The following is a 225,468-nucleotide window of genomic DNA, read 5'->3' on the forward strand; positions in this document are numbered from 1 at the left end:
GCCGATTTCTTCAGACCGGCGGAAACGCTGCTGGCCACGGCACCGGTCGCACTGACCCGAGGTAACCACGAAGACTGCACCGCGCAGCAGGGTGGTGCGGGCGGCGCGTGGTTCCGCTACCTCGCCGACGACCTCCGCGCCGACGGGTCGTGCAGTCCTTACACCACGCCCGTGGAGATCCGCGCAGGCACTCTGAACCTCGTCTCCGTGGACTCCTCGTTCGCCGACCCAGCCGACAACGGAAGCACAACGCAGCGGGCGATCTACACCGCGCAGTTCGAAACCGTGAACCAGGCTGCGCGGCAGCATCCCACCCACGATTACTTCGTGTTCACCCACAAGCCGCTGTGGATGGTGAGATCGGCCGGCCCTCCGGCTCGATGGGTGACCCGTGTCCTCGACGAAGCCGTCGCCGATACGAGCCTGGGCCGGCTGGAGGACAACATCCGCATGGTGCTGTCGGGCCATGTTCACCTCTACCAGATGGTCGATTTCGACGCCGCCCGCCCACCCCAGGTGACGGTGGGCTTCTCGGGCGGAGCACCACTGGATCAAGGCCCGAACGACGCCAACGTCGTCGGACAACCAGTCGGCACGCCGCCGCAGCGCGTCCATCAGTCGATCACCCAAGGAGGGGTCTTCGGGTACGGGATCCTGCGCGACAACGGCGCGACCTGGGACCTCACCTCTCACGACACGACCGGTGCTGTCCGTGGTCAGACCTGCACGTTGAGCACGAGCAGCGCCAACAAGGCATTCATCTGCCACTGAAGGGCGCGCCAGAAGGTCATCGGCGCCCTCCACTCCGGCAGCCGCCCCCGACTGTGGAAGGAGTCCAAGAACCGCAGCGCGTCCCCGACCGGCTCGCGAGCACGCATGGCCCGATCACAGGCCATAGGGCCAACGACCCTGTGTGAACGATGGCGGAGATGTCTCACGGCATCTCCGCCATCGGTGCGACCCGGCTCAGGCTGCCCGGGCTCCCCGTACCGATCACCCTGCGCAAGCCCGTACGAGCCGCTGCGAGATCATTCCCGCGCCAGGTCTCGGACTTCACTCCACTCGTCCGAACGGAATTCCTCAAGCACGGACCTCGGAACCTGCTTGTGGCGGGCGACGATCAATCTGACGGATCCATCCGAGTCCGCCGCCAAGTCCGCCGGAGTATCGGGAGTCAACTCGCGCTTCATCGCGACCATGGACCTCACCCTGTGGTCAGGATCAGCCGCAAGCACCCGGAGGATCTCCAAAGGGAGCGTCTTGTTGTGCGCAACCCAGAAGCGGGCACCAGCGCGTGCAGGCTCGGGAGGTTGGCCTTGAGTACGGCGATGCAGTGCGCTTCCCTCTCCTCGACCAGGAACTTCGCGTGGTCGGTCTGGGTCGGCAGTGCGTCGAAGGTCTCCACCACGCCGGTCGGGTCCAGCGGGGCCGGCAGTGGCCGGAACGCGGTGATCTCGTTGCTCCTGGCGTCGACCTCGCGCCGGGCGAGCACGATACCGTCGCCGCGTAGCGCGGAGATCAGGTGGACTCAGCGGCCGTCGGCGCGGATGGCGCCGCGCAGGGACTTGCCGTCCACCGCGACCGCTGCCCGCACCGGACGGGCCGGCGGGTGTCCGTCCTGGTCGGCGGCGCGGGAGGCGGCGGCACGAGCGGTGAGCCAGCCGCCGATCGCCGCGTCGAGCACGTCGCCGTCGATGCGCTGCAGGACCTGGCGCACGGTCGCCTCACTGGGCGCCCGGCAGGGCCGGTCCGGATCGCGCAGCACAGCCCCGCGGCAGAACAACAGCCGGTCAGAGGCGTCGGCGGCCCACTCGGCGATCGCGGTGAGGGGCCTCGCTCCGGCCAGGACCGCGCAGGCGGCCACGGCCAGGACGTACGGCAGCGGGTGACGACAGCGGGTGACAGCGGCGGCGCGGGTCGGACAGGCGGGACAGCCGGGCCGGTAGGTCGGGCAGTCCATCGGGGCGGGCCGGATCGTAGCCCGCGAGTCGGCCCAGCCCGGTGGGGATGGGTGATGATGGCGCAGCAGGCACGGTCTTCCGTTGTGGTGATCAGCGAACTCGACACTCCATGATCACCGGAAGCCGTGCCTGCAGGCGCATCCGCCACCCGCCATGAACCGCTCACCGCCACCGATTCGGCGCATCAGGCCCATACCAGCCGTTTCGGGCCGACCGCGAGAACGACGGATCCCTGCCCGTTGACTACACAGCGGAACCGACCTTGTCCACGATGCCAACCTTGTTCTCCGCGCGGGCGCAGTGCGCGCCGCAGTACCAGTGGCCGTCCGCCTCGACGCCCTGGCCGATGATCTGCACCCGGCAGTGCTCGCAGATGGGGGCCATGCGATGGATCGCGCAAGCGAACGAATCGAAGACGTGACGTGCCCCGTCCCGGGTCTCGACAGTGAACGCCAGTTCGTAGTCATTCCCACACACTTCGCAACGTGTCATAAGCCTCATCGTCAGAGGCGGGACAGGCATTCGCAAGCTGACAGCGCTGCGCCGACCAGATGTTACATCTGGTCGGCGCAGCGCTGTCACTTCAAGTCCATCAGCTCCAGTATCCCTTCCGTCTACTCTTCAGCCAGGACCAGCGCCTCGGGCAACCATTTCTCAAGCCACTCTTCACGCATCAAAGAACCCTCGAAGAAAGCTGTCCGTAGGATCGAGCAGACGGTGTCGTACGCCTTCCCGCTTTCGCCAAAGCCGAGGTTCAGCGTCACGCCTTCCCCTGCGTCTTGTTCTCATTCGCAGTCGCGCTCGGCCTGCCCGTTCGAGTCTCCAGGGCCCAATGGCGGTACTTGTTCCGCACCGTGACGTGGCTGATTTTCAACCATTCCCCTCTCCGTCAACCTTGGGTGAGATCAGCCCCTTGGCTGTATCAGCGGGGTTCTCTGTGTTGATGGCGGGTGACCGATCCTGCAGCCCGTTCACAAACGCCATCCGAATCTTCAGATCAGGGCCCTGCCACATCAGGTCAGTCCTCGTCACCTCCCGCGGTCGCAAGTATGTGATGGATGTCGTCCAGAGCGCCCTCCCTCAGCACCGGCGCTCGTGACAGCCAGTACTCAAGCCACTCACTGTTCGCCATAACCGCTGTCCACCCACCCCTCTTCGAGGTATCAGCCACATCACAGAGGAGAGCGCACGTCTTCGACTGCTTCTCCTGTGTGATTCACCGCATGGCCCTCATCTGCGAGCACTGCCGGGTGCAGATCATCGGCCAGGGAGTGGAGGCGAACGGGCACTGGTACTGCGACGCCCACTGCGCCCGCGCGGAGGGGAGGACGGGGATCGTCGACCGGGTGTGAGGACGTACCCGCCTCAATGCACCCCCCGGCTCTGGTTGTACGGTCGTGGGGTGTACCGCTTCCTGTTGTCCCGCCAGTGGGTGATCCTCACCCTGCTGGCGCTCACGCTCATCCCGACGATGGTCGAGCTGGGCTTCTGGCAGTTGCACCGCCACGAGCGCCGGGTCGCGCTGAACCAGGTGATCGCCGACTCCCTGGCGGCGAAGCCGGTCCCCGTCGAGTCGCTGACCGCGCCCGGGGCGAAGGTCGACGGTGACCACCTGTACCGCGGGGTGACGGCCAAGGGCGGCTTCGACGCCTCCGACGAGGTCGTCGTGCGCCGCCGCACCAACGCGGACGAGGAGGTCGGCTATCACGTCCTGACCCCCTTCGTCCTCGACGACGGCAAGGTCCTGCTGGTCAACCGGGGCTGGATCCCCGCGGACAGTCCGAGTCAGACCGCGTTCCCGAAGGTTCCCGCGCCGCCCGAGGGCGAGCTCACCATCACCGGGCGGCTGATGCAGGACCAGACGACCGAGGACAGCGGCATCAAGAACCTCCAGGGCCTGCCGGACCGGCAGATCATGCTGATCAACAGCGAGCTGGAGGCCGACCGTCTCGGCAAGGAGGTCCTGGGCGGCTACGTCGACCTGACCGACCCCGCGCCGGGCGGCGACACCCCGGAGCCGATCCCCTCGCCCGAGCACGACGGGACCGGCATCCACATGGCATACGCCGTCCAGTGGTGGCTGTTCGCCGTGGGCGTCCCCGTGGGCTGGGTCGTCCTCGTCCGCCGCGAGGTCCGGGAGCGGGCGGAGAAGGCGGAGCGGGAGGCGGACGCCGAGGGCGCGCAGGACACCGAACCCGCGGCGGTGTAGCCCGTCACTCACCCGGCTCCGCCCTGATTGCCGCACCCGGTGGCCGGGCATCCGCACCTCGTGCACCGTATCGAGGACTACGCGCTCATCGGCGACGAACAGACCGCTGCCCTGGTGGGCGCGGACGGCTCCGTCGACTGGCTCTGCCTGCCCCGCTTCGACTCCGGCGCCTGCTTCGCCCGGCTGCTCGGCGACGAGGACAACGGCCACTGGCGCATCGCGCCCGTGGGCGCCGAGCGGTACACGCGCCGCGCCTACCGCCGGGACACCCTCGTCCTGGACACCGAGTGGGAGACCGACAAGGGCCTGGTGCGTGTCACGGACCTGATGCCGCAGCGCGACCTCGCGCCCGACCTGGTGCGCATCATCGAGGGCGTCCGTGGCGAGGTGACCGTCCGCAGCACGCTCCGGCTGCGCTTCGACTACGGCTCGGTGGTGCCCTGGGTACGCAGGGCGGACAGCCACCGGGTGGCGGTCGCCGGTCCGGACTCGGCGTGGCTGCGCAGTGTGCCGGAGGTGCCCACCTGGGGCGAGGACCTCGGCACGCACTCCGAGTTCACGGTCGCGCCGGGCGAGCGGGTCGCGTTCGTCCTCACCTGGCACCCGTCCCACGAGCCGCGCCCGCCGCTGGTGGATCCGTACTCCTCGCTGCGGCACAGCATCGCCGACTGGCGCGCGTGGGCGTCCCGCTGCCGTTACGACGGGCCGTACCGGGACGCTGTCGTGCGGTCCCTGATCACACTCAAGGCGCTCACCTACTCGCCGACGGGCGGCATCGTCGCCGCGCCCACCACCTCGCTGCCGGAGGAGCCGGGCGGGGTGCGCAACTGGGACTACCGCTTCTGCTGGCTGCGCGACTCCACGCTGACCCTGAGCGCGCTGCTGGCGGCCGGCTACCAGGAGGAGGCGGAGGCGTGGCGCAACTGGCTGCTGCGCGCGGTCGCGGGCGACCCGGCGGATCTTCAGATCATGTACGGGGTGGCGGGCGAGCGGCGGCTGCCCGAGACCGAACTTCCGTGGCTGTCCGGCTTCGACGGCGCCACTCCGGTACGGGTCGGGAACGACGCCGTCAACCAGCTCCAGCTGGACGTGTACGGCGAGGTCGTGGACTCGCTGGCACTGGCCCGGCGGTCGGGTCTGTCCCCGCACCCGGACGTGTGGGCGCTGCAGAGGGTGCTGCTGGACTTCCTCCGGTCGGCCTGGCGGCAGCCGGACGAGGGGCTGTGGGAGGTACGCGGCGGCCGGCGGCACTTCGTGCACTCCAAGGTGATGGTGTGGGTGGCCGCCGACCGTGCCGTGCGCCTCCTGGAGGAGAACCCGGACCTGGAAGGCAACGTGGAGAGCGACCTCGAGGACTGGCGCGCGTTGCGCGACGAGGTGCACCGTGACGTGTGCGAGAAGGGATACGACCCCGAGCGGAACACCTTCACGCAGTCCTACGGATCGCGGGAGCTCGACGCCGCGCTGCTGCTGATCCCCCGGGTGGGCTTTCTGCCGCCCGACGATCCCCGGGTGCTCGGCACCGTCGACGCGATCCACACGGAGCTGGGACAGAACGGGTTCGTGCGCCGCTACACCCCGGCCGGTACCGACGTCGACGGTCTGCCCGGTGTGGAGGGGACCTTCCTGGTGTGCTCGTTCTGGCTCGCGGACGCCCTGCACATGACGGGCCGGACGGCTCAGGCGCGCGAACTGTTCGAACGGCTGCTGGGACTCGCCAACGACGTGGGACTGCTGGCGGAGGAGTACGACCCGGCCGGCGAGAGGCTGCTGGGCAACTTCCCGCAGGCGTTCAGCCACATCGGCCTGGTGAACACCGCTCTCGCCCTGTTCGCGGGCGAGGAGGCAGGATAGGGGCCATGGATCTTGGACTGAAGGACCGGGTGTACGTCGTCACCGGGGCGACCCGCGGGCTGGGCAACGCCACCGCGCGCGAGCTGGTCGCGGACGGCGCGAAGGTGGTCGTCACGGGACGGGAGCACGAGAGCGTCGCCGAGGCAGCCGCCGATCTGGGGCCGGACGCGGTCGGCGTGGCGGTCGACAACGCCGACCCCGGGGCGGCGGCGCGGCTGATCGCGACCGCGCGTGAGCGGTTCCACCGTTTCGACGGCATCCTCGTCAGCGTGGGCGGTCCCCCGCCCGGGTTCGTGGCCGACACCACCGACGAGCAGTGGCAGTCGGCGTTCGAGTCGGTGTTCCTGGGCGCGGTGCGGCTGGCCCGGGCCGCCGCGGCGGAGCTGGGCGAGGGCGGTGTCATCGGCTTCGTGCTGTCCGGCTCGGTGTACGAGCCGCTGCCCGGCCTGACCATCTCCAACGGGCTGCGCCCTGGGCTGGCCGGCTTCGCCAAGTCCCTCGCCGACGAGCTGGGCCCGCGCGGCATCCGTGTCGTGGGGGTGCTCCCGGGACGCATCGACACGGACCGCGTCCGTGAGCTCGACTCCCTCTCCGCCGACCCGGAGGCCACCCGCCAGGCGGCCCAGTCCCGCATCCCGCTGCGCCGCTACGGCACCCCTGCGGAGTTCGGCCGCGCCGCGGCCTTCCTCCTCTCCCCGGCCGCCTCCTATGTCACGGGCGTCATGGTCCCGGTGGACGGCGGGGTACGGCACGGGTTCTGAGGACCGTTCCGGAGGCGGGGCCGCGCGGAACGGTCCGGTCGTCACGGTCCGGTCGTCACGGTCCGGTCGTCACGGTCCGGTCGTCACGGTCCGGTCGTCACGGTCCGGTCGTCACGGTCCGGTCGTCACGGTCCGGTCGTCACGGTCCGGTCGTCAGCGGCGCATCAGGAGCGAGGTCACGCGCAGTCGGCCGCTGTGGATCCACACGTCGGAGTACTCCACCGGCCGCCCGTCGTCCAGATAGGTGACCTGCTGGAGGTACTGCACCGGGCTGCCCTGTTCCACGGCCAGGGCGGCGGCGGTCTCCTCGGTGGCCGCCTCGGCGCTGAACGTGCGGCGGGCGGTGGCGATCCGGAGACCGAACGTGCCCTCCAGCTCGCCGAAGAGACTCGAGGACATGGCCAGTTCGACGGCGGCCTTCTCCTGCGCGCTGAGCAGCAGCATGACCTTGACAGGGCCTCCGAAAGCACGGACCACACCCGCGATGTCCTCGCGGAACTCGTCGTACTTGCCGCTCCTGAGCCAGCCGACCTGCACACCGATGTCGAGCTGGGTGGCGCCGGGCCGGGCTGTCTCGGCCGCTTCGGCCGCCTTGCCCGCGCTGGTTCGGAGCGCCCGCGCGTCTTCGCGGGGAACCGGTGGATGCGCCGGGGCGCTCAGCTGACCCGTTCCGCTCGGTGTTTGACCGCGCTGAGGCGGACCTCGGCCGGGAGCGTGGTGAGGCCCGCCGATTCGCGGGCGTGGGCCAGGGCTCCGGTGGTGAGGGTGTCCAGCGCGGTGCCGGGGTCGGCGTGGGGTTCCAGGAGGAGGTGGACGCGGGTCCGCGGGATGCCGCGGCGGCCGGTCAGCCGTACGTGGGCCTTTTCGACGCCGTCCGGCCGGCCCGCCTCCTGGGCGAGGGCGGTCTCCAGCGCCCGGCCGCGCAGCACCGCGTCGTCACCGTCGCCGGTGTCGACGAACACCTCGGCGAGCCGTCGCCGGCGCAGTACCGCGATCAGCCACCACAGGAGGAGCAGGACGAGGACGGCGAGCGTGGCGATCACGACCGGCCACCACCAGCCCTCGTCCCGCCAGCGGGTCCGCTCGGCCTCGTCCAGCAGGACGTCGTGCCGTCCGTCGTGCAGCCACCAGGAGGGCGCGGGCGCCCCCAGCCCGACGGCCAGGACGGACCCGCCGAGGGCCACCAGCAGCAGCCCCACGATTCCGAGCAGGACACGGTTGACGACCCTGACCATCGTGCTCACCCCTTCCGGCCGGGGCGCCGCACCCGTACCGCCAGTGCCGGCGGCCGGGACAACGCCATGCGCCCGACCGCGTCGGCGAGCACCGCGCGCAGGTCGGCCCGTACGTCGTCCAGTTCACGAAAATGCGACACCGCGCGGACGTCGGCCCGCCTGCGGGTCACCCGTACGCGTACCGACCGCACCCCGGCGGTCTCCATGGCCCGGTCCCGCAGTACCATCGCCGCCGCGTCGCGGTCGAGATCGGCGCGTACGTCGGGGTGGGTGCGGCGCATCGGGAGCAGGTGCCGCAGCCCGGGGGTGAGGGCCAGCAGGAGCAGCCAGAGACCGAGGACGGTGGCAACGCCGGCGCCCAGCAGCACCCAGATGTCGTCCAGGGGCCGCCCGGCCAGCTGGTCGGCCAGTTCCCGGCGCCAGCTCATCGCGGGCCGGCCGGCGCGCACCGCGACGATGTCGTACAGGAACATCGCCGCCACTGCCAGAAGCAGCAGCGCGAGCAGGCCGGCGGAAATCCTGCGCGCCGACCAGAAACGCCGGACACCGCTGCCCACGGTGTCGTCGTCCGGCGCGGGCGGCGGTGTCTTCTCCAGGACGGTGCCCGTGGTGACCTCGCCGGGCCCGGTTTCGCTCATCGGGTCCTCCCGTGGATCTCGTCGGGCGCCGCCGGGTGCAGCCGTTCCACCTGGACGGCGACCTCCGGTACCTGCATGCCCGTCAGCCCGGACACCCGTTCGGTCACCTGGCGGCGTACCTGTCCGCACCGGCCGCCGATGTCGCCGGGGTAGCCGAGTTCGACATGGACACGGACCCGCGCGGTGTCGTCGTGGTGGACGACGACCGTGGCGTACGGCGGCTCGGCGTCCCGGGGCAGCGGTCCGACCGCCTCGCGGGCCGCCTGGGAGGCGATCTTCGCGACCACCCGGTCGGTGATCCTGGTCGTGCCGCGCTCACGCGGCGGCACGAGGCCCGGGGCGCCGTCGGCCTCGCCCTCCGCCGTGTTCACCGGTCCCACCGGTGTCACCGCCGCCGATCGCTACGGGGACGGAAGAAGTCGCCGAACTCCAGGTCTCCCTCGAGGAATCGCCCGACGACGAAACCGACGGCCCCCAGGGCCGCCACCAGCAGGAAGGCCCCGAATCCGCCGAAGTATCCGGCGAAGCCCAGCGCCATGCCGGCGATCATGCCGACCACGGCCATGCTCATGGTGCGCTCCTCAGTTGCTCAGCGGTTCGCCGTCATCGCGGTCACGGGCCCGTTCACCGCCCGGTTTCTCACTGGAGACGGCTCTCCGGCTCCTCGTCCTCCTCGTCCGGCAGCTTCACGTCGCTCACCGCGATGTTGACCTCGACCACCTCGAGGCTGGTCATCCGCTCGACCGCCGCGACGACGTTCTCCCGTACGGCCCTGGCGACGTCGCCGATGGACACGCCGTAGTCGACGACGATCTCCAGGTCGAGCGCGGTCTGCACCTCGCCGACCTCGGCCTTCACACCTCGGGCCACCGATTTCGACCCACCCGGCACCCGGTCGCGCACGGCCCCGAAGGTCCGGGACAGGCCGCTGCCCATGGCGTACACGCCGAGCACGTCCCGCGCCGCCATGCCCGCGATCTTCTCCACGACGCCGTCGGCGATCGTGGTGCGGCCACGCGTGGCGGGGTCGCCTCCGCCGCGCCGGGCGCCCGGCCCTCTGCGCGCGAAGGTGTCCGGCCCGGTCTTCTCGAGGTCGGCGGCCCGCGTCGAGCCGCCGTCCGTGACGTCGCTCATCGCCGTACGTCCCTTCTGATCGTCGTCCACAGGACCACCGTATGCGCCGATGCGTGGTTGCGCGCCAGGGATACGGCAGGCTGGAGGAATGACGGCGGACCGGTGGACTCGGACAGTGCGGCAGCAGTTGGGACTGGGCAGGCTTCTGCCTCTGGGCGGACCGCGCGACGGCGCGTGGATCTTCGAGCGGGCCGCGGGGGCGGTGCTGCGACGCGCGGTGGCGCGGGCCGAGCCGGGGCTGCGCCTGGACGGTCTGCGGATCGAGCTCGCCGCTCCGGAGGACGCCGTGGAGCCGGTGGTGCCCGCTCCGCCCAGCGCCCTGCCACCGGGCTCGCTGCGGGTGACGGCCCGGTTCGCGGCCCCGGCGGCGGAGCCTCTGCCGGTGACGGCGGACCGGCTGCGGGCGGTGTTGTCGCGGGCCGCGGCGGAGCGGATCGGGCTGGTGGTGACAGAGGTGGACCTGAGGGTGACGGAGCTGCTGGACGCGGAGGCCGGGACGGCGGCGGGCCCGGCGACTGGGAGCGGGACGGGAGACACAGCGAACGGACCGGCCGATACTCCGTTCGAGGACCGGGCCGTTGCTCCGTTCGAGGGTCCGGCCGTTACTCCGGCCGATGTCCCGGACTCCGGTGGGTCCGACGAGGACCGGGTCGCCGCCGCGGCGCTCGCCGTACCGGGGGTGTCCCGGCTGACGGGCGCGCTCGGCCGGGCGGTGCACCTCGCGCCGTCACCACAGGCGTCCGACGGTGTCGCCCTGAGCGGCCGTCACGCGCGCGTGGATCTCGCCGTCGGGGCGGAGCACCGGGCCCTGGACGTGGCCCGGTCGGTCCGTTCGGCGGTGTCGGCCGCCCTGCCGGACCGTCCGACGGTGGCGGTCTTGGTCACAGCGGTCGACTGACGCTCCTCAGCGCGTCCCGGGCCCGTTCATTCGCCGAGGCCGGCCAGGTCCCGCAGCCGGCGGCCCTGGGCCGCGCGCTCGGCGACCCGCTGCTCCTCGTACGTACGCTCCATGGCCCCGCTCAGCAGTGCCTTCGTCTCGATCACGGCGTCCCGGGGTGCGGCGAGCAGCGCCGCGGCGAGGTCCCGCACCGCTCCGTCCAGTTCGTCACCGGGTACGGCGATGTTGGCGAGTCCGGTGTTCACGGCCTCCCCGGCCGTGACGAACCGCCCGGTCGCGCAGATCTCCAGCGCGCGGGCGTACCCGACGAGCCCGACCAGCGGATGCGTGCCGGTCAGGTCCGGGACGAGTCCCAGGCCGGTCTCGCGCATGGCGAACTGGACATCGTCGGCGACGACCCGCAGGTCGCAGGCGAGAGCCAGCTGGAAACCGGCTCCGATGGCATGCCCCTGCACGGCCGCGATGGACACGATGTCGCTGCGCCGCCACCAGGTGAACGCCTCCTGGTAGGTGGCGATGGTCGCGTCGAGGCCGGCCTCGCTGCCGCGTGCCATCTCGACGAACGACGGATCGCCCTCGATTCCCTCGGGGGTGAGCATCTGCCGGTCGAGGCCGGCGGAGAAGGACTTGCCCTCTCCGCGGAGCACCACGACCCGCACGGAACCCGGCAGCAGCCGGCCCGCCTCGGTCAACGCGCGCCACAGAGCGGGGCTCTGCGCGTTGCGCTTGGCCGGGTTGGTCAGCGTCACCGTGGCGATCGCGTCGTCGACGGTGAGCCGTACGCCGTCCTTGTCGAGTACGGGACCGAAGTCCTGGGCGGGCGAAGCCATGGGGCGCCTCCGATGGGTGCGGTCGTCCTCCGTACCGTACGGCGGGACCGGGCCCGCCCTGCGGCACAGCTGAGTGACTGCACAGTAACCACCCGCCCGGCCTGTCGGCCGACCGGGTGGCCACCTCGGATCGTGCGCGCCCAGGGGTCAGGCCGAAGCGGCCTTCTTGCCCCGGGTCGCCCCGCCACGCCCTCGGAGCGTGACGCCCGATTCGCTGAGCATGCGGTGCACAAAGCCATACGAGCGGCCGGTCTCCTCGGCCAATGCCCGGATGCTCGCACCGGCATCGTACTTTTTCTTCAGGTCTGCCGCGAGCTTGTCGCGCGCGGCGCCGGTTACCCGGCTGCCCTTCTTCAGAGTCTCGGCCACCCGTGCCTCCTCATGGGAAGTGCGCTCTGGTCCCCTCATGATCACCCCTCTTGGGCCCGATGGCCACCCATTCGGCAAGGTCCGTGCGACAAGGTTGTGACGACAGGAGTGCATCCCCACATACGGAACAGGAGATTCCACGGGGTGTCGGGCGCATCACTGGGCGCGTTCCGCCGCGAAGTCGCAGGTCAGAAAGGTGTGGCGGCCGAGCCCCGGACAACTGGGGGCTCGGCCGCGAAATCGGTGCAGGACACACCTGGGTACGAGGAGATCTCACACGAATGATGGATCACCGATGGGCCGAATGATCCATACGCGGTGGATCACGCCGGTGACCGGCCGTGGTCCGCGGCCGATCGGCCCGGTGCCCGGCCCGGAGTCGCTCAGGCGAGGGCGACGAGGTCCGCGTAGTCGGCGCCCCACAGGTCCTCGATGCCGTCCGGCAGCAGGATGATCCGCTCCGGCTGGAGCGCCTCGACGGCGCCCTCGTCGTGCGTGACCAGAACCACGGCGCCCTTGTAGGTGCGCAGCGCGCCGAGGATCTCCTCGCGGCTGGCCGGGTCGAGGTTGTTGGTGGGCTCGTCGAGGAGGAGCACGTTCGCCGAGGAGACCACGAGGGTCGCGAGCGCGAGGCGGGTCTTCTCCCCACCGGAGAGAACACCGGCGGGCTTGTCGACGTCGTCGCCGGAGAACAGGAACGAACCGAGCACCTTGCGGACCTCGACGAGGTCCATGTCGGGCGCGGCGGAGCGCATGTTCTCCAGGACCGTGCGGTCCCGGTCGAGGGTCTCGTGCTCCTGGGCGTAGTACCCGATCTTGAGCCCGTGGCCGGGTACGACCATGCCGGTGTCGGGCTGTTCCACTCCGCCCAGGAGGCGCAGCAGGGTGGTCTTGCCCGCGCCGTTGAGACCGAGGATGACGACGCGGGAGCCCTTGTCGATGGCCAGGTCGACGTCGGTGAAGATCTCGAGCGAGCCGTACGACTTCGACAGGCCCTCGGCGGTCAGCGGGGTCTTTCCGCAGGGGGACGGGTCGGGGAAGCGCAGCTTGGCGACCTTGTCGGCCTGGCGGACGCCTTCGAGGCCGGACAGCAGGCGCTCCGCGCGGCGGGCCATGTTCTGCGCGGCGACGGTCTTGGTGGCCTTGGCCCGCATCTTGTCGGCCTGGGCGTTGAGGGTGGCGGCCTTCTTCTCGGCGTTCTGCCGCTCGCGCTTGCGGCGCTTCTCGTCGGCCTCGCGCTGCTGCTGGTAGAGCTTCCAGCCCATGTTGTAGATGTCGATCGTGGAGCGGTTGGCGTCCAGGTAGAACACCTTGTTGACGACCGTCTCGACCAGGTCGACGTCGTGGGAGATCACGATGAAGCCGCCGCGGTAGGTCTTGAGGTAGTCGCGCAGCCAGACGATCGAGTCGGCGTCGAGGTGGTTGGTCGGCTCGTCGAGCAGGAGGGTGTCCGCGTCGGAGAACAGGATGCGGGCCAGCTCGATACGGCGGCGCTGACCACCGGAGAGCGTGTGCAGCGGCTGGCCGAGCACCCGGTCGGGCAGGTTCAGCGCGGCGGCGATGGTGGCGGCCTCGGCCTCGGCCGCGTACCCGCCCTTGGTGAGGAACTCGGTCTCCTGGCGCTCGTACTGCCGCAGCGCCTTCTCGCGGGTGGAGCCCTGGCCGTTCGCGATGCGCTGCTCGTTCTCGCGCATCTTGCGGATCAGGGTGTCCAGGCCGCGGGCGGACAGGACGCGGTCGCGGGCGAGCACGTCGAGGTCGCCGGTGCGGGGGTCCTGGGGGAGGTAGCCGACCTCGCCGGAGCGGGTGACGGCGCCGGCGTCGGGGACGCCCAGGCCGGCGAGGACCTTGGTGAGGGTGGTCTTGCCGGCACCGTTGCGGCCGACCAGGCCGATGCGGTCGCCCTTGGCAATACGGAAGGTGGCGCTCTCGAGGAGAACACGGGCACCGGCGCGCAGCTCGATGCCGGAGGCGGAGATCACGGACAGGCTCCAGGGCGTGGGGTGGCGGTGGGTGGCTGAGGGCGTTCCCGCCGTCTAATGCGCGAGGAGAATGGCCATGGAAGCCATTCTAACGGGGCCGCGCAACCTCTTTCCCGGCGCGCGGGTGTGCGGGGCCGGGCTCCCGGTCGGACCGGGCGGCGTTGTCGGTGGTGGGTGCCAGACTGAGCGGCAGGTCGAATTTCTGGCGATCTTCCGGCGATTGTCCGGTTGTGGGACACGAGGAGTGATGACCATGGCAGGCACGGGCGGCGGGCGTCCGAGCATCTTTCCGACCCTGCTGTACGCGGACGCGAAGGCGGCGATCCGGCAGCTCACCGAGGCCTTCGGGTTCACCGAGCTGTCGGTGTACGAGGACGGGGGCGGCGGGGTGGCCCACGCCGAGCTGGTGCAGGGCAACGGCGCGGTGATGCTGGGCTCCAAGGGCACCGGCAGCGCGTTCGACAAGGCGATGGAGGGCTCGGGCCCGGTCGGTGTCTACATCGCCGTGGACGACGTCGACGCGCATCACCGGCGGGCCGTGGAGCAGGGTGCGGAGATTTTGCTGCCTCCGACGGACCAGGACTACGGCTCGCGGGACTACATGGCCCGCGACATCGAGGGCAACGTCTGGAGCTTCGGCACGTACGCGCCCGAGACCGGGGCCTGAGCGGGGAGCGGGGAGGGCTGCGTCCGGAAGGGGCCGCGCCGAGGGGCCGGAAGCGGCGGGGCCGACGGCCCGCAGGATCGCGCGGGCGGTCCTGCGGGGGCGTTCGGCTCGGGCCGGTCCGCCGGTGCGCGGCCGGCCCTGCGGGGCGCGGCCGGCCCGTGCGAGGCGCCGGTGTCAGCCTCCGGTGTGCACCTGGAAGGCGGCCCGGCGGACGGCTTTGGCCAAGGCCGGGTCGGGATGCGCGGCAGCCAGGGCGACCAGGACCTGGACGGTCCGCGGGTGTCCGACGGCGCGCACCTCGTTCAGCAGCGCGGGAACGGTGGGCTGGACCGCGGACTCCAGGTGCCGCACCAGCAGCGGAGCCTCCCCGTGGTCGGCGACCGCGGCGGCGGTGTCCACCCACAGCCAGGTGGCCTCCGCCCGGGTGAGGACCTCGTGGGCGTCCTCGGGGTCGGCGCCCTCGTGCTCGGCCAGCCACAGCAGGGCGTAGGGCCGCAGCGTCGGCTCGTCGTGCACGGCACGGACCTCGGGCTCGGCGGGGGCGCCGACGACCCGCAGCGCCTCGAAGGCGAGGCCACGCAGCAGGGCGTCCTCCCCTCGGGCGGCGTCGAGCAGTTCGGTGACGGCGCTGCCCACCGGGCGGGCGGCGAGCCAGGCGCGGTACTCGGCGCGGGCCGCGTTGGGGCGCAGCTGGGCGCAGCCGCGGAGCATGTCCTCGGCGCCCTGCTCGATGTTCCCGGCGGGGCTCTGAGCGGCGACGCAGATCTGCTCCAGCTTGACCCAGACCGCCCAGCTCCCGAGCGGGGTGAGGGTGGCCTGCCCCTCGCCGTAGGTGAGGGCGCCCACGGCGGCGAGGGCGCGCAGGGCCCAGTCGAGGAGCGGGGCGAGCGGGACATCGCCGGCACCCGGCCCGGTGAGGGCGGGGGCGGGCACGGCCGGTCCGGACTCTGGCTCGGGCTCGGGCGAGCGCTCGGGGTGCGCGGTGTCGGAGGAGCGGGGCCCGTAGTCGACCTCACAGCGCTCCGTACGCAGTTCGGTGACCCGCTGCTGCAGAAGGTCGAGGAGCTGCGGGACGGGGACCGGGCCGGCCGAGAGCTGGAGGAAGGAGAGGACCTGCGGCATGGCCGAGACGACCTCGCCCACGGCGGCGGGCCCGTGGTCCTCGGGTTCCGGGTGGGCGAGCGACCAGGCGTCGAACAGGGCGACCCAGCCACGCAGGACGGCACTGTCGTCACGGTCCCAGGCGCGCAGCCGCCAGCCGGGACGGGCGGTGTCGCCGTGTACCTCGACCAGGCCGGCGAGCCGGGCCGTGTCCCAGTCGGCGCGGACCTGGGCCGGAGTCAGCCCCAGGTCGTCGGCCGCCCATTCGACGGTCGCGTCGGAGAGGATGGCCCGGCCGGCGGCGGTGGCGCTGCCCCGGCCGGGGCCCAGCGCGGCGTCGGCCCAGCGGGCGACGCGGGCCGCGCCGGCCAGACCGGAGCGCGCCATTCGGGCCAGCTCCGCGGGTGCCGGTGTGCCTTCCGGAGGGCGTGGTGCAGGGCGGCGCGAGCGCTGCTGGTTCATCGCCCTGGGGGCGGCGGCCAGGGGTCGCGGGCGGACAAGTCGAAGCCTGGAGTCGCGCGGGATACGGGACGTCACGGGTGCAGTCTCGCGGTTGACGGTCCGAAAACCCAAACGGAATGCCACAGGCGGCGAGGGGGACGGTCATCGCACAGGGGCGCGGGAGCAGTCGGAGGAAGGAAACGGGCCGGGGACAGGCGGGGGCACGCCGGGGACACGCGGTGAACACGCCGTGGAGCGGAATCCCCGGCGACGGCCCGCGGTCCCGCAGGACCGTCCGGCGCGCCGGACGGGCGGGACGGGCACGCCGGTCACATGAAAGGGGTGAGGAATCGGCGCAGCACCTCTTCGTAGGTGTGCGGGTCGGCGTTCCACATGGCGCCGTGCGGCGCGTCCGCGACCGTGTGCAGGATGACCGTGTTGGGCTGGGCGACGGCCAGGCGACGGGAGAGCCGCCAGGGGGCCACGGTGTCGCCGGAACCGTGGATGATCAGGGCGGGGACGCCGACACGCTCCGGCCCCGGGGTACCGAGGTGATGGCCTCCGCGGTGGTCTCCGTGGCGGCCGATGCGGCCCTGGGCGGCGCGGACGGCCAGCGGCAGCAGCACTCCGGGGGTCCGGCGGGCCGCGGCGAGGGCGCGCAGCGTCGACTCCCAGTTGAGCACCGGCGAGTCGAGCACCAGCCCGGCGACGTGGTCGCGCAGTTTGGAACGGGCGGCGGCGCGCAGCGCCATGGTCGCGCCGGTGGACCAGCCGAGCAGGACGACCTGCCGGGCACCGGCGTCCACCGCGTACCGGATCGCCGCGTCGAGGTCGCGCCACTCGGTCTCGCCCAGGTGGTTGAGGCCGTCGGGCGAGCGCGGTGCGCCCCGGTCGCCCCGGTAGGTGAGGGCGAGCACCGGGAAGTGGTGACGGTGCAGGAATTCCATGAGGTTCATGGCCTGTTCCCGGGTGGTGCCGAGGCCGTGCACCGCGAGCACCCACGTGTCCCGGACGTCCGGCACGAACCAGGCGGGGAGAGGACCGAGTTCGCCGGGGATGTCGACGTCGGTGTGGTCCAGGCCCAGAGCGGTCCCCGGGTCGCCGACGTAGAGGTTCGGGGTGAGCCAGACCCGGTCGCCGGGATCCAGGGTGCCCCGTACGACCCGTTCCAGGCGGCGCACGACGGTGTCGGCGGAGTCCGGGACGCCGTCCAGGACGGGTCCGACGACCGCGTGGGTGCCGTCACCGGCGAGGCCGTAGCGACCGGGCCGCAGCGTGGCGAGGTGCCGGGTGAGGGTGATCTGACCGGCGGCGGTGCCGTGCACGGTGAGCCGGGGCTCGGTGGGCAGGGGCCTGCCCGGCGGCGCCTTGAGGGCGGCGTCGCTGGCGACCCGGCCGGCCGCCACCGCGGCGACGGAGGCCCCTATCACGGCGGTGACGGCAGCGGCCGTCGCTCTGGCAGTACGCACCTGTCCAGTGTCCCGGCCGACCGGCCGACCGGCCACCCCAGCGACGGTCAGGGGCCCGAACCACCGGACACCGGGACACCCGGGCGCGGGCCACCGAGGCACCGGAACACCGGGGCACCGGAACACCGGGGTGCCGGGTTACGCGGTATCGGTCGGCCGAAGGGCGCCACGCCAGGGCGTCGCCCCGCGTCGCCCGGCCGCTCCGGAAGAGTCACCGCCCCTCCCCCGCCTCCGGCGCCGGGCAGGCCCGCCGCGTCGCTCGGCCGGGACCCGTGGACGGTCCATGACCTCCGTCGGTTCAGGGCTGTGGGCTCCGCCCCGCCCGCCGGCCGGGCAGGTCAGCCGCGCTGTCCGTAGCTCCGCAGGCGGTCGGTGACCTCCGCCAGGTGGCCGGCCGACAGGAGGTTCGGGGAGCGGCCGGGGACGGACGAGGCGGTCAGCCAGAGCCTGCACATCCACTCCAGTTGGGCGGTGCGGTCGTAGGCCTGGTCGAGGGTCGTGCCGTGGGTGACGGTGCCGTGGTTCTGGAGGAGGCAGCCGGTGCGGTCCTCGAGGGCGCGCAGCATGTTCTCGGCCAACTTTTGAGTGCCGTACGTCGCGTAGGGAGCCACCCTGACGGGTCCGCCGAGCGCGGCGGCCATGTAGTGGATCAGCGGGAGTTCGTCGACGAGCGTGGAGACGGCCGTCGCGTGTACGGCGTGCGTGTGCACCACCGCGCGGGCGCCGGTCGTGCGGTACACCGCGAGATGCATGGGCAGCTCGCTGGTCGGGGCCAGGGTGCCGAGGACCTGTCGGCCGGTGAGGTCGACGCCGGTGACGTCGTCCGGCGTCAGCCGGTCGTAGGGCACTCCCGACGGTGTGACCAGCACGGTCTCCCCGACCCGCACCGAGACGTTGCCGGAGGTCCCGACGACGAGCCCGTCCGAGACGGTCCGGCGGGCCGCCCCGACGAGGGCGGCCCAGGCACGCGTCTCCTCGTCGCTCACGGCCCTGTCCTGCCGCTTCTGCCGTTCCCTCACTCGCTGCGGGCGGTCCCCGGCGCGCGCTCCGCCCTCCGCGCTCCGCCGGTCCCTCTGTCGCTCCGTCATGCCGCGATCCTGCCGGGTGACCGAAATCTCTTCAACGGCGTTCCGTCGGCTCCCGCACCCGCTCACACCCGCCCGCGACCGCCCTCGGCCCGCCAGGAGGCAGTCACCTTCCCCTACGGTCACCCCGACGCCCATTCCAGTTCACCTTCCGTTCACCCACGTTACCTACGTTCAACGCGCCAATGACTTCGAACGATTGCCTGGGTAAATGGAAAGCTTCTCGCTGATCCTCGCGATTGTGGTGGTAACCGCACTTGCGTTTGATTTCACGAACGGTTTCCACGACACCGCGAACGCGATGGCGACGACCATTTCGACCGGTGCCCTCAAGCCCAAGGTTGCGGTGGCGATGTCCGCCGTCCTCAACCTGGTGGGCGCCTTCCTCTCCGTGGAGGTCGCCAACACGATCTCCAAGGGCCTCGTCGACGAGGCCGGCATCCGTCCCGAGGTCATCTTCGCCGCACTGGTCGGCGCGATCCTCTGGAACCTCCTGACCTGGCTGGTCGGTCTGCCGTCCAGCTCCTCGCACGCCCTGATGGGCGGCCTGATCGGCGCCACCGTCGCCTCGGCGGGCTTCGGCGCGGTGCACGGCGACGTCCTGGTCACCAAGGTGCTGATCCCCGCGATCGCCGCGCCGCTGGTCGCCGGCCTGGCCGCGATGTTCGCGACCCGGCTGACCTACCGCATGAACCGCAAGTCGGCCGACAGCAAGTCCTCCGAGAAGGGGTACCGCGCCGGACAGATCGCCTCCGCCGGCCTGGTCTCCCTGGCCCACGGCACCAACGACGCCCAGAAGACGATGGGCATCATCACCCTGGCCCTGGTCGCCGGCGGCACCCTCGCCCCGGACTCCGACCCGCCGCTGTGGGTCATCGTCTCCGCGGGCATCGCCATCGCCCTCGGCACCTACCTCGGCGGCTGGCGCATCATCCGCACCATGGGCAAGGGCCTGACCGACCTCCAGCCGCAGCAGGGCTTCGTCGCCCAGACCAGCGCCGCGACGGTCATCCTGGCCTCCTCCCACCTCGGTTTCTCCCTGTCCACCACGCACTCCGTCTCCGGTTCCGTGATGGGTGCGGGCCTGGGCCGCAAGGGCGGCGTGGTCCGCTGGTCGACGGCCACCCGGATGTTCGTCGCCTGGGGGCTGACGCTGCCGGCGGCGGCCATCGTCGCGGCGATCGCCGAGTGGGTCTGCGGCTTCGGCAGCTGGGGCACCGCCCTCGTCGCGGTCTTCCTGATCGCCTCCAGTGCGGCGATCTGGAAGATCTCCCGGCGCGAGGTCGTCGACCACACCAACGTCAACGACACCGATGACACCGCCGTCGAGACCGCCATCGACACCGAAGGCACCGACAAGGAGCGGAGCGGCGTCGTGACCGTGGCCATGGCCGCCGTGGCCACCCCTCCGGCGGGCCCCGTGGCCGAGGACCTCTCGGCCACCATCCCGGCTCCCGTCGATCCGGTGGTCCCTCCGGCCAGGACCGCGGTCTGACCCCGCGGGAAGACACGCAGGAAGACATGCAGGAAGACACGTAGGAGAAGAGCACCATGAAGATCGACTGGGCGGCCCTCGGTTCCGTCTTCGGCGTCAGCCTCGTGGTCACCGTGGCCCTGGTGGCCCTGTTCACCCTGGGCATCACCGGCCTGTCCCGCCGTGAACGGGCCGCCGCCCAGGGCGAGTCCGCGGCCTTGGCGGTCACCGGCGCCTACGCCTGCTTCGCGGCCTGCGCGGCGGCGGTGGCGTACGGGATCTACATGATCATGGCCTGATCCATGGCCTGACGGCTGCCTGATTCCAGGGCAGGATCCGGGCCGGCGTCCCGGTCCGGGTCATGTCGTCCGCCCGGCGGGCGGTGCGGGGCACGTTGCCTCCGTACCGCCCGTTTCGTGTTCCCGGACCACCCGCCCACCACCGGTCCCGGACCGCCCGCCGCCGGGCCGTTTCCGCGCCGCCCGTCCCGCCGCGGAACCCCTTGCCCGCGGTTCGCTCTCCGATCACCCTCCGGAACCTCCCTGTGGGTCTCAGCACACTTCAGCCTCGCAGGTCAAAGGCAAGTTGACGGTTCTTCCGGACCGTGGTGAACTGCCGGAGCCATTACGGCGGCAGGAGAGGAAGCCGGTGCGAATCCGGCGCGGTCCCGCCACTGTCACCGGGGTGAACGACCCCGGGAGCCAGGAACTCCCACCGCCGGTCTCGTCGAACCAGGGCGTGGACACCCTGAGTGAGGACATACCGCCATGCCCGGCTGCCTGTTGAGGTCGACCAGCGATGCTCCGCCCCGGTTCGGGGCGGCCACTCCCACCGGATCCCTCACCGGCTGAACCCATGGGTGCCGATCGCGAGTTCGCGTACGGCGCCGCTGCCGGCCTCCTCGGTGACCTGCTTCTCGGCGATCCCCGCCGAGGGCATCCGGTCGCCGCTTTCGGGCGGGCCGCGGCTGCCGTGGAACGGGTTCTGTGGCAGGACGACCGGGGACGGGGCGTGCTGCACACCGCCGTCTGCGTCGGCGGGGCCGTCGCTCTGGGGAGCCTGGCCGCCCGCCTCGTACGGTCCTCCCCCGCCGCCTCCGTCGCCCTGACCGGCGCGGCCACCTGGGCCGTCGTCGGAGGGACGTCGCTGGCCCGGGAGGCCCGCGCCATCGGGCGCGCCCTGGAATCCGGGACCGCCGACGGAACAGAGGCGGCACGGGCGCGGCTGCCGCACCTGTGCGGGCGGGACCCGCAGGCGCTGGACTCCGAGGGGATCGCCCGCGCGGTCGTGGAGTCCGTCGCCGAGAACACCTCCGACGCCGTGGTGGGCGCCCTGGTGTGGGGTGCCGTCGCCGGTGTGCCGGGGCTGCTCGGGTTCCGGGCCGTCAACACCCTGGACGCCATGGTCGGCCACAGGTCCCCCCGCCATCTGCGGTACGGCTGGGCCTCCGCGCGCCTCGACGACGTCGCGGGGTGGCCCGGGGCGCGGCTGACCGCCGTACTCGCCGCGGTCGCCGGGCCGGATCCGCGGGGCGCCGTGCTGGCGTGGCGCGCGGATGCCGCGAAGCATCCGAGTCCCAACGCAGGGCCCGTGGAGGCCTCTTTCGCGGGCGCGCTCGGTGTCCGGCTCGGCGGGTCGCTGTCCTACGCCGGGCGGGTCGAGCACCGGCCCGTCCTCAACGGCGGCGGCCGGGCCGTGACCGTGGCGGACATCGATCGCGCGGTACGGCTCTCGGGGCGCGTCGGCCGGCTGGCACTCTGCGTCGGCGTCGCCGCGCGCATCGGCGTACGAGCCGTTACGCGGACCGCCTCCAAGGGGCGCGGGAAGGGGCGCACGTCATGACGGACCGTATGACGGGCGGTATGACGGGCGGCGGGCTGCTGGTGGCCGGTACGACGTCGGACGCCGGCAAGAGTGTGGTGACCGCCGGGATCTGCCGGTGGCTGGCGCGGCAGGGCGTCAAGGTCGCGCCGTTCAAGGCGCAGAACATGTCGCTGAACTCGTTCGTCACACGGGAGGGCGCCGAGATCGGGCGGGCGCAGGCCATGCAGGCCCAGGCCTGCCGCATCGAGCCGACCGCGCTGATGAATCCGGTGCTGCTCAAGCCGGGCGGGGAGCGGAGCAGCCAGGTCGTGCTGCTGGGCAGGCCGGTCGGTGAGATGAGCGCGCGCGGCTACCACGGCGGGCGGCAACAACAGCTCCTGGGCACGGTGCTGGACTCCCTCGCGCAACTGCGGGCCACGTACGACGCGGTGATCTGCGAAGGGGCCGGCAGTCCGGCCGAGATCAATCTGCGTCGCACCGACATCGTCAACATGGGGATCGCCCGGAACGCCTCGCTCCCCGTCCTCGTCGTCGGCGACATCGACCGCGGCGGGGTCTTCGCCTCCTTCTTCGGCACGGTCGCGCTGCTGTCGCGCGAGGACCAGGAGCTGGTCGCCGGTTTCCTGGTGAACAAGTTCCGGGGTGATGTGTCGCTGCTGGAGCCGGGACTGGACATGCTGCACGGTCTGACCGGGCGGCACACGTACGGCGTACTGCCCTTCCGGCACGGGCTCGGCATCGACGAGGAGGACGGGCTGGCGGTGTCCCTGCGGGGTGCCGTACGGGAGTCCGCGGTCGCCGCGCCGCTCGGCGAGGACGTGCTGCGGGTCGCCGTGTGCGCGGTGCCGCTGATGTCCAACTTCACGGACGTGGACGCGCTGGCCGCGGAACCGGGTGTCGTGGTCCGTTTCGTGGACCGGCCCGAGGAACTGGCCGACGCCGACCTCGTGGTGGTGCCGGGCACGCGCGGCACCGTACGGGCGCTTCAGTGGCTGCGGGAGCGCGGGCTCGCGGACGCGCTGAAGCGGCGGGCGGCCGAGGGGCGGCCCGTGCTCGGGATCTGCGGGGGCTTCCAGATCCTCGGCGAGCGCATCGAGGACGACGTGGAGAGCCGTGCCGGCCGGGTCGACGGGCTCGGGATCCTGCCCGTACGGGTGCGGTTCGCACGGGAGAAGACGCTCGAGCGGCCCGTCGGAAAGGCCCTCGGGGAGCCCGTCGAGGGCTACGAGATCCATCACGGGGTCGCCGATGTACGGGGAGGGGCGGCGTTCATCTCCGATGACGGTGGACGGAGCCTGGACGGCTGCCGGGCCGGGCAGACCTGGGGCACGCACTGGCACGGTTCGCTGGAGTCGGACGGCTTCCGCCGGGCCTTCCTGCGCGAGGTGGCCGCCGCCGCGGGACGCCGTTTCGTACCGGCCCCCGACACCTCGTTCGCCGCGCTGCGCGAGGAGCAGCTCGACCGGCTCGGCGATCTGATCGAACAGCACGCGGACACGGACGCGCTGTGGCGGCTCATCGAGTCCGGCGCCCCGCCGGGGCTGCCGTTCGTTCCGCCGGGAGCGCCCGCGTGAGCGCCGTGTCATGGTCGGCCGCCGGCTCGGCGGGGCGCCGGCGGATCGTGGTGGCGGCGGGGAACGCCGGCCCACGAGAGCACGGCGGCCGGGAGGCCGGGGTCGTGGACGGCCGGGAGGCCCGCCCCCGTACCGGCGGAGAGCAGATTTCGATCCCGGCGGTCCCGCGGCCCATGGCCGGGCCGAACAGTCGGACACCATCCGAAGGAGTGATCACCGCGTGAGTACGCCCTATCCCTTCACCGCCGTCGTCGGCCAGGACGACCTGCGGTTGGCCCTACTGCTGAACGCGGTGTCACCACAGGTGGGTGGCGTTCTCGTGCGGGGGGAGAAGGGGACCGCGAAGTCGACTGCCGTCAGGGCACTGGCCGCGCTGATGCCGGAGACCGAGGTCGTACCCGGCTGCCGGTTCTCCTGCGACCCCGCGGCCCCGGACCCGTCGTGCCCCGACGGACCGCATGAGTCCCGCCCCGGGGCGCGGCGCCCCACGGCACTCGTCGAGCTTCCGGTCGGTGCCTCCGAGGACCGGCTGGTGGGTGCCCTCGACATCGAGCGGGCGCTCGCGGAGGGGGTGAAGGCCTTCGAGCCGGGCCTGCTCGCAGGCGCCCACCGGGGGATCCTGTACGTCGACGAGGTCAATCTTCTGAACGACCATCTCGTCGACCTGCTGCTGGACGCCGCCGCCATGGGCGCCTCGTACGTCGAGCGCGAGGGTGTCTCCGTACGGCACGCGGCGCGCTTCCTGCTCGTCGGGACCATGAACCCCGAAGAGGGCGAGCTGCGACCCCAGTTGCTGGACCGGTTCGGACTGACCGTGGAGGTCAAGGCCTCGCGGGAGCCGGACCAGCGGGTGGAGGTCGTGCGGCGCAGGCTGGCCTACGACGACGCCCCGGAGGAGTTCGCCGCGCGCTGGGCCGGTGAGGAGGCTGCCGTACGGCAGCGGATCATGGCCGCGCGGGAGCTGCTGTCGTCGGTGCGACTGGGTGATGGGGCGCTGCGGCAGATCGCGGCGACCTGTGCCTCCTTCGAGGTGGACGGCATGCGTGCCGACATCGTGATGGCGCGCACCGCGACCGCGCTGGCGGCCTGGGCCGGGCGGACGGACGTACTGGCCGAGGACGTACGGCAGGCCGCGCTGCTGGCCCTCCCCCACCGGCGGCGGCGCAACCCGTTCGACGCGCCGGGGCTCGACGAGGACAAACTCGACGAAACGCTGGAGGAGTTCGGCGAACAGGACGAGGGCGACGACGATCCCGACCCGGGGCCGGACGGTGGCCCGGAAGGTGGCCCGGGCGGGCAGCCGGCGCCCGAGGACGGCCCTCAAGGGGACGATACCTCCGCGCGGCCCGAAGGCGGGGAGGGCGGGGAACCGCAGGCGGGGCCCGGTGTTGGGGAGCGGTCCGCCGTACGGGCCGCAGAGCCCTTCCGGACGAAGACGCTGAGTGTGCCGGGCGTCGGTGAGGGTGCCGCCGGGCGGCGGTCGCGGGCGCGGACCGAGCGCGGGCGGACCACCGGGGCCCGGCGCCCGCGGGGGGCGCTGACCAAGCTGCACCTCGCCGCGACCGTACAGGCCGCGGCGCCGCATCAACGGGCACGGGGACGCAACGGCCCGGGGCTGGTGGTCCGGCGGGACGATCTCAGGCAGGCGGTGCGGGAGGGCCACGAATCCAATCTCGTGCTGTTCGTGGTCGATGCCTCCGGGTCGATGGCCGCGCGGCAGCGGATGAGCGCCGTGAAGGGTGCCGTGCTGTCGCTGCTGCTCGACGCCTACCAGCGGCGGGACAAGGTGGGGCTGGTGACCTTCCGCGGGACGGCCGCCGAGGTGGCGCTGCCGCCGACCTCGTCCGTGGACGCGGCGGCGGCCCGGCTGGAGTCGCTGCCGACCGGCGGGCGTACGCCGCTCTCGGCAGGGCTGCTCAAGGCGCACGACGTGCTGCGCGTGGAGCGGTTGCGCGACCCCTCGCGGCGGGCGCTGGTGGTCGTGGTGACCGACGGACGGGCCACCGGCGGCCCCGAGCCGGTCGCCCTCGCGGGGCGGGCGGCGCGGCTGTTCGCCGCCGAGGGCACCGCCTCCGTGGTCGTGGACTGCGAGGCGGGGCCGGTGCGGCTGGGCCTCGCCGGGCAGCTCGCGGGTGAGCTGGGGGGTACGGCGGTGACGCTGGACGAGTTGCGGGCGGACTCGATCGCCGGGCTGGTCAGGGATGTGCAGGGGACTTCGAGGAGGGCGGCGTAATGCCTAAGGGACAGCCGAGTGTCGTACCGCAGGACGGTCTGACGACGCGCCAACGGCGCAACCGGCCGCTGGTCGTCGTGCACACGGGCGTCGGGAAGGGCAAGTCGACGGCCGCCTTCGGGCTGGCGCTGCGGGCCTGGAACCAGGGGTGGCCGGTCGGGGTGTTCCAGTTCGTCAAGTCGGCGAAGTGGAAGGTCGGCGAGGAGAACGCGCTGCGGGTGCTCGACGCCTCCGGCGAGGGCGGCAGCGTCAGGTGGCACAAGATGGGCGAGGGCTGGTCCTGGGTCCAGCGGGACGCGCAGATGGACAACGAGGAGAAGGCCCGCGAGGGCTGGGAGCAGGTCAAGCGCGACCTGGCCGCCGAGACGTACAAGTTGTACGTGCTGGACGAGTTCGCCTACCCGATGCACTGGGGGTGGGTCGACACCGACGAGGTCGTGTCCGTGCTGCGCGACCGGCCCGGGACCCAGCACGTCGTGATCACGGGGCGGAACGTGCCGGAGAAGCTGGTGGACTTCGCCGACCTGGTGACCGACATGTCCAAGGTCAAGCACCCCATGGACGCCGGGCAGAAGGGGCAGAGGGGCATCGAGTGGTGACGTCCTCGTCGTCCGTGCCCCGGCTGGTCGTCGCCGCGCCCTCGTCGGGCAGTGGCAAGACCACCGTCGCCACGGGGCTGATGGCCGCGCTCGCCGCGCGGGGACTCGCCGTGTCCCCGCACAAGGTCGGGCCCGACTACATCGACCCCGGATACCACTCGCTGGCCACCGGGCGCGTGGGACGCAACCTGGACGCGTACCTGTGCGGGACCGGTCTGGTCGGTCCGCTGTTCCTGCACGGCGCGCGCGGATGCGACATCGCGGTCGTCGAAGGCGTGATGGGGCTGTACGACGGGGCCGCGGGGCAGGAGGAGCTGGCGTCCACGGCCCAGGTGGCGAAGCTGCTGCGGGCGCCGGTGGTGCTGGTCGTGGACGCGTCGTCGCAGTCCCGGTCGGTGGCGGCGCTGGTGCACGGGTTCGTGACGTGGGACCCGGAGATGCGGATCGGGGGCGTGATCCTCAACAAGGTCGCGTCGGACCGTCACGAGGCGTTGCTGCGGGAGGCGTTGGAGTCGTCGGGGGTGCCGGTGCTCGGTGTGGTGCGGCGGGCTCCGCGGGTCGGCACACCGTCGCGGCATCTGGGACTGATACCGGTCGCCGAGCGGCGGGACGGCGCGGTGGAGGCGGTTGCGGCGATGGCCGCGCAGGTGGCCGCCGGGTGCGACCTGGAGGCGTTGGTCGCGCTGGCTCACAGGGCCGGGGACCTGCCGTGTGCGGAGTGGGACGCGGCGGCGGCTCTTGTCTCCTCTCCCCCGCCGGCCCTTCCCGTCCCGGCCCCGGGGGCCGCGCTCGCGGACGGGCCGGCGGTGGTCGCCGTCGCCGGTGGGGCCGCGTTCTCGTTCTCCTACGCGGAGCATGCCGAGCTGCTTGCCGCCGCCGGGGCCGAGGTCGTCGTCTTCGACCCCCTGCGGGACGAGGCGTTGCCCGAGGGGACCCGGGGGGTGGTCCTCGGGGGTGGGTTTCCCGAGATGTACGCGACCGAGCTGTCGGCCAACGAGCCGCTGCGCAAGGCCGTCGCCGAACTGGCTCTGGGCGGCGCGCCGGTGGCCGCCGAGTGTGCGGGACTGCTGTATCTGTGCCGAGAACTGGACGGTCTGCCCATGTGCGGGGTGCTGGACGCCACCGCGCGGATGACCGAGCGGCTCACCCTCGGTTACCGGGACGCGGTGGCCGTGTCGGACAGCGTGCTGGCCGGGGCCGGGACGCGGATGCGGGGTCACGAGTTCCACCGCACCGTCGTCGAGCCCGGCGCGGGGGACGCGCCCGCGTGGGGTGTGCGGGCACCGGCACCACGCGTCGAAGGCTTCGTGCGGCGCGGTGTGCACGCCAGCTATCTGCATACGCACTGGGCGGGCGGGCCCGGTGTGGCCCGCCGGTTCGTGGAGCGGTGCCGGACCTCATGAGCGGCGGCGGGACGCGTGGCCGCGCGCGGAGGGCCACCGAGGTGCCGGCCGCCGTGCCGGTGGTGACCTCGGCGGCCGGTGCCGTGGGTCCGGGCGCCGGTCCACGGCTGCCGGACCTGCCGGTGGAGGGCGACGTGGCCGCCGTGTCGCGCGCCCTGCCGGCCGGCGAGGCGGTGGCGCTGTGTGCCGACGTGGCCTGGCCGCTGCCGCAGCCGGTGCCACCGGTGCCGGTGCCACCGGTGCCGGTCGTCGGCGAGGAGGCGTACACGCTCCGCCTCACGGACCGTCCGGTCGGGCCGCGCGCGGGGGAGGCCGTCATCGGGCCGCCGTCCCTCATCGTCGGGGTCGGCGCCTCGAAGGGTGTTCCGGTCGACGAGTTGCTCGCCCTGATCGGGGCGGCCCTGCGCGATGCCGGGCTGTCTGCCGCGTCACTCGCCCATCTGGCCACCGGGGACGCGAAGGCCGAGGAGCCCGGCATCGTGGAGGCGGCCCGGCGGCTGGGTGTGCCCCTGGTGGTCCACGGCGCCGGGGAACTGGCGCGGGTCGAGGTGCCCCACCCGTCCGACGCGGCGCTGGCCGCCGTCGGCACCCCGTCGGTCGCGGAGGCCGCCGCGCTGGTGGGCGGGGGCGAACTCCTCGTACCCAAGCGCAGGTCGGAGCGTGCGGACGGGCAGCCCGCGAGGGCGACCTGCGCCGTCGTACGGCGGCCGGCGACGCCGGTGAGCGGCGTACCGGACGCCTCGCGGCCGGACGACGACGGACCCGACCGGCCCAAACCCGAACACACCCACACCCACACGCACACGCATCCCATGGGAGCTGAACCGGAGGGCAGCATGCACGACCTGCGACACCACGGGGACGCCGAGGTCCGGGACGACGGCTCCGCGCTGGTCGACCTCGCCGTGAACGTCCGCTCGGGCACTCCCCCGGCGTGGCTGCGCGAGCACATCGCCGGGTCGGTGGCCGGCCTCGCCGCCTACCCGGACGGGCGGGCGGCGCGGGCCGCGGTGGCGGCGCGGCACGGGCTGCCGGTGGAGCGGGTGCTGCTGACGGCGGGGGCGGCGGAGGCGTTCGTGCTGCTGGCGCGGGCGCTGAAGGTGCGTCGGCCGGTGGTGGTGCATCCGCAGTTCACCGAGCCGGAGGCGGCGCTGCGGGACGCGGGGCACACGGTCGACCGGGTGCTGCTGCGGGAGGAGGACGGTTTCCGGCTGGACCCCGGCGCGGTTCCCGAGGCCGCGGACCTGGTGGTGATCGGCAACCCGACGAACCCGACGTCCGTACTGCACCCGGCCGCCGACATCGCCCGGCTCGCCCGGCCGGGCCGGACCCTGGTCGTGGACGAGGCGTTCCTGGACGCGGTGCCGGGCGAGCGGGAGGCACTGGCCGGACGGACGGACGTGCCGGGCCTGGTGGTCCTGCGCAGTCTCACCAAGACGTGGGGCCTGGCGGGGTTGCGCATCGGGTACGTCCTGGCCGGGCCGGAGACGATCGGGCTGCTGACGCGGGCGCAGCCCCTGTGGCCGGTGTCCACGCCCGCGCTGGCGGCGGCGGAGGCGTGCGTGGGGCCCAGGGCCCTGGCGGAGGCGGACGGGGCGGCCCGCCGCACCGCCGCGGACCGCTCCCGTCTCCTCACCGGCCTCGCGGAGTTCGCCGACCGTGGAGTACGGGCCGTGGAAGGCGCCGAGGGCCCCTTCGTCCTCCTTCGGCTCCCGCACGCGGCGGCCGTACGGGAGCGCCTGCGCACACTCGGTTTCGCGGTACGGCGCGGGGACACCTTCCCGGGCCTCGACCAGCGCTGGCTGCGCGTCGCGGTACGCGACCGCGGGACGACGGACGCGTTCCTGGAGGCGCTGGGCCGGGCCCTGGACGCAGACTGAGCCGAGCCGCACACGGCGACCGGCCGCCCCGGCCCGGCCATCGGCGGGTCGGCCGTCGGCGGGTCGATACGAGAACACCGGTCCTCGGGGCGGTCCGGATGCGCGGCGCGGCGGGAACCGGGCCACCGGCGACGCCGGGCCCGGCGGTGGGAACGCCGGCCCCGGGCCGCTGATGCCGTCGCGGCCGCCGGTGTCAGGTACTGCGTCCACGACGGCGCCGGTGTCAGGTGCGGCGGCCCCTGCGGGACAGCAGGACCGCCGCGCCGCCCGCCGCGAGAAGGGCGAGGGCGCCGCCCGCGACGTACGGAGTCGTCGCGTCGCCGCCCGTCTCGGCCAGGCCTCCCTGGGCCGGTGCCGCCTGTTCGGCCCGCGCACCCTGGGGCTTGACCTCGGTGCCGGTGCCGGTGTCGCTGTCGCTGTCCGCCGGCGGCACGGCCGCGTCGGCCCGCTCCTCCTGCTCCGGACCCTGTTGCCGTTCCGGCTCCTGCCGCGCCCCGGGAGCGCCGTGCGCGGGGGCCGCGTCGGTGCCCGGGGCCTCGCAGGTGGCCTCGGCGAGGGTGACGGTGCCGTTGACCTCGGCAACGTTCAACTTCAGCGGGTCGACGGACACCTTGAGCAGCAGCGCGGTGGCGGCGGCCGTGCGGGAGGTGGTCTCCGTCTTCGACAGGTCCAGGCGGACCTCGCCGACGCCCGGCACCTTGACCTCGGTGGGGCCGGAGGCGGTCAGTTCGGTGCGCTTGCCGAGCACCGTCACCGTGCCGGGCAGGGTGACGGAGGCGAGCGGGGTACGGCCGGTCTCGCAGACGGCCTTGGAGGTGACCGTCTCGAGCTCGACGAGCGACAGCAGGGGAAGTCCGGGCAGATGGATCCGGGCCTTGGCGAGGGTGGTGGAGGCCTCGGCCCTGTTCCCCTCGACCGTCGCCTTCGCGTCGGCCACCTCCGCGCGCAGCACGCTGAAGGGCTTGCCCCTGTCGACGCCCTCCAGGTCCGCGGTGAGGGCGGTCCTGCGCGCGCTCTGCGGCGCGTGGACCTCGTTGAGGGAGACCGTGAGCGGGACGTTCACGGTCTTGTCGAGCAGGGCGACGTCGAGCCCGGTGCGCAGGACGACCGCACTCGCGCCGCCCTCTTCCCCGGTGGCCTGCGCCGTGCCCGCTCCGGCCAGTGCCGCGGGACCTGCGGCAAGGAGGGTGGCCGTGGCGACGACGGCCCAACGGCGTGCGGGCATCCGGAAGTTGGTGCTGTTCAAAGTGGTGGGACCCCCATGAGACGTGGGTGGGACCCGGAAAGAATGACCGCACCCGGAGGGGGCCGTCAGCGATCCGACAACACTTCACCCCTTCGTGGCGAGTCCGCCGATGTATTCGATTTCCGGGGTGTTCCAGGGGTACGGCCGTTCCCCTCTGCCGTCCGAGTGCCACCCGGTGGGCGGGTTTCGGCCATCGAACCGTGTCCTCCGAACCGGGCCGGGCCGTACCGGGCCATGCCGTCCGGGCCGCACCGGCCTTACGCGACCACGCGCCCGTTCAGTACCACCCGGCGCGGGTCCGCCAGCACCCGTACGTCGGCGCGCGGGTCGGAGGCGTAGACGACGAGGTCGGCCGGGGCGCCCTCGTCCAGGCCGGGACGTCCGAGCCAGGTACGGGCCGCCCAGGTGCCGGCCGCGAGGGCGTCGGCGGGCGGGATGCCGGCGGTGACGAGTTCGGCGACCTCGGCCGCCGCGAGGCCGTGCGGGAGGCTGCCTCCGGCGTCCGTACCGACGAAGACGGGGATGCCGGCGTCGTAGGCGGAGCGCACGGTGTCGTAGCGGCGCTCGTGGAGCCGGCGCATATGGGCCGACCAGCGCGGGAACCTGGACTCGCCGCCGTCGGCGAGGCCCGGGAAGGTGGCGATGTTGACGAGGGTCGGGACGATCGCCACGCCTCGTTCGGCGAACAGCGGGATGGTGTCGTCGGTCAGGCCCGTCGCGTGCTCGACGCAGTCGATGCCGGCCTCGACCAGGTCCCGCAGGGAGTCCTCGGCGAAGCAGTGCGCGGTGACGCGGGCGCCCAGCCGGTGCGCCTCGGCGATCGCCGCCTCGACGGCGCCGCGCGGCCAGCAGGCCGACAGGTCGCCGAGGTCACGGTCGATCCAGTCGCCGACGAGCTTCACCCAGCCGTCGCCGCGCCGGGCCTCCTGGGCGACGTACGCGACGAGGTCGTCGGGTTCGACCTCCCAGGCGTAGCCGCGGATGTAGCGGCGGGTGCGGGCGATGTGCCGGCCGGCCCGGACAATCTTCGGAAGGTCGTCGCGGTCGTCGGTCCAGCGGGTGTCGGACGGCGAGCCGGCGTCCCGCAGCAGCAGGGCGCCGGCGTCGCGGTCGGTGAGCGCCTGCTTCTCGGCGACGTCGTCGGGGACCGCTCCGTGCCGGTCGAGGCCCACATGGCAGTGGGCGTCGACCAGCCCGGGCAGCACCCAGCCCTCGACGGCCGTCACGTCGCGGGCGCCGGCGGGGCGGTCGTAGGAGATCCGGCCGTCGACGACCCACAGCTCGTCGCGGACCTCGTCGGGCCCGACGAGGATCCGCCCCTTCACGTGCAACATCGCGCGTTCGCTCATGCACGGCACTCTATTGAGCCGTTACGGGGACTTGCCGATCCGGTCGGAGCTCTCCTCCTCCACGTCCGCCATGGCGGGGTCGAGGAGCCGGGAGAGGAAGTGCCGGGTGCGTTCGTGCCGCGGAGCGCCGATGACCTGCTCGGGGGCGCCGTCCTCGACGATCACCCCGCCGTCCATGAAGACGACCCGGTCGGCGACCTCCCGGGCGAAGGTCATCTCGTGGGTGACGACCATCATCGTCATGCCCTCGTCGGCCAGCATCCGCATCACCGCCAGCACATCGCCGACCAGTTCGGGGTCGAGTGCCGAGGTCGGCTCGTCGAACAGCATCACCTCGGGGCCCATGGCCAGCGCGCGGGCGATGGCGACGCGCTGCTGCTGGCCGCCGGAGAGGGAGGACGGATAGGCGCCCGCCTTCTCCGCGAGGCCGACCCGCTCCAGGTTCGCGGCGGCGGTCCGGGCGGCCTCCGCCTTGCCCCGCTTCAGTACCCGGCGCTGCGGCAGCGTGAGGTTCTCGGTGACGGTGAGATGCGGGAACAGGTTGAACTGCTGGAAGACCATGCCGATCCGGCGGCGGGCGGCGTCGATGTCGACGTCCGGGTCGGTGAGTTCCGTACCGCCGACGTACACCTGACCCTTGGTGGGCTCCTCGAGCAGGTTCACGCACCGGAGCAGGGTCGACTTGCCCGAGCCGGACGGCCCGATCACGCAGACGACCTCGCCCCGGCGGATCTCCAGGTCGATGCCGCGCAGCACCTCGTTGCTGCCGAACGACTTGTGCAGCCCGCTGACCCGGATCTCCGGGTTCCCGGGCCGGCTCTCCGGCTGCTCGCCGGGCTGCCTGTCCGGCTGTTTGTCCGGCTGCTTGTCCAGTCGGCTCATTTGACGGCCTCCTGGGCCTTGGCCTCCATACGGCGTACGACGAAGCCGAGCGGAACGGTGATCAGCAGGTAGCACAGGCCGGCGACCAGGATCGGGGTGGAGTTGGCGGTCTGGCTGGCCAGGTCCCGGCCGTACTTGGACAGTTCGCGCTCCTCCAGGGTGACGCCGAGGAACAGCACCAGCGAGGAGTCCTTGAAGAGCAGGACGAGTTCGTTGGTGAGCGGCGGCAGGATGACCCGGAAGGCCTGCGGGATGATGATCGAGACCATGGCCCGCGCGGGCGAGAAGCCCAGCGAACGGGCCGCCTCCATCTGTCCCTTGGGCACCGCCTGGATGCCCGCGCGGATCGTCTCGGCCATGTAGGCGGCGGCCACCAGGCCGAGCGCGAGGGCGACCTTGCCGTAGGTGCCGCCGATGATCTCCGTACCGGGGAAGGCGAGCGGCACGGCCACACCGATGAAGATGAAGATCAGCAGGGCGGGCAGGCCCCGGAAGATCTCGATGTAGATGCCCGCCAGCCAGCGGTACGGGCCGACCGACGACAACCGCATCAGCGCGAGGAGCAGTCCGAGGCCGAGCCCGACGGCGAAGCCGGTCAGCGTGTAGATCACGGTGTTCTTCAGCGCCAGCGTGATGATGTCCGGGAACATCCGCTCGGCGATGTCGAGCTGGGCGAACTGGTTCTTCAGCCTGCCCCAGTCGGCCGAGGCCGCGAAGGCGGCCACGGCGGCGACGAAGACGACGTACTGGGCGCCGCGCGACAGACGGCGCTTCTGGCTCCGGGTCAGGCCCTTCTTCCTCAGCTCCGGAGGCACCTTCGTGTCGGCCATGGGATCAGGTGGCAGACGGTTCGGCGGCGGACTCGTCGTACGGGCCGATCCACTGCTCGTACAGCTTCTTGTACGTGCCGTCGGCCTTGGCGTCCGAGAGCGCCTTGTTGATGGCCTTCTGCAGCGCGGTGTTGCCCTTCTTCACCGTGAAGCCGTACTGCTCGCCGGTGTCGAGGCTGTCGACGACCTCGAACGCGTCGGCGGTGGCCTTGTCCTTGAGCCAGCCCTGGACCACCGGGAAGTCGATGACGACGGCCTTGACCTGGCCGGTGCGCAGGCCGTTGAGGACGGCGTCGGAGGACTCGAAGGAGACCGGGTCGAAGCCCTCCTTCTTGACGTAGTCCTCGCCGGTGGTCTGTGCCTGGGCGCCGAGCTTGACGTTCTTCGACTTCACGTCGGCGAGCGAGGTGACGCCGGCCTTCTTGTCGACGAGGACGGCCTGGGTGGCGTTGAAGTACGGGTCCGAGAAGTCGACGTTCTTCTTCCGCTCCTCGGTGATGGTCATACCGGCCGCGGCCAGGTCGCACTCGCCGGAGTTGAGGAAGGCACCGGTCTTGAAGTTCTCGAACGGCGTGTCGAGGATCTCCTGCTTCACGCCCAGGTCGTCGGCGACCAGGTCGATCAGGGCCACGTCGAAGCCCTGCACCTTGCCGTCGATCTCCGACTGGAAGGGCGGGTACGGGAGGTGGGTGCACGTGGTGAGCTGCCCCGCCTTGGCGAGCTCGACGCCGCCGGCCACTGTCTTGGAGGCGCCGCCGTCCCCGTCGTCGGTGGAGGTGCAGGCGGTCAGGAGGACCAGCCCGGCCGTCGCGGTGGTGGCGGCCAGGACGCGGGTCCTGCGGCCGAGGAGCGTCTTCACTGAGGCCTCCTGGTAGGGAACAAATGAGGTTCTGATTATAAGGAGAAGTTTGGGTTCCTCAAACCAAACCGATGGCCGCGGCGCTGTCCGGCCTAAGAACCGGGCGTGGGGCCGGACTTCCCGGCTGCCCGGCCGGCATCCCGAGGACCGGGGATACGCTCGACTCCGTCGAACCCGCACCCCGCACCCCGTACTCCATGCCCCATACCCCGTGGCCCATGCCCCGTGGCCCATGCCCCGTGGCGCCGTAGAGCCGTGATCTGGAGAGCAACGCCGTGAGCACCCACCCCTTCCTCGGCCTGGCCCCGCTGAGCGCCGCACACTTCGCCTCGATCGAGGACCGCGTGGCACGGCTGCTGCGCACCACCCAGGACGTCGTGATCATGCAGGGCGAGGCGCTGCTTCCACTGGAAGGCGCGATCCGCGCGACCGCCGGCCCCGGCACGACCGCGCTGAACGTCGTCACGGGCCCGTACGGGCAGACCTTCGGCGACTGGCTGCGGGACTGCGGCGCCACGGTGATCGATCTGGCGGTGCCGTTCCACACCGCGGTGACGGCCGGGCAGATCCGCGAGGCCTTCGCCGCGCACCCGGAGATCGACTTCGTCTCCTTGGTGCACGCGGAGGCGGCCACCGGCAACACCAACCCGGTCGCGGAGATCGGCGCGGCCGTGCGGGCGCACGGGGCGCTGTTCTATCTGGACGCGGTGGCGTCGATCGGGGCGGAGCCGGTACTGCCGGACGCGTGGGGCGTGGACCTGTGCGTGATCGGGGCGCAGAAGGCCATGGGCGGCCCGGCCGGCGTGTCAGCGGTGTCGGTGAGCGAGCGGGCATGGGCCCGTATGGCGGCGAACCCGCGGGCGCCACGCCACTCGTACCTGTCCCTGCTGGACTGGAAGCAGCGCTGGATCGACGGGGGCCGCACGGCACTGCCGCACGCTCCGGCCCAGCTGGAGATGCTGGCGCTTCAGGCATGCGTGGAGCACATCGAGGCAGTGGGCCTGGAGACGGTGACGGCACGGCACGCGGCGGCCGCGGCAGCGACCCGGGCGGGTGCGCTCGCACTGGGCGGCGGTCTGGAGCCGTATGTCCACGACGCGGCTCAGGCGGCCCCGGTCGCCACGACTCTGCGGGTCCCGTCGGGCGCGGTGGCCTCCGAGCTGGTGGCCCGCGCCCTGGCCCTGGACCCGGCGCTGCCGCTGGCGGCGGGGGGCGGGGCGCTGGCGAAGGAGATGGTCCGCGTCAACCACTACGGCCCCGACGCGACCCGGGGCGCGGTCCGGGCGAGCCTGACGGCCCTGGGCACGGCGCTGGCGGAGCAGGGCCTGTCGGTGGACCTGCAGGGGGCCCTGCGAGCGGCCGACCACGGCTGGCGGTAGCCGACCGCCGCCCGGCACGGTCAGAGGCCCGACACGGTCAGACACTCGGCACGATCCGGCGTCGAGCACGATCCGGCGCCGGGAAGCCGGGAGTGAGGGGAAATCGCGCGCGGAAGTGTGAACCGGACGGCATCGGGGCGGACCGTGGACGGGCCGCCCCGGACACGCCCCGGGGCCGGACCGCGCCGGGCACTCACCCGGGTCGTGTCCCGCGTCGCGGTGCAGGGGGGGTCAGGCGTTGCGCGTTCCGGTACGAGGCTCCTGACGGTCTCCGGGGAGGCGGCGGTCCACGAGGCGCCCCGCTGAGGCGAGTCGAACGCCCGGTCCGACGGAGCCACCGTCCCCGACCTGCGGATTCCGGCGCCTTGATCGGCCGCACCACCCGGCGGGACGCCCTCCTCACCCGGCCGGGGTGTCACGTCGACCGTGACGGTCGGTGCCGGTCCTTTTCCGGAGCGCATCCGGGACGCATCCGGGGCGCATCCGGGACGACATCACAGCGTGACGCCGACGTAACAGAATGGAACGCGGGGACCGAGCGTAAATTCATGGGATTATCGGAAGCAGCTCACGGGTATTCTTCCCTGCCATTCTTCCGCTTATTTCAATATTACTTCCCAGGGCAGCTTCCCATCATCTTCTGCCCCCTTTCTTCAACCTTAAACGCATCGATTTTTCGCAGACCCGAACCGGCACATCCCAGACACCATCGCGGGAGTTACGGACTTGTGACCAGCTCCACAGGACGCCCGGTTCATGGCTTAAATCCCGCCCGAACAGGGGCATTCAACCAGGCTTCCGCTTGCGGCTTCACGCTCGCGCGATAACATGGACAAGCCACTCAGGTAACCCCGGCAGCCGATGCAATTTCGAATTTACCTGGGTAAGTTCAATTCACATGACTGCCGCACAAGCAGACCCGCAAATCGACCGCCCCGCCCTGGCGGACGGAGCCGCGCTGTGGCGGATAGCAAGGGACTCGAAAACCCTCGACCTGAACTCGTCGTACAGCTATCTCCTGTGGTGCCGGGACTTCGCCGCCACATCCGCCGTCGCACGTGACGCCGGCGGGGAGCCGATCGGCTTCGTCACCGGATACGTACGGCCGGACAGCCCGCAGACCCTGCTTGTCTGGCAGGTCGCGGTGGACGAGAGGCACCGCGGCCGTGGCCTGGCCGCCGCCCTGCTCGACGGTCTGGTCGCACGAACCGTCGCGGAACACGGAGTGACCACCGTGGAAACCACCATCACACCGGGGAACACCGCATCCGAGCGCCTGTTCACCGCGTTCGCCGAGCGCCACGGGGCCCGGCTGGAGCGCGAGGTGCTCTTCGAGGCGGAGCAGTTCCCCGACGGACCGCACGACCCCGAGGTGCTGTACCGCATCGGTCCCCTCTCCCCCTGACCACCGGCCCCACGCACACGGACCCGTGCGCCACTTCGCCGGCCCCGAACTCCCTCTGACTTCCCACGCCACTGAGGAGCGATTCGTCGTGACCATCACCCAGCCCGATCTGAGCGTCTTCGAGACCCTTGAGTCCGAGGTGCGCAGCTACTGCCGTGGCTGGCCCACCGTATTCGACCGCGCGCACGGCAGCCGCATGTACGACGAGGACGGCCACGAGTACCTCGACTTCTTCGCCGGAGCCGGCTCACTCAACTACGGCCACAACAACCCCGTGCTGAAACGGGCGCTGATCGACTACCTGGAGCGGGACGGCGTCACGCACGGGCTCGACATGTCGACGACGGCCAAGCGCGCGTTCCTGGAGTCCTTCCAGAACTGGATCCTGCGTCCGCGCGACCTGCCGTACAAGGTCATGTTCCCGGGCCCGACCGGCACCAACGCCGTGGAGTCGGCGCTGAAGCTGGCGCGGAAGGTGAAGGGGCGCGAGTCGATCGTGTCCTTCACCAACGCCTTCCACGGCATGTCGCTGGGCTCGCTCGCCGTGACCGGCAACGCCTTCAAACGCGCCGGGGCGGGCATCCCGCTGGTGCACGGCACGCCGATGCCGTTCGACAACTACTTCGACGGCGCGGTCGAGGACTTCCTGTGGTTCGAGCGGCTCCTGGAGGACCAGGGCTCCGGCCTCAACAAGCCCGCCGCGGTGATCGTCGAGACGGTGCAGGGCGAGGGCGGCATCAACGTCGCCCGGCCCGAGTGGCTGCGTGCCCTGGCCGAGCTGTGCGAACGCCAGGACATGCTGCTGATCGTCGACGACATCCAGATGGGCTGCGGCCGTACCGGCGCCTTCTTCTCCTTCGAGGAGGCCGGCATCACGCCCGACATCGTCACCGTCTCCAAGTCGATCAGCGGCTACGGACTGCCGATGGCACTGACCCTGTTCAAGCCCGAGCTGGACATCTGGGAGCCGGGCGAGCACAACGGCACCTTCCGCGGCAACAACCCGGCCTTCGTCACGGCGACCGCCGCCCTGGAGGCCTACTGGGCCGACGGGTCGGCGATGGAGAAGCAGACCCGGGCCCGCGGTGAGCAGGTGGAGCAGGCGATGGCCGCCATCTCCGAGGAGAACCCCGCCGCCGTGAAGGAGTACCGCGGTCGCGGGCTCGTGTGGGGCATGGAGTTCCACGACAAGGCGCGGGCCGGACGCATCGCCGCGCGCGCCTTCGAGCTCGGGCTGCTGATCGAGACGTCCGGCCCGGAGGGCGAGGTCGTCAAGCTGCTCCCGGCTCTGACCATCACGCCGGAGGAACTGGACGAGGGGTTGACCACACTGGCCCGCGCCGTCCGCGAGACCGCCTGACCGTCCTGACCGTCCTGACCGCCGGAATGTTCCGGCCGGTCCGGGCCACCCGGACCAGGGTGACCACCTGAATCGTCTGCCGAACCGTCCGGGTCCCGGGCCGAGGCCCGGGACCCGGACAGCCGGCAGGCAGTACCAGCACCACCACCGAGGAGGCATCGCAGCACCGTGATTGTCCGTTCCTTCAAGGAGATCGAAGGTACCGACCGGCACGTGAAGTCCGCGTCCGGTACCTGGGAGAGCAAGCGCATCGTCCTCGCCAAGGAGAACGTCGGTTTCTCCCTGCACGAGACCATCCTGTACACCGGTACGGAGACGACGATGTGGTACGCGAACCACATCGAGGCCGTCGTCTGCGTGGAAGGAGAGGCAGAACTCACCGACCACGACTCCGGGCTGACGCACACGATCACGCCCGGGACGATGTACCTCCTCGACGGGCACGAGAAGCACACGCTGCGGGTGAAGAAGGACTTCCGCTGCCTCTGCGTCTTCAACCCACCCGTGACCGGACGGGAGGACCACGACGAGAACGGCGTATACCCGCTGCTCACCGAGGAGGTGTGAGGTTCCATGACCACCGCGACCACCAGCACCCAGACTCACGTCCCCGACCTCTATCCCACCCGAGGCAACGCCGAGGTGCTCACGCCCCGGCAGGACCCGGTCGTCTGGGGCGCCCCCGACGCCCCCGGTCCGATCGCTCCGGCCGACCTCGGATCGTTCGAGCGTGACGGCTTCCTCGCCATCGATCAGCTGATCACCGACGACGAGGTCACCGTCTACCGGGACGAACTGAACCGGCTGGTCTCCGACCCGGCGATCCGGGCCGACGACCGGTCGGTCGTCGAGCCGCAGTCCAAGGAGATCCGGTCGGTCTTCGAGGTCCACCGGATCAGTGAGGTGTTCGCGCGGCTCGTGCGCGACGAACGCGTCGTCGGCCGGGCCCGGCAGATCCTCGGCTCCGACGTGTACGTCCACCAGTCACGGATCAACGTCAAGCCGGGCTTCGGGGCCAGTGGCTTCTACTGGCACTCGGACTTCGAGACCTGGCACGCCGAGGACGGTCTGCCGCGGATGCGGGCGGTGTCGGTGTCGATCGCGCTCACCGAGAACCTCGACACCAACGGCGGGCTCATGATCATGCCGGGGTCGCACAAGACGTTCCTCGGGTGTGCGGGGGCCACGCCGAAGGACAACTACAAGAAGTCGCTGCAGATGCAGGACGCGGGCATCCCCACCGACGAGGGGCTGACCTCGCTGGCGTCCGAGTACGGCATCAAGCTGTTCACCGGCAGGGCCGGCTCGGCGACCTGGTTCGACTGCAACTGCATGCACGGTTCCGGGGACAACATCACACCGTTCCCGCGCAGCAACGTGTTCATTGTGTTCAACAGCGTCGACAACACGGCCGTGGAGCCGTTCGCGGCGCCGGTCCGGCGGCCCGACTACATCGGGGCCCGGGACTTCACTCCGGTGAAGTGAGCACCTCGGCCTGAACGCGCCGGCGTGAATACGCCGTCGGGGCCATGACTGCGGGCCGGGCCTCCTCGTGTGGGACGGGGGGCACCGGCCCGCTGCCGTGTCCGTGGAAGCGGACGCGAACGCGAACGCGAACGCCGGCGCCGGCGCCGGGCTCAGCCGGGCAGCGCCTCCAGCAACCGGTCCACGTCGGCCGGGGTGTTGTAGAGGTGGAAGGACGCCCGCAGACGGCCGGCCCGGGCGGACAGGGCGAATCCCGCCCTGCTCAGCTCCGGCTGGAGACGGTCCAGTCCCGGCACGGACACGATGGCCGAACCGGGTGCGGGCACGGGCTCGTGGCCCAGCGCGACGAGCCCCGCGCGGAAGCGGTCGGCGAGGGAGACATCGTGGGCGTGCACGGCGTCCACGCCGATCTCCTCGATGAGTTCGAGGGAGGCCCGCAGCCCCGCGTAGGTGAAGAGGGCGGGGCTCGTGTCGAACCGGCGGGCGGAGTGGGCGAGTTCGGCGACGGGCCCGTAGGCGCTCTCCCAGGGCTTCTCCGCCGCGGCCCAGGCCGACTGTACGGGGGCCAGGTCGCCGAAGTCCTCCGGTACGGCCAGGAAGGCTCCGCCGTGCGGGCCCAGCAGCCACTTGTAGACGATGGCGACGGAGTAGTCGAAGCCGTCGGCGTCGACCGGCAGCCAGCCGATCGCCTGGGAGAGGTCGACATAGGTGCGCGCGCCGTGTTCCCGGGCCGCCTCGCGCAGCGCGGGCAGATCGGCGATCCGGCCGTCGGCGGACTGTACGGCGCTGACGGCGACGAGGGCGGTGTCCGGGCCGACGGACTCGGCGAGCCGCTCCAGCGGCACGGCCCGCACCTTGAGGTCACCGCGGACGTGGAACGGGTTGACCACCGAGGCGAAGTCGTTCTCGACGGTGAGCACCTCGGCGCCCGGTCGCAGTGAGGCCGCGATCAGCGCGGTGTACAGGGTGACGGTGGCCCCGACCGCCACGCGCTCGACGGGGACGCCGGCCAGCCGGGCGTACGCGGCCCGGCTCGCCTCGACGTCGTCGTACAGCGGATCCAGCGGACGGCCCTCCGCCCTCAGCCGCACCGCGTCCTGGAGAGCGGTCACCGTACGGGCGGGCAGGAGGGCGTTGGTGGCGGTGTTCAGGAAGGTGCTCTTCGGGGTGAACTCGGCACGGACGAGATGCTCGAAGGTCTCTAAGTTCTTCATGGGACCACTCTGCGGTCCCGGGATCTCCCCGTCCATCGGCTTGTTCTGCGCGAAACCGCCAAGGAACCCTTATGAATACGCCCTGACCTGCAAAGACGTGGCACGGTGGGTTCGGCTCGGCGGTTTCGGCTCGGCCGGTTCAGGTCTGCGGCACCGCGCAGCCGTCGGGGCCGCAGGCCTCCGCCTCACCCTCGACGATCTTCAGCTGCGGACGCGCGTCCCAGGCCTGGGTCAGTGCCTGGGTGAACACCTCGGCGGGCTGGGCGCCGGAGACGCCGTACGTGCGGTCGAGGACGAAGAAGGGCACGCCCCGCGCGCCGAGTTCCGCGGCCTCCCGCTGGTCCTCGCGCACCTCGGCGGCGTACGCGTCCGGGTCGGCGAGGACCGCGCGGGCGGCGTCGGTGTCGAGGCCGGCGGCGCCGGCGAGTTCGAGGAGGCGTTCGTCGTCGCCGAAGACGGACCGCTCCTCGGCGAAGTTCGCCTTGTAGAGCAGGTCGAGCAGCTCCACCTGGCGGCCCTTCTCGCGGGCGAAGTGCAGCAGGCGGTGCATGTCCAGGGTGCCGCCGTGGTCGCGGCCCCGGGTGCGGTACGGCAGCCCCTCGGCGGCGGCCTGGGCGCCCAGGTTGTCCTCGCCGGCCTCGGCCTGCGCCTGGCTCATGCCGTACTTCTGGGTGAGCATCGAGAGCACGGGCTGGATGTCGTCCTTGGCCCGGCCCGGGTCCAGCTCGAAGGAGCGGTGCACCACCTCGACGTCGTCCCGGTGCGGGAACTCGCCGAGCGCCTTCTCGAAGCGGGCCTTGCCCACGTAGCACCAGGGGCAGGCGATGTCCGACCAGATCTCGACACGCATCGTTGAGGCACTCTCCCAGTCGTGGGGCACGGAGACTCCCTCCGCCGACTGTGTGAACCTTCAACCGGTGCGGTTCATTCCCCGGGCACCGCGAAACGCAGGAACAGGTGGTGGTCGTCGGGAGCGGGTAGATGTGCCGGGTCGGGGGTCCAGCCCAGGCGGGCGTAGAAGGCCTGGGCCCGGTGGTTGTCGACGTGCACGTCGAGTACGGCGGTGCGCAGGCCGTTCGCCCGCCATTCCGCGACGCAGGCCGTGTGCAGGGCCGTGCCGGTCCCGGTGCGCCAGTGGCCGGGGTCGACGTGGAACTGGAACAGTTTGACCGTGCCGGCGGGGGCGCCCGGCGGGGTGCGGAAGGAGGCGAGGCCGGTCAGGCGTCCGTCCCGCACCGCGCACAGCACCCGCCCGTCGGGGCGCGCGATCGCCTCCCGCCAGACGGCCGGCCAGTCGGTGCCGTCGTCGGGGATGCCGTCCGGGTAGTACGTGGAGCGGGCCCGCAGATGCAGCGCGGCGATGTCGGCGGCCTCGGCGGCGAGGGCGGTCCTGATCACGGGGGAGTCCGCCGTCCGATGCGTTGTGGTCATGCGGCTCAGGACATGCGCGGCCGGGACGGCGGTTCCCCGGCGGGCGGCGCTCCCCGACCGGGTCCCGGGGCTCCGCCGCTCCCGCTCTCAGTTGCCGTCGCGCAGGTCCTGCGGCCAGTTCGGCCGGAACTCGATGTGGTCGTAGGTGACCACGCAGCCCTCGCCCATCGGGGACTGGGTCATGAAGCCGACGAGGGCGGCTCCCGTCTCCTTCTCCGCGTCGAGGGTGAAGAGGCGGACGAAGGTCCAGTGCTCACCGTCGAGGGAGGCGTGGAAGGCGAAGGCACGGCCGGTGCGGCTGACCCGCAGCCATACGGAACTGCCGTCCACGGTGAAGGAGTTGGCGTCATCGGAGTGGCCCCGGGTGACGACCGTGCACACGGTGGGCACGTCCGGGGAGTACTCCAGGCACAGCTTGGCCCAGTTCCGTTCGCCGGTGTGGACGTAGAGCACTCCGGCGTCGAAGGCGGCGGAGAAGCCGACGGTGACCCGGGCTATCAGCTGGAAGTCGCCCTCGGGGGCGCCCAGGAGACGGGGTGCGTCGGCGGCGGAGTCCAGTGACTCCCCGGTGGGCGGTACGAAGCGGTCCTGGCGCGGTCCGGCCCAGCCGGTGAGGATGCCGTCCTCGTGGGACCAGTGCCCGTCGGGACCGTAGGTGCGCAGGGGAAAAGGCAGTTGGGGAAGCTCGACGTCCATGGGAGGAGTCTCGCAGGTCCCCCGCCCGCGCGGGGCCCGCCCGGCGGATCGTGCCGGACGGGCCCCTGTGCACGCGGTGGACCTGCCCCGCCGGGCGCGGTCAGCGCTCCAGGCGGCCGTTGAACCGACGGGGCAGCCCGAGCGGGTTGTCGTCCCGCAGCTCCTGCGGCAGGAGGGCTTGCGGAGTGTTCTGGTAGGCGACGGGGCGCAGCCAGCGCTCGATGGCGGTGCCGCCGACCGAGGTGGAGGTGGAGGTCGTCGCCGGGTAGGGGCCGCCGTGGTGCTGGGCGGGGGCGACCGCGACACCGGTCGGCCAGGCGTTGACGAGTACCCGGCCGGCGAGCGGGGTCAGCTCGTCGAGGATCTCCGCGCCCCGGCCCTGTCCCGCGCCCTCCTCCTCGGAGAGGTGGACGGTGGCGGTGAGGTTGCCGGGGAGGCGGGTCAGGACGGAGCGGACCTCCGCGTCGTCCTCGTAGCGGACCACGACGGTGACCGGGCCGAAGCACTCCTCCAGAAGGAGGTCGTGTTCGCCTTCCGCGGCGAGTCTGCTCGCCGGGACGGTGAGGAAGCCGGCGCTGACGGTGTGCTCGCCGCCCGCGCCCGGTGTCACCGGGGACTCCACGTCGGGCAGTTGGGCCCGCTCGGCGACGCCGGCGACGAAGTTGTCGCGCATGCGGTGGTCGAGCAGGACCCCGGCGTCGGTGTCGCTGACGGCGTCGGTCAGGGACTTGACCAGGCGGTCGCCGGCCGCGCCCGCCGGGGCGAGGACGAGACCCGGCTTCACGCAGAACTGGCCGACGCCGAGCGTCATCGAACCGGCGAGCCCGGCGCCGATCTCCTCGGCGCGCTCGGCGGCGGCGGCCTCCGTGACGAGGACCGGGTTCAGGGAGCCCAGTTCGCCGTGGAACGGGATCGGGACCGGGCGGGCGGCCGCCGCGTCGAAGAGGGCGCGTCCGCCGCGTACCGAGCCGGTGAAGCCGGCCGCCGTGACCAGCGGGTGCCGGACCAGCTCGACGCCGGCCTCGAAGCCGTGCACCAGACCGAGTACGCCCTCGGGGATGTCGTGCCGGGCTGCCGCCCGGCGCAGCACCTTGGCGACCAGCTCGGACAGGCCGGGATGGTCGGGGTGGGCCTTGACGACCACGGGGCAGCCGGCCGCGAGGGCGCTCGCGGTGTCGCCGCCGGGGACGGAGAAGGCGAAGGGGAAGTTGGAGGCCGAGTAGACGGCTACGACACCCAGCGGGACCTTGTGGCGGCGCAGGTCCGGGACGGGCGGGGTCGCGGTGTCGTCGGGGTGGTTGATGACGACGTCGAGGAAGGCGCCCTCGTCGACGAGGTCGGCGAAGGCCCGCAACTGGTAGCAGGTGCGGGCGAGTTCGCCGTTGAGGCGGACCGGTCCGAGCGCGGTCTCGGCATCGGCGACCTCGACGAGCGTGCCCTTGGCGGCCTCGAGTTCGCCGGCGGCCGAGCGCAGGAAGGCCGAGCGGACGGTGCGGTCGGCCAGCGCGCCCCGCGCCTCGTGGGCGGCCCGGACGGTGGCGTCCACCTCCTGGGCCGTGGCCTCCACCGCGACCTGTTCGCGCTGCTTCCCGGTTCGGGGGTCGACACTCCAGACTGGTGCTGCTGCCACCGCGAGTCCCTCCGCTCGACTGCCGCTTGCAATGCCGCAGTATGTACGTCATCCACCAGGAGTGTTCGATATACTGAACGCTGTCTCTGATGATGAATATGCTGTTGGAGACTATAACTTCAGCTCCTCGTCGAACGAAGGGTCAAGGGCATGTCGGCTGGCGAGACGGGCGGCGGCGCGCAGGTCAAGTCCGCGGTGCGGACCGTTGAACTGCTGGAGTACTTCGCCGGGCGCCCCGGCATGCATTCCCTGGCGACGGTCCAGGAGGCCGTCGGCTACCCCAAGTCGAGTCTCTACATGCTGCTGCGCACCCTCGTCGACCTCGGCTGGGTGGAGACGGACGCGACGGGCACGCGGTACGGCATCGGCGTGCGGGCGCTGCTCGTGGGCACGTCGTACATCGACGGGGACGAGGTCGTGGCGGCGGCCCGGCCCACGCTGGACCGGCTGTCGGACGACACCACGGAGACGATCCACCTCGCCCGGCTCGACGGCACCAACGTGGTGTATCTGGCCACCCGGCAGTCGCAGCACTATCTGCGCCCGTTCACCCGGGTCGGCCGCCGGCTGCCCGCGCACTCGACGTCGCTCGGCAAGGCGCTGCTGAGCACGTACACGGACGAGCAGGTGCGCAAGATGCTCCCGCAGACGCTGCCCGCCCTCACCGAGCACACGATCACCGACCGGGAGAAGCTCATCGGGGAGCTGCACCAGGTGCGGGAGCAGGGCTTCGCGGTGGACCGCGAGGAGAACACGCTGGGGCTGCGCTGCTTCGGGGTGGCGATCCCGTACCGCACCCCCGCGCGGGACGCGATCAGCTGCTCGGTGCCGGTCGCCCGGCTCACCCCCGCACACGAGCAGATGGTCAAGGACGCCCTGTTCGACGCGCGCGACCGGCTGACGCTGGCCACCCGGAGGCTCTGACCGTGACCGGCCCGGAGATCGCCCTGCGCGCGGTGCACGACAGCGACCTGCCGGTCTTCTACCGCCGGTCGAACGATCCGGAGTCCCTGCGCATGGCGGCCTTCACCGCCGAGGACCCGGCCGACCGGGAGGCCTTCGAGGCCCACTGGGCGCGGATCCGCACCGCGCCGGACGTCGTCGCACGCACGGTGCTGTGCGACGGTGACGTGGTGGGCCACGCGGCGGTGTACGGGACGGTGGGCGGGCGCGAGGTGACGTACTGGGTCGACCGCGCGTACTGGGGCAGGGGCATCGCCACCGCCGCCCTGCGCGCCCTGCCGGCCGAGGTGACCGAGCGTCCGCTGCACGCACGCGTGGCCGCGGACAACGCGAGGTCGCTGCGGGTCCTGGAGAAGTGCGGCTTCCGGGTCGTCGCGCGGGAGACGGGGTACGCGCCGGCGCGGGGCGCCGAGACCGACGAACTCGTCCTCGTGCGCGTCCTCGCGACGGCCGGCTGATCCCTGCCGCTCCCCCGAACGGCGTTTTCCGGGCGGCCGGTTGCCCGATATCCGGTTCCGGGCGATCAATTCGTCAAGGCGCTGAACCTTTCCGGCCGAACAGCCGTCTGAACATGTGACGGGCCGCCCCATCCCCCCGGGGCGGTCCGTCGCTTTCCGTCGGCGCCGGGTCCGCCCGTGCCGCCGGACCGGACACGCCCCGCCGACCGTCGGACAGGCCCTGCCGCGCACCCGGGATCCGCTCGATCGGGTCGATCGCGAAGTGCACCGGGAACAGGGTCGAGGTCCCCGCAGGAGCCGGTGGATCTCCTTCGCCCCGCCCGGCACCGCCTGGATCAGAGGGCCGGGAGTCCGGCTCGCCGGCCGCCTGTGGCGAGTCGGACATGGCGAACTCTCCTCGGCACCCGAGTGGTTGCCGGCGGGCATTGGTGCTCACCGACGCCCGATCGGTCCATGAGTGGATGCCGACCGGATCGCACCCGCGTCGGATCGCGTTCGGACGCGCTTCGTGGTACGGATCCGGGTGACGGCCTGTCGTTCACCGTTCGGACCTCCGGACGGGCCCCTGGATGATCACTGCTACGCTCCGGATCTCGCGGCCGGTCCACTCCGGACGTTCACATGTCATCTACATGACACGCACCGTCACGTGCCGGGGCTCACGGGCCCCGGAACCGCAGCGAGGGGAGGTGGCCCATGGGCACGCTCATCGACGACGCCGCCTCCGTGGAGTTCCATGCCTTCTTCGAGCGTCACTACGCCGAACTGTCGCGGCTGGCCGCCCTGCTGACGGGCGACGCGGACACCGCCGACGACCTGGCGGCGGACGCCCTGCTGGCGTTGTGGCACCGCTGGGACCGGGTGCGCGCCGCCGACCATCCGGTGGCGTACGCGCGGGGCGTGGTCGCCAACCTGGCCCGCACCCGTATACGCAGCGCGGTGCGCGAGCGGCGCCGGATCGCCCTGTTCTGGTCGCAGCGCGAGGAGCGGGCCGAGAACCCGGACGTCGCGGGCGTGGTGGATGTGCGGGAGGCGTTGCGCAGGCTGCCGTTCCGCAAGCGGGCGTGCGTGGTGCTGCGGCACGCCTTCGACCTGTCGGAGAAGGACACCGCGCTCGCCCTGGGCGTCTCGGTGGGTACGGTGAAGAGCCAGACCTCGAAGGGGATGGCCGAACTGCAGCGGCTGCTGGGCACGGCGGAGGTGCCACGGCGGGTGCACGCCGCGGTGGGGTGCCCGGGGAAACCCGTCGGCGAGGACACGGGAAGGGACCGATGACGATGCGTCGGGACGTGCACGACGAGCTGCGCGCCCGGCTGCACGAGGCGGCCGGGGAGCACGAGCCCGACCGGGAGCGCATTCTGGCCCGGGTCGAACGCGGCATGGCCGGCCCGGCACGGCCCGACCGCCGGGCCACGCGCCCGCCGGTGTTCGGATGGCTCCGGGTGGTGGGCACGACGGCCGCGGTGGGCGGAGTGCTCGCGGTGGGCGGCTTCGCGGTCGCGTCCGTGGTGACGGACGAGGAGCCTCCCGCGCAGCGGCAGGTGGCGGTCTCGCCGACCTCGGAGCCCGCGCCGTCACCGGACGCGACGAGCCGGGCGCCCCTTCCTCCGGCGCGGCCGTCGGCGGACGCTCCCGAGGAGACCGGCGAGCCGGGTTCGGCACCGGCCCGGACGCCGGGGGCGGAGACGGGGACGGGGACGCCCACGGCGAAGGCCCCGGGGGCCGCTCCACAGTCCGGGGGCGTCGAGGACGGGCCGTTGTGGTCGGACGGCTCGGTGGACCGGCACAGCAACGAGTTCTGGGCGCAGAGCAATGTCACCCTGAAGACCGCCGAGCGGCTGACCGCGCTCACCGTGGAACTGCGGATCGCGCAGACCGGCGGGGTCTCCTCCACGGGTGCCTGGCGTTCCCTTCCCGAGAAGGACTTCAGCCTGACGACCGGCGAACGGGGCGGCTTCGTCGTCTACACCTGGACGCTAAGGAAGGGCCGTACGGTCGCGCCGGGCGAGTGGGTCTTCGCGGGGCAGTACGACCACGCGCGGGGCGGCCGGGACGCCAGGGCCGACACGTACACCGCTACGGCTGCCGTCGGATCCGAACGGCTTCTGGTCGGCGGCGACTTCGCGGCCCGGGGCGACTGAGGTCCGGTGCGAGCCCCGTCGTTCGCCCGCGGGGCGGCGACGGCCCGGAAGGAGCCGGAAAAAATACTCCCGGTCGCGGCAACCCTTTCCCGCCGTGCGGCAACCAAGAGGCGAAACGATTCTCCTCACGCAAGGAACAAGCATGACTGCACGAGCCGAACAGCCCGTCTCCCACCGCCGCCGGACCGGCAGGAGGCGTGCGGTGATCGCCGGAGTCTCCGCGCTCGGCGTCACGGGTGCGGCGATCTTCACCTCGACGATGCTGTCCACCGCGAGCGCCGCCTCCTCGTGGCCCTCGGACACCGGCGGCAAGCCGGTCTCGAAGACCGTCCCGGTCTCCGGGACCCTCGACGGCGGCATGAAGAAGTACTACGGCACCGGCTCCCTGGGCGGCGACAGCCAGGACGAGGGCCAGGACCCGGTCTTCGAACTGGCCGACGGCGCCACGCTCAAGAACGTCATCATCGGCACCCCCGCCGCCGACGGCGTGCACTGCAAGGGCAGTTGCACGCTGCAGAACGTGTGGTGGCTGGACGTCGGCGAGGACGCCGCCAGCTTCAAGGGCAAGTCGTCCTCGGCGCAGTACAAGGTGATCGGCGGCGGCGCGAGGAAGGCCGACGACAAGGTGCTGCAGTTCAACGGCGCCGGCACGCTGACGGTGAGCGGCTTCCAGGTCGAGGACTTCGGCAAGCTGGTGCGCTCCTGCGGCAACTGCAAGACGCAGTACAAGCGCACGATCGTGCTGAAGGACATCGACCTGACGGCTCCCGGCAAGTCGATCGTCGGCATCAACACCAACTACGGGGACACCGCCACGCTGTCGCAGATCCGCATCCACGGGGACGGCAAGAAGAAGATGAAGACCTGCACCCGCTACCAGGGCAACAACACGGGCAAGGAGCCGAAGGACCTCGGCTCCGGCGCCGACGGGAAGTACTGCAAGTTCTCGGACTCGGACATCACGTACAAGTGACCCCGTCGGACACCTGACCGGCGCCGGGCCGCCGTCCCCTCATGGAGCGGGACGGCGGCCCCGCCCCCGTGGCAACCGGCCCGCGTCCGGCCCGCACCGTCACAGGACGGCGGCGAGCCAGGTGTGGACCTCGTCCTGCATCTCCTCGTCGAAGACGTGGCCGCGGTCCGGCCACGTCTTCAGCCGCAGCCGGTGCCCGGCGCCCTGTGAGTGCCACACGGCGCGCAGCTTGTCGTAGGCGGTCCGCACACCGTCGGCGGGGAACAGCGGGTCGTGCCCGCCGTGGAAGAACAGCATCGGCTTGGGTGCGGCGATGCTCGCCACGTCGGGGATGTCCAGGTGCCGGCTGAGACCGGGATGGAGCATGTGGAACGCCGACTGCCCGCGCAGCGTGTTGTTGCCGGGCACCATCATCTCCTTCAGGCCGGTCATCCAGCACACGCTCGCCGCGACCGCGATGCGGTCGCTGAGCGCGGCCGCCTGCCAGGCCCGGTAGCCGCCCATGGAGAAGCCCAGGGCGGCCACCCGGCCGGCGTCCACCCGCTCGAGGCCGGCCAGGAAGGCGGCGGCGCGCTGGTCCTCGCGGGCGTGGAGTCCGGCGAGCGAGGAGCCGAGGTGGAAGAGGTTGCTCGCCAGTTCCTGCTGCCGTTCGTAGGCCAACGGCCCCCGCTCCCCCCATCCGAGGGCGTCCAGACAGAGCACGACATGGCCGCGCCGGGCGAGTTCGTCGCCGACGAAGCGTCCGCCGAAGTGCCGCGCGGCCCACTGCTCGGCGGAGGCGAGCCGGGTGTCGTCGTACCAGGGCCGGACGCACTTCTCCTTGCCGATGTCGAAGCGGGAGCCGTGGTCGTGCAGGAGCAGCACGGCCGGGAAGGGCCCGGTGCCGTACGGGGTGAGCAGCACGCCGCGGGTCCTGCCGTACCGGGTGAGCGAGAGGGTCACCGACTCGCGGGTGAAGCCGCTCCCCCCGGAGTCGTCGGGGACGGCGGGGCCCGCGGTGAACTCGGGCGCGTACGGGGTGCCGTCCTGGTCGTCGACGACGAGCAGTTCCCCGACCTTTCCGCGGGCCGCCCGCCGCCACGCGTCGAAGTCCCGGACGGGTGAGGTGCCCCAGGCGAGCGGGAACGTCAGGTCGTCCTTGAGCACGTGGTGGAGTCCCGGCGGGCCGGGGACGGGGGCGGGGGCGGAGGGAGAGGTCATCTCGCGGCCGGCCGGGGGTGCCAGTCGCCGAGATGAGCCTCGCGGGTGTGGGCGGCGGCCCCGGCCCGGGTGAGCTGGGGGCGGTTCTCCGGGACGGTGACCACGGCGCCGGGACCGCTGTTGCGGTATTCGGCGAAGCGCTGCTCCTGCCAGGGGTGCCCGGCTGCCATGGTGGTGTAGGGCGCGACGGCGTCGATGCCGGGGCCGAGGCGGGTGTCGCGGACGGTGAGCATGGGGCGGGCGGTGGGGTCGGAGCTGGGCACCCAGGGGCGGGCCAGCTTGTAGTAGCCGTCGGGTGCCTCGCTGCTGACGGTGCTCCTGGTGACGAGGTAGCCGCGCGGGTTGGCGCCGGCGGTGGAGGGCGCGAAGACGAAGCCGTACGGGGCGCCGGTCAGGTCCGGGCGGATCAGGGTGCGGAAGTGGCAGTGCTCGAAGACGGCGGTCGCCCGGCCGAAGACGAAGTCGACGTCGCCCTCGGCGTAGCAGTGGGAGAAGTACTGGCGGGCGAACGTGTCCAGGGACAGGGAGTCGGCGTACAGGGTGTCCTGGTGGCCGAGGAACCGGCAGTGGGTGAAGGCGCTGCGGTCGCCCTGCACCTTGAGGGCGACGGCCTGGGTGCCGCTGGTGCCGGGGAGGTCGGTGCGCAGCCAGTCGTTGGCGAAAGTGATCCGGTGGGCGGTGAAGCCGTCGGGGCGCACGGTGGTGGTGGCGGAGCCGGAGGTGCCGTAGGTGCCGGAGCCGTCCGGCTTCGGGGTGCCCGCCGCGTTGTTGTGAACGATCACTGTGTCCCGGGCGTCGCGCGAGGCGCCGATCCAGGTCATGCCGGTGCGGTCGGCGTCGACGGAGACCGTCTCCCGGTAGGTGCCGGGGGCCAGGACGAGGACGCGTCCGGTGCCGGTCGCGGCGGTCACGGCCGCCTGGACGGTGGTGAAGTCGCCCGCGCCGCCGGGGTGGACGTACAGGGTCTTCGGGGTCAGGCGGTCGGCCGGCGAGCCGTACCGGCCGAACGGGCGGCGCGGGCCGTGGGCGGCCTGGGCGGGGGCCGCGGCCAGGGCGAGGGCGGTCGCGGTGGCGGTTGCGGCCGAGGCGCCCGCGAGCAGGAGACCCCGTCGGGAGACGGGCGGGGACGTGCGCGAGGAGAACGGCAGCGGGCGGCCGGGGTGCGGGGGCATACGCGGGTGCTCCTTCGGTACGGGACCGGGCGGACGGGACGGCGGGCGGGGCGGACCGGGGCGACGGACGAAGCGCGCGGGACGGGTCGGACGGGCGCCGGACAGGACGGGCGGTACAGACCGGAACGGCGGGCGGAGCCGAGCAGGGCGACGGACGAAGCGCGCGAGACGGGACGACGGGCGAGGCGGACCGGGGCGAAGCGTGCGGGACGGGTCGGACGGGACGACGGGCAGGAGGGACCGGGGCGACGGGCGGACTGGAGCGGAATGGACCAAAGCGAGGCGGGGCGGGCGCGGGGCGGAGCAGACCGGAGCAGAGCAGACTGGACTGGACTGGACCGGGGCAGACCGGAGCGGGGCGGGCGCGCGCCACAGTGGGGGTGGTACGCGCCCGCCCCGGCGTCAGGGGGCGGGGCGGGGGTCAGCGGAGGCGGCCCGCTCCCGCACCGCGCTTGACCAGCGCCGGGACCGCCTGCGCCCGGTCGACGTCGGCGCGCAGGGTGGGTGTCCAGCCGGCGCCGGACCGGAGGGTCTCCGCGGGGATCTCCGCGTTGTGCACGGCGATCAGGTCGACCCGCTTGCCGTTGACGAGGTTGTTCCCGGCGGTGAGCGGGAAGTCGTTCCACCGCTTGAGGATCTTGGCCGGGCTCACGCCCTTCGGCAGGGTGAACGCGTTGTGCTCGGCGACGAGCTGGGACTCCTTGCCGATGCCGAAGCTGTAGCCGTAGCCCGCGTCGGCCACGAAGTGGTTGTTGTAGACGTCGACCTGCCCGAAGCGGACGCGCGGCGCGCGCTCGACCAGTTCCGAGAACAGGTTGTGGTGGAAGGTCGCCTTCAGCTTGCCCCGGTCGCCGACGGCCGTGGACTCGCTGTCGCTGTTGCCGATCAGGATCGTCTTGTCGTGCTCGGTGAAGACGTTCCAGGACGCGGTGACGTAGTCGGCGCCGCGGACGATGTCCAGCTCGCCGTCGTGCTGCTGGTACAGCATCCCGAAGTGGGTGGGGGCCGCGCTGTCGGGGTGCTCGCCGTCGGTGAAGGTGTTGTGGTCCAGCCAGACATGGGTGGCGTTGTACACGACGGCGGTGTCGTACTCGGAGTTCCAGTTGCCCTTGTCGCCGTCGGTCGGGTCCCACTGCGGGAAGCAGTCGAGGGGGCTCTCGAGGGTGAGGTTGCGGACGATGACGTTGTCGACGTCCTTGATCTGCAGGCTGGCGCCCTTGAACCCGGCGTTCTTCCCGATGCCGATGATCGTGGTGTTGGCGGGGACGTTCGCCTTGATGGTGGTGTTCTGATGGGCCGCGGAGACCCTGCGCAGGCCCTCGGGGCTGTCGTCGGGCTCGTCGCTCAGGTCCTGCTCCAGGCCCCAGGTCTCGGGCGCGTACTTCTCCAGGTAGGCGTCGAAGTCGTAGCCGGGGGCGGCGAGCGAGTCGCAGCCGGCGGAGACCGCGTCGATGGTCCCCCGCACCTTGATGATCTTCGGCGCGGTGCCGCCGTCCGCCAGGGCCGCCTTGAACCCGGCCCAGTCGCTGACGGTGTAGACGTGCCCAGGGGCGGCGTCGGCGCCTCCGGTGGTGCCGGTGCCGTGGGAGGCCCAGCCGTCGTTCGCGCCGAGCGTCTGCCGGGCGGGGTCCCGGTGCTTGCCGGGGTGGCCGCCGTGCGCCTGGGCGCCGGTGCCGGTCAGGGCCAGTACGAGGGCGGTGCAGCCGGCCAGCACGGCGGCCTTCACCATGGCATGCGCATGCCATACCTGTCTGTTCGGGGTGCGGGTCATGGTGCGGGTCTCCCTGTGTCTCGTTCCGTCGGTGTCGCGGACTGCCGACCGCGCGCCTCACACGCCTGGCGCGGTGCGAGCGGTGCGCGCCGGCGTGTCGGGCGGGTCAGGTGGGTCAGGTGGGTCAGGTGGGTCAGGTGGTGGCGCCGGCGGCCGGCCAGGTGATCCAGGACTCGGGGATCACGTCGTTCAGCCGGCGCACGTCCCGCGGCGCGAGCACCCGGGTGCGCAGCAGCTCCCGGGCGACCAGCCGCGCCACGGCGATGGCGCCGGGCGGGTTGAAGTGCGTGTTGTCCTGCTCGGTCGCCGTCCAGTTGAAGTACTTCTTCGTCTCCTCGGCCCCGAGCTCCTGCCACAGCGCCAGCGACAGGGCCTGGGTGTCGAGCAGCGCGACCCGCTCCTGCTGCGCCAGCGCCCGCATCGCCGCCGGATAGTCGCCGTGGCTCGGTACGGCGGTACCCCCCGCGTCGAACCTCCGGCGTTCCACGGCGGTGGCCAGCACCGGCCGCGCCCCACGGGCCCTGGCCCCGTCGACGTACAGCCGCAGATACTCCTGGTACGTCGTCCAGGGCTCGGTGTAGCGGGTCGGGTCGGTGGCCTTCTCGTCGTTGTGCGCGAACTGGATCAGCAGGAGGTCGCCGGGCCGGACGGCGGCGAGGATCGTGTCCAGCCGCCCCTCGTCCACGAAGCTCTTCGAACTCCGGCCGTTCACCGCGTGATTGGCGACCTCGAGGCCGGGGCGGAGCAGGAAGGGGAGCGCCGTGCCCCACCCGGTCTCGGGGGCGGCGTCGGCGTACTTCTGGGCCGCGGTGGAGTCCCCGGCGATGTAGAGGGTGCGCGGGCGGGGCCGCCCGGGGGCAGCCTGGGCGGTGCCGGTCACGGCGAGGGCGAGGGGAAGGCCGAGACCGGCGGCGGATACCTGTCTGCGAGTGAGCGACACAAGCCTGTGCCTTTCAGCAAGGGTCCGGAGGAGCGCCGTGGGGGCGCGGGACTGTACCTGTGTGCGGGCCGCGGCCGGGCGGGCGCGGCCGGTCGCGGGGGCGGCCCGTGCCCCGAAGGAGAGGGGCCGCCCCCGCGGTGTTACCGGGTACCGCTCAGGCCATCTGCTCCTGCCACTCGGCCTGGGCCTCGTTCAGCTGCTCGGCCAGGGTGTCGAGGAAGGCCTTGGCGCTCATGTCCCCGAGCAGCACCTTCTGGAAGTTGGGCTCGTTGTCGGCCTTGGAAACGGTGTTCCAGTCGGGCAGGTAGTACGGCAGCTGGACGATCGTCGTCGACCCGTCGCTCAGCGCGTCCGCGGCCAGCTTCGTCGGCTCCGCCTTCTGGATCCAGTCGTCCTTGGCGGCGTCGAGGTTGGCCGGCACCTGTCCGGCGGACTCGTTGAACTTCGAGTTGGTCTCGGGCGAGGTGGCGTACTCGATGAACTTCCAGGCGGCGTCCTTGTTCTTGGAGCTCTGGAAGACGCCGAGCCCGTCGACCGGGTTGGAGACCTGGACCCGGGCCCCGTCGGGTCCGGTCGGCTGCGGGATGCCCCGGAACTTGTCGGCGCCGAGCGCCTTCACGTGGTCCTGGTACGAACCGAGGTTGTGGTTGAGCATGCCGATGGTGCCCGAGTCCCACTGCGCGACCATCTTGGTGAAGTCGTTGTTCAGGTCGGCGGCGGGAGTGACCTTCTTGAACAGGCCCGCGTACTTCTCCAGGGCCTTGACGTTCTTCGGGTCGTTGACCGTGGTCTTCTCACCGGTGGAGTCCCAGAACGTGGTGATGCCGGACTGCCCGTACATCGCGTCGAGGGCCTGGGCGATGGAGCCGGCGCCACCGCGGATGGTGTAGCCGAACTCGTTCTTGCCCTTGTCGCTGAGCTTGTCCGCGGCCTCGAAGAAGCGGTCCCAGGTGGTCGGCTCCTCGAGGCCCGCCTTCTCGAACAGGTCGGTGCGGTAGTAGAGGACGCCGTTGTTCGCGGAGGTGGGGATCGAGTACAACTTGTCGTCACCGCCGCCGGCGGCGCGCAGCGACTCGACCATGTCCTTGTTCAGCTTGCCGTCGAGGGACGACCCGCCCAGCCGGTCGTCCAGCGGGGCAAGCGCCTTCTGGGCGGCGAAGCCCGCGACCATTGCCGCGCCGATGCCTCCGACGTCCGGCAGGCCGCCGCCCTGGATGGCGGTGTCGACCTTGGACTGGTACTCGGTGGAGGCGATCCCGACGTACTCGACCTTGATGTCCGGGTTGGCCTTCTCGAAGTCGGCGATGACCTCCTTCCAGATGTCGGTGCGGACACCGCCGTTGTTGTCCCAGAAGGTGATCTTGCCTGTGCCGCTGCCCTCGGCTCCCTTGTCGCCGCCCGCGCCGCTGCCGTCGTCGCCGCAGGCGGTGACGGTCAGCGCGAGCACGGCGCCCAGGGCGACGGCGACCGGAGTCCGGCGCCTGCCGGTGCTGCTGCTTCTGCGATTGCTGATCTTCATTGGTCGGCTCTCTTCTGCTTCTGGTTCTTCTGGTTGCGACGGGACTTACGGGGACTGCGGGAAATGCGGGAAATGCAGGTGTGGGGGGCGTTCGCGGTCGTCCGGCGGGGCTCAGTCACGTGGGGGCGGTGCCGGCGCGGGCGCCGAGGCCGGGATCGAGGCCGGGATCGAGGCCGGGATCGAGGTCGTGTCCGGTATCGAGGTCGGCATCGGCAAGCGCTTGTCCAGGAGGTGCGTCATTGCGGCTCCCAACAGGCGTACGGGGGGCGGTGGTCAGGCGGGGCTGATCCTGAACCGCGTGAAGGTCGCGGTCCCGGCGTGCCCCTGGCCCGTCGGGGCGAGGGCGGCCAGGCCGAGCAGGGCGCCGACCCAGCGCCACGGCGTGGCGGCGAAGGTCTGCCCGGAGGGACGGAAGCCGTCCCCGGTGTCGTAGGAGAAGCGGCAGCGGGCCCCGGCACCGGCCTCGATCCGCAGCCCGACCCTGCCCTCGGGGACGAGCCGGGGGTGGCCTGCGTCGCGTTCGCTCTCGGCGACCGTCTCGGCGAACCGGTGCACGAGGTGGGCCGTGCCGTCGGTGCCGCGCTGGAGTCCGATCCAGGCGTAGGCGTCCCCGAGGACGGCGAGGCCCGCCCGCGCTCCGGGCTCCGAGCTGTCGAGCCGCAGTTCGACCTCGACGGTGCAGGGGGTGCCGGGCAGCCTCTGGGTGAGGATGCTCGGCAGTCTGCGCAGGTCGTGCGCGTCGGCGGTGCGGACGCAGGTCAGCCGCAGACCGTCCGCGGAGTGCTGGGTGGACCAGCCGTCCCGGGGGTTGGCCGTCCACTGCCACTGACGGCCGTGGCGGCCTCCGGGGAAGTCGTCGTCGGTGGCGGGCGCGGCGGCCGGCTGGGCGGGCAGGTCCGGGCGGCGGTGCTCGGCGACGGGGGCGCCGTCGTCCCCGATCACCGGCCAGCCTCCCCCGACCCCACCCCCGCTCCGGCCTCCGCCCGTACGGGAGGCGTCCCCCGTACGGGCCCAGCGCATCGGCTGGAGGTGCACGACCCTGCCGTAGGCCCCGCGCTGCTGGAAGTGCAGGAACCAGTCCTCACCGGACGGGGTGCGCACCCAGCCGCCCTGGTGGGGCCCGTTGACGTCGGTGTCCCGCTGTTCCAGGACGACCTTCTCCTCGTACGGGCCGAAGAAGTCGCGCGACCGGAAGGCGCCCTGCCAGCCGGTCTCCACTCCCCCGGCGGGCGCCAGGATCCAGAACCAGCCGTCGTGCCGGTAGAGCTTGGGCCCCTCCAGGGTGAACCAGCCGGGGATGCGGTCGGCGTCGACGATCACCTTGCCCTCGTCGAGGAGTTCGGTGCCGTGGGGGTGCATACGGTGGCCGGTGAGGCGGTTCTTGACGCCGGAGCGGGACCTCGCCCAGGCGTGCACGAGGTACGCCTCGCCGGTCTCCTCGTCCCACAGCGGGCACGGGTCGATCAGGCCCTTGCCGGCCTTCACCAGGTGGGGGCGGGTCCAAGGGCCCCGGATCTCGGGGGCGTTGACCTGGAAAATGCCCTGGTCGGGGTCGCCCCAGAAGATCCAGAAACGGTCGTCGTGGTGGCGCAGGGACGGCGCCCAGACCCCGCAGTCGTGCCGGGGCACCCCGAACTCGCCCTCGGGTTCCAGACGTTGCAGCGCGTGGCCGACGAGGGTCCAGTTGACCAGGTCGCGGGAGTGCAGCAGCGGCAGTCCGGGGGCGCGGCCGAAGCTGGAGGCGGTCAGGTAGAAGTCGTCGCCGACGCGGATCACGTCCGGGTCGGACCAGTCGGCGTCGAGCACCGGGTTGCGGTAGGTGAGGTCCGTCGGCGGGGCGCTCACGGGCTCACCGCCTTGCGGACCAGGGCGGCGGCGTCGTCGCGGCCGAGGCGGCCGTCGGCGACGACGGTGACGACGCGGCGGACCACCGTCTCCCCGGGCGGGAGCGGCAGCCGGGCATCGTGGGCGAGGGAGGAGCCGACGCCGGGGTACTCGGCGGTGCGCACGAACCAGGGGTCGCGGCGGGTCGTCTCCGTGGCCCCGGCGAACACCAGCGTCCAGTCGGCGCCGGCCAGTGCCAGCCAGTCGGCCGGGCGGCCGTGCACCGCTTCCTCTCCTTCGGCGGAGGCGGTGAAGACGTCCGGCTCCGCCTCCTCCTTGCGGGCCCGCCAGAAGAAGCCGCCGTAGGCGGCGCCGGCCCGGCCGTTGGTGGCCGGGCTGCCGACGGAGAGCGGGGCCTTGGTGACGTTGGTGAGGGAGAAGGTGAAGTCGAGCGCCCAGGCGGTGTCGGTGAGTCCGGTGGCGGCGACGGTACGGCGCTCCCGCAGCAGCTCGCCGGGGGCGGCGACCCAGCGCAGCTCCTCCACGAAGCCGTCGGGGTCCCGGAGCTGGAAGCCGGTGTGCCGCTGGGAGCCGTGGTTGTCCAGCTCGGTGGAGCCTTGGTCGCGGACGTAGGTGCGTCCGCCCCAGAAGTTGTGCCCCTCGACGTCGGGAACGGCGACACCGACGCCGAGGTGGTGGGTGTGGTCCGCGGGGGACAGTTCGGTGACCGCCGTGCCGGCCAGGGTGGTGACGGGGTGCAGATACGGGCGCGGGGAGAGCCTGTGGGGCAGTTCGGGCCGGGTGACGTACCGGCCGACCGGCCGGCCCGCAACGCGCAGGACCGCGGAGTCGTCATGGGTCATCGGGTGCTCACCTCTTTCGGTGGGTGCGGTGCGGAGTGCGGTGCGGACTGCTGGGCGGACCGGTGTACGGACTGCTGGGCGGACTGCGGTGCGGACGGTTCTTCGGACCGCCGCCCGGACTCGGGTACGGCCTGCCGTGCGGGCAGGGCCCAGGAGGCGCCGAGTTCGGAGTAGAGGGACAGGGTGTCGGCGGCGGCCGCGACGAGTGCGTCGACGCCGGGGACGACGCGGCGGTCCTCGCCGGGGACGCGGTGCCAGGCGCCGGCGGGCAGGGGGGCGGGGTCGGGGGCCCGCCGGATCGCCTCGACGACCTTCATGAAGGCGCCGGTCTCGTCCGGGGTGACCAGCAGGGGGGTGCCGGTGACGAGATGGTCGACGAGGTTCTCCAGCAGGTCGGTCCGGCCGAAGTGGAGCTCCTCGGGGCCGTGGCCCGCGCGCTGGACCAGGACGCGGTCCTGCTTGTACCAGAAGGTGATCCGGCCGCTGGTGCCGTGCACGAGGACGTACGGATCGTCGGCCCGCTCGGCGCACAGGGTCGCGGCGACGGTGACCGGTCGGCCCTGTGCGGTGGTGACGCGGACGCAGGACGTGTCGTCGGACTCGATGTCGTTGGCGCGCAGCAGTTCGGTCTCGATGCCGGTGACGTCCTCGGCGCGGGTACTGCCGGCCAGCGCCAGGGCGGTGGCGACGGCGTGGGCGAGCGGGTTGGTCAGCGCCCCGTCGATCACGTCGACGCCGTTCAGCCGGCGCCGGCCCGCCCAGGGGGCCCGCCGGAAGTAGTCCTCCGGGCGCACCCAGGCCCCGGCGCCGCCGATCCCGGTCGGCCGGCCGATGGCACCGTCGGCGACCAGTGCGCGGATGGCGGGCACCGCGTGCGAGCCCAGCGACTGGAAACCGATCTGACAGGCGATCTTGGCCGCGGCGACCCCGTCGGCCATCCGGCGGAACTCGGCGTAGGACGGTGCCGGCGGCTTCTCCAGCAGGAGGTGCACGCCCCGTTCGGCGGCGGCGAGCGCGAGGCCGGTGTGGGTGTGGATCGGGGTGCAGACGACCGCGATCCGGGCCCCGGTGGACTCCAGCAGGGCGCCGAAGTCGGCGGACTGCTCGGGCGGTTCGCCCCCGTCCTCGCCTCCGTACTCGTCCTCGGTGAGCGGGGTGAGTTCGCAGATGCCGGCCAGCCGGACGAGCCCGTCCTCCTGGAGCCTGCGGATGTTCGCGAGGTGCCAGCGGCCGTGGCCGCGGGCGCCGGCGAGCACCACGGGCAGTGGCTCGGGCCGGGGCGTGGCGCCGGACGCGGCCTCGGGGGCGACCCGAGGTACGGCCCCGGGTGCGGCCTCGGACGCGGTCATCCCTTCACCGCCCCCGCGCTGAAGCCGGTGATCAGCCACTTCTGGATGAAGGCGAACACGATCACGACGGGCACGGCCGCGATGATGCCGCCCGCGGCGAGGGCGCCGAGGTCGACGCTGTCCGCGCTCATCAGGGTGTTCAGGCCGACCGGGATGGTCTGCTTCTCCTGGTTGTTGAGGAACATCAGGGCGAAGAGGAAGTGGTTCCAGGAGTGGACGAAGGCGAAGGAGCCGACGGCGATCAGTCCGGGCCGCAGCAGTGGCAGGACGACCACCCGGAACGCCCGCATCCTGCTGCACCCGTCGACCCAGGCGGCCTCCTCCAGGGTGTACGGCACGTTCTTGATGAAGTTGCTGATCAGGATCATCGACAGCGGCAGCTGGAAGACCGTCTCGGCGATGATGACGCTGCCGAGCGAGTTGATCATCTGCAGTCCGGCGAAGATCTCGAACAGGGGGACCAGGAGCAGTGCGCCGGGCACGAACTGGGAGCAGAGCAGGGCGAGCATGAAGACCCGCTTGACGCGGAAGTCGAACCGGGCGAGCGCGTAGCCGCCGGCCAGGGCCACCAGCGTCGTCGTGATCAGGGTGGCGACACCGACGAGCACGCTGTTCTGGAAGAAGGTGCCGAAGGCACGGTCCGTCCACACCTTCTCGAAGTGGACCGTCGTCATCGGCCAGGGCACCAGCGAGGTCGAGCCGGCCGGGCGCAGGGCGAAGAGCAGGATCCAGTAGAAGGGGATGAGGGTGAACAGGAGGTAGATGCCCAGCGGGAGATAGATGTGCCAGCGGGGCACCTCGTCCCAGGCGCGGTGCTTCTTGCGCGCGGGGCGGCTCGGCGGCTCGGCGGCGGAGCGCGCGGGGGCGGGGGCGGCCGGGGAGGCCTCTTTGGTGATCACTTGTTTTCGCCTCCGAACTTGCTCAGCCGCAGATAGACGATCGAGCAGAAGAGCAGAATCACGAACGCGACCGTGGTGAGGGCCGACGCGTAGCCGAAGTTGTGGGCGTCGACGCTGGTGTTGGCGATGTAGAGCGGGAGCGTCGTGGTCACGCCGGCCGGTCCGCCGCCGGTGAGGGTGTAGAGCAGGTCGACGTTGTTGAACTCCCACACCGCGCGCAGCAGCGTGGACAGGATGATGGCGTCCTTGAGGTGGGGCAGTGTGATGAACCTGAACTGCTGGAAGCGGCTGGCCCCGTCGACCTCGGCGGCCTCGTACAGGTCCTTGGAGACGGACTGGAGGTCGGCGAGGATGAGGATGGCGAAGAAGGGGACGCCACGCCAGAGGTCGGCGACGACCACCGCCGAGAAGACGGTGGAGGTGTCCGAGAGCCAGCTGGTGCCGTACTCGCCGATGCCCATGTCGGCGAGGTAACGGGTGATGCCGGTCTGGGAGTTGTAGAGGAGCACCCAGATCGCCGAGGTCAGCACCCCGGAGACGGCCCACGGGGAGAAGACCAGGGCGCGGCCGATGCTCCGGCCGACGAAGGTCTGGTTGACGATGAGCGCCAGCGCGAGACCGAACATCAGCTGGAGGCCGACCTCGACGACGACCCACTTGGCGCTGAAGACCAGGGTGTCCCAGAACAGCGGGTCCTCGGTGAAGAGGTGGACGAAGTTGTCGAGGCCCGCGTAGCCGTTGCGCCACGGCTTGGTGGGGTTGTAGTTCTGCAGGCTGTAGTAGAAGACGCTGATGACCGGGTAGGCGATGAAGCCCAGCATGAGCAGACCGGCCGGGGCGATCAGCAGGTAGGGCAGTCTGCGCGGCGTGGCGGAGGCACGGCGCCGCCTCGGTGGCGTGGGCGGTTTCGCCACGGCTGCGGCTTGGGCCATGACTGTTCTCCGTTTCTCGGTGTACGTCGTGCTGTGCGGGGGTGAAGCGCTTTCTTCTCAGATGTGCGGGGATCCCGCGCGATCCGGTGGCCGGACCGCGCGGGGGTGCTCGCGGTCAGCCCGCGTAGGGGTCCTGCACCGTGCCCGGCCGGGCGAGGAACTCGAAGTCGCAGCCGGTGTCGGCCTGGGTGATCTGCTCGTTGTAGAGCGCGCCGTAGCCGCGCTCGTACCGGGCGGGCGGGGGCGTCCACTGCGCCCTGCGCCGCTCCAGTTCCTCGTCGTCGACCTCGAGCCGGAGGAGCCGGCGTTCGACGTCGAGGGTGATCAGGTCCCCGGTGCGGACGAGGGCCAGCGGTCCGCCGACGTACGACTCGGGGGCGATGTGCAGCACGCAGGTGCCGTAACTCGTGCCGCTCATCCGGGCGTCGGAGATCCGCACCATGTCCCGTACGCCCTGCTTGAGCAGGTGGTCGGGCAGCGGCAGCATGCCGTACTCGGGCATGCCGGGCCCGCCCTTGGGGCCGGAGTTGCGCAGCACCAGTACGTGGTCGGCGGTGATGCCCAGGTCCGGGTCGTTGATGGTGCGCTGCATGGTCCGGTAGTCGTCGAAGACGACCGCGGGGCCGGTGTGCCTGAGCAGGTGCGGTTCGGCGGCGATGTGCTTGATGACGGCGCCGTCGGGGCAGAGGTTGCCGCGCAGGACGGCGAGGCCGCCCTCGTCGGCGACGGGCTTGTCCCGGGGCCGGATGACGTCGTCGTGGTGCACCCGCGCGCCGGCGAGCTGTTCGCGCAGGGTGTCGTGGGAGACGGTGGGCCTCTCCAGGTGGAGCAGGTCCTCGATCCGGGAGAGGAACCCGGGCAGACCGCCCGCGAAGTGGAAGTCCTCCATCAGGTACGTCTGTCCGCCGGGCCGTACGTTGGCGAGCACCGGGACGGTGCGGGCGACGCGGTCGAAGTCGTCGAGGGTGAGGGCGACGCCCGCGCGGCCGGCCATGGCGATCAGGTGGATCACGGCGTTGGTGGAGCCGCCCAGGCCCAGGACCGTCGTCACCGCGTCCTCGAAGGCGTCCGCGGTGAGGATGTCGCTCAGCTTCCGGTCGCGGTGGACCAGTTCGACGATGCGCAGGCCGGCCGCGGCGGCCATCCGGTCGTGCCCGGAGTCGACGGCCGGGATGCTGGAGGCGCCCGGCACGGTGACGCCGAGGGCCTCGGCGGCGGCGGTCAGCGTGGACGCCGTGCCCATGGTCATGCAGTGGCCGGGCGAGCGGGCCAGACCGCTCTCCAGTTCCTGCATCTCGCAGTCGCCGATGACACCGGCCCGCTTGTCGTCCCAGTACTTCCACATGTCGGTGCCGGAGCCGAGGGTCTCCCCGCGCCAGTGGCCGGGGAGCATGGGGCCGGCCGGGACGAAGACGGTGGGCAGATCGACGCTGGCGGCGCCCATGAGCAGGGCGGGCGTGGACTTGTCGCAGCCGCCCATCAGCACGGCCCCGTCGACCGGGTAGGACCGCAGCAGTTCCTCGGTCTCCATGGCGAGGAGGTTGCGGTAGAGCATCGGGGTCGGCTTCTGGAAGGTCTCGCTGAGCGTGGAGACCGGGAACTCCAGCGGGAAGCCGCCCGCCTGCCACACCCCGCGCTTCACGGCCTGCGCGCGGTCACGCAGGTGGACGTGGCAGGGGTTGATGTCGGACCAGGTGTTGAGGATCGCGACGACGGGCTTGCCCAGGTGCTCCTCGGGCAGGTAGCCGAGCTGGCGGGTGCGGGCGCGGTGGCTGAAGGAGCGCAGTCCGTCCGTGCCGTACCACTGGTGACTGCGCAGTTCCTCGGGCCGCTTCTTCGGCGTGGTCACACGGACCACCCCGCGGTGATCGCGGCGACCTCGGCCCGCTCGTCCTCGGGCAGCAGCCTGCTCGGCGGGCGGACCTCGCGGCGGCACAGGCCGAGGGAGGCGAGGGCCTCCTTGACGACGGTGACGTTGTTGGCGGAACCGTTGGCGCCGCGCAGTTCCTCGAAGCGGCGGATCTGCTCCCAGACCTTCATGGCGGCCGCGTAGTCGCCCGACCTGAGCGCCCCGATCATGTCGAGGGAGACCGACGGGGCGACGTTGACCAGGCCGGAGGTGAAGCCGGTGGCGCCCGCCGAGAAGTAGGAGGGGGCGTACGGCTCGGCGAGCCCGGCGACCCATACGAACCGTTCGAGGCCGGCGTCCCGCGCGAAGGCGGCGAACTTCGCCGCGTCCGGCACGGCGTACTTCACACCGATGACGTTCGGGCAGGAGTCGGCGAGTTCGGCGAGACGGGCGCCGGCGAGCCGGTCGTTGCGGATGTAGGGGACGACGCCCAGGTCGGGCACGGCCCCGGCGATGGCGCGGTGGTAGTCGACCCAGCCGCTCTGGGAGACGTAGGGGTGGACGGGCTGGTGCACCATCACCATCCGCGCGCCGAGGTCACGGGCGTGCCGTGCGGAGGCGACGGCGGTCGGCACGTCGTGTCCCACCCCGACCAGGACGGACGAGCCGTCGCCGGTCTCCTCGAGGGTCAGCTCGGTGACCGCGCGCCGCTCCTCGGGGGTCAGGGTGTAGAACTCGCCGGTGTTGCCGTTGGGGGTCAGGGTGGTGATGCCGGCGTCGAGGAGGCGGCGCAGCAGGGCCCGGTATCCGGCCGGGTCGACGGAGCCGTCCTCGGCGAACGGGGTCACCGGGATCGCCACCACGTCGGCCAGGGCCACCCGCTGGGTCTCGAACGTCGTCGTCATGCCTGACCGTCCTCTTTCTGGGCTGCCCGGGTTGCCGGGGCTTCGGTGATGTCCTGGGCTTCGGGGTCTTCCTCCGTGCCGAGTTCCGCGCCGGGGAAGGCCCGCCGTACGAAGGAGGCGATGTGCGCGTGCAGGGCGCGCGCCGCGCCGTCCGCGTCACCGGCGAGGGCGAGGCGCAGGATCTCGCGGTGCTCGCTCGCCTCACGCTCCCAGGAGGGGTCGGCGGCCCAGGCGACGGTGGAGACGAGCGCGGCCTGATCGCGGACCTCGTCGAGCATCCGGCCGAGCAGCGGGTTGCCGCACGGCAGGTACAGGGCGCGGTGGAACTCGCGGTTGGTCAGGGAGCGTTCGGCGGTGTCGGTGGCCTCGTCGGCCCTCGTCAGCGCGTCGCGCGCGGCGTCCAGGGAGGCACCGCGCCGGACGGCGCGGCGCAGCGCCTCGGGTTCGAGGAGCAGACGCACGTCGCAGACCTCGCGTGCCATGTCCACGTCGACCATGCGCACCGTGACGCCCTTGTACTGGCTCATCACGACCAGACCGGTGCCGGCCAGGGTCTTGAGCGCCTCCCGCACCGGAGTCTTGGACACCCCGAACTGCGCGGCGAGGTCGGTCTCGACCAGGGCCTGGCCCGGCGTCAGCCGGCCGGTGAGAATGCGGCGTTTGATCTCCTCCAGCACGTACTGCGTGCGGGAGGGGATCGGGATGGGCACAGAGGTCATGCGCGCCTCTCGGATCTCGCGTATCGCGTCTCATATATGACGTACGAAGTACGACGCGATGAAACTAGGAGCGGCCCGGGGTTTCGTCAATGCTTCTGACAAAGGAAGTTCGGGTTGCCGTTCCCGGTCTCCGGAGCGGCCCGCCACCGCGTCGACGGCGGGACGTCCGGCCGGACGGGCTTGCTCGCGCGGGGCCCGTGAACGCGCGGCGGCCGGGCACCCCTCCTGCCCGGGTGCCCGGCCGCTCGGAATATCTCCAGGTCAGACCTTGGATGTCCACCCCGGATCGCGGCCGCTCAGCCCCACCGTCCGGTCCAGCAGCGGGGCGTCGGACGGCACCGGCACGACGGGGCCGAAGATGCCCTCGCCGCCGTCCCGGCCGGGTTCCGCCGCGGCGGCGAGGAGGAAGGCGTGCGCGGCCTCCAGCGCGGCGGGGTCGGGCGCGTAGTCCTGGCCGGTGGCACGGGCCAGGTCCCAGCCGTGGATCACCAGTTCGTCGACGGCCACGGCTCCGGCCACCGCGCCCGGCAGGTCGACGCCCCCGGCCCTGGTCATACCGGTCCAGGCCCGGGGGTCGCGCCATGCCTCGGCGAGTTCGCCGAGCACCACGGGCAGATCCTCGCGCCATCCGGGGGCCGGCTCCGGCAGAGCGCCGTCCGGACTGGTGTCGGTGGTGGCGCCGAGGTTCTTGCGGCCGGCGTCACGGAAGGCGGCACTCAGCCCGGCGAGGTGGCCCAGGAGGTGGCGCACCGCGTACCGGGGGCAGGGCGTCCCGTCCGCGAGCTGCGTGTCGGTGACGCCCTCGGCGAGGCGCGCGATGATCCGCGCCTGCGGTCCGAGGTCGGGGGTCGGGTCGGTCATGGGCTGCTCCCTCTCCTCAGGCTGTGCCCGTGCGCGCACGGGTGTTCCTGGAGGGTTGACCGAGCCGGCCCCCGGAACTCATCGCTCGCCCGTGCCGTGGACGACGATCCACTGGTCCGGACGTGCAGCGCGGCGATCGGGGCAGGGCTGCCCGCCGTCCTGATCGCCACGCCGACCGCCGTGCGGCGCGAGACCCCGGCCCGCTGCCGGACCGGGTCACCGCCACTGCCACCGCCACCACTCCGGTGTACACCCCGAATGTGCTGGGTCTCGCGGCCGGCGCGGCCCTGGTCGGACCGCTCAGCCACCGGCTGCCGCCGGTCGCCCCGGGGTGCACGTCGGCGGTGGTGGCGGTGGCGCTGTTTCAGAGCGCGGTGAGCGCCGAGCGCACCGCTTCCAGGTCGCCGTCCGACGCCAGTCCCGCGTGGTACAGCCGCAGCTGCGTCGCGCCGAGGCGGCGGGCCTCGGCCGCGTCCGCGGCGAGGGTGCCGGGGCTGCCGCCCATGCCGGAGACCACGGTGAAGTTGGCGGCGAGGACGGCGTCCGGACGGTTCTCCGGCGCGTCCCGCGCGTCCTGTGCCCCCCGCGCCTTCCGCGCCTCCCGTGCGAACGGGGTCAGCAGGGCGGGGCCGCCGGCGCAGGGGACGACCACGCCGTCGGCGACGGAGAGGATGTGCGCGGGGTCGACGCCGGCGTTGGCGCCGCAGTGGTACGACACCGGGTCCGCGTGCAGCAGGACCTGGAAGCCCTCGGGTGCCGCGTCGCGTACCGCCCGGACCGCCGCCTCCTGGAGCGTGCGGGCCGTCGTGTCGCGCCATGCGCGCGTGGCGGCCGCCGTCTCCTCGCCGAGGAGCTTGCCGACTCCCGCCCACCCTCCGTCGGAGGGCACCCCCCGCCACACCGGTTCCAGGGCGGTCCGTACGGTCGCGGCCAGTTCGCCGGCGTCCAGGCCCCGAGCCCCGTAGCCCTCGCGGCAGGACGGGCAGAAGCACAGGGACATCAGGTACTGCCCGGCGTCCCCGAGGCCGACCCCGGCGGTCTTGTCGTGGGCGTGCAGATGCGCGAGCCCGTACCAGCCGAGGGATTCCAGTTCGGTGCCGCTCGCCCCGGGCCGTACCGCCGCCTCCGCGGCCAGGGCGGTCAGGTAGGCGCGCGTGGCGGGCTGTGCGATGCAGGGTGCCCACGGGTAGCGGTCGCCGTAGGCGTTGACGACCGAGGTGTCCGGATGGTCGGCGCCGAGGCGGGAGTTGTGCGCGAGCACGACCCAGGTGTGCACCTCCAGGCCCGCGTCCGCGAGTGCCGCGGCGGCCTCGCCGAAGGCGTCGCCGGGGGCCCAGTCGCCGGAGGGGTACGGGCGCGGGGTGCGGCCGGCCCAGTGGGCGCCGGGCGGGTAGAGGACGGCCGCGTGCTCGGCGGTGACGATACGGTGGCGCGGGTGACGGGGAGTCAGCGCGCGCGTGGAGTGGTAGGCGGAGGCGAGCGTCGCCTGCGCCACGCCGAGCCCGGCGATCCGCGCGGGGGCTTCCGGGTCCCCGTTGACGTCCCAGGGGTAGACGAACGCCGATGCCTTCACTTGGCCTCCTCGATGAGTGCGAGTCCCCGCTCGATCAGCTGAGCGAGTCGCTCGACATGATCCACGGCCGGTTCGTCGAGCGGCGGCCGGACCTCGCCCACGTCCAGGCCGCGCAGCCGCACCCCGGCCTTGACCAGGGAGACGGCGTATCCGCGGCCCTGGTCGCGCAGTTCGACGAAGGGCCGGTAGAAGCCGTCGAGCAGGCGGTCCACGGTGGCCCGGTCGCCGGTGTGCAGGGCCCGGTGGCAGGCGAGGGCGATCTCGGGCGCGAAGCAGAACACCGCGGACGAGTAGAGGGTGACGCCGAGGGCGTGGTAGGCGAGCTGGGTCTGTTCGGCGGTGGGCAGCCCGTTGAAGTACAGGAAGTCACCGGGGTCCTCGGTGCGTACGGCGCTGATGATCCGCTGCATGTGGTCGAGGTCGCCGTGGCCGTCCTTGAGGCCGACGATCCCCTCGGTGCGGGCCAGTTCGACGACGCTCTCGGGCGTGAACAGGGCGTTGTCGCGCTGGTAGACGATCACCGGCAGGGTGGTCGCCGCGGCCAGTTCGCGGTAGTGCCGCACCAGTCCCGTCTGGCCGGCCCGCACCAGGTAGGGCGGCATGGCGAGCAGCCCGTCCGCCCCGGCCCGCTCGGCGAGGGAGGCCCAGCGCACCGCGAGGCCGGTGCCGTACCCGGCGCCCGCGACGACCGGGACGCGTCCGTCGGCCGCCTCGACGGCGACCCGCACGCACGCCTCGAACTCCTCGGGCGTCAGGGCGTGGAACTCCCCGGTGCCGCAGCAGGCGAAGACTGCGGCGGCACCGGCCTCGACCCCGCCGCGCACATGGAGCCGGTAGGTCTCGAGGTCGACGGAGCCGTCGGGTCCGTAAGCGGTGACCGGGAAGAACAGCGGTCCGCTGGGGATGGCGAGTCGGGCGGCGAGGGGGGCGGCGAGAGGGGCTGGCGTCACAAGCTCTCCCATGTCCATATTCTTGATTGACGTCTACATCTCTGAACGATGCCACGCTAGAGCGCTCCCGGGGCGCCGGTCAAGCACGCCGACCCGTCACACACCAGCCGATTCCCCCACCCCACAGAAGGGTGGGGGATACTTGACGGACGGCGGGCCACCTCCTTACCGTGTCCACGCTTATGAATGCCGTGCGCACATATGCACGGCCGGTGACGCAAGGAGATCCTTGATGCCCGCTCCCCGCACCGTCCTGCTCACCGGTGCCGCCGGCGGCCTCGGCACCCTGATGCGGGGCCTGCTCCCGGACTACGGTTACCGGCTGCGCCTGCTCGACCTGCGGCCCGTCGAGGGGGAGCCGGACGCGATCGTGGCGGATCTGGCCGACCGGGAGGCCGTGCGCGAGGCGGTCCGCGGGGTCGACGCGATCATCCATCTCGCGGGCATCTCCCTGGAAGCCTCCTTCGAGAAGATCCTCGCGGCGAACATCGAAGGCACCTACCACCTGTACGAGGCCGCGCGCGAGGAGGGCGTGGGGCGCATCGTCTTCGCCTCCTCCAACCACGCCGTCGGCTACACCCCGCGTCCACAGGGCGACGACCCCCTCATCCCCGTCGACACCCCGCGCCGCCCGGACACCTTCTACGGCCTGTCCAAGTGCTTCGGCGAGGACCTCGCCCAGCTGTACTGGGACAAGCACGGCCTGGAGACCGTCTCCGTGCGCATCGGCTCCTGCTTCCCCGAGCCGACCAGCGTGCGGATGCTCTCGGTGTGGATGAGCCCCGCCGACGGCGCCCGCCTCTTCCACGCGGCCCTGACCGCCGAGGGCGTCGGCCACACGGTCGTCCACGGCTCGTCCGACAACACCCGGCTGTGGTGGGACCTCGCCTCCGCGCGGGCTCTCGGTTACGACCCGCGGGACGACTCCGAGCCGTTCGCCGCGAAGCTCGTCGCCGAGCAGGGCGAACTGGACCCGGCCGACCCGGCACAGGCGCGCATCGGCGGACATTTCGTCACCGACCCGCCGATCTGGCCGTACTGACGGCACCGGCAGTACCGGTAGGACCACTGCACGAAACCAGCACCACTGCACGGAATCGACGAGACCCGCACGCACCGTCGTGGCGGAAAATCGACGTCCCCAGCGGCGGGCGGGCACCGAACGGGCCCGCCCGCTGCCGCATTCGGGCACCCGCGATGCCCGTTTCCCCGCCCCGGCCGCCCCTCCCTCAGGTCCGAGGCGGGCACCGCCCGAGTCGAACGGGCGCAAACGGGCAGTACCGGTCACGTAACAGGCCTGGTCAGGTCCGCGTACCCGCTGTACAACTTCTCGCAAGGGCCCTGCAAGGCCCGAACGGGCAATCGACACAGGAAGCGGGGGTGCGGCCATGAACGACAGAACGGCCGAGGAGCGCCAGCGCGAGATCGTGCGGGTGGCGCGCGCCACCGGCTCGGTCGACGTGACGGCGATCGCCGCCGATCTGGGCGTGGCCAAGGAGACCGTGCGACGGGATCTGCGCGCCCTGGAGGACCACGGCCTGGTCCGCCGCACCCACGGTGGCGCCTATCCCGTGGAGAGCGCCGCCTTCGAGACCACGCTCGCCTTCCGTGCCACCAGCCATGTGGCCGAAAAGCGACGGGTCGCGAACGCGGCGGCCGAGTTGCTCGGCGACGCGGAGACGGTCTTCGTCGACGAGGGCTTCACCCCGCAGCTCATCGCCGAGGCACTGCCCCGGGACCGGGCACTCACCGTGGTCACCGCCTCCCTGCCGGTCGCGGGCGCGCTCGCCGAGACCGGCACCGTGTCCGTCCTGCTGCTCGGTGGCCGGGTCCGCTCCGGCACCCTTGCCACTGTTGACCACTGGACGACGAAGATGCTCTCCGGTTTCGTCATCGACCTGGCGTTCATCGGCGCCAACGGCATCTCGCGCGAACACGGTCTGACCACGCCCGACCCGGCGGTCAGCGAGGTCAAGGCACAGGCGGTGCGGGCCTCGCGCCGGGTGGTGTTCGCGGGCGTCCACAGCAAGTTCGGAGCGGTCAGCTTCTGCCGGTTCGCCGACGTCGGCGTGCTGGAGACGATCGTCACGAACACGCTGCTCCCGGCGGCCGAGGCCCACCGCTACTCCCTGCTGGGCCCCCAGGTCATCCGCGTCTGACCGGACCACGACGCGGCGGACCGCACCACGTACCACACGGTTCCCGCCGCCCACCGATTCACCAGTTCACCAGTTCATCGGTTCATCGGTTCATCGGTTCATCAGCTCACCGATTCACAGCACAGAGTTCCGCTCCCCCCGCGGGCCGACCCGCCCGGGCGGCGCCCGATACCTCCCTCTACGTCCAGGAGTGATCCATGCGAACCCAGAGCCGACGGAGGCCGCCGCGAGCCGCACTCGCCGCGGTCGCCGCAGGGACGCTGCTCGCCCCGCTGCTCTCCGGCTGCTGGGTCGGAGCGGGCGGGGCCGGATCAGGCGGTGATGCCGTCAATGTCCTGATGGTCAACAACCCGCAGATGGTGGAGCTGCAGAAGCTCACCGCCGCGCACTTCACCAAGGACACCGGCATCAAGGTGAACTTCACCGTGCTGCCGGAGAACGACGTCCGCGACAAGATCAGCCAGGACTTCGCCAACCAGGCCGGCCAGTACGACGTCGCCACCCTGTCCAACTACGAGATCCCGATCTACGCCCGCAACGGCTGGCTCAAGGAGATGGACCCGTACGTCGGCGAGGACCCCGGCTACGACGAGCAGGACGTACTCAAGCCGATGCGCCAGTCCCTCACCGGGGACGACGGCAAGCTCTACGGCCAGCCCTTCTACGGCGAGTCCTCGTTCCTGATGTACCGCAAGGACCTCCTCGAGCGGGAGGGCCTGACGATGCCCGCCAACCCCACCTGGAAGGAGGTGGGCGAGATCGCCGCGAAGCTCGACGGGGCCGAGCCCGGCATGAAGGGCATCTGTCTGCGCGGGCTGCCCGGCTGGGGCGAGGTCATGGCACCGCTGACGACCGTGGTGAACACCTTCGGCGGTACCTGGTTCGACGAGGACTGGAACGCCCGCCTGGACTCCCCGGAGTGGCTCGAGGCCACGAAGTTCTACGTCGACCTGGTCCGCGAGCACGGTGAGGCGGGCGCCGCCCAGTCCGGCTTCGCCGAGTGCCTGAACAACACCACCCAGGGCAAGACCGCCATGTGGTACGACGCCACCTCCGCGGCCGGCTCCCTGGAATCCGCCAACTCCCCCGTCAAGGGAAAGATGGGCTACGCCCCCGCCCCCGTGGAGAAGACGGAGTCGGCCGGCTGGCTCTACACCTGGGCCTGGGGCATCCAGAACGCCTCCCGGAACCCGGACAACGCCTGGAGGTTCGTCTCCTGGGCCTCAGGCAAGGAGTACGAGCAGCTGGTCGGCGACGAGATCGGCTGGTCCAGCGTCCCGGCCGGCAAACGCGCCTCCACCTACGAGAACCCCGACTACCGCGCGGAGGCCGGGGCCTTCCAGGAGATGACCAGGAAGGCCATCGAGCAGGCCCGCCCGGACGATCCGGGCGTGCAGCCGCGGCCCGCGCCCGGCATCCAGTTCGTCGGCATCCCCGAGTTCACGGACCTCGGCACCCAGGTCTCCCAGGAGATCAGCGCGGCCATCGCCGGACGCCAGTCCGTCGAATCGGCCCTGAAGAAGTCCCAGCAGCTCGCCGAAGAGATCTCCGAGGAGTACGAGGGACGATGACCGCCACAAGAACGGCCCCCGCGGCCGCCCCGGAAACCCGTCCCGGCGGCCGCCGGAGTTCCGACCGGCTGCGCGGCTGGGCCACCAGAGCCCCGCTGCTGCCCGCCCTGATCTTCATGATCGCGGTGACCCAGCTGCCCTTCGTGGCGACGCTGGTGATCTCCTTCTTCGACTGGAACTCCCTCTACCCCGACGCCCGGGAGTTCGCCGGCTTCGCGAACTACGGTGAGGTCCTCGGCGACTCCGATCTGCGCCGGTCGGTGTGGACGACGATCCTGCTGACGGTGGCGGTCGTCCTCGCCAGCCTGGTCCTCGGCCTGCTGCTGGCCCTGCTGCTCGACCGGAAGTTCCGCGGCCGGGGCATCGTCCGCACCCTGCTCATCGCCCCGTTCCTGGTGGTGCCGGTGGCGGCGGCCCTGCTGTGGAAGCACGTCCTCTACAACCCCGAGTACGGCCTGTTCAACGGCCTGCTGCACTACGTCGGCGGTCCGCAGCCCGACTGGATCTCGGGCACACCGCTGCTCGCGGTGGAGGCGGCGCTGGTGTGGCAGTGGACGCCGTTCATGATGCTGATCCTGCTCGCCGGCCTGCAGAGCCGCGATCAGGAGCAGATCGAGGCGGCCCGGGTGGACGGGGCGAGCGACTGGCAGATCTTCCGCCATCTGACCCTGCCGCACCTGCGCCGCTACCTCGAACTGGGCGCCCTGCTCGGGTCGATCTACATCGTGCAGAACTTCGACGCGGTCTTCACGATCACGTCCGGCGGCCTGGGCACCGCCAACCTCCCCTACACCGTCTACCAGACCTTCTACCAGGCCCACGAGAACGGTCTGGCCTCGGCCGCCGGTGTCCTGGTGGTCATCGGCTCGATCATCATCGCGACCTTCGCCCTGCGCGTCGTGTCGTCCCTGTTCCGCGAGGAGGCGTCCCGCGCATGAGTACCGTCGCTGCACCCGACCGCGGCCGGCCGCGGACCCGGAACCGCAAGGGAGCGGGGCTCGGCCTGGTGGCCTGGCTGGCCGGCGTCCTCTTCTTCCTGCCGATCGCCTGGATGGCGCTGACGTCCTTGCACTCCGAGGAGGACGCGGCCACCAACCCGCCGTCCTTCGCCGCCGCCCTCACCCTGGACGGCTACCGGGAGTTCTTCGGCGCGGGCGGCGGCGCGAGCCCCTGGCCGTCGCTGATCAACTCGACGGTGGCGTCCGTCGCCTCGATGATCCTGGTCCTGCTGCTCGCACTCCCGGCGGCATACGCCCTGTCCATCCGCCCGGTGAAGCGGTGGACGGACGTCCTGTTCTTCTTCCTCTCCACCAAGATGCTGCCGGTCGTGGCGGGCCTGCTGCCGATCTACCTGTTCGCCAAGAACGCCGGGATGCTCGACAACATCTGGCTGCTCGTCCTGCTCTACACCTCCATGAACCTGCCGATCGCCGTGTGGATGATGCACTCGTTCCTCTCGGAGATCCCGGTCGCGGTGATCGAGGCCGCCCAGATCGACGGGGCGCGGCTGCCGACGGTGCTGGCCCGCATCATCGCCCCGATGGCGATGCCCGGCATCGCCGCGACGGCCCTGATCTGCTTCATCTTCAGCTGGAACGAACTGCTGTTCGCCCGGGTCCTGACGGGCGTGGTCGCCGAGACCGCCCCCGTCTTCCTGACCGGCTTCATCACCAGCCAGGGCCTGTTCCTGGCCAAGGTGTGCGCCGCGTCGCTCGTCATCTCCCTGCCGGTGCTCGCCGCGGGGTTCGCCGCCCAGGACAAACTCGTCCAGGGCCTGTCGTTGGGAGCCGTGAAATGAAGGCCGCCGTCATCGAGTCCGTGGGCCGGGCCGTCGTCGCCGAGGTCCCCGACCCGACGCCGGGACCCCGCGAGGTCGTCGTCGAGGTCGCGGCCTGCGGGCTGTGCGGCACGGACCTGCACATCCTGCAGGGCGAGTTCGCGCCCAAGCTGCCGATCGTGCCGGGGCACGAGTTCGCCGGCGAGGTGGTCGGCGTCGGCTCCCAGGTCACCGAGGTGTCGCTCGGCGACCAGGTCGCCGTGGACCCCTCCCTGTACTGCTACGAGTGCCGCCACTGCCGCAACGGCCACAACAACATGTGCGAACGCTGGGCCGCGATCGGCGTCACCACCGCGGGCGGAGCCGCCCAGTACGCGGTCGCCCCGGTGGCGAACTGCGTCAAACTGCCCGAACACGTCCGCACCCAGGACGCCGCCCTGATCGAACCCCTCTCCTGCGCGGTCCGCGGCTACGACGTCCTGCAGTCCCGCCTCGGCGCGCACGTCCTGATCTACGGCTCCGGAACCATGGGCCTGATGATGCTGGAACTGGCCAAACGGACCGGCGCGGCGAGTGTGGACATGGTGGACCTCAACCCGGCCCGTCTGGAGACCGCCCGGCAGCTGGGCGTCTCCGCCTCGGCGGCGGACCCGGACGAACTGGACCGCCCCCAGGGCTGGGACCTCGTCATCGACGCCACGGGCAACGCGGCGGCGATCCAGGACGGCCTGGAGCGCGTGTCCAAGGCGGGCACCTTCCTGCAGTTCGGCGTCGCCGACTACGCGACCCGCGTGACGATCGACCCGTACCGCATCTACAACCAGGAGATCACCATCACCGGCTCGATGGCCGTCCTGCACAGCTACGAGCGGGCGGCCGAACTGTTCGCGAACGGCGTGCTGGACCCCGACGTCTTCATCAGCGACCGCATCCCCCTGGACCAGTACCCGCAGGCGCTGGAGCAGTTCGCGAGGGGTGTGGGCAGGAAGATCGTGGTGGTGCCCTAGCGGGAACCGGACCAGCTCCCTTCGCCCCCGGCCGCGCCCCCATGGGGCGGGCCGGGGGCGAAGGGGCGGACGAACGAACCCCCTGGCAGGCAGGGGCGGCAGGGCCACCGGACAGGGACGGCAGGAGCGCCGGACAAAGACGGCAGGGCCACGGGGCAGGGGGCAGGGGGGCAGGGGCGAAAAACCCCTGGGCCGCCCCACCCCCGCCCTCGTACCATCCCGGCATGCCCCGACCCCACGGCTTCGCCTACGAGGCCCACGCCGACGGCAGCGTGCGCATCACCCACCACGACCGTCCCGCGACCACCCTGAACGGCGACCGCGCCGCCCGCTTCCTCACCGAGGTCACCACCGGCGACCCCCAGCTCGTCATGGCCCGCTGGACCGGCGACTACAAACACGGCAACGAACGCACCGCCCGCAACCACCCCCGCAACCGGGGCTGAGGGCCACTGCCCCATTCGGAGCACAGGTAAGGGAACGGCAAAACGCCCCCACTCGTTCACCTGGCATGACAGCTATGACCCCCGGCTCGAACATCCCCCTTCCCACCGCCCGTGTGACGGTGGACGTCGCCGCACCGGTGCGGCTCGACGTATCGGGCCTGCTGCTCACCGCCGACGGCAAGGTGCGCTCCGACGACGACTTCATCTTCTACAACCAGCCCGCGGGCCCCGGCGTGACCTACCGCTCCGGTGGCGGTGGCGCCCCGGACGCCATCACGATCGACACCACGGCCGTCCCGCCCGGCATCGAGAAGATCGTCGTCACCGCGAGCCCCGACGCCCAGGGCCAGACCTTCCAGGGCATCGAACCGACGGCCACCATCCGGAGCGCGGACGACAACGCCGTCCTGGCCACGTTCACTCCGCCGAGCCTCAGCGCCGAGACCGCCCTGGTGATCGTCGAGGTCTATCTGCGCAACGGCGCCTGGAAGGCCCGGGCGGTCGGCCAGGGCTACGCCAACGGCCTGGCCGGCATCGCCACCGACTTCGGCGTCACGGTCGAGGAACCGGCCGCCCCCGCCCAGCCGGCCGCCCCGGTCCAGCCGGTCACTCCTCCGCCCGCGCCGGTGGCCGCCCCGCAGGCTCCGCCCGCGCCCGCCGCTCCCCCGGCGCCGCCCGCCGCCGCGCCGGGCACCGGGAAGATCAACCTGGACAAGGGCCGGGTCAGCCTCCGGAAGAACCAGACGGTCTCCCTGATGAAGGGCGGACGTCCGCTGCTCTCGCAGGTCCGGATGGGCCTCGGCTGGGAGCCGGCGTACCGGGGCAAGGACATCGACCTGGACGCCTCGGTCATCGCGTACGGCCCGCAGCGCAACCACATCGACAGCTGCTACTTCGGCAAGCTGCAGATCGTGAACGGCGCGATCAGGCACTCCGGTGACAACCTCACGGGCGAGGGCGGCGGGGACGACGAGACGATCACGGTCGACCTCGGTCGCCTCCCCCAGGAGGTCTCCGGCCTGGTCTTCACGGTCAACTCGTTCTCCGGCCAGAAGTTCACCGAGGTCGCCAAGGCGTACTGCCGCCTCCTGGACGCCACCACCGGCGAGGAACTGGTCCGCTTCGACCTCACCTCCGCCGAAGCGCAGACGGGCGTCATGATGGCGAAGCTGATCCGCCAGTTCTCCGGCGAGTGGGAGATGACCGCCATCGGCGACTTCGTGAAGTCCCGCACGGTCAGGGGCATGGTCAAGCCGGCCGCCCAGGCGTTGTAACAGCCGTACGGCCCGGGGTCGGGTGTCCCGCGTGCATCGGGGGCGCCCCGGCCCGGGAGCCCCGACCGGACCGCTACCGCCGTGCCCGGACCCGCCAGGGCCGCGACCCGTATGTCAGCGGCCCTGGCACCGGCGGAGGCGCCGGCCCTCCCCCTCCGCCGGTCCGGATGCCGCGGCCGCGACGCGCGCCGGACGCGGGGCGTCGCTCGGCTCGACGTCCCGCCGCAGGGCGCCCCGGCGCAGGGCTCCTGGCGCAGGCCACTGGGCACCCGCCTCCTGAGCCGCGCCGGTCCGGCCGGGTCACCGCGTACTTCAGGGGCTCGCAGGGCAGCCGCTGGTGACCGTCGCGCCGTCCGGGGACTCAGAACAACGCGCTGTACGCGTTCAGCGCGGGCTGGCCGCCCAGGTGGGCGTAGAGGACGGTGGACTCGCGGTCGATCTCGCCGCGGGACACCAGGTCGATGAGCCCGGCCATCGACTTGCCCTCGTAGACGGGGTCGGTGACCATCCCCTCGGTGCGGGCGGCGAGCCGCATCGCCTCCAGCGTCGCCTCGTCGGGGATCCCATAGGTGCCCGCGTGGTACCGCTCGTCCAGCTCCACGTCCTGGACGGTCAGGTCCTGGCGTACGCCGATGAGCCGGCCGGTGTTCTGCGCGATCCGCGCGATCTGTTCGCGGGTGCGGACGGGCGCCGCCGACGCGTCGATCCCGATCACCCGCCGGGTCCGCCCGCCCGCCTCCTCAAGCGCCCGGAACCCGGCCACCATCCCGGCCTGGGTGGACCCGGTCACCGAGCACACGATCACGGTGTCGAAGAAGACGCCCAGCTCCTCCTCCTGCTCGGCGACCTCATAGGCCCAGTTGGCGAAGCCCAGTCCGCCGAGCGGGTGGTCGGAGGCGCCGGCCGGGATGGCGTACGGCTTGCCGCCCGACTCCTCGACCTCCCTCAGCGCCTGCTCCCAGCTCTCCTTGAAGCCGATCCCGAACCCGGCCCGCACCAGGCGCACGTCGGCGCCGGCCAGCCGGCTGATCAGGATGTTGCCGACCTTGTCGTACACGGCGTCCGGCCACTCCACCCAGCTCTCCTGCACCAGCACGCACCCCAGCCCGGCGCGGGCGGCGACGGCGGCGACCTGGCGGGTGTGGTTGGACTGCACGCCGCCGATGGAGACGAGGGTGTCGCAGCCCCGGGCGAGGGCGTCGGCGACCAGGTACTCCAGTTTGCGGGTCTTGTTCCCGCCGTAGGCCACACCGGAGTTGCAGTCCTCGCGCTTGGCCCACAGGGCGGCACCGCCGAGGTGCGCGGTGAGCCGCTCCAGCGGATGCACGGGCGAGGGTCCGAAGAGCAGCGGGTAACGCTCGTGGGCGGAGAGGGACATGGGGTGATCCTTCCGTCAGGGAACGTCGGAAACTTCGGGCACGTCGGACACGTCGGCGAGCTCCTCCAGGCCCCGCCAGATCTCCGCGGTGACCCGGACCGCCTCGTCCGGGTCTTTGGCCGCGCAAGCCTCGATCAGCCGGTCGTGCAGTCCGGCGGACCGGCAGGCGCCGCCCTCGCCGAAGCGCTGCCGCTCCAGCCGGCGGATGAGGGGTGTATAGCGGGCGGCGGTCGCGGCGGCGGCACGGTTGCCGCTCACCCGGACGAGGACGTCGTGCAGCTCGTCGTCGGCGCGCAGCGCGCCGTCCACGTCCCCGGCCCGTACGGCGGTGTCGAACCGCTCGTTCGCGGCGCGCATCAGCTCCACGTCGGGCTCCCGCAGCCGCGGTACAGCGACGCGGGTGACGAGTTCGTGCATGGCGCCGACGACGGCCGCCGCGTCCCGTACGTCGCGGGCGATCAGCGGGGTCACCCGCGTGTAGCTCTGCGGCTTGCTCTCCAGCAGCCCTTCGTCGACCAGCCGCGCGAACGCCTCGCGCACCGGCGCCCGGGACAGCCCGAGCCGCTCGGCGATCTCGGCGTCCCGCACCACCGCGCCGGGTTCGATCTCCCCGGCCACGATGGCGTCCCGGATCACCGCATGGGCACGGTCCCTGAGCAGGGTGCGCGGTACGGACCGGAGAGCCATAATTGAAATGTTAGATGTCACTGGGCATCCCGACAAGCCCACGACCCCGGTGTCCCCTTCCACAGGACGTGTCCGGGGCGGGGGAACATCCGTGTCGGATCGCGCGCCCGAGGAAGCGGCGGTGTTCAGTGCGGAATCGCCCAGCCCGGTGCCCAGGTCCCGGCGGTGTCGTGGCCGGCCGGTGTGGCGGCGAGGTGGGCGCGGAGGGCGGCCAGTGCTGGGTGGAAGTTGTCCCGGTGCCACAGGAGCGAGTGCGGGTAGACGGGTGTCGGGTCGGTCACCGGGATGCGGCGCAGGCCGTGACCGGCGGGCCAGACGAGGCGGGTCCGCCCGCCCATGAAGGTGGCCAGGGCCGGGGTGTCGGCGATGGTGTCCAGGAGCGCGTCGGAGCCGAAGTTGGGGCCGGTCGCCTCGATGGTGAGGCCGAACTCGGCGACGAGGTCGTCGTAGTAGGAGGCCCACTCGGTACCGGGGACGAGGCCGGGCATCCAGATCCGGTGCCCGGCGAGCTGAGCGACGCTCACCGACCGGGCGTCCGCCAGCGCGTGGGCGGGGCCGGTGAGGAACTGGAGCGGCTCGTCGAGCACCCGGACGGACTCGATGTCCTCGGGAAGGGGCCGGCCCGGCACGGCGACGGCGCGGAAGGACGCGTCGATCTCACCGGACCGGATGGCGGCGACGGCCGTCTCGATGTCGAACAGCCACACCACGTCGAGCTCGATCTCGGGGTGCGCGCGGTGGAAGCCACGCATCAGGCCCGACGGCGCGACGCGTGAGGCAATCACGTCGACGCGCAGCGGACGACGGCCGGTGCGCACGGACGCGACCGCGCGCTCGGCGACGCGCAGCAGCTCGCGCGCGTGGGGCAGGAACGCCTGCCCGTCGATGGTGAGCTCGGCGCCGCGCGCGGTACGGGTGAACAGCCGCACGCCGAGGCTGCGCTCCAGCGCGGCGATGCGCTTGGAGACGGCCTGCTGGGTGACCGCCAGCTCGACTGCGGCCTCCTGGAACTGTCCCGCGTCGGCGGCGGCGACGAAGGTCCGGACGGTGCCGAGGTCCATGCCGACACCTTAGGGCCACAACCATTGGTTGTGGCCCGGTGTCCTTGCGGTTGTTTGATCCCCGGGTGTGGTGCTCGCTTTGATGTCTCCGATCGCGGATCGGTTGTGCGGGTGAGTGGCGAGGGGCTTCGGGCATGAGGAGCGGGCACCGGCTGGGACACCTGCTCGGACACCGGCTGGGGCGGCGGTTCGGGTTGCTCTGGGGCTCGTACGCAACCAGCGCGCTCGGCACGTGGCTCGCCTTCGGCGCGTTCCCGCTGATCGCCATCCAAGTGCTGCACGCCGGACCGGCCGAGGTCGCCGCGCTCTCCTCCGTGGGGGCCGCGGTGGGCGCGGCCGTCGCGGTGCCGCTCGGCCCGTGGGTGGAGTTCCGCCGCAAGCGTCCGGTGCTGATCACGATGGACCTGGTGCGGTTCACGGCGCTGCTGACGATCCCCGTCGCGTTCGCGCTCGGTGCGCTCACCTTCTTTCAGCTCCTGCTGGTCTCGATCGTCGTCGCTGCGGCCGACATCACCTTCCGCGCCGCCTCCGGCGCATATCTGAAGACGCTGCTGCCCGCCGAGGACCTGCTCGTCGCCAACGCCCGGTTCGAGTCCACGGCCTGGACGACCACGATCATCGGGCCACCGCTGGGCGGCGCCGCGATCGGGCTCCTCGGCCCGGTGGCAACGGTGGTCGCCGACGCGGTCAGCCACCTGCTCTCGGCCCTGGGCGTCCGCGCGACGGGCGGGCACGAGCCGCGGCCCGAACGCCGGGAGGCCGCCCGCATGCGGGCCGGGGACCTGCTCGACGGCTGGCGGTACATCCTCGCCGACGCGACGCTGCGCACGCTGTTCCTCAACACCGCCCTGTTCAACGGCCTGCTGATGGCCACCTCGCCGCTGCTGGCCGTCCTGATGCTCGGCCCGCTCGGGTTCGCACCATGGCAGTACGGCCTCGCCTTCGCCGCGCCCTCGATCGGCGGGCTGCTCGGTTCGCTGCTGGCCCGACCGCTCGTCACCCGATTCGGGCAGCATCAGATCCTCATCGTGGCCGGGGCGCTGCGCGCGATCTGGCCCGTCGGCCTGGCCTTCCTGGGCCCGGGGGCCGGCGGACTGCTCCTGGTGATGAGTGTCGAGCTCGGGCTCATCTTCAGCTGCGGGGTCTTCAACCCCGTCTGCGCCACCTACCGCCTCCAGCGCACCGCGACCGACCGGGTCACCCGCACGCTGACCGCCTGGGCGGTGACGACCAAGGCCTCGACCGCACTCCTGACGGCCCTCTGGGGCGTGCTGGGCAGCCTGCTCGGCCCGCGTACGGCCATCGGCCTGGCCGGCGTACTCCTGCTGGCGACCCCGCTGCTGCTCCCCCGACACGACCGCCCGCCACAGCACGAGCCGCGACTGCCCCGTAACCGCACATGTCGATGGTGGTGAACTGCGACTGCTTCCGGACCTCACGACCCGTGAATTATTTCTCGGGCCTCGGCAGTTGTACGACGGCAGGACCTACCTGACCATGGGGCGCACCATCGCGCACAGCTCCGGCGCCCCTTCGAACGGCACGGCCTCGCCCACCATCCGGTACGCCCACCCCTCGTACAGGGCCCGTACCTTGCTGTGCGCCTTGTGCACCAGCAGTGTCACCCGGTCTTCGCCGCGGGAGGCCAGCAGCACGTCATGGATACGGAGAGAGGTGCCGGTGCCACGCCAAGGTTCCCGCACCATCAGTTCGGACAGGGCGAACGTGCGCGTGCCGGTCTCCGCCGTGAACCCCTCCGGCAACGCCGGGGTCACCTTCGCCCACCAGGTCGTGGTCGGAGACAGGGGCGCACCGTAGGCGTAGCCGACCGGCTGTTCCCCGTCGTAGGCGACAACGCATGCGAAGCCGGGGCGCGCCGACCAGGAGTCGACGAACCTAGCGAAGGCGTCCCGCCCGGCGAGCGGGTCATCACTGCCCTCGTACACCTCGTCGTGAACGTCGAGGAGAAGTTCACGGATCGCGGCGGCGTCCGCCTGGCCGTAATGCCTCAGATCGAGTCGGGCGGGCATGGTCACGCGCGTCCTTCCTGCTCCTGATTGGCTGCTTCAGTCACTCGCTCCAGGCGGGCGGCAATACGGCTGCTCGCGAGTCCGGAGACGGGTACGTGCGAGACAGTCTCCGCGGCCTGCTGCCTGTGTCCCTGGGCGAGTTGGAGTTCGGCACGCAGCACCGTGTAGTAGGAACGGTTACGGGTGAACCGCACGTCGAGCAGGTCGAGGGCCTGGGCGGTCTGCTGCTCCGCTCTCGCGTACTGGCCGGCGCTCTGGTGGGCGATCGCGCCGAGCCCGGTCAGTTCCGCCGGGGTCAGGAAGGCGAGCCAGCTTGGAGCGGTCACAGTGTCGTCGGCGCGGTCGTAGGCGCGTTCCGCGGCGGCGAGTTGGCGGCCCATTCCAGCGGTGTCTCCGGTCTGGGCGAGGCAGTCGGCGAGTCTGGCGTGCAGTAGTGCTGTGATGAGCGGCTGGGCGCACAGGTGCCGTTCAGCCAGCGCGGCCCGGTTGATCCGCGCAGCCTGGCCGGGGCACCCGGCATGCTCGGCCTGAGCAGCGAGGTCCGACCAAGCCCGGGTTACGGCGACCGGGGCACGCGTCAGCAGCGCGGCTTGGAGCGCCTGGTTGCGGAACTGATCCGCACGGGCGTAGTCGCCGCAGTCATGCGCGGACCATCCCGCGCAGGCGGCGACGTCGGCCACAGCCCGGGTCAGGGCACGCTCCACGCGCTCGCCGTACGTGCAGTGGTCAAGGGCTCGTTGGAGCCGCGCAAGGTAGTCGGTGGCGACATCGACGAGGGCACCCCCGCCGAGCCCGTTGAAGTGTGCGTCGAGCCGCGTGATGGTGGTCTGGATACGGTCGACGTCGGACATGCCGAGGCGGCCTCGCTGTGGTGTCTGCTCGGTACCGAGCGCGGTTGCGAGGGACGCAGCGATAAACGTGCGGCGGTGCACAGAACGCTGTTCCTTCACGGGTGTCGGCCGCGACGGTGCAAAGGGCGGTGGCGTCACGGTGCGCGATACGAATCCCATCTCCTGAGGGCTTCGACCGAAGATGTGCTCCAGAAGCCGAAGGTAGCGCGGCCATGGCCGGCGGACGTACCCAGAGATCCATCGCCGCACGTGCCGGTCGGTGCAGTTGGCCGACTCCCCGAACTCGTCGACGGCAACCCGGTTGGTCTCGTCGGCCAACTGGGCGTGCGTGTACCCGAACTCCGTGAGCAGCACCTCAAGCTGAACGTTCCGTTGCCTGGTCATGGCTCCCCCTCTCGCACATTCGTGACCTACCGTAGCCCTACCGTCGCGGACTGTCCGAAAAAACTGTCCTGTTGGCTGCCGCCGACTGCCCTGAGTCTGTCCTGATGAGGAGCAGACACTTCCGGTTTCCTCGAACCATGACGATGACGGCTGCATCGGTAGGACCACAGCGCTATCAGGAGCGCTATCCGGCGAAGCTCGAAGCCGCTTCCCAGGCACGCCGGGACATAACGCTGGCCCTGAAAACATGGGGCCTCCTCCACCTGGTGGACGCGGCCGAGCAGATCGTCACGGAGTTGGTCGCCAACGCGGTGGAGCACACCGACGCCGCCACGGTCGGCGTCTCCATCACCCGCACCGGCGAGGAGGCCGCGCGGATCGTCGTCACGGACACCTCCCGCACGCGCCCCACACCGGCCGTCCCGTCCGCCGACGCCGAACACGGACGTGGCCTCCTCCTCGTCGAAGCCCTCGCCCACGGCTGGGGCAGCGAAGTGGTGCACGGCGGGAAACGGGTGTGGGCCGATCTGCCGGCGGACGGTGAACGATGAGCGGCCGGCCTGTGACCGGCCTGCCGAGGATTGACCTGCTCACCCCTCGACAGCAGATGGCCATGAACTGCGCCCGCTGTGCCCAGCACTTGGGGATGAGCGGCCGTGTTTGGGGCGAAGTACGGCACCAGGGCCTGCTGTTCCGGCTCTGGATCTGCGTGCCCGACTGCTCGACGCCCGTCCCTGGCGACCCGGCCTGAACCGCCGCCCTGCCTCCGGAGTGCCCAGCGCCCCGGAGCCGGGGCGGCTTTGATCCCCTCGAAGGCCGGGAGACGGCCGTGCGGGCCCTCGACGCTCCGCCGGTGGCAGAGCGTCCTCGATGACACGTTCCCCTGGCCGGCCGGGCGGCCCGGGGCGTGGTCCCGGGGGACGACCGCGGGCCGGGCCGGCGACATGGTTCCGTGCCGTGGGTTCAGCGGCGCTTCTGCCGCTTCCAGGGGCCGGTGACGGCGAGCATGATGCCCGGTTCCTGGATGTTGGCGTACAGGGTCTTCCCGTCGGGCGAGAAGGTGACGCCGGTGAACTCGCTGAACTCCGGCTCCTGTTCGGTGCCGATGTTCAGTTCGTTGCGGGCGATGGGGTAGGTGCGTCCGCTGTCGGTGGCGCCGAACAGGTGCTGCACGCCCTCGCCGTCCTCGGCGATGACCAGACCGCCGTACGGGGAGACGGTGATGTTGTCGGGGCCGTCGAAGGCGCCGTCCTCGGCCGGGTTCCGGTTGACGCCGAGCAGGACCTTGAGGGTGAGGGTGCGGCGCCGGGGGTCGTAGAACCAGACCTGGCCGTCGTGCTGTACGGGGCTCTCCTCGCGGGCGTACGAGGAGACGAGGTACGCCCCGCCGTCGCCCCACCACATGCCCTCCAGTTTGCGGGCGCGGGTGACCTCGCCGGCCCCGAACTGCTCGCGCACGGAGACGGTCCGCGCGTCGCGGTCGGGCACGTCCACCCAGTCGACGCCGTACACCGTGCCGGTCCGCGCGGCGCGGGAGAGGTCGTCGACGAACCGGCCGCCGGAGTCGAAGCACTTGGGCGCCTGGAGGACGCCCGCGTCGTCGGCGAGGGTGCGGAACCTGCCGGGGCCGTGGCGGAAGTCCTTGGGCGGGGTCCAGCGGAAGAACAGGCCGTTGGGTTCGTCTGCGTCCTCGGTGAGGTAGGCGTGGCCGCGTTTGGGGTCGATGACGACGGCCTCGTGGTCGTACCGGCCGAAGAACTTCAGGGGCTTGGGGTCGCGGTTGGCGCGCCGGTCGGCGGGGTCGACCTCGAAGACGTAGCCGTGGTCCTTGGTCATCCCGTTCTCGCCGGCCCGGTCGGAGTTCTCCTCGCAGGTGAGCCAGGTGCCCCAGGGGGTGCTGCCGCCCGCGCAGTTGTCGGCGGTGCCGGCGATGCCGACCCACTCGGCGACGCTGCCGTCGGGGCGCACCTCGACGATCGTGCAGCCGCCGGGCGCGCCCGGGTCGTAGACGAGGCCCTCGACGAGCGGGACGGGGTGCTCCGCCTCGTCGCGCGGGCCGTCCATCTCGTGGTTGTTCACGAGGAGGGTGGTGCCGCGGGGGCCCGCGAAGGCGGCGGTGCCGTCGTGTTCGGCGGGGGTGTACTCGCCGGACTCCAGCCGGGTCTTCCCGCAGTGGGTGAGGACGCGGTAGGAGAAGCCGGCGGGCAGGGCGAGGATGCCGTCCGGATCGGGGAGCAGGGGGCCGTAGCCGATCGTGGGGTGCTGGTGCCGGGCCTCCTGCTGATCCTCCCCCGCGCTCTCGGCGTCGTGGGACGCGAGGGCGCCCGGCGCGGAGGCGAGGGCGCCCACGCTGCCCACCAGTGCGACACCGGCGCCGGCGACCGCGGATGTCCTGGCGAAGTCCCTGCGGGTGAGCGACATGGAGCCTCCTGTGACGGTGGGGTGCCGTGCGGGGGTGACGGATCAGGCCCCGTTCACCGTCACGCTTCCGCCCGTGCCTGAACGCCGGTTGAACTCCGCGGGGACTTCCGACGGCCGCTTCGGTGAACCACGCGCGGCCGCGCCACTTCGCCCGCCGAGCGGGGTGCGCGGTCGCTTGCCGTGCTCGCCGACCGGGGTGTACGCCTGCCCGCTCCGCTCCGCTCACCGAACGGGGTGTGACGCGCCCGCTCAACGGGGGGGGTGACGCGCCGCGCACTCCGCCCGCCCACCGAGGCGCACGTCCGCCTCCGCGCACGCCGACCGGGAGTGACGGGCCCGCTCTGCCGTCGGCGCGGGCGCCGACTGTCCGTTCGGCTCCCCTGCCGCAGGTCAACTACCGCGTTGCGAACGCGCCTTGAAGGCGGCCTTGCGTGCGGCCTTGGCGATCTCCTTGTCCGGGTGCAGCCGGCCCATCGCCTCCAGCACGTCCGCCGTGGCCGGGTGTTCCACCCGCCAGGCGGTGGCGAAGAAGCCGCTGTGCTGGCGGGCCAGGCCCTCCACCAGGGCCTGCAGCTCCTCGGAGTGGCCCTCGGCCGCGAGCTGTGCGGCCACCGTGTCGATGGTCAGCCAGAAGATCATGGATTCGGAGGGCGGCGGTACGTCCGTCACCCCGTGCTCGGTCAGCCACACCCGGGCCAGCCCGCCGAGTTCCGCGTCGTCGAGCACCTCGCGCAGGGCGAGCTCGGCCGAGACGCCGACCAGCGCCAGCGCCTGCTGGCACTGCAGCCGCCGCAGCGGCGCGTTCTCGTCGGTGCCGCGCGCGGCGGCGAGCAACTCGCGGGCCGCGTCGAGGGGTTCGCGGCGGGCGAGCCACTGCTCGGTCTCCGCGTGGGCCGCCGCCGGTGGGAAGGCGGGGGTGCGGTCGAGCAGCGCGTCGGCGCCCTTGTCCGTGAGGTCCCCGACCGCCGGGGCGTCGAATCCCGCTTCCAGCAGGCGGGCGCGCAGCCCGTACAGGCCGAGCGGGGTCAGCCGCACCACGCCGTAGCGGGTGACGTCGGTGTCGTCCTGGGGCGGGGCGGGCTCCTCGTCGCCCTCGGCCAGCAGCGCCTCGTCGACCGGCTGGTACTCCACGAGTCCGGCCGGCTCCAGCAGGCGGAACTGGTCGTCCAGCCGCAGCATCGCGTCGGACACCTCCTGGAGCACGTCGTTGGTGGGCTCCGGCATGTCGTCGGGGACGATCACGGAGGCGGCCAGCGCGGGCAGCGGCACCGGCGGGCCGGCGGGCTCCGCCTCGCCGACGGTCAGCAGGTACAGGTTTCCGAGGACCCCGTCGAGGAAGTCCGCCTCGGCCTCGGGGTCCCAGTCGACCGAGGAGAGGTCGACTTCGCCGGATCCGTCCCCGGCGGCGAGGGCGTCGACGAGCCCGTCCAGGTCGGGCACGCTCGCGTCGGCGAGCACCGTCTCCAGGGCGGCGAGCCACACGGTGAGGACGTCCTGCGGCGAGCCGCCGGTGAGCAGCGCGAGGTCGGCGCCCGCGGTGACGGTGCCCTCCTCCTCGTCGACGACGTCGACGAGCCCGGCGTCCACGGCGACGCGCCAGGCCGCACTGGCGTCGGCGGTGGCGTCCTCACCGCTCAGCCCGAGCGCCTCGGCCGCCGCGGTCAGCTGCTCGTCGACGAGCCCGCCGCCGGCGTCGACCCGCGTTCCGGGCCCGGCCCAGCGGGCGAGCCCGGCGGCCCGGGACAGCAGTGGCGTGGACAGTGCTTCGCGCGCCAGCTCCGCTTCGGGGTGCAGTCGCGCCGGCGGCATGGAGCTGTCTGACATCGGCTGTTTCTCCTAGGGTCTGTCCGGCGGGTCACGTCGGGGGCGGCCGGCGGCAGCCGGCCGGCCGGCCCGGAGACGACTCGGCCACTCAGCCTAGACGGATTTCCGCCCAAGCCGCCCGCTTCACCTCCGCGTCACCCGCCATGCATGGCCGAAACCTTGACAAGTGGTCTGGCCAGGCTGGAGATTGACGCGCGTAGAAGTCGGCGGACAGGTGTTCACCGGAGCCGGAAGCCGACCATGGACGCCATCCGTGGAGGCCGTCCCGGACGCCACTCGTGGACCGGCTGCGGACGCCATCCGCAGGGGGCATCCTGAGAGGAGCGGGAGGCCACGCGGGTTCGAGAGGGCCCGCTCACGGCAGGTCGCCCGCGCCCCGCGCCTTCTCCACGCGTCACACGATTTTCCACCCTCGTCCCGGCACTCATCACATTCCCGGAGGGAATCCGTTGCCGAGCAAGTCGTCCGCGCGTCTCGCCGCGCTCACCGTCGCCGCCGTGTGCGCGGCGTCCACGATCACCCTCACCTCGCCCGCGTACGCGGAGTCCGTGCGCATCCACGACATCCAGGGCGACACCCGGATATCCCCGTACGCCGGGCAGCAGGTCACCGATGTGGCCGGAATCGTCACCGGAGTCCGCACCTACGGCTCGTCCCGCGGGTTCTGGATCCAGGATCCGACGCCGGACGCCGACCCGGCCACCAGTGAGGGCGTCTTCGTCCACACGGGTTCGACCCCCCAGGGGGTCGCCGTCGGTGACGCCGTCACGGTCTCCGGCACGGTGTCGGAGTACGTCCCCGGCGGTACGTCCTCCGGCAACCAGGCGCTGACCGAGATCACCCGCGCCACGTTCACCGTCGTCTCCGGCGGCAACCCGGTCCCGGCCGCGACCAGGATCGACGCCAGGTCCGTCCCCGCCGCCTACACCCCGGCCGGGGACGCCGCGGCGAACGGCTCCGTCAACGCCCTCCCGCTGCGCCCCGACCGCTACGCCCTGGACTTCTACGAGTCCCTGGAGGGCATGAACGTCCAGGTCTCCGACACCAGGGTGGTCGGCGCCACCGACCCGTACGCCGAGCTCTGGGTCACGGTGAAGCCGAAGGAGAACCGCAACCACCGCGGCGGCACGGTCTACGGCTCCTACGACGACCGGAACACCGGCCGTCTGCAGATCCAGTCCCTGGGCCGGGCCGCGGACTTCCCCGACGCGAACGTCGGCGACACGCTCGCCGGCACCACCGCGGGCCCGCTGGACTTCAACCAGTTCGGCGGCTACACCCTGGTGGCGAGCGAACTCGGCACGCTGAAGAACGGGAACCTGCGGCGCGAGTCGACGCGCGCGCAGCGCTCCGGCGAGCTGGCGGTCGCCACGTACAACGTGGAGAACCTGGACCCGTCCGACGACACGTTCGCCGCGCACGCCGAGGCGATCGCGGGCAACCTGAAGTCGCCCGACATCGTGTCCCTGGAGGAGATCCAGGACAACAACGGCGCCACCGACGACGGCACGGTCGCCGCCGACCGCACGGTGGCCCGGCTGATCGACGCGATCGAGGCCGCGGGCGGCCCGCGCTACGACTGGCGCGGGATCGACCCGGCCGACAAGGCCGACGGCGGCGAGCCCGGCGGCAACATCCGCCAGGTGTTCCTCTTCAACCCGGAGCGGGTCTCCTTCACCGACCGCGCGGGCGGCGACGCCACCACGGCCACCGGCGTCACCAAGGTGCGCGGCAAGGCGGCCCTGACGGTCTCCCCCGGCCGCATCGCCCCCGCGTCCGCGGCGTTCGAGAACAGCCGCAAGCCACTGGCCGGCGAGTTCGTCTTCCGCGGCCGCACGGTCGTCGTGGTCGCCAACCACTTCGCCTCCAAGGGCGGCGACCAGGCCCTGACGTCGCAGTACCAGCCGCCGTCGCGCGGCTCGGAGGCGCAGCGCCACCTCCAGGCGAAGGAGGTGCACGACTTCACCGCGAAGATCCTCGCCGCCCAGAAGAACGCGGCCGTCGTCGTCCTCGGTGACATCAACGACTTCGAGTTCTCCACGACGACGAGGATCCTCGAGGGCCGGGGGACGCTCTGGTCGGCGGTCAAGTCCCTGCCGCGGAGTGAGCGTTACTCGTACGTCTACCAGGGCAACAGCCAGGTGCTGGACCAGATCCTGATCAGCCCGTCGATCCGCCGCGGCGGGACGTTCACGTACGACAGCGTGCACCTCAACACCGAGTTCCACGACCAGATCAGCGACCACGACCCGCAGATCCTGCGTTTCCGCCCGTAGGGCGTGAACCGCGCCGGAGGGCCGGCCGGACACTTCCGTCCGGCCGGCCCTCCGGCCGTGCCCGCCCAGCCCCGGTACGATTCGCTCCCGCCGTCAGTGCGTCCCGCGCCGCCGCAGCACCGCCATCCCGGCCGTCGCCGCCAGACCGGCCGCCGTCCCTCCGGCGACCATCACCGGCCACGGCTTCCGCGTCCCGGCCAGCCGGGCCTGCGTGGCGCTGCTCCGCAGTTGCACGGTCATCGCCCCGGCCCTGTCACGCAGATCCTCCACGCGGGCCAGCGCGTTTCCCTTGACATCCATCTTCCCGGCCAACTCCTCGACCGTGTCGCCGAGTTCGTGCCGGGTCCGCTCGATCTCCCGCCGCAGCTCGTCGGGCCCCTTGGCCCCACGGGCGGCATCCCGCTCGGTCCCGGGCTCGATGTGGGACCCGGAGCCGGAACCCGCAGCCTTCGCAGGCGCGTTCACGCCGTTCACACCGTTCACGTGCCGCGTCATCGGTGCGCCCTCCCCTTGATCTCCTCCACGTCCGCTTTCACGCTGCCCAGCGTCTGTTCCGGGGTCGCCGGCGTGGCCTTCTTGAGCTGCTCCCGGCCGAGCATGGCCAGCACACCGGCGATCACGAACAGCACGGCCGTGATGATCAGCGCCGCCGCCCACACCGGCAGGACGAGAGAAAGCGCGGCACCCCCGGTGAAGGCCGCCGCGAGCAGGCCCGCGTAGGCGAAGGCGCCCGCGCCACCCAGCATGCCGCCGCCGCGTCCGGCCCGGCGGCCCTTCTCGGCCAACTCCAGCTTGGCCAGGGCCACTTCCTGCCGCACCAGCCGGGAGACCTGCTCGGTGGCCTGTCCGACGAGCTCGCCCACGCTGTGCCCGTCATGGCTGTACTCGTCATGGCTGCGCTCGTCGCGGCTGTATTCGTCGCGGCTGTATTCGGCACGGCTGTGGCCGTCACGGCTGCGCGTGTCGCGAACCGGCGGTTGCTCGATGGTTGCGGTCACGGTGTTCCGCCTCCTCTCGGTCGGGCCTCCCGAGTACCCGGACCGCGCGGCGCCTATCCGAACGCCATCAATTACTGATGCTTACCCATAATGGGTAGGAGATTTAAGTGGAGCTACGCAGTGATCGGGCAGAGACTACCCTCATGACCTCATCGACGACCCCCTTCGGCCGCGCCCTGTGCGCCATGGTCACGCCGTTCACCTCCACCGGCGCCCTGGACCTGGACGGCGCCGCGCGACTGGCCGACCACCTGGTGAGCCACGGCTGCGACGGCCTGGTGCTGTCCGGCACGACGGGCGAATCCCCGACCACGACGGACGCCGAGAAGTCCGCCCTCGTCACGGCGGTGCGGGAGGCGGTGGGCGGCCGCGCCTCGATCGTCGCCGGTGTCGGCACCGCCGACACCGCGCACACCGTCGCACTCGCCCGCGAGGCCGAGAAGGCGGGCGCCGACGGTCTCCTGGTCGCCACCCCGTACTACAGCCGCCCGCCGCAGGACGCCGTCGAGGCGCACTTCCTCGAGGTCGCGGACGCCACGGGACTCCCCCTGGCCCTGTACGACATCCCGGCCCGCACGGGCACCCGCATCGAACCGGACACGATGCTGCGGCTCGCCGGGCATCCCCGGATCGTGGCGGTGAAGGACTGCTCGTACGACTTCCTGGCCGCCCAGAAGATCCTCGCCCGCACCGATCTCGCCTACTACGCGGGCTGCGACGAGCACATCCTCGCCCTGTACGCGGTCGGCGGCGCCGGGTACGTCAGCACGGTCGCGAACGTGGTCCCGGACCACCTGCGCGCCGTCCTGGACGCCTTCGACGCGGGCGACACGGCCCGCGCGGCCGGTCTCCAGCAGCGGGCCACCGCCCTGATCGAGGCGGTGATGGCGAACGGCCTGCCCGGCACAGTCACGGCCAAGGCCCTCCTCACCGCCCTCGGCCTGCCCGCGGGCCCGGTCCGCCCACCCCTGAGGCCGGCGGACCACGCCACGACCGAGAACCTCAGGTCGCTCTACGAGAACCTCACGGCAGGCTGACCGCCACCACGGGTGCAGGCCCGCCCCTTACGGCGCGAAGGATGTTGCGGGACCCCTGCACGGATCAACGCACCCGGCGAGTTCAGGAAAACAGCACGATCAGGTTCGGTGGGTCGGGCGCCACCCTCCGCTCATCGGAGTTCCAGCGGCCCGTACCTGGCGCTGCCGGCATCAGTCTGGAAGGCCCAGTAGCGGTCGCCGTAGGACCAGTGCCACCACTCGGTTGGGTAGTTCACCAGGCCTGCAGCGGTCAGTGCGTCACCGAGCACACTCCGGTTGGCCCGCGCTTCGGAACCGACGCCGACGGCGTCCGTGTAACAGGCTCCGTCGCTCTCTTCCGGGCTGGCGTTCACCCGGGTTCCCATGTCGAGTTCCCGCCCGGTGGCGGAGATCAACGTGAGGTCCACCGCGGCGCCGGCGCTGTGGGGCGCGATCTCCGGTGGCGACACGTACCGGCTCGCGGCCTCACGAACCCGTATCGGCGACCAGCCCGGATGATCGGCTCGCAGGTGGTCGGCGTACCGTTCGAAGTAGAAGCGCTGCAGCGCGGGCGGCCTGTACCCCTCGACGAACAACAGACGCACACCGTCCGGGAGCGGCTTCTGAGCCTCGAGAAGACGGATCAGAACCTCTTCTCGCAGATGCGCGAACGCCCCTGATTGATCAGCCTTGCGAAAGTCGACGACAAGGGATTCCTGGAGCCGGACGTCAACGAGTGGTTCGCCGCAGTCGGCCACCGGGATCGCCGCGATCTTCGGATCCGACATCAGCACGATCTCGTTCATGCACTGATCATCGCCACCCGTCCCGCTCAACGGTGGCGACCCTGCTCGACTTGGCCGGAAGTCACCGGCCCGTAGCCGCATGGCGGTCTCGGCTGCCGCGCCCCGGACGGCGACACGACCGTCGTCCGTCAACCCAGCTCTGGCGGGTGATCCCCAGGTGACCACCCGCACGACGACATCACGCAACGCCTCAACACACCTACAGAGAGAGCTAGTTGCCCTCCGGCAGTGGATCCACGACGAACGTCCCCAACCCCACCTCGCCGCGCGTCCAGCCCTCTTCCCGCACGTGCCGCATGGCCTTCGCCGCCGTCGCGTTCACGACCCCGAACTCTTGGGCGATCTCCAGCGTGGACGGCACGCGACTTCCCGGCGGATAGGTACCGCCCTGAATCCGTCGGATGATCTCCGCTGCAATCTGCCGCCACAGCGGGCGCGTACGGTCAAGCTCCATGGCGCCAGCGTGGGTGACCACAGCTTTCCACGCATCCGCGGATAACCGTGGATAACTACAGATATGATGGAGCTGGAATCAGAAGCGCCCCTGAGCGAGCCGGGCCAGGGCTCGTTCCAGGGGCTGACCGAAGAAATGGAGCTTCGGCCGTGCGAAACCTTATCGCCGCGCTTCTCGCGTGGTCCCTGCCGTCCCATGGTGCTCATCGGACGCAGGCCCTGCCGGTACGGGGCGTCGCCCCCGCCCGCTGCCTGCCTCCAAGGCGACATGTCCGGTCAACGTGATCGAAGCCGATGCCCCGGGGGCGCCGGCATGACCGAGCTTCGCCGTATGCCGCCGAGCACCGATGGACGCACCGGGTTCTGCCAGCCGGGCGGAATCATCGCGGACATCTGCGACGCGATCGAGGACGACTTGATCGAGTCGGCGACCGTTGTGCTAGGACTCGTGAAAGCGATACTGAACGGCCCGCAACTCACAGCGGATGAGGCGTGGTTCATGCTCCGCCGCACCACTGAATGCCTCACAGACGCACTGAATGTCGCTGAACTGAGAAGAGAACGGTTGATGGCAGACGACGGCCCTGCATTCCGGATCCTGCCGGGCGTCCAGCACCCGGTGGTGCGTGACCGGGGCTCGGCGTTCCAGTCGCGATCGACGTGAGCGCCAGGTCCAAGGGTCATGGCATCGCTGAGGATGCCTCCGGCGGGAGCCCGGCGACACCCAGAGCCGGCCACCGGCCCATCGGCCCGCAGCCCTTCGGCGCGCTGCACCCCGGCCACTTTCCGACCCGGGGCCCGGGTCGTCGGCAGAGTTCCCGCCTCAAACACCACGACCGCCCCGCGCCGCCGAAGGGAGCTACGCCGTTCCGACGGGCCGTTCCGTACGAGGAGCAATGCTCAGTACCTGTGGATCACTCCTGACGGAAGGAGGCGTACCTTCCCGATGGATCGATCGATAGGTCATCGAGCAAGGCCGACGTTGCCGCGTCGGTCGGGAAGGCACGCCCATGCTTACGGTAGTCAACGAGGACGGCAGCACGCCAAGCGGCAGCTCGCTGCTGGATGAGATCGTCCGGGAAGGCGCACGGCGGATGCTGGCCGCCGCGCTGGAGGCCGAAGTCAACGCCTACATAGCCGAGTTGGCCGATGAGCGCGACGCCAAGGGGCACCGCCTGGTAGTCCGCAACGGCTACCACCAGCCCCGGCAGGTCACCACCGCGGCCGGCGCGGTCGAGGTGAAGGCGCCGCGGGTGAACGACAAGCGCGTCGACGAGGCCACCGGCGAGCGCAAGCGGTTCTCCTCCGCGATTCTGCCGCCGTGGTGCCGCAAGTCGCCGAAGATCAGCGAGGTGCTGCCGCTGCTCTACCTGCATGGCCTGTCCTCCGGCGACTTCGTGCCCGCCCTGGAGCAGTTCCTTGGTTCCTCCGCCGGGCTCTCTCCCGCGACGGTCACCCGGCTGACCCAGCAGTGGCAGGCCGACCACGCCGCGTTCATGGACCGCGACCTCGCGGAGGTCGACTACGTGTACGTGTGGGCCGACGGCATCCACCTCAACGTCCGTCTGGAGGAGGCCAAAGCCTGCGTCCTGGTGCTCATCGGGGTGCGTGCCGACGGCGCCAAGGAGCTGGTCGCGCTCCAGGACGGCTACCGCGAATCCGGCGAGTCGTGGGCCGACCTGCTGCGGGACTGCGCCCGCCGGGGCATGCGCGCCCCGGTGCTCGCGGTCGGGGACGGTGCCCTGGGCTTCTGGAAGGCGCTGGCCGAGGTGTTCCCCGACACCCGTGAGCAGAGGTGCTGGGTTCACAAAACGGCCAATGTCCTGGACTCCCTGCCGAAGTCCGCGCAGCCCGGCGCGAAGAAGGCCATCCAGGACATCTACAACGCCGAGGACCGCGACCATGCCGAGGCGGCGGTCACCACGTTCGCCCAGCTCTACGGCGCGAAGTTCCCCAAGGCGGTCAAGAAGATCACCGACGACCAGGAGCAATTGCTGGCGTTCTACGACTTTCCGGCCGAGCACTGGATCCACCTGCGGACCACGAATCCGATTGAGTCGACCTTCGCCACGGTCCGGCTGCGGACCAAGGTCACCCGCGGCGCCGGCTCCCGCACCGCCGCCCTGGCCATGGTGTTCAAGCTCGTCGAGTCCGCCCAGCAGCGATGGCGGGCCGTGAACGCACCCCACCTCGTCGCCCTCGTCCGGGCCGGCGCCCGCTTCGAACGCGGCCGGCTGGTCGAACGCCCCGAGGCGGTCGCGGCGTGAGCACCCTCGCGGCTCAAGCCATCGGCACCAGGCGGCTGGACCTGCTACCGCTGCACGTCGGGCACGCCGAGGAGATGACCGCAGTGCTGTCCGACCCGGCCCTGCACACCTTCACCGGTGGCGCTCCGGACACCCCGCAAGCCCTGCGCTCGCGCTACCAGCGCATGACCGCGGGCTCTCCCGATCCGGCCGTCTCCTGGTTGAACTGGGTGATCCGGCTCCGTGATGAGTCCTGCCTGACGGGCACCGTCCAGGCGACGGTCGGCCCCTCCGGCGACGGCCCCGTCGCCGAGATCGCCTGGGTGGTGGGCACCCCATGGCAGCGAAGAGGCATCGCCACCGAAGCAGCCCAAGGACTCGTCGCCTGGCTAGGCCGGCAGCCGGTGCACACCGTCATGGCCCACATCCACCCCGAACATCGGGCGTCCGCCGCCGTCGCCGCTGCCGCCGGGCTCACACGCACCGACGAACGGCACCACGGCGAGATCCGATGGCTCCGGAGCATCGGACGATAACTTCAACGATCCACAGATCTTGACTATTACTCCCGTACACGAGCGGGGTCATCGCGACCGATTGTCAGGGCCCGGGCAAGGCTCTGGAGGCCTCCGGGCCCTGGCGGGCAGGCCCTTCCGGTGTCGATGGTGTCCCACCGGGTGGTGCAGGGGGAGACCTCCGCGGTCCCGACGCTGCGGGGCCGGAGACGGACGCCTTGCTAAAAAGCGTGAGCAGTCGGCGGCCAGGTGTCACGCGAGCGCTCAAATGAGCGGCATTAGGGCAGCGACAACCAAAGTGCTCACGCCTTTGGGGCGGTGCGTCATCCTCGAGACGTGGGCGCGTTTTCCGGCATCGCACACGTCGAGGCCGCATACCACCGGGCGGCCGGGGAAAGCCGCCCGCACAAGCGGCTGACCGACCCCGACCAGGCCCGATACACCGTCGCTCGATCTCATGCCCGCCAAGCGGGCGCTACCAGCCCCGACCCGCGACGCTCCCTTTGGATCCCTTGCACCGCCCGGAGCGACACCACCCCGGCGACTCGGGGTCCGGCACGTGCGACAAGGTGGCTGAGGCCCGACCCATCGCCCACGACCACGACAGGGAAGCCCACCTGTCGGCGGCTACCGCCCCACCCCTCGAACCAGCGGGCACGCCCGGTTGATCGGGCGGTGTCGGCCCTCGTGCCGGCCGATCCTGCATGCCCATCGGCTCAAGGGTGACGGCGCCTCCAGCCATGAGCAGCATCCTCTACCTCCACAACCCCGTACGGGTCGGCCAGGATCGAACGAGCCCCGGCCTGACCCGTACCGCTTCCGTTCGGCATCCTCCGCTCAGTCGAGGGCGTGGGCGAACATGCCCGGCTCGTACGAGCCTCCCTTCTGGTGCACGATCACGGCGAGCCGGTTGGCCGCGTTGATCAGGGCGACCAGGGCGACCAACGCCGCGGTCTGGTCGTCGTCGTAGTGCTTGCGCACCCGGGCCCAGGTCTCGTCGGACACACCGTGGTGGGCGTCGCCGAGTCGGGTGCCCTCCTCGGCGAGGGCCAGCGCGGCCTGCTCCGCCTCGGTGAACACGGTGGACTCGCGCCAGGCGGCGACCAGGTGGAGTCGGACCGCGGTCTCACCGGCGGCCGCGGCCTCCTTGGTGTGCATGTCGACGCAGTGACCGCAGCCGTTGATCTGGCTGGCGCGCAGCGACACCAACTCCTGCGTGAACCGGGGCAGCGGCGACTGCTGGATCACCAGGCCCGCGCCCGCGAACCGCTTGGCGAACTTGAGCGCGATCTCGTTGGCGAACAGGTCGAATCGGGCTTCCATGGCTTCGTCCTCACTCGTGGTGTTGCATCGGACGCACACGAGACTCCGGCCGGCCGCTGCGTGTGACAGCACCGCCAGGTGACACAGGCCACGCCAGTCGGGTGTCACAGGATCGCGGGGACCGGTGTCCTGTGCGCATGACGCAGTCGGAAGCGAAGGAGCGTCCGGTGAAGAGCGAACGAAGCGAGCACACGGCTGGGCGCCCGGAGGGCGGCGCGGGGACGGGTCCCGCCACCGAGGCGTTCGTCGACCACCGCAACCTCCTGTTCACGGTCGCCTACGAGATGCTGGGCTCGGCCGCCGACGCGGAGGACGTACTGCAGGAGACCTGGCTGCGGTGGTCGGGGGTCGATCTCGGCACGGTGCGGGACCGGCGGGCGTACCTGGTCCGGATCACCACGCGCCAGGCGCTGAACCGGCTGCGTACGCTCGGCCGCCGCAAGGAGTCCTATGTGGGCTCCTGGCTGCCCGCGCCGCTGCTCACCACGCCCGACGTCGCCGAGGACGTCGAACTGGCCGACAGTGTCTCGACCGCGATGATGCTGGTGCTGGAGACGCTCACGCCGACGGAACGGGCGGTGTTCGTGCTGCGCGAGGTGTTCGCCCTGGAGTACGACGAGATCGCGGAGGCCGTCGACCGGAACCCGGCCGCGGTCCGCCAGATCGCACACCGTGCACGGGGCCATGTGGCGGCGCGCCGACCGCGCGAACACGTGTCGTCGGCGGACTCCCGAAAGGCGCTCGACGCGTTCCGTCAGGCGGTCGAGACGGGAGACCTCCAGAACCTGCTCGACATCCTCGCCCCGGATGTCGTCCTGCTGGGCGACGGCGGCGGAGTCAAACAGGCCGTCCTGCGTCCCATCATCGGGGCGGACAAGGTGGCCCGCCTGCTGGCCGCGGGCCTGGGCAGGATCCCCGCCGGTTCGTCGTTCCTGTTCGCCCAGGTCAACGGCCGCCCAGCACTGCTCCTCCGGGTCGACGGCGAACTCGACACCGTCCTGACGGTCCGCGTCGAGGGCGGCCTCGTCACCGGCCTCTACGCCGTACGCAACCCGGAGAAGCTGTCCCACATGCGCCGGGAAACGGCCCTGAGCCGCTGAGGCGGGGCCGGGTGCGGGCCCTCGGCGCGGGCGTTGGGCCGCGTCTTCTCGATGTCGTCGACGGCGGCGACGACGACGGGGCCCAACGAGGCCCGGGCGACGTTCGTGAGGAAGCCGAACACGCCCTCCGGTCGGGACAGTCACCGCCGCCGCGCTCCTCGTCCGGTTCCGACCGTGCCGGTGGGGGCATGGCCTACGGGGCCTCGACGTCAAAGATCCGGTACTTGCCCACCTCGGCGTCGCGGATCTGAGCCACCTGTTCGGATTCCGGGCCCGCGCCACGGAAGCGTGCGAGATCCTCATCGGTCTTCCAACGCTCGTAGACGTTGATCCGGTCCGGCTCGATCGAGTCGGCCGACAGAGCGAAATCAAGGCATCCGACGGCAGCCCGGGCCTGCTCGACGATGCTCGAGCATCCGGTCAGATAGGCGCTGCGGTCAGCAGCGTCCACCCACAACTTTCCGGCAATGATGATCATGGTACTCCTCGCATATCGACTACTCGCCTGACGGTGATGTGCGGTGTGACCACCTATCGGCATGGCCACCGCGGGGACAGACCGCGGCCGCGTACCGGATTCATCGGTCACCCGCACCACGATGAGCGGACATCACCGTGGCACGAGACACCGGATCGAAGAGACGGGTTCCAAGGGTCTGTCATACGGATCATCATTCCGGCGTCTCGGGGTCCAACACCCGTATCTGCCGCCCGGTCGTGTACCTGGCGCCCACCGCAAGCGGGACCGAGGCCACCGCGAGAGCCATTCTTCTTCCGAGTCTCGCGGTCGAGACGGGCAGCCGGGGTCAGTCGGTGGCGAGGCCGTCGATCAGGCGGTTGAGGAACCGGGCGAAGGTGGCTTCGGGGGCGAGTGGGCGTCCGGGGGTGGAAAGGGCTTCGGCGAGTTCCGGGTGGTGGCCGTCCGCGGCGACGGCGGCGAGGTAGCGGGCCTCGGCCGCTGCTCGGTCGGGTGACCGCGAGGCTGCGGCCTGCGCGATCTCGTGAGCGGCGTGCCCGGCCACGAATGCCGTGAGTTGGGCGAAGATCTCCAGCTTCGCCGCACCGTCCAGTCCGGTGGGCCGCAGGGCGGTGAGCGCGCGTTCCATGAAGGCCAGGGTGTTGGGTCCGGGGACGCGGTGGGTGGACAGGGCGGCGGGCAGCCAGGGGTGTCGCAGCATCAGGGCGCGCTGGAGGTGGGCGACGGCCTTCAGGTCGGCGCGCCAGTCGCCGGTGAGCGTGTCCATGACCGGCAGTTCGCCGCTGACGTGGTCGACCATCAGGTTCAGCAGCGTCTCCTTGTCGGGGGCGTAGCTGTAGAGCGACATGACGCCGGCTCCGACCTGTGCGGCGACTTTTCGCATGGTGACCGCTCCGAGCCCCTCCGCGTCCGCCAGGGCGACGGCCACCACGGTGATCGCTTCCCGACTGTAGGCCGGCTTGCGGCCCCTGCGGGGCTGGGCGGAGCTGAGCCAGAGCTGCTGAGGGTCGACGCCCGGAGCGTCGGCCCCTCCGTCATGGGGCATGTTCCACGCTCCCTTCCTTGCTCACGGCCGCCTTTGCGTGCCTCAGTCAAACATCCTCTATTCTCGTACAGCGTACGAGAATAGAGGAGGGGACGATGACAGAACGCACGCACGGTCCTGTGTCGAGGTTGACCTGGGCTCGGTCTCCCGGGAAACCTCCACTGGTTTCACGGATGATGAGGGCGACGTGGCGACACCTCCCGGCGAAACTGCACGATGTCGGGTGGGAGCCGGGGCTGGTGGTGCCGGCCGCCGACGGCAGCCCGCTGATCACGGACCACTACTTCCCGCGCGCCGAGGGCGACTTCCCCACGCTCCTGGTGCGCTCGCCGTACGGCAGGGGCCTGCCGTGGTCCCCCATGTACGGCCTGCTCTTCGCCGAACAGGGCTTTCACGTGGTCCTGCAGAGCTGTCGCGGAACCGGCGGTTCGGGAGGCGCGTTCGACCTGTGGCGCAACGAGGCCGCCGACGGCCGGGCCACGGTGTCCTGGCTGCGCGACCAGCCCTGGTTCAACGGAACACTGGGGACCGTCGGCCCCAGTTACCTGGGCTACGTGCAATGGGCCCTTGCCCTGGACCCGCCGCCGGAACTGAAGGCCATGGTGGTGCAGGTGGGCCTGCACGACCCCTACGCCCTGTTCCACACACACGGTGCGCTGCGCCTGGAGAACGCCCTCGCCGTCGGGGTGGGCATGACTTACCAGCACCAGGGCATGGCACCGTTCCTGAGGGCGGCCCTGCGCCTGCGGCACCACCTGCGTGATGTCACCACCACGCGGCCCCTGCGCGGGGCGTACGTGCCGGCACTCGGAGGCGAAGTGCCCTGGCTGGACGACGTCATGACGCACCCGGACGCCGAGGACACGTACTGGCGCGGCGCGTCGCTGGCCCAGGTGGCGGAGCGGCTCAGCGTGCCCACGAGTCTGATCACCGGATGGCACGACGTGCTGGCCGACCAGACCTTCGAGCAGTACGACCGGCTGCGTCGGGCCGGCTGCGAGGCCGCCCTGCTCGTCGGACCCTGGACCCACACCTCCGCCCTGCAACAGGGATGGCCCGAGGTGTTCGCCGAGAGCCTCGCCTGGCTGCGCGCCCACCTGTGCGCCGACCCCTCCGGCCTGCGTCCCACCGCAGTGCGCGTGCACATCGGCGGCGAAAACACCTGGCGGGACCTCGACGACTGGCCTCCGGCCACGGTCGGCGGCCAGTGGTTTCCCACCGCGCAGGGGCATCTCACCCGGCAGGATCCCACGGACTCCACGCCACTTGCGTCCTTCCACTACGACCCGGGCGACCCCACCCCGTCCCTGGGCGGCCCTCTGCTCTCCCGTACCGCCGGCCCTCGCGACAACGGCGTCCTGGAGGCCCGGGACGACGTGCTGACATTCACCGGCCCCCCGCTGACCGCGCCCCTGGACGTCCTCGGGCCGGTCTCCGCGCGGTTGAGCATCTCAACGGACACCGGTCATGCCGACGTCTTCACCCGCCTGTGCGACGTGGACGCGCAGGGCCGTTCCGTCAACATCTGCGACGGGCTGATCCGGCTGCGGACGACCGGGCGGGAGCCGTCGCGGATCACCGTGCCGATGAGTTCCGCCGCCCACCGCTTCGCCGTCGGTCACCGCATACGCTGGCAGATCAGCGGGGGCGCCCATCCCCGCTATGCCAGCAGTTCCGGCAACGGGGAGTCTCCGGTGGACGCCGCCACCTTCACCCCGGTGCACATCACGCTCCACGCGGACTCGGCGCTGATGCTTGGGGTGCGGGCCCACGGTTCCCGGCTCAGCCCTGCGGAGAACGGCTGACGCGCCGGACCCGGTGGCCCGGCTCAATGGCCGGAAGAGCCGGATTCGGTGCTCACGCGCGAGCGCCCTCCCGGGCCGTTCCGGGGCCGTGGGAGGGCGCTCGAAGATGACCGACGCCGACCGTCACCGACAGCTCGGCAGCAGGTCGGAACAGGTCGGCCGGGCGGCCGTGGGTCACGGCCGCCGATGGTCAGTTGTGGCTGTGCAGTACGTCGTTCAGGCCGCCCCAGACCGCGTTGTTCGGGCGGGCCTCGACCGCGCCGCTGATCGAGTTGCGGCGGAAGAGGATGTTCGAGGCGCCGGACAGTGCGCGGGCCTTGACGACCTCGCCGTCGGGCATGGTCACGCGGGTGCCGGCGGTGACGTAGAGGCCGGCCTCGACGACGCACTCGTCGCCGAGCGGGATGCCGACGCCCGCCTCGGCGCCGATCAGGCAGCGCTCGCCGATGGAGATGATCACGCTGCCGCCGCCGGAGAGCGTGCCCATGGTGGACGCGCCGCCGCCGATGTCCGAGCCGTCGCCGACGACGACGCCCGCGGAGATGCGGCCCTCGACCATGGAGGTGCCCAGGGTGCCCGCGTTGAAGTTGACGAAGCCCGCGTGCATGACCGTGGTGCCCGCGGCGAGGTGGGCGCCCAGGCGGACCCGGTCCGCGTCGGCGACGCGGACGCCCTTGGGGACGACGTAGTCCGTCATGCGGGGGAACTTGTCGACGGACGTGACGGCCAGGTGCAGGCCCTCGGCGCGGGCGTTGAGCCGCGCCTTCTCGACGTCGTCGACGGCGACGGGGCCGAGCGAGGTCCAGGCGACGTTCGCGAGGAAGCCGAACATGCCCTCCAGGTTCTGGCCGTGCGGCTTGACCAGACGGTGGGAGAGCAGGTGGAGACGGAGGTAGACGTCGTGCGCGTCGGTCGGCTTCTCGTCGAGCGAGGAGATGACCGTGCGGACCGCGACCACTTCGACGCCCCGGCGCGTGTCCGGTCCGATCGCCGCGGTCGCGCCGGCGCCGAGGAGTTCGGCGGCCTGCTCGGCGGAGAGCCGCTCGGTGCCGGACGGGCCGGGCGCGGCGGAGAGTTCGGGGGCGGGGAACCAGGTGTCGAGGACGGTTCCGTCGGCGGTGAGGGTGGCGAGGCCGGCGGCCACTGCGCCGGTGGGGCTCTGAGCAGTCGAGTCGGTCATGAGGGAAACCTAACCGGCTCCGGCCCGTCGATGCGAACCGGCACCGCGCCGTCTCAGGTGCCGGGCGGGCCGTTCCGGAAGCGGAGACGGGCCCAGGTCACAGCGGTGCGCCGACGCCCTCTCCGTCCCGGGGCAGGATCCGCCCCAGCATCTCCCGCGCGTACTCCTCGTCGTACGGCGTGCCGGTCAGCAGTGCCTGGAGGCAGATGCCGTCCATCAGCGCGACCAGGGCGCGGGCGGTGACCGGGTCGGTGCGGCGGGACAGGAGTTCGGTGACGTCCTCGCACCACTCGGCGGCGACGGGGCGCAGGGCGGGGCGGCGCAGGGCCGCCAGGTAGAGCTCGTACTCCAGCTCGACGCCGGTGCGCTCGCCGTCGGCGGGCCCCAGCCACTCGCCGAGGAGTCCGGCGAGTTCGGTCGCCAGGTCGGTGCGCGGGTCCTCCAGGCCGCCGTGCGAGGCGACGGCCCTGGCGAACCCCTCGTTGGCCTGGCGCAGGGCGGCGACCAGCAGCTCGTCCAGGGTCTTGAAGTGGTACGTCGTGGAGCCGAGCGGCACATCGGCCTCGGCGGCGACGCTGCGGTGGCTGAGTCCCGCGATGCCGCTCCTGCCGACGACGCGGATCGCGGCTTCGATGATCCGCCGGCGCCGCTCGGGGTCGTACCGGCGGGCCATCAGTGCGCGCCGCCGAGGTTGAGCACGACCACGCCCACGATGATCAGCGCGATGCCGGTGGCCTTGGCCGCGGTGAGCCCCTCCCCCATGAACATGATGCCGATGGCGGCGATGGCGGCGGTGCCCACCCCGGCCCAGATGGCGTACGCGGTGCCGATGGAGAGGGTGCGCAGCGTCTGGGCGAGCAGGCCGAAGGAGACCACGTAGCCCAGCAGGGTCAGCAGCGAGGGCCAGAGCTTGCTGAAGCCGTCGCTGTACTTCATGGCGGTGGTGGCGCCCACCTCCGCGGCGATGGCCCCGGCGAGCAGAAGATATCCCATGCGGACGAGCGTACACAGCGATGCGTACGGCTGTACACAACACGGCTTTACACAACACGGCTGCGCATAACGACGCGGGTCCCGGACACGACCATGGCCCCCGGCATCCGTGAATCCACTGGATTCACGGATGCCGGGGGCCATGTGGCAACCCCGGGACCGGCGTCTCAGACGTTGAAGCCGAGTGCCCTCAGCTGGTCGCGGCCGTCGTCGGTGATCTTGTCGGGGCCCCACGGCGGCATCCACACCCAGTTGATGCGCAGCTCGCTGACCAGGCCGTCCGTGGCGGACTTGGCCTGGTCCTCGATGACGTCGGTCAGCGGACAGGCCGCGGACGTCAGGGTCATGTCGATGGTCGCCACGTTGGTGTCGTCGACGTGGACGCCGTAGATCAGGCCGAGGTTGACGACGTCGATGCCCAGTTCGGGGTCGACGACGTCCAGCAGGGCCTCACGGACTTCTTCCTCCGAGGCCGGCTTCATCTCCACGGTCTCGCTCATACCGTTGTCCTTTCGGCGTCGGGGCCCAGGGCCTGGGCTGTCGCGTCCTTCCACGCCATCCAGCTGAGGAGGGCGCACTTGACGCGGGCGGGGTACTTGGACACCCCGGCGAACGCGACCGCGTCCTCCAGGATCTCCTCCATCGCGTCGTCCGGCTCGACCTTGCCCTTGGACTGCATGAGCTCCAGGAAGGCCTCCTGGATCCGCTGCGCCGTGGCGAGGTCCTTGCCGACCAGCAGGTCGTTCAGCACGGAGGCCGAGGCCTGGCTGATGGAGCAGCCCTGCCCCTCGTACGAGACGTCACTGATCGTCGTGCCGTCGTACTTCACCCGCAGTGTGATCTCGTCGCCGCACGTCGGGTTGACGTGGTGCACCTCGGCATCGCCGTCCCGCAAGCCCCGCCCGTGCGGGTTCTTGTAGTGGTCCAGGATGACTTCCTGGTACATCGAATCAAGCTTCACGCGCAGCCAGCCCCTCAGCCGAAGAAGTTCCGTACGTGCTCCAGTCCGTCGACCAGAGCATCGATCTCGGCCGGCGTGGAGTACAGATAGAACGACGCTCGCGTGGTCGCGGGAATTCCGTACCGCAGGCAGACCGGCCGCGCGCAGTGGTGGCCGACCCGGACCGCGATGCCCTGCTCGTCGAGGACCTGGCCCACGTCGTGCGGGTGGATGTCGCCCAGCGTGAACGAGATCGCGGCGCCGCGGTCCTCGGCCGTGTCGGGGCCGATGATGCGCAGGTCCGGGACCTCGGTCAGCCGCTTGACCGCGTACTCGGTGAGCGCGTGCTCATGGGCGAGGATCCTGTCCATGCCGATCGCGCTCAGGTAGTCGATCGCGGCACCGAGACCGACCGCCTGGGCGACCGGCGGAGTGCCCGCCTCGAACTTGTGGGGCGCGGGGGCGTAGGTCGACGAGTGCATCGACACCGTCTCGATCATCTCGCCGCCGCCGAGGAACGGCGGGAGGTCCTCGAGCAGTTCCTGGCGGCCCCACAGGACGCCGATGCCGGTCGGGCCGCACATCTTGTGGCCGGTGAAGGCCACGAAGTCGGCCTGGAGGGCCTGCACGTCCACCGGCATGTGCGGGGCGGCCTGGGAGGCGTCGATGCACACCAGTGCGCCGACCTCCTGGGCGCGGCGCACGATCGCCTCGACCGGGTTGATGGTGCCCAGGATGTTGGACACCAGCACGAAGGAGACGATCTTCGTCTTCTCGGTGATGACCTCGTCGATGTTGGACAGGTCGAGGCGGCCGTCGTCGGTGAGGCCGAACCACTTCAGCTTCGCGCCGGTGCGCTGCGCGAGCAGCTGCCACGGCACGATGTTGGAGTGGTGCTCCATCTCCGTGATGACGATCTCGGTCTCGTGGTCCACCCGGTAGGGCTCGTCGGCCCAGCCCAGCATGTTCGCCACGAGGTTGAGCGACTCCGAGGCGTTCTTGGTGAAGATCACCTCGTTGCGGGAGGGCGCGTTGATGAACTCCGCGACCTTGTCGCGCGCGCCCTCGTACAGTGCCGTGGCCTCCTCGGCGAGCACATGCACACCGCGGTGGACGTTGGCGTTGTAGCGCTCGTAGTACTCACTGAGTGCGTCCAGTACCTGACGCGGCTTCTGGCTGGTCGCCGCGTTGTCCAGGTAGACGAGCTTGCGGCCGTCGTGGACCTCGCGGTCCAGGATGGGGAAGTCGCCTCGGATGGCCTCGTCAAGGAGCCTGGGCTCGGTGAGGAGGCCCGGCAGCTGTGTCACGCTGATGTCCCACCCTTCGCGTATGCCTCGTAGCCCTCGTTCTCCAGCTTGTCCGCGAGCTCGGCGCCGCCGGACTCGGCGATCCGCCCGTCGGCGAACACGTGGACGTAGTCGGGCTTGATGTAGCGCAGGATGCGCGTGTAGTGCGTGATCAGCAGGGTGCCGACCTCGCCGGACTCGCGGACGCGGTTGACGCCCTCGGAGACGACGCGCAGGGCGTCGACGTCCAGGCCGGAGTCGGTCTCGTCGAGGATGGCGACCTTCGGCTTGAGCAGCTCCAGCTGGAGGATCTCGTGGCGCTTCTTCTCACCGCCGGAGAAGCCCTCGTTGACGTTGCGCTCGGCGAAGGCGGGGTCCATGTGGAGGCGCTCCATGGTCTCCTTGACCTCCTTCACCCAGTGGCGCAGCTTGGGGGCCTCACCGCGGATGGCGGTGGCGGAGGTGCGCAGGAAGTTGGAGACGGAGACGCCGGGGACCTCGACCGGGTACTGCATGGCGAGGAACAGGCCGGCGCGGGCGCGCTCGTCGACGGACATCTCCAGGACGTCCTCGCCGTCGAGGGTGACGGTGCCGCCGGACACGGTGTACTTGGGGTGACCGGCCAGGGCGTAGGCGAGGGTCGACTTGCCGGAGCCGTTGGGGCCCATGATGGCGTGCGTCTCGCCCTGCTTCACGGTGAGGTCGACGCCCTTGAGGATCTCCTTCGTGGCGTTGTCGGCCTCGACGGTGACGTGCAGGTCTCGGATTTCAAGCGTTGCCATGGGTGCCTCAGGACTCCTGGGAGAGGGAGACGAGCACGTCGTCCCCTTCGATCTTTACGGGGTATACGGGAACGGGGCGCGTGGCCGGAAGACTGTCGGGCTTGCCCGAGCGGAGGTCGAAGCGCGAGCCGTGCAGCCAGCACTCGATGTGGCAGTCGTCGACCTCGCCCTCCGAGAGGGAGACGTTCGCGTGCGAACAGATGTCGTTGATCGCGAACACCTCGCCCCCGGTGTGTACGAGGGAGACCGGCGTGCCGTCGAGTTCCACCCTCTTGGGGGTGTCCTCCTCCAGCTCGCTCAGCCCGCAGACGCGTTGGAAGGTCATCCGACCGACGCCTCCAGCTCCTCCTCGATCTTGGCGATCAGGCGCTCCTCGATGTCCGGGACGCCGATCTGCTGGACCAGTTCGGCGAAGAAGCCGCGGACCACCAGGCGGCGGGCGTCCTGCTCGGGGATGCCGCGGGCCATCAGGTAGAAGAGCTGCTCGTCGTCGAAGCGGCCGGTCGCGGAGGCGTGGCCGGCGCCGACGATCTCGCCGGTCTCGATCTCCAGGTTGGGCACGGAGTCGACGCGGGCGCCGTCGGTGAGGACGAGGTTGCGGTTCATCTCGTAGGTGTCGGTGCCCTCGGCCCTGGCCTGGATCAGCACGTCGCCGATCCACACGGCGTGCGCGCCGTCGCCCTGGAGCGCGCCCTTGTAGACGGCGTTGGACTTGCAGTGCGGGACGTTGTGGTCGACCAGGAGGCGGTGCTCCTGGTGCTGGCCGGCGTCGGTGAAGTACAGGCCGAACAGCTCGGCCTCGCCGCCGGTGCCCGCGTAGGCCACCCGGGGGTGCAGCCGGACCAGATCGCCGCCGAAGGTGACGACGACCGACTTGAAGGAGGCGTCGCGGCCGACGAGGGCGTTGTGCTGGGCGACGTGCACGGCCTTGTCGTCCCAGTCCTGGACGGAGACGACGGTGAGCTTGGCGCCGTCGCCGAGGACGTACTCGACGTTGGCGGCGAGCACCACGTCACCGGTGTGGTCGATGACGACGACCGCCTCGGCGAAGGCACCGAGCTCGATCACCTGGTGGCCGTAGGCGGTGCCGCCCTCGCCGTGCACCGCGATGCGGATCGGCTCGGTGAGCACGGTCTCCTTCGGCACGGTCACGACCGAGGCCTGCTCGAAGGCGCTGTACGCCTGGGCGGCGACGCGGTCCACCGGCTTGCCGGCCCGGCCGAGCCGGGCGTCGTCGCGGCCGACCACCTCGACGCGGACGCCCTCGGGCGCCTCGACGGCGATCTTGACGCCTTCGGCGGTGGCGACGGCGGTGCCGTCGTGCAGACCGCGCAGGCGCTCCAGCGGGGTGAACCGCCATTCCTCCTCGCGGCCGTGCGGGACCGGGAAGTCCGCCACGTCGAAGGACGGGGGCGCGCTCATACGGGTGGCGACGGTCGACTCGGCGGCCACCGCGATCGAGCCGGCGGTGGTGGAGCCCACCGGGAGATTCTGGGCCTCAGCCATGGCTGTCGTAGTGCTCTCTTTCTGAGGGGGACGTGTGCTGTCCGACGGGGCGGGTCGGGTCGGCCGGCCGACAGGGTCGGGTCGGCCGGCCGGTGGGGGCGGGGCGGCGGGTCAGCCGACCGCGCCCTCCATCTGCAGCTCGATCAGCCGGTTGAGCTCCAGCGCGTACTCCATCGGCAGTTCCTTGGCGATCGGCTCGACGAAGCCGCGGACGATCATCGCCATCGCCTCGAACTCGGACAGACCGCGGCTCATCAGGTAGAAGAGCTGGTCCTCGGAGACCTTGGAGACGGTCGCCTCGTGGCCCATGGAGACGTCGTCCTCGCGGACGTCGACGTAGGGGTAGGTGTCCGAGCGGGAGATGGTGTCCACGAGCAGCGCGTCGCACAGCACGTTGGACTTGGCGCCGGGGGCGCCCTCACCGATCTCGATCAGACCGCGGTAGGAGGTGCGGCCGCCGCCGCGCGCCACCGACTTGGAGACGATGTTCGACGAGGTGTTCGGGGCCATGTGGACCATCTTGGCGCCGGCGTCCTGGTGCTGGCCCTCGCCGGCGAAGGCGATGGACAGGGTCTCGCCCTTGGCGTGCTCGCCCATGAGGTAGACGGCCGGGTACTTCATCGTCACCTTGGAGCCGATGTTGCCGTCGACCCACTCCATGGTCGCGCCCTCGTAGGCCACGGCACGCTTGGTGACCAGGTTGTAGACGTTGTTCGACCAGTTCTGGATGGTCGTGTAGCGGCAGCGGCCGCCCTTCTTGACGATGATCTCGACGACGGCGCTGTGCAGCGAGTCCGAGGTGTAGATCGGGGCGGTGCAGCCCTCGACGTAGTGGACGTAGGCGTCCTCGTCGACGATGATCAGCGTCCGCTCGAACTGGCCCATGTTCTCGGTGTTGATCCGGAAGTAGGCCTGGAGCGGAATGTCCACGTGGACACCCTTGGGGACGTAGATGAACGACCCGCCGGACCACACGGCCGAGTTCAGCGACGCGAACTTGTTGTCGCCGACCGGGATGATGGTGCCGAAGTACTCCTGGAAGAGTTCCGGGTGCTCCTTCAGCGCGGTGTCCGTGTCGAGGAAGATGACGCCCTGCTCCTCCAGGTCCTCGCGGATCTGGTGGTAGACGACCTCGGACTCGTACTGCGCGGCGACACCGGCGACCAGGCGCTGCTTCTCCGCCTCGGGGATGCCGAGCCGGTCGTAGGTGTTCTTGATGTCCTCGGGCAGGTCCTCCCAGGAGGCGGCCTGCTTCTCGGTGGAGCGCACGAAGTACTTGATGTTGTCGAAGTCGATGCCCGACAGGTCCGAGCCCCAGTTGGGCATGGGCTTCTTGTCGAACAGGCGCAGGCCCTTGAGCCGCAGCTTCAGCATCCACTCCGGCTCGTTCTTCTTCGCGGAGATGTCGCGGACGACGTCCTCGCTCAGACCGCGCTTGGCCGTGGCGCCTGCCGTGTCGGAGTCGGCCCAGCCGAATTCGTACGTGCCCAGACCCTCGAGTTCGGGGTGGGCAGTCTCCGTGGGGAGCGTCATGCGGGGTTCCTCCCGGCCGTGCTGGCGGATGCGATTGCGTTGTGGATGCGGGGCGAAGGCTTCTCGGACTTCGTCCCGGACGTTCTCTGGGGTGTCGAAGGCTCCGGTGGTTTCGGGGGCTTCGGGGGCGGTGAGGCCCCCGCGGCCCTCGAAACCGTCGAGGACTTCGGGATGAAGGTGGTGCAGACACCGTCGCCGTGGGCGATGGTGGCCAGCCGCTGGACATGCGTACCGAGCAGCTCGGCGAAGAATTCCGTCTCCGCCTCGCAGAGCTGCGGAAACCGCTCGGCGGCGTGGGCGACCGGGCAGTGGTGCTGGCACAGCTGCTCGCCCTGCTGCGGGTGGGGGGCGCTGCGCGCGGTGGCAGCGTACCCGTCCGCGGTGAGCGCCCGGGCCAGGGCGTGGGCGCGCTCCTCGGGGGCCGCCGCCGCCACCGCCTCGCGGTACGAGCCGGCCTGGGCGGCGATCCGGGCGCGGGCGAACGCGGCGATCGCGTCGTCGCCCTCCCGCTCGCCGATCCACCGCAGGGCGTCCACGGCCAGTTCGTCGTACGACTGGTCGAAGGCGTCCCGCCCGCAGTCGGTGAGGGCGAAGACCTTGGCCGGGCGTCCGCGGGTGCGTGCACCGTAGACCCGCCGTTCGCGCGCCTCCACGATTCCGTCGGCGGCCAGGACGTCGAGGTGCCGGCGGACGGCCGCCTGGGTCAGGCCGAGCCGCTGGGCGAGTTCGGAGACGGTCGACGGGCCGTGGTCCAGGACGGAGCGCACGACCCGGTTGCGGGTGGACCGCTCACCGGTCGCGAGTTCCCCCTGGGGAGGCTCTGTCGATCGCGCACCGTTTTTCACAACACCATTGTTGCGTAATTCATCCGGCCCGGGCAAGTCGCGCATGATTCACCCCAGGGTGCGCTGCATCACTTAGGTAAACCTAAGATGACCTGCGGAAACGATCCTTGATCGATCAAATCGGTGGCATCCCCGGACCGCTCCAGGGACACTGCCGGACATGCCCGCACCCCCGCCGACCGGCCCTCTTGTCACCCGGGACACCCTCGCCACCGGTCTCACCCAGCTCGGCGTACGGCCCGGCGAGACCGTCCTCGTGCACTCCTCGCTCAGCTCCCTGGGCTGGGTCAACGGCGGCCCGGTCGCGGTCGTCGACGCGCTGCTCGACGTGCTGGGTCCGGACGGCACCCTGGTCGTCCCGGCCCAGTCCGGCGACCTCTCCGACCCGGCGCTGTGGAGCGATCCGCCGGTGCCGGAGACCTGGTGGGAGACCATCCGGGCCACCATGCCCGGCTACGACCCGGCGATCACCCCCACCCGCGGGGTGGGCATCGTCCCGGAGACGGTACGGACCTGGCCCGGCGCCCGGCGCAGCGCCCATCCGCAGACCTCGTTCGCCGCACTCGGCCGGCGCGCGGCGGAGGTCGTCGCGGTGCACGCGCGGGACTGCCGACTGGGCGAGGACAGTCCGCTGGCGGCCCTGGAGCGACTGGACGCGCGGGTGCTGCTGCTCGGCACCGGGTACGACACCTGCACCTGCTTCCACCTCGCCGAGTACCGGATACCGTCCCCGCTCGCCGCCGTGGGCCGCCCCGGCCCGGCGGGCTGGGAGACGCTGCCCGAGGTGTCGATCACCTCCGAGCGCTTCGACGAACTGGGCCACGACTTCGAACGGGACCGCCCCCTGGACCACCCCGTCCTCCGCGGCAGGGTCGGGGCGGCCGAGGCGCGGCTGTTCCCGCTGCCGGACGCGGTGGCCTACGCGCAGAAGTGGCTGGAAGTGCACCGGCCCCGTACGGAGGAGTTCTGAACCCGAACCCCGGCAGTTCCCAACCCCCCGGCCTGAGCCCCCCGGCGCCTCCCTAGACTCGTGACCCATGCGAAGCGAGCCCGTGGTCCAGGTGCAGGCCCTGGTGAAGCGGTACGGCACGAAGACCGCGGTGGACGGCCTCGACCTGGTGGCACGGCAGGGCGTGACGGCCGTGCTCGGACCCAACGGGGCGGGCAAGACGACCACGGTGGAGACCTGCGAGGGATACCGGCGCCCGGACTCCGGCACGGTGCGCGTCCTGGGCCTGGACCCGGTGCGCCAGTCGGCCGCGCTCAGACCCCGCGTCGGCGTGATGCTCCAGTCCGGCGGCGTCTACTCGGGCGCGCGGGCCGACGAGATGCTCCGGCACATGGCCAAGCTGCACGCGCACCCCCTGGACGTGGACGCGCTGATCGAGCGCCTCGGCCTCGGTTCCTGCGGCCGTACGACGTACCGGCGGCTCTCCGGCGGCCAGCAGCAGCGGCTCGCGCTGGCGATGGCCGTGGTCGGGCGCCCGGAACTGGTCTTCCTGGACGAGCCGACCGCCGGACTCGACCCGCAGGCCCGCCGCGCCACCTGGGACCTCGTACGGGATCTGCGCGCCGACGGGGTCTCCGTCATCCTCACCACGCACCACATGGACGAGGCCGAGCAGCTCGCCGACGACGTCGCGATCATCGACGCCGGCCGGGTGGTGGCCCAGGGCAGCCCCGAGGAGCTGTGCCGGGGCGGTGCCGAGAACACCCTGCGCTTCTCGGGCCGGCCGGGGCTGGACGTGGTCTCCCTGCTCAAGGCGTTGCCGTCCGACTCCCAGGCCGACGAACCGGCCCCGGGCTCGTACCGGGTGGTCGGCGAGGTGGACCCGCAACTGCTCGCCACGGTCACGTCCTGGTGCGCGCAGCACGGCGTCCTGCCGGACCGGATCTCGGTCGAACGGCACACCCTGGAGGACGTCTTCCTGGAACTGACGGGCAAGGAGCTGCGTTCATGATCCTGGTCCGCACGGAGACCGGCCGGGGGCCCGGGGGCCGCCCCCCGGGAAGACACAGCCTGGAACCGACCGGCAAGGAGCTGCGCTCGTGAATTCGGTGAATCCGGTGGACCCGGCACCCACCGGGACCAGTGAAACCGGCGGGGCCGGCACGGGCGCCTACGCGCCGAAGCCCGGCGCGGCGCCGCTCCCCCGCATGATCGCGGCGCAGGCGGTGCTCGAGACGAAGATGCTGCTGCGCAACGGCGAGCAGCTGCTGCTCACCGTGGTCATCCCCACGCTGCTGCTGGTGCTGTTCAGCACCGTGGACATCGTGGACACCGGCGCGGGCGAGGCCGTGGACTTCCTCGCCCCCGGGGTCCTCGCGCTGGCGGTGATGTCGACGGCGTTCACCGGGCAGGCCATCGCCACCGGTTTCGAGCGCCGGTACGGGGTGCTGAAGCGGCTGGCCTCGTCACCGCTGCCGCGCTGGGCGCTGATGACCGCGAAAACGCTGTCGGTGCTGGTCACCGAGGTGCTCCAGATCATTCTGCTGACGGTGATCGCGTTCGCGCTGGGCTGGTCGCCGCAGGGCAACCCGTTGGTGGTGCTCCTGCTGCTGGTGCTGGGCACGGCCGCCTTCTCGGGGCTCGGTCTGCTGATGGCGGGCACCCTGAAGGCCGAGGCGACACTCGCCGCCGCCAACCTGGTGTTCCTGCTGCTGCTCGTCGGCGGCGGGGTCGTGGTGCCACTGGACAACTTCCCGGACGCCGCGCAGAACGTCCTCGGGCTGCTGCCCGTCTCGGCGCTCTCGGAGGGACTGCGGGACGTGCTCCAGGACGGGGCGGGGCTGCCGTGGGGCCAGGTCGCGATCCTCGCCGTGTGGGCGGTCGCGGGGCTGGCGGCGGCCGGCAGGTTCTTCCGCTGGGAGTGAGCGGGCGGCGGAAACGGGACGGAACCGCCACAGGGCGGACCCTCGTGAAAGCATGCACAAGCGGCGCCCTACGATGGGTCGTGTGCCAAACCTGACCCGCGCCGACGCCCAGGCGGCCCTGCGCAGCCCCCTCGCCTTCATCGCCGCACGCTGGACCCCGGACCCCCGGACGGTCCGGCGGGCGGTCCTCGCCGCGCTCGTCATGTCGGTGGTCATCGTGGTCACCGGCGGTGCGGTGCGGCTGACCGGCTCCGGTCTGGGCTGCCCGACCTGGCCCAAATGCACCGATGACTCCCTCACCTCCACCCGCGAGATGGGGGTGCACGGTGTCATCGAGTTCGGCAACCGGCTGCTGACGTACGTGCTGTGTGCCGCCGTCGGCTGGGCGATCGTCGCCGTGCGCTCCGAGAAGCCGTTCCGGCGCAGCCTGACGCGGCTGGGCTGGGCGCAGTTCTGGATCGTGATGGGCAATGCGATCCTCGGCGGCATCGTGGTCCTGGTCGGCCTGAACCCGTACACGGTCGCGGCGCACTTCCTGCTCTCCTCCGCGCTGATCGCGGTCGCCGCCGTGATGTGGCAGCGCGTCCGCGAGGGCGACGGGGAACCCCGGCCGCTGGTCGGCAAGCCGGTACGGCAGCTGGTGTGGTTCCTGGTGATCGCCTCCGTGCTGCTGATCGCGATCGGCACGGTGGTGACCGGCGCGGGGCCGCACGCGGGCGACTCCAGCGAGGTCGCGCGGATGCCGGTGGACTCGGCGATGGTCAGCAAGCTGCACGCCGTGCTGGCGTGGGTGGTGGCGACGCTGACGTTCGCCCTGTGGTTCGTCCTCAAGGCGGTCGACGCCCCCGAGGGCCCGCTGCACCGCACCCGGGAGCTGTTCCTGATCATCCTCGCGCAGGGCGTGATCGGCTACGTCCAGTACTTCACGGACCTGCCCGAGGTCCTGGTGGGCGCCCACATGTTCGGCTCCTGCGTGATGTGGATCTGGGTGGTACGGGTCCTGCTGTCGCTGCGCGAGCGGCCGGACACGCCGGTGGCCGGTCCGCCGGTGTCACCCGCTCGGTCGTCCGACGCCACGAGCGCGTCGATCGCCGGTCCCAGGTAGTCCCGGGTCAGCCGCGCCCGGCGCAGAACCCATTCCTCGTCGGGCGGCGCGGGGTCCTCGTAACGCCGCCTCCGGACGTCCTCGACGACCTCGCCGGGGGCGCCGAGGGCGGTCAGTACCTCCAGGGCCTCCCCCTTGGAGACCAGTCGGCCCTCCCGCAGTGTGACCGTGGCACGGGCGAAGGTCAGCAGGCCCAGGTCGACCCACACGTCCTGCGTCCAGTGGACGGCCCGGTCCACCTCCCGCCGCCAGAAGTCGCGCTGGTCGCGCACCACGAACGCGGCGAGGTCGCCGTCCGGCACCGGCGGCAGCACGGCCGCGGGCGGCGCACCGTGCAGGACCCGGCCGAAGCGGTGCAGCTCGGCCCGGGTGACCGGAGTGACCGTTCGCCCGAAGAGCTGCTCGTGCGCCCAGGTCAGGTGGCGCCGCTCGGCGTCTCCGGCCGTGTCCGGTGTCAGATAGGTGCAGTGCAGCCGGTCGGCGAGTGGCTCGTTCCGCAGGCGGGCGTGCAGCAGCGCCACCCGCCACACCGTCCGGGCCGTGACCGGGTGGTCCAGGACCGTGATGAGGTCCAGGTCGCTGCGACCCTCCCGGTAGTCGCCGCCGGCCAGGGAGCCGTGCGCCCAGACGGCGACCGGGGCGAGCGGCGCGAGGCCGGTGAGGAAGCGGTCGAGCAGGGCGTCGGTGGTCATCCACCCAGTCTTCACGCCCGCTCCGGCCCGCACACCCCCCGCGCTCTCGCCTCGCTTCAGCCCGTACGCCCTGCCCGCGTTCCCCGAGGTAACCGTTCCAGCCACCCGCTGCGCGTCGACGAGCGTGCCCCGCTGAGAGCGGGCGTGCGCCCGCGGCGTGTGGTTCGGGCAGCCCTTGGGCGGCGCTGGAGAAGAGGGCCTTGCCGGAGGGGGCGAGTTCCGGGACCTCGGCGAGGACGGGCGCCGCGCCGACGCCGGTGCGGGTGAGGGCGGCACCGGAGTCGACGCGCCCATGCGGGCGGAGGCCCGCCGGACAGGCGTCATACCGGCGGACCGGGCAGCCGTGGGGCAAGGACGAGGGCGGCGCCGCCCGGCGTTCCCGGCCTTCGGCCGGCGCCGGCCGAAGGCCGTGGTTCAGCCGTTGGCCGGGCCGCCGATCTGGAGGCCCGCCATACGGGTCCATTCGTACCGGCCGGTCCTGACCTTGGCCGCGAACTCGCCGTCGAAGTCGTCGTGGAGGGTGATGCCCGCCCGCTCGGCCGCCTTCCGGGCGATGGGGTAGGAGTGGGCGACCAGGTTGCCCCAGTCACCGTCCTCACCGACGAGCACGATCCGGGCTCCGCGCTGTCCGAGGTAGGCGATCTGCCCTTCGGCTCCGCCGTGGGCGGTGGCGAAGCCGCTGATCTGCTTGGCGAGCTTGGCCGCCTTACGGTCGGCCTTGCGCTCGGTCTTCTGTTCGGCCCGCTGCTCGGAGGTCTGCTCGGCCTTCGGGTCCGACTGCTGCGTGTCTGCCATGACCAGGATGCTACCGACGGGTAGATCGAACGGCGACGGGCGGGGTCCGTGGCTTTGGCCACGGACCCCGCCCGGGGGACGCGTCGGAAGGGCCTACCGCAGGAAGGGATCCACGGCGACGGCCACGAAGAGCAGCGACACATAGGTGATGGACCAGTGGAACAGCCGCATCTCCTTGAGCTTGCCGCCGGTCACCTCGGACTTGGCCCGGTTGAGGAGCGCGTGCGCCTCCCAGAGCCACCAGCCGCCCGCGGCCAGCGCGACCGCGGTGTAGAACCAGCCGGTGTAGCCGAGCGGGGTGAGCAGCAGCGACACCGCGACCATGACCCAGCTGTAGAGCACGATCTGCTTGGCGACCGCCTTGTTGCCGGCGACCACCGGGAGCATCGGCACGCCCACGCGCGCGTAGTCCTCCTTCACCTTCATGGACAGCGGCCAGTAGTGCGGCGGCGTCCAGAAGAAGATGACGAGGAAGAGGACGACCGGCGCCCAGGACATCGAGTCGGTGACCGCGGACCAGCCGATCAGCACCGGCATGCAGCCGGCGATGCCGCCCCACACGATGTTCTGCGACGTACGCCGTTTGAGGATCATCGTGTAGACGACGACGTAGAAGAGGAGCGCGCCGAGGGAGAGCCAGGCGGACAGCCAGTTGACGGCGAGGCCGAACAGGAGGGTCGAGACGACCGCCAGGCCGATGCCGAAGGCCAGGCACTCGCGCGGGCTGACCATGCCGGTGACCAGGGGGCGCTGCGAGGTGCGGTCCATCAGGGCGTCGATGTCGCGGTCGAGGTACATGTTGAGCGCGTTGGCACCGCCCGCCGACAGGTAGCCGCCGAGGCAGGTCAGCAGCACCAGTCGCAGGTCGGGCACCCCCTGTTCCGCCAGGAACATCACCGGAACGGTGGTGATGAGCAGCAGCTCGATGATCCGCGGCTTGGTCAGCGCCACGAACGCCTTGACACGGGCCCCGATCGGCCGGTGACTCGGGCTCTGGCTCGTCCCGATAACCCCCGCAGGACGGGATTCAACGGCCGTCACTCGCACCCCTGACAGAGACATCCCAGCGAGCCTTCCCGTATGAAGTGGCGGTAAAGGTTCGCGCGTACCACGCCACCTTAGACGTTGCCCAGACCCGGACATTCGCGGGGGTCGGGTCGTGTTGAACATGATCGCTCATGGGACGGATCCGGGCTCGATTGAGCATCCGGATGAGCGGCTCCGTATTCATCTGCCGAACGCGGATACTTCCCAGTCAGAAGGCGGATTGCCGGGAGTCCCCGCAGTCCGGGAGGACTCGGAGGAAGCACGTCCTGCGGGGGTAGGCTCGACCTCGCCGGTATGTAATCGTCCGGCATCCGAAAACATTGTGGAGAGGAGCCCTGACTCAGGGTGAGCACCAAGCCGACCACCACAGACCTCGAGTGGACCGATCTGGACCAGCGGGCCGTGGACACCGCCCGCGTCCTGGCCGCCGATGCCGTACAGAAGGTCGGCAACGGCCATCCCGGTACGGCGATGAGCCTGGCGCCCGCCGCGTACACCCTCTTCCAGAAGGTGATGCGGCACGACCCCTCGGACGCCGACTGGACCGGGCGGGACCGTTTCGTCCTGTCCGCGGGCCATTCGTCCCTGACTCTCTACACCCAGCTGTACCTGGCCGGTTTCGGTCTGGAGCTGGACGATCTGAAGGCGTTCCGCACCTGGGGTTCGAAGACGCCGGGCCACCCGGAGTACGGGCACACCACGGGCGTGGAGACGACGACCGGGCCGCTGGGCCAGGGCGTCGCCAACGCGGTCGGCATGGCGATGGCCGCCCGCTACGAGCGCGGTCTGTTCGATCCGGAGGCCGCCCCGGGCGAGTCCCCGTTCGACCACTTCGTCTACTGCATCGCCGGTGACGGCTGTCTGCAGGAGGGCATCTCCGCCGAGGCGTCCTCGATGGCCGGCCACCAGAAGCTCGGCAACCTGGTCCTGCTGTGGGACGACAACCACATCTCGATCGAGGGCGACACCGAGACGGCCGTCTCCGAGGACGTCGTCAAGCGGTACGAGGCCTACGGCTGGCACGTGCAGCGGGTGGCACCGAAGCCGGACGGCGACCTGGACCCGAACGCGATCTACGACGCGGTCCAGGAGGCGAAGAAGGTCACCGACCGGCCGTCGTTCATCGCGATGCGCTCGATCATCGCCTGGCCGGCCCCGAACGCGCAGAACACCGAGGCCTCCCACGGCTCGGCGCTCGGCGACGAGGAGGTGGCCGCCACCAAGCGGGTGCTGGGCTTCGACCCGGAGCAGACCTTCGAGGTGACCGACGAGGTCCTCGGCCACGCCCGTGGGGCGCTGGAGCGCGGCAGGCGGGCGCGGGCCGAGTGGGAGAAGTCGTTCCAGGAGTGGCGCGGCGCCAACCCTGAGCGCGCGGCCGAGTTCGACCGGGTCGCGGCCGGTGAGCTGCCCAAGGGCTGGGAGGACACGCTTCCGGTCTTCGAGCCGGGCAAGACGCTCGCCACGCGTGCCGCGTCCGGCAAGGTGCTCCAGGCGCTCGGCGCGATCGTCCCGGAGCTGTGGGGCGGCTCGGCCGACCTGGCGGGCTCCAACAACACGACGATCGACAAGACGTCGTCGTTCCTCCCGGCGGACAACCCGCTGCCCGAGGCGGACCCGTACGGCCGCACGATCCACTTCGGCATCCGCGAGCACTCCATGGCCGCGCAGATGAACGGCATCGCGCTGCACGGCAACACCCGCATCTACGGCGGCACCTTCCTGGTGTTCTCCGACTACATGCGCAACGCGGTGCGGCTGTCCGCCCTGATGCACCTGCCGGTGACGTACGTGTGGACACACGACTCCATCGGTCTGGGCGAGGACGGCCCGACCCACCAGCCCGTGGAGCACCTGGCCTCGCTGCGCGCCATCCCCGGTCTGAACGTCGTCCGCCCCGCGGACGCCAACGAGACCGCGATCGCCTGGCGCGAGATCCTCAAGCGCTGGACCAAGGAGTTCGGCAAGGGCGCCCCGCACGGCCTGGCCCTCACCCGCCAGGGTGTGCCGGTCTACGAGCCGAACGAGGACGCCGCGCGCGGCGGGTACGTGCTGTTCGAGGCCGACGGCGGCGCTCCGCAGGTCGTCCTGATCGCCACCGGTTCCGAGGTGCACGTCGCCGTCGGGGCGCGCGAGCGGCTGCAGGCCGCCGGTGTGCCGACGCGTGTGGTGTCCATGCCGTCGGTGGAGTGGTTCGAGGAGCAGGACCAGGGGTACCGGGACAGCGTTCTGCCGCCGGCCGTGAAGGCGCGCGTCGCCGTCGAGGCGGGCATCGGCCTCACCTGGCACAAGTACGTGGGGGACACCGGACGCATCGTGTCCCTGGAGCACTTCGGTGCGTCCGCCGACGGCAAGGTGCTGTTCGAGGAGTACGGCTTCACCGCCGAGAACGTGGCGGCCGTCGCCCGCGAGGCGCTCGACGTGAGCACCGGTACCGCCACAGCCCAGGGCTGACGCCCGCATACCAAACGTAGGAGATGGAATTTCCATGACAGACGCACTCAAGCGCCTTTCCGACGAAGGCGTCGCGATCTGGCTGGACGACCTGTCGCGCAAGCGGATCACGTCCGGCAACCTCGCCGAGCTGATCGACCAGCAGCACGTCGTGGGCGTCACCACCAACCCGTCGATCTTCCAGAAGGCGATCTCCGAGGGCGACGGCTACGAGGAGCAGCTCACCGACCTCGCCGCCCGCGGCGTCACGGTCGAAGAGGCCATCCGGATGATCACCACGGCGGACGTCCGTGACGCCGCCGACATCCTGCGCCCGGTCTTCGACGCCACCGGTGGCCAGGACGGCCGGGTCTCCATCGAGGTCGACCCGCGTCTGGCGCACCACACGCGCTCCACCGTCGCCGAGGCCAAGCAGCTGGCCTGGCTGGTGGACCGGCCCAACACCCTGATCAAGATCCCGGCGACCGAGGCCGGTATCCCGGCGATCGCCGAGACGATCGGCCTGGGCATCAGCGTCAACGTCACGCTGATCTTCTCCCTGGAGCGCTACCGCAAGGTCATGGACGCGTTCCTGACCGGCCTGGAGAAGGCCAGGGAGCGCGGCCTGGACCTGTCGAAGATCCACTCCGTGGCGTCGTTCTTCGTCTCCCGGGTGGACACCGAGATCGACAAGCGGATCGACGCGCTCGGTACCGACGAGGCGAAGGCGCTGCGCGGCAAGGCCGCCCTCGCCAACGCGCGTCTGGCCTACCAGGCGTACGAGGAGGTCTTCGCCACCGACCGCTGGAGCGCGCTGGAGCGCGAGGGCGCCAACAAGCAGCGTCCGCTGTGGGCCTCCACCGGTGTGAAGGACAAGGCGTACAAGGCCACGCTGTACGTCGACGACCTGGTGGCGCCGAACACGGTGAACACCATGCCGGAGGCGACCCTGGTGGCCACCGAGGAGTCGGGCGAGATCACCGGCAACACCGTCGCCGGCACCTACGAGCAGGCCCGCGCCGACCTCGACGCGGTGGAGCGGCTCGGCATCTCGTACGACGAGGTGGTGCAGCTGCTGGAGGACGAGGGCGTCGACAAGTTCGAGTCGGCCTGGAACGACCTGCTGAAGTCGACCGAGGCGGAGCTCGCGCGCCTCGCCCCTTCGGAGGGCTGACATCTTGTCGAGCAGCAATCCGCTGCGTGACCCGGCAGACCGACGGCTCCCGCGTATCGCGGGGCCGTCGGGCCTGGTCATCTTCGGGGTCACGGGCGATCTGTCGCGCAAGAAGCTGATGCCGGCGGTGTACGACCTCGCCAACCGGGGTCTGCTGCCGCCGGGCTTCTCGCTGGTCGGTTTCGCCCGCCGCGAGTGGGCGAACGAGGACTTCGCGCAGGAGGTCCACGACGCGGTCAAGGAGCACGCACGCACTCCCTTCCGCGAGGAGGTCTGGCAGCAGCTCATCCAGGGCATGCGGTTCGTCCAGGGCACCTTCGACGACGACGAGTCCTTCGAGCGGCTGCGCGGCACGATCGAGGAGCTGGACAAGGCGCAGGGCACGGGCGGCAACTTCGCGTTCTACCTGTCGGTGCCGCCGCGTTCCTTCCCGGTGGTCATCCAGCAGCTGAAGAAGCACGGGCTGGCCGACCAGTCGAGCGGTTCCTGGCGGCGCGCGGTGATCGAGAAGCCGTTCGGCCACGACCTGAAGTCGGCCGAGGAGCTCAACGCGATCGTCCACGAGGTGTTCGCCCCGGACCAGGTCTTCCGCATCGACCACTACCTGGGCAAGGAGACCGTCCAGAACATCCTGGCGCTGCGTTTCGCGAACACGATGTTCGAGCCGATCTGGAACCGGTCCTTCGTCGACCACGTGCAGATCACCATGGCCGAGGACATCGGCATCGGCGGCCGGGCCGGCTACTACGACGGCATCGGCGCCGCCCGCGACGTCATCCAGAACCACCTGCTCCAGCTCATGGCGCTCACCGCCATGGAGGAGCCGGCCTCCTTCGACGCGGACGCGCTGGCCGCGGAGAAGACCAAGGTGCTCGGCGCCGTGCGGCTGCCGAAGGATCTGGGCAGGGACACCGTGCGCGGGCAGTACGCGGCCGGCTGGCAGGGCGGCGCGAAGGCGGTCGGGTATCTGGAGGAGGACGGCATCAACGCCTCCTCGAGGACCGACACGTACGCCGCGATCAAGCTGGGCGTGGACAACCGCCGCTGGGCGGGCGTCCCCTTCTACCTGCGCACCGGCAAGCGGCTGGGCCGCCGGGTCACGGAGATCGCGGTGGTGTTCCAGCGGGCACCGCACTCCCCCTTCGACTCCACGGCCACCGAGGAGCTCGGGCAGAACGCCATCGTGATCCGCGTCCAGCCGGACGAGGGTGTCACGGTGCGGTTCGGCTCCAAGGTGCCGGGCACCTCGATGGAGATCCGGGACGTGTCGATGGACTTCGCCTACGGCGAGTCGTTCACGGAGTCCAGCCCGGAGGCGTACGAGCGGCTCATCCTCGACGTCCTGCTCGGCGACTCCAACCTCTTCCCCCGCACCGAGGAGGTCGAGCTGTCCTGGAAGATCCTCGACCCGATCGAGGAGTACTGGGACAACCACGGCAGGCCGGCCCAGTATCCGGCCGGTACCTGGGGGCCCGTCGAGGCGGACCATATGCTCGAGCGAGACGGACGGAGCTGGCGCCGGCCATGAAGACAGCCCTCACGGACACCACGGCCAGCAAGATCAACAAGGCGCTGGTGAAGGCCCGCCGGGCCATCGGCACCCCGGCGGTCGGCATGGTGCTCACCCTCGTCATCGTGACCGACGAGGAGAACGCCTACGACGCGCTGAGGTCCGCCGGCGACGCCTCGCGCGAGCATCCCTCGCGCACCCTGGTCGTCATCAAGCGCGTCTCCCGTTCGCACCGCGACCGTACGAAGTCCCGGCTGGACGCGGAGGTGCTGGTCGGCGCGGACGCGGGCACCGGCGAGACGGTGGTGCTGCGGCTGTACGGCGAGGTCGCCGACCACGCCCAGTCGGTGGTACTGCCGCTGCTGCTGCCGGACGCCCCGGTGGTGGTCTGGTGGCCGGTCAACGCTCCGCTGGACCCGGCGGGCGATCCGCTGGGAGCGCTGGCCCAGCGCCGGGTGACCGACACCTATGCCTGCGAACAGCCGGTACGGGAGCTCGCGGCCCGTGCCGACTCCTACACCCCGGGCGACACCGACCTGTCCTGGACCCGGATCACGCCCTGGCGTTCGATGCTGGCGGCGGCCCTGGACCAGGTGACCTGCGAGGTGCAGGCCGTCGAGGTGGAGGGCGAGGAGTCCAACCCGAGCTGTGAGCTGCTGGCCATGTGGCTCGCGGACCGGCTGGACGTCCCGGTGAAGCGTTCGCTGTCCTCCGGCCCCGGGCTCACGGCGGTCCGTCTGACGACCGACTGCGGCCCGATCGTGCTGGACCGGGCCGACGGCTCGCTGGCGACGCTGTCGATCCAGGGCCAGCCCAAGCGCGCGGTGGCGCTCAAGCGCCGGGACACCTCGGAGCTGATCGCGGAGGAGCTGCGCCGGCTGGACCCGGACGACACCTACGCGTCGGCGTTGCGGTACGGGGTCGAGCGGCTGAGGAGCTCGGCGCACAGGTCGGCGGCGGATCCGGGGGCGTCGAAGGCGCCGTCGGGCGAGCGGCTTGCGGCGGTGTCGCGCGGGCTGACCGAGGCGTCGAGCGCGCTCGACGATGTGTCGCGGGCGCTGGGCGAGGCGTCGGGGACTCCGAAGGAGCCGGCGCGGGAGCCCGAGGTGTCGGGTGACTCCGGGAAGCGGCCGGCGGGTGAGTCGCCGGCCAAAGGAGCCGGGGGCCCCGCTCCCGTCGAAGCGGCTGCGGAAGGTTCCCGGGGCGCGGCGACGGCGCAGGGACCGGTGAACAGGGCGGTGGCGAAGTGAGTACGGCACCGCAGCTCGTCGTGCACCGCGACAAGGAGCTGATGGCCCGGGCCGCGGCGGCCCGGCTGATCACCCGGGTCGTGGACGCGCAGGCCTCGCGGGGTTCGGCGTCCGTGGTCCTGACCGGCGGCCGCAACGGCAACGGCCTGCTGGCCGCGCTCGCGGCGGCGCCCGCCCGGGACGCGGTCGACTGGGGCCGGATCGACCTGTGGTGGGGCGACGAGCGGTTCCTGCCGGACGGCGACCCGGAGCGCAATGTCACCCAGGCCCGCGCGGCGCTGCTCGACTCGGTGCCGCTGGACCCGGAGCGCGTGCACGCCATGCCCGCCTCCGACGGCCCGCACGGCGCCGACGTGGACGCGGCGGCGGCCGCGTACGCCGAGGAGCTGGCGCGGGCCGCGGGGCCGACGGACCACGGCGGGGTGCCGGCGTTCGACGTGCTGATGCTGGGCGTCGGCCCGGACACGCACGTGGCGTCCCTCTTCCCGGAGCTGCCCGCGGTCCGGGAGACGGAGCGCACGGTGGTCGGCGTCCACGGCGCGCCCAAGCCGCCGCCGACCAGGGTGACGCTCACCCTGCCGGCGATCCGCGCGGCCCGGGAGGTGTGGCTGCTGGCGGCCGGCGAGGACAAGGCCGAGGCCGCGGTGATCGCCCTGTCGGGCGCGGGCGAGATCCAGGCCCCGGCCGCGGGCGCGTACGGCCGGGCCCGCACCCTGTGGCTGCTGGACGCGGCGGCGGCCTCGCAGCTGCCGCGGGCGCTGTATCCGCCGGCGTCGGCGTAACGCGCGCGGCGCACGAGACGCACGAGCCCCCGCTTCGTCAGGAAGCGGGGGCTCGTGCGTTTCCGGGTGGGGCGGTGTCCGGTGGGACGGTGTCCGTCACTTCACCGAGCCCGCCATCACCCCCTGCACGAAGTGCCGCTGGAAGGCGAAGAACACGGCGACCGGCACCACCAGGGACAGGAACGCGCCCGGTGCGAGTACGTCGATGTTGCTGCCGAACTGGCGGATCTGCGACTGGAGTTCCACCGTCAGCGGCTGCGAGGAGCTGTCGGCGAAGAGCAGGGCGACCAGCATGTCGTTCCAGACCCACAGGAACTGGAAGATGGCGAGGCTGGCGATCGCCGGCCGCCCGACGGGCAGGATCAGCCGGGTGAAGATGCGCCACTCGCTGCCGCCGTCCATCCGGGCGGCCTCCAGCATCTCCTTGGGTATCTCGGCGAAGTAGTTCCGCAGCAGGAACACCGCGAACGGCAGCCCGTACGCCACATGGAACAGCACGACGCCGGGGATGGTGCCGAACAGCCCCAGCTGGCCGAAGAGTTTGGCGACCGGCAGCAGCCCGATCTGTACGGGGACCACCAGCAGCGCCACCACGAGCAGGAAGATCGCGTCGCGGCCGGGGAAGTCCAGCCAGGCGAAGGCGTATCCGGCGAGCGCCGCGACGACCACGACCAGGGCCGTGGTCGGCACCGAGATCAGCACGGTGTTCCAGAACGCCTGCGTCATCCCCGAGTTCTTCAGCAGGGCCGCGTAGTTGTCGAAGGACAGCTGCCCGGGGGCGGCGAGCACCGTCCACCAGCCGCCCTTGGCCGTGTCCTCGGCGGACCGCAGCGAGGAGAGGAACAGGCCGGCCAGCGGGGTCATCCACACCAGGCCGATCACGACCAGGAACGCCTGCACCACGGCGTTGCCCAGGCCGCGCCGGATCGCGTTCATCGCTGACTCCTTCGGAAGCGGCGGACGTTGAAGACCATGGCGGGGACGACCAGCAGCAGGAGCAGCACGCCGAGCGCGCTGCCCATCCCCTGGTCGTTTCCGCCGCCGAACGACACCAGCCACATCTGGGTCGCGAGCACGGTCGCGTCCTCCTGCACGGGTCCGGGGGCGATGATGTAGACGAGGTCGAAGACCTTCATCACGTTGATCACCAGGGTCACGAAGACGACGGTGAGGACCGGTGCGAGCAGCGGGACGGTGATCCGGCGGAAGATCTGCCACTCGTTCGCGCCGTCCATCCGCGCCGCCTCCAGCGCGTCCCGCGGCAGGGCCGAGAGTCCCGCGCCGATCAGCACCATCGCGAACCCGGTCCAGATCCACAGGTAGGACCCGATGATCGCCGGGGTGACCAGGGTGGGTCCGAGCCAGGAGATGCCGTCGTAGGGGGGCGCGAAGTTGGCGGCGGGCAGCTTGACCGCGTACGAGCCGCCGTCCAGGCCGGTGAAGCGGAACGAGCCGTCGGCGGCGGTCGTCGTGCTCGCGACGGTGCGTCCGTCGCGGACCGCCTCGACCGTCATCTCGGGCAGTCCGCTCTCCTGCCGGTCGACCACGCCCGGCTCTCCTCCCCCGCCGGGGGTGAAGTCGAGGTAGACCACTCCGCGGATCTCGTCGGCGCCCGCCTTCTGGCCGGTGGCCGCCGGGTGGGCGGGCGCGGCGTCGTCGGGCAGGTCCTTGGGGGCGACGCCGACCAGGCCGAGGGCGGTGACGGTGCCCGGCGAGAGGTCCGCGCCGGTCGTGTAGGCGCCGTCGGCCTCCTTGGTCAGGCCCGGTCCGGCGCCCCCTCCCCCGCCCCCGCCGGCCTCGCGGGCGCGGGCCGTCGGGTAGGAGGAACTGCCCTTGAAGGCGTCGTGGACCGTGACGGCGGCGGCGTTCAGCACGCCCTTGTCCGGGTCGTCGTCGTAGGCGAGCCGGAAGATGATGCCGGCCGCCAGGAAGGACACCGCCATCGGCATGAACAGCAGCAGCTTGAAGGCGGTGGCCCAGCGGATCTTCTCCACCAGCACGGCCAGGATCAGGCCGAGTCCGGTGAGCAGGGTGGGGGCGATCACGACCCAGATCGCGGTGTTGCGGACGGCCTTGAGGGTGGTCGGGTCGCGGAACATCTCGGTGTAGTTCCCGGCGCCCACGAACCGGGTGCCGGAGGCGTCGAAGAGGCTGCGGCCGACGGAGAACAGCACCGGGTAGACGACCAGCGCGCCCAGCAGGAGCAGGGCGGGCAGCACGAACAGCACGGCGACGATCCGCCCCCGCCTGCGCAGGCGCAGGCGGCGGGCACGATCGGGGTGCGAAGGAGCCGGCGGGCTCGCTTCCTTCACCAGGGTGGCGGTCATGGCCGTCAGTTCCCGTACGCCTTGGCCGCCGCCTTCTCCAGCTCGGCCGCGGTCTTCTTCGGGTCGGACGGGTCACGCAGGAAGTCCTGGAGGATCTTCCACTCGCCGGCGCCCTTGGTGCCGCCGAAGGCCGCCGGGGCCTGGTCCGACATGTCGAAGCGGACCGAGTCGCCGGCCTCGATCAGGGACTCGGCGGTGGCGCGGGTGACGTCGTCGCCGTAGGAGGAGGGGTCGAGTTCCTTGTTCGGGGAGAGGAAGCCGCCGGCCTCGGCCCACACGGCGGCGGCCTCCGGTGTGGCCAGGTACTCCAGGAGCGCCATGCCGGCCTCGGCGTTCTTGCCGTCCTTGAGCACCACGGCCGCGTCGCCGCCGCTGACCACCGGGGCCTCGCCGTCACCGACCGGCGGGAACGGGAAGAAGTTCGCGTCGGTGCCGATGTCCTTGCCGAACTGGTCCTTGGCGACGCCGGCCACGAAGTCGCCCTCGTAGACCATGGCGGCGTCCGGCTGAGGTCCGAAGACCTTCTCCACCGAGCCGGGGAAGTCGGTGTTCAGGGCTTCCTTCTGGCCGCCCGCGATGAGCTGCTTGTCCTTGAAGAGGTCGCCGAGCGTGGTGAGCGCCTCGACCACCGTCGGGTCGGTCCACTTGATCTCGTGCGCGGCGAGGGCGTCGTACTTCTCGGGTCCGGCCTGGGAGAGGTAGACGTTCTCGAACCAGTCGGTCAGCGTCCAGCCGTCCTGTCCGGCGACCGAGAAGGCGGCGAGACCGGAGTCGGAGACGGTGCGCCCGTCCTTCAGCATGGCGTCGTAGGTCTTCGGCGGGGTGACGCCCGCCTGTTCCAGGGCCTCGGGGCTGTACCAGACGGTCGACTTGTGGGCGGCCTTGAAGTAGAGGCCGTAGAGCGTGCCGTCGACGCTGCCGTAGTTCTGCCACACCTCGGCGAAGTTGGCCTCCACGGTGCCCTGGACCTTCTTGTCCAGCGGCTTGAGCCAGCCCTCCTCGGCGAACTGGTTCAGCACGCCGACCTGGGGGACCATCACGACGTCGGGGGCGTTGCCGCCCTCGATCTTGCTGCCGACGACGGTGGAGACGTTGTCGCCGGTGGACACGAACTCCGTCTTGGCGCCGGTCTTCTCGGTGAAGGCGTCGAGCACCTTCTGGAAGTTCTTCTGCTCGCTGCCGGACCAGACGCCGGCGACCGAGACGGTCTGACCGCCGAGCGCCTTGTCGCCGCCGCCGGCCGCGACGGGCTCGCCCGAGCCGCAGGCGGTGGCGCCGAGGGCGAGCACGAGAGCGGTGCAGCCGGTGAGCAGGGTGGTACGTCGTCGCATCATCGTTGATGTCCCTTCGGAAAACGTTCAGAAGTGCGTTCGGGAGTGCGTTCAGGAGTGCGTTCAGGATCTTTCGGGATACGTGAAGTGGGCGGGTTTCAGGAGCCGTCGATCCACCAGGCGGCCGTGGAGCCGGGCAGGACTCCGGGCGGGCACGGGCCACTGGCGAGCAGCGGGGTGCCGGGGACCGGGGCGGGTACGGGGGCGGTGCCGAAGTTGACGGCACACACCAGGTCGTCGGCGCGGGCGAAGGCCAGGACGTCCGGCCCGGTCTCCAGCCAGCGCAGTGTGCCCTCGCCCAGCTGGGGCAGCGCGGCACGCAGTTGCAGGCCGTCGCGGTAGAGGTGCCAGAAGGACCGGGTGTCGGCGAGGGCGCGGTCGGTGGCGTGTTCGGCGAACCACTCGGGCTGCGGCAGCCAGGGTGCGGCCCCCTCGGCACCGGAGGTGAAGCCGAACGGGGAGGCCTGCCCCGACCAGGGCAGCGGCACCCGGCAGCCGTCGCGGATCCGGGCGCGGCTGCCGGTGCGGCGGAAGATCGGGTCGGTGAGCACATCGTCGGGGAGGTCGACGACCTCGGGCAGGCCCAGTTCCTCGCCCTGGTAGACGTACGCGGCGCCGGGCAGTGCCAGCATCAGCAGCGCGGCGGCGCGGGCACGGGCGGCGCCGAGGCCGCTGCCCTGGGGGGTGGGTTCGCCGTAGCGGGTGACGGTGCGGACCTGGTCGTGGTTGTTGAGGACCCAGGTGACGGTCGATCCGGTGCCGGCGATGTCCTGCATGGCCTCGGAGATGACCTTGCGGAAGGCGTCGGCGTCCCAGGGGGCGCCGAGCAGGTCGAAGAAGAAGGCCTGGTGGAGCTCGTCGGGGCGGACGTACCGGGCGTGCTCGCGGGCGGTCGGCACGGAGACCTCGCCGACCAGGAGCCGTTCGCGGCCGTCGCGGGCGGTGTACTCCTCGCACACCGTGCGCCAGTGCCGCCACACGTCGTGCACCTCGGGCTGGTTCCAGGCCAGCGGGTTGACCGAGTCCCGGGTGCGGGCGTCGGCCTCCGGGTCCGGGGAGTCGGGCAGTTCCGGGTGCTTGAACAGGCCGGCGGCGACATCGATGCGGAAGCCGTCGACGCCCCGGTCCAGCCAGAACCGCAGGGTCCGGTCGAAGTCGGCGGCGATCTCGGGGTTGCGCCAGTTCCAGTCCGGCTGTTCGGGCGTGAACATGTGCAGGTACCACTGGCCGGGCCGGCCGTCCGGCTCGGTGACGCGGCTCCAGGCGGGCCCGCCGAACATGGCGTGCCAGTTGTTGGGCGGCTCGGCGCCGTCGGGGCCGCGGCCGTCGGTGAAGTGGAAGCGGGCCCGTTCCGGGCTGCCGGGAGCCGCGGCGAGCGCCTCGCGGAACCAGGGGTGCTCGCTGGAGCAGTGGTTGGGGACGACGTCCAGCAGCACCTTGACGTCGAGCCGCCGGGCGGCCCCGACCAGCAGGTCGAACTCGGCGAGGTCGCCGAAGACCGGGTCGACGTCGCGGTAGTCGGCCACGTCGTAGCCGTGGTCGTGCTGCGGCGAGGGGTAGAAGGGGCTCAGCCAGATCCCGTCCACGCCCAGCTTCTTCAGGTAGGGCAGGCCCGCCCTGACCCCGGCGAGATCGCCGATTCCGTCACCGGTGCTGTCCAGGAAGCTGCGGACGTACACCTGGTAGATCACTGCGTCGCGCCACCAGCGGCGGGTGTCGATGTGCTCGGGGCTCACCACGTCGACCTGTCTGTGCGTGCGGAGACCCGGGAGGCCCGGGCCGACGGCGTCATCGCCGTTATGCATGCATGTTATGTAGGCGTGTCGCGGAGGTGTCAATGAACAGGCGCAAGCTACCCGGAGGTTGCCATGGATTAATCGTCATCGATTTGGACATACCGGTCACCTTTGAGACGCCCGTGTTACTTAACAGGTAACTGAAGATGGATGTCCGGGTGAGAAACCCGGGGGCCGGACGGGCCCGGAGCGCGGACCCCGGGGTGCGGGCCCCGGGACCCCGGGGTGCGGGCCCGGGAGCCCCGGGGTGCGGGCCCCGTACGGCGCGGCTAGCGCGCGGAGACGGCGGCGAGTTCGCGCGCCAGCCGTCGCACCGCCGCTTCGGGCGTCTGCCGCCCCGCCATCGCGTCGTGCACCACCGCCTGCACGACCAGGCTCACCTGGTCATAGCGCGGACTCTTGGGGCGCGGGGCGGCGGCGAGCACGCTCTCACGCAGCGTGGGCAGGTACGGGAACTGCCGGACCAGTCGGGGATCGTCGTACAGCGCGGCCCGTACGGGCGGCAGCGCGCCGCGGGTGAGCACCTGGCGCTGGACCGGCTCGCTGGTGAGGTACGCGATCAGCCGCGCGGCGGAGTCGGGGTGCCGCGCATGGGCGGCGACGGCGAGGTTGGAGCCGCCGAGGACACTGGTGCCCGGCCCGTCCGGCCCCGGCAGGGGTACGGCGCCGACCTTCCCGGCGACCGCGGAGCCCGGGGCGGACGCGGCGACGTAGGCGTAGGGCCAGTTGCGCAGGAAGAGCAGCCTGCCGTCCTGGAAGGCCTGCTTGGACTCCTCCTCCTTGTAGGTCAGCGCCTCCTGGGGGATCCAGCCGTCGCGGACCCCGCGGGCCAGGAATCCGATGCCCTCGCGGGCCGCCCGGGAGTCGACGGTGACGCGCTCGCCCTCGTCGCCCAGGATGGTGCCGCCCGCCGAGTAGACGGCCTCGGCCGCGTTGACGGTCAGGCCCTCGTAGGGCAGAAACTGGCCGGCGTAACCGTCGAGTCCGTACTCCGGGGCGAGGTTCTTCGCGGCCCGCTCCAGCTCGGCCCAGGTGCGCGGCGGCGCCACACCCTCGGCGTCGAGCACGTCCGCGCGGTACAGGAGCAGTCCGGCGTTGGTCACGTACGGGACGGCGTACAGCCGGCCGTCGTAGGTCGCGGTGTCCACGACGCCCGGCAGGAAGGTCTCCAGCGGGAAGCGGTCGCGCGGCAGCGGGCGGATCCAGCCGCCGGCGGCGAACTCCGAGGTCCAGCTGACGTCGATGTTGAGGACGTCGAAGCGGCCGTGGCCGGGATCGCGCAGGTCCGTGATCATCTGCGCGCGGGTCTCGTCGGCCGAGTCGGGCAGCTCGACGAGCGTGACCTCCTCGCCGGGGTGGGTGCGGTTCCAGCCGTCGAGCAGGGGGCCGAGATAGCCGGTGAGGTCCCCCGCGGTGGCCAGGGTGAGCGGGCCACGCCCGTCGCCGGGTGCGGCCCGGTCGGCCCGCGCCCCGGAGACCACGCCCACGGTCAGGAGCACGAGGAGGACGAGAAGGCCCCTACCGGCGGCATGGATCCACCGCATAGGTTCCTCCCTGTGCACCCGCACCCGGCATCCTTGCCGGGGTCAGTGGCCATGTATACCTGTTAGGTATCGGCGATACTAGGGCGTGCGGCACATTGTGTGAGGCGCGCGGGACACGGAACCGGGCGCGCCGCACCTGGCACGAAGGACGCGGGGAGGAGAGCACGAGTGCGGCAGTCCCTGCTGGCCCTGCTCGCCCGCGGTCCGGCCCACGGCTACGAGCTGAAGCAGGACCTTGAGCAACTGCTGGGCTCCGCGTACCCTCAGCCGAACGTCGGCCAGATCTACGTCACCCTGGGCCGCCTCGAGAAGTCGGGGCTGATCGAGGGCGAGGACGTCGAGCAGGCCGGCCGGCCCAACAAGAAGGTCTATCACCTCACCGACGCCGGGCGGGAGGCGCTGCGCGCCTGGTTCGAGGAGACCGCGGACGAGCCGCGGGTGCGGGACGAGTTCTTCATGAAGCTGGCCCTCGCCCCGCAGACCGGCCTCGCCGACCGGATCGCCCTGATCAACCGCCAGCGGCGCCAGTACCTCAACACCATGCGGCAGTTGTCGAAGCTGGCCGCAGCCGAAGAGCGGGACAACCGCGTCGCCCATCTGCTGATCGAGGGCGCGATGCTGCACCTGCAGGCCGACCTCGACTGGCTGGAGCGGTGCCAGGAAGAGCTGGAGGAGCTGGAGTGAGCGAGAGTCCCGCTCCCGTGCTGCGCGCCGAAGGCCTGGTCAAGACGCACCACGGCGAGGGAGCCCCGGCACACGCGGTGCGCGGGGTCGATCTGCGGGTGACACGCGGCGAGTTCGTGGCGGTCACCGGTCCGTCCGGCGCCGGCAAGTCGACCCTGCTGCATCTGCTCGGCGGGCTCCAGCGCCCGGACGCCGGCAGCATCTGGCTGGACGGCGAGCGCACCGACGACTACAGCGAGGCCCGCTGGGCGGTGAAGCGCAGGAAGCACATCGGGATCGTCTTCCAGTTCTTCAACCTCGTCTCGAATCTGTCGGTCGCCGACAACGTCGAGCTGCCGGCGCTGCTCGCCGGGACCCCGCCGAGGAAGGCCCGCGCCGGGCGGGAGGAACTGCTGGCCGAGCTGGGTCTGACGGGCAAGGAGCGGAGCATGCCGGGCGAGCTGTCCGGCGGTGAGCAGCAGCGGGTCGCACTGGCCCGTGCCCTGGTCAACCACCCGCCGCTGCTGCTGGCCGACGAACCCGCCGGCAGCCTGGACAGCAGGGGCACCCGCGAGGTGATGCGGCTGCTGTCCCGCTTCCACCGGCGCGGGCAGACGATCGTGCTGGTCACGCACGACGCCCGGCTGGCGAGCGCCGCGGACCGGGTGATCAGCTTCTTCGACGGACGGATCGCCGACGACGCGGAACTGGACGGGACACCGCCGCCCGGCCGGGGAACGTCCGGGGTGCTGGAACTCAGGGACTGAACCGGGGACCGACCGGGGACCGACCGGGGACCGACCGGGGACTGCACCGCGAGGCGACCGGGGCTGAACCGCAAGACGGCCGGGGGCTGAACCACGAAGCGACCGGGGAGCTGAGCGAAGAGGCGTCGGGAACCGATTCCCGGCACGGAACACAGGACCGGCAAGAGACCGACGAGGAACCGGTACGGAACACGGGACCGGCAAGGGTCCGGCAAGGGACCGGCAAGGGACCGGCAAGGGACCGGCACAGAACACGGGACCGGCAAGAGACCTGCAAGGGGTCGGCCACCGACAAGGGACGGGCGAGGGACTGGCATGCGGATGTACGACGGTCCGGGCGGCCGGCGCCGGCGAAGGGGCTGACGCCGGTGCGAGCGAGCTTGCGCTGGGCGCACTCCGATCTGCGCACGCATCGCGGTGAGGCGCTGTTCCTGGTCCTGGCCACCGCGGGCATCGTCGCGTCCCTGCTGCTGGCCACGGCCCTGTTCGGGTATGCGACCAACCCCTGGCAGCGGACCTTCGCCCAGGCCCACGGCGCGCATGTCACGCTGCACACCACCGCCCCGGCCGCCGCCTCGAAGCTGGCGGACCTGGACGGTGTGGAGTCCGTCGCCGGCCCCTACCCCACGGCCGCCGTCACCCTCGCCGCACGTGGCAGCCGGGCCGCCGCCGAGCTGCGCGGCACCGTCGACCGGCCCGGGACCGGCCGCCCGCTGATCACCTCCGGGCGCTGGCTGGACCCCGCCACGCCCGACGGCGTGGTTCTGGAGAGCAGCCTCGCCCGTGCCCTGCTCACCACGCCCGGCGACACCCTCACCCTGCCCGGCACCGCGCGGACCCTGACCGTGGTGGGCGTCGCCGACAGTGCCGAGCCGCGCTACCGGCCGGGAGAACAGTCCGGCCTGGTGTGGGCCCTGCCGTCGGCCGTGACCGACCCCGACGGCCAGGTGACCGGGCTGCGGCTGACCGACCCCGAGGACACCGGGTACGTGGTGCAGCGGGCGGTGACCGTGCTGGGGGCCGGTGCCATCGGGGAGGTCGCCACCTGGCAGCAGGCGCGGGCCGAGGCGCAGGGCGACAACCGGCTGCTCGGCCAGGTTCTGGGCCTGTTCGGGCTCGGCGCGCTGGTCGCCGCCGGGTTCGCGGTGCACGGGGCGATCAGCACCCGGATCCGGGGGCATCTGCGGGACATCTCCGTCCTCAAGGCGATCGGCTTCACCCCGGGACAGGTCGTGCGTGTCTTCCTTCTCCAGCATCTCGGCTACGCCCTGCTGGGCGCGGTGGCGGCCGCCGCGCTGACCGAGGCGCTGGGCAGCGGGGCGCCGGGGCGGCTGGGAGACGCGGTCGGCGTGTGGCAGGGGCTGCCGGGACACACCGTGGCGCTGTTCGTGGTGCCCGTGGGTGCGGTGCTGTTCATCGGCGCCACCACCGGACTCGCGGCGTGGCGGGCGGGCCGGGTGCCGCCGGTGCCGGTGCCGACAGGGCCTGGGCCGGCGGCGCCCGGGGCCGGCCGGCTGACGGGCGTGGCGCGACGGGCGCTCGGGGCCCGGGTGCCGCCCGCGCTGGTCCTGGGCCGGCACAAGGCGTTCACCCGCCGCCCGCGCTCCCTGGGCACGGTGGCCAGGCTGGCACTGCCGCTGCTGCTGATCGTGACGGCGCTGAGCGCGTGGACCACCATCGACCGCTTCGGGAGCAGCCCGGAGCGGATGGGGCTGCCCGCCGCGCTCAGCGTCCGCGCGGACGCCTCGCTCGGCGACCGGGAGGCCCGCGCCCTGCTGGAACGCGATCCGCAGGTCGCCGCCGCCCACCCCGGTGTGGAGGTGGCCGCCCTGGTCCCCGGCCAGACCGCCACGATCGCGCTGCGCGGCTTCGGCACCCGTCAGGAGCCCTACCCGTTCACCCTGGCCGAGGGCCGCGCCGCGCACGGGCCCGACGAGGCGGTGGCCGGGCAGGGGTTCCTGGACCTGCTGCACGTACGGGTCGGTGACTGGGTGCGGGTGACCGTCGGCGACCGGCCGCAGGTCCTGCACATCGTCGGCCGCAGCATCGAGCCGGAGAACGCCGGACGGGTCGTCTCCACCTCGCTCGACACCCTGCGCGGCAACGACCCCGCTCTGCGGCCCGATCTCTACCAGCTCCGGCTGGTTCCCGGCGCCGACCCCGGGGCCGTCGCCGAGCGGCTGGCCGGGGCCGGGGACGGCCTGCTCGACGTGCATGCCGTGGCGAACCCGGCCGAGGGGCTGCCCCCGTTGCGCGCGGTCGTCGTCGGGCTGATCGCCGTACTCGCGCTGATCGGGCTGATCGAGCTGCTCACCACGATCGGCGGCATGGTCCGCGAGGGCGAACGGGACCTGCTCGCGCTCAAGGCGATCGGCCTCTCGCCGCGGCAGATCACCGCGATCACGGTCACGGCCGTCTCCTGCACTGCACTGGCCGCCGTGCTCCTCGCCATGGGGCTGGGGCTGCCGCTGGCGCACTGGCTGATCGACGCCCAGGGACGGTCGAGCGGCATCGGCGCCGGAATCGCCCGGGTGCCCTCCCCCGCGCTCCTGGTCCTGCTCGGTGCCGCCGCGGTACTGGGTGCCGCCGTCCTCGCCGCCCTCCCGGCCGCCCGCGCGGCCCGGCGCCGCCTCGCGGACACTCTGAGCGCGGTCGCGTGACGGAGTGGCGGAACGGGGTGGGGCGGGGCGGGGCGGGGCGGGGCAGGGCGGGGCGGGGCAGGGCGCCCGGCCGTGGCGATCCCTCTGGTCCGACGGCCCGGAGACTCGGCGGCTCAGCGCGCGTAGGGGTTCTGCGCGGGCGGGGTGTACGGGTTGCCGGGGGCGCCCAGGGCGTACGGGGACTGCGGGTGGGCGTAGGGATTTCCCTGGACCGGGATGTGCGGCTGCCCCGGACCGGGCGCGAGGGCGGGGGCGGGGACCGGACCGGAGGCCGGGTGCGATGCCTGGGCCGGCGCCGGGACCGGCACGACGAGTCCTGGGAACGGGCCCTGGGTCGCCGGGTGGTCCGCCAGCCGGATGCCGTAGCGCCGCTTGAGCCGCCGCAGTTCCAGCAGCGCGATCCCGGTGACCGTCAGCGGGGCGGCCAGGATGAAGACGATCCCCAGGGCAAGACCGAGCCCTTTCAGGTCACCGGTGATCAGGTCCGGCAGGGACATCAGCCAGCAGGTGACGACGGCGAGCAGGGCCGGCAGCGAGCGGTGCACGGCACCCGTGCCGAAGAAGTTCCCGGAGACCCGCAGCGCCGCGGCGAAGACGAAGACGACCAGCCACAGCATCACCAGGCAGAGGGCCAGGAACAGCACCAGGTCGTCCCTCCCGAGCCCGAGCATCACCCAGGCCAGCAGCACCGGGGCGGTGAGGGCGCAGACGAAGAGCAGCAGCAGCTTGAACGCGCCGGCCAGCGGTACCCGCAGCTCCCGTACGGTGCCGGTGCGCCGCCACACCAGAAGCATCACGCCGACCGTCAGCGGGGTGAGGAACAGCAGGACCACGGCCGCGGTCAGCGTGTTCGTCAGCAGCTCCGTGAAGTCGAATCCGCCGACGAGGAAGGTGTACACACCGAGGGTGGCGACCAGTCCGGCGATGATCCGGATCCGTTTGAGCCGTTCGATGGACCGATCGAGCGAATCGGGGATCCACGCGGGATGGAACAGCGCCCGTGCCACCTGGTGGGGTTTGAAGAACGACGACACCTTGAGCGTGCCGCCTGTCCAACTCCCGCGTGTACGTCCCAACTTGAGCGCCCCCGAACGTTCGCCGCAATGACTGGCATCATGATCGACGGGGGATTCTACGGGAAGCGGACGACAGTGCGCCGCCCGCTTCCCGCTGCGCTCTCAGCTCCGGCCGCGCAGCTCCCGGTAGGTGGCGACCAGAGCCCGGCTGGAGGCGTCCAGACCGGGCACGTCAGCGCCTTCGGTGAGCGCCGGCTCGACGCGCTTGGCGAGCACCTTGCCCAGCTCCACACCCCACTGGTCGAAGGAGTCGATGTCCCAGATCGCGCCCTGCACGAACACCTTGTGCTCGTAGAGGGCGACGAGCTGGCCGAGGACGGACGGCGTCAGCTCGCGCGCGAGGATCGTGGTCGTGGGGTGGTCGCCCTTGAACGTCTTGTGCGGTACCAGTTCCTCGGGCACGCCCTCGCCGCGCACCTCGTCCGGCGTCTTGCCGAAGGCCAGGGCCTGCGTCTGGGCGAAGAAGTTGGCCATCAGCAGGTCGTGCTGCGCCTTGAGCTCGTCGCTCAGTTCGGCGACCGGCTCGGCGAAGCCGATGAAGTCCGCGGGGATCAGCTTCGTCCCCTGGTGGATCAGCTGGTAGTAGGCGTGCTGCCCGTTGGTACCCGGCGTGCCCCAGACGACGGGGCCGGTCTGCCACTGGACCTCGCGCCCGTCCCGGCCGACGTACTTGCCGTTGGACTCCATGTCGAGCTGCTGGAGGTAGGCGGTGAACTTCGACAGGTAGTGCGAGTACGGCAGGACCGCGTGCGACTGGGCGCCCAGGAAGTTGCCGTACCAGACGCCCAGCAGACCCAGCAGCAGCGGCACGTTGGACTCGGCCGGGGCGGTGCGGAAGTGGTCGTCGACGAGGTGGAACCCGTCGAGCATCTCCCGGAAGCGGTCCGGTCCGATGGCGATCATCAGCGACAGGCCGATCGCCGAGTCGTACGAGTAGCGCCCGCCGACCCAGTCCCAGAACTCGAACATGTTGGCCGTGTCGATGCCGAAGCCGGCGACCTTCTCCGCGTTCGTCGACAGGGCGACGAAGTGCTTGGCGACGGCGTTCTCGTCGCCGAGCGCGTTGAGCAGCCAGGTCCGGGCGGAGGTGGCGTTGGTGACCGTCTCGATGGTGGTGAACGTCTTGGACGCGACGATGAACAGCGTCTCCGCCGGGTCCAGGTCGCGGGTGGCCTCGTGCAGGTCGGAGCCGTCCACGTTGGAGACGAAGCGGACCGTGAGGTCGCGGTCGGTGAAGGCGCGCAGCGCCTCGTACGCCATCGCGGGGCCGAGGTCGGAGCCGCCGATGCCGATGTTGACCACCGTGCGGATGCGCTTGCCGGTGTGCCCGGTCCACTCACCGGAACGCACGCGGTCGGCGAAGGCGGCCATCCTGTCGAGAACGGCGTGCACGCCGGGGACGACGTTCTCCCCGTCGACCTCGATCACCGCGTCGCGCGGCGCCCTGAGGGCGGTGTGCAGGACGGCCCGGTCCTCGGTGGTGTTGATCCGCTCACCGCGGAACATGGCGTCGCGCAGCCCGAACACGTCGGTGGCGACGGCCAGTTCGCGCAGCAGCCGCAGGGTGTCGTCGGTGACGAGGTGCTTGGAGTAGTCGATGTACAGGTCACCGACCCGGAGCGTGTACGCGGCCCCCCGGTCGGGGTGGGCGGCGAACACCTCACGCAACCGCAGGTTCCCGAGCTCCTCGCGGTGCTTGGCCAGTGCGGTCCACTCGGGAGTCTGGTCGAGCCTGGTACGGCCGTCTGCGTTCATCTCGGACTTCAGCCTTCTTCCTTGCTGCCTGTGCTGCGTATCCGCCCCACTGCCGGTTCCAACCTAATTGATCAGAGGTGGACATCATCTGGCGTGACGCCGTCGTGGGGCGCAACAACAGATACGGCTGACCGGCCCCCGGGTATTCAGCGGGGCGACGGGCAGGATGCCTGTCGGGCCGGACCGCGGGCAGGACAGGCGGGTCAGGCGGAGCCGAGAGCGCGGCCGTGGGCGGGGCCGAGAGCGCGGCCGTGGGCGGGGCCGAGAGCGCGGCCGTGGGCGGGGCCGAGAGCGCGGCCGTGGGCGGGAAGAAGGGGCCGGAAGCGAGCAGCCGGACATGAGCACGGCACAACGCAGACACACCGCGGGCGCGGCTCAGGTGCTCCAGCACGGTGCGGCGCAGGCCGCCCGGCCGACTGCACACCGCACAGATCCGGCCGTCGGCTCCTGGCCGAACCGAACCGAATGTGAACTGTCAGACCTCGCCCCGCAGTTTGGCGAGCGCCTCGGCGAGGATCGCCTCACCGTCCGCGTCGCTGCGCCGCTCCCGCACATAAGCGAGGTGCGTCTTGTACGGTTCCGTACGCGGCGGGTCCGGGGGGTTGTCCCGGTCCTGGCCGGCCGGAAAGCCGCAGCGGGGGCAGTCCCACGTATCGGGAACCTGCGCGTCGCTCGCGAAGCTCGGCTGGGTCTCGTGCCCGTTGGAGCACCAGAAGGAGAGGCGCAGCCGCGGCGCTGACTCACCGCGCTCGGCCTCGCCCATCGGCCCCGCCCCGACCCGGCTTCCCCGGATCGCGTTGCCACTTGCCACGGTCGTAACTCCCTGCGTGATGGCGCGGCGAGGCGAGTCGGCGTTCCGCTTCGCTGCGAGCGCCTCAGTCTACGTAAGGCCCAACGCGCGTCCAGTGATTGGAGTTACCGCTCCCCCACCCAGACGCAAGCCCCATGATAGGCCGCACTGTGCTGCGCGTACCGGACATGGGGCCTTACGTGGGGAATGCGCACCCGATGCGTGCGGATTGTCCGCCAGGGTCTTCCGCTCGGGTCAGCCCGACTTCATCATGACGCCGAGCGTGACGATGCAGACGGCCCAGAGCAGCCCGACCACGACGGTGATCCGGTCGAGGTTGCGCTCGGCGACCGAGGAGCCACCGACGGAGGACTGCATGCCGCCACCGAACATGTCGGAGAGACCGCCGCCCTTCCCCTTGTGCATCAGCACCAGCAGCATCAGCAACAGGCTGAAGACGATCAGGGCGATCGAGAACCCCAAAATCACGGCTGGACCAACTTCCTCGGATTCGGATGGGACGACGCGGGGCCCAGCTCGGAACTGGACCCCGCAAGGGTACGACGGATCGCGGCTAGCGCCTACTCACTGGTCGCGAAAGCGGATGATCTTGACGAACTCGTCCGCGTCCAGCGAGGCACCGCCGACCAGCGCGCCGTCGATGTCGGCCTGCGCCATGATCTCGGCGACGTTGCCCGACTTGACCGAGCCGCCGTACTGGATGCGGACCTGGTCGGCGACTTCCTGCGAGTACAGTTCGGCGAGCTTGCCGCGGATGGCGGAGCAGACCTCCTGGGCGTCCTCGGCTCCGCAGACCTTGCCGGTGCCGATGGCCCAGACGGGCTCGTAGGCGATCACGACGGACTCGGCCTGCTCGGCGGGCACGTCCTTCAGACCGCCCTCGACCTGGGCGAGGGTGTGGGCGACGTGGTTGCCGGCCTCGCGGACGGCCAGCTCCTCGCCGACGCACAGGATCGGCGTGATGCCGTGCTTGTACGCGGACTTGACCTTGGCGTTCACGATGTCGTCGGTCTCGTCGTGGTACTGCCTGCGCTCGGAGTGGCCGACGGCCACGTACGTGCACTTCAGCTTGGCCAGCATCGGGCCGGAGATCTCGCCGGTGTAGGCGCCGCCGTCGTGCGCCGAGATGTCCTGGGCGCCGTACTTGATCTTCAGCTTGTCGCCGTCGACGAGGGTCTGCACGGAGCGCAGGTCGGTGAAGGGCGGCAGGACGGCGGCCTCGACGGCCTCGTAGTCCGTGTCGGCCAGGGCGAAGGCGAGCTTCTGGACGTGGGCGATGGCCTCGAGGTGGTTGAGGTTCATCTTCCAGTTGCCCGCCATCAGCGGGGTGCGGCCTTTTTCAGCAGCGGTCATTGAGGGTCAGTCCTCCAGTGCGGCAAGGCCGGGGAGCGTCTTGCCCTCGAGGTATTCGAGGGAGGCGCCGCCTCCGGTCGAGATGTGGCCGAATGCCTTTTCGTCGAAGCCCAGGATGCGGACGGCCGCGGCGGAGTCGCCGCCGCCGACCACGGTGTAGCCCGGGGAGTCGAGAAGGGCCTGGGCGACCGCTTTGGTGCCCTCGGCGTAGTCGGGGTGCTCGAAGACACCCATGGGGCCGTTCCAGAAGACGGTGGCCGCGTCGGTGAGCTTCGAGGCGTAGAGCGCGCAGGTCTCGGGGCCGAGGTCCAGGCCCATCCGGCCGGCCGGCATGGCGTCGGCGGCGACGGTGGCGGGGTGGGACGGCGCCTTGGTCTTCAGGTCCGGGAACGACTCGGCGACCAGGGTGTCGACCGGCAGCACCAGTTCGACGCCGTTCTTCTCGGCGCGCTCCAGGTACTCGGTGACGGCGGACAGCTGGTCCTCCTGGACCAGCGACGTGCCGATCTCGTAGCCCTTGGCCTTGAGGAAGGTGTACGCCATGCCGCCGCCGATGAGGATGCGGTCGGCCTTGCCGAGCAGTTCGTCGATGACGGCGAGCTTGTCGGAGACCTTGGCGCCGCCGAGGGCGACGACGTAGGGCCGCTGGACGTCGTCCGTGAGCTTCTTCAGAACGCCGACCTCGGTGGCGATGAGGAAGCCCGCGGCGTGCGGCAGGCGGGCCGGGAGGTCGTACACGGACGCGTGCTTGCGGTGCACCGCGCCGAAACCGTCGCCCACGTAGAGGTCGGCGAGGCCGGCCAGACGGTCGGCGAAGGCGCCGCGCTCGGCGTCGTCCTTGGCCGTCTCGCCGGCGTTGAAGCGCAGGTTCTCGAGGACCGCGACCTGTCCGTCGGCGAGGCCGGCGACGGTGGCGGTGGCGGAATCGCCGACGGTGTCCGTCGCGAACGCCACGTCGGCGCCGAGGAGTTCACCCAGGCGGGCGGCGGCCGGGGCAAGTGAGAAGGCGGGGTCCGGGGCACCCTTGGGGCGGCCCAGGTGCGAGGCGACGACTACCCGGCCGCCCGCCTCGGCAAGCGCCTTGACGGTGGGCAGCACCGCGCGGATGCGGCCGTCGTCGGTGATGGTGGTGCCGTCCAGCGGCACGTTGAGGTCGGCGCGGACGAAGACCCGCTTGCCCGCGACCCCTTCGGAGAGGAGTTCGTCGATCGTCTTCATGAAGGGACTCCTGGAGAAGAGCTTGTGATCACTCGTGATCACTTGTGATCGGAAGCGGTCGACCGCTCCGATACGTGCGTCAGGGCTCGGACAGCGCGTTGGCGCGCCGACCGAGCCCTGCACTCATATCAGGCGGTCTGCTCCACGATCAGAGCTGGTTGCCGACGAAGACCGTGAGGTCGACGAGGCGGTTGGAGTAGCCCCACTCATTGTCGTACCAGCCGATGATCTTCACGCTCGTGCCGTCCTGGACCATGGTCAGGGACGAGTCGAACGTGCAGGACACCGGCGAGTTGACGATGTCGGAGGAGACGATCGGGTCCTCCGTGTACTCGAGGAGACCCTTGAGCTCGCCCTCGGCGGCCTTCTGGAAGGCGGCGTTGACCTCTTCCTTGGTGACCTCGCGGCCGAGCTCGACGACCAGGTCGGTGACCGAGCCGGTCGGGACCGGGACGCGCATCGCGATGCCGTCCAGCTTGCCCTCGAGCTGCGGCAGCACCAGGGCGGTCGCCTTCGCGGCACCGGTCGTCGTCGGGATGATGTTCTCGGCGGCGGCACGGGCGCGGCGCAGGTCCTTGTGCGGGAAGTCCAGGATGCGCTGGTCGTTCGTGTACGCGTGCACCGTCGTCATCAGGCCCTTGACGATGCCGAAGTTCTCGTCGAGCACCTTCGCCATCGGCGCCACACAGTTGGTGGTGCAGGAGGCGTTGGAGATGACGTGGTGGTTCGCCGGGTCGTACTGGTCCTGGTTGACGCCCAGCACGATGGTGACGTCCTCATCCTTGGCCGGAGCCGAGATGATGACCTTCTTGGCGCCACCGGCGATGTGCTTCTCGGCGTCGGCCTTCTTCGTGAAGATGCCGGTCGACTCGATCACGATGTCGACGCCCAGCTCGCCCCAGGGGATGTCCGCGGGGTTGCGCTCGGAGAGCACCTTGAGCGTCTTGCCGTCGACGGTGATCGTGTCGGCGGTGTGGGAGACCTCCTGCTTGAGGCGGCCCAGAATGGTGTCGTACTTCAACAGGTGGGCAGTGGTCGCGGTGTCACCCAGGTCATTGACGGCCACGATCTCGATGTCTGCGCCCTGCTCCAGCAATGCGCGGAAGTAGTTCCGGCCGATGCGGCCAAACCCGTTGATGCCTACGCGGATCGTCACGAACCGATCTCCTCGTTGGTACACCGGCGCAAGTCGCCGGCGAGCTGTATGGGATGTCCCCGACCACCCCCGACCCTACCTCTCCGGCGCCACGCCCGTGACATCGAGTCGGGCCATACCCGACAGGCCGACTCTTACCCGCCAGTAGGGTACGGACCGCCCAGACCCGGGGCCCCCGTCCGGCCCGTCCACAAGGGCGACTTGACCAGGGGAGGAAGGTTTCGCCGGTGTTCCCTCGCCGTGCCGGAGCCCGCGGATGAGCCTCCCGCCCGCCTTCTCACCGACCGGCCTGCGGCCGGCTGCGGCCGATCCCTGAGCGGGGACGCCGAAGGGCTTGGCGGCGGAGGTTCGTCCGGCGACGGGAGTTCGTCGGCAGGGCGTCGGGAAGCCTGGACAGCGGGACCCCGCAGAACCCCCTCAGCGGGGCGCCGACGGCCGGCGCGGGCCGGGACCGGGCCGGGTGACAGGGTGGCCGGCCCGGCCGAGCGACCGACCCAGCCGGGTGACCGGGTGACCGGACCAGCCGAGCGGCCAGCCCAGCCGGGTGGCCGGGTGACCGGACCAGCCGAGCGGCCAGCCCAGCCGGGTGGCCGGGTGACCGGACCAGCCGAGCGGCCAGCCCAGCCGGGTGGCCGGGTGACCGAACCAACCGAGTAACCAAGTGACCAAGTGACCAGATGATCGAGTGACCGGGTCACCGGGTCACCGGGTGACCGAGCAACCGAGCAACCGGGTGGCCACGTGACCACGTGACCAGGTGACCAGGTGACCAGGTGACCAGGTGACCAGGTGACCAGGTGACCAACGAGGCTGCTCCGCGCGGGAGGGCGTCAGCCGACGAGGTTGTCGGCGAGTTCCTCGCCGATGTTGGCCTCCGTGCTCGGGAGGCCCAGGTCGGCGGCGCGCTTGTCGGCCATTGCGAGCAGCCGGCGGATCCGCCCGGCCACGGCGTCCTTGGTCAGCGGCGGGTCGGCGAGCGCGCCCAGCTCCTCCAGCGAGGCCTGCTTGTGCTCCATGCGCAGCCGCCCGGCCGCGGCGAGGTGCTCGGGAACGTCGTCGGCGAGGATCTCCAGGGCGCGCTGCACCCGGGCGCCGGCGGCGACGGCCGCGCGGGCCGAGCGGCGCAGGTTGGCGTCGTCGAAGTTGGCCAGCCGGTTCGCCGTGGCGCGCACCTCGCGGCGCATCCGGCGCTCCTCCCAGGCCAGTACCGAGTCGTGCGCGCCCAGCCGGGTGAGCATGGCGCCGATGGCGTCACCGTCCCGGACGACGACCCGGTCCACGCCGCGGACCTCACGGGCCTTGGAGGGGATGTGCAGACGGCGGGCGGCACCGACCAGGGCGAGCGCGGCCTCCGGTCCGGGGCAGGTCACCTCCAGCGAGCAGGACCGACCCGGCTCGGTGAGGGAACCGTGCGCGAGGAACGCCCCGCGCCAGGCCGCCTCGGCATCGCAGGTGGCCCCCGAGACCACCTGCGGGGGCAGGCCACGGATCGGACGGCCACGGCCGTCCACCAGGCCGGTCTGGCGGGCCAGCTGGTCGCCGCCCGCGACCACCCGGACGACGTAGCGCGAGCCGCGGCGCAGCCCGCCCGGTGCCATCACGATCAGTTCGGAGCTGTGTCCGAAGATCTCCATGATGTCCCGCTTGAGGCGGCGGGCGGCCATCGCCGTGTCCAGCTCCGCCTCGATCACAATGCGTCCGCTCACCAGGTGGAGGCCGCCGGCGAACCGCAGAACGGCGGAGACCTCCGCCTTTCTGCAGCAGGTCCGCGTGACGGGGAGCCGGGAAACCTCGTCCTTCACCGCTGCCGTCATCGCCATGGGCCGATCCTTCCATGCATCCGAAAAATACGGTCGTACGCGGCGGCCAGCAGCTCCGGGTCGTGCCGGGGGCTTCCGTCGGGCCGGGCCACCGGCGCCAGCTCGACCGCGGCGCCGAGCCGCTCGGCGGCGTCGGTCAGCAAGTCGCGGTCGGGCACGGCGGCCTCATCGGCCAGCACCACGTCCAGGGCGAGTTTAGGGGCGTGTCGTCCCAAAACCTCCACATGACGCTGCGGGGAGAAGCCCTCGGTTTCTCCGGGCTGCGGAGCGAGGTTCAGGGAGAGCACCCGGCGCGCCTTGGTCCGGATGAGCGCGTCCAGCAGTTCCGGCACCAGGAGGTGCGGCATGACAGAGGAGAACCAGGAGCCGGGGCCGAGCACCACCCAGTCGGCGTCCAGGACCGCCTCGACCGCCTCGGGGACGGCGGGCGGGTCGTTCGGCACGAGGTGCACGGACTGCACCTCGCCGGGGGTGAGGGCGACGGTCGCCTGCCCGCGGACGGTCTCCACGGCCTCGGGGCGCTGCGGGTCGTGGCCCAGAACCCGGGCCTGGAGTTCCAGCGGTACGGCGGACATGGGCAGCACCCGCCCGTGCGCGCCGAGCAGCCGGCCCACCAGGTCCAGGGCCTGGACATGGTCGCCGAGCTGCTCCCACAGCGCGACGATCAGCAGATTGCCGACCGCGTGCTCGTGCAGCTCCCCCTTGGACTGGAAGCGGTGCTGGATGACCCGGGCCCAGGTCTGGCCCCATTCGTCGTCGCCGCACAGCGCGGCCAGCGCCTTGCGCAGATCTCCGGGCGGCAGTACGCCCAGTTCGTCGCGGAGCCGCCCGCTGGAGCCGCCGTCGTCGGCCACGGTGACGACGGCGGTGAGGTCGCCGGTGATCCGGCGCAGCGCGGCGAGCGAGGCGGACAGCCCCATGCCGCCGCCGAGGGCGACCACCTTGGGCTGGGTGCCCCGGCGTCGCGGTCTGGCGCCGCGGGCCTCGGCCGGCCGGCCGGCGCGCCCTTCGGGCATCGCCCGGCGCAGCCGGTACAGCCGCGGAGTACGTGCGGTCATTCCCGTCCCATGTCCCGGTGGACGACCACCGTCTCCACGCCCTCCGCGGCAAGTCGGGCGGCGAGCTTCTCCGACATGGCGACCGAGCGGTGCTTACCGCCGGTGCAGCCGACGGCGATGGTCACATAGCGCTTGCCCTCACGGCGGTAGCCCGCGGCGATCAGCCGCAGCAGCTCGGCGTACCGGTCGAGGAACTCCTTGGCGCCGGGCTGGTTGAGGACGTACGCCGCCACCTCCTCGTGGCGGCCGGTGAACGGGCGCAGTTCCGGGACCCAGTGCGGGTTGGGCAGGAACCGCATGTCCACGACCAGGTCGGCGTCGACCGGGAGGCCGTACTTGAAGCCGAAGGACATCACGGTGGCCCGCAGTTCGGGCTCCTCGTCGCCGGCGAACCGGGCGTCCATCTTGGCGCGCAGCTCGTGCACGTTGAGGCTGGAGGTGTCTATCACCAGGTCGGCGTCGCCGCGCAGTTCGCGCAGCAGTTCGCGCTCGGCGGCGATGCCGTCGACGATGCGGCCGTCGCCCTGGAGGGGGTGCGGGCGGCGCACCGACTCGAAGCGGCGCACCAGGGCTTCCTCGGAGGACTCCAGGAAGACGATCCGCCGGGTGACGCCCCGGGTGTCGAGGTCGGCGAGGGATTCACGGAGGTTGTCGAAGAAGCGCCGGCCGCGGACGTCGACGACGACCGCGATCCGGGCCACGTTGCCCTGGGAGCGGGCGCCGAGCTCCACCATGGTGGGGATCAGCGCGGGCGGGAGGTTGTCGACGACGAACCAGCCCAGGTCCTCCAGACACTTCGCGGCCGTGGAGCGGCCCGCCCCGGACATGCCGGAAATGATCACCAGCTCGGGGATCGCCGCCTCGGGGGCCCCGGTCGTTTCCTTGCCCGTACTCACCTGTGCTCCGTCACCTGTTCCGTCACCCGTTCCGTCGCCGTCGCCCTGCCGCGTCCCGGGACCTGCGTCCCGGCCGGGGCCCCGGACCGCATCCGCGTCCGTCTCCCGGGCCGCGTCCTGACCAGTGTCCTGGCGTGTCTCGTGCTCGGTCATCTCTCCAGCCCCCGTCCGTCGTCCGGGGCGCCCGTGGACACGGGCTCCCCGGGAGAACCCCCGGACTGCCCGGGTTCTTCCACGTCGTCCATGCCCTCCATATCAACCATGTCATCCATGATCTCGCCCGTCGCCGTGTTCACGGCGGGACCGGCGGGGACCGCTCCGGCGAGGGCCACGATGATCCTCTCGGCCGTCTTGCGGCCTATGCCGGGCACGTCGCAGATCTGCTCGACGGTCGCCGCCCGTAGTTTCCTCACCGAGCCGAAGTGCTTGATCAGCACCTGCTTGCGGGTCTCGCCCAGGCCGGGCACGTCGTCCAGCGGACCGGACCGGAAGCGTTTGGCCCGCTTGACCCGCTGATAACCGATGGCGAAGCGGTGCGCCTCGTCCCGGACGCGCTGGAGCAGGTAGAGGCCCTCGCTGGTGCGGGGCAGCACCACCGGGTCGCCGTCGTCCGGCAGCCACACCTCCTCCAGCCGCTTGGCGAGGCCGCACACCGCGATGTCGTCGATACCGAGCTCGTCCAGGGCCCGGCGGGCCGCCGCGACCTGGGGGGCCCCGCCGTCGACGACCACCAGCTGGGGCGGATAGGCGAAGCGCTTGGGACGGCCGTCGTCCTCGGTGAGCGTGCTCGCGGAGGGCACGGCGGGGCCGCCGGCGGTCCCGTCCGGGCCGGGGACACCCTCGGCGCCGGCGGCCCCGTCCGGGCTCAGGGTCACGTCCACACCGGTCGCCTCACCGCCGGCCTCGGCACCGGCACCGGCACCGGCACCGGCACCGGCACCGGCACCAGGCTCCTCGTCGTCGCTCCACTCGCCGGTCCGCTCCTTGTCGGCGAGATAGCGCCGGAAGCGGCGGGTGATCACCTCGTGCATGGACCGGACGTCGTCCTGGCCGGCGAAGCTCTTGATCTGGAAACGGCGGTACTCGCTCTTGCGGGCCAGCCCGTCCTCGAAGACGACCATGGAGGCCACCACGTCGTCGCCCTGGAGGTGCGAGATGTCGTAGCACTCGATCCGCAGCGGGGCACTGTCCAGGCCGAGGGCCTCGGCGATCTCCTCCAGCGCGCGCGAGCGTGTGGTCAGATCGGAGGCGCGCTTGGTCTTGTGCAGGACGAGGGCCTGCTGGGCATTGCGCTCCACGGTCTCCATCAGGGCCCGCTTGTCCCCGCGCTGCGGAACCCGCAGCGAGACGCCCGAGCCTCGCCGCCCGGTGAGCCACTGCTGGACCGGCTCCACCGGGTCGGGCAGCGCGGGGACCAGGACCTCCTTCGGGACGGCGTCGCCGGTCTCCTCGCCGTACAGCTGCTGCAGGGCGTGCTCCACGAGGGCGCCGGTGGTGATCTCCTCCACCTTGTCGGTGACCCAGCCCCGCTGGCCGCGCACGCGTCCGCCGCGCACATGGAAGATCTGGACGGCCGCTTCCAGCTCGTCCTCGGCGACCGCGATCAGGTCGGCGTCGGTGGCGTCGGTGAGCACCACCGCGCTCTTCTCCATGGCCTTCTTCAGCGCCCCGATGTCGTCCCGCAGGCGGGCGGCCCGCTCGTACTCCATCTCCTCGGCCGCCTCGGTCATCCGCTGTTCCAGTCGACGCAGCTGGGCGCCGGTGCGGCCGGTCATGAAGTCGCAGAACTCCTCCGCGAGTTCGCGGTGCTCCTCGGCGGAGATCCGGTCCACGCAGGGCGCCGAGCACTTGCCGATGTAGCCGAGCAGGCAGGGGCGGCCCGTGCGGGCGGCGTTCTTGAAGACACCGGCCGAGCAGGTGCGCACCGGGAACACCCGCAGCAGCAGGTCCACGGTGTCGCGGATCGCCCACGCGTGCCCGTACGGACCGAAGTACCGGACACCCTTCTTCTTGTGACCGCGCATCACCTGCACACGCGGGAACTCCTCGTTCATCGTCACCGCGAGGTACGGGTAGCTCTTGTCGTCCCGGTACTTGACGTTGAAACGGGGGTCGTACTCCTTGATCCAGGAGTACTCCAGCTGGAGCGCCTCGACCTCCGTGGACACCACCGTCCACTCCACGGAGACGGCCGTGGTGACCATGGTGCGGGTGCGCGGATGGAGGCCGGCGAGATCCTGGAAGTAGTTCGCCAGGCGCTGGCGCAGGCTCTTCGCCTTGCCGACGTAGATCACCCGGCGGTGCTCGTCACGGAACCGGTAGACCCCCGGCGAGTCGGGGATCTCACCCGGTTTGGGGCGGTAGCTGGAGGGGTCGGCCATGTCTCACACCCTACTGGCGGGCACCGACACGGCGGCGGGGCCGGGCGGCCACCGGCCGGGCATCGCTCCGGAACGGTTATGACGGGTGAGAAGCGGGAATGTGGGGGGTCCGGCCCTTGGGCGGGATGCCAGCAGGATGCGGACGCGGTCACGAGTCGGAGGGCTGGTCGGACAATGCGACAGACACGGATCGAGAAATCACGACGGCCGGCCGCCCGCGCCCGCCGGCACGCGGACGAGACGGCCGCTCTTTTCGACTCCCTCGACCCACGCGACCCCGACATCGTGCGCGCCAAGCGTCTGGGTCCGCGTCCGAAGGGCGACCGGGACACGGCGGGTCGGTCGTAGAGGTGCCGTAGGGGCCCCGTCGCAGCGGGGCGTCAGGGGCCGTGTCGGCCTTCGGGTCGGCACGGCCCCTGACGTGTGTGCACCGCATGTGTGCACGGCGCGGGCGCCCTTGTTGGGCACCAGGTGTTGTCGGGAATTGGTCAACACGCTTTAATGCGGGGAACTCGGAGCCCCTTTGAACCCTCCCCCAGCCGAAGCAGGGGGATTCCTGGCTCAGGAAGCCCCACAGGTCAGCGACCTGCGAGGTCCTACTCCCTCAACACCAGCCGGGACGGAACCTGCCCGGTTTGTTGAGCAAAGCTCGGTTGTGCCGTCCTGGTTCTCGATCGGCACGGTATGCGCGCTTGGTTCTCGCAACGCACGGCAGGCACTTTACCCGATCACGGGGGCGGACCCGGGGTGCGCCGAGCGAACGGCCTGACCAGCCGTTGTGGACATTCAGAGAAAGGCCCCTGCATGCCGCACGCCACACCGCACACGGACACGGACACCACCGCGAAACTGGACTCGGCCCTGCGCGGCGGCCCCTTCCATGTCGCCCTGCGGGCCGCGATAGCCGCCCGCGGCCTGCCGCTGCAACGGGTGCAGCACCATCTGTCGCGCCACGGCGTGAAGGTGGGTGTCACCAGTCTCAGTTACTGGCAACAGGGCGCCCGTCGCCCGCAGCGCGCGGAGTCGCTGCGGGCCGTACGGGCACTGGAGGAGATTCTGGAGTTGCCGGAGGAGTCGCTGATCCGTCTGCTCGCCGAGTCCGACGAGCAGACGCCGGACGGCCGCCCCGCGGGCCGTTCCTACCGCTCGCTGCTCGAGGCCTCGGGCGTCCTCTCGGGGCTGCTGGCCGAGCTCGACGCCCCACGGGACAGCGGGCTGCAGACCCTGGGGCACCACGAGCGGGTCCGGATCGGGGCGCACCGGGAGCTGGCGGAACGTGAGTCCCACCACATCGTGCGCGCGCACCGGGACGGCATCGACCGCTTCGTGGCCGTCCACCACGGTGACCCCGGTTCCGCACCGGCCCGGATGACCGTGCATTCCCTGGAGAACTGCCGCACCGGCCGCGTCCGCTGGCAGCAGGACACCGGTGTGCTCGCGGCCGAGCTTCTCTTCGACACGCGGCTGCGGGCCGGTGACACGTTCCTGTTCCGGTACGCCGTCGAGGACGGCACGGCCGGTGTCTCGCGTGAGTACCTGCACGGGACGGACTCCCCCGGCGGCCAGTACGCGCTCCAGGTGTGCTTCGACGCCGGGGCGCTCCCGGCGCGCTGCCACCGGTTCACCCAGCACTCCGCGGCGGCACCGCGCGGCGGCCGTCAGGAGCTGGCGGTCAGCGCTCTGCACCGCTCGGTGCACCTGGTCGAGCCGCGCGTGCGCTCGGGGTACGTGGGGATCGGCTGGGACTGGGACTGAGGCCCGGCTCGGAGCCGGACCTCGGTCCTGCGGCTCAGGTCTGCGGCTCAGTCATGCAGTTCAGTCCCGCAGTTCAGTCCTGCGGCTTCGCGATGATCGTGCCGTTCCGAACCTCGACGGAGAGCCGTGTCAGCGGTGCCACCGCCGGCTCGCGCAGCACCTTGCCGGTGGTGGCGTCGAACTCGCTCCCGTGGCACGGGCAGATCAGCTTCGTCCCCTTCAGCTGGTTGATGGGGCAGCTCGCGTGCGTGCAGAGGGTGCTGTACGCCGTGAAGGAACCCTCGTCGTCCCGGCTGACGACGACGTTGTGGTCCCAGTACAGCTTGCTGCTCCCCCGGGCGACCTCGCTCTCCGCGCCGAGCTCGACGGGCCCGGTCAACTCCGAAGGCCTCTCCTCGCCTCCCCCGCAGGCGGTGAGGCCGAGTCCGGCCACAGAGGTGAGGGCCATGCCTCTCAGAACGGTACGGCGGCTCGCGGCGGATCGGCCGGACATGGGATCTCCACTGGTCGGACGGCGGTACGTGGCGACCCTATCGGGGGCGGTCCCTCCGGCCGCCGGGCGGGAGCGGGTGGGGCCGGTGGACCGGGACACGGTGCGCGCGAGAAGCGTAAACGCTTGCGCAAACGTTTACGTCTGCCGCCGGATGAGATAGCTTCCCCGTCACGGAGCCACCGCGGGACACCCGCACCGGCCGGTACGCGAAGGGAGTGGGCGATGGCGACCATGACGGACGTGGCGCGGTGCGCCGGAGTCTCGGTCGCGACCGTCTCGCACGTCCTGAACGGCACACGGCCGGTCCTCCCGCACACCCGCCAGGCGGTCCTGGACGCCGTCGAGGAGCTCGGCTACACCCCGAACACGCTGGCCCGCTCGCTGGTGACCTCCCGGACCCGCTCGATCGGGCTCGCGGTGTCGGCGATCAGCAACCCGTACTTCACGGAGATCCTCCAGGGCGTCGAGGCGGCCGCCCTGGAGCATGGCTACAGCCTGCTCATCGCCGATCCGCACGACGACCCCGAGCACGAGCGCAAGGTCGTGCAGCTGCTGCACGAGCGGCGGGTGGAGGGCATGATCGTCGCGCCCTCCGCGCAGCCGCGCGGGCTGCTCGCCTACCTCGGGCGCCATCGCGTACCGGCCGTGTTCCTCGACCGGGTGGTCGAGGAACACGGGGAGGACGGCCCGCGCTTCGACCAGGTCTGCGCCGAGAACACGGAGCCGACGGCCCGGCTGGTCACCCACCTCGCCGGGCTCGGCCACCGCCGGATCGCCCTGGTCGCGGGGCGGCCCGGGTTCAGCACCACCGCCGAACGGATCACCGGGTACCGGCAGGGCCTCGCGGGTGCGGGGCTGCCGTTCGACGCACGGCTCCTGGTGCACGGCGACTCCGAGTCGGCCGGCGCCGAACGGGTCACCGGTGACCTGCTCTCCCTCTGTGTTCCCCCGACCGCGCTGGTCACCGGGAACAACGCCATGACGATCGGCGCGCTGCGCGCCCTGCGCGCCCACGGGCTCTCCGTTCCCGGGGACATCGCGCTGTGCTGCTTCGACGACTTCGCCTGGGCGGACCTGTTCTCCCCCCGGCTCACCGCGATCGCCCAGCCCAGCCGGGACATCGGCGCCCGTGCCGTCCAGGTGCTCCTGGACCGGCTCGCCGCGCCGGACCGGCCCGCTCGGACCGAGCGGCTCTCCTGCGCCTTCGTGCACCGCACGTCCTGCGGCTGCCCGGACCCGCAGGACCCCCGGAGCGGCCTGTCCGGTCCCCGTAGCCCCCGCGGCCTCGGCACACGCAGCGGACCCACCGCAGCAGACCCGGTGACCGACGACCCGACAAGCCAGTAACCCAGCAACCCCAGCACCCCGCGAAAGGGACTTCTCGTGATCGTCGTAGCCGGTGAGGCACTGATCGACCTGGTACCGCAGGGCGCGGGCGCGCTCGCGGCGCTGACGCCGGCGCTCGGCGGCGGCCCCTACAACACGGCGGTGGCGCTGGGCCGTCTCGGCTCCCCCACCGCATTCTGCTCCCGGGTGTCCCGCGACGCCTTCGGCGAGGCGCTGCTGGACCGGCTGCGGGAGACCGGCGTGGTGGTGTCGTCGGTGCAGCGCGGTGACGAGCCGACGACGCTCGCCGTCGCCACCGTCGCGGCGGACGGCTCGGCGGTCTACTCCTTCTACGTGGAGGGGACGGCGGACCGGCTGTTCACGGTGCCGGACGCGCTGCCGGCCGGCACCCGCGCGGTGTCCTTCGGCACCTGCTCCCTCGTACTGGAGCCGGGGGCGACCGCGTACGAGGAACTGATGCGCACGGCCCACGCGCGCGGTGTGTTCACCGCGCTGGATCCCAACATCCGGCCGGGGCTGATCCCGGACCCCGACGCCTACCGGGCCCGGTTCCTCAGCTGGCTGCCGTCGGTGTCGCTGCTGAAGCTGTCCGAGGAGGACGCCCGGTGGCTCGGCGGTACGCCCGCGCGGTGGCTGGCGGCCGGTCCGGCGGCGGTCGTGGTCACCCGGGGCGGTGACGGGCTGACCGTGTTCACCCGGGAGGGCGGCGAGTACTCCGTGCCGGGTGAACGGATCGAGGTGGTGGACACGATCGGCGCGGGCGACACCGTCAACGCCGCGTTGCTGCATGGTCTGGCGGCCCGGGACGCGCTCAGCGGGCGGGGGGTGGCCGCGCTGGGCGCGGACGGCTGGCGGGAGCTGCTCGGCTTCGCGGCGCGCGCGGCGGCGATCACCTGCTCACGCGCGGGCGCGGAGCCGCCGTGCGCGCGTGAAGTAGCCGTCTGACGGCCACCCCGCCGGTTTCACTGCCGGTCGGAGGGCCGGCGGGCAGGTGCATGGAGGACACCGTGACTTCGCCCGACATCAGTCGTTGACCCAGCGGCAGACGAGCTGGATTTCCCCGCCGCAGCGGGGATGGTCCGTTTCTCCGGGAGGTCCTTGGCGCCGAGCGTATGTTGTCCCCGCCCTCGCGGGGATGCGCCAGATCCCAGCCCGCCTGCCTCTATCGCTTGATTGCCGCCTTTCGTCGGCCAACGGCCTTCTTCACCGGCGCCTTCACAAAACGTGCGGCATCGCTGATCTTTCCCGGCTCCAAAACCTCCCGCAGAAACTTGCCGGTGTGGCTGGCCGGAACGCTCGCCACCTGCTCGGGCGTGCCCTCCGCGACGACCAGGCCACCGCCGGAACCGCCCTCGGGGCCCATGTCGACGACCCAGTCGGCGGTCTTGATCACGTCGAGGTTGTGCTCGATGACGATGACCGTGTTGCCCTTGTCGACCAGGCCGGACAGGACGGTCAGCAGCTTGCTGATGTCCTCGAAGTGCAGGCCGGTGGTCGGTTCGTCCAGGACGTAGACCGTGCGGCCGGTGGAGCGCCGCTGCAGCTCGCTCGCGAGCTTCACCCGCTGGGCCTCGCCGCCCGAGAGGGTGGTGGCCGCCTGGCCGAGCCGGACGTATCCCAGGCCGACGTCGTACAGCGTCTTCATGTGACGGGAGATCGCCGGGACGGCCTCGAAGAAGTGCAGGGCCTCCTCGATCGGCATGTTCAGGACGTCGGCGACGGACTTGCCCTTGTAGTGGACCTCCAGGGTCTCCCGGTTGTAACGGGCACCGTGGCAGACCTCGCACGGGACGTACACGTCCGGGAGGAAGTTCATTTCGATCTTGATGGTGCCGTCGCCCGCGCAGTTCTCGCAGCGGCCGCCCTTGACGTTGAAGGAGAAGCGGCCGGGCAGGTAGCCGCGGACCTTCGCCTCGGCCGTCTCGGCGAACAGCTTGCGGACGTGGTCGAAGACGCCGGTGTACGTCGCCGGGTTGGAGCGTGGGGTGCGGCCGATGGGCGACTGGTCGACGTGCACGACCTTGTCGACCAGGTCGTCGCCGTCCACGCGGGTGTGGCGGCCGGGGACGCTGCGGGCGCCGTTCAGTTCGCGGGCCAGGTGGGTGTACAGGATGTCGTTGACCAGCGTGGACTTGCCGGAGCCGGAAACACCCGTGACCGCGGTGAACACGCCGAGGGGGAAGGACACTTCGATGTCCCGCAGGTTGTTCTCACGGGCGCCGTGCACCGTGAGGAGGCGCGACGGGTCGAGCGGGCGGCGGACGTCCGGCAGCGGGATGGCCTTCCGGCCGGACAGGTACTGGCCGGTCTGCGACTCGGTGTTCTCGAGCAGTTCCTTGAGGGCTCCGCTGTGCACGACCTTGCCGCCGTGCTCACCGGCGCCCGGGCCGATGTCGACGATCCAGTCGGCGACCTTGATGGTGTCCTCGTCGTGTTCGACGACGATGAGCGTGTTGCCCATGTCGCGGAGCCTGATCAGAGTCTCGATCAGCCGGTGGTTGTCGCGCTGGTGCAGGCCGATGGACGGCTCGTCGAGGACGTAGAGGACGCCGACGAGGCCGGAGCCGATCTGGGTGGCCAGGCGGATGCGCTGGGCCTCGCCGCCGGAGAGGGTGCCCGCCGCGCGGTTCAGCGAGAGGTAGTCGAGGCCGACGTCGACCAGGAAACGCAGCCGCTCGTTGACCTCCTTCAGTACGCGCTCGGCGATCTTCTTGTCGCGGGCGGAGAGCTTCATCGCGCCCAGGAAGTCCGCGCACTCGCTGATGGACATGGCCGAGACCTCGGCGATCGACTTCCCCAGGACCGTGACGGCGAGGACGACCGGCTTGAGCCGGGTGCCTTCGCACGAGGGGCAGGCGACCTCGCGCATGTAGCCCTCCATGCGCTCGCGGCCGGCATCGCTCTCGGCCTCGCCGTGCCGGCGCTTGACGAAGGGGAGGGCGCCCTCGAAGGCCGTCGTGTACCGGCGCTCGCGGCCGTACCGGTTGCGGTAGCGGACCTCGACCTGGGTCTTGTGGCCGTGGAGCAGGGCTTTCTTGGCGCGCTGCGGCAGGCCCGAGAAGGGGATGTCCGTGCGGAAGCCCAGCGCGTCGGCGAGGGCGCCGATCAGCCGGGCGAAGTAGTCCTTGGTGTGCCCGTGCGACCAGGGGTGGATGGCGCCCTCGTCGAGGCTCTTGTCCGGGTCGGGGACGATCAGCTCCGGGTCGACCTCCATGCGTGTGCCGATGCCGGAGCATTCGGGGCAGGCGCCGAAGGGCGAGTTGAAGGAGAAGGAGCGGGGCTCCAGCTCCTCGAAGGACAGGTCGTCGTACGGGCAGTACAGGTGCTCGGAGAACATGCGCTCGCGCTCGGGGTCGTCCTCGGGGAGGTCGATGAAGTCGAGCACGACCATGCCGCCGGACAGGCCGAGCGCGGTCTCGACGGAGTCGGTGAGGCGGCGCTTGGCGCTGTCCTTCACCGTGAGGCGGTCGACGACCACCTCGATGGTGTGCTTCTCCTGCTTCTTCAGCGTGGGCGGGGTCGCGAGCTGGATGGTCTCGCCGTCCACCCGCGCGCGGGAGTAGCCCTTGGCCTGGAGGTCGGCGAAGAGGTCGACGAACTCGCCCTTGCGCTCCTGTACCAGCGGCGACAGCACCTGGAAGCGGCTGCCCTCCGGCAGTTCCAGTACCCGGTCGACGATGGCCTGCGGCGACTGACGCGAGATGGGCCGGGAGCACTGGGGGCAGTGCGGCTTGCCGATGCGCGCGAAGAGCAGCCGCAGGTAGTCGTAGACCTCGGTGATGGTGCCGACGGTGGAGCGCGGGTTGCGCGAGGTCGACTTCTGGTCGATGGAGACGGCCGGGGACAGTCCTTCGATGAAGTCGACGTCCGGCTTGTCCATCTGGCCGAGGAACTGCCGGGCGTACGAGGAGAGCGACTCCACGTAGCGCCGCTGCCCCTCGGCGAAGATCGTGTCGAAGGCCAGCGAGGACTTGCCCGACCCCGACAGGCCCGTGAAGACGATGAGCGAGTCGCGCGGGAGGTCGAGCGAGACATTCTTGAGATTGTGCTCGCGCGCTCCACGGACGATGAGACGGTCGGCCACGCGGGTCCGCACCTTTCTGAGAGGGGTGACAGGGGCGGGGCCCCCGTGTCTTCTCACACTAGGGCGAGCCACTGACAACGCCGGTCGGATTCACGGATTGACAACAATTCCCGGCTCTCCAGCATGCCCGACGCCGCGCCCGAGTTTATAGCACGTGCATTCGATTCACGGCCTTCCTTCACCACCTTCACCCGAAGGTGTGGCGGGGCTAGGGTCGACGTCATGATTGATCACGCCCATGACCTGGCGTCCGTACACGGCGCGACCGAACGGCTGCTCCGCGCGGTCGCCGCACTGGACAACGCCGCTGTGACGCAGGCGTCACGGCTTCCGGGCTGGACCCGTGGACATGTACTGGCCCACCTCGCGCGCAACGCGGACGCCTTGGTGAACGTCCTGGAGGGGCGCCCGATGTACGTCTCCGCCGCCGCCCGGGAGGCCGACATCGAGCGGGACGCCCCGCGCCCCCTCGACGTCCAGCTCGCCGACGTGCGGGAGAGCGCGGCCCGTTTCCAGGAGGTGGGCGGGGCCCCGGCGGACTGGTCGCGCACGGTGGAGCTGCGCAACGGGGTCACCGACCGGGCGGAGCGACTGCCCTTCCGGCGCTGGGTCGAGGTGGAACTGCACCACGTGGACCTCGGCATCGGTTACGAGCTGGAGGATCTGCCGACGGATTTCACCGAACGGGAGATCCGCTTCCTGAGGGCGCGGTTCGACGGCCACCGGGACGTGCCCACGACGCGGCTGGCCACCTCCGACGGCCGGACCTGGACCACGGGCGGCGGGGCGCCGGGCGGCCCGGTCGCGGTCGAGGGCCCGGCCGCCGAGCTGCTCGGCTGGCTCGCCGGGCGCCGTGACGGCTCGGGGCTGACGGTGACGTCCGGCACCCTGCCCGCCCTTCCCCCGCTATAGGCTGGCCGCCATGACGTACAGCGGGCATGTGACGGTCGGCGGACCGGCCGATGTGCACGAACTCAAGGACCTGATGATCACCAAGGTCGCCGTCGGGCCCATGAACAACAACGCCTATCTCCTGCGCTGCCGGGCCACCGACGAGCAGCTGCTGATCGACGCGGCCAACGACGCGGACGCCCTGCTGGGCACGATCGGTGACGACGGCATCGCGTCCGTCGTCACCACGCACCGGCACGGCGACCACTGGCAGGCGCTCGCCCGGGTGGTGGCGGCCACCGGGGCCCGCACCCACGCGGGCCGGGAGGACGCCGAGGGCATTCCGGTGCCGACGGACGTCCTGGTCGACGACGGCGACACGATCCGGGTGGGGCGGGTGGAACTCACCGCGCGCCGTCTCGTCGGCCACACGCCCGGCTCGATCGCCCTCGTCTACGACGATCCGCACGGGCATCCCCATGTGTTCACCGGGGACTGCCTGTTCCCGGGCGGTGTGGGCAACACCCACAAGGACCCGGAGGCGTTCGCCGCCCTGATCCACGACGTCGAGACGAAGATCTTCGACGTGCTCCCCGACGAGACCTGGGTCTACCCCGGGCACGGCAACGACACCACGCTGGGCACCGAGCGCCCGCAGCTGCCCGAGTGGCGCACGCGGGGCTGGTGACGCGCGGGACCGGGTGAGTGGCGGCCGGGTGTCCCGGCACCGGTACCGGCCCGGGTGAGCCCTGTCCTCCGGGGTGGATGCCGGGAGGCGGGCCGGGGCTTACGCCCGTGCCCGTCCGGGGCCGGCCAGCGCCGCGATCCGCTCCACCGCGAACACGTACCCCTGCACCCCGCATCCCGCGATGACCCCGTCGGCCCGCAGCGAGACGTAGGAGTGGTGCCGGAAGGACTCCCTCCGGTGGATGTTGGAGATGTGGACCTCCACCACGGGCAGGCCGTCGCAGGTGTTGAGGGCGTCCAGGATGGCGACGGAGGTGTGCGAGTAGGCACCGGGGTTGATCACGATGCCGCAGTGGTTCAGCCTCGCCTCGTGGATCCGGTCCACCAGCTCGCCCTCGTGGTTGGACTGCCGCAGGTCCACCGTGCCTCCGTGGGCGCCTGCCGCCCCGGCGCACAGCGCCTCCACGTCGGCGAGCGTCTCGGAGCCGTAGATCTCCGGTTGACGCTGCCCGAGCAGGTTCAGGTTGGGGCCGTTGAGAATCATGATCGGGGCATCGGCCAGGCTGCGGTGCACAGTTCCTCCGGTCCGTTCGGAAAAGGTCGGGGGGTTGCGGCGGCCGTCACCGGGACGCCGCTCGGACCGGTCTATCACGGTCCCGCGGGCGATTGTCCCGGGCCCCGTGAGCCACCCTGGCCCGGTGAGCCGCCCTGGCCCGGTGTGCCAACGGAACCGCCTCCGGGTGGGGGTGCGCCGGAGCGTGGGTCTGCGCCGGACACGTCCCCGCCCGGAGGCGGTTTCCGAAGTCGGTACTACGGATTGATCGCCAGTTCGAGATAGGCCGCGAGGATCACCAGGTGCACCCCGCCCTGGAGCGGTGTGGCCCGGCCGGGGCGAACGGTCAGGGCGCCGACCACCACCGTCAGGGTGAGCAGCACCAGATGGGTGTTGCCGAGGCCCAGGACGAGCGGGCCGGAGAGCCAGAGGGAGGCTATCGCGACCGCGGGGATGGTCAGGCCGATGCTGGCCATCGCCGAGCCGAGCGCGAGATTCACACTGGTCTGCACCCGGTTGCGATGCGCCGCGCGCACTGCGGCGATGGTCTCGGGAAGCAGGACCAGCAGCGCGATGATCACACCGACGACGGCGTGGGGCAGCCCGGCCGACTGGACACCGGACTCGATGGCGGGCGAGACGCCTTTGGCCAGGCCGACCACCCCGACCAGGGCCAGGCCGAGCAGCCCGAGGCTGATCATGGCGGTGCGGGTGGAGGGCGCGTCCGCGTGGTCGTCCTCCGGGTCCACGACCGGCTTGGGCTTGCCGGGCTTGACCACGGGCAGGAAGTAGTCACGGTGCCGGACGGTCTGTGTCGCGACGAACAAGCCGTAGAGGATCAGCGAGGTGACCGCGGCGAAGGTGAGCTGCACCCCGGAGAATTCCGGGCCCGGTTTGCTGGTGGTGAACGTCGGCAGCACCAGGGTGAGGCCCGCCAGCGTGGCCACCGTGGCGAGCGCCGCGCCGGCGCCTTCCGGATTGAAGGTGGCCGTGCCGTGCCGCAGCGAGCCGACCAGGAGACTCAGGCCGAGGATGCCGTTGCAGGTGATCATCACGGCCGCGAAGACGGTGTCCCTGGCCAGGGAGGCGGTATCGGGCCCGCCGTCGATCATCAGGGTGACGATCAGCGCGACCTCGATGATCGTGACGGCGACCGCGAGGACCAGTGAGCCGAAGGGTTCACCGACCCGGTGGGCCACCACCTCCGCGTGGTGCACCGCGGCCAGCACGGCGGCCGCCAGCACCACGACCGCCACGGCGAGGACCGCGCCGGACAGTTCGCTCCCCCAGGTCAGGGCCAGGAGGACCACCGCGAGCACGGGCACCAGGCTCGTCCACCGCTCGCCGATCGTTCTGAACCAACCGATCATGCGCGGCTCTCAGACGTGAAGGAACCCTGGCCTTCGGTCACTCGACGCTCTGTGGACCCGCTTGTCGTACTGATCATTTTCACATCCCCGCCATCACCGGATATCAGTTCGTGCGGACGGTCCCGCCACTGTCCGGCGGCTCCGATCCCTTGCGTGTTCCTTGTCGTTCCGAGGTTGCCGTTGTCGCGCATGATCTCCTCTGCTGACCGGAGGGACGGCCCTTGACGGACGGCGACGAGCATGACCGGCCGCCCTTTTACCGGTTGTGGTGTCGTGGTCTTTACCGGTTGCGGTGGGGTGGTCCGGCACGAGACGGACAGAGGCCGGGAGCGGTGCGCGACTCCGCGTCGCACACCGCTCCCGGAGATGGCCTGTCCGTTCCCGGACGGACGGGTCAGACGTCGATGCTGTCCTTGGCGGTGCCCTCGTCCCGGCCCGTCTCGGCCCGGTCCTTCAGTGCCTGCTTCCTGGAGGCCCTGAGGCTGGTGATCGTCGTGACGATCAGGACGCCGCAGATCACGCCCAGCGACACCGGGATGCTGATCTCCGGAACATGGACCCCGGACTCGTGCAGCGCGTGCAGCACCAGCTTCACACCGATGAAGCCGAGGATGATCGACAGTCCGTAGGACAGGTGGACCAGCTTCCGCAGCAGACCGCCGATGAGGAAGTACAGCTGGCGCAGACCCATGAGGGCGAACGCGTTCGCGGTGAACACGATGTACGGGTCCTGGGTCAGACCGAAGATCGCGGGGATCGAGTCGAGCGCGAAGAGCACGTCCGTGGTGCCGATGGCGAGCATCACGACCAGCATCGGGGTCATGACCCGCTTGCCGTTCTGCTCGATCCACAGCTTGGTGCCGTGGTACCGGTCGGCCACGCCGAACCTGCGCTCGGCGGCCTTGAGGAGCTTGTTCTCCTCGAACTCCTCGTCCTCCTCGTCGGCACGGGCCTCCTGGATGAGCTTCCAGGCCGTGTAGATCAGGAAGGCACCGAAGATGTAGAAGACCCACGAGAAGCTGGCGATGATCGCGGCGCCCGCGACGATGAAGACCGTCCGCAGCACCAGGGCGATGAGCACACCGACGAGGAGCACCCGCTGCTGGTACTGCGACGGCACCGCGAACTTCGCCATGATCAGGACGAAGACGAACAGGTTGTCCACGCTCAGTGACTTCTCGGTGATGTAACCGGCGAAGAACTCTCCCGCGGGTTGCCCCCCGCCGAAGACCAGCAGGCCGAGCCCGAAAATCACGGCGAGGGCGATCCAGACGATGGTCCAGATCCCGGCTTCCTTGATGGAAACATCGTGCGGCTTGCGGCCGATGAAGAAGTCGATCGAGATGAGGGCGAGAAGCCCCAGGACAGTAAGGACCCAAAGGGTCGAGGAAACATCCACTGCGCCTCCGGCAGATACGTCTCACGGAAAATGTCAGCGTCGTCGCTGCCGGAGGTCTCTTCCACCCAGGTCTTCAGCACTTGTGAGCGCCGGAACAGACCTATGGGCCGACGCCCCGGGATCAGGCCTGATCCGTATTGACGAGGTCGCCGCACAGACGGGGAGTACTCCCCTCCGTGTGCAAAACCTTACCCCCATCACCAAGGATTGGTAAAGAGCGAGGTAAAAGAAATCCCAAAGCACCAGGTGGAAGCTGGTCTCATGCGGGCATGGTCCAGGAGATGGGACGCCACCGCCGCGTTTACGGACGCATACTCACGGGCTCCCGGCCGGGGAGGTCATGTCCGGCGGGCCTCGGCGACCCGGGTGAGCACCTGCCGGAGGACCTGGCTCCCCGGGGGCACGAGCGGGGGCTCGTACGTCCAGGCGTGGCCGACCCACGGGTCGGCCAGATGACTGTCGGCCACCGGCGTCAGCCGCAGCAGGGAGCGCCACAGGGGGTCGAGCAGCGGACCGTACCCGGCGGACTCCTCGCGGTCGGCGACCATCATCAGGTGGACGCCGACGGACGGGCCCTCGTCGGCGAGGTAGCGCAACTGGTTCACGGCACGGTCGTCGAAACCGTGCGGGAAGTCGTTGACGATCAGTAGCTGCTGGGAGGTGTCGAAGCCGGACGGCAGCGCGTCGGCGACTCCGCCGCGCAGCGCCATCTGCACCAGGTCGACCCGCTGCGTGAGCCGGCCCAGGACGTCCGCGACGCCCGCCGCGCCCCGGGCGGGCGGGGCCGCCAGTACACCGCTCCGCGTCAGCGGTATCAACGACTGCGCGCCAGATCCGGCCGGGTCGACGACGTGCACGGTGAACTCGCCCGCCGGGTAGACGGCGAGCAGGCGTGCCGCATGGGTCACCGCCGTCTCCATGGCGAGACGCCGCATGTCGTGGGTATCGGTGAACGACTCGTCCAGGGTGTCGGTGCGGCCGCTGTCGATCCACAGGCCGCGCTCCAGCGGCAGCCTGAGCAGCATGGGGATGCGGATCCGGTCGGCCTCGGGCAGCCGGAGGTCACCCAGGCGCAGCGCCATGGGAATCTCCATCGGCACCCGGTAGGCGTGCCAGACGGGGTTGTCCCAGCGGGCGTACGCCGGGGGCAGGGCGGGTTCGACGACCTCGGCCTCGGCGACGAGCTGGGCGAGGTCACGGTCGAGGGCCTCCCTCGCCCGGTCGACGAGCTGGGCCTGCCGGGCCCTGGCCGCCTCGCGCGCGGCGTCGGCCTGGCCGCCGACCCGGCTGCGCGGGTCGGACAGGGCCTGCTCCAGCTCCTTGTCCATGCGGGACTCGGCGAAGTCGACGGCGCTGCGGTAGGCGGCGGTGGTGCGGGCCAGGTCCTCGAACATGCCCCAGACCTGGTTGTAGAGCCGCTCCTCCATGGACCAGCCGGTCGCGTCGCCCGCGACGGGCTGTGCGGGCTGTCCCGGCGGGGCCGGGGGCGCGGCCGGCGGAGGCGGTGGCGGGGCGGCGTTCTGCCTGCGGGGGTGGCTGTAGTCGATCGGACCGCCGGCCGCCGCCGCGGACGGATCCTCGGCTCCGCCGGGATACGCCGGCTGCGGTCCGCCCTGGCCCGGCGATCCGGCCGGCCGGCCGCCGTACGCGGGCGGCACGGGGCCGGGGGCACCCTGGGGCGCGGTGTCGGCGCTCTGGTCAAGATGGCGGGCCGGGGTGGCCGCCTGGTGTGAGCGGTCGCTTTCGGAGGGGCGGGGCGGTGGCGCCTGCACGGAGCGGGCGAGGCCCCTGGTGACCGCTTCCTCGATGTGGCCCGCGAGCTGCTGCGCCTGGGGCAGTGCCTGGTCGGTGAAGAGTTCGGCCAGGCCGCCGGCGTACCCCTGGCCGACCGCGCGCACCTTCCAGGCTCCCTGGCGCCGGTAGAGCTCCAGGGCGATGACGGCCGTTTCGGCTTCCAGGCCGGTGAGGGTGTAGCTGGCCACTTCGGTGCCGTCCAGCCCGGTGACCGCGACGAAGGGCGCGGCGACGGCGCCGAAGCGGGTGGGGCCCTGGCCGGCGACGGCGGGCAGGGCGAGCAGCACGCCGACGCGGTGGACCTCGTCCGCCAGGGCGTCCAGGTCCACCGCGAGCCGGTGGTCGGCCGCGGCCTGTCGCGACACCTCCAGGCCGGGCCGGGTGGGCGCGCCCGGGTGGGCCACCCACTCCGCCCCGTGGATCCTGCCGTCCTCGTCGCCGAGCGCGGCCACGGTCACGACCGGCGTGCCGGCCGAGATCCGGATCTCGAGACGGGACTGGGAGAGGGGGTGGTTCTGTCCCCGCACCAGCTCGGCCGTCATCGCCCTCGCCCCCTGTGTCGCGCGCTTCGCGTGTCGCTCGTGTTCTGCCGTGTGTGACGTGCCGCCGGTGACCTGCCGCTCACCCCGTTCACAGGTGACGGTCCGGGCGCCGCTCACCGGCCCCGACGGGGCCGGCCGGCGCTACGGGTACTGCGGGTACTGCGGGTGGCTCGACCGGATGCCGCTGCGGATACTCAGAGCACCGGCAGAATCGCCGGCATGAGGTCCTGGAAGGTGCGGCCGTTGGCCGGGTTGCCGAGGGCCGTCATCGTCCAGCCCGTGCCCGAGCGGTGGACCTTCGCCATGATCTGGGCCGTGTAGGCGCCGCCGCCGGCCAGCGTGTAGCGGGCGAGTTCCTCCCCGTTGGTCTCGTCGACGAGACGGCAGAACGCGTTCTGCACCTCCTGGAAGGTCTGGCCCGTGAAGGAGTTCACGGTGAAGACGATCTGGTCGATGTGGACCGGGACACGGGACAGGTCGACGAGGACGGCCTCGTCGTCGCCGCCCTGGCCGACGCCGCCGACGAGGTTGTCGCCGGTGTGGCGCACGGAGCCGTCGTCACTCACCAGATGGCGGAAGAAGACGACGTCGACCGGCTGCTTGTCCGCGAACAGGACGGCGGAGGCGTCCAGGTCGATCTCCCGGGTACGCGAGCCGAACAGGCCGCGGCGGGGGGCCGCCTGCCAGCCGAGACCCATACGGACCGCGGTCAGGCTGCCGCCGTCGTTCTTCTGCAGACTGATGGCCTGACCCTTGGTCATGTTGACGGTCACGCGCTGATTCCCCTCTCGGACTTTCCCCTGTTGCCGCGAAACCGCGGATGCCCAGAACCCTACGCAGGAGCACCGACGGTGCCGCACCCCGGTTCGCACTTTGTGTCGGTCTTGCAACACAGCCCGTGCCGGACGGGCGCCGGGCCGGAGCACGACGCCGTCAGGACAGACCCACCTCCCGCATCTGCCGCAACTCCTTCTTCATCTCGGAGACCTCGTCGCGCAGCCGGGCCGCGATCTCGAACTGGAGGTCCGCGGCGGCGCCCCGCATCCGCGCGGTGAGCTCCTCGATCTGCTCGGCGAGCTCCGCCGCGGGCCGGTCGGTGGGTACCGGCTCGGCACCCTTGGCCCTGCCCTTCGCGCCCTTGGCCGCCTTGGTACCGAGTGCGGGCACGGGGGCCCTGGTCCCGCCGCCGTCCTTCTTGGCCTGGCGGTAGCCGGAGCCCAGCAACTGCTCGGTGTCGATGTCCTCGCGGGCGATCTGGGAGACGATGTCGTTGATCTTCTTGCGGAGCGGCTGGGGGTCGATGCCCTTCGCCCGGTTGTAGGCGACCTGCTTCTCCCGGCGGCGGTTGGTCTCGTCGATGGCCTTCTCCATCGACGGGGTGATCCTGTCCGCGTACATGTGGACCTGGCCGGAGACGTTGCGCGCGGCACGGCCGATGGTCTGGATCAGGGAGGTGCCGGAGCGCAGGAAGCCTTCCTTGTCGGCGTCGAGGATCGCGACCAGGGACACCTCGGGCAGGTCGAGTCCCTCACGCAGCAGGTTGATGCCGACGAGGACGTCGTACTCGCCGCTGCGCAGCTCCCGGAGCAGCTCGACGCGGCGCAGGGTGTCGACGTCACTGTGGAGGTAGCGCACCTGGATGCCGAGTTCGAGGAAGTAGTCGGTGAGGTCCTCGGCCATCTTCTTGGTGAGCGTGGTCACCAGGACGCGCTCGTCCTTCTCCACGCGCGAGCGGATCTCGTGCACCAGGTCGTCGATCTGGCCCTCGGTGGGCTTGACGACGACCTCGGGGTCGACCAGGCCGGTGGGGCGGATGATCTGCTCGACGACGCCGTCCGAGCGGGAGAGCTCGTACTGGCCGGGGGTGGCCGACAGGTAGACGGCCTGTCCGATGCGCTCCTGGAACTCCTCCCACTTCAGCGGGCGGTTGTCCAGGGCGGAGGGGAGCCGGAAGCCGTGGTCGACGAGGGTGCGCTTGCGGGAGGCGTCGCCCTCGTACATGGCGCCGATCTGCGGCACGGTGACGTGCGACTCGTCGATGACGAGGAGGAAGTCGTCCGGGAAGTAGTCCATCAGGGTGTTCGGCGGGGAGCCGGGCAGGCGGCCGTCGAAGTGCATCGAGTAGTTCTCCACGCCGGAGCAGCTGCCGATCTGGCGGAGCATCTCGAGGTCGTAGGTGGTGCGCATCCGCAAGCGCTGGGCCTCCAGGAGCTTGCCCTGCTTCTCCATCTCGGCGAGGCGCCCGGTGAGTTCCTTCTCGATGTCGTTCACGGCCCGCTCCATGCGTTCGGGGCCGGCGACGTAGTGGGAGGCCGGGAAGACGTACAGCTGCCGGTCGTCGCTGATGATCTCGCCGGTGACCGGGTGGAGCGTGGAGAGCGCCTCGATCTCGTCGCCGAACATCTCGATGCGGACGGCGAGCTCCTCGTAGACCGGGAAGATCTCGATGGTGTCGCCGCGGACGCGGAAGGTGCCCCGGGTGAAGGCCAGGTCGTTGCGCGTGTACTGGATGTCCACGAAGCGACGCAGCAGTTCGTCCCGGTCGAACTCCTCGCCGACGCGGAGCGGCACCATGCGGTCCACGTACTCCTGCGGGGTGCCGAGGCCGTAGATGCAGGAGACGGAGGCGACCACGATGACGTCGCGGCGGGTGAGCAGGGAGTTGGTCGCGGAGTGGCGCAGCCGCTCGACCTCCTCGTTGACCGAGGAGTCCTTCTCGATGTAGGTGTCCGACTGCGGGACGTACGCCTCGGGCTGGTAGTAGTCGTAGTACGAGACGAAGTACTCGACCGCGTTGTTCGGAAGCAGTTCACGGAACTCGTTGGCCAGCTGGGCGGCCAGAGTCTTGTTCGGCGCCATGACCAGGGTGGGCCGCTGGAGCTTCTCGATCATCCACGCGGTGGTGGCGGACTTGCCGGTGCCGGTCGCGCCCAGGAGGACGACGTTCTTCTCGCCGGCTTCGATGCGCCGGGCGAGGTCGGCGATGGCCGTCGGCTGGTCGCCGCTGGGCTGGTAGGAGCTGACGACCTCGAAGGGCGCCACCGTGCGTTCGATCTGGGAAACGGGCCGCATGCCACCCACCGTACGACCCCCCACTGACAACGGGTCCCGGTCAGCGTTTCTGCGGGGTGCGGGTGCGAGTGCGGTGCTCGACGGGACCGCGGACGCGCAGCCGCAGGCGTGTCGGGCGCGCCGGGGAGGAGTGGTGGCGGGGGTGGGCGGGAATACCGGGTTTGTGCTCGCCGGGCGCCGGTCCGGGCCGGCCCGTGATCATCATCGGGTCGAAGATCACCATGATGCCGGCCAGGACCAGGAGGGCGAGCGGGCCGAGCATCATGGGGGCGAGCAGCGTGGCCGCGGATTCCCCCGTGGAGGGGGCGGCCGTCCCGTGGACGTGGACCTCCAGGGCGGCCATGCCGGTGTAGTGCATGCCGGTGACCGCGAGGCCCATGACGACGCTCGCACCCACGCTCCACAGGAAACCCCTGGCCTGCGCGGCCGCCCACAGGGCGGCGGTCGCGGCGGCCATCGCGATGGCGACGGACGCGGCGACGGTGAGGGTGTTGTACTCCAGCTGTCCGTCGAGGCTCATGCCGGCCATGCCCAGGTAGTGCATGGAGGCGATACCGAGGCCGGTGATGGTGCCGCCGGTGAACAGGGCCGTTCCGGTGGCACCCCGGTAGCCGACGATGAAGATCCCGATCCCCACCATGACGACGGCGACGGCCAGACTGGCGAACGTCATCAGGCGGTCGTAGTGGATCGGCGTGCTCTCGATCGTGAAGCCCATCATCGCTATGAAGTGCATCGTCCATATGCCGGATCCGATGGCCGCCGAGCCCAGGGCGAGCCAGCCGGGGCGCCACGACCCGGCCACGACAAGCGGCCGGGTGGCACATCTCAGCCCCAGGGCGCCGCCGAGGCAGGCCATGAGGAAGGCCACCACCGGTGTGACCAGACCGTAACTGAATCCGTCGACCGTGCTCTGCATGCGCGGCTGCCCTTCCACCCTTTGCGTCCCGGAATTTCGGTTGTGAACCCCCTCCCAGAACCGCGTCGGCGGTCAGGGTTGACGCAGAGAGTATGACCTCACCGGAACGGCCGAACGACTCTCCGGCAAAGAAACACGCCCTTGCCCCACTTGTGCGGCACCAGTGTGCGCAGTTGTAACGAACCTGTTCGGTTTGTGGTCATAGTGTGCGCACTCCTCGTCGACTCTCTGCTGTCACAGTTGAACTGTTCGCGATATTCCGACCGGGCGATGATCCGACCATCCGGCACCGACCGACCAGTGAAGATCCCGCCGTCCGGCCAGGATCAGCCTTCCTGCCGATGGCCCGGCCCGCTCGACGCGAGGAGTACGTATGCACGCACGCACCGTTGCCGCCTCGATCACCTCACTCCTGGGAACCGCCGCTCTCCTTCTCACCCTCTCCCCCGCGCGCGCCACCGGCGGTGACACGCTCCCCCTGGTCGTCGCCCACCGGGGCGCCTCCGGATACGCACCCGAGAACACCCTCCCGGCCGCCGACAAGGCGGCGGAGCTCGGCGTCGACTGGGTGGAGAACGACGTCCAGCGCACCCACGACGGCGAACTAGTCGTCCTGCACGACGACAGCCTGGCGCGGACCACGGACGTCGAGGAGGTCTTCCCCAGCCGGTCGCCCTGGAAGGTGAAGGACTTCACCGCCGCGGAGATCGCCCGGCTCGACGCGGGCAGCTGGTTCGGTCCCGCGTTCGCGGGCACGCGCGTTCCGACACTGGAGCAGTTCGTCCGACGGCTCGAGCGGCACGGCCAGAAACTGCTCCTGGAGATCAAGAACCCTCAGCTGTACCCCGGCATCGAGGGCGAGACCCTGAAGGTCCTGAGCAATGAGGGGTGGCTCGACCACGCGCATCTGGGGAACCGGCTGGTCGTGCAGAGCTTCAGCGCGGACAGCGTGCGGACGGTTCACGAGCTGAAGCCCGGGGTGAAGACCGGCTTCATCGGCGCGCCTCCCGTGAAGGACCTGCCCGTGTACGCGGACTTCGCCGACCAGATCAACCCCTCGCACACCTCCTTGTCCGCCGGTTACGTCGCCGCCGTCCAGGGCTTCCGGGGACCGCACGGCACACCTCTGGAGGTCCTCACCTGGACGGTGGACGACGCGGCCGCGGCCCGGCGGGCCGTCGGATTCGGGGTCGACGGGATCATCAGCAACAAGCCCGACATGGTGCGGGACGCGGTGGGCGGCTGATCCCTCACCGCCCCTTCGTGCCCCCTTGTGCCCGATCGCCTCCGGCCCCTCGCTCTTCGGTCCGGCGTTGTCGGTGGCGGGCCGTACGGTGGGGCGCATGGACAGCCATGGGCGGTACGAGCGGCGGGTCGTGTGGGCCGTCGTCGACACGGGCATCGGCCCGCTGCTGCTGGCCGCGACCCGTGAGGGTCTGGTCAACGTCGTGTTCCACGCCACGGACGAGGTGCGCGACAGCGCGCTGGAACGGCTGGCGTCCCGGCTCGGCACCGAGCCCGCCGAGGAGCCCGGCTCCTCGCTGCTCACCGAGGCGATACGCCAGGTCGAGGCGTACTTCGCGGGTGAGCGGCGCGATTTCGACCTGTCCCTGGACTGGTCGCTGATCTCCGGCTTCCACCGGGAGGTGCTGAGCGAGCTGGCCTCCGGCGTGCCGTACGGCACGGTGGTGGGGTACGGCGATCTGGCCGGCCGGGTCGGCCGGCCGGAGGGCGCCCAGGCCGTCGGCGCGGCGATGGGGGCGAACCCCCTGCCGGTGGTCGTGCCCTGTCACCGGGTCGTGGAGAGGGACGGCGGCATCGGCGGGTTCGGGGGCGGGTTGGAGACCAAGCGCCGGCTGCTCGCCCTGGAGGGCGTGCTGCCGGAGCCCTTGTTCTGACGGATGGAACGCTCCCGCAGCCGTCAGTCGTAGTGCCGTGCCTCGAACACGTTCCCGTCGGGGTCGCGGAAGTAGAAGCTGCGCCTGGCGAGTCCGCGGGCGCCGAAGGAGTCGTGCGAGAGTTCCGTCAGGGGTACGGACCGTTCCTCGAGACGGCTGCGGAGAGCGTCGAAGTCGTCGGCGGGCAGCGACAGACAGACGTGGTTGACGGGGTGGCCGGAGGCTTCGGCGGCGCCGGGCAGCATCGTCATGCGTTCCGCCATGGTGAACGGCATGAGGTCGAGGATGGTCTCCTCGTTGACCCGTACCGAGGGGAAGGGCGCCTCGCCCGCGGAGAAGTCGGTGAGTCTGACCGGTTCCAGGCCGACCGCCTTCTCGTAGAAGCCGGCGGCCGCGATCGGATCGCGCACCCAGAGGACGACGTGGTCGAGACGTGCTGTGTTCTCCGTCATGTGCCCCAGACTCCGCGAGACCCGCGGTGGCTCGCAAGGGGTTTGGCCGGCCGCCCGGCCCGCCAGGGATGAGGGAGGAGCGACAGACGGGAGACGGCTCGTGATCCTGACGGTGTCCGAAGAGGTGCGGGAGGCGCTCACCGCCCGCCGGCCGGTGGTGGCCCTGGAGTCCACGATCATCGCGCACGGGCTGCCCCGGCCGCGCAATCTCCGGGTGGCGACGGAGCTGGAGGCGGCGGTGCGGCGGGAGGGCGCCGTCCCCGCCACGGTCGCCGTGCTGGACGGGCGGCCCCGGATCGGCCTGGACAAGGAGCAGCTGGAGCGGGTGGCCCATGAGGACGGCGTCCGCAAGCTCGGTCATCGCGACCTGCCGCTCGCGGTGGCGTCCGGGGCGAGCGGTGCCACCACGGTGTCGGCCACCGCCCTGCTGGCCGCGCTCGCGGGCGTACGGGTGTTCGCGACCGGCGGACTCGGCGGGGTGCACCGCGAGTGGACGGTGACCCAGGACGAGTCCGCCGATCTCGGGCTGCTGGCGCGGACCAGGATCACCGTGGTGTGCGCGGGCGTGAAGTCGGTCCTGGACGTACCGGCGACGCTGCAGCGGCTGGAGACCCTGGGGGTCGCGGTCGCCGGGTACGGCACGGACCGCTTCCCCGGCTTCTATCTGTCGGACTCGGGGCACCCCGTGGACTGGCGGCTGGACACGCCGGAACAGGTGGCGGAGGTGATGCGGGCGCAGGACGCCCTCGGCGGGCCCGGATCGGCACTGATCGTGGCCAACCCCGTTCCCGTGGAGGAGCAGTTGGATCCCGGGCTGCACGCCCGGGTGCTCGACGAGGCGCTGCGGGCGTGCGAGGAGGAGGGCGTCACCGGTCAGGCGGTCACTCCGTTCCTGCTCGGTCACCTGGTGCGGCGCACCGACGGCGCCTCCCTCGCCGCCAATCTGGCGGCGGTCCGGGGCAACGTACGGCTGGCGGCCCGCATCGCGACGGCCTGGACCGGGGCGTGAGGTGGCGTGACGGCGGCGGTCCCGGGTGACGGAGGCGGCAGCGCTGCCGGGGCGGGCCGTGCGGCGGGGGCGGCCGGCGCTCACTCCGGCGCGGGTGCCGGAGCCCGGCCCGGAGCCCGGCCCGGAGCGCTGCTGGTCGTCGGTGACGTCATCACCGATGTGGTCGCCCGGCACCGGGGGCCGCTCGCCCCGGGTACGGACACCGCGGCGGCGATCCGGACGGTGCCCGGTGGTGCGGGGGCCAATGTGGCCTGCTGGGCGGCGTGCTGGGGCGAGGCGGAGGTGCGGCTGCTCGGACGCGTGGGCGAGGACGCGGCGGCGTGGCACGCACGGGAGCTGGCCGCCTGCGGGGTACGTCCCCTGCTGGTGGTCGATCCGCAGGCGCCGACCGGGACCGTGATCTGCCTGGTCGACGAGGACGCGGCGGCCGAGCGGACCTTCCTCACCGACAGTGGGGCCTCACTGCGGCTCGAACCCGGTGACTGGTCGGACGTATTGCTGGACGGGGTGGCCCGGTTGCATCTGTCGGGGTATCTGCTGTTCAGCGAACCGGGCCGGGCGTTCGTGGCGGTGGCGCTGAAGGCGGCACGCGTGCGGGGAGTGCCGGTGAGCCTGGATCCGGCGTCGGCCGGTTTCCTCACGCGGCTGGGTGCCGGCCGCTTCCTGTCCCTCGTCGAGGGCATCGACATCCTGCTGCCCAGTCGTGACGAGGCGTGCCTGCTCACGGGGTTGCCGGAGGCGGCCGACGCGGCGGCGCGGCTGAGCCGGCGGGTCCCGCTGGTCGTGGCCAAGCAGGGGGCCGAAGGCGCGTTGCTGGCCCGGTCCGGTCAGGTGTGCGCCCGCGTTCCCGCCGTGGCGGCGACACCCCGGGACAGCACGGGCGCCGGCGACGCCTTCACCGGTGCGTTCCTCACCACCCTCATGGCGGGCGCCGATCCGGAACATGCGGCGGCGGCGGGATGCAGGGCGGGTGCGCTGGCGGTGCGCCGGGTGGGAGGCCGCCCGCCACCACCGGCCTGACGGCCTCGGCCGGCCTCCGCCGCCCCGCCCCCGTCCTCTGCCCGCCGGAGAGGCTCTAGGGCTTGCGTCCCCAGGCCGAGATCATCGGGGCCGTTGCCAGGTCCAGGATGCCGGCGGCGACATTGGCGAGGTGGCGGTCGATGTCCTGGGCGGTGGCGATGCCCGCGGTGACGAGCCGGTCCCGGGCCAGGCGGACGGTGGCGGACTCCAGGGCCGCGCAGGCGGGGGCGGCGATCGGGAAGCAGGCGTCGGCCCGTACCTCGCTCAGGCCGGTCTCCCGCAGCAGACGTGGGAGTGCGCGGCCGTGGGCGAGGTCGGCCCCGCGGTCGTCGAGGAGCTTGCGCAGGCTCTGCCGCAGCCGGTTCGCGAGCCGCTGCTCGGGGCCGTACTCGTCCGGGCAGGCCAGGGGCTGCAGAGCGGGGTCGGTGTCCTCGACCAGGAGGCGCCCCCGGGGGCGCAGGGCGCTGACCATGGACCGCACCGCGCGTTCGCGGTCCGCCACGCCGAGAAGCGGGAGCCGTGCGTGCACCAGGTCGAACCCGCCCGTCGGCGGCTCCTCCGCCTCGATGTCGTGGATGCGCGCCTCCACCGGCGGACGGGCGGCCGGGGCGAGCCGGGTGGTGTCGGCACCCGTGACCAGCACCTTGCCGGTCGGTCCGACCTTCTTGGCCAGCCAGGACACCACGGAACCGGCGCCGGCTCCGATCTCCCAGCAGCGCCAGCCGGCGCCGACGCCGACCGCTTCGAGGTTCCGGAACGTGGTGGGGTCGAACAGGTCGGCGAAGGCGTCGAGGTGTTCCGCCGCCCCGGTCTGCTGGTGCGCCCCGGTCTGCTGGTGCGCCTCGGTCTGCTGGTGTTCGAGCAGGTACCCGTCGCTTCGCGTCATGCCGCGATCATCCCAGTTGCCCGGCTTGTCCGGCGTGGTCGACGCTCCGGCCCGTCGCCCGTTCCTCCACAGCCGGGGAGCGGCCGGGGAGCGGCACGGTCCGCGTTCAGCCGGACGGGACCCTGGCGTAGACGCTCTCGGCCCAGGTGGCGAGCTGGTCGTCCGTCAGGTGCTGGGCGAGATCGGCCTCGCTGATCATGCCGACCAGGCGCTTGTCGTCGACGACGGGGAGCCGGCGGATGCGGTGGGTCTGCATCTCCTGGAGGACCTCGCCGACGTCGGCGTCCGCCTCGATCCAGCGCGGTGTGCCCTTGGCCATCTCCCCCGCGGTGACCCTGGCCGGATCGTGGCCTATGGCGACACAGCCGACGACGATGTCGCGGTCCGTGAGGATGCCGCAGAGGCGCTCGTTCTCGTCGCTGATGGGCAGCGCGCCGACGTTCAGCTCGCGCATCAGCTGGGCTGCGCGGTCGAGCGTCTCGTGGGCGGGGATCCACTGGGCGCCGCGGTGCATGATGTCTCCGGCGGTGGTCATGAGGTACCTCCCGGTGCCGGACGGCCGGCGCGGCGCGGGTCGCACCGCGAGTACCGGCGCCCTTCATTGTCGCTGTGCCGCCGGGGCCCCGCACCTTCGCCCGGCCTCAGCCGTGCCACGCCGGGTGGCGGGGGTCGTCGGCGCGTACCAGGACGTCGGCGGTGCCGGCCGGGCCGGTCTCCCGCTCGTAGCGCTCGAAGGCGGGCAGGGTCCAGTGCCCGGACTCGGGGGTGCGGCGGCGCAGGGCGCCCGGGGAGAGCGAGACGTGGACGCTCAGATCGAAGGGGAACCAGTGCCGCAGAAGGAGCGGGCCGTGCAGCAGCAGTGCCCCGCCGGGTGGGAGCGGGACGTAGGGGCTGCGGGTGGCCCGGTCGGTGACGGGGTCCCACAGATCGGGCAGGACCCGTCCGTTCCCGCCCGGTTCGAGAGGGCCGAACACCTCGCGCCGAAGGGCGCCGGTGTCGTACCAGCCGTCGTAGTACGACTCCACGTCCTGGTGGCCGTACTCCAGCCGGACCGAGGCGGGGCGCAGGAAGCCCTCCGCGCCCACGACGAGGGAGGGGCACCCGCGGACGCGCAGGGCCTCGGCGACCCGTCCGGCGAGGTCTTCGGGGCGGGCGGCCGGGGCGCCGTCGAAGGCGACGCGCGGCCAGGGGCCGTCGTCGGACGTCCTCAGCGTCGCCACACGCTCGGCGAGGAGGTCGCCGAGCCGGTCCCAGGTGATCGCTTCGAATCGCACACCGCCATGATGCGCGGGCCGGCTGGACTCCCGCGCATGGCCCCGCGACGCTCGGCCATGGGCACCGGGTCCGGGTCCGGCTTCACTGGTGGTGACAGTGACCGGCGGGAGGATGTCCGGCCGGGGCCGGGTGGGAGCCGACAACGTGATGGACGGACCGTACTTCGTGCCGACGGTGCTGGGTGTACTCGGAACCGGTCTGGTGGCGGGAGTCTTCTGCGCCTTCTCGACCTTCGTGATGAGAGGGCTCGCGGCGCTGCCGCCCGCGCGGGGCGTGGCGGCGATGCAGTCGGTCAACGTGGCCGCGGTGCGGGCGCCCTTCATGCTGGTGTTCCTCGGCTCGGCGCTGCTGTGCGCGGCGATCGCCGTGACGACCTTGGTGGCAGGGCCGGACGAGGGCGCGGCGTGGCTGCTGGCCGGCAGCACGCTGTACCTGTTCGGCGGGTTCGGGGTCACCGTGGTCGCGAACGTGCCGCGCAACGACGCGCTGGCCGGGCTCGATCCGGGGACCGCGGAGGCCGCCGCGTACTGGACCGTGTACGTACGCGAGTGGACGCGGTGGAACCACGTACGCACGGTCGCCTCGGCGGGTGCCGCGGTGGCGTACGCACTGGCCCTCACCTGACGACGCCCGGAAGGCACGGGCGGCACGGGCAGCACCGCCGACGGGCCTGCGGGCGGGCGCGAGCAGTCGTATCGTGGCCGGAGAACACCGGAGTCCGCAGAGCGCCAGGTCCGAGAAGCACCGGGTCCGGAGGACGCCAGGTCCGGAGAGACGAGAGACGCCGGGGGCGAAGGCTCCCGACCCCCCGAGGAATGCCGTCCGACCACGAATGGCCTGTCCCTCGCGCACGCAAGGAAGAACGCAGGGAAGAACGCAAGGAAGACGGCCATGGCCGATCCCAAGGGGTTCCTGACCACGCCGCGCCAGGACTGGCCACGCAGGCCCATCGGGGAGCGGGTCCGGGACTGGGACGAGGTCCACGTCCCCGGCGCGCTGCTGCCCCTCGTCGGTCCGCAGGCCGACCGCTGCATGGACTGCGGTGTCCCCTTCTGCCACGAGGCCTGTCCGCTGGGCAATCTGATCCCCGAGTGGAACGAGTTGGTCGCGCGCGACGACTGGCGGGCCGCGGCGGAGCGGCTGCACGCGACCAACAACTTCCCCGAGTTCACCGGCAGACTGTGCCCGGCGCCCTGCGAGGCGGGATGCGTGCTCGCCATCAACCAGCCCGCCGTGACCATCAAGAACGTCGAGTGCGCCATAGCCGACCGGGCCTGGGAGGAGGGCTTCGCCGGCCCCGCCCCGCCGGACCGGCTCTCCGGCCGGACGGTCGCCGTGATCGGCTCGGGCCCCACCGGACTCGCCGCGGCCCAGCAGCTGACCCGGGCGGGGCACACGGTCGCCGTGTACGAGCGGGACGACCGGATCGGCGGGCTGATGCGGTACGGCATCCCCGCGTTCAAGATGGAGAAGCGTCATCTGGAGCGGCGCATCGAGCAGATGCGGGCCGAGGGGACGAAGTTCCGTACGTCCACGACGGTCGGGCGCGATGTCGACGCCGCCGAACTGCGGGCGCGTTACGACGCCGTGGTGATCTCCACCGGGGCGACCGCTTGGCGGGAACTGGCCGTTCCCGGACGCGAGCTGATCGGTGTTCACCAGGCCATGGAGTATCTTCCGCTGGCCAACCGGGTGTGCGAGGGGGACCTGGAGGCGTCCCCGCTGTCCGCCGCGGGCCGCGATGTCGTCATCGTCGGGGGCGGTGACACGGGCGCCGACTGCCTGGGCACGGCCGTGCGGGAGGGGGCCGCGTCGGTGACGCAGCTGGACATCTACGACCGGCCGGGCGACGAGCGCGACGAGGACGCCGAGCCCTGGCCGACGTACCCGAAGCTGTACCGGCTGTCCCCCGCGCACGAGGAGGCCGGCGTGCTGCGGACGGCACCGGAGGCGGCCGAGGACTCCGACGTACGACTGTTCGCGGCGTCCGCCCTGCGTCTCACCGGCGACACGGACGGGCGGGTCCGGGCATTGCACCTGGTCGGGGTGGACATGGAGCGCCGCGCTCGGCCGGGCACCGAGCGTGTCCTGCCCGCCGGTCTCGTCCTCCTCGCGCTCGGCTTCTCCGGACCCGACCGGAAGGACGGGCTCATCGCCGGGCTCGGCCTGCAAATGGAGCCGCGCGGCACGATCGCGCGCGACGCCGGCTTCGCCACGAACGTGCCGGGTGTGTTCGCGGCCGGGGACGCCGCCCGCGGGCAGTCGCTGATCGTGTGGGCGATCGCCGAGGGCCGGGCGGTGGCGGCGGCCGTCGACCGTCATCTGACCGACGGCACCACCCGGCTCCCGGCCCCCATCGGTCCGTACGACCGTCCGATGACGGCGTGACGCACACCGGCGGGACGCACCCGCCCTTCGGACCGCCCGGGGCCCAGCCCTTCGGACCACCGCGCTCGGGCAGATCCCGCCAGGCCGCCCCGGTGGAGAACTTCCACAAGATCCCGTTCACCACCTGACGACGATCCCGCACCGGCCGGCCGATCCGCGACGGAGCCAGCAACGGCTCGATCACCGCCCACGCCTCATCGGTCAGCTCATGACGACGCACCATGACCTACCGACGAACAACCCACTTTGCGGACACGACCGTGGGCCTCGCGCAGCCCTACCGCCTGGTCACCGTCGGCCGGGGTCGCGTTCGCCGGCGACGTCGCCCCGGTGGTGGCGCCGGCCGGATCGGCGGTCGGGACGCGGTGAGGCTCCGGGCGCCGGCGGGTAACTCGCCGGCGTCGGCGTTCGGGATCGGCTCCGGCTCGGGCGTGGGTGCGGCAGGTCTGGTGCTCCAGGCTCCGGTGAGGAAGCCAGCTCCGGTGAGGAAGTCAGTGGGCGGCTTCTGCAGCCGCCCACCAAGATCTACGACAGCATGCCGCCTGCAGTCGGCGACGTGGATGGCGGCATGTCCACACCGTCCACTCGCCGGCCGGTGCAGAGGTCGGCGAAGGGGGCGGACGGGTGCGCAGGGAAGCACGAAGGGGCCTGGCACCGGACACGCCGACCCCGTGTGTCCGCGATCCGCTCGCGGCGACAGGCATCATGTCCCTGGCCTGCTCGCACGGTGGCGCGTGGGACCTGTTGACCCAGGACTCGAACACGGGATGGATCATGCTGGACAGTCCCGCCTCCACCCCGCGAGGCCGTGCGGAGCACGGCGGGGCACGTGTCCTGGCCGGAGTCCTTCTTCTGGCCGATGCCGGGATCCACGCCTACGAGGTCATCGACGCGGACGTGCCCTTCCTCATCGGCGGTTTCATCGCCACCGTGGTCGGTACCGCTGTGGGCGCCCTTCTTCTTTTGACCCGCGGACCGCGGCTGGGCTGGGTCGTGGGAGGCCTCACGGCGTTGCTGACCACCATCGGCTACATCGTCACCCGTGCCACGCCTGTTCCCACCGACGAGGACGACTACGGCAACTGGCTGGAACCCCTGGGCATCTGCTCGTTGGTCCTCCAGGGCATCGTCGTCGTCATGGCCGCCGTGGCTCTGAGCGGGCCCGCCCCACTACGGCCGGGCCACCTCGTCCAGGAGGCGAAGTCGGTGACACCCGGCCTCCAGCCCGATGACCCAGGTTCCGGTTCGCCGGACGAGCCGGCCGCATCACCATGAACAAAACCTGTTGCGGGCGGCGGGCACGCGTCCAGGACGCTCACGTGGACCCGCCGGCCAGCCGCAGGTGCACAGTGACGAGGACCCAGGGCCAACGTCAGGTCTTCGCCCTCGTCGAGACGCTCCAGAGGAACTTCACCCTGCGGACGGCAACACGTCACGTCACCGGCCCGCCCGCTCGAACACCCCACCCGCCGCCCAGCAGCACAACGGGAATACCGGTTTCACCTGATGTGTCAACGAACGACACGCTGCGACTGCGGGTGACTACGCGCGGGCAAAGTCCCCCGGACAGCGTATCGGGTCATCAAGTCCGTTACAGGAAAAATCATCTGATTAACCATCAGGACGCCATGACACGGCATGCGAGTGCCCCCTATGACCTGATTGGAGTCAATCCGCCGACTTCCCTACATGTCTCGATATGACAGATATGAGAATCGGTCAGTACGTTCATCACGAATCGGCTGGCCAGCCGATCCCCCGAGACAGGAGAAGCGCATGATGAACACCCGTCCCACCTTCGTCACCGCGGCCGTCGCGGCCGCTGCGGCCCTGGCCGCCACCGGCATCACCTACGCCTCGGCGTCCGCCTACGAGCCGGCCCAGGCCGCCCCCGCAGTCCAGCAGGCGGCAGTCCCTGCCTCGGCCCCCATGGGCGGCGACTCCGGCAAGGGCAACGAAGGCCGGGACAACGAAGGCAAGGACAACGAAGGCCGAGGCTTCGAAGGCCGGATCCACATCAACGAGCGTTCCTACTCGGACGACCTGGGCGGCTGCGTCACCGTCGTGAGCGGCCTGGGCTCCCGCAGCCTGAACATCCGCAACGACAGCCGCAGGAGCGTCGAGGTCTTCCGCGGAGCCGCCTGCGACAACGGCGCCCCCATCGCCACCGTCGGACCACACAGCTCCAGCGACGGCGTGCGCCCCGGCCACGTCCGGGGCGGCGTCTTCGTCAAGGACGGAGTGGTGGGCAGCTTCCGAGTCATCAACCACCACTTCGATGGATTCAACGGAAACAACGGACACGGCGGACGCTGACCGAACCGCCACCCCAGCGCAACATAAAGACCCCGGCCCGCTGGAATCGGGCCGGGGTCCCCCCATAACATCTCACCCCGAACACCCCGCTTTCACATACCCACCCGGGCACCTCATCATAAATCCGGACAACGACGCCCTGCCAGCCCAGCCCCACCGCACCGGCGCGCTCAGGGCGATTCAAAGTCGGAGCGATCATGTAGGTGTGCAGGTCACGGCGGTGTGACGGTGTCGGGTGAGTACGCGAACGTACGCAACGAAGCTCCGTTGTGGAGGTGACCTTCCCAGGTCCCCTTCGCGCAACGGAGCTTCGATGTGCCGTCAGTCTTCCGCCATCTGCCTGGTCAAGTCGCCCACTCATCAGCACCGCGCGACCGGTCCGCGGCGCCGACGCGGGAAGCGTCACCCGTTCGTGGCAGTACTACTGATCGCGTGCTCCGCTGTCGCCACCGGAGCGAAGACGTTCACGGCGATCGGTGGATGGGCGACAAAGGCCCCGAGGGCGTCCTGGCCCGAGTCGGCGCCCGCACCGCGACGGCCCTGGCCGTACGTATCCCGCCCAGCAGCGCGACCACCCGCCGAGTCATCAAGGACACCTGCCCCGGCGCCCTGACCGACCTTGCCCTTGCCCTTGCCCTTGCCCTTGCCCTTGCCCTTGCCCTTGCCCTTGCCCTTGCCCTTGCCCTTGCCCTTGCCCTTGCCGGAAACTTCATCCGCCCTGGTAGGAGCGGTGTGTGAGATGGCACGAGATGTCGAGCGCGGTCGTTCGAGCTGGCGCTCTCGCGCGGCTGTCGAGCATCGCGGCATGATGGCTGGCTGTGCTGCTGCGCCTGGCCTGTCCGGGCGTGACCAACGCGTTCGGCATGCTGTGCCTGCTCCCGCTGGGCGATCGGGACAAGGACGCCGAGATCCTGGCCCTACGCCACCGGACCACGGTCCTGGAGCGACCACTCGGAAAGGACAAGGTGCGGTTCACCCCAAGCGATCGGGCGTTCCTGGCCGCGCTGCCGCACCGGCTCCCGCGCGACGTGCTGCGAAGGGTACGGGCTACTGGTTCACCCGACACCGCGACCTTCTCGCGCACCTTCTCGCGCACCGTCACGCCGCCGCCCTTCGGTCCGAACGCCCGGACGGCCGCGCACGGTGCACTTTGTCCGCGTTCTGGTGCCGCGCCCGGCACGAGAGAATCCCAGCCGGGGCTACCGGAGGGTGCGCGGCGAACTGCTCGTCCCGGGTCCGAAGGTGGCCGCCTCCACGGTAGGGGAGATCTTGAAGGAGGAAGGAGGCCGGGATCGATCCGGCACCCGAGCGCGCCTCCACGACCTGGGCCGGCTTCCTGCCCTCCCTCACAGCCATCGCCGAGGAGATCAACAACCAGCCCCGCCGCCGCCTCGGCTACCTCACCCCACAGGAAGCCTTCCAGCGAGCCCTGACCGAAGATGTTGCTTCAACGAATTGACACCGCCGGCACCTGGACGATCCACCCGGCCACCGCATAGACCGAGGGGCCGCCCGGCCTGCGGCCGGGCGGCCCCTCACCAAGATCTTCATGAGTCTTCTAGGCCTTGCGCCCCACCGCCCCGTACCCCGGGATCACCCCGTCGTCCTGGCCCGGTACGGGCTCGCCCAGTTCGGGGTGCCACAGGTGGGGCACCTGGACGCCGGGGGCGACCAGCTCGAGGCCGGCGAAGAGACGGGTGAACTCCTCGCGGGAGCGCAGGGCCAGCGTGACGCCCGCGGCCTTGAGCTTCTCGGTGGCCGCCTTCGATTCCTCGGGGGTGAAGTCGGGCGTCGCGTGGGAGACCACCAGGTAGCTGCCGGAGGGCAGCTCGGCCAGCAGCCGGCCGACCAGTTCGTGGGCGCCGTCCTCGTCGGAGATGAAGTGCAGCAGCGCGATGAGGGAGAGCGCGACCGGCCGGTCGAAGTCGAGGATCTTCCGCGCACCCTCCAGGATGCTCTCCGGATCGCGCACATCGGCCTGGAGGTACTCGGTCACGCCCTCGTCGGTGCCGCGCAGCAGCGCGCCGGCGTGGGCCAGCACGATCGGGTCGTTGTCGCAGTAGACGACGCGCGCGTCGGGTGCGATCTCCTGGGCCACCTGGTGGAGGTTCGGCTCGGTGGGGATGCCGGTGCCGATGTCGAGGAACTGGCGTATGCCCTGGCCGGCGAGCCAGCGCGTGGCGCGCTGCATGAAGGAGCGGTTCACCCGCGCCATCACGGGCACCCTCGGGTCGAGGGTGAGCATCTGCCGGCCCATGGCCTCGTCGACGGGGTAGTTGTCCTTGCCTCCGAGGTACCAGTCGTACATCCGCGCGGTGTGCGGCTTGCTCGTGTCGATCTCGACGGGGTGCTGCTGCCCGGTCATGACGAACTCCATAAGTGTCTGCAACTGTTAGTGATCAATTTCAGTGCCGAGCCAGTGTGGTGAGCGGAGTGGGCGGGGACACCCGGAACGGAGTGCTGCGCGGGGACGGGGGTGCGTACTCGGCGGGGAGTCAGCAGGGGGAAGGGGGGCGGGAGGGGGAACAAGCAACATCGGGTGTACGCCGGGAAGCAACGGTAGGACGGTCGGCAAGGGTCAGGACAGCAGGAAATCCGCCTCTCCCGCTTTGGCTCCTTCGATGAAGGCCGTCATCTCGGCCGAGGTGTAGATGAGCGCCGGCCCGTCCGGGTCGGTGGACTGCCGTACGGCGATCCGGCCGTCGTCGAGCTTCATCGCCTCCAGGCAGTTGCCGCCGTTGCCGCCGCTCCACGGCTTGTGCCAGCCCTCGCTGCCCAGCTCGCGCGCGGGCATGCCGTTGTAGATCCCCCCGACCCGGGGCGGGGGCACCGGCAGGAGGGAGGACAAGTACAGGGACAGGGGTTTGATGTGGTTCATTCACAGCTCCTTGCGGAGATCCCTGAGGATCACCTTCGTGCGATGTGCTGTAGCGGCCTGCGCCGCCATGCGGTCCATGACTTCGAGGTGGGTCGCCACCTCGGTGCGCGCGTCCAGGTAGACGGCGCCGGTCAGGTACTCGCTGTAGACCATGTCCGGCAGTTCGGGCATGGCGAATCGGAACAGCACGAACGGCCCGTACGTGCCGGGGTGCGGCCCACTGGCGAACGGGGCTACCTGGAGCGTCACGTTGGGCAGCTTCGTGGCCTCGAGGAGTCTGTCGATCTGGGCACGCATCACCTCCGGGCCGCCGACCGGGCGGCGCAGCGCCGTCTCGTCCATGACGACCCACAGCCGGGGCGCGTCGTCACGGGTGAGCAGATCCTGCCGTTGCATGCGCAGGGCGACGTGTCCCTCGATGTCCTCGGGCCGGGTCTGCCCGATGGCACCCGAGAGCAGCACGCCGCGTGCGTAGTCCTCGGTCTGCAGCAGACCTGGGACGAAGTGGGGCTCGTAGCTGCGGATGAGCGTAGCCGCGCCCTCGAGACTGACGTACATCGAGAACCAGCCGGGCAGGATCTCGTGGAAGCGCTGCCACCAGCCGGGCCGGTTGGCGTCCTCCGCCAGCTGTACGAAGGCGTCGGCCTCGCTGTCGGAGACCCCGTATGCCTTCAGCAGAAGCTGGAGGTACGGAATCTTGAGCGCGACCTCGGCCATCTCCATGCGCCGGACCGTGGCGGGGGCGACGCGCAGGACGCGTGCGGCCTCCTCACGTTTGAGGCCGGCGCTTTCCCGCAGATCCAGCAGGCGCCGGCCGAGGACGACCTGGCCGACCGTCGGCGCGGACCGCGGTTCACTCACGCTCCACCTCCACGAAAAGGACTTCCTGACATTTCCGAAGCTGAGGACTCCGACAGCCCCGACAGCCGGCCCCGACAGCCCTGCGGCGCCAATCCGAGATCCATCGAACTTTTCTTCGATGACCTCAACTGGCGCCGCGCGGGGTGCTGTTGCGAGCAGTGTGTCACGGCCGTCCAGACCGTCACACAGCACTCTGGATTTTCCAGAGTGACACTTGCCAAGTGTGCACGGCGGGGCGATAGTGGCAAGCGTGATTCCGCCCGCGCCCTTAGGAACAGACGCCGCTGCGCGCCCCTTCGGTCTCGGCTCCGCTCAGGGAGCCGCCGACTCCGCAGGGGCTGTTGTCCAGCGCCGGTTCCGCTTCGAACTGGCTGCTCACCCGGGTTCTCCCGCGCAGGCCAGACGCCTGACAAGGGCCCGACTGACCGGCTGGTCGGTGTGCGAGGACACCTGCGACACAGCGGCTCTGGTCGTCTCCGAACTCGTCACCAACGCCATCGTGCACACGGCGAGCAGCCACATAGTCTGCGAGCTGCACGACGGCGACGACCTGGTGCGCATCGCCGTACGGGACGAGGGCTGCGCCCCCGGCCGACCCCGTGCGAACACCCGGCAGCAGCCGGAGGAGGAGCACGGCAGGGGCCTGCTTCTCGTGGACGCCATGTGTCACGCCTGGGGCGCCCACGAGCAGGGCCCCGGGCTGCTGGTCTGGGCCGAGCTGCCCCGCAAGGCCGACACACCGCGCCCCTCCGACGGGCCGCGGAACGACCTCGGCTGGGGCGAGCGCCCCAAGCCGGGCCCGGCCGGTGGCCGGGACGAGAGCGAGGAGCCCGAGCAGCGGCACCACCGCGAAGCGGCCCCGACCGCTTCGCCCGCACCTCCCCCCTGTCAGCACACGGCCCCGCGCCGGTACCGCCGGGACGGGGAATGGGCGTGACGGGGACTCGCACCCTGAGCCTGAACACGCTGGTTCGCCTCCAGCGCGGGATGGGGACTCCGGCCGCACCGCTCCTGCGCCTGTCCGTCCCCGAGGGGATGACGGCTCCGATGGGCTGCGACGCGGTGGCGGTACCGGCCCGTTTCGGGCCGCTGGTCCTGCCCCGGCTGCCACGGGTGGGGTGCGTGTACGCCGATGAGGCGCACTGGTGGTGGCTGGTTCCGTCCGATTCGGACTACGCCCTGGAGTGGCCCGCCCCCGCGCGGTACGACACGGGGGCCGTCGTGCCGGATACCCCGGACCTCCCCAGCCTGATCCATCGCCCCGACGGCACGCTTCCGTACACTCCGCCGATACCGCTCTACCTGGCGGTGTGCCGCCTGACGAACACGACCCCGAGCTGGTCCCGTCCGGTCACCGCATAGGACTCCCGGGCCTCACACGGCGCCGCCCACCACCCTGCCGTGGCCCGTGCGGGCTCACGCGGCCGCGTCCGCGCTGCCGTCGCCACCGCGGACGATCACCAGGAACATGTCGGTCGCGAGGTCCATGACGACCTCGGCGGGCAGGCCCTCCATACGCCGCGCCCGCGCGAACTCCTCCGCGGGCCAGGACCCCCGCGGCCCGCCCGCGGGAAAGCTTTCAATCACCGTTCGCCCGAACATGAAGTGGTACACGACGAGCTGCCGGCGCCCCTCGAACAGGTCGAGCAGCGTGGCCTTGCCCCCCAAGCTCTCGGCTCCGCTCGAGCAGGGAGGTACCCCCACCGCCATCGAACACGTACTCCCGGTCGATCTCGACCATGGGCAGCCGGCGCCGCTCGGCGTTGAGCGCGTCCTTCGCGCGGGTGACGACCTTTTCCTTGACCAGCAGTTCCGCACGCGCCGCGCGCCAGTCGGCGCGCGAGACGATCTCCGGAAGCGACATGGTTCCTCCTGTGCAACGGTCCCGTTGCAAGAGGTGACCGACGCCGGCACCGGAACTCATCGGAACCCGCCCGCCCGGTTCCAAGATTCTTTCGAACCGCCCGCTCACCCGGTGCTCACCCGGTGACGGACAGCTCCGGCAGCCGGACCCCGACGTGCTCGCGGTGCTCCGAGAGGGCGTCCCGCAGTTCGGTGAGCTGCTCGGCGTGGCGGGCGTCGAGCCGGCCCGTGTCGTCGAGGTGGACGGCGCAGGCGGTGGTGGTGTCGACGAGCCGTTCGAGGAGGGCGGCGAAGTCGTCCGCGCCGTCGGCGTGCCGGGCGAGCGCGGGGAGTTCGGCGGAGGCGAGCGCGATGGCGCCGCGGGCCTCGGCGAGGGCGCGGTAGGCCTCGCGGCGCAGGGTCCAGCGTGCGGCGCGGTCGCCGGACCCGTCCAGCACGTGGGCGAGGTACGTGTGGGCGGCGTCCCCCGCTTCCGTGAGCCGGGCCCGGATGGCGCCGCCGCGCCGCACGGGCATCGGCAGGTGGCCGACGACGAGCACGATGGCGCAGGCCAGCAGTGTCTCGCCGATCCGTGCCACGGAGGCCTGCGGTTCACCGCCCACCATCACCAGGGCAAGCACGAGCACGGTGATGACGGTGGTCTGCGCGGCGAAGTGCCGGGCGGCGACCGGGATGAGCGCCCCACTGACCGCCACCAGCGCGATGAGCCCTTCCGGCCGGGGCAGCACGGCGGCGAACCCGGCGAAGAGGAGCGCCCCGAGCACGGTTCCGGCGGCCCGGTTCAGCACCCGGGAGGCGAGCGGACCGAGGTCGGGCTTGACGAGGAAGACGGCGGTGACGGGCAGCCAGTACCAGTGGTCGTGCTGCCCGTACCAGCGGGCGTGGTACAGGGCCTGGGCGACGGCGACGCTCACGCCGAAGCAGAGGGCGACCCGCAGGCCGTACTCCTGACCCCGGGTGCCGAGAACGGTACGGGCGAGGGCGGCGCGGGACCGACGGCGCGTGTGCAGGTCGCCGCCGTCGGCCCGGTCGAAGGCCACGGCGGCGCGCAGGAGGGCGTCGTCGAGGGCGCGCAGCGCGGGGACGGACCGGGAGGGCGCGGGCAGCGGCCCGCCGGGGGCACCGCCGCGTACGGCGACGGCGAGCCGACGGGGCCCTTCGGACGTGCGAGCCGGTACGGCCTCCCCGGCCCAGGCCAGCGCGGTCGCGGCCTCGGCCAGCGGCAGCGCGGCGGCGTACTGCGCGTGCAGTCGCCGTTCGGCCGCGGAACTGGCGTACCGCCGCAGCCGGGGTCCGGCCAGCACGTCCTGAGCGTGGTCGAGGGCGGCGGTGAGCGCGGCGCGCCGCGCGATGGCGGTGGGTGAGCCGGCGGCGTCGAGCAGCGCGGCGACGGCCTCGTACACACCGGCCACGGCATGCCGCTCGCCGTCGAACCGGAAGTCCCCTGCGAGGGACCCCGGGGTGGGCAGTGCCAGCCGCAGCAGAAGCAGCCACGCGGCTCCGGCGAGGAAGGCGAGCGCCCGCTGCCATCCGGTTTCGGGCAGGGGCATCCCGGCGCCGACGGCGGCCCCGACGAGCAGCTGCGTCCCGGCGGCGGAGCCGACGGGGCCCAGCGCACTGACCGCGCCGGCGGCCAGCCCGCACCCGGTCAATATCAGCGTCAGCAGCACGGCCGGGGCGTGGTCCCCCGTGTACGTCCCGACGAGGAGCCCGGCCGCCCCGGCGAGCGCGGGCACTCCGATCCGGTTGACGGAGACACGTCGGCTGCCCGGCCGGTCGTTGATCCCGGCGAACATGGCGCCGATGGCGGCGACGACACCGAGGGTGGGCCGCCCGGCGAGGACGGCGGCGACCAGCAGGGGCCCACCGCCCAGCGCCCCCCGCGTGACCGCGCTCCACGGGACCGGCCCGCGCTGGGAGCGCAGGGCGTGGGCGAGCCACGGAGGTACGGCGGGCGCGGTACGGGACACGGAACTCCAGTCGTCACGTCGGGGCGGGGGCGGGCTCGCGGGCGACGGTGACCGGGCTGGGGACGCGGTGTCCACCGTAAGCGGAGTTGTCGGAGGAAAGGGAACGGTCTCGTTTCCGGGAGGTGACGATGCGAGCGAAGGATGCGTTCCTGGGGGAACGCGGTCCGTGATGCGCTTGTTCCGTGAGGTTCCCGCAGGACCGGGGTCGCTCCTCCCTCCCATGGCCTTGGTCCACCTCGAAAAGCTCCGGGCGGGGGGCCCGCGGCGGTGAAGGCCGTCAGGCGTCGGAGGTCGACTCGGAGACCCTGCTGCGGTCGCCCGAGACCACGGTGCGGCGAGATCGCGGCCGGCCGCTGGTCGCCGTCGCGATCCTCGTAGGCACGCCAGTGCCCCGTGACCCAAGTTTGCGGTCACGGGGCACTGCGACGCTCTTCGCTCTACGCGGTGTGCCGAGCGGCGAACCCGACGAACTCCGCCCACGCCTCCGGCGCGAGGCCGAGCATCGGGCCTGCCTTGTCCTTCGAGTCGCGTACATGCAGGAGGTCGTTCCCTGCCGCAACCTCGACGCACTGGCCTCCGTCGCCGGCGCTGTAACTGCTCTTGAACCACGCCAGGTCATCGATGTCGGACCTGACCATGTCCCCGCTCATCTCTCTCCCAGCAACGTCTCGATCAACCCGAGTGAGTCTGCCGGAGTGAGGGCCTGCGCGCGAAGGATTCCGTACGTGCGCTCAAGCCCTCGCACCTTCTGACGCTCCGTGTGGACGCGGCTGTCGCCTTGCACCTCCGTGTAGGCGATCCTGCGCTCATCCTTGGTTTCCATCAAGGTGAACGGGCCGGCCAGTCCCGCGTGTTCCTCACGGGAGAGCGGCATCACCTGAATCACCACGTTGCGCTTCTCCGCGATCAGCATGAGGTGCTCCAACTGTCCTCGCCAGGCAGCCTTGCCACCGAGCGGACGGCGCAGGACGGTCTCCTCGATCACGAAGCTGAGGTGCGGGGCGTGGTACCGGGTGAAAATCTCCTGCCGCGCCAATCGGGCGGCAACGCGCTGCTCGATGATCACTTCGTCCAGGAGCGGCTGCCACATGGCGAACACCGCCCGCGCGTACTCCTCGGTCTGTAGCAGGCCGTTGACCAGGTGGGTGTCGTACAGGTGCAACTCAACCGCCTCAGCCTCCAACCTGGCCGCATCCCGAAAGAACGCCGGATACTGCGCCCGAGCCACCTCCTCCTTCCCCACCTTCAACAGCCCACCCGCTTCGAGCAGTTCATCCGCCTTGTCGATGAACTTGGGCGGCGGAATCCGCCTCCCCTGCTCGAAGGAGGCGATCGTCGAGGCCGAGTACCCCGTCCGGCTTCCCAGCTCGGCCCGGTCCAGCCCCGCCCGCTCCCTGCACAGCTTCAGTTGCCGCCCGAAGACGTGCAGGATGTCGGCGCTCGCCTCCTGCTCCCGGCCGTCCACCTGCTGCCGCTGTTCCTCCACGCCCGGCACCTCCCGTACGTACTCACCGCCGAACACCCCGCACAGTCATCGCGTACGCAACCAACCCGCCCCGCAGGAACCTCGTCACGGATCACCCCGTGTACAAGCCTCGCGCCGGCGACGTACAGCCACCGCCGGTCAGCGCGTCACGCCTGTTCAACGCTACGCACAGTTCGCCACGGTTACCCCATGAAGTCAGTGACTCCCCCACAAAGGCGTACGCCCCAGCCGACCCACACGTTCGCGATGCAGTTCACCTCGACCCCGCGCGGCGCCCGCCTCGCCCGCCGGATGGTCTCGCACCGCCTGGACACGTGGGGCCACCCGTACACCTCACCGGCGAACGAGACGGTCACGCTGATCGCCGCGGAACTCACCGCGAACGCGGTCCAGCACGGACACGTACCGGGCCGCGACTTCCACGTGCGCCTCACCGAGGCCGAGGACGGCACGCTGCGCATCAAGGTCACGGACACCCGCGCGGAGAGACGACCGGTCGCCGGAACACCGGCCCCGGACGGCGAGTCGGGCCGCGGCCTGCTCCTGGTGGACGCCCTCGCCGACGACTGGGGCGTCCAGCCCCGCCCCACCGGTCCCGGCAAGACCGTCTGGGCGGAAGACGTCCTGCCACCGGGACGGACCGGGCACGGGAGCCCCCCGGGGAAGTGACAGGAACCCGTGGCGGGGGGGCGGACGCGAGCACGGCGGTCGCCTCCGGTTCCGGTACGGGCGGGGGCACGACCGCGCGCCCGGCACGGACCGGTGGCGCGCACGTCCGCTCCCCCACCGGGTCGAACTCCCCCGCCCGTTCTCCCTCGACGGTTCCCGGTGCGGTCCACCGGCCGTCCCCTCAGTCAGCCACCATGCCGAGCTGCCGCAGCTGCTCGCGGAACACGCGGGTTCCGGTCACGAAGGTCTTGAGGAGTACGGGCGCGTCCTCGGCCCCCTGCCACTCCCATGCGAGGTCGAGCGGGTCGCGGACGGAGGCGGTTTCCCGCTCCCCCTCGACGGCCTGCCGCCGAGCGGCCGGTTCCCCCTGCGCCCGGGCGAGTTCCACCTCCAGCCTGGTGCGCTCCTCCTCGGCCTCCTTCAGGACCCGCGCGACCCGCAGTTCGGCGTCGCGCAGCCGCTCGGCGAACTCGGCCCGCGCCTCGGCGCGTCCTTCGGCCCTGGCGTGGTCCACCTGTTCCTCCAACTCCCGGCACCGTGCCGCCCACTCGCCGACGGCGCGCGTCAGTTCCCGGACCACGGCATCGCCCCGCTGTCCCTCCAGCCGCCCGGCGGGATCGGTCCCGCCACCCTCACACGCGTCGAGCACGGCGGCCCGCGACGCCTCCGGTTCCCGCCCGACCTCCTCGGCTGCCCCCGGACGGAAGCGGCGCCAGACGGCCACCACCCCGTCCCGCGTCCGCTGCCACCCCTCACCGACGAGCAGCCCCACCAGGGCCGTACCGGCCGTACCGGCCAGTGTGAGCAGATAGGGATCCATCGAAGCCCCCGAACCTTCCGATCCACCGGGAGGCGTGCGCCCCCCGGCCGCAATGATGTTCACACAGTAACCCAACCGTCGCTCTGCGCTACGTCGTTGGCTCATCAGCTGGAGACCGTCGCCCCCTGCCGAATGATCTCCGGATTCCGTGGGGCGATATGACCGGGATGCCACGCGTGGCGACTGTCGGGCAAGAGGCATCACCGGCTCAGCGTGGCGTCGAGACACACCTGCGCCGGGCCGAAGAGGCCGTCGGAGTTCCGTCGGGGGCCAGAGCCAGGAGTCCGGGGCCGCGACCGGCGGATTGTGTGCGGTTCCTCTCAAGTCGACAGCGAGGTACGGGCGCGAGAGCATGGACGGGAATGCCAAGGCCCCCATGGTGGGGCGGTGGCCATCATCGGATACAGAGCCCATGTGCAGGGGCCGCCCGAGAACTCTTCCAGTCTCACGGCTTCGGGCGGCGAGACCGCGCCGTAGTGGCGCGGAACCGCATCCTCTCTCCCGCGCGTCCCGCGCGTCCCGCGCGTTCGAACCCTTTCAGCCTGCATGTGCTCCCGTATGCCCCGACGGGAAGGCAGAACAATGAACGGACGATTTCGCCTCGCCGCATTGGCACCCCTTCTGGTGTCCTCGCTGGCAGTCGGCTCGGTGCCCCTCGTGGCCGGTTCCGCCCAGGCGGTAGCACCCACAGCCACGTGCCACGTGACGCAAAGCCCCGGCTCTTCGCTCTTCAACATCATCGGGCAAGGGCTCACGCCCGGAGCGGAAGTGACCATCAAGCAGGCCAACAGCACCATCATCATGACGGCCGGGGCTGACGGAAAGCTCAGCGGTAGCGCTGGGCTCGGCGCCACCGGCGGACCGGTGACCATGCAGGAAAAGGGCGGACCGACACTCAGCTGTGGAACGGTCGAGCAGGCCGAACAGCAGGACGCCCAGGACCAGTTCAAGAAGGGCTTCACACAGGGCTTCGCGCTCGCCAAGGCGACCTGCAAGGAACAGGCACCGCAAGGAGCGGTCGCGGTCGACCCCAACTTCGAGAAGGGCTTCAAGGAAGGAGCGGCCGCCGCGATAGCCCAGTTCTGCAAGGGCTAGGCAGGTCCTCAGGGCCGGTCGACTCCTCACCAGCACCGCTGAAGACCGGAACCCGTGTGATCCGGCGCGTCACCGCCCCCAGTCTGTTCCCGCCCCCACGTACTCCCACGTCTCCGTCGTCGAGGCGGGCACCAAGCTGGCGTTCCTCGCCGGGTCGGTTCCGCTCGACGCCGACGGGAGGCTCGTCGGGGAGGGGGACCCGGTGTGGCAGGCCGAGCAGGTGTTGGCCAACCTCGAGGAGCAGTTGCGTGCGGTGGGAAGCGACCTGACGCAGGTCGTGTCGACGGACGTGTACGTCGTCAGCGGTGAGCCCGCCGCGCTCTCCGCCGTGTGGGACGTCGTCGAAGCGTCCGGGCTGAGCACCGGGCCGCACTCGTCGACCTTGCTCGGTGTGGCCTGCCTCGGTTACCCCGGGCAGCTCGTCGAGATCACCGCGACGGCCGTCGTACCGGACGCGGCGGCGAATTCATGATCATCGACGACCGGACGGTGAACCTGCGCCGAGCCCTGCCCGCCGACGCCGACCCCGCGGCCGACGTCTGGCTGCGGTCGTTCGCCGCGGCCCTGCCGGGCGTGGTCCGGCCTCGGTCCGACGACGAGGTGCACGGCTTCTTCCGTCATGTCCTCGTGCCGCTGCGCGAGACGTGGGTGGCGGAGAGGGAGGGCGGGGGCCTCGTCGGTGTGATGGTGCTGGAGGACGAGGAGCAGCTGGCGCAGTTGTACCTCGCCCCCGAGTGGCGCGGGCGCGGGCTGGGCGACCGGTTCGTCGCACTGGCCAAGGAGCGCGGGCCCGGGGGCCTTTCCCTGTGGACCTTCCAGGCCAACGGGCCCGCGCACCGCTTCTACGCGCGGCACGGTTTCGAGGCCGTCGAGTGGACCGACGGGAGCCGGAACGAGGAGCGGGAGCCGGACGTGCGGTTCGTGTGGCGGCCGTAGGGCGGGCGTGGGGCGGCCGCCTGTGGGACACCTGTGGGACACCCGCCGCCGCGCGTACGCGTCAGGCGTCGGCGCGCGCGTACCGGTCCGTCGCCGCCACCAGTGCGGCGTCCCCGACGGCTTCGACGTCGTGGCCGGCCTCGTCGACGACCGTCAGCTCGGCGTCCGGCCAGGCGTGCTGGAGCCGCCAGACGATGCCGAGGAGGTTGCCGAGGTCGAGGCTGCCCTGGACCAGGGTGCCGGGGATGCCCTTCAGCAGATGCGCGTCGCGGAGGACCACGCCCTCGTCGTCGCCCTCCCCGAGGAAGTGGTCGTTGCCCCAGTAGTGGGTGACGGTGCGGGCGAAGCCCCTGCGGAACACCGGATCCTGGAAGCGTGCGACCGAGCCCGGCGGCGCGGGGATGATCGCCGTCTCCCAGTCGGTCCAGGCCTGTGCGGCCCGGTCCCGGACCTCCGCGTCGGGGGACTCCAGCAGCCTGTTGTAGGCGGCGGCGAGGTTGCCGTCGCGTTCACCGGCGGGAAGTTCACCGATGAAGCGTTCGAAGGCCTCCGGGAAGATCTTCCCCAACCCGCGGGTCAGGAGGGCCACTTCGGGGTGGGAGCCGGTGGTCACCCCGGTCAGCACCAGTTCGGTCACCACCCCGGGGTGCGTCTGCGCGTACCGCAGTCCCAGCGCCGATCCCCAGGAGATGCCCCACACCAGCCACCTCTCGATACCCAGGTGGGCGCGCAGCCGCTCCAGGTCGGCCAGGAGATGGGCGGTCGTGTTCACGCTCATGTCGGTGGCGTGGTCGGCCGCGCTCGGTGTCGACCGTCCGGCGCCGCGCTGGTCGAGGAGCACGATGCGGTACGCGGCGGGGTCGAAGAAGCGGCGGAGGCCGGGGCTCGCACGGCTGCCCGGGCCGCCGTGCAGCACCAGCGCGGGCTTGCCGTGCGGGTTCCCGCAGGTTTCCCAGTACACGTGGTTGCCGTCGCCGACGTCGAGCATGCCGTGCTCGTACGGTTCTATGTGCGGATAGAGACCCATCGGGGCACCGTAGCGCCTGGGGCAGGGGCGTTCCCCTCATTTCCGGGTGGGCGCTCCCGCCGCTTCGGCCGCCGTGCGCAGCACCTCCCGCAGCATGGCGGGGGTGAGCTTGCCGGTGAAGGTGTTGCGCTGGCTGACGTGGAAGCAGCCGAAGAGGTGCAGGTCGTCGCCGTCCGGGGCGGGAAGCGTGACGTGGGCGCCGTGCGCGAAGGCCGGGCGGGGGCGGGATACGGTCCAGCCCGCCTCGGCGAACGCGGGCAGGGCTGCCTGCCATCCGAAGGCGCCGAGGACGAGCGCGGCCCGCGCCGTCGGCCGCAGGAGCCGCAGCTCCTGGAGCAGCCAGGGCCGGCAGGTGTCCCGTTCCGCGGGGGTCGGTTTGTTGGCGGGCGGGGCGCAGTGCACGGGCGAGGTGATGCGTACACCGTGCAGTTCCAGCCCGTCCCCGGAGTGTGTGGAGGTGGGCTGCGAGGCGAGCCCGACGTCGTACAGAGCCTCGTACAGCACGTCTCCGGAACGGTCTCCGGTGAACATCCGCCCGGTGCGGTTGCCGCCGTGCGCGGCGGGCGCCAGTCCGATGATCAGCAGCCGGGCGTCCGGTGGCCCGAATCCCGGCACCGGCCGTCCCCAGTACGTCCAGTCGGTGAACGCGGCGCGTTTGGTACGGGCGACCTCCTCCCGCCAGTCCACCAGCCGTGGGCAGGCACGACAGCCGGTGATACGCCGGTCGAGAGCGGAGAGGCTCGGTGAGTCGTGCGCGCCGGAGGGGGTGGGGGAATCGGGGAGGCCGTGGAAGTCGGGGAGGCCGCTGAGGTCCATGGCTCCACGGTAGGACGGGCCGCCCAGCCGTCCCTGGCCGACGGCGTCCGCAAGCCCGCGGGTTCCGGCCGACCGGCACCGACGGCCCCCGGGCCGCTCGGCCGGCTCCACGGCGGCGGCCGAAATCCCTTCTCACCGGGCCGCCCCGGAGGGCTGACGACCTCACCCGCGATAGGGAGTGGATCAGCGAGCGGCGTCATGCGGCTTCGCATCCGAGGCGGAGGAGGGAGTGATGGCGGAGCCATCGCGACCGACGACGACGCCGGATTCGAAGCCGCAGGGCGTCGGGAGCCCGCTCGCTGTCGCGGGTGAGGTCGTAAGGTCGGGACCATGGCTTCTGAGGGTGCGGAGTACGGCAGGACGCGTGGCGGCGGAGACCCCGCGAAGGGGGCGGCCCCCGCACAGGAAACCGCTCCCGCGCCACCGCCCGCGCGCGCTGCCGGGGCCTCCCCCGGCTCGGGCGGGACAGCCGCCCCGGACCCGGAGACCGCCGCCGCCGTGGCGGCTGCCGAGGCCGCCGGGCCGAAGAGCGGCGAGAGTGTTCGGACCGACAGCTGGATCTGGGCCGTACGCCTGCTCAAGACCCGTTCCCTCGGCGGCGCCGCCTGCCGGGGCGGTCATGTGCGCGTGAACGGTGAGCGGGTGAAGCCCGCGCACTCGCTGCGCGTCGGCGACGAGGTGCGCCTGCGGCACGAGGGCCGGGAGCGGGTCGTCGTCGTCAAGCGCCTGATCCGCAAGCGGGTGGGCGCCCCGGTCGCGGTCCAGTGCTACATCGACAACTCCCCGCCGCCCCCGCCCCGCGACGCCGTCGCCCCGGCCGGCGTCCGGGACCGCGGCGCGGGCCGCCCGACCAAGCGCGACCGCCGCGAGCTGGAACGCCTCCGCGGCCTGGGTGGCTCGGGAGGCCTGAGCGGCCCCGACCTCCCCGGCTCCCTCGAAGGACCCGACGCACCGGCCGAGGCCGGTGGCCGTGGCCGGCAGCCGGCCTCGAAGAACCCGAAGAGCGCGAAGAAACGGCAGCGGCCCTGAACGACCGGCGACGCCCGGTGCCGGGGACGGTCCCTGGGCCCGGGCCGAACCCGGTGGTGCCCCGGACAGCATTCCGAGGCACCACCCCGGCGGGCGGTCCCGCCTTGCCGGGGCCGAGCCGTGGCACCGGGCCGAGCCGCACCGCTCTCCTCATCCCTGGCGGCGCACCAGCCGCAGCAGATCCGCGTTGTGCTCCCGTCGTGCCCAGGCGATGAGTACGAGCGGCACCATCAGGACGATCGGGGTCACCGCGTACTGACCGTCGAAGACGACGATCTGCACCACGCACGCCCCCACCATCAGCGCGCTCAGCCCTACCGCGGCCGCCGACTGCAGCACCGGGACCAGCAGGCCGATCGCACCGGCGAGCTCCAGCGCGCCGATGGCGTACATCCCCGCGCTGCCCCAGCCCATGTCGTCGAAGGACTCGACGGCCGACGCGTGCGCGATGAGCTTCGGCAGGGCGCTCGCGAAAGCGAAGAAGAGCGCGAGCACCACCTGTACCACGCGCAGCGCGATCCCGGCCCACCGCCCGCGAGCCGACGTGGTGGGGGACGCGGACGTAGTGGAAGCGGCGGATACGGCAGGGGCGGTGTGCTCGGACATGGTGTCTCCTGCGGGAAGCGGTCGGTGTCGCTGTCGTAGAGGTAGACCGCCTCTCGTCCCCGAACTCATCGCCGTCCAGACGGAATTCCGGGGTTTCCGCTCAGCCCGCGGTCGCCGCCACCAACGCCCTCACCCACATTCCGTCCTCCGTCAGGTACCGGTCCACGCGCAGGCCCTCCTCCCCCAGTGCCTCCTCGAACTGCTCCTTCGTCAGCGGCCGCGACCGGAACGTCTGCGTCCACACCGCGTCCGGAAACACGTACTGCGCGTGTACCGCGTCGACCCCGTCGCCGGCCGGCTCGGCCGACACGATCCGCACGGTGAAGCCCGCCGGGTCCACCCGCTCGCGCGGCACGTTCGTGTGGTGGTCCTCGCCCTCCCGCTGGATCAGTACGCACCCTCCCTCCGCCAGGTGCCGCACGCAGGTGCGCAGCAGTCCCCGCCGCACCTGCGCGTCGCCCGCGTGCACCAGGAACGACGCGAGCAGCACCACGTCGAACGTCTCGTCCAGCCGCAGCCTCTCTATCGGGCCGCATACGGTCCGTGCTCCGCGCACGCGCTCCAGCATCTCGGCGGACTCGTCCACGGCCGTCACCCTGAATCCGCGCTCCAGCAGCGCGTGGGTCATCCTGCCCACGCCGCTGCCCAGCTCCAGGACGCTCGCGCCGACCGGCACGGCGGCGGCGACGATGTCCGGCTCGTCCCCGACGGGCAGCCGCGCGTACAGCTCCACCGCACAGCCGTCCGGGGTGATCGCCCCGGGCCCCGTCCCCTCGTATCCCTCACGCATCTCCGGCTTCATGCCCGTCCAACGGACCGGATCCGCACGCCCGTTCCCCCACCTCTCCGGTTTCACCCGACCGAGTGACGGCAACCCCTCCGGAAGAGGCCGGCGGCCGTTGTCGGCGGTCCGGCGTACGGTGGAAGCAGAGTGGGTGGTGACGGAATGCGTACAGGCAGTGAGCCGAGGACCGCGCGCAGTGCGCTGCGCATGCGGTTCTGGCTGAGCGTGTGGGGCGAGATCTGGACGATCGCCGGAACAGTGGCGTTCGCGATCGCCGACCACCCGGGCTGGGCGCTCGTCTGCGGGCTGCTGTGGCTGGTCGTCACCGTCGATCTGATCGTGGTGGTCCGGCATCTGCGCCAGGGATCGCACTACCAGCCGGGCCGCGACGTGCCCCCGTACGAACCGCCCCGGGACGCGATGTGACCGTCGAAGAGTCGAAGGACGGCCTGCCGTCCCGGGGCGGCAGGCACCGTGACCGGGTCCGGGCGGGGTTCTCCCGGAGGCCCGGCCGTCCTCTCCCTGCCGCCGCGGTCGTCGTCGGATCAGTCGTCGTCGAACCGTGCGGCCTTCAGGTACTCCGGGTTCGGGTCCAGGGCGGCGGCCAGCCGGAAGTGGCGCCTGGCGGGGTCGGGCCGGCTCTGCCGCTGGTAGGTGCGGGCGAGCGCGAAGTGCGCGAAGGCGTTGTCCGGCTCGCGCTCCAGGACTATGGAGAACTCGAGCTCCGCCGGACGCAGCTGGGCCGCCGCGAAGAAGGCACGCGCACGCAGCAACCGCGCGGCCGTGTTCTCCGGATACGCGTCGATGACCCCGTCGAGCAGCTTCACCGCACCCCGCGGGTCCCGCGAGGCAAGCAGGTGCTCAGCGGCACGGAAGTCGATGACATGCGTCTCCGGCGTACGTCCGGTCGAACCACTGCTCTTGGGCACAGCCGCATCCTTCCCTCGCCGAACCGGTTCAACGCCCCGGCCGGTGACCTCTATTCCTGCGCGGGCCGCCGGTCCGCCCCCGCCCGGCGTACGAGGTCGGCCCATACGTCCTTCACCCGCCGCGCCAGCTCGTCCAGGGGCACGTCGTTGTCGATGACGATGTCCGCGATCTCCCGGCGCTGCTCGCGTGTCGCCTGGGCGGCCATCCGCGCGCGGGCGTCCTCCTCGCTCATGCCGCGCCGGCCGACGAGCCGCTCGAGCCGGGTGCCGGTGCTCGCGTCGACCACGATCACGAGGTCGTAGAGGGACGCGAGGCCGTTCTCCGTGAGGAGGGGCACGTCGTGGACGACGACGACGTCCTCGGCGGCGGCTTCCTCCAGCTCCCGGGAGCGGGCGCCCACCAGGGGGTGGACGATCGAGTTGAGAAGGGTGAGCTTCTCTTCGTCGGCGAAGACGATCGCGCCGAGTCCCGGCCGGTCCAGGCTGCCGTCCTCGGTGAGGATCTCCTCGCCGAAGGCCGCCACGACCGCCGCGAGACCGGGTGTCCCCGGCGCGACGACCTCGCGCGCGATGCGGTCCGCGTCGATCAGCACGGCGCCGCACTCGACGAGCAGCCGAGACACCTCGCTCTTGCCTGCGCCGATCCCGCCGGTCAGTCCCACCGTCAGCATGTCCGAAAGCTTAGGGCCTGTCGTCGTCGGCGCCCCGGGCGGGACCGGCATGGGGTGCCGGGACGGCCGGGGACCCCGGTGTCCCAGCCGTCTCAGAGGTCGCCTTCGCGCTCCGCCAGGAACCGCTCGAACTCGAGCCCGATCTCGTCCGCCGACGGGATCTCCACCGGCTCGGCGAGCATGTTGCCCCGGGTTTCGGCACCCGCGGCGGCGTCGTACTGGTGCTCGAGGCCCTGGATGAGGGCCGTGAGTTCCTCGTCGCCCTCCCGTACCTGGCGGTCGATCTCGGTCTGGGTACGGTGGGCGTCGGTGCGCAGGGAGTGCGCCACGCCGGGCAGAACCAGGCCGGTGGCGGCCGTGATGGTCTCCAGGACGGTCAGTGCCGCGTCCGGGTACGCGGAGCGGGCGATGTAGTGCGGCACGTGCGCGGCGACTCCGAGTACGTCGTGTCCGGCCTGCATGAGCCGGTACTCGACGAGGGCCTCGACGCTGCCGGGCACCTGCGCCTCCTCGAAGGGGCTGTTGTGGGCCGCCGGGACGAGGTCGGTGCGGTTTCCGTGCGGGGTGATGCCCACGGGGCGGGTGTGCGGGACTCCCATGGGGATGCCGTGGAAGTTCACGGTCAGGCGGACGCCGAGCCGTTCCACGATCTGTCGCACCGCTGCGGCGAACCTCTCCCACTCCACGTCCGGCTCCGGCCCGGACAACAGCAGGAACGGTGCTCCGGTGGCGTCCTGGACCAGCCGCACCTCGAGCGTGGGCACCTCGTAGTCGGTCCAGCGGTCCCGGGTGAAGGTCAGCAGGGGGCGACGGGCCCGGTAGTCGACGAGCCGGTCGTGGTCGAACCGGGCGACGACCTGGTGGGTCAGCGAGTCGAGCAGCCGCTCGGCGATCTGGTCGCCGGCCTCGCCCGCGTCGATGTATCCGTCGAAGTGGTAGAGCATGACGAGACCGGCCGATTCCTGGGCGAGCGCCATGTCGACGACTGCCAGCCCCTTCGGCTCCCATGCGTACAAACCCTGCGGATCAAGCACAGTGACCGCCCCTCCTCCTGTTTCCCCATGGACAACGTGACGCGCGGCACCGGCATTCCCGGATGAGGGCAACTCCCCGAAGGGCGTGGGGCCGTGTCGACCCGCGGCTCCGCCGCGCGGGCGTGACAAGCCCTCACCGACCCGCAGCACCCTCCGCCCCGAAGCGCAGCACTGAGGGGCCGCACCTCGAAAGGTACGGCCCCTCAGTCACCGGCTAATCCTCAGCGGAGGGGGGTCCCCCCGCTGGGGGAGTTCAGCTCTGGCCGCCGGCCAGCTTCTCGCGCAGCGCGGCCAGCGCCTCGTCCGAAGCCAGGGCGCCGGAGTTGTCGCCGCCCTCGGAGGAGTACGAGCCGCCGCCACCGCCGCCGGACGCGGCCGGAGCCGCACCCGCGGTGTCGACACCCTCGGCAGCAGCCTTCTCGTCCGCCTCGCGGGACTTGATGACCTGCGCCTGGTGCTGCTCGAAGCGGGACTGCGCCTCGGCGTACTGGGTCTCCCACACCTCGCGCTGGGTCTCGTAGCCCTCGAGCCAGTCGTTGGTCTCGGGGTCGAAGCCCTCGGGGTAGATGTAGTTGCCCTGGTCGTCGTAGGACGCGGCCATGCCGTACAGGGTCGGGTCGAACTCGACCACCGACGGGTCGGCACCGAAGGCCTCGTTGGCCTGCTTCAGCGAGAGGCTGATGCGGCGGCGCTCGAGGTCGATGTCGATGACCTTGACGAAGATCTCGTCGTTGACCTGGACGACCTGCTCCGGGATCTCCACGTGGCGCTCGGCCAGCTCGGAGATGTGGACCAGACCCTCGATGCCCTCGTCCACGCGGACGAACGCACCGAACGGAACCAGCTTCGTGACCTTGCCGGGCACGACCTGGCCGATCTGGTGGGTGCGGGCGAACTGCTGCCACGGGTCTTCCTGCGTCGCCTTCAGCGACAGGGAGACACGCTCGCGGTCCATGTCGACGTCGAGGACCTCGACGGTGACTTCCTGACCGACCTCGACGACCTCGGAGGGGTGGTCGATGTGCTTCCAGGACAGCTCGGACACGTGCACCAGGCCGTCGACGCCACCCAGGTCCACGAAGGCACCGAAGTTGACGATCGAGGAGACGACGCCGGAACGCACCTGACCCTTCTGGAGGGTGGTGAGGAACGTCTGGCGGACCTCGGACTGGGTCTGCTCCAGCCAGGCACGGCGGGACAGGACCACGTTGTTGCGGTTCTTGTCCAGCTCGATGATCTTCGCCTCGAGCTCCTTGCCCACGTAGGGCTGGAGGTCGCGGACACGGCGCATCTCGACCAGGGAGGCCGGGAGGAAGCCACGGAGGCCGATGTCGAGGATGAGACCACCCTTGACGACCTCGATGACGGTACCCGTGACGATGCCGTCCTCTTCCTTGATCTTCTCGATGGTGCCCCAGGCGCGCTCGTACTGGGCGCGCTTCTTCGAGAGGATCAGGCGGCCTTCCTTGTCCTCCTTCTGGAGAACAAGGGCTTCGATCTCGTCACCGACGGCGACGACCTCATTGGGGTCGACGTCGTGCTTGATCGAGAGCTCGCGGCTCGGGATGACACCTTCGGTCTTGTAACCGATGTCGAGCAGGACCTCGTCCCGGTCGACCTTCACGATGACGCCGTCGACGATGTCGCCGTCGTTGAAGTACTTGATCGTCTCGTCGATCGCGGCGAGGAAGGCTTCCTCGTTACCGATGTCGTTGACCGCAACCTGCGGGGTGGTGGCGGTGGTCTCGGTGCTGCTCGTCATGTGGGAAAGGGCTCCGGTACGGACAGTGAGTCGTAGGTACTGCTACGCCGGAACCCGTTTCGCTCTGCAGAAGCCGGACAGCTCAGGAAGAGCTGTTCCAGACACCGGGTGTCCGGTGACGCCTCGACAACCGAGGGGACATACAACAGACGCGAGCACAGCCTGCTATGTCTGAGGTGCGCAGGCTCGCAGCGCAACTTGTAGCATACGGGTGCAGCCGGGCGGGGTCAATGCACGAAGCCCCCCACCCGGGGCAGATCGCCGCATAACCGGCACAATTCCCCCGTCCGGGGGTAGAGCCGCACGTCAGATGCCACCTTGAGGCCACGCGGAACCCGCCACCGCAGGACACCGCGCCCCCTGTGGCGACAGCCGGGGCGACTGGACGGAAGAGTACGACGATGGAGCCGATCATCCAAGAGCCCGAAGGCCCCGAACCCGAGGCGACCCGACGGGACGCCGGCATCACCGAGAGCGCCCGCGCCAACCGGGGCTGGTGGGACCGCAACGCGGACGAGTACCAGGTCGAGCACGGCACGTTCCTCGGCGACGACCGCTTCGTGTGGTGCCCCGAGGGACTCGACGAGGTGGAGGCCGAGCTCCTCGGCCCGCCGGAGGAACTGAAGGACCGCGCCGTCCTGGAGCTCGGCGCCGGAGCGGCCCAGTGCTCGCGCTGGCTGGCCGCGCAGGGCGCGCGCCCGGTGGCCCTGGACATCTCGCACCGGCAGCTTCAGCACGCGCTGCGCATCGGCGGCCCGTTCCCGCTGGTGTGCGCGGACGCGGGCGTGCTGCCGTTCGCGGACGGCTCCTTCGACCTGGCCTGCTCGGCGTACGGGGCACTGCCCTTCGTCGCCGACCCGCGGCTCGTGCTGCGCGAGGTGCACCGGGTGCTGCGGCCCGGCGGTCGGTTCGTCTTCTCCGTCACCCATCCCATCCGTTGGGCGTTCCCGGACGAGCCCGGCCCGGAGGGACTGAGCGTCTCCGGGTCCTACTTCGACCGCACCCCCTACGTGGAGGAGGACGAGCAGGGCCGCGCGGTGTACGTCGAGCACCACAGGACGCTGGGCGACCGGGTCCGCGACGTCGCCGCCTCGGGCTTTCGACTGGTGGACCTGGTGGAGCCGCAGTGGCCGGAGTGGAACAGCTCCGAATGGGGCGGCTGGTCCCCGTTGCGCGGCCGTCTGATCCCGGGAACGGCGATCTTCGTGTGCGTACGGGACTGAGGGCGTGATCCGTCACGACGCTCTGGACGCCCTTCCCGTGCGCGAGGCGCTTCCCCGGCTGACCGACGCCCTTCGGGAGCGCGGCACCGCCGTCCTCGTCGCGCCGCCCGGTACCGGAAAGACGACCCTGATGCCGCTGGTGCTGGCGGGGCTGACCGGCGACGGCCCCGCGCGGCGGGTCGTGGTCGCCGAGCCGCGGCGGATCGCGGCGCGCGCGGCGGCCCGACGGATGGCCTGGCTGCTGGGCGAGAAGCCCGGCGAGTCGGTCGGCTTCACGGTGCGCGGGGAGCGGGTGACCGGCCGGCACACGCGTGTGGAGGTCGTCACGACCGGCGTGCTCCTTCAGCGGCTGCAACGTGACCAGGAGCTGACCGGTGTGGACGTCGTGGTGCTCGACGAGTGCCACGAGCGGCATCTGGACGCGGACACGGCCGCGGCGTTCCTGTGGGACGTGCGTGAGACGCTGCGTCCGGAGCTGCGTCTGGTGGCCGCGTCGGCGACGACCGACGCGGCGGGCTGGGCACGACTGCTGGGCGACGCGCCCGTCGTCGAGGCGCGCGGCACGGCGCACCCGGTGGAGGTGGTGTGGGCGCCTCCCGCCCGTCCCCTGCGGCCGCCGCACGGTATGCGGGTCGACCCGGCGCTGCTGACGCATACGGCGTCGGTGGTGCGGCGGGCGCTGGCCGAGCGGGACGGGGACGTTCTGGTGTTCCTGCCGGGCGTGGGCGAGATCGCCCGGGTGGCCGCACAGTTGGGGACGCTCCCGGACGTCGAGGTGCTCCAGGTGCACGGACGGGCGCCGGCCGCGGTGCAGGACGCGGTGCTGGCGCCCGGACAGCGGCGCCGGGTGGTGCTGGCGACCTCGGTGGCGGAGTCGTCACTGACGGTGCCGGGGGTGCGGGTGGTCGTGGACGCGGGCCTCGCGCGTGAGCCCCGCGTCGACCACGCGCGCGGCCTGAGCGCTCTGACGACGGTACGGGCCTCGCAGGCGGCGGGCCGGCAGCGGGCGGGGCGGGCCGGGCGCGAGGCGCCGGGCGCGGTGTACCGGTGCTGGGCACAGGCGGAGGACGCCCGGCTGCCGCGGTTCCCCTCCCCCGAGATCAAGGTGGCCGATCTGACGGCGTTCGCGCTCCAGACGGCCTGCTGGGGCGACCCGGACGCCTCCGGGCTCGCCCTGCTCGATCCGCCCCCGGCCGGGGCGATGGCGGCGGCCGGGGCCGTCCTGACCGCGATCGGGGCCGTCGGCGCCGACGGTCGGGCCACCGAGCGGGGCACCCGGCTCGCCCGGCTGGGCCTGCATCCTCGGCTCGGGCGTGCCCTGCTGGACGCGGCGACGGCCGTGGGCCCCGCGCTCGCCGCCGAGGTGGTCGCGCTGATCGGCGAGGATGCGCCGCGGAGCTACGGGGACGATCTCGCCGGCGCGTTGCGCACCGCGCGGCGCGGGGACGACGCCTACGCGCAGCGGTGGCGCGCCGAGGTGCGACGGCTGCGCGCGCTCGCCCGGGACGTCTCCGCGCGGGGCACCTCGCAAGGCGCCTCACGGGGTACAGCGAGGGACACCTCACAGACGGGCGGCGGCCCGCCGCACGTGGACGAAATGGACGCGCGGGTGGGGCTGGTCGCCGCGCTCGCGTTCCCCGAGCGGATCGCCCGCGCGGACGGCGGTTCGTATCTGATGGTGTCCGGGACACGGGCCGAGGCCGGGGCGGGCACCGGGCTGCGCGGCGCGCCCTGGATCGCGGTCGCCGCGGCCGACCGGCCCGTGGGGCGGGGGCACGCGCGCGTGCAGCTCGGCGCGGTCGTCGACGAGGCCACCGCGCGGTGGGCGGCCGACGCCCTGCTGGAGACGCGCGAGGAGGTGCACTGGGCCGACGGGGACGTCGTCGCCCGGCGGGTCGAGCGGCTGGGGGCCGTCGAACTGGCCGTACGGCCCCGTACCGACGCGGAGCCCGCACTCGTACGGGCCGCGCTGCTGGACGGGCTGCGGCGGGAGGGGTTCGGGCTGCTGCGGTGGCCGGCCGGGGCGGCCGTGCTGCGGCAACGGCTCGCGTTCGTGCACCGGCAGGCCGGCGAACCCTGGCCCGACGTGTCCGACGAGGCGCTGCACGCGCGCGTGCGGGAGTGGCTGGAGCCGGAACTGAGCCGCGCCCGGCGCCGGGCCGACCTGGCTCGGATCGACGCCGGGCAGGCCCTTCGCCGGCTGCTGCCGTGGGCGTCCGGGGAGGCTCTCCGCCTGGACGAACTCGCCCCCGAGCGGATCACCGTACCCAGCGGGTCCGCGGTCCGGATCGACTACTCCGACCCCGGTCGGCCGGTGCTCGCGGTGAAACTCCAGGAGATGTTCGGGCTCCAGGAGTCGCCACGGGTGGCCGGGGTGCCCCTGCTGGTGCATCTGCTGTCCCCGGCCGGGCGTCCCGCCGCCGTCACCGCCGACCTCGCCTCCTTCTGGAAGGACGGCTACAAGGGTGTACGGGCCGAGCTGCGCGGCCGTTATCCCCGGCATCCATGGCCCGAGGACCCCGCCGCGGCCGAGCCGACCCGGCACACCAACGCGCGGCTCGGGCGGTGACGCCCCGCTCCTCCTCCGCCGCCTGAGCGGGGCAGGAGGAGCGGAGGCGAGAGCGCGCTTACGACCTCACCCGCGATGGGGAGTGGATCAGCGAGCGGCCTCATGCGGCTTCGCCTCCAAGGCGGAGGAGGAAGTGAGGGCGGAACCATCGCGACCGACGACAACGCCGGAGGCGAAGCCGCAGGGCGTCGGGAGCCCGCTCACTATCGCGGGTGAGGTCGTTAGGGCGTGCAGAGAAACAACTTGTGGGTTTCTGGACTTGATGTCGCAGGTCAGCGCGCCGCCCACCCGCATGTTGTTCTCCGGCAGACCCTTACAGACCTCCGGCGGACGGCACAGCGTCGCAGGGCGGTGGTACAGGGCAGTGGTACAGGGCGGTGACACGGAGACTGTGGCAGGTTCGATTCCTGCCCCCACCCGGCCCGATGAGGTGTCAGGTCGTCCCGGAGCGGCGGACGGGCGGGTGCCCCCTCCATCGTGACGGAGGGGGCATCCCGGGTCCGCGCGGGCGCGCGTGCTGCTACGTGCCGGCGGTGGGATCGGGGGACGCGGTTCCGGCCGCGGCCACGGTGAGTTCGACCGTGAGGGTGGCGCCGCCCGCGGTGGTGATGCGGAGCAGGAAGGTGCCGGTGGTGTCGTCCGCGTACAGCTGAGGCAGCTTCAGCCGGCCGTCCGCGTCCGTCCGAAGGCCGCTCAGGGTGCGTACGGCCTTGTCGTCGGCGTCCTTGAAGTAGGGGCCCTTGTCGTTGACGGCCGGATCGTCGGCCGATGTGATCAGCGTGGCGGTGGCGGCGACCTTGCCGGCGGCGGCGCCGTCGTGAGTGGCCCGTACCTCGACATGGTGGGCGAACTCGCCGCCCGGCGTGCAGGTCAACGCCTCGTCATCGGTGCGGACGACGGTGTCGGCGACGCGTTCGGTGACGGTGGCCCGGTAGCCGAGGCCGGGCACCATGCGGCCGACGACGGTGGCGCGGACGGTGATGTCGCCGGTCTTCTCACCTGCCCGGAGTGCGGGCGCGACGGCGACACCGGAGCTGTTGGTGAGGACGGTGGCCACGCTCTCGCCGCCGGTGAAGGTGGTGTCGGTGTCGCCGATCACGGTGAAGCGGATCCGCACCTTCGCGACGCTCTTGCCCTCGTCCGTCTCCGCGCGGGTACTGATCCGCTCGGTGAACGCCTCGCCCGCCGTCGCGGTGAGCTTGCCGGTGCCGGCGTTCTCCAGGTGGTCCACCCTGTCGGTGGGCGTGGGGACGGTGGGGGGCGGAGTCGTCGACGGCGGCGGGGTCGTGGCCGGGGGCGGAGTCGTCGGCGGAGTCGTGGCCGGGGGCGGAGTCGTGGCCGGTGGGGTGCTCGGTGTGCCGGGCGAGGCCGGCGGCTTGGTACTGCCGCTGCCCTGCTTGCCGGGCGTAGTTCCGGGCTTCGACGGCCGTGTGTCCGGGGTGGACGGGCTGGTGCCCGGCGTCGACGGGCCCGGGCTCGTGGAGCGGTCGTCGCTGCGGTTGCCGGGCAGGGTGCCGGTGCCGTCCGGGACCTCGTGCGTGCCCTTGCGGTAGTACTCCAGCCATGACAGGACGGTGTTCAGGTACTCCGTGGAGTTGTTGTAGCTGAGGATCGCCTTGTCGAGGTCCGTCCGGTCGGACAGGTCCCAGCCGAAGCGGCACAGGTAGTGGCCGGCCGCCAGCGCGGCGTCGTAGATGTTGTTGGGGTCCTCGCGGCCGTCGTCGTTGCCGTCGCGGGCGGCCCACGCCCAGGTGGACGGGATGAACTGCATGGGACCGACGGCGTTGTCGTAGGCACTGTTGCCGTCGTACTCGCCGTTGTCCGTGTCCTTGATGAGCGCGAAGCCGTTGCCGTCGAGCTGCGGGCCGATGATCGGGGAGGTCGTGGTGCCGTCGGCGTCGACGCGTCCGCCGCGGGCCTGACCTGACTCCACCTTGCCGATGGCGGCGAGCAGTTGCCAGGGCAGGTTGCAGGCGGGCTTGGACTCGCGCAGCGCGGCTTCGGCCTTCTTGTAGGCGTCGAGGACGGTCGCGGGTATGCCCGCCTCGGAGTCGCCCGGCGTGACCGTGTCGGAGGTCGCGGACGGCGAGGGGTTGGGGCTGCTCAGCGGCGGCAGGTCCGTGTAGTACGGCGAGTTGCCGGTCGCGCCGGGGTCGTCGGTGCTCGTCCCGGGCTCCGTGGCGGCGCCCGAGGAGGTCCGGCCGTCCTGACCGTCGATCGTCACGCCTGGAGCCTGGGACGCGGACAGGGCCGCCACCGCGGCCGCCGCCACGGCGGTGGTTGCCGCTCCCTTGCGCAGCCTCCTGCCGAAATGCGCCGCCATAGAGTGAACCCCTCCCCCTGGACGCCGGGGCGTCCGTCCATGTCTGTCCCACTCGCCTGCTGTGACACTCCGCCACGGCCATCAGTTGTACTGATCCGTTGTAACGATTTGTTGTGGCGAGTTGTCGCGCCGGTCCGCCGTGTCGATCTCTGGCGACCCTACGGCACCAGCCTTTGCCCGGACACCCGTTCATGCCCGGCGTTCACCGGACGGTCACAGCCGTTCCCTCACCGAACGTGGACGGCCGCGTCGCGCATACTGGGGCCCGCCGAGCACCCGGCCGACGGGCCGGGTCAACCACCGCCCCAAGGAGCTGGGTTGCCTTTCACGCTGAGCCATGCGGTGGCGGTCCTGCCCGCCGTACGCACCGACGGGACCGGTCGGGGACCGTTGGTGCCGGCCGTCCTCGTGGCGGGCAGTCTCGCTCCGGACCTGACCTACTACGCGGCCGGTTTCCTGTCCGGGGCAATGGAGTTCGGGGACTTCACACACTCGTTCCCGGGCGTTCTCACCATCGATGTGTGCATCGCCTGGGCGCTGGTGGGGCTCTGGCTCCTGGTCCGCGAACCGCTCGTCGCACTGCTGCCGCGGCCCCGGCAGGGCCGGACGGCCGCCCTGCTGCGCTGCGGCACGCCCCGCGCGCGTGTGCGCGTCTCCTTGGCGGCACGCTGGTACGTCTCGGCCGTGCTCGGTGCGCTGACGCACGTGGTCTGGGACGAGTTCACGCACCTCGACCGGTGGGGGATGCGGGTCTTCCCCGTCCTGGGACAGGAGATCGCGGGCTCACCGCTGTACTGGTACCTGCAGTACGGCGGTTCGGCGGTGGCCGCGGTGGTGATCGCCGTGTTCCTGGCGCGGGCACTGCGCCGGGCGACGCCCCGCCCGGGGCCGGCGGGGGTCCCGACGCTGTCCACGGTCGACCGGTGGGCGGCCGCCGCGCTGCTCGGCGGCTGCGCGCTGGCGGGGGCCGTCCATCGGGCCTCACGCTGGTGGGACTACTGGGGTGCGACCGCGAAGCCGTGGGAGCTGATCCCCACGGTGTGTTTCGGGGCGGGCGCCGGGCTCGTCCTCGCGCTGCCGGTGTACGCCGTGGCGGTCAGGGCGTGGCGTCCGGCCCCGGCCACCACGGACCCTGATGACGTGGATACGCGGCGGCCGAGCCGTACGGCCGCACGCTGAGGGTCTCGCCGGCCGTCACGAACACGGTGACGGTACGGACCGGGCGGGGCCGGGGCAGCAGGCTGAGGGCGAGCGTCAGACAGCCGCGGGCCCGCTCGGTCCACAGCCGCCACGCAGGCGGCTCACCGGCGCCGGGGCCCGTGAGGCCGGGCCCTTCGCACAGGTCGGGGTGCCAGGGCCCCTCGGCGATGCGGCGGCCGAGGTCCGCGGCGGCACGGCACAGCGCGACGGCGAGAGGGAGGGCAAGGGGGACAGGGGTGCGGGCGGTACTCGCGTCGGCCGCGAAGACCGGAACCGGCGACAGCGCCCCGGGGGTGGGTCCGTCGGCGGCGGCCCTCGGGAATGCCGCTCTGCGGTGAAGCATGCGTATACCCATGCCCCGCATCCTGGCGTCCGGCCCCCTCGACGGCTTGCCCACCTGGCCCACGCGAGTGAAGCACCCTCCGGGGGCGGGCCCGCGCAGGGCGGGTGCACTCGGGCCTCGCGCCGTCGAGGACAGCAGTCGGCTTGTCACCGCGGTCTCGGCGGTGGTCCGGGTACCGACGCCTCGCGCCGCCAAGGACAGCCGTCGGCCCGTGTCGTACGCCTCGCTCAGGGCCCGCCCGCTGCCACGTCGCGGCCGTCGAGGACAGCAGTCGGCGGGTGACCGTCAAGCGCGGCCGTCGAACCCGGTCACCCGCCGACGCCACTCGCCGGACTCGTCCGTCCTGCGCAGCCGCATCAGGGGCAACCGGGGGCGGGCGGCGACGGAGAACGCCCTCCGACCACCCTCTGCCACCGCCCGTCGGTCCTGTCCTGGCCCGGCCGCCCGGCCGTGCCCGGTGCCGTCAGTGTGCCGCCGACTCCCAGTCCGGGCCCGCGCCGACCGAGACACCCAGGGGGACGCGGAGCCGGACCGCGTCGGCCATCTCCCGGCGGATCAGTTCCTCCACAGCCGCACGTTCACCGGGGGCGATCTCCAGGACGATTTCGTCGTGGACCTGGAGGAGCATGCGGGACGTGAGGTCCGCCTCGCGCAGCGCGCGGTCCACGTTCAGCATGGCGATCTTGACGATGTCCGCCGCCGTGCCCTGGATCGGCGCGTTCAGCGCCATGCGCTCGGCCGCCTCCCGGCGCTGGCGGTTGTCGCTGTTGAGGTCGGGCAGGTAGCGCCGGCGGCCGAAGAGGGTCGCCGTGTAACCCGTCGCCCGCGCCTCGTCGACCACTCGGCGCAGATAGTCCCGTACCCCGCCGAACCGCTCGAAGTACGCGTCCATCAGGGCGCGGGCCTCGGCCGCCTCGATGTTCAGCTGCTGCGAGAGCCCGAAGGCGGACAGCCCGTACGCCAGCCCGTACGACATCGCCTTGATCTTGCGGCGCATCTCCGCGTCCACCGCGGACCGCTCGACCGCGAACACCTGCGCGGCGGCCGTGGTGTGCAGGTCCTCACCGGAGGTGAACGCCTCGATGAGACCGGCGTCCTCGGAGAGATGGGCCATCACCCGCAGCTCGATCTGGCTGTAGTCGGCGGTGAGGAGGGACTCGAAGCCCTCGCCGACGACGAAGCCCCGGCGGATCGCGCGTCCCTCGTCGGTGCGGACCGGGATGTTCTGCAGGTTCGGGTCGGTCGACGACAGGCGGCCGGTGGCTGCGACCGTCTGGTTGAACGTGGTGTGGATACGGCCGTCGGCGGCGATGGTCTTGATCAGGCCCTCGACGGTGACGCGCAGCTTCGCCTGCTCACGGTGGCGCAGCATGATGACCGGCAGCTCGTTGTCGGTCTGGCCGGCCAGCCAGGCCAGGGCGTCGGCGTCGGTGGTGTACCCGGTCTTGGTCTTCTTCGTTTTCGGCAGGCCGAGTTCGCCGAAGAGGACCTCCTGGAGCTGCTTGGGCGAGCCCAGGTTGAACTCGTGTCCCACCGCCGCGTGCGCCTCCTTCACCGCCTGCTGCACGGCGCCCGCGAACATCTGCTCCATGGACTCCAGGTGGGCCCGGTCCGCCGCGATGCCGTGCCGCTCCATGCGGGCCAGCAGGATGGACGTCGGCAGCTCCATGTCCCGCAGCAGCTCCGCGGCGCCCACCTCCTCCAGGCGGGTCCCGAAGGCCTCGCCCAGGTCGAGCACCGCACGGGCCTGCACCATCAGCGCCTCGGCCTCGGCGGTCTCGTCCGCGCCGAAGGCCAGCTGGCCGTCGGCCGCGGCGGCGGGCGCCAGTTCGCGGTGCAGGTACTCCAGGGACAGTGCGTCCAGAGCGAAGGAGCGGCGGCCCGGCTTGACCAGGTAGGCGGCGAGGGCCGTGTCCATGAAGACGCCCTCGACGCTCCAGCCGTGCTCGGCGAAGACCCGCATCGCACCCTTGGCGTTGTGGAACACCTTGGGCCGGTCCGCGTCGGCCAGCCAGGCGGCGAACGCCTGCTCGTCGCCCTCCTCCAGCTCGGCCGGGTCGAACCAGGCGGCCGGTCCGGCGGCCGTGGCCAGGGCGATCTCGGTGACCGAGCCGGCCCCCAGCGCCCAGGTGTCGACGGTGGCGACGCCGAGGGGCCCGGTGGCGTGCTCGGCGAGCCAGCCGGCCAGCTCGCCCGAGCCCAGGACGGTCCCGTCCAGCTCCACACCCTCGGCGACGACCGGGGTGGTCCCGTCCTCCTGCGCTCCGGGGTCGACGGCGAAGAGCCGCTCGCGCAGTGACGGGTTCCTGATCTCCAGGGTGTCCAGGATCATCGCGACGGCCTTGCGGTCGTAGGCGGTCCGCTCCAGGTCGGTGACGCCCTTGGCCAGCTCGACCTGCCGCTCCATCTCGGTGAGGCGGCGGTTGAGCTTGACCGACTCGAGGTGGTCGCGCAGATTCTGCCCGGCCTTGCCCTTGACCTCGTCGACCCGCTCGACGAGCTGCGCGAAGGAACCGAACTGGTTGATCCACTTCGCGGCTGTCTTCTCACCGACACCGGGAATGCCGGGCAGGTTGTCGGACGGGTCGCCGCGCAGCGCCGCGAAGTCGGGGTACTGCGCGGGCGTCAGCCCGTACTTCTCGACCACCTTCTCGGGGGTGAACCGGGTCAGCTCGGAGACGCCCTTGGTCGGATACAGCACCGTGGTGCGCTCGGAGACCAGCTGGAAGGAGTCCCGGTCGCCGGTGACGATCAGCACGTCGAAGCCCTCGGCCTCGGCGCGGGTGGCCAGCGTGGCGATGACGTCGTCCGCCTCGAACCCGTCGACGGCGAAGCGCGGGGCGTTCATCGCGTCGAGCAGCTCACCGATCAGCTCGACCTGGCCCTTGAACTCGTCCGGGGTCTTGGAGCGGTTCGCCTTGTACTCGGGGAACTCCGCCGAGCGCCAGGTCTTGCGGGAGACGTCGAAGGCCACCGCGAAGTGCGTGGGCGTCTCGTCACGCAACGTGTTGGCGAGCATCGACGCGAAACCGTAGATCGCGTTCGTCGGCTGGCCCGTCGCGGTGGTGAAGTTCTCCACGGGCAGCGCGAAGAACGCGCGGTAGGCCAGCGAATGCCCGTCCATGAGCATCAGTCGCGGTCGGGCCTCGCCGGAGGTCTGGTCGGTCTTCTTCGCTGCTGTCTCTGCCACGTCCCCGATCCTGCCACGCGCCACCGACACTCGGCCCCGCCCCCGCATCGCCGGACGTCACGGCCGCCGCCCGGACCCGACGACTCCCCGCCGCTCCCCCTCACCCGAAGCCGCGCACAATCCCTCGAAACCGTTCGCAACCGTTCGCAACCGTTCACGGGAAATGTCCCCGCCCCCCGCCCCGCCCGGGGCCCGCCATCGTTGTCACCGTCCCGTGCGAGGATCGGAGGCTTACGTCACACGTGTACGCGAAGAGGAGTGCGCGATGGCCAGCAAGCCGCCCAAGGGTGACCCGGTCCAGGACGCGCCGAAGGTCTCCGCGCCGAAACACTCGGCAGCGGGCCTCACGGCGATCGGTCACAGTCTGCGCATGGCCCACCAGCAGATGGGCGTGAAACGCACGGCGCTGACCCTCCTCAGCGTCAACCAGAAAAACGGTTTCGACTGCCCGGGCTGCGCCTGGCCGGAGCCCGAGCACCGGCACACGGCGGAGTTCTGCGAGAACGGCGCGAAGGCCGTGGCCGAGGAGGCCACCCTGCGCCGGGTCACCCCCGAGTTCTTCGCCGAGCACCCCGTCGCCGACCTGGCCGGCCGCAGCGGCTACTGGCTGGGCCAGCAGGGCCGCCTGACCCACCCCGTGTACCTCCCCGAGGGCGGCGACCGCTACGAGCCGGTCACCTGGGAGCGCGCCTTCGACATCGTCGCCGAGGAGATCAACGCCCTCTCCTCCCCCGACGAGGCCCTCTTCTACACCTCCGGCCGCACCAGCAACGAAGCCGCGTTCCTCTACCAGCTGTTCGCGCGTGAGCTCGGCACCAACAACCTGCCCGACTGCTCGAACATGTGCCACGAGTCCTCCGGCTCCGCCCTCTCCGAGACGATCGGCGTCGGCAAGGGCAGCGTCCTGCTGGAGGACCTCTACAAGTCCGACCTCATCATCGTCGCCGGCCAGAACCCGGGCACCAACCACCCGCGCATGCTGTCCGCCCTGGAGAAGGCCAAGGCGAACGGCGCACGGATCATCAGCGTCAACCCGCTGCCCGAGGCCGGCCTGGAGCGCTTCAAGAACCCGCAGACCCCCAAGGGCCTCACCACCGGCGCCGCCCTCACCGACCTGTTCCTGCAGATCCGCCTCGGCGGCGACCAGGCCCTCTTCCGCATCCTCAACAAACTGATCCTCGAGGCGCCCGGCGCCGTCGACGAGGACTTCGTCCGTGAACACACCCACGGCTACGAGGACTTCGCCGAGGCCGCCCGCGCCGCCGACTGGGACGCCACCCTCACCGCGACCGGCCTCACACGCGAGGACATCGAGACCTGCCTGCGCATGGTCCTCGAATCGAAGAGCGTCATCGTGTGCTGGGCGATGGGTCTCACCCAGCACAAGCACTCCGTGCCCATGATCCGCGAGATCGTCAACTTCCTGCTGCTGCGCGGCAACATCGGCCGCCCCGGCGCCGGCGTCTGCCCCGTGCGCGGTCACTCCAACGTCCAGGGCGACCGCACCATGGGCATCTTCGAACGGCCCGCCAAGGCGTTCCTGGACGCCCTGGAGAAGGAGTTCGGCTTCGCCCCGCCGCGCGAACACGGCTACGACGTCGTACGGGCCATCCGCGCCCTGCGCGACGGACGGGCGAAGGTCTTCTTCGCCATGGGCGGCAACTTCGTCTCCGCCTCCCCCGACACGGAGGTCACCGAGGCCGCGATGCGCCGCGCCCGGCTGACCGTGCACGTGTCGACCAAGCTGAACCGCTCGCACGTCGTCACGGGCGCGCGCGCCCTCATCCTGCCGACCCTGGGACGCACCGAACGCGATCTGCAGGGCAGCGGCGAGCAGTTCGTGACGGTCGAGGACTCCATGGGCATGGTGCACGCCTCCCGCGGCCGCCTCGAACCGGCGAGCGGGCAACTACTGTCCGAGCCGGCCATCGTCTGCCGGCTGGCCCGCCGCGTCCTCGGCTCCGACAGCAAGGTGCCGTGGGAGGAGTTCGAGAAGGACTACGCGACGATCCGCGACCGCATCGCACGCGTGATCCCCGGCTTCGAGGACTTCAACGCGCGCGTGGCGAACCCCTCGGGCTTCACACTCCCCCACGCCCCGCGCGACGAGCGCCGCTTCCCCACGGCCACCGGCAAGGCCAACTTCACCGCCGCACCGGTCGAGTACCCCGAACTGCCGAAGGGCCGGCTCCTGCTGCAGACACTGCGCTCGCACGACCAGTACAACACCACGATCTACGGCCTCGACGACCGCTACCGCGGCATCACGAACGGCCGCCGCGTGGTGCTCGTCAACCCCGAGGACGCGCGCGAACTGCGGCTCGCGGACGGCTCGTACATCGACCTGGTCAGCGAGTGGAAGGACGGCGTGGAACGCAGGGCCCCCGGCTTCCGCGTCGTGCACTACCCCACGGCCCGCGGCTGCGCCGCCGCGTACTACCCGGAGACCAACGTCCTGGTGCCGCTGGACGCGACCGCCGACACCAGCAACACCCCGGCCAGCAAGTCCGTCGTGGTCCGTCTGGAACAATCCGCGACCGACTGAGCGTTTGCTCAGTGATGCCGGCGGCACCGCCGTGGACGCCGCGCGAAAGCGTCCGCGGCGGCAGTGCCGTACCGCCGCAGCGATCACGACGGACGAAACACGACGAACGGAGCCCGCCCCCATGGGAGAGCAGCAGCACGCGAAGTTCCCACAAGAGGTCATCGACGAGTACGCCGCGCTCGGTGTGGACCTGGAGGCCCTGTTCTCCGCCGGCCACCTCGGCACCCGCATGGGCGTGCAGATCCTGGAGGCCTCGGCCGAGCGGGTCGTGGGGACGATGCCGGTGGAGGGCAACACCCAGCCCTACGGACTGCTGCACGGCGGCGCCTCCGCCGTCCTGGCCGAGACCCTCGGGTCGCTGGGGTCGATGCTGCACGGTGGCGTCACCAAGATCGCCGTGGGCGTCGACCTCAACTGCACCCACCACCGCGGCGCGCGCTCCGGCCTGGTCACCGGGATCGCCACCCCGGTGCACCGGGGGCGGTCCACGGCCACGTACGAGATCGTCATCAGCGACGAGACCGGCAAGCGGGTGTGCAGCGCGCGTCTGACCTGCCTGCTGCGGGACGTCGGCCCGAAGGACACGGAGCAGGCCGCCGGCGCCGCCACGGGCTGACCGGCACGGGAGTGTGCGGGGCGCGCGCCTGCCCCGCACCACCCGCCGCCGCCGACCGTCACCCGTCCGTTGCCCGTCCATTGCCCGGGAACAACGGGTGCCCTACCGTTCGGGCATGGAACGGGGAGGCACCGCCCGGCCCGCCGCGCGGGGCCCCGGCCGCCCGCTGCTCACCCCGGCGCCCCTCCCTCCGGCACTTCCGGCGCCTTCAGCGCCCCCGGCACTCCGCCCGGCCGCCTCCGCAACCGTCCTCCTGACGGCCGGATGCGGCCCGCCCGGACACACCGGCAGCCCGGCACCATCCCCGCCAGCGCCCTCACCGCCTCCGGCACCCTCGGAACTCCTCCCGACGGTCTTCACGACAGCGTTCCCAGCCGCCCGCCCGGCCGCCTCCGCAACCGTCCTCCTGACGGCCGGATGCGGCCCGCCCGGACACACCGGCAGCCCGGCACCATCCCCGCCACCGCCCTCACCGCCTCCGCCGCCCTCACCGTCAGCGACCGCCCCGCAGGCGGTGTGCGCGCGGATCGTCGCCCACTGGGCCTGCGAGGTGCTGGACGGCTCCGCCTACGGCGGCTACCGGTCGACGGGCCTGTCCAACGGCCGGTACGGGATTCTGCGCGACGCCGTGGACGCCGCCCGCCCCGTCCGTGAACACCAAGGCGCCTCGGCCGCCCGTGACGTGATCAGCCGTCACGTCCGTGAGGCCTGCGCCGAACGGCACCGCACCGGCGGACCGGACGAAGACGCCCGGCGATGAACGCCATCGGCCCCGTGGAACCCGGCGACGAAACCCGCCCCTTGGCCGCGCCGCCGCGTCGCGGCCCCCGGGCCCCCCGACGCGGCCCCCTCACGGCGTTGTACGGACGTCATCGTCGGAGCGTACTCACCGTCCTCACCGCGGCGGCCGTCCTCGCGGCCGGTACCGTCCTCCACCTCACCCGGCCTCGGCAACCCCCACCGCCCGCACCGCCGTTCCCGTCCCAGGTGACCACCGTCACCTACCTGAAACCCCAGGCCAGAGGCCCGGAGACAGACAATCGGAATTTCATCTTCCACATCGAAGTCGCCGTGGAATCAGGCCCTCCGGTAACCGTCACACACATATCCCAGCCATACGCGGGTCTTTCCGCGACCTCCAGCCCACCCATCCCTTTTCGGACAGAGGCTGGATCTCCTCACAAGATCGCCATCACCCTCCGCGTCACGGAATGCGGAGAATTGCCGGAGAACGTCGGACTCCCTTCCCTGAAGGTAACTCTGCGTAATACGCGCGCAATACGGGCCCACAGCTTCATCCTCGGACCGCGCTACGCACGGGATCTCTCCAGGGCCCTAAAGGTCGCCTGCAGCAACGATTTTCGGTAATCACCAAAAACGCCGACGCACCTGAACGGACCCCGCCCGGTCCTGCGGTTTCTCATCATGCGGACAGGTCAAAACGGCTTGAATTCCTCCGTTCCCCCCACTCGTTACCGCTCTGCATTACCTCGTGTCATAACAAGAGAGTCACAGCATTGGCCAGACCCTCCTCCCCGTTCCCTCCACCCGCTTAGAGTCACGGCCAGTCACCGCGCCTCCCGATTCTTACTTCGGCCCAGCGCTCGACTCGGCCGTTTCCACCGGGAAACAGCCGTCAGGGAAAGGACTGGATCGTGCGCCAACGTTCACTCATCGCCGTCACCGCTGCTTTGGCTGCGGGAGCACTCACCCTCACCGCCTGCGGTTCGCGCGACGAGGGCGGCAGCGGCGGCTCGGATGCCGGCAAGGGCGGCACCACCGTCGTCATCGGCGTCGACGCACCGCTGACCGGCGACCTGTCCGCGCTGGGCCTCGGCATCAAGAACTCCGTGGACCTCGCCGCCAAGATCGCCAACAAGAACAAGACCGTCGACGGCGTCACCTTCAAGGTCGAAGCCCTCGACGACCAGGGCCAGCCCTCCGTCGGCCAGCAGAACGCCACCAAGCTCGTCGCCAACGACGAAGTCCTCGGCGTCGTCGGCCCGCTGAACTCCTCCGTCGGCGAATCCATGCAGAAGGTCTTCGACGCCGCCCAGCTCGTCGAGGTCTCCCCCGCCAACACCAACCCCTCCCTCACCCAGGGCCTTGACTGGCAGAACAAGCAGGTCCGCACCTACAAGTCGTACTTCCGCACCTCGACCACGGACGCCATCCAGGGCCCGTTCGCCGCCGAGTACCTCTACAACGAATCCAAGAAGCGCAAGGTCTTCGTCATCGACGACAAGAAGACCTACGGCGCCGGCCTCGCCGGAACCTTCACCGCGGCCTTCAAGAAGCTCGGCGGCGACGTCGTCGGCACCGAGCACATCAACCCGGACACCAAGGACTTCAACGCCGTCGCCGCCAAGGTCAAGAAGTCCGGCGCCGACGTCGTCTACTACGGCGGCGAATACCCCCAGGCCGGCCCGCTCAGCAAGCAGATCAAGGCCGCCGGAGCCAAGATCCCGCTCGTCGGCGGCGACGGCATCTACAGCGCCGACTTCATCAAGCTCGCCGGCGCCACCGGCACCGGCGACCTCGCCACCTCCGTCGGCGCCCCCGTCGAAGACCTCCCCTCCGCCAAGGAGTTCGTCGCCAACTACAAGGCCGAGGGCTACAAGGAGGCTTACGAGGCCTACGGCGGCTACAGCTACGACTCCGCCTGGGCCATCATCGAAGCCGTCAAGCAGGTCGTCGACGACAACGACGGCAAGCTCCCCAAGGACGCCCGCGCCAAGGTCACCGCCGCCATGCAGAACGTCTCCTTCGACGGAGTCACCGGCAAGGTCGCCTTCGACGAGTTCGGCGACGCCACCAACAAGCAGCTCACCGTCTACGCCGTCGAGAACGGCGACTGGACCGCCGTCAACTCCGGCACCTACACCGGCTGACCCAGCCCACACCACACGAGCCGCGCGGGGCGCCGCACCACAGGCGCCCCGCGCGGCTCGCATCCGGCCCATCCGTCTAATTTTTTCCGAACGTCTCGGAGGACATGCGGTGAACGAACTGCCGCAGCAGCTGGTCAACGGCCTGCTACTGGGATCCATGTACGGGCTGGTCGCCATCGGCTACACAATGGTCTACGGCATCATCCAGCTCATCAACTTCGCCCATGGCGAGATCTTCATGACCGGCGCCTTCGGCGCACTCACGGTCTACATCTACATCCTGCCCGACGGCACATCCATGCTCATCGCCCTCCCCCTCATGCTCCTCGGGGCGATCATCATCTCCACCACCGTCGCCGTCGGAGCGGAACGATTCGCCTACCGGCCCCTCCGAGGCTCACCCCGCCTCGCCCCTCTCATCACCGCCATCGGCCTCTCCCTCGCCCTCCAGCAAGCCGTATGGGCCTGGTACCCCGAAGCCAAATCGGCCCGCACCTTCCCCCAGATCGACGGCGGCCCCTTCCACATCGGCAGCGTCACCCTCCAGACCGGCGACATCTTCCTCTTCATCGCCGCCCCCGTCAGCATGGGCATCCTCGCCTACTTCGTCATGCGCACCCGCACCGGACGCGGCATGCAGGCCACCGCCCAGGACCCCGACACCGCCAAACTCATGGGCGTCAACACCGACCGCATCATCGTGGTCGCCTTCGCCCTCGGCGCCGTCTTCGCCGCCGTCGGATCCGTCGCCTACGGACTCAAGTACGGCCAGATCGAATTCAAGATGGGCTTCATCCTCGGCCTCAAAGCCTTCACCGCAGCAGTCCTCGGCGGCATCGGCAACATCTACGGCGCCATGATCGGCGGCCTCGTCCTCGGCCTCGCCGAAACCCTCGCCACCGCCTACATCTCCGACATCCCCGGCCTCGGCCAGTTCGGCAGCCAGTCCTGGGCCGACGTCTGGGCCTTCATCCTCCTCATCCTCGTACTGCTGTTCAGACCCCAAGGCCTGCTCGGCGAACGCGTTGCGGACAGGGCGTGACACCGATGACCACACAGACCAGCACACCCGACACCCCCGCCACCTCCGCGGCGAACACCCCCACCGGCCTCATCGGCATCCCCCCGCACGCCGGCCGCGCCCTCGCCACCGCCGGCGGCGCCCTCACCATCATCTCCACCTTCCTCGCCTGGACCTGGACCTCAGAATTCCCCGGCGACCTCACCTACTACGGCTACCCCGGCGGACTCCAGGTCCTCGTCCTCATCGCCGGCGCCCTCACCACCCTCCTCGCCCTCTCCTCCTACGGCGTCCGAGGCCTGCGCTGGCTCACCCCCGCCGGCGCCGACGCGGCCATCAAACTCGCCGCACTCGCCGCCTTCGCCACCACCTGGTACACCATCCTCGCCATCAGCCTCGAGCTCGGCGGCCTCGTCAACCTGGAACCCGGCGGCTACCTCGCGGCCGCCGCCACCCTCCTCGCCCTCCTCGGCGCACTCGCCCTCCCCTTCGAGCGCCCCGAACCCGACCCCATCGACCCCGACGAAACCGGCTGGGCACACTTCAAGCACAACGCCGGCCACAACTGGCAGACCATCAAGGCAGCCTTCACCTCCGGCACCCCACGCGCCGTGCCCCCGCTGTCCTCCTACGCCGAAATCCTCATCATCGTCGGCATCCTCACCCTCGCCCTCGTCGTCTTCACCTACGGCATCGGCACCGGATACGACGAGCTCTTCGTCGGCTTCCTCATCACCGCGGGCTTCGGCTTCGCCGCACTCAACAAGTCCGGACTCATCGCCCAGGCCTCCTACATCACCGCCCGACACCAGAACATCACCGTCTGCGGCGCCTTCATCGCCGCGGCCTGCTTCCCCTTCACCCAGACCGACGACCAGTACGCCACCCTCGGCGTCTACATCCTCATCTTCGCCACCGTCGCCCTCGGCCTGAACATCGTCGTCGGCCTCGCCGGCCTCCTCGACCTCGGCTACGTCGCCTTCCTCGGCGTCGGCGCCTACGCCGCCTCACTCGTCTCCGGCTCCCCCAGCTCACCCTTCGGCGTCCACTTCCCCTTCTGGGCAGCCGTCCTCGTCGGAGCCATCGCCTCCCTCATCTTCGGCGTCCTCATCGGCGCCCCCACCCTCCGCCTCCGCGGCGACTACCTCGCCATCGTCACCCTCGGCTTCGGCGAAATCTTCCGCATCGCCGTCAACAACCTCGACGGCACCTCAGGACCCGACCTCACCAACGGCTCCAACGGCGTCTCCTCCATCCCCGACCTCAACATCCTCGGCTTCGACCTCGGAGCCCCCCACGACATCGCCGGCTTCACCATCGGCCGATTCGCCAACTACTTCTTCCTCATGCTCGCCATCACCGCGGTCGTCGTCCTCGTCTTCCGACGCAGCAGCGACTCCCGCATCGGCCGCGCCTGGGTCGCCATCCGCGAAGACGAAACCGCCGCCCTCGCCATGGGCATCAACGGCTTCCGCGTCAAACTCATCGCCTTCGCCCTCGGCGCCACCCTCGCCGGCCTCGCCGGCACCGTCCAGGCCCACGTCACCTACACCGTCACACCCGAGCAATACCTCTTCGCCGGCACCACCCCACCCAACTCCGCCTTCCTCCTCGCCGCAGTCGTCCTCGGCGGCATGGGCACCATCGCCGGCCCCCTCATCGGCGCCGCACTCCTCTTCCTCATCCCCAACAAACTCCAGTTCCTCGGCGACTACCAACTCCTCGCCTTCGGCCTCGCGCTCGTACTCATCATGCGATTCCGCCCCGAAGGACTCATCCCCAACCGCCGCCGCAAACTGGAATTCCACACAGAGGACGACGCGCCCGCAGTCCTGAGCAAGACAGGGGCCTGACCACATGACCACCCACACCACCACCGAGGACACCACCCCAGGCACCCCCGCCCCCGGCGAAACCGTCCTCGACGCCCGCGGCGTCACCATGCGCTTCGGCGGCCTCACCGCCGTCCGCGACGTCGACCTCACCGTCAACAGCGGCGAAATCGTCGGCCTCATCGGACCCAACGGAGCCGGCAAGACCACCTTCTTCAACTGCCTCACCGGCCTCTACATCCCCACCGAAGGCGAAGTCCGCTACAAGGACCGCGTCCTCCCCCCCAAATCCTTCAAGGTCACCGCGGCCGGCATCGCCCGCACCTTCCAGAACATCCGCCTCTTCGGCAACATGACCGTCCTGGAAAACGTCCTCGTCGGCCGCCACACCCGCACCAAAGAAGGACTCTGGTCCGCCCTCCTCCGCGGCCCCGGCTTCCACAAGGCAGAAGCCAAATCCCGCGAACGCGCCATGGAACTCCTCGAGTTCATCGGCCTCGCCGACAAGGCCGAACACCTCTCCCGCAATCTCCCCTACGGCGAACAGCGCAAACTCGAAATCGCCCGCGCCCTCGCCAGCGAACCCGGCCTCCTGCTCCTCGACGAACCCACCGCCGGCATGAACCCCCAGGAAACCCGCGCCACCGAAGAACTCATCTTCGCCATCCGGGACATGGGCATCGCCATCCTCGTCATCGAGCACGACATGCGGTTCATCATGAACCTCTGCGACCGCGTAGCCGTCCTCGTCCAGGGACAAAAACTCATCGAGGGCGACGCCGCCACCGTCCAGAACGACGAACGCGTCATCGCCGCCTACCTCGGAGAACCCCTCGACAACGACCCCGGCGCCGAAGAAGTGGCCGAAGTGGAAGCCGCCGAAGCCGCCGCAGCCGAAGCCACAGCCGCCGCTGACGCCGACGTCGAAGCCACAGCCGACGCCGAAACAGCCGCCGAAACCGCTGCCGGAACCGCAGAAACCACCGGGGCCACCACAGACACCACCCCCGGCAAGGACGCAGCACCCGGCAAGGAGAACGACCGATGACCGCACTCCTCGAAGTCGAAGACCTCAAGGTCGCCTACGGCAAAATCGAAGCCGTCAAAGGCATCTCCTTCAAGGTCGAAGCCGGCGAAATCGTCACCCTCATCGGCACCAACGGCGCAGGCAAAACCACCACCCTCCGCACCCTCTCCGGCCTCCTCAAGCCCGTCGGCGGCCAAGTCAAATTCAACGGCAAATCCCTCAAGAAAACCCCCGCCCACCAAATCGTCGCCCACGGCCTCGCCCACTCCCCCGAAGGCCGCCACATCTTCCCCCGCATGACCATCGAGGACAACCTCCGCCTCGGCGCCTTCCTCCGCAACGACAAAACAGGCATCGAAAAGGACATCCAGCGCGCCTACGACCGCTTCCCCATCCTCGGAGAACGCCGCAAGCAAGCAGCCGGAACCCTCTCCGGCGGAGAACAGCAAATGCTCGCCATGGGCAGAGCCCTCATGTCCCAGCCCAAACTCCTCATGCTCGACGAACCCTCCATGGGCCTCTCACCGATCATGATGCAGAAAATCATGGCCACGATCTCCGAACTCAAGGCCCAGGGCACCACCATCCTCCTCGTCGAACAGAACGCCCAAGCCGCCCTCTCCCTCGCCGACCAGGCCCACGTCATGGAAATCGGCAAAATCGTCCTCTCCGGAACCGGACAGGACCTCCTCCACGACGAATCCGTCCGCAACGCCTACCTCGGCGTCGACTGACCCACCCCAACACAGCACAACACAGCACTGAGGCCCGGATCCCCCAGGGGAACCGGGCCTCAACAGCACAACCGACGGACGACTACCCCTTCGCCGCCTTCTTCTCCTCCGCGTCATCGATAACCGCCTGCGCCACCTGCTGCATCGACATCCGCCGATCCATCGACGTCTTCTGAATCCACCGGAACGCCGCCGGCTCCGACAACCCGTACACCGTCTGCAACACCGACTTCGCCCGGTCCACCAGCTTCCGCGTCTCCAACCGCAGACTCAGATCCGCGACCTCACGCTCCAGCTCCCGCAACTCCGTGAACCGCGACACCGCCATCTCGATCGCCGGCACCACATCGCTCTTCGAGAACGGCTTCACCAGATACGCCATCGCACCCGCGTCCCGCGCCCGCTCCACCAGATCACGCTGCGAGAACGCCGTCAGCATCAACACCGGCGCGATACTCTCCTCAGCGATCTTCTCCGCCGCCGAGATACCGTCCAGCTTCGGCATCTTCACATCGAGAATCACCAGGTCCGGCCGGTGCTCCCGGGCCAGCTCCACCGCCCGCTCACCATCACCGGCCTCCCCGACGACGCTGTACCCCTCCTCCTCCAGCATCTCCTTGAGATCGAGCCGGATCAGCGCCTCGTCCTCGGCGATCACGACACGCGTCGTCATCGGAGGCACGTGCGACTTGTCGTCATCGGACACGTCTACTGGCTGGGGCGACTCGGGGACGCTCACGGGGGCTCCTTGGTGCGGGGCAGGCTGGTACTGCTGACAAGAGCGTACCCAGCTGCGGTAAGGTGGGGGCGCACGGGGTTACCATTCCCCTTGCTTTCCAAGGCCCCAGTACTCCAACTGGTTAGAGAGGCCGCTCTCAAACAGCGGACAGTGTGGGTTCGAATCCCACCTGGGGCACTTTTCCTTGGATTCCGAGGCAGAAGCCAGCGCACTGTCGTCCACGTTCTCGTGAACCTCCGCCGATTGCCGCGTGTCGCAACGATCATTCACGCACCGTTTGCGTATGCACAACCTCAGCACGCGCAAGCGGGCACTCGCCATGGTGAGCCAGGGCCGCAGTCTCAACTCGGTGAGTCACGAGACAGGCATCTCACGCGCCGCGATCAGGTCCTGGCAACACCGCCTGGAACCCTTGCCTCGAATGGCCTCTCCAGCCCCGGGACCACATGCCGATGACCACGCGTACACCTACCTTCTCGGCCTCTGTCTCGGCGACGGCTGCATCAGCCCGCACCGACGCTCCGGCTACTACCTGCGGATCGCATGCGCCGACGCCTGGCCGGGGTTGATCGAGCTGTGCCGCGAAGCCATCGCGCGAGCGCGCCCCGGCATCGGCATCTACACCCAGCAGAAGCAGGGCTGTGTGATGATCACCAGCTATTCCCCGCACTGGCCCCAGCTCTTCCCTCGGCATGGGCCCGGCAAGAAGCATGATCGTTCCATCGCGCTGCAGTCCTGGCAACAGGCCCTGGTCGACGAACACCCCTGGGAGTTCGTCCGTGGACTCATCCACTCCGACGGATGCCGGATCATCAACTGGACGACTCGTATGGTCCGCGGTGAACGGAAGCGCTATGAGTACCCGCGGTACTTCTTCACCAATCTCTCGGCCGACATCATCCGCCTCTTCACCACATCCCTGGACCAAGTGGGCGTCGAGTGGCGGCAGCCCAACCCTCGTGACATCTCCGTCGCCAAGAAGGCGTCCGTGGCCCTGATGGACCTTCATCTGGGCCCCAAGTACTGAACCGGGGCCCTTGCCAGGCTACTTGGGACTGTCGTCCTCGCCGACGTGGTGGACGCGGACGAGGTTGGTCGAGCCGGAGACGCCGGGCGGGGAGCCGGCGGTGATGACGACGATGTCGCCCTTCTTGCAGCGGCCGTAGGCGAGGAGGAGTTCGTCGACCTGGTCGACCATGGCGTCGGTGGAGCCGACGTGGGGACCGAGGAAGGTTTCGACGCCCCAGGTGAGGCTGAGCTGGGAGCGGGTGGCGGGGTCGGGGGTGAAGGCGAGGAGGGGGATGGGTGAGCGGTAGCGGGAGAGGCGGCGGGCGGTGTCGCCGGACTGGGTGAAGGCGATGAGGTGGGTGGCGTTGAGGAAGTCGCCGATTTCTGCGGCGGCTCGGGCGACGGCGCCGCCCTGGGTGCGGGGTTTGTTGGTGTCGGTGAGGGGTGGGAGGCCTTTGGCGAGGATGTCTTCTTCGGCTGCTTCGACGATGCGGGCCATGGTGCGGACGGTGTGGATGGCGTGTTTGCCGACGCTGGTTTCGCCGGAGAGCATGACGGCGTCGGTGCCGTCGATGATGGCGTTGGCGACGTCGGAGGCTTCGGCGCGGGTGGGGCGGGCGTTGTCGATCATCGAGTCGAGCATTTGAGTGGCGACGATGACCGGTTTGGCATTGCGTTTGGCGAGTTTGATGGCGCGTTTTTGAACGATGGGGACTTGTTCGAGTGGCATTTCGACGCCGAGGTCTCCGCGGGCGACCATGATGCCGTCGAAGGCGGCGACGATGTCGTCGATGTTCTGGACGGCTTGGGGTTTTTCGATTTTGGCGATGACGGGGAGGTGGCGGCCTTCTTCCTCCATGATGCGGTGGACGTCTTTGATGTCGTGTCCGCTGCGTACGAAGGAGAGGGCGATGGTGTCGAAGCCGGTGCGCAGGGCCCAGCGGAGGTCGTCCTCGTCCTTTTTGGAGAGGGCGGGGACGGAGACGGCGACGCCGGGGATGTTGAGGCCTTTGTGGTCGGAGACCATGCCGCCTTCGATGACGGTGGTGTGGACGCGGGGGCCGTCGACGGCGGTGACGTGGAGGGTGACTTTGCCGTCGTCGATGAGGATGCGTTCGCCGGGGGTGACGTCGTCGGCGAGGCCCGCGTGGGTGGTGCCGCAGGTGTGGCGGTCGCCTTGGGTGCCGTCTTCCACGGTGATGGTGAAGGTGTCGCCGCGTTCGAGGAGTACGGGGCCTTCGGTGAAGTGGCCGAGTCTGATTTTCGGGCCTTGAAGGTCGGCGAGGAGGCCGACGCTGCGGCCGGT

The 225,468-nt window shown here is 71.3% G+C and carries 209 protein-coding genes, 1 tRNA gene, 5 pseudogenes and 1 riboswitch (2 of these 216 only partly in view); of the genes and pseudogenes, 90 read left to right on the top strand and 125 right to left on the bottom strand.

Going from position 1 to position 225,468, the window contains the following annotated elements:
- Positions 1-771, top strand: the 3' portion of a protein-coding gene (locus tag V4Y04_RS07255) for a metallophosphoesterase family protein (RefSeq protein WP_332426461.1). The gene continues 498 nt to the left of window position 1, outside the view; the window shows 771 of its 1,269 coding nt (coding positions 499-1,269); its start codon lies off the left edge, out of view; the stop codon is at positions 769-771.
- Positions 772-1,204: 433 nt separating this feature from the next.
- Here V4Y04_RS07255 and V4Y04_RS07260 read toward each other — a convergent pair whose 3' ends face one another.
- The 4 genes from V4Y04_RS07260 to V4Y04_RS07275 form a co-directional block, all read right to left on the bottom strand.
- Positions 1,205-1,492, bottom strand: coding sequence for a hypothetical protein (locus V4Y04_RS07260; protein ID WP_332426462.1), 288 nt, complete (start codon positions 1,490-1,492; stop codon positions 1,205-1,207).
- Positions 1,493-1,528: 36 nt separating this feature from the next.
- Entirely contained in the window at positions 1,529-1,960 is a 432-nt protein-coding gene (locus V4Y04_RS07265; protein ID WP_332426463.1) for a transposase family protein, read from the bottom strand.
- Between the two features lie 244 nt (positions 1,961-2,204).
- Positions 2,205-2,453 carry a hypothetical protein gene (locus tag V4Y04_RS07270; RefSeq protein WP_332426464.1) on the bottom strand — a complete coding sequence of 83 codons (249 nt, stop codon included), beginning with the start codon at positions 2,451-2,453 and terminating at the stop codon, positions 2,205-2,207.
- A gap of 122 nt (positions 2,454-2,575) precedes the next feature.
- Positions 2,576-2,725 (bottom strand): hypothetical protein, encoded by a 150-nt coding sequence (locus V4Y04_RS07275; RefSeq protein ID WP_332426465.1) that lies wholly within the window; start codon positions 2,723-2,725, stop codon positions 2,576-2,578.
- A gap of 366 nt (positions 2,726-3,091) precedes the next feature.
- Between V4Y04_RS07275 and V4Y04_RS07280 the strand changes: the two genes are divergently transcribed.
- Genes V4Y04_RS07280 through V4Y04_RS07295 form a run of 4 tightly spaced genes read left to right on the top strand, consistent with a single transcriptional unit; the run spans position 3,092 to position 6,785 of the window.
- Positions 3,092-3,313 (top strand): hypothetical protein, encoded by a 222-nt coding sequence (locus V4Y04_RS07280; RefSeq protein WP_332432742.1) that lies wholly within the window; start codon positions 3,092-3,094, stop codon positions 3,311-3,313.
- Positions 3,314-3,363: 50 nt separating this feature from the next.
- Complete coding sequence (locus tag V4Y04_RS07285; RefSeq protein ID WP_332426466.1) at positions 3,364-4,170, top strand: SURF1 family cytochrome oxidase biogenesis protein; 807 nt, start codon at positions 3,364-3,366, stop codon at positions 4,168-4,170.
- Positions 4,171-4,230: 60 nt separating this feature from the next.
- A complete protein-coding gene (locus V4Y04_RS07290) occupies positions 4,231-6,024 on the top strand; it encodes a glycoside hydrolase family 15 protein (RefSeq protein ID WP_332426467.1) in 1,794 nt (597 codons plus the stop codon).
- Positions 6,025-6,029: 5 nt separating this feature from the next.
- Entirely contained in the window at positions 6,030-6,785 is a 756-nt protein-coding gene (locus V4Y04_RS07295) for an SDR family oxidoreductase (RefSeq protein WP_332426468.1), read from the top strand.
- Between the two features lie 153 nt (positions 6,786-6,938).
- Here V4Y04_RS07295 and V4Y04_RS07300 read toward each other — a convergent pair.
- From V4Y04_RS07300 to V4Y04_RS07325, 6 genes and pseudogenes are all read right to left on the bottom strand, one after another.
- Positions 6,939-7,181 (bottom strand): annotated as a pseudogene (locus V4Y04_RS07300) (UTRA domain-containing protein); the annotation flags it as partial.
- A 260-nt stretch (positions 7,182-7,441) separates the two neighbouring features.
- Positions 7,442-8,020: an alkaline shock response membrane anchor protein AmaP gene (amaP, locus tag V4Y04_RS07305; RefSeq protein ID WP_332426469.1), complete on the bottom strand. Its 579-nt coding sequence runs from the start codon at positions 8,018-8,020 to the stop codon at positions 7,442-7,444.
- Positions 8,021-8,025: 5 nt separating this feature from the next.
- Positions 8,026-8,658: a DUF6286 domain-containing protein gene (locus tag V4Y04_RS07310; RefSeq protein ID WP_332426470.1), complete on the bottom strand. Its 633-nt coding sequence runs from the start codon at positions 8,656-8,658 to the stop codon at positions 8,026-8,028.
- Positions 8,655-9,029 carry an Asp23/Gls24 family envelope stress response protein gene (locus tag V4Y04_RS07315; RefSeq protein WP_332426471.1) on the bottom strand — a complete coding sequence of 125 codons (375 nt, stop codon included), beginning with the start codon at positions 9,027-9,029 and terminating at the stop codon, positions 8,655-8,657. Before V4Y04_RS07315 ends, V4Y04_RS07310 begins: the two co-directional genes overlap by 4 nt.
- A 14-nt stretch (positions 9,030-9,043) precedes the next feature.
- Positions 9,044-9,229, bottom strand: a complete 186-nt coding sequence (locus V4Y04_RS07320) for a hypothetical protein (protein ID WP_332426473.1) — start codon at positions 9,227-9,229, stop codon at positions 9,044-9,046.
- Between the two features lie 68 nt (positions 9,230-9,297).
- Positions 9,298-9,792, bottom strand: a complete 495-nt coding sequence (locus tag V4Y04_RS07325; RefSeq protein WP_332432743.1) for an Asp23/Gls24 family envelope stress response protein — start codon at positions 9,790-9,792, stop codon at positions 9,298-9,300.
- A gap of 88 nt (positions 9,793-9,880) precedes the next feature.
- On the opposite strand from V4Y04_RS07325, the gene V4Y04_RS07330 reads away from it, so the two are divergent.
- On the top strand, positions 9,881-10,690 hold the full coding sequence (locus V4Y04_RS07330; protein WP_332426475.1) for a nucleopolyhedrovirus P10 family protein: 810 nt from the start codon (positions 9,881-9,883) through the stop codon (positions 10,688-10,690).
- A gap of 26 nt (positions 10,691-10,716) precedes the next feature.
- On the opposite strand, the gene V4Y04_RS07335 is transcribed toward V4Y04_RS07330, so the two are convergent.
- The 3 genes from V4Y04_RS07335 to V4Y04_RS07345 form a co-directional block, all read right to left on the bottom strand.
- Positions 10,717-11,520: an enoyl-CoA hydratase/isomerase family protein gene (locus V4Y04_RS07335; protein ID WP_332426476.1), complete on the bottom strand. Its 804-nt coding sequence runs from the start codon at positions 11,518-11,520 to the stop codon at positions 10,717-10,719.
- 147 nt (positions 11,521-11,667) lie between these two features.
- The gene (locus tag V4Y04_RS07340; protein WP_018567695.1) at positions 11,668-11,889 is read right to left on the bottom strand and encodes a helix-turn-helix domain-containing protein; all 222 of its coding nucleotides are present in this window, start codon (positions 11,887-11,889) and stop codon (positions 11,668-11,670) included.
- 383 nt (positions 11,890-12,272) lie between these two features.
- A complete protein-coding gene (locus V4Y04_RS07345; protein ID WP_332426478.1) occupies positions 12,273-13,871 on the bottom strand; it encodes an ABC-F family ATP-binding cassette domain-containing protein in 1,599 nt (532 codons plus the stop codon).
- A 253-nt stretch (positions 13,872-14,124) separates the two neighbouring features.
- On the opposite strand from V4Y04_RS07345, the gene V4Y04_RS07350 reads away from it, so the two are divergent.
- Complete coding sequence (locus tag V4Y04_RS07350; RefSeq protein WP_332426479.1) at positions 14,125-14,538, top strand: VOC family protein; 414 nt, start codon at positions 14,125-14,127, stop codon at positions 14,536-14,538.
- Positions 14,539-14,712: 174 nt separating this feature from the next.
- Here V4Y04_RS07350 and V4Y04_RS07355 read toward each other — a convergent pair whose 3' ends face one another.
- The 3 genes from V4Y04_RS07355 to V4Y04_RS07365 form a co-directional block, all read right to left on the bottom strand.
- The gene (locus V4Y04_RS07355) at positions 14,713-16,176 is read right to left on the bottom strand and encodes a hypothetical protein (protein WP_332426480.1); all 1,464 of its coding nucleotides are present in this window, start codon (positions 16,174-16,176) and stop codon (positions 14,713-14,715) included.
- Positions 16,177-16,409: 233 nt separating this feature from the next.
- Complete coding sequence (locus V4Y04_RS07360; RefSeq protein ID WP_332426481.1) at positions 16,410-17,549, bottom strand: alpha/beta hydrolase family protein; 1,140 nt, start codon at positions 17,547-17,549, stop codon at positions 16,410-16,412.
- Between the two features lie 338 nt (positions 17,550-17,887).
- Entirely contained in the window at positions 17,888-18,637 is a 750-nt protein-coding gene (locus V4Y04_RS07365; protein WP_332426483.1) for a class II aldolase/adducin family protein, read from the bottom strand.
- A 208-nt stretch (positions 18,638-18,845) separates the two neighbouring features.
- Between V4Y04_RS07365 and V4Y04_RS07370 the strand changes: the two genes are divergently transcribed.
- The 8 genes from V4Y04_RS07370 to cobC all read left to right on the top strand — a co-directional run bounded on the left by V4Y04_RS07370 (position 18,846) and on the right by cobC (position 29,621).
- Positions 18,846-20,129: an inorganic phosphate transporter gene (locus tag V4Y04_RS07370; protein WP_332426484.1), complete on the top strand. Its 1,284-nt coding sequence runs from the start codon at positions 18,846-18,848 to the stop codon at positions 20,127-20,129.
- A gap of 56 nt (positions 20,130-20,185) precedes the next feature.
- A complete protein-coding gene (locus tag V4Y04_RS07375; protein WP_332426485.1) occupies positions 20,186-20,407 on the top strand; it encodes a hypothetical protein in 222 nt (73 codons plus the stop codon).
- A 292-nt stretch (positions 20,408-20,699) separates the two neighbouring features.
- Positions 20,700-20,838, top strand: a riboswitch (cobalamin riboswitch).
- A gap of 125 nt (positions 20,839-20,963) precedes the next feature.
- Positions 20,964-21,950 carry a cobalamin biosynthesis protein gene (locus V4Y04_RS07380; protein WP_332426486.1) on the top strand — a complete coding sequence of 329 codons (987 nt, stop codon included), beginning with the start codon at positions 20,964-20,966 and terminating at the stop codon, positions 21,948-21,950.
- 20 nt (positions 21,951-21,970) lie between these two features.
- Positions 21,971-23,506 (top strand): cobyric acid synthase, encoded by a 1,536-nt coding sequence (locus V4Y04_RS07385; protein WP_332432744.1) that lies wholly within the window; start codon positions 21,971-21,973, stop codon positions 23,504-23,506.
- 220 nt (positions 23,507-23,726) lie between these two features.
- The gene (locus tag V4Y04_RS07390) at positions 23,727-25,739 is read left to right on the top strand and encodes a putative cobaltochelatase (RefSeq protein ID WP_332426487.1); all 2,013 of its coding nucleotides are present in this window, start codon (positions 23,727-23,729) and stop codon (positions 25,737-25,739) included.
- A complete protein-coding gene (gene cobO, locus V4Y04_RS07395) occupies positions 25,739-26,338 on the top strand; it encodes a cob(I)yrinic acid a,c-diamide adenosyltransferase (RefSeq protein WP_332426488.1) in 600 nt (199 codons plus the stop codon). Before V4Y04_RS07390 ends, cobO begins: the two co-directional genes overlap by 1 nt.
- Entirely contained in the window at positions 26,332-27,741 is a 1,410-nt protein-coding gene (locus tag V4Y04_RS07400; RefSeq protein ID WP_443079970.1) for a cobyrinate a,c-diamide synthase, read from the top strand. Before cobO ends, V4Y04_RS07400 begins: the two co-directional genes overlap by 7 nt.
- The gene (cobC, locus tag V4Y04_RS07405) at positions 27,726-29,621 is read left to right on the top strand and encodes an Rv2231c family pyridoxal phosphate-dependent protein CobC (protein ID WP_332426489.1); all 1,896 of its coding nucleotides are present in this window, start codon (positions 27,726-27,728) and stop codon (positions 29,619-29,621) included. The genes V4Y04_RS07400 and cobC overlap by 16 nt, the downstream gene beginning before the upstream one ends.
- A 223-nt stretch (positions 29,622-29,844) precedes the next feature.
- Here the strand turns inward: cobC and V4Y04_RS07410 are convergent, their stop codons facing one another.
- From V4Y04_RS07410 to V4Y04_RS07430, 5 genes are all read right to left on the bottom strand, one after another.
- Positions 29,845-30,867 carry an SCO1860 family LAETG-anchored protein gene (locus V4Y04_RS07410; protein ID WP_443079971.1) on the bottom strand — a complete coding sequence of 341 codons (1,023 nt, stop codon included), beginning with the start codon at positions 30,865-30,867 and terminating at the stop codon, positions 29,845-29,847.
- Between the two features lie 257 nt (positions 30,868-31,124).
- On the bottom strand, positions 31,125-32,216 hold the full coding sequence (locus tag V4Y04_RS07415) for an amidohydrolase family protein (RefSeq protein ID WP_332426491.1): 1,092 nt from the start codon (positions 32,214-32,216) through the stop codon (positions 31,125-31,127).
- A gap of 21 nt (positions 32,217-32,237) precedes the next feature.
- Positions 32,238-33,098 (bottom strand): amino acid ABC transporter ATP-binding protein, encoded by an 861-nt coding sequence (locus V4Y04_RS07420; protein WP_332426492.1) that lies wholly within the window; start codon positions 33,096-33,098, stop codon positions 32,238-32,240.
- Positions 33,095-33,928, bottom strand: a complete 834-nt coding sequence (locus V4Y04_RS07425; RefSeq protein WP_332426493.1) for an amino acid ABC transporter permease — start codon at positions 33,926-33,928, stop codon at positions 33,095-33,097. Before V4Y04_RS07425 ends, V4Y04_RS07420 begins: the two co-directional genes overlap by 4 nt.
- A gap of 4 nt (positions 33,929-33,932) precedes the next feature.
- Positions 33,933-34,787: a transporter substrate-binding domain-containing protein gene (locus V4Y04_RS07430; RefSeq protein WP_332426494.1), complete on the bottom strand. Its 855-nt coding sequence runs from the start codon at positions 34,785-34,787 to the stop codon at positions 33,933-33,935.
- A gap of 275 nt (positions 34,788-35,062) precedes the next feature.
- Here V4Y04_RS07430 and V4Y04_RS07435 point away from each other — a divergent pair, with 275 nt between their 5' ends.
- The 5 genes from V4Y04_RS07435 (at position 35,063) to thpD (ending at position 40,416) form a co-directional block, all read left to right on the top strand.
- A complete protein-coding gene (locus tag V4Y04_RS07435; RefSeq protein WP_332426496.1) occupies positions 35,063-36,166 on the top strand; it encodes a pyridoxal-phosphate-dependent aminotransferase family protein in 1,104 nt (367 codons plus the stop codon).
- Positions 36,167-37,064: 898 nt separating this feature from the next.
- On the top strand, positions 37,065-37,571 hold the full coding sequence (gene ectA, locus V4Y04_RS07440) for a diaminobutyrate acetyltransferase (protein WP_332426497.1): 507 nt from the start codon (positions 37,065-37,067) through the stop codon (positions 37,569-37,571).
- 88 nt (positions 37,572-37,659) lie between these two features.
- The gene (gene ectB / locus V4Y04_RS07445; RefSeq protein ID WP_332426499.1) at positions 37,660-38,931 is read left to right on the top strand and encodes a diaminobutyrate--2-oxoglutarate transaminase; all 1,272 of its coding nucleotides are present in this window, start codon (positions 37,660-37,662) and stop codon (positions 38,929-38,931) included.
- Positions 38,932-39,099: 168 nt separating this feature from the next.
- Positions 39,100-39,498 (top strand): ectoine synthase, encoded by a 399-nt coding sequence (locus V4Y04_RS07450; protein ID WP_332426500.1) that lies wholly within the window; start codon positions 39,100-39,102, stop codon positions 39,496-39,498.
- A 6-nt stretch (positions 39,499-39,504) separates the two neighbouring features.
- Positions 39,505-40,416, top strand: a complete 912-nt coding sequence (gene thpD / locus V4Y04_RS07455; RefSeq protein WP_332426501.1) for an ectoine hydroxylase — start codon at positions 39,505-39,507, stop codon at positions 40,414-40,416.
- 152 nt (positions 40,417-40,568) lie between these two features.
- Here the strand turns inward: thpD and V4Y04_RS07460 are convergent, their stop codons facing one another.
- The 5 genes from V4Y04_RS07460 to V4Y04_RS07480 form a co-directional block, all read right to left on the bottom strand.
- Positions 40,569-41,630 carry an aminotransferase class V-fold PLP-dependent enzyme gene (locus V4Y04_RS07460; protein WP_332426503.1) on the bottom strand — a complete coding sequence of 354 codons (1,062 nt, stop codon included), beginning with the start codon at positions 41,628-41,630 and terminating at the stop codon, positions 40,569-40,571.
- Between the two features lie 139 nt (positions 41,631-41,769).
- A complete protein-coding gene (locus V4Y04_RS07465) occupies positions 41,770-42,480 on the bottom strand; it encodes a DsbA family oxidoreductase (RefSeq protein ID WP_332432746.1) in 711 nt (236 codons plus the stop codon).
- Positions 42,481-42,554: 74 nt separating this feature from the next.
- Positions 42,555-43,061, bottom strand: a complete 507-nt coding sequence (locus V4Y04_RS07470) for a GNAT family N-acetyltransferase (RefSeq protein ID WP_332426506.1) — start codon at positions 43,059-43,061, stop codon at positions 42,555-42,557.
- An 87-nt stretch (positions 43,062-43,148) separates the two neighbouring features.
- Entirely contained in the window at positions 43,149-43,757 is a 609-nt protein-coding gene (locus V4Y04_RS07475) for a DUF1349 domain-containing protein (RefSeq protein WP_332426508.1), read from the bottom strand.
- A 100-nt stretch (positions 43,758-43,857) separates the two neighbouring features.
- Positions 43,858-45,387, bottom strand: a complete 1,530-nt coding sequence (locus tag V4Y04_RS07480; protein ID WP_332426510.1) for an aldehyde dehydrogenase (NADP(+)) — start codon at positions 45,385-45,387, stop codon at positions 43,858-43,860.
- A 150-nt stretch (positions 45,388-45,537) separates the two neighbouring features.
- Here V4Y04_RS07480 and V4Y04_RS07485 point away from each other — a divergent pair, with 150 nt between their 5' ends.
- The 5 genes from V4Y04_RS07485 to V4Y04_RS07505 all read left to right on the top strand — a co-directional run bounded on the left by V4Y04_RS07485 (position 45,538) and on the right by V4Y04_RS07505 (position 49,922).
- Positions 45,538-46,311 carry an IclR family transcriptional regulator gene (locus tag V4Y04_RS07485; protein WP_332426513.1) on the top strand — a complete coding sequence of 258 codons (774 nt, stop codon included), beginning with the start codon at positions 45,538-45,540 and terminating at the stop codon, positions 46,309-46,311.
- A gap of 2 nt (positions 46,312-46,313) precedes the next feature.
- A complete protein-coding gene (locus V4Y04_RS07490; protein ID WP_332426515.1) occupies positions 46,314-46,808 on the top strand; it encodes a GNAT family N-acetyltransferase in 495 nt (164 codons plus the stop codon).
- Positions 46,809-47,504: 696 nt separating this feature from the next.
- Entirely contained in the window at positions 47,505-48,083 is a 579-nt protein-coding gene (locus V4Y04_RS07495; protein ID WP_332426517.1) for a SigE family RNA polymerase sigma factor, read from the top strand.
- Complete coding sequence (locus V4Y04_RS07500; RefSeq protein WP_332426519.1) at positions 48,080-48,949, top strand: hypothetical protein; 870 nt, start codon at positions 48,080-48,082, stop codon at positions 48,947-48,949. The genes V4Y04_RS07495 and V4Y04_RS07500 overlap by 4 nt, the downstream gene beginning before the upstream one ends.
- A gap of 142 nt (positions 48,950-49,091) precedes the next feature.
- Entirely contained in the window at positions 49,092-49,922 is an 831-nt protein-coding gene (locus V4Y04_RS07505; protein WP_332426521.1) for a pectate lyase, read from the top strand.
- A 99-nt stretch (positions 49,923-50,021) separates the two neighbouring features.
- Here V4Y04_RS07505 and V4Y04_RS07510 read toward each other — a convergent pair whose 3' ends face one another.
- From V4Y04_RS07510 to V4Y04_RS07585, 16 genes are all read right to left on the bottom strand, one after another.
- Positions 50,022-51,122: a dienelactone hydrolase family protein gene (locus V4Y04_RS07510; RefSeq protein ID WP_332426522.1), complete on the bottom strand. Its 1,101-nt coding sequence runs from the start codon at positions 51,120-51,122 to the stop codon at positions 50,022-50,024.
- A complete protein-coding gene (locus V4Y04_RS07515) occupies positions 51,119-52,294 on the bottom strand; it encodes a pectinesterase family protein (RefSeq protein ID WP_332426523.1) in 1,176 nt (391 codons plus the stop codon). Before V4Y04_RS07515 ends, V4Y04_RS07510 begins: the two co-directional genes overlap by 4 nt.
- Before the next feature lie 421 nt (positions 52,295-52,715).
- Positions 52,716-54,065: a pectate lyase family protein gene (locus tag V4Y04_RS07520; RefSeq protein ID WP_332426525.1), complete on the bottom strand. Its 1,350-nt coding sequence runs from the start codon at positions 54,063-54,065 to the stop codon at positions 52,716-52,718.
- A 133-nt stretch (positions 54,066-54,198) separates the two neighbouring features.
- On the bottom strand, positions 54,199-55,005 hold the full coding sequence (locus tag V4Y04_RS07525; protein WP_332426526.1) for a rhamnogalacturonan acetylesterase: 807 nt from the start codon (positions 55,003-55,005) through the stop codon (positions 54,199-54,201).
- 154 nt (positions 55,006-55,159) lie between these two features.
- The gene (locus tag V4Y04_RS07530; RefSeq protein ID WP_332426527.1) at positions 55,160-56,524 is read right to left on the bottom strand and encodes an ABC transporter substrate-binding protein; all 1,365 of its coding nucleotides are present in this window, start codon (positions 56,522-56,524) and stop codon (positions 55,160-55,162) included.
- 273 nt (positions 56,525-56,797) lie between these two features.
- The gene (locus V4Y04_RS07535; RefSeq protein WP_332426528.1) at positions 56,798-58,369 is read right to left on the bottom strand and encodes a glycoside hydrolase family 43 protein; all 1,572 of its coding nucleotides are present in this window, start codon (positions 58,367-58,369) and stop codon (positions 56,798-56,800) included.
- A complete protein-coding gene (locus tag V4Y04_RS07540) occupies positions 58,366-59,211 on the bottom strand; it encodes a PmoA family protein (protein WP_332426529.1) in 846 nt (281 codons plus the stop codon). The genes V4Y04_RS07535 and V4Y04_RS07540 overlap by 4 nt, the downstream gene beginning before the upstream one ends.
- On the bottom strand, positions 59,208-60,560 hold the full coding sequence (locus tag V4Y04_RS07545; RefSeq protein WP_332426530.1) for a Gfo/Idh/MocA family protein: 1,353 nt from the start codon (positions 60,558-60,560) through the stop codon (positions 59,208-59,210). Before V4Y04_RS07545 ends, V4Y04_RS07540 begins: the two co-directional genes overlap by 4 nt.
- Positions 60,557-61,459 carry a carbohydrate ABC transporter permease gene (locus V4Y04_RS07550; protein ID WP_332426531.1) on the bottom strand — a complete coding sequence of 301 codons (903 nt, stop codon included), beginning with the start codon at positions 61,457-61,459 and terminating at the stop codon, positions 60,557-60,559. Before V4Y04_RS07550 ends, V4Y04_RS07545 begins: the two co-directional genes overlap by 4 nt.
- The gene (locus V4Y04_RS07555) at positions 61,456-62,391 is read right to left on the bottom strand and encodes a carbohydrate ABC transporter permease (protein ID WP_332426532.1); all 936 of its coding nucleotides are present in this window, start codon (positions 62,389-62,391) and stop codon (positions 61,456-61,458) included. Before V4Y04_RS07555 ends, V4Y04_RS07550 begins: the two co-directional genes overlap by 4 nt.
- Positions 62,392-62,506: 115 nt before the next feature.
- Positions 62,507-64,240 carry an L-arabinonate dehydratase gene (gene araD, locus V4Y04_RS07560; protein WP_332426533.1) on the bottom strand — a complete coding sequence of 578 codons (1,734 nt, stop codon included), beginning with the start codon at positions 64,238-64,240 and terminating at the stop codon, positions 62,507-62,509.
- Positions 64,237-65,145 (bottom strand): dihydrodipicolinate synthase family protein, encoded by a 909-nt coding sequence (locus tag V4Y04_RS07565; RefSeq protein ID WP_332426534.1) that lies wholly within the window; start codon positions 65,143-65,145, stop codon positions 64,237-64,239. The genes araD and V4Y04_RS07565 overlap by 4 nt, the downstream gene beginning before the upstream one ends.
- A complete protein-coding gene (locus V4Y04_RS07570) occupies positions 65,142-65,864 on the bottom strand; it encodes a GntR family transcriptional regulator (protein ID WP_332426535.1) in 723 nt (240 codons plus the stop codon). The genes V4Y04_RS07565 and V4Y04_RS07570 overlap by 4 nt, the downstream gene beginning before the upstream one ends.
- Before the next feature lie 261 nt (positions 65,865-66,125).
- On the bottom strand, positions 66,126-66,725 hold the full coding sequence (locus V4Y04_RS07575) for a TIGR03086 family metal-binding protein (RefSeq protein WP_332426536.1): 600 nt from the start codon (positions 66,723-66,725) through the stop codon (positions 66,126-66,128).
- 364 nt (positions 66,726-67,089) lie between these two features.
- Entirely contained in the window at positions 67,090-68,298 is a 1,209-nt protein-coding gene (locus V4Y04_RS07580; RefSeq protein ID WP_332426537.1) for a hypothetical protein, read from the bottom strand.
- Positions 68,295-69,266, bottom strand: coding sequence for a 5-dehydro-4-deoxyglucarate dehydratase (locus tag V4Y04_RS07585; RefSeq protein WP_332426538.1), 972 nt, complete (start codon positions 69,264-69,266; stop codon positions 68,295-68,297). The genes V4Y04_RS07580 and V4Y04_RS07585 overlap by 4 nt, the downstream gene beginning before the upstream one ends.
- A 214-nt stretch (positions 69,267-69,480) precedes the next feature.
- Between V4Y04_RS07585 and V4Y04_RS07590 the strand changes: the two genes are divergently transcribed.
- From V4Y04_RS07590 to V4Y04_RS07625, 8 genes are all read left to right on the top strand, one after another.
- Positions 69,481-70,290, top strand: coding sequence for an NAD-dependent epimerase/dehydratase family protein (locus tag V4Y04_RS07590; protein WP_332426539.1), 810 nt, complete (start codon positions 69,481-69,483; stop codon positions 70,288-70,290).
- Positions 70,291-70,636: 346 nt separating this feature from the next.
- Entirely contained in the window at positions 70,637-71,407 is a 771-nt protein-coding gene (locus tag V4Y04_RS07595) for a DeoR/GlpR family DNA-binding transcription regulator (protein WP_332426540.1), read from the top strand.
- Between the two features lie 197 nt (positions 71,408-71,604).
- Positions 71,605-72,978, top strand: a complete 1,374-nt coding sequence (locus tag V4Y04_RS07600) for an ABC transporter substrate-binding protein (RefSeq protein WP_332426541.1) — start codon at positions 71,605-71,607, stop codon at positions 72,976-72,978.
- Positions 72,975-73,916 (top strand): carbohydrate ABC transporter permease, encoded by a 942-nt coding sequence (locus tag V4Y04_RS07605; protein ID WP_326752024.1) that lies wholly within the window; start codon positions 72,975-72,977, stop codon positions 73,914-73,916. Before V4Y04_RS07600 ends, V4Y04_RS07605 begins: the two co-directional genes overlap by 4 nt.
- Positions 73,913-74,776 carry a carbohydrate ABC transporter permease gene (locus V4Y04_RS07610; protein ID WP_326752025.1) on the top strand — a complete coding sequence of 288 codons (864 nt, stop codon included), beginning with the start codon at positions 73,913-73,915 and terminating at the stop codon, positions 74,774-74,776. Before V4Y04_RS07605 ends, V4Y04_RS07610 begins: the two co-directional genes overlap by 4 nt.
- Positions 74,773-75,762 (top strand): zinc-dependent alcohol dehydrogenase family protein, encoded by a 990-nt coding sequence (locus tag V4Y04_RS07615; RefSeq protein WP_332426545.1) that lies wholly within the window; start codon positions 74,773-74,775, stop codon positions 75,760-75,762. Before V4Y04_RS07610 ends, V4Y04_RS07615 begins: the two co-directional genes overlap by 4 nt.
- Positions 75,763-75,986: 224 nt before the next feature.
- Positions 75,987-76,208: a hypothetical protein gene (locus V4Y04_RS07620; RefSeq protein ID WP_332426546.1), complete on the top strand. Its 222-nt coding sequence runs from the start codon at positions 75,987-75,989 to the stop codon at positions 76,206-76,208.
- Positions 76,209-76,282: 74 nt separating this feature from the next.
- The gene (locus V4Y04_RS07625) at positions 76,283-77,482 is read left to right on the top strand and encodes a TerD family protein (RefSeq protein WP_332426547.1); all 1,200 of its coding nucleotides are present in this window, start codon (positions 76,283-76,285) and stop codon (positions 77,480-77,482) included.
- Positions 77,483-77,843: 361 nt separating this feature from the next.
- Here V4Y04_RS07625 and V4Y04_RS07630 read toward each other — a convergent pair whose 3' ends face one another.
- From V4Y04_RS07630 to V4Y04_RS07640, 3 genes are all read right to left on the bottom strand, one after another.
- Positions 77,844-78,860: a 1-aminocyclopropane-1-carboxylate deaminase gene (locus V4Y04_RS07630; RefSeq protein WP_332426548.1), complete on the bottom strand. Its 1,017-nt coding sequence runs from the start codon at positions 78,858-78,860 to the stop codon at positions 77,844-77,846.
- 15 nt (positions 78,861-78,875) lie between these two features.
- Positions 78,876-79,547, bottom strand: a complete 672-nt coding sequence (locus V4Y04_RS07635) for a GntR family transcriptional regulator (RefSeq protein ID WP_443079972.1) — start codon at positions 79,545-79,547, stop codon at positions 78,876-78,878.
- 125 nt (positions 79,548-79,672) lie between these two features.
- The gene (locus V4Y04_RS07640; RefSeq protein ID WP_332426549.1) at positions 79,673-80,608 is read right to left on the bottom strand and encodes a LysR family transcriptional regulator; all 936 of its coding nucleotides are present in this window, start codon (positions 80,606-80,608) and stop codon (positions 79,673-79,675) included.
- Positions 80,609-80,742: 134 nt separating this feature from the next.
- On the opposite strand from V4Y04_RS07640, the gene V4Y04_RS07645 reads away from it, so the two are divergent.
- Positions 80,743-82,023, top strand: a complete 1,281-nt coding sequence (locus V4Y04_RS07645) for an MFS transporter (RefSeq protein ID WP_332426551.1) — start codon at positions 80,743-80,745, stop codon at positions 82,021-82,023.
- Between the two features lie 72 nt (positions 82,024-82,095).
- Here the strand turns inward: V4Y04_RS07645 and V4Y04_RS07650 are convergent, their stop codons facing one another.
- The gene (locus tag V4Y04_RS07650) at positions 82,096-82,638 is read right to left on the bottom strand and encodes a GNAT family N-acetyltransferase (RefSeq protein WP_332426552.1); all 543 of its coding nucleotides are present in this window, start codon (positions 82,636-82,638) and stop codon (positions 82,096-82,098) included.
- A gap of 2 nt (positions 82,639-82,640) precedes the next feature.
- Entirely contained in the window at positions 82,641-83,489 is an 849-nt protein-coding gene (locus tag V4Y04_RS07655; protein WP_332426553.1) for a hypothetical protein, read from the bottom strand.
- Positions 83,490-84,010: 521 nt separating this feature from the next.
- On the opposite strand from V4Y04_RS07655, the gene V4Y04_RS07660 reads away from it, so the two are divergent.
- Together V4Y04_RS07660 and V4Y04_RS07665 are read left to right on the top strand one after the other, a co-directional pair.
- Positions 84,011-84,424 (top strand): ATP-binding protein, encoded by a 414-nt coding sequence (locus tag V4Y04_RS07660; RefSeq protein WP_332426554.1) that lies wholly within the window; start codon positions 84,011-84,013, stop codon positions 84,422-84,424.
- Positions 84,421-84,624 (top strand): hypothetical protein, encoded by a 204-nt coding sequence (locus V4Y04_RS07665; protein ID WP_332426555.1) that lies wholly within the window; start codon positions 84,421-84,423, stop codon positions 84,622-84,624. The genes V4Y04_RS07660 and V4Y04_RS07665 overlap by 4 nt, the downstream gene beginning before the upstream one ends.
- Positions 84,625-84,836: 212 nt before the next feature.
- On the opposite strand, the gene V4Y04_RS07670 is transcribed toward V4Y04_RS07665, so the two are convergent.
- Entirely contained in the window at positions 84,837-86,294 is a 1,458-nt protein-coding gene (locus tag V4Y04_RS07670; protein WP_332426556.1) for an alkaline phosphatase PhoX, read from the bottom strand.
- A 390-nt stretch (positions 86,295-86,684) separates the two neighbouring features.
- Entirely contained in the window at positions 86,685-88,118 is a 1,434-nt protein-coding gene (locus V4Y04_RS07675) for a hypothetical protein (protein WP_332426557.1), read from the bottom strand.
- A 449-nt stretch (positions 88,119-88,567) separates the two neighbouring features.
- Here V4Y04_RS07675 and V4Y04_RS07680 point away from each other — a divergent pair, with 449 nt between their 5' ends.
- On the top strand, positions 88,568-90,394 hold the full coding sequence (locus V4Y04_RS07680; protein ID WP_332426558.1) for an endonuclease/exonuclease/phosphatase family protein: 1,827 nt from the start codon (positions 88,568-88,570) through the stop codon (positions 90,392-90,394).
- A gap of 204 nt (positions 90,395-90,598) precedes the next feature.
- Here V4Y04_RS07680 and V4Y04_RS07685 read toward each other — a convergent pair.
- Together V4Y04_RS07685 and V4Y04_RS07690 are read right to left on the bottom strand one after the other, a co-directional pair.
- Positions 90,599-90,889, bottom strand: a pseudogene (locus V4Y04_RS07685) (DUF3618 domain-containing protein); the annotation flags it as partial.
- The gene (locus V4Y04_RS07690; RefSeq protein ID WP_332432748.1) at positions 90,886-91,257 is read right to left on the bottom strand and encodes a phage holin family protein; all 372 of its coding nucleotides are present in this window, start codon (positions 91,255-91,257) and stop codon (positions 90,886-90,888) included. The pseudogene V4Y04_RS07685 and the gene V4Y04_RS07690, both read right to left, overlap by 4 nt.
- A gap of 278 nt (positions 91,258-91,535) precedes the next feature.
- Here V4Y04_RS07690 and dapA point away from each other — a divergent pair, with 278 nt between their 5' ends.
- Positions 91,536-92,429 carry a 4-hydroxy-tetrahydrodipicolinate synthase gene (dapA, locus tag V4Y04_RS07695; protein WP_332426560.1) on the top strand — a complete coding sequence of 298 codons (894 nt, stop codon included), beginning with the start codon at positions 91,536-91,538 and terminating at the stop codon, positions 92,427-92,429.
- 131 nt (positions 92,430-92,560) lie between these two features.
- On the opposite strand, the gene V4Y04_RS07700 is transcribed toward dapA, so the two are convergent.
- Both V4Y04_RS07700 and V4Y04_RS07705 read right to left on the bottom strand, forming a co-directional pair.
- Positions 92,561-93,214, bottom strand: coding sequence for a M15 family metallopeptidase (locus V4Y04_RS07700; protein ID WP_332426561.1), 654 nt, complete (start codon positions 93,212-93,214; stop codon positions 92,561-92,563).
- A gap of 211 nt (positions 93,215-93,425) precedes the next feature.
- A complete protein-coding gene (locus V4Y04_RS07705; protein WP_332426562.1) occupies positions 93,426-93,668 on the bottom strand; it encodes a winged helix-turn-helix domain-containing protein in 243 nt (80 codons plus the stop codon).
- Between the two features lie 312 nt (positions 93,669-93,980).
- Between V4Y04_RS07705 and V4Y04_RS07710 the strand changes: the two genes are divergently transcribed.
- The 3 genes from V4Y04_RS07710 to V4Y04_RS07720 all read left to right on the top strand — a co-directional run bounded on the left by V4Y04_RS07710 (position 93,981) and on the right by V4Y04_RS07720 (position 96,449).
- A complete protein-coding gene (locus V4Y04_RS07710) occupies positions 93,981-94,331 on the top strand; it encodes a hypothetical protein (protein ID WP_332426563.1) in 351 nt (116 codons plus the stop codon).
- A gap of 346 nt (positions 94,332-94,677) precedes the next feature.
- Entirely contained in the window at positions 94,678-95,934 is a 1,257-nt protein-coding gene (locus V4Y04_RS07715) for an IS256 family transposase (protein ID WP_332426564.1), read from the top strand.
- Positions 95,931-96,449: a GNAT family N-acetyltransferase gene (locus V4Y04_RS07720; protein WP_332426566.1), complete on the top strand. Its 519-nt coding sequence runs from the start codon at positions 95,931-95,933 to the stop codon at positions 96,447-96,449. Before V4Y04_RS07715 ends, V4Y04_RS07720 begins: the two co-directional genes overlap by 4 nt.
- An 816-nt stretch (positions 96,450-97,265) precedes the next feature.
- Here the strand turns inward: V4Y04_RS07720 and V4Y04_RS07725 are convergent.
- Complete coding sequence (locus tag V4Y04_RS07725) at positions 97,266-97,751, bottom strand: carboxymuconolactone decarboxylase family protein (RefSeq protein ID WP_332426568.1); 486 nt, start codon at positions 97,749-97,751, stop codon at positions 97,266-97,268.
- Positions 97,752-97,888: 137 nt separating this feature from the next.
- Here V4Y04_RS07725 and V4Y04_RS07730 point away from each other — a divergent pair, with 137 nt between their 5' ends.
- A complete protein-coding gene (locus tag V4Y04_RS07730; protein ID WP_443079973.1) occupies positions 97,889-98,851 on the top strand; it encodes an RNA polymerase sigma-70 factor in 963 nt (320 codons plus the stop codon).
- Between the two features lie 193 nt (positions 98,852-99,044).
- Here V4Y04_RS07730 and V4Y04_RS07740 read toward each other — a convergent pair whose 3' ends face one another.
- Complete coding sequence (locus V4Y04_RS07740) at positions 99,045-99,329, bottom strand: putative quinol monooxygenase (protein WP_332426570.1); 285 nt, start codon at positions 99,327-99,329, stop codon at positions 99,045-99,047.
- 328 nt (positions 99,330-99,657) lie between these two features.
- Positions 99,658-100,374, bottom strand: a complete 717-nt coding sequence (locus tag V4Y04_RS07745; protein WP_332426571.1) for a TetR/AcrR family transcriptional regulator — start codon at positions 100,372-100,374, stop codon at positions 99,658-99,660.
- A 176-nt stretch (positions 100,375-100,550) separates the two neighbouring features.
- Here V4Y04_RS07745 and V4Y04_RS07750 point away from each other — a divergent pair, with 176 nt between their 5' ends.
- Positions 100,551-102,179, top strand: coding sequence for a CocE/NonD family hydrolase (locus tag V4Y04_RS07750; protein WP_332432749.1), 1,629 nt, complete (start codon positions 100,551-100,553; stop codon positions 102,177-102,179).
- Between the two features lie 190 nt (positions 102,180-102,369).
- On the opposite strand, the gene dapD is transcribed toward V4Y04_RS07750, so the two are convergent.
- The 11 genes from dapD to V4Y04_RS07805 form a co-directional block, all read right to left on the bottom strand.
- Positions 102,370-103,359 carry a 2,3,4,5-tetrahydropyridine-2,6-dicarboxylate N-succinyltransferase gene (dapD, locus tag V4Y04_RS07755; protein ID WP_332426572.1) on the bottom strand — a complete coding sequence of 330 codons (990 nt, stop codon included), beginning with the start codon at positions 103,357-103,359 and terminating at the stop codon, positions 102,370-102,372.
- 97 nt (positions 103,360-103,456) lie between these two features.
- Positions 103,457-104,032: a TetR/AcrR family transcriptional regulator gene (locus V4Y04_RS07760; RefSeq protein ID WP_332426574.1), complete on the bottom strand. Its 576-nt coding sequence runs from the start codon at positions 104,030-104,032 to the stop codon at positions 103,457-103,459.
- A complete protein-coding gene (locus V4Y04_RS07765) occupies positions 104,032-104,352 on the bottom strand; it encodes a DMT family transporter (protein ID WP_332426575.1) in 321 nt (106 codons plus the stop codon). The genes V4Y04_RS07760 and V4Y04_RS07765 overlap by 1 nt, the downstream gene beginning before the upstream one ends.
- 167 nt (positions 104,353-104,519) lie before the next feature.
- Complete coding sequence (locus V4Y04_RS07770; RefSeq protein ID WP_332426576.1) at positions 104,520-104,852, bottom strand: metal-sulfur cluster assembly factor; 333 nt, start codon at positions 104,850-104,852, stop codon at positions 104,520-104,522.
- The gene (gene sufU, locus V4Y04_RS07775; RefSeq protein WP_332426577.1) at positions 104,849-105,313 is read right to left on the bottom strand and encodes a Fe-S cluster assembly sulfur transfer protein SufU; all 465 of its coding nucleotides are present in this window, start codon (positions 105,311-105,313) and stop codon (positions 104,849-104,851) included. The genes V4Y04_RS07770 and sufU overlap by 4 nt, the downstream gene beginning before the upstream one ends.
- A 14-nt stretch (positions 105,314-105,327) precedes the next feature.
- Positions 105,328-106,599, bottom strand: coding sequence for a cysteine desulfurase (locus tag V4Y04_RS07780; protein ID WP_332426578.1), 1,272 nt, complete (start codon positions 106,597-106,599; stop codon positions 105,328-105,330).
- On the bottom strand, positions 106,596-107,360 hold the full coding sequence (gene sufC, locus V4Y04_RS07785; RefSeq protein WP_332426579.1) for a Fe-S cluster assembly ATPase SufC: 765 nt from the start codon (positions 107,358-107,360) through the stop codon (positions 106,596-106,598). Before sufC ends, V4Y04_RS07780 begins: the two co-directional genes overlap by 4 nt.
- Positions 107,361-107,367: 7 nt before the next feature.
- Entirely contained in the window at positions 107,368-107,685 is a 318-nt protein-coding gene (locus V4Y04_RS07790) for a non-heme iron oxygenase ferredoxin subunit (RefSeq protein WP_332426580.1), read from the bottom strand.
- Complete coding sequence (gene sufD, locus V4Y04_RS07795; RefSeq protein WP_332426581.1) at positions 107,682-108,866, bottom strand: Fe-S cluster assembly protein SufD; 1,185 nt, start codon at positions 108,864-108,866, stop codon at positions 107,682-107,684. The genes V4Y04_RS07790 and sufD overlap by 4 nt, the downstream gene beginning before the upstream one ends.
- Before the next feature lie 111 nt (positions 108,867-108,977).
- A complete protein-coding gene (gene sufB / locus V4Y04_RS07800) occupies positions 108,978-110,399 on the bottom strand; it encodes a Fe-S cluster assembly protein SufB (protein WP_332426582.1) in 1,422 nt (473 codons plus the stop codon).
- Entirely contained in the window at positions 110,396-111,289 is an 894-nt protein-coding gene (locus tag V4Y04_RS07805) for a helix-turn-helix transcriptional regulator (RefSeq protein ID WP_332426584.1), read from the bottom strand. Before V4Y04_RS07805 ends, sufB begins: the two co-directional genes overlap by 4 nt.
- A 115-nt stretch (positions 111,290-111,404) precedes the next feature.
- On the opposite strand from V4Y04_RS07805, the gene V4Y04_RS07810 reads away from it, so the two are divergent.
- The 4 genes from V4Y04_RS07810 (at position 111,405) to V4Y04_RS07825 (ending at position 115,223) form a co-directional block, all read left to right on the top strand.
- Positions 111,405-112,214, top strand: coding sequence for an aminoglycoside N(3)-acetyltransferase (locus tag V4Y04_RS07810; protein WP_332426586.1), 810 nt, complete (start codon positions 111,405-111,407; stop codon positions 112,212-112,214).
- Between the two features lie 67 nt (positions 112,215-112,281).
- Entirely contained in the window at positions 112,282-113,205 is a 924-nt protein-coding gene (locus V4Y04_RS07815) for an ABC transporter ATP-binding protein (RefSeq protein ID WP_332426587.1), read from the top strand.
- Positions 113,206-113,401: 196 nt separating this feature from the next.
- On the top strand, positions 113,402-114,118 hold the full coding sequence (locus V4Y04_RS07820; protein ID WP_332432750.1) for an ABC transporter permease: 717 nt from the start codon (positions 113,402-113,404) through the stop codon (positions 114,116-114,118).
- Between the two features lie 52 nt (positions 114,119-114,170).
- Positions 114,171-115,223: a COX15/CtaA family protein gene (locus tag V4Y04_RS07825; protein ID WP_332426588.1), complete on the top strand. Its 1,053-nt coding sequence runs from the start codon at positions 114,171-114,173 to the stop codon at positions 115,221-115,223.
- Here the strand turns inward: V4Y04_RS07825 and V4Y04_RS07830 are convergent.
- The 3 genes and pseudogenes from V4Y04_RS07830 to V4Y04_RS07840 form a co-directional block, all read right to left on the bottom strand.
- Positions 115,187-115,915 (bottom strand): annotated as a pseudogene (locus V4Y04_RS07830) (nucleotidyltransferase domain-containing protein); the annotation flags it as partial. The gene V4Y04_RS07825 and the pseudogene V4Y04_RS07830 sit on opposite strands and share 37 nt — an antisense overlap.
- 414 nt (positions 115,916-116,329) lie before the next feature.
- Positions 116,330-116,710: a hypothetical protein gene (locus V4Y04_RS07835; protein WP_332426589.1), complete on the bottom strand. Its 381-nt coding sequence runs from the start codon at positions 116,708-116,710 to the stop codon at positions 116,330-116,332.
- 93 nt (positions 116,711-116,803) lie between these two features.
- The gene (locus V4Y04_RS07840) at positions 116,804-117,772 is read right to left on the bottom strand and encodes a heme o synthase (protein ID WP_443079974.1); all 969 of its coding nucleotides are present in this window, start codon (positions 117,770-117,772) and stop codon (positions 116,804-116,806) included.
- A 330-nt stretch (positions 117,773-118,102) separates the two neighbouring features.
- Here V4Y04_RS07840 and tkt point away from each other — a divergent pair, with 330 nt between their 5' ends.
- From tkt to pgl, 5 genes are read left to right on the top strand one after another with little or no spacing between them, the layout of a single operon-like run.
- Positions 118,103-120,208 carry a transketolase gene (gene tkt / locus V4Y04_RS07845; RefSeq protein ID WP_332426590.1) on the top strand — a complete coding sequence of 702 codons (2,106 nt, stop codon included), beginning with the start codon at positions 118,103-118,105 and terminating at the stop codon, positions 120,206-120,208.
- A gap of 34 nt (positions 120,209-120,242) precedes the next feature.
- A complete protein-coding gene (tal, locus tag V4Y04_RS07850; RefSeq protein ID WP_332426592.1) occupies positions 120,243-121,361 on the top strand; it encodes a transaldolase in 1,119 nt (372 codons plus the stop codon).
- Between the two features lie 4 nt (positions 121,362-121,365).
- Entirely contained in the window at positions 121,366-122,889 is a 1,524-nt protein-coding gene (gene zwf, locus V4Y04_RS07855; protein WP_332426594.1) for a glucose-6-phosphate dehydrogenase, read from the top strand.
- The gene (gene opcA, locus V4Y04_RS07860) at positions 122,886-124,121 is read left to right on the top strand and encodes a glucose-6-phosphate dehydrogenase assembly protein OpcA (RefSeq protein WP_332426596.1); all 1,236 of its coding nucleotides are present in this window, start codon (positions 122,886-122,888) and stop codon (positions 124,119-124,121) included. The genes zwf and opcA overlap by 4 nt, the downstream gene beginning before the upstream one ends.
- Entirely contained in the window at positions 124,118-124,903 is a 786-nt protein-coding gene (gene pgl / locus V4Y04_RS07865) for a 6-phosphogluconolactonase (RefSeq protein WP_332426597.1), read from the top strand. Before opcA ends, pgl begins: the two co-directional genes overlap by 4 nt.
- A gap of 96 nt (positions 124,904-124,999) precedes the next feature.
- Here pgl and V4Y04_RS07870 read toward each other — a convergent pair whose 3' ends face one another.
- The 5 genes from V4Y04_RS07870 to V4Y04_RS07890 all read right to left on the bottom strand — a co-directional run bounded on the left by V4Y04_RS07870 (position 125,000) and on the right by V4Y04_RS07890 (position 131,901).
- On the bottom strand, positions 125,000-125,839 hold the full coding sequence (locus V4Y04_RS07870; RefSeq protein WP_332426599.1) for a carbohydrate ABC transporter permease: 840 nt from the start codon (positions 125,837-125,839) through the stop codon (positions 125,000-125,002).
- Positions 125,836-127,230: an ABC transporter permease gene (locus tag V4Y04_RS07875; RefSeq protein WP_332426600.1), complete on the bottom strand. Its 1,395-nt coding sequence runs from the start codon at positions 127,228-127,230 to the stop codon at positions 125,836-125,838. The genes V4Y04_RS07870 and V4Y04_RS07875 overlap by 4 nt, the downstream gene beginning before the upstream one ends.
- A gap of 5 nt (positions 127,231-127,235) precedes the next feature.
- A complete protein-coding gene (locus tag V4Y04_RS07880) occupies positions 127,236-128,564 on the bottom strand; it encodes an ABC transporter substrate-binding protein (protein ID WP_332426602.1) in 1,329 nt (442 codons plus the stop codon).
- A gap of 95 nt (positions 128,565-128,659) precedes the next feature.
- On the bottom strand, positions 128,660-130,366 hold the full coding sequence (locus V4Y04_RS07885; RefSeq protein ID WP_443079975.1) for a glycoside hydrolase family 13 protein: 1,707 nt from the start codon (positions 130,364-130,366) through the stop codon (positions 128,660-128,662).
- Positions 130,367-130,626: 260 nt separating this feature from the next.
- Positions 130,627-131,901, bottom strand: a complete 1,275-nt coding sequence (locus V4Y04_RS07890) for an ABC transporter substrate-binding protein (RefSeq protein WP_332426603.1) — start codon at positions 131,899-131,901, stop codon at positions 130,627-130,629.
- A gap of 168 nt (positions 131,902-132,069) precedes the next feature.
- On the opposite strand from V4Y04_RS07890, the gene V4Y04_RS07895 reads away from it, so the two are divergent.
- From V4Y04_RS07895 to V4Y04_RS07905, 3 genes are all read left to right on the top strand, one after another.
- The gene (locus tag V4Y04_RS07895) at positions 132,070-132,585 is read left to right on the top strand and encodes a PadR family transcriptional regulator (protein WP_332426604.1); all 516 of its coding nucleotides are present in this window, start codon (positions 132,070-132,072) and stop codon (positions 132,583-132,585) included.
- Positions 132,582-133,331 carry an ABC transporter ATP-binding protein gene (locus tag V4Y04_RS07900; protein WP_332426605.1) on the top strand — a complete coding sequence of 250 codons (750 nt, stop codon included), beginning with the start codon at positions 132,582-132,584 and terminating at the stop codon, positions 133,329-133,331. Before V4Y04_RS07895 ends, V4Y04_RS07900 begins: the two co-directional genes overlap by 4 nt.
- A 368-nt stretch (positions 133,332-133,699) precedes the next feature.
- Positions 133,700-135,991, top strand: coding sequence for an ABC transporter permease (locus V4Y04_RS07905; RefSeq protein ID WP_332426606.1), 2,292 nt, complete (start codon positions 133,700-133,702; stop codon positions 135,989-135,991).
- A gap of 113 nt (positions 135,992-136,104) precedes the next feature.
- On the opposite strand, the gene V4Y04_RS07910 is transcribed toward V4Y04_RS07905, so the two are convergent.
- The 12 genes from V4Y04_RS07910 to uvrC all read right to left on the bottom strand — a co-directional run bounded on the left by V4Y04_RS07910 (position 136,105) and on the right by uvrC (position 149,515).
- Positions 136,105-137,067 carry a hypothetical protein gene (locus V4Y04_RS07910; RefSeq protein WP_332426607.1) on the bottom strand — a complete coding sequence of 321 codons (963 nt, stop codon included), beginning with the start codon at positions 137,065-137,067 and terminating at the stop codon, positions 136,105-136,107.
- Between the two features lie 102 nt (positions 137,068-137,169).
- On the bottom strand, positions 137,170-138,822 hold the full coding sequence (gene pgi / locus V4Y04_RS07915; RefSeq protein ID WP_332426608.1) for a glucose-6-phosphate isomerase: 1,653 nt from the start codon (positions 138,820-138,822) through the stop codon (positions 137,170-137,172).
- Positions 138,823-139,297: 475 nt separating this feature from the next.
- Complete coding sequence (locus tag V4Y04_RS07920) at positions 139,298-139,633, bottom strand: RNA polymerase-binding protein RbpA (protein ID WP_332426609.1); 336 nt, start codon at positions 139,631-139,633, stop codon at positions 139,298-139,300.
- Between the two features lie 234 nt (positions 139,634-139,867).
- Positions 139,868-140,095 carry a preprotein translocase subunit SecG gene (gene secG / locus V4Y04_RS07925; RefSeq protein ID WP_443080166.1) on the bottom strand — a complete coding sequence of 76 codons (228 nt, stop codon included), beginning with the start codon at positions 140,093-140,095 and terminating at the stop codon, positions 139,868-139,870.
- 102 nt (positions 140,096-140,197) lie between these two features.
- Positions 140,198-140,986 (bottom strand): triose-phosphate isomerase, encoded by a 789-nt coding sequence (gene tpiA, locus V4Y04_RS07930; protein ID WP_332426611.1) that lies wholly within the window; start codon positions 140,984-140,986, stop codon positions 140,198-140,200.
- Positions 140,987-140,992: 6 nt separating this feature from the next.
- Positions 140,993-142,204 (bottom strand): phosphoglycerate kinase, encoded by a 1,212-nt coding sequence (locus tag V4Y04_RS07935; protein ID WP_332426612.1) that lies wholly within the window; start codon positions 142,202-142,204, stop codon positions 140,993-140,995.
- A gap of 148 nt (positions 142,205-142,352) precedes the next feature.
- Entirely contained in the window at positions 142,353-143,360 is a 1,008-nt protein-coding gene (gap, locus tag V4Y04_RS07940; protein ID WP_332426613.1) for a type I glyceraldehyde-3-phosphate dehydrogenase, read from the bottom strand.
- 417 nt (positions 143,361-143,777) lie between these two features.
- The gene (locus V4Y04_RS07945) at positions 143,778-144,029 is read right to left on the bottom strand and encodes a hypothetical protein (protein ID WP_332426614.1); all 252 of its coding nucleotides are present in this window, start codon (positions 144,027-144,029) and stop codon (positions 143,778-143,780) included.
- Positions 144,030-144,190: 161 nt separating this feature from the next.
- Complete coding sequence (gene whiA / locus V4Y04_RS07950) at positions 144,191-145,180, bottom strand: DNA-binding protein WhiA (protein ID WP_332426615.1); 990 nt, start codon at positions 145,178-145,180, stop codon at positions 144,191-144,193.
- Positions 145,171-146,238 carry a gluconeogenesis factor YvcK family protein gene (locus tag V4Y04_RS07955; protein WP_332426617.1) on the bottom strand — a complete coding sequence of 356 codons (1,068 nt, stop codon included), beginning with the start codon at positions 146,236-146,238 and terminating at the stop codon, positions 145,171-145,173. The genes whiA and V4Y04_RS07955 overlap by 10 nt, the downstream gene beginning before the upstream one ends.
- Entirely contained in the window at positions 146,235-147,287 is a 1,053-nt protein-coding gene (gene rapZ, locus V4Y04_RS07960; protein ID WP_332426618.1) for an RNase adapter RapZ, read from the bottom strand. Before rapZ ends, V4Y04_RS07955 begins: the two co-directional genes overlap by 4 nt.
- A complete protein-coding gene (gene uvrC, locus V4Y04_RS07965; protein WP_332426619.1) occupies positions 147,284-149,515 on the bottom strand; it encodes an excinuclease ABC subunit UvrC in 2,232 nt (743 codons plus the stop codon). Before uvrC ends, rapZ begins: the two co-directional genes overlap by 4 nt.
- 174 nt (positions 149,516-149,689) lie before the next feature.
- On the opposite strand from uvrC, the gene V4Y04_RS07970 reads away from it, so the two are divergent.
- Together V4Y04_RS07970 and V4Y04_RS07975 are read left to right on the top strand one after the other, a co-directional pair.
- Positions 149,690-149,863, top strand: a complete 174-nt coding sequence (locus V4Y04_RS07970; RefSeq protein ID WP_332426620.1) for a hypothetical protein — start codon at positions 149,690-149,692, stop codon at positions 149,861-149,863.
- Between the two features lie 456 nt (positions 149,864-150,319).
- Positions 150,320-151,270: a hypothetical protein gene (locus V4Y04_RS07975; protein WP_332426621.1), complete on the top strand. Its 951-nt coding sequence runs from the start codon at positions 150,320-150,322 to the stop codon at positions 151,268-151,270.
- A 73-nt stretch (positions 151,271-151,343) separates the two neighbouring features.
- On the opposite strand, the gene V4Y04_RS07980 is transcribed toward V4Y04_RS07975, so the two are convergent.
- Positions 151,344-151,763: a Rieske (2Fe-2S) protein gene (locus tag V4Y04_RS07980; protein ID WP_332426623.1), complete on the bottom strand. Its 420-nt coding sequence runs from the start codon at positions 151,761-151,763 to the stop codon at positions 151,344-151,346.
- Between the two features lie 222 nt (positions 151,764-151,985).
- On the opposite strand from V4Y04_RS07980, the gene V4Y04_RS07985 reads away from it, so the two are divergent.
- Together V4Y04_RS07985 and V4Y04_RS07990 are read left to right on the top strand one after the other, a co-directional pair.
- Positions 151,986-153,110: a LacI family DNA-binding transcriptional regulator gene (locus V4Y04_RS07985; protein ID WP_332426625.1), complete on the top strand. Its 1,125-nt coding sequence runs from the start codon at positions 151,986-151,988 to the stop codon at positions 153,108-153,110.
- Between the two features lie 36 nt (positions 153,111-153,146).
- The gene (locus V4Y04_RS07990; RefSeq protein ID WP_332426627.1) at positions 153,147-154,055 is read left to right on the top strand and encodes a carbohydrate kinase family protein; all 909 of its coding nucleotides are present in this window, start codon (positions 153,147-153,149) and stop codon (positions 154,053-154,055) included.
- A 217-nt stretch (positions 154,056-154,272) separates the two neighbouring features.
- On the opposite strand, the gene uvrA is transcribed toward V4Y04_RS07990, so the two are convergent.
- Positions 154,273-157,194, bottom strand: coding sequence for an excinuclease ABC subunit UvrA (gene uvrA, locus V4Y04_RS07995; protein WP_332426628.1), 2,922 nt, complete (start codon positions 157,192-157,194; stop codon positions 154,273-154,275).
- A gap of 222 nt (positions 157,195-157,416) precedes the next feature.
- On the opposite strand from uvrA, the gene V4Y04_RS08000 reads away from it, so the two are divergent.
- Both V4Y04_RS08000 and V4Y04_RS08005 read left to right on the top strand, forming a co-directional pair.
- The gene (locus V4Y04_RS08000; protein ID WP_332426629.1) at positions 157,417-158,106 is read left to right on the top strand and encodes a maleylpyruvate isomerase family mycothiol-dependent enzyme; all 690 of its coding nucleotides are present in this window, start codon (positions 157,417-157,419) and stop codon (positions 158,104-158,106) included.
- A gap of 10 nt (positions 158,107-158,116) precedes the next feature.
- Complete coding sequence (locus V4Y04_RS08005) at positions 158,117-158,773, top strand: MBL fold metallo-hydrolase (protein ID WP_332426630.1); 657 nt, start codon at positions 158,117-158,119, stop codon at positions 158,771-158,773.
- A gap of 99 nt (positions 158,774-158,872) precedes the next feature.
- Here V4Y04_RS08005 and aroQ read toward each other — a convergent pair whose 3' ends face one another.
- The 7 genes from aroQ to V4Y04_RS08040 form a co-directional block, all read right to left on the bottom strand.
- Complete coding sequence (aroQ, locus tag V4Y04_RS08010; protein ID WP_332426632.1) at positions 158,873-159,346, bottom strand: type II 3-dehydroquinate dehydratase; 474 nt, start codon at positions 159,344-159,346, stop codon at positions 158,873-158,875.
- 236 nt (positions 159,347-159,582) lie between these two features.
- Positions 159,583-160,695 (bottom strand): calcium:proton antiporter, encoded by a 1,113-nt coding sequence (locus tag V4Y04_RS08015; RefSeq protein WP_332426634.1) that lies wholly within the window; start codon positions 160,693-160,695, stop codon positions 159,583-159,585.
- Positions 160,696-161,089: 394 nt separating this feature from the next.
- Entirely contained in the window at positions 161,090-162,094 is a 1,005-nt protein-coding gene (locus V4Y04_RS08020) for a TerC family protein (RefSeq protein WP_332426635.1), read from the bottom strand.
- A 338-nt stretch (positions 162,095-162,432) separates the two neighbouring features.
- Positions 162,433-164,430, bottom strand: a complete 1,998-nt coding sequence (locus V4Y04_RS08025; protein WP_332426637.1) for a TerD family protein — start codon at positions 164,428-164,430, stop codon at positions 162,433-162,435.
- A 194-nt stretch (positions 164,431-164,624) separates the two neighbouring features.
- The gene (locus V4Y04_RS08030) at positions 164,625-165,203 is read right to left on the bottom strand and encodes a TerD family protein (RefSeq protein ID WP_332426638.1); all 579 of its coding nucleotides are present in this window, start codon (positions 165,201-165,203) and stop codon (positions 164,625-164,627) included.
- A gap of 160 nt (positions 165,204-165,363) precedes the next feature.
- Positions 165,364-167,502, bottom strand: a complete 2,139-nt coding sequence (gene uvrB, locus V4Y04_RS08035) for an excinuclease ABC subunit UvrB (protein ID WP_332426639.1) — start codon at positions 167,500-167,502, stop codon at positions 165,364-165,366.
- A 40-nt stretch (positions 167,503-167,542) separates the two neighbouring features.
- Positions 167,543-168,421 carry an MHYT domain-containing protein gene (locus V4Y04_RS08040; RefSeq protein WP_332426640.1) on the bottom strand — a complete coding sequence of 293 codons (879 nt, stop codon included), beginning with the start codon at positions 168,419-168,421 and terminating at the stop codon, positions 167,543-167,545.
- Positions 168,422-168,794: 373 nt separating this feature from the next.
- Here V4Y04_RS08040 and V4Y04_RS08045 point away from each other — a divergent pair, with 373 nt between their 5' ends.
- Complete coding sequence (locus tag V4Y04_RS08045; protein ID WP_332426641.1) at positions 168,795-169,667, top strand: glycerophosphodiester phosphodiesterase; 873 nt, start codon at positions 168,795-168,797, stop codon at positions 169,665-169,667.
- A gap of 97 nt (positions 169,668-169,764) precedes the next feature.
- A complete protein-coding gene (locus tag V4Y04_RS08050) occupies positions 169,765-170,319 on the top strand; it encodes a methylated-DNA--[protein]-cysteine S-methyltransferase (protein ID WP_332426643.1) in 555 nt (184 codons plus the stop codon).
- A 23-nt stretch (positions 170,320-170,342) separates the two neighbouring features.
- Here V4Y04_RS08050 and V4Y04_RS08055 read toward each other — a convergent pair whose 3' ends face one another.
- Positions 170,343-170,771, bottom strand: a complete 429-nt coding sequence (locus tag V4Y04_RS08055) for a VOC family protein (protein ID WP_332426644.1) — start codon at positions 170,769-170,771, stop codon at positions 170,343-170,345.
- 100 nt (positions 170,772-170,871) lie between these two features.
- Between V4Y04_RS08055 and V4Y04_RS08060 the strand changes: the two genes are divergently transcribed.
- Positions 170,872-171,780: a pseudouridine-5'-phosphate glycosidase gene (locus V4Y04_RS08060; protein WP_332426646.1), complete on the top strand. Its 909-nt coding sequence runs from the start codon at positions 170,872-170,874 to the stop codon at positions 171,778-171,780.
- A gap of 129 nt (positions 171,781-171,909) precedes the next feature.
- Entirely contained in the window at positions 171,910-172,800 is an 891-nt protein-coding gene (locus V4Y04_RS08065) for a carbohydrate kinase family protein (protein ID WP_332432753.1), read from the top strand.
- A gap of 55 nt (positions 172,801-172,855) precedes the next feature.
- Here the strand turns inward: V4Y04_RS08065 and V4Y04_RS08070 are convergent, their stop codons facing one another.
- The 3 genes from V4Y04_RS08070 to V4Y04_RS08080 all read right to left on the bottom strand — a co-directional run bounded on the left by V4Y04_RS08070 (position 172,856) and on the right by V4Y04_RS08080 (position 174,960).
- A complete protein-coding gene (locus tag V4Y04_RS08070; protein WP_332426647.1) occupies positions 172,856-173,686 on the bottom strand; it encodes a methyltransferase domain-containing protein in 831 nt (276 codons plus the stop codon).
- 106 nt (positions 173,687-173,792) lie between these two features.
- Positions 173,793-174,221, bottom strand: a complete 429-nt coding sequence (locus V4Y04_RS08075; RefSeq protein ID WP_332426648.1) for a CBS domain-containing protein — start codon at positions 174,219-174,221, stop codon at positions 173,793-173,795.
- A gap of 106 nt (positions 174,222-174,327) precedes the next feature.
- On the bottom strand, positions 174,328-174,960 hold the full coding sequence (locus tag V4Y04_RS08080) for a uridine kinase (protein WP_332426649.1): 633 nt from the start codon (positions 174,958-174,960) through the stop codon (positions 174,328-174,330).
- Positions 174,961-175,105: 145 nt separating this feature from the next.
- Between V4Y04_RS08080 and V4Y04_RS08085 the strand changes: the two genes are divergently transcribed.
- Positions 175,106-175,585, top strand: a complete 480-nt coding sequence (locus V4Y04_RS08085; RefSeq protein WP_332432754.1) for an anthrone oxygenase family protein — start codon at positions 175,106-175,108, stop codon at positions 175,583-175,585.
- A 267-nt stretch (positions 175,586-175,852) separates the two neighbouring features.
- Positions 175,853-177,349: a glutamate synthase subunit beta gene (locus tag V4Y04_RS08090; protein ID WP_332426651.1), complete on the top strand. Its 1,497-nt coding sequence runs from the start codon at positions 175,853-175,855 to the stop codon at positions 177,347-177,349.
- A 52-nt stretch (positions 177,350-177,401) separates the two neighbouring features.
- On the opposite strand, the pseudogene V4Y04_RS08095 reads toward V4Y04_RS08090, so the two are convergent.
- Positions 177,402-177,572: pseudogene (locus tag V4Y04_RS08095) on the bottom strand (transposase); the annotation flags it as partial.
- A gap of 551 nt (positions 177,573-178,123) precedes the next feature.
- Between V4Y04_RS08095 and V4Y04_RS08100 the strand changes: the two are divergent.
- Together V4Y04_RS08100 and V4Y04_RS08105 are read left to right on the top strand one after the other, a co-directional pair.
- Positions 178,124-178,624, top strand: coding sequence for a hypothetical protein (locus V4Y04_RS08100; protein ID WP_332426652.1), 501 nt, complete (start codon positions 178,124-178,126; stop codon positions 178,622-178,624).
- A 501-nt stretch (positions 178,625-179,125) separates the two neighbouring features.
- The gene (locus tag V4Y04_RS08105) at positions 179,126-179,665 is read left to right on the top strand and encodes a hypothetical protein (protein WP_332426653.1); all 540 of its coding nucleotides are present in this window, start codon (positions 179,126-179,128) and stop codon (positions 179,663-179,665) included.
- 402 nt (positions 179,666-180,067) lie between these two features.
- Here the strand turns inward: V4Y04_RS08105 and V4Y04_RS08110 are convergent, their stop codons facing one another.
- The 4 genes from V4Y04_RS08110 to V4Y04_RS08125 all read right to left on the bottom strand — a co-directional run bounded on the left by V4Y04_RS08110 (position 180,068) and on the right by V4Y04_RS08125 (position 183,404).
- Positions 180,068-180,472, bottom strand: a complete 405-nt coding sequence (locus V4Y04_RS08110) for a hypothetical protein (protein WP_332426654.1) — start codon at positions 180,470-180,472, stop codon at positions 180,068-180,070.
- Between the two features lie 751 nt (positions 180,473-181,223).
- The gene (locus tag V4Y04_RS08115) at positions 181,224-182,030 is read right to left on the bottom strand and encodes an SAM-dependent methyltransferase (protein WP_443079976.1); all 807 of its coding nucleotides are present in this window, start codon (positions 182,028-182,030) and stop codon (positions 181,224-181,226) included.
- A 213-nt stretch (positions 182,031-182,243) separates the two neighbouring features.
- Complete coding sequence (locus V4Y04_RS08120; RefSeq protein WP_095534118.1) at positions 182,244-182,459, bottom strand: DUF397 domain-containing protein; 216 nt, start codon at positions 182,457-182,459, stop codon at positions 182,244-182,246.
- A gap of 84 nt (positions 182,460-182,543) precedes the next feature.
- Positions 182,544-183,404 carry a helix-turn-helix domain-containing protein gene (locus V4Y04_RS08125; protein WP_332426655.1) on the bottom strand — a complete coding sequence of 287 codons (861 nt, stop codon included), beginning with the start codon at positions 183,402-183,404 and terminating at the stop codon, positions 182,544-182,546.
- 241 nt (positions 183,405-183,645) lie between these two features.
- Here V4Y04_RS08125 and V4Y04_RS08130 point away from each other — a divergent pair, with 241 nt between their 5' ends.
- Positions 183,646-184,341 carry an ATP-binding protein gene (locus tag V4Y04_RS08130; RefSeq protein ID WP_332426656.1) on the top strand — a complete coding sequence of 232 codons (696 nt, stop codon included), beginning with the start codon at positions 183,646-183,648 and terminating at the stop codon, positions 184,339-184,341.
- Entirely contained in the window at positions 184,332-184,766 is a 435-nt protein-coding gene (locus V4Y04_RS08135; protein ID WP_332426657.1) for a hypothetical protein, read from the top strand. Before V4Y04_RS08130 ends, V4Y04_RS08135 begins: the two co-directional genes overlap by 10 nt.
- Positions 184,767-184,820: 54 nt before the next feature.
- Here V4Y04_RS08135 and V4Y04_RS08140 read toward each other — a convergent pair whose 3' ends face one another.
- The 5 genes and pseudogenes from V4Y04_RS08140 to V4Y04_RS08160 all read right to left on the bottom strand — a co-directional run bounded on the left by V4Y04_RS08140 (position 184,821) and on the right by V4Y04_RS08160 (position 188,723).
- Positions 184,821-185,006, bottom strand: coding sequence for a hypothetical protein (locus tag V4Y04_RS08140; protein WP_332432756.1), 186 nt, complete (start codon positions 185,004-185,006; stop codon positions 184,821-184,823).
- A pseudogene (locus V4Y04_RS08145) lies at positions 185,001-185,268 on the bottom strand (DUF899 family protein); the annotation flags it as partial. The gene V4Y04_RS08140 and the pseudogene V4Y04_RS08145, both read right to left, overlap by 6 nt.
- Positions 185,269-185,383: 115 nt before the next feature.
- Positions 185,384-187,237 (bottom strand): FUSC family protein, encoded by a 1,854-nt coding sequence (locus V4Y04_RS08150; protein WP_332426659.1) that lies wholly within the window; start codon positions 187,235-187,237, stop codon positions 185,384-185,386.
- A 437-nt stretch (positions 187,238-187,674) separates the two neighbouring features.
- Positions 187,675-187,875: a DUF397 domain-containing protein gene (locus V4Y04_RS08155; protein ID WP_332426660.1), complete on the bottom strand. Its 201-nt coding sequence runs from the start codon at positions 187,873-187,875 to the stop codon at positions 187,675-187,677.
- 8 nt (positions 187,876-187,883) lie between these two features.
- On the bottom strand, positions 187,884-188,723 hold the full coding sequence (locus V4Y04_RS08160; protein ID WP_332426661.1) for a helix-turn-helix domain-containing protein: 840 nt from the start codon (positions 188,721-188,723) through the stop codon (positions 187,884-187,886).
- Positions 188,724-188,912: 189 nt separating this feature from the next.
- On the opposite strand from V4Y04_RS08160, the gene V4Y04_RS08165 reads away from it, so the two are divergent.
- Positions 188,913-189,392 (top strand): ATP-binding protein, encoded by a 480-nt coding sequence (locus tag V4Y04_RS08165; RefSeq protein WP_332426662.1) that lies wholly within the window; start codon positions 188,913-188,915, stop codon positions 189,390-189,392.
- A gap of 181 nt (positions 189,393-189,573) precedes the next feature.
- Here V4Y04_RS08165 and V4Y04_RS08170 read toward each other — a convergent pair whose 3' ends face one another.
- Positions 189,574-190,212: a hypothetical protein gene (locus V4Y04_RS08170; RefSeq protein WP_332426663.1), complete on the bottom strand. Its 639-nt coding sequence runs from the start codon at positions 190,210-190,212 to the stop codon at positions 189,574-189,576.
- 582 nt (positions 190,213-190,794) lie between these two features.
- On the opposite strand from V4Y04_RS08170, the gene V4Y04_RS08175 reads away from it, so the two are divergent.
- The 3 genes from V4Y04_RS08175 (at position 190,795) to V4Y04_RS08185 (ending at position 192,243) form a co-directional block, all read left to right on the top strand.
- Entirely contained in the window at positions 190,795-191,307 is a 513-nt protein-coding gene (locus tag V4Y04_RS08175) for a hypothetical protein (protein ID WP_332426664.1), read from the top strand.
- Positions 191,308-191,443: 136 nt separating this feature from the next.
- Positions 191,444-191,779, top strand: a complete 336-nt coding sequence (locus V4Y04_RS08180; protein WP_443080167.1) for a RidA family protein — start codon at positions 191,444-191,446, stop codon at positions 191,777-191,779.
- Entirely contained in the window at positions 191,776-192,243 is a 468-nt protein-coding gene (locus tag V4Y04_RS08185) for a GNAT family N-acetyltransferase (RefSeq protein ID WP_332426666.1), read from the top strand. Before V4Y04_RS08180 ends, V4Y04_RS08185 begins: the two co-directional genes overlap by 4 nt.
- A 61-nt stretch (positions 192,244-192,304) precedes the next feature.
- On the opposite strand, the gene pip is transcribed toward V4Y04_RS08185, so the two are convergent.
- Complete coding sequence (pip, locus tag V4Y04_RS08190; protein ID WP_332426668.1) at positions 192,305-193,270, bottom strand: prolyl aminopeptidase; 966 nt, start codon at positions 193,268-193,270, stop codon at positions 192,305-192,307.
- 36 nt (positions 193,271-193,306) lie between these two features.
- The gene (locus V4Y04_RS08195) at positions 193,307-194,086 is read right to left on the bottom strand and encodes a uracil-DNA glycosylase (protein ID WP_332426670.1); all 780 of its coding nucleotides are present in this window, start codon (positions 194,084-194,086) and stop codon (positions 193,307-193,309) included.
- A gap of 330 nt (positions 194,087-194,416) precedes the next feature.
- Between V4Y04_RS08195 and V4Y04_RS08200 the strand changes: the two genes are divergently transcribed.
- Complete coding sequence (locus tag V4Y04_RS08200) at positions 194,417-195,115, top strand: RNA-binding S4 domain-containing protein (RefSeq protein ID WP_332426672.1); 699 nt, start codon at positions 194,417-194,419, stop codon at positions 195,113-195,115.
- Positions 195,116-195,265: 150 nt separating this feature from the next.
- On the opposite strand, the gene V4Y04_RS08205 is transcribed toward V4Y04_RS08200, so the two are convergent.
- Positions 195,266-195,721, bottom strand: coding sequence for a DoxX family protein (locus tag V4Y04_RS08205; protein ID WP_332426674.1), 456 nt, complete (start codon positions 195,719-195,721; stop codon positions 195,266-195,268).
- A 100-nt stretch (positions 195,722-195,821) separates the two neighbouring features.
- A complete protein-coding gene (locus tag V4Y04_RS08210) occupies positions 195,822-196,511 on the bottom strand; it encodes a class I SAM-dependent methyltransferase (RefSeq protein WP_332426675.1) in 690 nt (229 codons plus the stop codon).
- A gap of 156 nt (positions 196,512-196,667) precedes the next feature.
- Between V4Y04_RS08210 and V4Y04_RS08215 the strand changes: the two genes are divergently transcribed.
- Entirely contained in the window at positions 196,668-196,931 is a 264-nt protein-coding gene (locus tag V4Y04_RS08215; protein WP_332426676.1) for a DUF6343 family protein, read from the top strand.
- A gap of 119 nt (positions 196,932-197,050) precedes the next feature.
- On the opposite strand, the gene V4Y04_RS08220 is transcribed toward V4Y04_RS08215, so the two are convergent.
- From V4Y04_RS08220 to rpsA, 4 genes are all read right to left on the bottom strand, one after another.
- On the bottom strand, positions 197,051-197,434 hold the full coding sequence (locus V4Y04_RS08220; protein WP_332426677.1) for a tetratricopeptide repeat protein: 384 nt from the start codon (positions 197,432-197,434) through the stop codon (positions 197,051-197,053).
- A 50-nt stretch (positions 197,435-197,484) separates the two neighbouring features.
- A complete protein-coding gene (gene coaE, locus V4Y04_RS08225; RefSeq protein WP_332426679.1) occupies positions 197,485-198,105 on the bottom strand; it encodes a dephospho-CoA kinase in 621 nt (206 codons plus the stop codon).
- Positions 198,106-198,197: 92 nt separating this feature from the next.
- Positions 198,198-199,139: a PAC2 family protein gene (locus V4Y04_RS08230; protein ID WP_332426680.1), complete on the bottom strand. Its 942-nt coding sequence runs from the start codon at positions 199,137-199,139 to the stop codon at positions 198,198-198,200.
- A gap of 253 nt (positions 199,140-199,392) precedes the next feature.
- Positions 199,393-200,901 (bottom strand): 30S ribosomal protein S1, encoded by a 1,509-nt coding sequence (gene rpsA / locus V4Y04_RS08235; RefSeq protein WP_332426681.1) that lies wholly within the window; start codon positions 200,899-200,901, stop codon positions 199,393-199,395.
- A gap of 401 nt (positions 200,902-201,302) precedes the next feature.
- On the opposite strand from rpsA, the gene V4Y04_RS08240 reads away from it, so the two are divergent.
- Positions 201,303-202,124, top strand: a complete 822-nt coding sequence (locus V4Y04_RS08240; protein WP_332426682.1) for a class I SAM-dependent methyltransferase — start codon at positions 201,303-201,305, stop codon at positions 202,122-202,124.
- 4 nt (positions 202,125-202,128) lie between these two features.
- Positions 202,129-204,693: an ATP-dependent helicase HrpB gene (gene hrpB / locus V4Y04_RS08245; RefSeq protein ID WP_332426683.1), complete on the top strand. Its 2,565-nt coding sequence runs from the start codon at positions 202,129-202,131 to the stop codon at positions 204,691-204,693.
- Positions 204,694-205,213: 520 nt separating this feature from the next.
- Here the strand turns inward: hrpB and V4Y04_RS08250 are convergent.
- Positions 205,214-207,016, bottom strand: coding sequence for a lytic transglycosylase domain-containing protein (locus tag V4Y04_RS08250; protein WP_332426685.1), 1,803 nt, complete (start codon positions 207,014-207,016; stop codon positions 205,214-205,216).
- 318 nt (positions 207,017-207,334) lie between these two features.
- Between V4Y04_RS08250 and V4Y04_RS08255 the strand changes: the two genes are divergently transcribed.
- The gene (locus V4Y04_RS08255) at positions 207,335-208,195 is read left to right on the top strand and encodes a DUF4184 family protein (protein WP_332426687.1); all 861 of its coding nucleotides are present in this window, start codon (positions 207,335-207,337) and stop codon (positions 208,193-208,195) included.
- On the opposite strand, the gene V4Y04_RS08260 is transcribed toward V4Y04_RS08255, so the two are convergent.
- The 3 genes from V4Y04_RS08260 to polA form a co-directional block, all read right to left on the bottom strand.
- Entirely contained in the window at positions 208,113-208,571 is a 459-nt protein-coding gene (locus V4Y04_RS08260; protein ID WP_332426689.1) for a hypothetical protein, read from the bottom strand. The two genes, V4Y04_RS08255 and V4Y04_RS08260, sit on opposite strands and share 83 nt — an antisense overlap.
- A 273-nt stretch (positions 208,572-208,844) precedes the next feature.
- Positions 208,845-208,973, bottom strand: coding sequence for a hypothetical protein (locus V4Y04_RS08265; protein WP_332426691.1), 129 nt, complete (start codon positions 208,971-208,973; stop codon positions 208,845-208,847).
- A gap of 49 nt (positions 208,974-209,022) precedes the next feature.
- On the bottom strand, positions 209,023-211,749 hold the full coding sequence (polA, locus tag V4Y04_RS08270; RefSeq protein WP_332426692.1) for a DNA polymerase I: 2,727 nt from the start codon (positions 211,747-211,749) through the stop codon (positions 209,023-209,025).
- Between the two features lie 265 nt (positions 211,750-212,014).
- On the opposite strand from polA, the gene V4Y04_RS08275 reads away from it, so the two are divergent.
- The 8 genes from V4Y04_RS08275 (at position 212,015) to V4Y04_RS08310 (ending at position 222,415) form a co-directional block, all read left to right on the top strand.
- Complete coding sequence (locus V4Y04_RS08275; protein ID WP_332426693.1) at positions 212,015-214,294, top strand: FdhF/YdeP family oxidoreductase; 2,280 nt, start codon at positions 212,015-212,017, stop codon at positions 214,292-214,294.
- A 121-nt stretch (positions 214,295-214,415) separates the two neighbouring features.
- Entirely contained in the window at positions 214,416-214,910 is a 495-nt protein-coding gene (locus V4Y04_RS08280) for a PaaI family thioesterase (protein WP_332426694.1), read from the top strand.
- Positions 214,911-215,424: 514 nt separating this feature from the next.
- The gene (locus tag V4Y04_RS08285) at positions 215,425-215,670 is read left to right on the top strand and encodes a hypothetical protein (protein WP_332426695.1); all 246 of its coding nucleotides are present in this window, start codon (positions 215,425-215,427) and stop codon (positions 215,668-215,670) included.
- Between the two features lie 895 nt (positions 215,671-216,565).
- On the top strand, positions 216,566-217,801 hold the full coding sequence (locus tag V4Y04_RS08290) for a branched-chain amino acid ABC transporter substrate-binding protein (protein WP_332426696.1): 1,236 nt from the start codon (positions 216,566-216,568) through the stop codon (positions 217,799-217,801).
- Between the two features lie 109 nt (positions 217,802-217,910).
- Entirely contained in the window at positions 217,911-218,843 is a 933-nt protein-coding gene (locus tag V4Y04_RS08295; RefSeq protein WP_332426697.1) for a branched-chain amino acid ABC transporter permease, read from the top strand.
- Between the two features lie 5 nt (positions 218,844-218,848).
- Positions 218,849-220,675, top strand: coding sequence for a branched-chain amino acid ABC transporter permease (locus V4Y04_RS08300; protein WP_332426698.1), 1,827 nt, complete (start codon positions 218,849-218,851; stop codon positions 220,673-220,675).
- Between the two features lie 4 nt (positions 220,676-220,679).
- Entirely contained in the window at positions 220,680-221,702 is a 1,023-nt protein-coding gene (locus tag V4Y04_RS08305; RefSeq protein ID WP_332426700.1) for an ABC transporter ATP-binding protein, read from the top strand.
- Positions 221,699-222,415, top strand: coding sequence for an ABC transporter ATP-binding protein (locus V4Y04_RS08310; RefSeq protein WP_332426701.1), 717 nt, complete (start codon positions 221,699-221,701; stop codon positions 222,413-222,415). Before V4Y04_RS08305 ends, V4Y04_RS08310 begins: the two co-directional genes overlap by 4 nt.
- An 82-nt stretch (positions 222,416-222,497) precedes the next feature.
- Here V4Y04_RS08310 and V4Y04_RS08315 read toward each other — a convergent pair whose 3' ends face one another.
- Positions 222,498-223,154 (bottom strand): ANTAR domain-containing response regulator, encoded by a 657-nt coding sequence (locus tag V4Y04_RS08315; RefSeq protein ID WP_332426702.1) that lies wholly within the window; start codon positions 223,152-223,154, stop codon positions 222,498-222,500.
- A gap of 102 nt (positions 223,155-223,256) precedes the next feature.
- Here V4Y04_RS08315 and V4Y04_RS08320 point away from each other — a divergent pair.
- Together V4Y04_RS08320 and V4Y04_RS08325 are read left to right on the top strand one after the other, a co-directional pair.
- A tRNA-Leu gene (locus tag V4Y04_RS08320) sits at positions 223,257-223,331 on the top strand.
- Between the two features lie 106 nt (positions 223,332-223,437).
- Positions 223,438-224,181: a helix-turn-helix domain-containing protein gene (locus V4Y04_RS08325; protein ID WP_332426703.1), complete on the top strand. Its 744-nt coding sequence runs from the start codon at positions 223,438-223,440 to the stop codon at positions 224,179-224,181.
- Positions 224,182-224,199: 18 nt separating this feature from the next.
- Here the strand turns inward: V4Y04_RS08325 and pyk are convergent, their stop codons facing one another.
- On the bottom strand, positions 224,200-225,468 hold the 3' portion of the coding sequence (gene pyk, locus V4Y04_RS08330; protein WP_332426704.1) for a pyruvate kinase. The gene runs 168 nt beyond the window's last position; the window shows 1,269 of its 1,437 coding nt (coding positions 169-1,437); its start codon lies off the right edge, out of view; it ends in the stop codon at positions 224,200-224,202.

Origin of the sequence: Streptomyces sp. P9-A2 (genome assembly GCF_036634175.1) — a bacterium.
Classification (GTDB): domain Bacteria; phylum Actinomycetota; class Actinomycetes; order Streptomycetales; family Streptomycetaceae; genus Streptomyces; species Streptomyces pratens.

Excerpts from the sequence above, each read along its gene's own strand:
- V4Y04_RS07265 (WP_332426463.1), bottom strand. The coding sequence starts at position 1,960 with ATGGACTGCCCGACCTACCGGCCCGGCTGTCCCGCCTGTCCGACCCGC.
- V4Y04_RS07270 (WP_332426464.1), bottom strand. The coding sequence starts at position 2,453 with ATGACACGTTGCGAAGTGTGTGGGAATGACTACGAACTGGCGTTCACT.
- V4Y04_RS07295 (WP_332426468.1), top strand. The coding sequence starts at position 6,030 with ATGGATCTTGGACTGAAGGACCGGGTGTACGTCGTCACCGGGGCGACC.
- amaP (WP_332426469.1), bottom strand. The coding sequence starts at position 8,020 with ATGGTCAGGGTCGTCAACCGTGTCCTGCTCGGAATCGTGGGGCTGCTG.
- V4Y04_RS07310 (WP_332426470.1), bottom strand. The coding sequence starts at position 8,658 with ATGAGCGAAACCGGGCCCGGCGAGGTCACCACGGGCACCGTCCTGGAG.
- V4Y04_RS07320 (WP_332426473.1), bottom strand. The coding sequence starts at position 9,229 with ATGAGCATGGCCGTGGTCGGCATGATCGCCGGCATGGCGCTGGGCTTC.
- V4Y04_RS07325 (WP_332432743.1), bottom strand. The coding sequence starts at position 9,792 with ATGAGCGACGTCACGGACGGCGGCTCGACGCGGGCCGCCGACCTCGAG.
- V4Y04_RS07330 (WP_332426475.1), top strand. The coding sequence starts at position 9,881 with ATGACGGCGGACCGGTGGACTCGGACAGTGCGGCAGCAGTTGGGACTG.
- V4Y04_RS07335 (WP_332426476.1), bottom strand. The coding sequence starts at position 11,520 with ATGGCTTCGCCCGCCCAGGACTTCGGTCCCGTACTCGACAAGGACGGC.
- V4Y04_RS07350 (WP_332426479.1), top strand. The coding sequence starts at position 14,125 with ATGGCAGGCACGGGCGGCGGGCGTCCGAGCATCTTTCCGACCCTGCTG.
- V4Y04_RS07365 (WP_332426483.1), bottom strand. The coding sequence starts at position 18,637 with ATGACGGAGCGACAGAGGGACCGGCGGAGCGCGGAGGGCGGAGCGCGC.
- V4Y04_RS07370 (WP_332426484.1), top strand. The coding sequence starts at position 18,846 with ATGGAAAGCTTCTCGCTGATCCTCGCGATTGTGGTGGTAACCGCACTT.
- V4Y04_RS07375 (WP_332426485.1), top strand. The coding sequence starts at position 20,186 with ATGAAGATCGACTGGGCGGCCCTCGGTTCCGTCTTCGGCGTCAGCCTC.
- V4Y04_RS07380 (WP_332426486.1), top strand. The coding sequence starts at position 20,964 with ATGGGTGCCGATCGCGAGTTCGCGTACGGCGCCGCTGCCGGCCTCCTC.
- V4Y04_RS07385 (WP_332432744.1), top strand. The coding sequence starts at position 21,971 with ATGACGGGCGGCGGGCTGCTGGTGGCCGGTACGACGTCGGACGCCGGC.
- cobO (WP_332426488.1), top strand. The coding sequence starts at position 25,739 with ATGCCTAAGGGACAGCCGAGTGTCGTACCGCAGGACGGTCTGACGACG.
- V4Y04_RS07415 (WP_332426491.1), bottom strand. The coding sequence starts at position 32,216 with ATGAGCGAACGCGCGATGTTGCACGTGAAGGGGCGGATCCTCGTCGGG.
- V4Y04_RS07420 (WP_332426492.1), bottom strand. The coding sequence starts at position 33,098 with ATGAGCCGACTGGACAAGCAGCCGGACAAACAGCCGGACAGGCAGCCC.
- V4Y04_RS07425 (WP_332426493.1), bottom strand. The coding sequence starts at position 33,928 with ATGGCCGACACGAAGGTGCCTCCGGAGCTGAGGAAGAAGGGCCTGACC.
- ectA (WP_332426497.1), top strand. The coding sequence starts at position 37,065 with ATGACTGCCGCACAAGCAGACCCGCAAATCGACCGCCCCGCCCTGGCG.
- thpD (WP_332426501.1), top strand. The coding sequence starts at position 39,505 with ATGACCACCGCGACCACCAGCACCCAGACTCACGTCCCCGACCTCTAT.
- V4Y04_RS07460 (WP_332426503.1), bottom strand. The coding sequence starts at position 41,630 with ATGAAGAACTTAGAGACCTTCGAGCATCTCGTCCGTGCCGAGTTCACC.
- V4Y04_RS07465 (WP_332432746.1), bottom strand. The coding sequence starts at position 42,480 with ATGCGTGTCGAGATCTGGTCGGACATCGCCTGCCCCTGGTGCTACGTG.
- V4Y04_RS07470 (WP_332426506.1), bottom strand. The coding sequence starts at position 43,061 with ATGACCACAACGCATCGGACGGCGGACTCCCCCGTGATCAGGACCGCC.
- V4Y04_RS07475 (WP_332426508.1), bottom strand. The coding sequence starts at position 43,757 with ATGGACGTCGAGCTTCCCCAACTGCCTTTTCCCCTGCGCACCTACGGT.
- V4Y04_RS07485 (WP_332426513.1), top strand. The coding sequence starts at position 45,538 with ATGTCGGCTGGCGAGACGGGCGGCGGCGCGCAGGTCAAGTCCGCGGTG.
- V4Y04_RS07495 (WP_332426517.1), top strand. The coding sequence starts at position 47,505 with ATGGGCACGCTCATCGACGACGCCGCCTCCGTGGAGTTCCATGCCTTC.
- V4Y04_RS07500 (WP_332426519.1), top strand. The coding sequence starts at position 48,080 with ATGACGATGCGTCGGGACGTGCACGACGAGCTGCGCGCCCGGCTGCAC.
- V4Y04_RS07505 (WP_332426521.1), top strand. The coding sequence starts at position 49,092 with ATGACTGCACGAGCCGAACAGCCCGTCTCCCACCGCCGCCGGACCGGC.
- V4Y04_RS07510 (WP_332426522.1), bottom strand. The coding sequence starts at position 51,122 with ATGACCTCTCCCTCCGCCCCCGCCCCCGTCCCCGGCCCGCCGGGACTC.
- V4Y04_RS07515 (WP_332426523.1), bottom strand. The coding sequence starts at position 52,294 with ATGCCCCCGCACCCCGGCCGCCCGCTGCCGTTCTCCTCGCGCACGTCC.
- V4Y04_RS07520 (WP_332426525.1), bottom strand. The coding sequence starts at position 54,065 with ATGACCCGCACCCCGAACAGACAGGTATGGCATGCGCATGCCATGGTG.
- V4Y04_RS07530 (WP_332426527.1), bottom strand. The coding sequence starts at position 56,524 with ATGAAGATCAGCAATCGCAGAAGCAGCAGCACCGGCAGGCGCCGGACT.
- V4Y04_RS07540 (WP_332426529.1), bottom strand. The coding sequence starts at position 59,211 with ATGACCCATGACGACTCCGCGGTCCTGCGCGTTGCGGGCCGGCCGGTC.
- V4Y04_RS07545 (WP_332426530.1), bottom strand. The coding sequence starts at position 60,560 with ATGACCGCGTCCGAGGCCGCACCCGGGGCCGTACCTCGGGTCGCCCCC.
- V4Y04_RS07555 (WP_332426532.1), bottom strand. The coding sequence starts at position 62,391 with ATGGCCCAAGCCGCAGCCGTGGCGAAACCGCCCACGCCACCGAGGCGG.
- V4Y04_RS07565 (WP_332426534.1), bottom strand. The coding sequence starts at position 65,145 with ATGACGACGACGTTCGAGACCCAGCGGGTGGCCCTGGCCGACGTGGTG.
- V4Y04_RS07570 (WP_332426535.1), bottom strand. The coding sequence starts at position 65,864 with ATGACCTCTGTGCCCATCCCGATCCCCTCCCGCACGCAGTACGTGCTG.
- V4Y04_RS07575 (WP_332426536.1), bottom strand. The coding sequence starts at position 66,725 with ATGACCGACCCGACCCCCGACCTCGGACCGCAGGCGCGGATCATCGCG.
- V4Y04_RS07585 (WP_332426538.1), bottom strand. The coding sequence starts at position 69,266 with ATGGACATGGGAGAGCTTGTGACGCCAGCCCCTCTCGCCGCCCCCCTC.
- V4Y04_RS07590 (WP_332426539.1), top strand. The coding sequence starts at position 69,481 with ATGCCCGCTCCCCGCACCGTCCTGCTCACCGGTGCCGCCGGCGGCCTC.
- V4Y04_RS07595 (WP_332426540.1), top strand. The coding sequence starts at position 70,637 with ATGAACGACAGAACGGCCGAGGAGCGCCAGCGCGAGATCGTGCGGGTG.
- V4Y04_RS07600 (WP_332426541.1), top strand. The coding sequence starts at position 71,605 with ATGCGAACCCAGAGCCGACGGAGGCCGCCGCGAGCCGCACTCGCCGCG.
- V4Y04_RS07605 (WP_326752024.1), top strand. The coding sequence starts at position 72,975 with ATGACCGCCACAAGAACGGCCCCCGCGGCCGCCCCGGAAACCCGTCCC.
- V4Y04_RS07610 (WP_326752025.1), top strand. The coding sequence starts at position 73,913 with ATGAGTACCGTCGCTGCACCCGACCGCGGCCGGCCGCGGACCCGGAAC.
- V4Y04_RS07615 (WP_332426545.1), top strand. The coding sequence starts at position 74,773 with ATGAAGGCCGCCGTCATCGAGTCCGTGGGCCGGGCCGTCGTCGCCGAG.
- V4Y04_RS07620 (WP_332426546.1), top strand. The coding sequence starts at position 75,987 with ATGCCCCGACCCCACGGCTTCGCCTACGAGGCCCACGCCGACGGCAGC.
- V4Y04_RS07625 (WP_332426547.1), top strand. The coding sequence starts at position 76,283 with ATGACCCCCGGCTCGAACATCCCCCTTCCCACCGCCCGTGTGACGGTG.
- V4Y04_RS07630 (WP_332426548.1), bottom strand. The coding sequence starts at position 78,860 with ATGTCCCTCTCCGCCCACGAGCGTTACCCGCTGCTCTTCGGACCCTCG.
- V4Y04_RS07635 (WP_443079972.1), bottom strand. The coding sequence starts at position 79,547 with ATGGCTCTCCGGTCCGTACCGCGCACCCTGCTCAGGGACCGTGCCCAT.
- V4Y04_RS07640 (WP_332426549.1), bottom strand. The coding sequence starts at position 80,608 with ATGGACCTCGGCACCGTCCGGACCTTCGTCGCCGCCGCCGACGCGGGA.
- V4Y04_RS07645 (WP_332426551.1), top strand. The coding sequence starts at position 80,743 with ATGAGGAGCGGGCACCGGCTGGGACACCTGCTCGGACACCGGCTGGGG.
- V4Y04_RS07650 (WP_332426552.1), bottom strand. The coding sequence starts at position 82,638 with ATGCCCGCCCGACTCGATCTGAGGCATTACGGCCAGGCGGACGCCGCC.
- V4Y04_RS07655 (WP_332426553.1), bottom strand. The coding sequence starts at position 83,489 with ATGTCCGACGTCGACCGTATCCAGACCACCATCACGCGGCTCGACGCA.
- V4Y04_RS07660 (WP_332426554.1), top strand. The coding sequence starts at position 84,011 with ATGACGATGACGGCTGCATCGGTAGGACCACAGCGCTATCAGGAGCGC.
- V4Y04_RS07665 (WP_332426555.1), top strand. The coding sequence starts at position 84,421 with ATGAGCGGCCGGCCTGTGACCGGCCTGCCGAGGATTGACCTGCTCACC.
- V4Y04_RS07670 (WP_332426556.1), bottom strand. The coding sequence starts at position 86,294 with ATGTCGCTCACCCGCAGGGACTTCGCCAGGACATCCGCGGTCGCCGGC.
- V4Y04_RS07675 (WP_332426557.1), bottom strand. The coding sequence starts at position 88,118 with ATGTCAGACAGCTCCATGCCGCCGGCGCGACTGCACCCCGAAGCGGAG.
- dapA (WP_332426560.1), top strand. The coding sequence starts at position 91,536 with ATGACCTCATCGACGACCCCCTTCGGCCGCGCCCTGTGCGCCATGGTC.
- V4Y04_RS07700 (WP_332426561.1), bottom strand. The coding sequence starts at position 93,214 with ATGAACGAGATCGTGCTGATGTCGGATCCGAAGATCGCGGCGATCCCG.
- V4Y04_RS07705 (WP_332426562.1), bottom strand. The coding sequence starts at position 93,668 with ATGGAGCTTGACCGTACGCGCCCGCTGTGGCGGCAGATTGCAGCGGAG.
- V4Y04_RS07710 (WP_332426563.1), top strand. The coding sequence starts at position 93,981 with ATGACCGAGCTTCGCCGTATGCCGCCGAGCACCGATGGACGCACCGGG.
- V4Y04_RS07715 (WP_332426564.1), top strand. The coding sequence starts at position 94,678 with ATGCTTACGGTAGTCAACGAGGACGGCAGCACGCCAAGCGGCAGCTCG.
- V4Y04_RS07725 (WP_332426568.1), bottom strand. The coding sequence starts at position 97,751 with ATGGAAGCCCGATTCGACCTGTTCGCCAACGAGATCGCGCTCAAGTTC.
- V4Y04_RS07730 (WP_443079973.1), top strand. The coding sequence starts at position 97,889 with ATGACGCAGTCGGAAGCGAAGGAGCGTCCGGTGAAGAGCGAACGAAGC.
- V4Y04_RS07740 (WP_332426570.1), bottom strand. The coding sequence starts at position 99,329 with ATGATCATCATTGCCGGAAAGTTGTGGGTGGACGCTGCTGACCGCAGC.
- V4Y04_RS07745 (WP_332426571.1), bottom strand. The coding sequence starts at position 100,374 with ATGCCCCATGACGGAGGGGCCGACGCTCCGGGCGTCGACCCTCAGCAG.
- V4Y04_RS07750 (WP_332432749.1), top strand. The coding sequence starts at position 100,551 with ATGAGGGCGACGTGGCGACACCTCCCGGCGAAACTGCACGATGTCGGG.
- dapD (WP_332426572.1), bottom strand. The coding sequence starts at position 103,359 with ATGACCGACTCGACTGCTCAGAGCCCCACCGGCGCAGTGGCCGCCGGC.
- V4Y04_RS07760 (WP_332426574.1), bottom strand. The coding sequence starts at position 104,032 with ATGGCCCGCCGGTACGACCCCGAGCGGCGCCGGCGGATCATCGAAGCC.
- V4Y04_RS07765 (WP_332426575.1), bottom strand. The coding sequence starts at position 104,352 with ATGGGATATCTTCTGCTCGCCGGGGCCATCGCCGCGGAGGTGGGCGCC.
- V4Y04_RS07770 (WP_332426576.1), bottom strand. The coding sequence starts at position 104,852 with ATGAGCGAGACCGTGGAGATGAAGCCGGCCTCGGAGGAAGAAGTCCGT.
- sufC (WP_332426579.1), bottom strand. The coding sequence starts at position 107,360 with ATGGCAACGCTTGAAATCCGAGACCTGCACGTCACCGTCGAGGCCGAC.
- V4Y04_RS07790 (WP_332426580.1), bottom strand. The coding sequence starts at position 107,685 with ATGACCTTCCAACGCGTCTGCGGGCTGAGCGAGCTGGAGGAGGACACC.
- sufD (WP_332426581.1), bottom strand. The coding sequence starts at position 108,866 with ATGGCTGAGGCCCAGAATCTCCCGGTGGGCTCCACCACCGCCGGCTCG.
- sufB (WP_332426582.1), bottom strand. The coding sequence starts at position 110,399 with ATGACGCTCCCCACGGAGACTGCCCACCCCGAACTCGAGGGTCTGGGC.
- V4Y04_RS07805 (WP_332426584.1), bottom strand. The coding sequence starts at position 111,289 with ATGCGCGACTTGCCCGGGCCGGATGAATTACGCAACAATGGTGTTGTG.
- V4Y04_RS07810 (WP_332426586.1), top strand. The coding sequence starts at position 111,405 with ATGCCCGCACCCCCGCCGACCGGCCCTCTTGTCACCCGGGACACCCTC.
- V4Y04_RS07815 (WP_332426587.1), top strand. The coding sequence starts at position 112,282 with ATGCGAAGCGAGCCCGTGGTCCAGGTGCAGGCCCTGGTGAAGCGGTAC.
- V4Y04_RS07820 (WP_332432750.1), top strand. The coding sequence starts at position 113,402 with ATGATCGCGGCGCAGGCGGTGCTCGAGACGAAGATGCTGCTGCGCAAC.
- V4Y04_RS07825 (WP_332426588.1), top strand. The coding sequence starts at position 114,171 with ATGCACAAGCGGCGCCCTACGATGGGTCGTGTGCCAAACCTGACCCGC.
- V4Y04_RS07835 (WP_332426589.1), bottom strand. The coding sequence starts at position 116,710 with ATGGCAGACACGCAGCAGTCGGACCCGAAGGCCGAGCAGACCTCCGAG.
- V4Y04_RS07840 (WP_443079974.1), bottom strand. The coding sequence starts at position 117,772 with ATGTCTCTGTCAGGGGTGCGAGTGACGGCCGTTGAATCCCGTCCTGCG.
- tal (WP_332426592.1), top strand. The coding sequence starts at position 120,243 with ATGACAGACGCACTCAAGCGCCTTTCCGACGAAGGCGTCGCGATCTGG.
- opcA (WP_332426596.1), top strand. The coding sequence starts at position 122,886 with ATGAAGACAGCCCTCACGGACACCACGGCCAGCAAGATCAACAAGGCG.
- V4Y04_RS07870 (WP_332426599.1), bottom strand. The coding sequence starts at position 125,839 with ATGAACGCGATCCGGCGCGGCCTGGGCAACGCCGTGGTGCAGGCGTTC.
- V4Y04_RS07875 (WP_332426600.1), bottom strand. The coding sequence starts at position 127,230 with ATGACCGCCACCCTGGTGAAGGAAGCGAGCCCGCCGGCTCCTTCGCAC.
- V4Y04_RS07880 (WP_332426602.1), bottom strand. The coding sequence starts at position 128,564 with ATGATGCGACGACGTACCACCCTGCTCACCGGCTGCACCGCTCTCGTG.
- V4Y04_RS07885 (WP_443079975.1), bottom strand. The coding sequence starts at position 130,366 with ATGCATAACGGCGATGACGCCGTCGGCCCGGGCCTCCCGGGTCTCCGC.
- V4Y04_RS07890 (WP_332426603.1), bottom strand. The coding sequence starts at position 131,901 with ATGCGGTGGATCCATGCCGCCGGTAGGGGCCTTCTCGTCCTCCTCGTG.
- pgi (WP_332426608.1), bottom strand. The coding sequence starts at position 138,822 with ATGAACGCAGACGGCCGTACCAGGCTCGACCAGACTCCCGAGTGGACC.
- tpiA (WP_332426611.1), bottom strand. The coding sequence starts at position 140,986 with ATGACCGCTGCTGAAAAAGGCCGCACCCCGCTGATGGCGGGCAACTGG.
- V4Y04_RS07935 (WP_332426612.1), bottom strand. The coding sequence starts at position 142,204 with ATGAAGACGATCGACGAACTCCTCTCCGAAGGGGTCGCGGGCAAGCGG.
- whiA (WP_332426615.1), bottom strand. The coding sequence starts at position 145,180 with ATGGCGATGACGGCAGCGGTGAAGGACGAGGTTTCCCGGCTCCCCGTC.
- V4Y04_RS07955 (WP_332426617.1), bottom strand. The coding sequence starts at position 146,238 with ATGACCGCACGTACTCCGCGGCTGTACCGGCTGCGCCGGGCGATGCCC.
- rapZ (WP_332426618.1), bottom strand. The coding sequence starts at position 147,287 with ATGACCGAGCACGAGACACGCCAGGACACTGGTCAGGACGCGGCCCGG.
- uvrC (WP_332426619.1), bottom strand. The coding sequence starts at position 149,515 with ATGGCCGACCCCTCCAGCTACCGCCCCAAACCGGGTGAGATCCCCGAC.
- V4Y04_RS07970 (WP_332426620.1), top strand. The coding sequence starts at position 149,690 with ATGCGACAGACACGGATCGAGAAATCACGACGGCCGGCCGCCCGCGCC.
- V4Y04_RS07975 (WP_332426621.1), top strand. The coding sequence starts at position 150,320 with ATGCCGCACGCCACACCGCACACGGACACGGACACCACCGCGAAACTG.
- V4Y04_RS07980 (WP_332426623.1), bottom strand. The coding sequence starts at position 151,763 with ATGTCCGGCCGATCCGCCGCGAGCCGCCGTACCGTTCTGAGAGGCATG.
- V4Y04_RS07985 (WP_332426625.1), top strand. The coding sequence starts at position 151,986 with ATGGCGACCATGACGGACGTGGCGCGGTGCGCCGGAGTCTCGGTCGCG.
- V4Y04_RS08000 (WP_332426629.1), top strand. The coding sequence starts at position 157,417 with ATGATTGATCACGCCCATGACCTGGCGTCCGTACACGGCGCGACCGAA.
- V4Y04_RS08005 (WP_332426630.1), top strand. The coding sequence starts at position 158,117 with ATGACGTACAGCGGGCATGTGACGGTCGGCGGACCGGCCGATGTGCAC.
- V4Y04_RS08015 (WP_332426634.1), bottom strand. The coding sequence starts at position 160,695 with ATGATCGGTTGGTTCAGAACGATCGGCGAGCGGTGGACGAGCCTGGTG.
- V4Y04_RS08025 (WP_332426637.1), bottom strand. The coding sequence starts at position 164,430 with ATGACGGCCGAGCTGGTGCGGGGACAGAACCACCCCCTCTCCCAGTCC.
- uvrB (WP_332426639.1), bottom strand. The coding sequence starts at position 167,502 with ATGCGGCCCGTTTCCCAGATCGAACGCACGGTGGCGCCCTTCGAGGTC.
- V4Y04_RS08040 (WP_332426640.1), bottom strand. The coding sequence starts at position 168,421 with ATGCAGAGCACGGTCGACGGATTCAGTTACGGTCTGGTCACACCGGTG.
- V4Y04_RS08045 (WP_332426641.1), top strand. The coding sequence starts at position 168,795 with ATGCACGCACGCACCGTTGCCGCCTCGATCACCTCACTCCTGGGAACC.
- V4Y04_RS08050 (WP_332426643.1), top strand. The coding sequence starts at position 169,765 with ATGGACAGCCATGGGCGGTACGAGCGGCGGGTCGTGTGGGCCGTCGTC.
- V4Y04_RS08055 (WP_332426644.1), bottom strand. The coding sequence starts at position 170,771 with ATGACGGAGAACACAGCACGTCTCGACCACGTCGTCCTCTGGGTGCGC.
- V4Y04_RS08070 (WP_332426647.1), bottom strand. The coding sequence starts at position 173,686 with ATGACGCGAAGCGACGGGTACCTGCTCGAACACCAGCAGACCGAGGCG.
- V4Y04_RS08075 (WP_332426648.1), bottom strand. The coding sequence starts at position 174,221 with ATGACCACCGCCGGAGACATCATGCACCGCGGCGCCCAGTGGATCCCC.
- V4Y04_RS08090 (WP_332426651.1), top strand. The coding sequence starts at position 175,853 with ATGGCCGATCCCAAGGGGTTCCTGACCACGCCGCGCCAGGACTGGCCA.
- V4Y04_RS08100 (WP_332426652.1), top strand. The coding sequence starts at position 178,124 with ATGCTGGACAGTCCCGCCTCCACCCCGCGAGGCCGTGCGGAGCACGGC.
- V4Y04_RS08105 (WP_332426653.1), top strand. The coding sequence starts at position 179,126 with ATGATGAACACCCGTCCCACCTTCGTCACCGCGGCCGTCGCGGCCGCT.
- V4Y04_RS08110 (WP_332426654.1), bottom strand. The coding sequence starts at position 180,472 with ATGCCGCGATGCTCGACAGCCGCGCGAGAGCGCCAGCTCGAACGACCG.
- V4Y04_RS08115 (WP_443079976.1), bottom strand. The coding sequence starts at position 182,030 with ATGACCGGGCAGCAGCACCCCGTCGAGATCGACACGAGCAAGCCGCAC.
- V4Y04_RS08120 (WP_095534118.1), bottom strand. The coding sequence starts at position 182,459 with ATGCCCGCGCGCGAGCTGGGCAGCGAGGGCTGGCACAAGCCGTGGAGC.
- V4Y04_RS08135 (WP_332426657.1), top strand. The coding sequence starts at position 184,332 with ATGGGCGTGACGGGGACTCGCACCCTGAGCCTGAACACGCTGGTTCGC.
- V4Y04_RS08140 (WP_332432756.1), bottom strand. The coding sequence starts at position 185,006 with ATGTTCGGGCGAACGGTGATTGAAAGCTTTCCCGCGGGCGGGCCGCGG.
- V4Y04_RS08155 (WP_332426660.1), bottom strand. The coding sequence starts at position 187,875 with ATGGTCAGGTCCGACATCGATGACCTGGCGTGGTTCAAGAGCAGTTAC.
- V4Y04_RS08165 (WP_332426662.1), top strand. The coding sequence starts at position 188,913 with ATGAAGTCAGTGACTCCCCCACAAAGGCGTACGCCCCAGCCGACCCAC.
- V4Y04_RS08170 (WP_332426663.1), bottom strand. The coding sequence starts at position 190,212 with ATGGATCCCTATCTGCTCACACTGGCCGGTACGGCCGGTACGGCCCTG.
- V4Y04_RS08175 (WP_332426664.1), top strand. The coding sequence starts at position 190,795 with ATGAACGGACGATTTCGCCTCGCCGCATTGGCACCCCTTCTGGTGTCC.
- V4Y04_RS08185 (WP_332426666.1), top strand. The coding sequence starts at position 191,776 with ATGATCATCGACGACCGGACGGTGAACCTGCGCCGAGCCCTGCCCGCC.
- pip (WP_332426668.1), bottom strand. The coding sequence starts at position 193,270 with ATGGGTCTCTATCCGCACATAGAACCGTACGAGCACGGCATGCTCGAC.
- V4Y04_RS08195 (WP_332426670.1), bottom strand. The coding sequence starts at position 194,086 with ATGGACCTCAGCGGCCTCCCCGACTTCCACGGCCTCCCCGATTCCCCC.
- V4Y04_RS08200 (WP_332426672.1), top strand. The coding sequence starts at position 194,417 with ATGGCTTCTGAGGGTGCGGAGTACGGCAGGACGCGTGGCGGCGGAGAC.
- V4Y04_RS08205 (WP_332426674.1), bottom strand. The coding sequence starts at position 195,721 with ATGTCCGAGCACACCGCCCCTGCCGTATCCGCCGCTTCCACTACGTCC.
- V4Y04_RS08210 (WP_332426675.1), bottom strand. The coding sequence starts at position 196,511 with ATGCGTGAGGGATACGAGGGGACGGGGCCCGGGGCGATCACCCCGGAC.
- V4Y04_RS08215 (WP_332426676.1), top strand. The coding sequence starts at position 196,668 with ATGCGTACAGGCAGTGAGCCGAGGACCGCGCGCAGTGCGCTGCGCATG.
- coaE (WP_332426679.1), bottom strand. The coding sequence starts at position 198,105 with ATGCTGACGGTGGGACTGACCGGCGGGATCGGCGCAGGCAAGAGCGAG.
- rpsA (WP_332426681.1), bottom strand. The coding sequence starts at position 200,901 with ATGACGAGCAGCACCGAGACCACCGCCACCACCCCGCAGGTTGCGGTC.
- V4Y04_RS08240 (WP_332426682.1), top strand. The coding sequence starts at position 201,303 with ATGGAGCCGATCATCCAAGAGCCCGAAGGCCCCGAACCCGAGGCGACC.
- V4Y04_RS08250 (WP_332426685.1), bottom strand. The coding sequence starts at position 207,016 with ATGGCGGCGCATTTCGGCAGGAGGCTGCGCAAGGGAGCGGCAACCACC.
- V4Y04_RS08260 (WP_332426689.1), bottom strand. The coding sequence starts at position 208,571 with ATGGGTATACGCATGCTTCACCGCAGAGCGGCATTCCCGAGGGCCGCC.
- V4Y04_RS08275 (WP_332426693.1), top strand. The coding sequence starts at position 212,015 with ATGGCCAGCAAGCCGCCCAAGGGTGACCCGGTCCAGGACGCGCCGAAG.
- V4Y04_RS08280 (WP_332426694.1), top strand. The coding sequence starts at position 214,416 with ATGGGAGAGCAGCAGCACGCGAAGTTCCCACAAGAGGTCATCGACGAG.
- V4Y04_RS08300 (WP_332426698.1), top strand. The coding sequence starts at position 218,849 with ATGACCACACAGACCAGCACACCCGACACCCCCGCCACCTCCGCGGCG.
- V4Y04_RS08305 (WP_332426700.1), top strand. The coding sequence starts at position 220,680 with ATGACCACCCACACCACCACCGAGGACACCACCCCAGGCACCCCCGCC.
- V4Y04_RS08310 (WP_332426701.1), top strand. The coding sequence starts at position 221,699 with ATGACCGCACTCCTCGAAGTCGAAGACCTCAAGGTCGCCTACGGCAAA.
- V4Y04_RS08325 (WP_332426703.1), top strand. The coding sequence starts at position 223,438 with ATGCACAACCTCAGCACGCGCAAGCGGGCACTCGCCATGGTGAGCCAG.